Source organism: Oceanobacillus sp. CFH 90083 (genome assembly GCF_009389585.1).
In the GTDB taxonomy this organism is placed as follows: Bacteria; Bacillota; Bacilli; order Bacillales; family Amphibacillaceae; genus Oceanobacillus.
Genome location: NZ_VIYG01000003.1, coordinates 172,466 through 403,151 on the forward strand (window position 1 = coordinate 172,466; position 230,686 = coordinate 403,151).

Consider the following 230,686-nt stretch of genomic DNA (forward strand, 5'->3'; position numbering starts at 1 on the left):
TTATGCCAACCACCCGGCGATGAAATTCGAAGATCCGGAAGGGCTGCAAATGGTATTGCTTGCAGCTGATGGAGAAAAAGCAGATCACTGGGAAGCATGGGAAAAGTCAGATGTTCCTGCTGCACACCAGATTCTAGGAATGGGATCTGTGGAAATGACCGTAAGAAGACTTGATAAACTGGCGTCCACATTGGTGGATATGTTTGGTTATACAAAAATCAGCCAAAATGAGCGGGAGGCTATTTTTCAATCTGTTCCAGGGCAGGTTTTTGGGGAAATCGTTGTGAAACATTTAGAAGGTCCGTCAGAAAGACCGGGCCGCGGCAGCATCCATCATTTGGCGATTCGTGTAAAAAATGATGAAGAGCTCAGGTTTTGGGAAGAACAAGTAAAAGCACGCGGCTTCCAATCATCCGGCATCGTGGATCGCTTCTATTTTAAAAGCTTATATTTCCGCGAATCCAATGGTATCTTATTTGAGATCGCAACAGACGGTCCGGGATTTACCGTCGATGGAGATGTGGACCATTTAGGAGAAAAGCTTGATTTACCGCCATTTTTAGAAGAACAGCGGGCAGAAATTGAGTCCAAATTAACACCAATAGAGTAAAGAAAAAAGATATTTCTAGGAGGAAATGAACATGAATCAATTAAAAGGAATCCACCACGTAACAGCAATTACAAGCAGTGCAGAAAAGAACTATGCATTTTTCACTTATGTTTTAGGGATGCGTTTAGTGAAAAAAACAGTGAATCAGGATAGTATTCAAACATACCATTTATTCTTCGCAGATGATACAGGCAGTGCTGGTACAGATATGACTTTCTTTGACTTTCCCGGTATTCCAAAAGGGGTACACGGAACAAATGAAATTTCTAAAACTTCCTTCCGCGTACCAAGCGATGCAGCATTGGATTATTGGGTAAAACGATTTGACCGTTTAGAAGTTAAGCATAAAGGGATTAAAGAGCAATTTGGTAAGAAAACACTTTCCTTTGTTGACTTTGATGACCAGCAATATCAATTGATTTCAGATGAGCTGGACGAAGGGGTGGAAGCAGGTACCCCTTGGCAAAAAGGTCCAGTTCCATTGGAATATGCGATTACTGGTTTAGGTCCTGTGTTTGTCCGTATTGCAAACTTTGATCACTTTAAAGAAATACTGGAAAAAGTATTAATGTTTAAAGAAATTTCCACTGAAGGATCTTATCACTTATTTGAAGTTGGAGAAGGTGGGAATGGTGCTTCTGTGATTGTGGAACACAATGCCATTTTTCCTGAAGCACGTCAAGGCTATGGCACAGTACATCATGCCGCATTCCGTGTCGAGGATCGTTCCGTACTGGAAGAATGGATTGAACGAATGGAAGAATTCGGGTTAAGCACATCCGGCTATGTGAATCGTCATTTCTTCGAGTCTCTTTATGCAAGAGTGGCACCGCAAATTTTATTCGAATTTGCAACAGACGGTCCTGGATTCATGGGGGATGAGCCTTATGAAACACTTGGAGAAAAGTTATCTCTCCCGCCATTTTTGGAGCCAAAACGCGAGCAAATTGAAAAGGTTGTTCGACCAATTGATACCGTGAGAAGTACAAAGGAATTTGTGAAAGAATAAAAGTAGAGTATGAAAAAAAGTAATATAGCGCAGCTTACTCTGTAGGATGGAAAATCATTGTATTCCATGAAGAATCGAGGCTAGGCAGAAAAGTCTATCCCCGATTCTTTTTATTTTACAATTGTAAGAAGCTCTGTTAGATGATTAATTTCATACGTCGGCTGGATACCAATCGTATTTTCTTTGTGTGCGGGGTTAAACCAGCATGTATCGATACCGTAATTTAACCCACCCTGAATATCAGAGGTCAAGGAATCGCCAACCATTAATGCATTCGCTTCTTTCGTAAGCCCGAGCTTAGCAAAAGCATAATCAAAAATTCGGCTGTCAGGCTTTTGAGAACCTGTTTCCTCTGAAATAATAACCGCTTCAAAAACGTTCTGAAGAGGGGAGTTTCCCAGCTTAGACAACTGCACATGCTTAAAGCCGTTTGTAATAATTGCTGAACGCTGCCCGGGAAGAGAATCAAATAATGCTGCAGCACCGTCTACCAGATATATTTCTTTTCCTAAATTTTCAAGATAAGCATGGTTAAATTCTGTTCCATCAATTGGAAGGTTATGCTTGGCAAATAATCTTCTAAAGCGCTCCGCTCCCAATGTCGTTATCGATAATTTCCCCTGCTCCAGTTCTCTCCATAGCACATTGCTGATTTCCCGGTAGTCTGCCCGGTAATCTGCTAATCCCTCAGGCAATCCAAAGGCTTCAAATGTTTTATGTAAAGCTGCTTTCTCTGATTTACCAAAGTCAAATAATGTATCATCTATATCAAAAAATATCACATCGTATTTCATTGCATGCTTCCTTTCTTTTAACTTAATAGATCTTACTTGTTTATTATAGCAATAATGAACAGAGGTTTCGATGATCAAGTGGTGCTTGTGCAAATGAGTTTGATTTATTTCTTTTTTACACTTTAAAAGGAAACATCTGCTTTAGCAATACCGTATATAAGGTAATTCATATCAAAATGGAGAGGAGCTGGAGCATGAAAAAATCAAAATCTCGCAGCTTAGGAATCGTTCTAGGTGTTGCAATTGGTACGAGCATAGGAGTTGCTATTGATCAAATACCGATTGGTATTGCGGTTGGTGTGGCATTTGGTTTTGTTCTTGGTTCCACTTTAGATAAAAGACGGTCACAATAAGTTTAAAGCAAAGGAAGAGGAGTCTGTATATGGAGCAGATGAATGAATTGACAACGCTTGAGCAGTGGAGTGAAATCTGGAACCGCTCAATGGATACTCCAATAATTATCTTTAAGCACAGTACATCCTGTATGATTAGTGCAAGAGCATTCAAGCAGGTAAAACTTTTATATGGGACAGATAATAAAATAGATTACTATCTGGTGAAGGTTATTGAAAGCAGAGCAGTGTCTAATAAGATAGCGGAAGACACGGACATCACGCATAAATCTCCTCAAATTTTTCTTATCCATAAACAGCAAGTCAAATGGCATACATCCCATTGGAAAATAACGAAGTCCAATATTGAAAAAGAAGTCAGTAGATTATTAGAATAGAGAGGGCAGTCAAAAATTATCAGACGCCCGAAAGCCTTGTATAATTATAAAATAAAAAGAATGGCAGTAAAAATAAGGAGCGGTAAAATAATGAATCCGAAAATTGATATTGTAACCATCTCAGTGGAAGATTTAGAGCAGTCGACAGTATTCTATAAACAAGTATTTACATTTCTGGAAGACAGCATTTCAGAGGGAGAAGATCATGTCGCGCTCTTTTTGGAAGGAGAAATGTCTTTGGTTTTGTATGAACGTACAGCATTTGCTCAGATGACAGGACAGCCTGAAGGTAAAATAAATGCTTCCAGTGTTATTTTTAGCCATATGGCAAAGAACAGTGAAGCAGTTGATTCCATTCTTTCCAGTGCACGACATGCCGGCGGTACAATCGTGAAGGAAGGAAAAAAAGATGAATGGGGATATACCGGTATATTTAAAGATTTAGATGGATATACGTGGGAAGTGATGTCTTCACTTGAGTAGGGTCCTTGTAACATAAATAGCTTCCGGGAAATAATACTTTTTTCCGGGAGCTATTTATGTATGCTTATCTTTAGCGTCATGACTGATTTTATCACAGATAACCGTCCGTAAACCCCCGCCTCCAAATAGAAGAAAATAAATCTGTTCAGGCGGGAGATCAGGTGCGCTGATGTCCTGATCCACTCAACTATCGATGGTTTTAGCGGGGCAACTTCAACCAGCGGGAGAAGAACGAGAACTCCTACTGTTCGAAGTCTCGTTTTACTGAAAATAATAGCTTTCAGTCTGTCAGGATTATCCTATTTCATGACGGCCTTGGAATATTCTTTTTGGATCCTCATTAAAGGTTACTGCTTCTACTGGTCTCTTCATTTTTAACAAAACATATCCGAATAAGCCTGTTCAAAATCTTTTACTATAAAATCAATGGTACCTTTTACTAATTTACTTTTTAAGACAGCCTAATCCTGTAAAGAAAAAATTATTAGATACTGACTAAAATAATTGGTATAATGATTAAATCGACATTTAGGAGTACGGATATAAATAACTTTTATAAAACGTATAGTTTAGCACAGGTCTAATAATTAAAATTGTATAATTTAGAAAATGAACTGAATAAAGCATATCATGGAAACAGTCTTTACAAAGATATTGGAGGAATACAAATGATTTTTGGTGTACTAAAGGATACTAAAATAGGAGAATATCGTGTGGTATTAACTCCTGTCGAGGCAGCCACTATTAAGGAAGATGGACATACTGTTTTAGTCCAGAAAGATGCAGGATTGTCAGCTGGTTTTACCGATGAACAATACGAGCAGGAAGGTGCTGAAATAGTAGAGTCAGCAGAGGAAATGTACAAACGATGTGATTTTCTTGCCAAGGTGAAAGAAATTGAAGAAAGCGAGTACGGGTTATTAAGAGAAAACCAGATTGTCTATACCTGTATTCATCCGGCAGCGCATCCGGAACAGGTACAAGCTATTCTTGACAGTAAAAGTATTGCCTTTACAGCAGAGGATTCGCATCGCTTTGGTTCCGTTAACTGTGAAGCAGCAGGAAAGCAGGGAGCGCTGATGGGGTTGAATGCCATGCTGACGATTAATGACGGAAAAGGAAAATTTGTCAGCGGACTTGCTGGTGCTCCCGGTATGAAAGTGCTGATCCTGGGAGGCGGATTGGTAGGACGCTCTGCATTGCAGGTGCTGCAATCCTTAGGTGCCTGGTGCACAGTAATGGACGTAAATTACGGTGTTCTTAGAGATATTGGCAAGACGTATAACGAAAAAGTAAACACCCAGCTATCCACAAAGCAAAATATTAAAAAACTGCTGCCGGAAATCGATATGGTGATTAACTGTGTGAAATGGCCAAAGGAAAATAAAGACTTCTTAATTGATCGTGACATGCTTCATTTAATGGAGAAGGGTTCTGTACTTGTCGACATTAGTAATGATGCAGATGGTGCCATTGAGTCCTTCCGTGAAACAACACATGAGAATCCAACCTATATTGAAAATGGTGTTGTTCATTATTGCGTAAGTAATATCCCTGGAGCAATTGCAAATTCTACATCTGTTGCTTATGCAGCTTCCGTATTGCCGCATTTACGATCTATTCTAAATCATGGTGTCAAAGAAGCCTGTGCCCTTGATGGTTTTTTAAGAAGAAGCTTAACGGCTTATAAAGGCTTTTTAACGCATGAAGAAACCAGTGCCATTCAAAATCGGCCTTGGGTTCGTCCGGAAGATGTGCTGCAGCTGCAAGGGGAAGATATGGACTTTGCTCCGCCGGCTACGCGAACACGATCGACAAATTTAGTAGAGATGTAATGCAACCAGGAAAAGGGGAAACTAGATGACGATAAACACATTATTAGTGGATTTTGCCTGTGCAAGTATTCTTATTTTATTAGGAATGTTTTTACGTGCAAAATTAAAATTTATTCAAAGAAGTTTTATTCCGGCAAGTTTGTTGGCCGGGCTGCTCGGTCTGGCATTAGGGCCTGAATTTTTAGATATTTTACCTTTATCAGGGGAGATAGGTTCTTATGCAGGTGTAATTACGATATTTGTATTCGCATCCATAGGGCTTAATGGTTTTTCATTTTCACCAGGAAATATGAAGCGGGATATAAATCGTATGGGAGCTTATGCTACATATAAAATTCTTGGGATTGCGCTGCAATTATCTGTTCCGATAATAATTTCCATTGTAATTATTTCCAAATTTATCCCGGAAATTAATTATGGGTTTGGATTATTATTAGCAGCAGGGTTTTATGGAGGACATGGAACCGCAGCTGCCATTGGAACGACCTTTGAGAATATGGGCTGGCAAAATGCAACTGATTTAGGGATGACAGCAGCGACCGGTGGTATTTTAGTTGGTATTTTTGGCGGGCTTATTTTTATTAAATGGGCGACTAAGAAAGGCTATACCCATTATGTCAAAGACTTCTCTGAGATATCAGAGGATTTAAAAACAGGTTTAGTAAAGCCTGAAAATCGAACAACGATGGGTGACGAAACAGTATCGCCCATTGCGCTGGATCCGTTGGCGTTCCATTTAGCTTTATTAGCTGTTCCGGCAGGATTGGGTTATTTACTCAATAACTATATTGCTGAGACATGGAATATGGAATTTCCTACCTTCACCATCTCGTTTATACTTGCATTGCTGATGTACATTCTATTAGGCAGAGGGAAAAAAGGCATCTATAAGTATGTAGACAGTAAAGTTGTTGACCGTTTAGGAAGTGCTGCAACTGACTATCTTGTCTTTTTTGGGGTAGCATCGATTCAATTGCCAGTTGTCAGGGAATATTGGCTTCCATTAACGATACTCATGCTTTCAGGTCTGATTATTGTAGTAATAATGCTTGTTGTTATTGGGCCAGGTATGAACTACGAAAGCTGGTTTGAACGTTCTATCTTTGTATATGGTTATTCTACAGGCGTATTTGCGATTGGACTTACATTGTTAAGAGTCATTGATCCAAATAATAAATCAAAAACGCTGACAGATACAGCGGTTGTTGGACCATTGAACACACCTCTGGAATTGTTTGCATGGTCAGCGGGCCCGATTATGCTGTTGACTGGGCAGCACTGGGCATTTGTAGGTATCTATTTAGCGATTGCGATTGCCTGTTTTGTCATAGCAAGAATATTTAAATGGTGGTATTGGAAAATTCCACTGGGAGATCGGCCTCCTGTTCCTTTGGACAGGAAGGATGAGTGACGAATCTAGAAATAGAATAATAGAAAAGAAGAAGGCTGGATTCGGGAGAGTCCGGTCTTCTTCTTTTTTATTAGTAAACTTTTGATGTTGTCCCTGCATCTATCGTATTATTTATAATCTTCCCTAAGGGTAAAACGGAAAGAAGATAGGAAGTAATACCATAGAGACAATAACGGAAACGAAAACGAGCGGTGCACCTGCTTTCACATAGTCCATAAATCGATATCCACCTATACCATAAATCATGGTATTAGCTGGCATGCCGATTGGTGTTGCAAATGCTAAAGACCCTCCAATTACGGTTGCCATTAATACAGCTCTTGGATCTGCGCCAATTGAGCTTGCGATCGACAAACTGATTGGCACTAATAAAGCAGTAGTTGCTGTATTGGACATAAAGTTTGTCATAATAGCGGATATGGCCAGAATTAAGAATAACAATAAATATGGTGATGGTGTGCTGCCTAAAAGACCGATTAGTGAATGCGCGATGGTTGCACCAGCTCCAGAGCTGTCAATGGCGGTGGCTAATGCTAAAGAACCGACAAATAAAAGAATGGTACTCATATCAATCGATCTCATGGCAGCTCTTTCTGAAATAACTCTGGTTGCTACTAAAGTTAATGCTCCAACCCATGCAGATACATGCAATGGTACCCCGATAACATCCTCCAGAATCATCGCTAGCACAGTTAAGGTAAGAACAATCAGGGACATATACTGTTTCCATTTAGGTACATTCGAATAATCTACCTGCTGGTTAAAAACAGAATCACTATCTAATGCTCGATCCTTTCGGTTTGGTAATAAGCGATAACCGAAAAAGCAAAAATACAAGATACCAATGATTAATATAGGCAAGCCAACTTTTGCATACTCAAAAAATCCAAATGATAATCCGATATCCTGTAAAGCCGATTGGGCAATCATATTTCCGGGAGCACCAATCAGGCTTAAATTTCCGCCCATCGCCGCTGCAAAAACCAGTGGAAGGAGTAACCTGGACCTGGCAAATCCTGATTTTGCTGCTACACCAATGATAACTGGAATGAAGACAGCAGCTGTACCTGTATTGGATAAGAAACCGGAAAGTGTGCCAGTGATAATCATAATAACAGCAATTAGCATTCGTTCCGTTTTTGCAAATTTTGTAATAATACCACCGAACCTTTGTGCCATTCCTGTTTCAAAAAAAGCTGCGCCAACAATAAACATAGCTATAAAAAGCAATACATTATTATTAACAAAGCCGCTGAAAGCCTCACCCGGATCTAAAACACCGGTTAATATTAATCCAACTGCCACAATCATTGCTGTAATAGGCAGTGGAATCTTTTCCAAAGCAAACATAATAATGGCAAATATTAAAAAAAGCAAAGTAATCATTTCAGGACTCATATAATTCCTCCTAAGGCATATCCGTTTGATAAATGAAAATACGTGAGACTACTCCTTTGACCATGTCAGGAAGGAAGCAATTTGTTGTGAGATATAGCTGATATTTTTCTGTACTTGTGATAATGACATTGCCTGTTCTAAAGTTTGAATACCGGGAATAACAGATAAACATGATTTGATACCGCTTTCATAAAAATCTGGCAGTAAGGAAGTATCTATGCTCCCGGCTATAGCGATCACTGACTTATTTAGATGCTGCGCATGACGTGCAATGCTTACGGGTGCTTTCCCTGACAATGTCTGGGAATCCAATCTTCCTTCTCCAGTAATAACAACATCAACTTGTGGAATGGTTTCTTTAATTTGGAGTTTTTCCATAAACCAATCTGCCCCATCAAATATTTGCGCTCCAAGTGCTAAGCATGCAGCCCCTAAACCACCTGCAGCTCCTGCGCCTGGAGTATCCTGATATTTTTGTAGAATAGGGGATATTGTACATAATCGCTGTATCTGCTTTTCAATTTGCATTAAGTCATCTGGAGTCATTCCTTTTTGCGGACCAAAAATATAGGTAGCCCCGTCCGGACCCCAAAGCGGATTTTGCACATCTGTGATTACGGTTAATGAGACATCTTTATTTGATGTTATACATGTTGAAAAATCTATATGTGTAATAGCTTCTAAGGCAGCAGCTCCTGATAAGACGGATTGATGAGAGGGGGTTGTAATGGTTACCCCTAAGGCTTGCAGCATACCAATTCCCACATCATTTGTTGCACTGCCGCCAAGTGTAATAACAATATTCACTGCGCCATGTTCTATTGCGTGTATTATTGCTTCACCCACACCATATGTAGTCGTATACAAAGGATTTCTCTTGTTTGGAGGGATCATAGGTAATCCACAGATTTGAGCAATTTCAATGACTGCCGTACCATCATGCATCATGGCATAATAGCTTGTTATTTTTTCACCCAGCCCGCCTGTGACTGTACACTCTATCCTTTCTGCAATTTCTGCATCAATTAAAGCATCTATTGTGCCCTCACCACCATCTGCCAAGGGCTTTTGAATAACTTCTAAGCCTCTATTCTCTAATTCTTTTGCTATAATACGATTAATTTCCGAAGAGTCTATACTTCCTTTAAATGAATCGACAGCAGTTAAGACTTTCATGAATTTCCTCCCTCTATATAAGTAAAATGATCTTGTTTTCTCCTTTGGAAAAAAGGTACTCAGATAAGTCTATCTCAGTACCTTTTATGATTGGACACACTTCAAATATAAGGACTACATTATTACAGTGTCAGATTTTTAATAATAGCATTTGTAATTTCTTCTGTATTACTTGTTCCGCCAATATCACGAGTAATGATGCCTTGTGCAGTTGTGTTGCGAATTGCCTCTTGTAAATTATTTGCTTCTTCATGCAGCCCTAAATCCTCCAGCATGAGAGCAGCACTGGCAATGGTGCCAATTGGATTTGCTACACCTTTTCCGGCGATATCTGGAGCTGATCCATGTACAGATTCAAACATGCTCGGGTGACGCTTATCCACCTGCAGATTAGCACTGGATGCAATTCCTAAGCTGCCTGCCAGAGCACTTCCTAAATCGGATAAAATATCAGCGAATAAATTAGATGCAACCACAACCTCCAGGCTTTCCGGATTCAGTACAAATTGAGCAGCCATCGCATCTACCAGCCATTGATCCGTCTCTACGTCTGGATATTCTTTACTAACGCGTTCAAATACTTCGTCCCATAAAACCATTCCATATTGCTGTGCATTACTTTTCGTAACACTGGTTACTTTCTTTCTTTTTCGTGTCCGTGCAAGATCGAATGCAAAGCGGATAATGCGTTCACAGCCATGCTCTGTAAAAATGGAAGATTGAATAGCTACCTCTCTTTCATCAGGACGGGCGCTAAAGTTTCTTCCGCCGATTCCGGAGTATTCCCCCTCTGAATTTTCACGTACTAAGATCCAGTTGAGGCTTTCCGGATCAGGATGGGCGATACGGTGTTGAACACCTGGCAAAAATTCAACAGGTCTGATATTTGCCCATTGATCCAGCCCTTGGCAAATTGCGATACGCAGCCCCCATAAGCTGACATGATCCGGAACACGAGGGTCACCGACAGCCCCAAAATAAATGGCATCATAATTTTTTAAAGTTTCTACACCGTCTTTTGGGATCATGCTTCCATGCTCTATATAGTAATCACTTCCCCAATTGAAGTAATCGCTTTCAAATTTGAATTTACCGTTTGACTGTTCCTCCAGGCAGGTTAATACCTTCATACCGGCTGCAATTACCTCTTTCCCGATACCATCTCCTGGAATTACTGCAAGCTTAAATGTTTTTGTCATTACGCTTCCCCCTTGATTAAGTTATATATATCTTAATCAATGTATACATTAATGTCAATATAATATTTAAAATATTTATTTTTCGTGTTTTAAACTTATTTAATGTATTCATTAAATAAAATTAGCAGAAAGGAATGCATCCCTTTCTGCTAATTTTCTCTGCGCAGTACATTTAAAATTTCAATATGTGATCTATTTCGATGCTCCTGCATAACATACTTTGCGGCTTGTTCATTCTTTGCGATCATACAGGCGACAATCGCTTTATGCTCCTGAATCGATTGTGTCGGTAGAGGTCTTTGATGAATCGTATAAAGCCTGGCCCGGTGACATTGGTCATCGAAAGTTTCATAGGTATTAGATAGACGTTGATTGGAAGCTAAATCTAAAATACGACGGTGGAACAAGTCGTCCAGCTTGGACCAGCGTGCTAAGTCTTCACGATCCAATGCCTCCAGTTGTTCATCAATCATATGCTGGAGCTGCTGGATGTCTTTATCGGTTGCGTGCCGTGTTGCTGCTTCTGCTGCGATGCTGTCAAGTGCTACAATCACACTGTAGATTTCCTGCAGATCCTCTGGACGGATAGGCTCGACAACAAATCCTTTACGGGGGACAAGCCGGATTAATCCTTCCGTTTCCAGCCGGACAAAGGCTTCCCTTACAGGTGTTCTGCTCATTTCCAGAAATTCTGTTATTTCACGTTCTAAAAACATACTTCCTGGAGACAGAATCAGTTCCCTGATGGCAGTTTTAAGTATTAAATAAGCTTGCTGAGGTAATTTATAATCTTCAATATGATGGATGGTTGCTTTTATTTTATCTAATGGAAATTCCATATAAACCGCTCCTTCTTATACACAAAAGATAGCTGTATTATTTCATTTTGTTAATTTGTTATCCAACTTAACCCTATTATACTAAAGATATTAAAGTAACCAGAAGAGTTATTTCTTCCTGTAAGGAGAATAAACAGAAAAGTAGATAAGAATGAAATGCATGAACCAGGCAGTGATGCCTCGTGTGGTGCAATTTCTAAGGTTTCGCAGCGATTGAGCACATGATCTAAAAATGGTATATTTAGATAAATACTAGATACATAACTCGAATAAAACAAAAAGCTGAAAGTGGCTGATCAGGTCACTTTTAGTTTTTGGTTAAAAGAAAGTAAGGAAATAAATATGCAAACACCTGATGCAGCAGCATTAAAAACAAATGGGAGATTCTTTTCTCTTGCCTTTAAGAAAAACAATTATAAAACAGAAGAAATAACAGTGATGCAGAATACGGTCAATCAGCTATTAGAAATTTCTACTACATCGAAAAAGCCAGGGATGCTTCTGGGGCACATTCAATCAGGAAAAACACGCTCTTTCCTTGGTTCCATGGGATTAGGGTTTGATAATGGTTTTGAGGTTGTGATTATCCTGACAAAGAATTCAAATGCGCTTGTCAGACAGACCTATGAAAGATTAGAAAGTGAATTTTTAGAATGCATAGAGGAAGATAATTTAGCGGTTTATGACATTATGAAAATGCCGGTCAAGCTGCGTAAATTTGAATTAAAGAAAAAGCTTGTAATTGTTCTGAAAAAAGAAAAGAAAAATATGCAGCGTTTAGAAAGTCTATTATTTGAAAGGTATCCGGAGCTGGCCATGCGGAAAATCTTATTTATTGATGATGAAGCAGATTTCGCTTCTGTAGCTTATGACAATATCAGAGATAAGAATATAATAGATCTCAAAGTGATTGCCGGGCAAATTGATGACATTCGTGCCAAGTTAGATGATGCGGCTTATCTGCAGGTAACAGCAACACCATACTCCTTATACCTTCAGCCGGATGATATGACGGTTCATGAGCATAAAGCATTTCAGCCGAAGCGGCCGGCGTTTACAGAATTAGTGCCAGTGCATGATAAATATGTCGGCGGAGAAATGTATTTTGAAAAATCTAAAGAAGATCAGCATATGGCGAGTTATCTCTATCATGAAATTCAGGAAGAAGAGCTTGAAATTTTAAGAAAAAGTGATAAACGCAGGGTGAAAGTGACTCATTTACTTAGAGGTGAGCGTTATGAAGGGATCCGCACTGCTCTGATTCATTTTATTGTCGGCAGTAAAATTCGTAATATTCAACAGGAAAAAGAGAATCAGCGTCTTGAAAAATATGCTTTTATTATGCATACCATCACCACAAAGGCTGCCCATCAGTGGCAGGAAGAGGTAATGCTCCATATGGAGGAGCAGCTCCGCGACGCAATGGAGAAGGAAGACCCAGTCTTTGATCAGTTAATCCGGAAAGCATATCAGGATTTCAGGCGCTCACAAAGGGAGGGGATGTATTTTCCTGCCTTCGCTGAAGTGTTTTCCAAAGTCCGTGAAGCCATTGCTGAAGAAGAGCTGTTGATTGAAATAGTGAACTCAGAGCAGGACGTCGATAATCTATTAGACAAATCAGGAGAGCTGAAACTGCGGACACCGCTTAACTTCTTTATCGGCGGCCAAATTCTCGACCGCGGTATTACGATAAAAAATCTAATTGGTTTCTACTATGGACGGAACCCGCAAAAATTTCAGCAGGATACTGTATTACAGCACTCGCGAATGTATGGAGCCCGTCCGCTGGCAGATATTGCGGTTACCCGTTTTTATACAACGAAACGAATTTATGATGTGATGGAGCAGATGCATGAGTTTGATACAGAGCTGCGCAGGGCTTTTGAATCTGGGGCGAACAGCGGGGAAGTGACCTTTATTCAAAAGGATATCAATCATACGATTTTACCGTGCAATCCGAATAAAATTTTATTATCAAGCGTGCAAATGCTGAAGCCGGGAAAAAGGATGCTGCCAACAGGTTTTCAAACAATTGCGAAGAGCTATCTGGAGCGGGAAATGAAGAAAATAGATAAATATGTGGAAACAATGAAGCAGACAGCAAAAGCAGCACACCCCAAGGATGACCGCTGTTTTCTGGTTAAAAAGGAAAAAGTACAGCAGCTGGTAGAAATGATATATCAAACCTATGAGTTTAAAGAAGGCTACGAGTGGGATTTAGAAACTTATTGTGCTGTAATGAACTATTTATCAGAAGAAATAGACACAAATCGAAAAGGATATGTCTGGGTAATTTTACGCCAGAATCGTAATATGGCACGTATTCGGAAAAGCACTGGCCGATTTGAAGATGCACCGGATACAAAGCAGGATGAATTGAAAATAGCTCGTCAGCTGGCCAGGGTCATCCCGGCATTTATTTTGATAAGGCAGCATGGAGCAGAGGAACAGGGCTGGCGTGGCGGCGCTTTTTATTGGCCGGTGCTGGTTGCGCCTGAGGAGACGAAAACGACGGTGTTTGCCGGGAAAGGGATAAAGGAACGGTAATGCTGAGTGAATAATCAGTTTCATAAAAGGGATGCACAGTTGAACAAATAATGACAGCAAGCTGTTGACTGAAGAGAAAAAGAAGACAAAAAAACCAATCAAATTTTGTTTCGAATTTGATTGGTTTTTTTCAGTCAATTAAGCGTTTTTAGCAGCTTCCAGTGCTTTTTCGTAATTTGGATGATTTGTAATTTCATTTACATATTCTACGTAAGTAATGGTATTATTAGCATCTACTACAAAAATGGCTCTTGCTAAGAGGCGCAATTCTTCAACCAGCATACCGTAATTTTCCCCGAAACTGGCATCGCGATGATCGGATAACGTATCCAGTTTCTTAATATCATTTGCGGCACACCAACGGCTTTGTGCGAAAGGTAAATCCATACTGATTGTTAGAATTTGAACATTTGGGATGGTGTCTGCTTCTTTATTGAATCGAATTGTTTCCTCTTCACACACACCTGTATCAATAGATGGAACGGTAGTGATTAATTTAACTTTTCCCTTGTAATTATCTAATGTAACCTCATCTAAATGATTGGAAAGAACAGTGAAATCAGGAGCAGGATCGCCTACTCTAATTTCCTTTCCGATCAATGTGATTTCTTCCTGATTAAAAGTAACTGATGCCATGAAAATTCCTCCTGTAATTCATTATATTTTATTAAAAATGTTCATTAAATCGTTTGCAAGGAGGTTGAGGTTCTCCTTGTATCCCTTGATATGAAGAACATTAATAAATGTAAGCCCGGATAGTATCGATAGTCGTATAAAGTAAATTTAATTTTCTTTCACAAGCTTTTTTAACACACTTATGATAAGTACCGTTTCTTTATTAGACAGCGGTTCTGTCTAATAGAAGTAATAGGCGGACGGCTAACATCCGCATGACTTCCTTACTATCATCGAAGGCGGTAATTCAATATGCTTCATATAGTTCGGATTGTTAATTTTATTTAAAAGCATATCAAAAGCTGTTTTCCCAATGGTTTCAGGTGGTAAAAGGATATTGGTAATAGGCGGATCAATAATATGTGAAGATGAAAAATCCCCGAAACCGATTAATGCAATATCATCTGGAATTTTTAATTTTAATTCCTTAATTTTGCTTATTGCTCCAATTGTCATTAAATCATTCTGAACAAAAAAAGCGGAAATTTGATTATCTTTGGTGAGCAGGTCCTGGACGGCATCTGAGCCACCTTTCACTTTAGCATATCCCTGGACAAAAAATTCTTCCTGATATGGAATATTATATTGTCTCAATGCTTCTTGATAGCCTTTCAGCCTATCATCAGTGGTTGATACATTTGGATAGGAATAAATAAATCCTATCTTTTGATGACCATGCTGAAGAAGATGCATCGTAGCATCATAACCCAATTGGAAATTATCCCCTGTAACTCTTGGAATGTTTTTTATTGTAGATTCGTAGCGATTTAACATAACAATTGGAAAGTTATCTTTTGTATAATTTTGTAAATACTGAATATCACCTGAGGTTGGCGATAGAATAATGCCGTCTACTTGCTTAGAATGAAGCAGGTTAATTGTTTTTTCTTCGTATTCGCGATCTTCGTTGGTATTAACCAGTAACAGATTGTATCCCATCTCTTTAGCGCGTTCCTCGATAGCAAATATCATTTCCGTAACAAAAGAATCCGGAAAACTGGATACAACGAGACCGGCAGTTTTGGAAGATTGCTGTCTTAAATTTTTTGCAGCAGAATTAGGTACATAGTGATGCCGTTTAATAACCTCCAGTACCTTGTTACGTGTTACTTCTGATATATGCTTCGTATTATTAATAACATGAGAAACAGTTGCAGCAGATACATTAGCTTCCCTTGCAATATCCTTCATTGTGATTCCTTCTTTTTTCATTTTATCCCCTCTTAGTTAAAACAATTAACCTTATTTATTTTTATATAGTATCTTACATTAGATTCTTTTACTATTCAACTATTAGGCTATGATAGCAACCATTATTTTATTGACATGAAAAGCGTTTTCATTATAAAATTAGTAAAACGATTAACTAAATGTGATGCATTTTTATTTTGTTATAAGATCCTGCTTGAGCTTTTAGTTGAGTGTGTAATAAAAAATTAAAAAGGAAGTGTCTGACTTGAAAGCTGCAGTATTTGATGAAATTAAGAATATTCGTCTCATTGATAAGGAAATACCTTCATTTGAAGCTGATGAGGTGGTTATCAAAGTGCTTCAAACAGGAATATGCGGTTCAGAAATACATGCGTACAACGGTATGCACCCATTTAGAGAGCCGCCGAGTATTCTGGGGCATGAAGTGGTTGGTATGGTGTTTAAGCTAGGCTCAGATGTTGCGGGGCTTAAGGAAAAAGATATTGTAACGGTTGAGCCCCAATATGGTTGTTCAAAATGTGAATACTGTAAAAGAGGTGACTATCATCTCTGTAATAGGAAAACTATTTTAGGAACTCAAAAGTGGGAGGGGGCGTTTGCTGAATATATTACAGTACCTGCTTCAACCATATACAAGCTTCCGGAAGATGTCCCTTACAAGGTTAGCGTACTTGCGGAGCCGTTAGCAGTTGGGGTTCATGCTGTTCAAGTTGCAGAAATCGAAAAAGGGGATAAGGTAGCAATTCTCGGATCTGGCCCGATCGGTTTACTTACTGCGGTAGCGGCCCTTCATGCAGGAGCTGAACGAATCGTAATTACAGATACATTGAAGCATAATTTGGAGGCTGGTGAAGCAATAGGAGTAACAGATACCGTAGATATAAGCGAAAATTCTATAACGGATTATGTAAAGGAGCACATGGGAAATGTAGATAAGGTTTTCTTGACTGTGGGCTTTGAAACGGTTGTAGAAGACGCGTTCGAGATTGTTTCAAGGAAAGGAAAGATTGTATCCATTGCTATTTTTGAAGGTAAAACAGCCATAGATTTGAATAAAGTATTTATGTCTGAAATTCAAATTCTGGGGTCTTCTATGTACAAAAAAGAAGACTTTCAAGAAGCTGTCAACATTATTTCGCAGCAAAGCTATCCATTAAACGTTTTAACCAAACACACCTTTCAATTAGAAGAAATTAATAAAGCTATGGAGGTTGCTGCTACTAAAAAAGATGGTGCTATCAAAGTGTTAATTGATTTTTCTTAACAGTAAATTTTCATGGAGAAGAGTCCAAAAGAAAATGGATTCCAACTTTTAGTTTATCTTTCCAGTTATTTTAAGTTTATATGTAAGCATTATTATAATTTTTTAAGCAGTGAGAGGTGTAAACAATAAACAGAAAGAGTCTGGAAGCAAAAAGTCCAGACTCTTTCTGTTTATTGTTAATTGTAGCCTATTGTAATGATTTCATTATAAAAATTTAAAAATTAATGTTGACATGATTCCGCTTACAATATATAATTCGGTTTATTAGGTTAATCGATTTACCTGAAAACAATAGTAAGTGATTGCGTTTTCTTTATTAGTATTTGATAAATCGATTAATTAAAGATTGAATCTTTTTTTAATAAATCATAATTGGGGTGATGGAAGTGGGAAGTTTAACACTTGAAGAATTGAAAAAGAAGGCAATAGATTTAAGAGAATCGGCGGTTACCATGGTGTATAAGGCACAGTCTGGTCATCCTGGAGGCTCACTTTCAGCAGCAGATTTCGTAACCGCTTTATATTTTAATGAAATGAATATTGACCCTGAAAATCCAGATTGGGAGGATCGAGACCGGTTTGTTTTATCGAAAGGTCATGTTGCTCCGATTCAATATGCTGCTTTAGCACATAAAGGATTTGTTCCTCTTGAAACAATTAATACACTAAGAGAATATAAATCTCCTTTTCAAGGGCATCCGGATTCTAAGAAGTGCCCAGGAATAGATATTTCCACAGGGTCGCTTGGACAAGGGCTGTCATGCGCTGTTGGAATGGCTTTAGGCGGGAAGCTCGATGAAAAATCATACCGTGTCTTTGCTGTTTTAGGAGATGGTGAGTGTCAGGAAGGGCAGATATGGGAAGCGGCACAGTCGGCTGTGAAGTATGAATTGGATAACCTGGTTGTTTTTGTCGATGATAATGGTTTACAAATTGATGGCCCAACAGAAGAAATTATGCCAAACGGTGATTTAGAGAAGAAATTTGAAGTGTTTGGTTTTGAAACAAATCGAATCAACGGACATTCAATGGAAGAGGTTTTAGAAGCTTTAGATCAAGTGCGGGACGCCAAAAATGGGAAGCCTAAATGTATTATTTGTAATACAGTTAAAGGGAAAGGGGTTTCCTTTATGGAAAATGTTGTTGGCTGGCATGGTAAAGCACCTAATGAAGAACAATACGAACTGGCAATGGAAGAATTAGCAAGGGGGTTAAACGTATGACAGTTATGAATTTGAAATCAAACGAGAAGAAAGCAACCAGAGAAGCTTTTGGTGACGAAATTGCAGAGCTGGGGAAAAATAAAAATATTTTAGTCGTAGATGCGGATATCGGGGGTTCGTGTAAAACAACAAAGTTTATGAATGCGTTTCCTAAACAGCATGTCAATGTAGGGATTGCAGAACAAAATGCAGCTGGATTAGCAGCTGGCCTTGCTACTACAGGGAAAATTCCATTTGTTAGTACGTATGCTGTATTCGGTTCTTTACGCATGGCAGAACAGATTCGACAAGAAGTTTGTTATCCCAACCTGAATGTAAAAATTGCTTGCTCGCATGGCGGCTTAACTCCTGCTAATGACGGTGGAAGTCATCAAGCAATCGAGGATATGGGGGTATTACGTACATTTCCGAATATGAAGGTTATCATGGGGGCAGATTATCATTCTACCCGAAAACTGGTAAAACAAGCTGCTGAAATATATGGTCCTGTCTTCCTTCGCTTCACAAGGGATACGATTCCTATTATTTATGATGAGAATGAAGAATTTGAAATCGGAAAAGCAAAACAACTAAAAGATGGGAAGGACATTGCATTGATTGCAAATGGGGATACGGTCCACCTGGCTATACAGGCAGCAGAAATTTTAGAAAATAAAGGTATTTCTGTGAAGCTGCTTGATATGCATACCATTAAACCGATTGATAGGGAAGCCATTTTGGAATGTATTGAGATTGGTAAAATTGTAACGGTGGAAGATCATAATATTATTAATGGTTTAGGAAGTGCTGTTAGTGAAATAGTTGCTGAACAAGGTGAGGGGATAGTGAGGAGAGTTGGTGTACAGGATCAATTTGGAGAATCTGCTCCTTACGAAAAATTATTAGAAATAAATGGGATCACTGTAGAAAATATTGTGAATAAGGCTGAAGAAATCCTTTAATCTATCATCAAGAGAGAGGGTGCAGGATGAGTCAAAAATTTGGGGTTATTATTTGTAAATATTGTGAGAAAGAGGTAGGAACCTTCCATACAGAAAAAGTAAGTACGCGATATGGAATATGTGAGAAATGCAAAGTAATTAATGAACAGAAAAACTAATTTCATTCATTATGGCCAGTCCTCACTTTAGCTGTTGTTTCTAAGGTAATTAAAGTGGGGATTACTACCTGTTCCGTGTGGGATATAGAAAGATGGGGATCGAAACAATGAAAAAAGTAGCTGTTTTAACAAGTGGCGGAGATGCACCGGGAATGAATGCTGCTATATCGTCGATTGTAAAGCATGGATCTGCTTATGGTATGGAGATTTATGGAGTAAGTCATGGATATGAAGGCTTGATTAATCATGAAATATCCAGACTTAGACCGGAAGACACAGAAGATACCATTCACTGCGGCGGTACCTTTTTACGCAGTGCAAGAAGTGAATATTTTAAAACTGCAGAGGGGCAGAAACAAGCAATAGCCGTGCTGAAGGAGCATGGAATGGAAGGGGTCATTGTGATTGGCGGTAATGGGTCACTGGAAGGTGCGATGAAGCTGTCCAGCCAGGGGATACCTGCTATTGTAATTCCGGCAACCATTGATAATGATGTGAATGGTACAGAATATGCCATTGGTTTTGATACAGCTGTAAATACTGTCGTTGAATCCATTGATAAGGTGAAAGAAACTGCTGCTTCGATTGAACGTACGGTGATTGTTGAAGTGATGGGGCGTGATGCCGGAGATATAGCACTATGGGCTGGAATTGGCACGGATGCAGAATCTATTATTACTCCGGAAGCGGACTTTGATATTAACCAGGTCATCAGCCGGATTGAACAAAATCAAAAACGTGGAAGAATGCATAACATCATTGTTTTAGCTGAGGGAGCTTATAGTGGTGAAGAGCTTAAACAGAAGCTTCAGGAAACAATAGATTTAGAGATAAGAGTTCTTGTACTTGGTTATTTGCAAAGAGGAGGAGCGCCAAGTGCTTATGATCGCATACTTGCCCATGAGATGGGGAAAAAAGCTTTAGATTTATTCAGACGCAGGCATACGGGGGTTATGGTTGCAGTTAAAAATGGAAAAATAACAGAGCATGCATTTGTACAGGCTGCTGATGAGAAATTAGAAAAAAGCACTTTCGGCAGAGTGAGAAGTGTATCAGAGTAAGTAGGAGAATAAAATCTGTGCAGACAACGACAGGTTATTGGTTAAGCTGCTAGATGAACTTCCAATCAATGGATACCTTCAAATAGATTTACAAAATTTTATTATCGACATAACGGCGAGACAGGAGGGAAAGAATTGAATAAGCTTCGAAATACAGTTGTTTCTATGATTTGTGCTCTGGCTATTGCAGTAATTGTCGTGTTCTTTTCGACGGGCAATGTATTATCTGAAGATGTGACCGTAATCCGGTTTGGTCACGATGCTGCGGAGACAAATGAGAGACATACTGCTGTGCTTCATTTTCAGGAATTAGTAGAAGAAAAATCGAATGGACAGATGGAAGTAATTATCTTTCCGAGTGATCAATTGGGATCAGAGGCTGAAAAAGTGGAAAGTGTTACATTAAATGATTTACAAATGGTTACAGCTAGTGCATTTAGCCAATATGATCAAAGAATAGGAGTATTTGAACTTCCGTATCTATTTGATTCCTATGAGCAAGCATGGGAAGTTTTGGATGGAGATATAGGAAGAGAAGTAACAGAACCATTTTTGAAAGATAATCTCAGAATACTTACTTTTTTTGAAAACGGTTTCCGTCATATTACTGCAAATAAAGCAATTGAGAATTTGGACGACTTAAGAGGGCTTAAAATAAGAACCCCGGAGTTCCCTATTTCGTTAAGTACTTTTTCAGCTTTGGGTGCTAATCCAACCCCGATGGCTTTTGGAGAATTATATATGGGACTTCAGCAGAGAACAGTTGATGCACAGGAAAATCCGGTCGCTAACACGCTTGCAAGTAGATTTAATGAAGTTCAAGATTACCTGATTATGTCAGGACATCAATATATTCCAATGCCTGTTGCAATCAGTGAGGAGTTCTGGCAATCGTTAACTCCAGAGGAACAAAAAATTATTGAAGAAAGTGCTTTAGAAACAGCAGAGTTTCATAGAAATTTAATAGTAAATAAGGAAGAACAAATAATTGATGAATTAGAGCAATCTGGTATGACGGTAATTTATCCGGATACGGATGTATTTAAAGAAAATGTAGAACCAGTTTACGAAAAATTCCGAAAACAGTTTGGGCAGGAATTCGTAGATAAAGTAATTGAGGCGGCTGAGTAGCATGAAGACAAGGGGTGGAAAGTAATGAAAATAATAAGGTGGCTGGATAAGCACTTTGAAGAATACATTCTTGTGTGTTTAAGTGCCCTTACAGTTATTATTATATTTCTTCAGGTGATTATGAGGTATGTATTTGATAACTCGCTGACATGGTCGGAAGAACTGGCACGATATATGTTTATATGGCTGATATATATAGGTGTAAGCTATGCAGTGAAAGAGAAAAGGCATTTAGGTGTTGATGCCATAACGATGCTGTTTCAAGAAAAAGGAAAACTGATGATTGCGCTGCTTGCTAATGTGCTGTTCTTAATATTTGCATTAGTAATGACTTACTTTGGACTAGATATCGTTTTAAGAATCACTAGAGAATCTGCTGCATTGCAAATCCCTTTAAGCTGGATTTATGCTGCTCCAGTCGCAGGTATGACTTTAACATCTATCAGACTTATACAGAACATGATCATTGAAATCAAACAATTAAAAGGATTAAAACATAAAAATTCGAGGCAAGTAACAGATGAACAGGGGGAAACGGCATGACGGCATTTATTTTATTTGGCAGTTTCTTTCTATTCACGGCATTAACGGTACCGATTGGAATTGCACTAGGCATGGCTGGTCTCATTACAGCTATTTATTCTTCTGATATATCCATTACCTTTCTGTCTCAAGGGTTAGTTACATCGACAGACAGTTTTCCGTTAATGGCTATCCCTTTCTTCATTCTGGCTGGGGAGATAATGGGAAAGGGTGGTATTTCAACACGATTATTTGACTTGGCGAATGTATTTGTAGGTCGTTATACTGGCGGATTTGCCATGGCTGCAGTTATCACAGCGATGTTTTTTGCAGCTATTTCCGGTTCAGGTCCTGCAACGGTTGCGGCGGTTGGGGGTATTATGATTCCGGCGATGGTTGCGGAAGGGTACAATAAGAAGTTTGCAACAGCCCTTATTGCAGCTGCCGGATCATTAGGAATTATTTTACCTCCAAGTATACCAATGGTTTTGTATGGGATATCAGCAAGTGAGTCTATCGGTGATTTATTCATCGGCGGTATTCTGCCGGGGATTCTCATTGGGCTATTTTTAATCATTTGGGCATATGTATATTCGAAAAAAATGGGATATAAAGGGACAGATGAGAAGTTCAGCTTTAAGAAATTGTTCTCAGCAATTAATCAAGCGAAATGGTCTTTATTAGTACCAATTATTATCCTGGGCGGTATTTATGGAGGAATCTTTACACCGACAGAAGCTGCTGTCGTTACAGTGGTTTATGCCTTATTTGTCAGTGTTGTCCTGCATAAGGCGATTAAACTGAGTGACCTGCATGGGATATTAAGAAACGCTTCACTAAGTTCTGTAGCTATTTTAATTATTATTGGTACAGCAAATGCATTTGGGAATATCTTGTCATTTGAAAGAATACCTCAAGCATTTGCAGACGTATTTTTATCTATTTCTGATAATAACTTCATTATTTTATTGCTTATTATTGTGATGCTGTTAATTATTGGGTTGTTTATTGATACTTCTGCGGCTGTTATTATATTCACACCAATTTTATTCCCAATGGCTATTCAGATTGGAATGGACCCTATTCACTTTGGAATTGTGATGATTGTTACACTGGCAATCGGGTTTATCACTCCGCCATTAGGTGTAAATTTATTTGTCGGTTCAGGAATATCAGGGTTAAGTATACCGGTATTAGCCAGAGCTTCTATTCCTTTCTTTTTTGTTCTGTTAGCAGGACTTATTGTTATTGCGGCAATTCCACAACTGACATTGCTTTTCTTATAGCAATTTAAATATCTGGATAACAAAGAGAAAGACAGGATTTAACATATGTTAAAAATAAAATGAATAATAGATAGGAGATTAAAATATGTTTAAATTAAATAATAAGGTTGCAATCGTAACAGGTAGTGGATCAAAAACAGGTATTGGAAGAAATATCGCTTTAACACTGGCAAAGCAGGGGGCATCTATTGTAGTTGCCGACTTAAACGCAGAAGGCATTCAAGATACTGTAAAAGCTGTAGAGGCAGCAGGAAGCAAAGCTCTTGGAGTAGAATTAAATGTAACTAGTAAAGAGTCAGTAGATAAAATGATTGAGAAAGTTTTAGCTGAATTTGGCAGAATTGACATTCTCGTTAATAATGCTGGCATCTCTCAAAAAGTTACTGTTGAGGATATGACATTAGAAGATATGTCAAAAGTGTTTAGTGTAAATATGTTTGGATTATTTCTCTGTACACAGGCTGTTTTAAAAACAATGAAGGAACAGCAATTTGGAAGAATTGTAAGTCTTTCCTCCGTATCTGCTAAAAGAGGAGGGGGAGTATTTGGCGGAGCGCATTATTCTGCTTCAAAAGCAGCAGTGTTAGGCTTTTCTAAAAATCTTGCACGTGAAGTGGCCACTGATGGAATTACAGTGAATTGTGTTGCACCTGGTTTAGTCAACACAGAGATTTGGAAGTCGCTTCCTGAAGCGGATGCAAAAAAAGTAATAGATAGCATTCCTGTCGGGAGACCTGGTGAAACGGATGAGATTGCATCCACGATTGCATTTTTAGTATCGGATGAAGCGTCTTATATAACTGGAGAAGAAATTGATATTAACGGTGGTTCCCATATGGATTGATGGGTAAGGGGAAAGAACATGTAGTGATAACAGCATCCACAAATATAATGATGAGAAAAGCTATGATTCTATAAAAATAAAAGAATCATAGCTTTTTGTTTGTAATAAAGACTCACCTTGGTCTGCATTTCTAAGAGACATGGTGAGTTTTGTTGAATGTATTTTATATTGAACCAGTTTATTTATCAATAACCGTAGTAGCCTGTACTGTTCATACATAAATAGCACAGGCTTGATTCTAATGACAATCCGAATTATAGAGCACCTCGAAAATATGGCAAAGGGGACAAAAAAGAATGGCATCAACTGCATTATTGTTAATTCTGGGGTAGAAGAAATAGCTATTGCAGAAAATGGAAAATTAGATGTCATGATGGAAGTGAATATTAAAACAGATGAAATGCTTCATAAGCTAAACAGGTTGTATGCAGGCTGGGAAGTACTGAAGCAGCTGGTGAAACCGTTGAAGTATACAATAACACGGGATGAAAAAGGTGTGTTATTGCAAACGAATGCAATTACTTATGTGGTCAGGAAATGCGGCGATTACTGATAGATGCCGGCTCAAACAGAAGAAGATTTCTTAGAATGGCCAGTGTTATTTAAACCGTACATCCTCAGAAATCTCTTCCAGCTTATCCCACTCTAAAATCCGTACTTCATCATTCTCGCACTCCACAATCCCTTGATCCATCCACTGTTTTAAAATACGATTAACATGTCTTTTGGTTGTTCCAATTAAAGCAGCTGTTTCTTCAAGGCTATTGGTTGAAATATATGAAGCTTGAGAATCTGCATCAGAAGAGACAGTGCATAAAAAAGCAGCAAGGCGGACATTAGCAGGAGACAGAGCATTCACTCTGGATGAAATGGTGCATGTCCGAAGCTTGTATGCCAATTCTTTTAACAGTATTTGTGAGAATGCTGCATCATATTTTAACTCCATTTCATAAATCCTTCTGGGGATAAAGACAAAAGTACATGGCTCTGCCGCAATACAGTTCGATTGAATCAAGCACTCTTCCAGAATTTCAATGTCTCCCATAATAGCAGGCATCTGACAATAACGCAGTAACAGTTCTTTGCCGGTGATTTCCTGACTGGAAACAAAGTATTTTCCGCTTACTAAAAAATAAAATCCATCTATCTCTTCTCCGGCAGTTAATATGTATTCATTTGATTTGTATGTGCGAATGATGACTTCCTTTTCCAATGCATTTGGAATCGAATAATTATAGATAACAGCAAATTGTTTTAATGCCATGTGATTTTCTCCTTGGGACATCTGTCCTTTTGTATTTTTTAATACATAGTATACTTAAAAAACGAGGTGATTCAAATGAATTTTGTTTTTGATATAGATGGTACGATATGCTTTGACGGAAAAACAATAGACTCATCCATTATACAAGCACTGGAGGAAATAAAAGCGTCAGGGCATCAGGTGATTTTTGCATCCGCTAGACCAATCCGGGATTTATTGCCTGTTCTGCCGGAATCTTTTCAACAAGAGAAGCTGGTTGGAGGGAATGGGGCATATACTTCCAATAATGGAAAGGTTGATGTCATTCATTTTCAAGATAGTCTGCTGACAAAGCTTATTACACTGGTAGAGGATAACCAGATAACGTATTTGGCAGACAGTGACTGGGATTATGCTTTTACAGGAGAGAAGACGCATCCTATTTATAAAAATATTAATCAGACTTCAGCTGAAAATCGGGAATTGAGAAGTTTGCATAAGCTGTGTAAGCTGGTTCTGTTTCAACCTCCGCAACAAATAATAGATGAACTGTCCAGCCTGCCTGTAAATATAACCAGCTACAAAGGAGAAAATGCGATAGATATCAGCCCGGTTGGAATCAATAAAGTGAGAGGGCTGCATAGCTTACAGGTACAGGAATTTATTGCATTTGGGAATGACAGTAATGATCAGTGCTTGTTTGAGAATGCATTGTATAGCGTCTGTGTCGGTGAACATGAGGTTAAACAATATGCATCGGCATCAGTGAAAAAGAAAGAAGTTTCAGCGATGATAAAGAAAGTGTTGAGTGCCTATGGAAATAAAGAAATACACGAAGTATCTGTTTAGATCTCTATGATAAAAGGAGAGATAGCATGAATGAAGAGATTATCTCGCAATTTCCTACACTAAATAATCGAAATTATCTTGCCAGCTGTTCACAGGGATTATTGCCGGCGGGTACTTCCAGTGCAATGACAGCATATCACGAGGAATTGCTGACTAATGGAACCAATTGGGACGCAGCAATGGAAATGCTGGAAAAGGCCCGGGAATCCTTTGCTGGTCTTATTGGAGCAGATACGGACGAAATAGCTGTTGTATCCTCTGTATCACATGCTATTTCTGCAGTAGCAACAGCATTTCCAGATTCTTTAACAAGAGATGAAATAATCTTCACAGATCTTGATTTCCCCACTGTTGCAGACGTATGGTTCTCACAAGCCAGGTTTCAAGGAAAGCTGCATGTAATTCCAGCTGAGCAAGGGGAGATTTCGTTAGAATCCTTTGAAAAGTATATCAATGAAAAAACATTGCTTACATCCATTCCTCATGTTCACTATAAAAGTGGATTAAGGATGGATATCAGGGAAATAGCAGAAATGGCACACCGATACGGTTCACTATTATTTGTAGACGCCTATCAGTCAGCCGGTCATTGCCCTATCCATGTAAAAGAGATGGGAATCGACTTCTTGACAACCGGAACAAGAAAGTATTTGTTAGGAATTCCCGGAATTGCTTTTCTGTATATTAATAAAGAAACTACCGAAAAACTTCAACCTGGCATAACAGGATGGCTGGGGAAAGGAAAAATAGGTGCGAGAAAATTTGATACAGGTACGCCTTCATTTATCAGTGCTTATACTGCCAGGGCATCTCTGGATTTGATTCAATCTGTAGGTGTTCATCGTATTGCTGCTTATCTTAAGGAATTAGGGGTGTACACGGTGCAGTACGGATGCGAAAAAGGACTAAGGTTATATGGAACTGAACAGCTGGAAAACAGAACAAGTCTAACTGCATTTGCTCATCCGCAGGCTGCTGAGGTTGTTCGTAAGCTGCAAAATAAAGGAGTTGTATTGACTGCAAAAGACAACATAATCCGGATCGCACCACATTTTTATAATACCCGGCAGGATATTGAAAGAGCGATTGATGAAATCGTGCTTTTATCGGAATAAATAAGGAGAAGAATAAATGCAAAATGATAAGTATACTATTTTTCTAACCATTGCAAAGCAGCTTAATCAGAAAAACATTATCCCGCTATTAATGGGATCTGTAGGCTTGGAAGTTGTTACAGGGAAGAACTGGGATGCGAAAGATTTAGATATTCATGTTCCCGGTGATGAAAGAGGCTGGGAGATTCCACCGGAACAAGCTATCTATGATTGGGATGAAATTATGAATATCATGTTATCGCTGGAATACAGCTTAATTGATCTGCATGAGCATGAATTTGAAAAGGAGAGCTTGGCTGTGGGATTCGGCATTATGGATACATTACCAGACTTTGCCGGGATACCGCTGAAGGATTTAGAACTTCACCAGCAGGGAGATGTAAAGTATTATTTGTTAACATCGGAACAATATTTAAAAGTGTATAAGGCTTCTTCTAAAGACAGCTATCGTGCGGATAAAAATAATGAGAAAGATGTAGATAAGATTTTGTATTTACAGAGATTCATCTCACAAAATAGGAAAGAACATTAATATGGCAGGTACAGATGCAGCTAACCTATCGGCGTTCATAGGGGCATACTACGATATTTTACGCATGGAAGGATATTGTATTAGCTGTCTGTAGTGGAGAAGAAAGTAGTCAGGAAGAAAATGCATTGGACGAAACAGGAGATATTCAAGAATGAGTGCATCACTATAACTATGCAGATACCCTTCCTTACATATTTTCTGAAATATATATACAAATAAACCATATATTATCAGAGAGAGCGAATCTGGGGAATGAAGGAATTAAGCAGTGTATTTTATCCGCCTTCATAATTATTTCTCCTTGGACATACGCTAAAGCAAGGAGGATGATAGGATGGATAAAACAGATGAGCCAATGAAAAGAATGGCTAATTTGCGATTATCACAAGCGGGATTCGCTTCATATTATAAGCACTTATTAACCCGAAACCACCTTCTTTTTAAGGGAAACCGCAAAAATACACCTCATCAGCAGAGGATACACAGCGTAAATTCTTATCAGATACACTAACATTTGTATCATGTGCGTGTAAGCAGCATCGCAGGACTTGCCGTTTGGTATTCTTATATCAAACGGTTGTTTTAATGATACATAAATTACTTTCGATACTAGAATAAAGTATCTCCTTTTAGATAAGCAGATTAGCATGAGTGCAGCAAGGCATTATTTACTCAAAGGCTTTGCGGATGCCAAGGTTTTTAATAAATTCTAAAGGGGAATATATGATGACAAAGGAATATTCTCTTTTTATCAAAGGCTAAACAATGCTACAATAATAAAATATCATTGATTCTACAGAGTTATCCGATTATATATAACCTTGAACATAGAAGAGGCAGCAAGAGGTGCCTATTACACCGCAATCGTCGCCCTATGATAAATAAAAAAGAAAAATATACACGTTTTATATAGAGCAGCAGGAGGAAGTATTATGGTAAGAACAAAACAAGACGTGGAACGGTTAGAAGCTGAACTGAACCGTATTCACGCTAGTATCGATATCAGCTCGGAGGAGTTATTTAATGATAGAATCAAAGGAATTTGGAAGAGGCTGAAAACAAGCTCAGGAAATGAACAATTAAAAAATATGCCGCTGGATAGCCTTTTAACATTGGAAAAAGGGCTTCCTGTCCATATTCTGATGCATAACGGCTTGCAAACGGTGAAGGATATAGCTGAGCAAACGCCTCAAGAATGGATGCAGCTGGACGGGATCGGGGAGCAGACTGCGCAGCGGATTTATCAGGCTGTTGCAAAAATAAAAGCATCTGTTTATGAACAGGCTACCCCCCGGGTAAATCCGGATGATATTTCAGATGAAGATATGAATTTGCTGGAATCTATTTATAAAAAGTGGCATCTGCTGAAGCTTGTGGAGGAGATGCAGAACAAATTCAAGGAGTATTATCAAGAAACAATTTCCGATATTGAAATGGCAAAGAAGCAGAAGGGCTTTTTTTGGGCATTATTCCAGCCAAAAGAGGAAAAGGAGCAGATTCGGTCTGCTTTTGCCAATTTAAATAAAAGCAAGCATCAGAAGGAATTAGAGCAAATTAAGAAAAAATTAGATTACATGCTTGATTTTGAAGTGAGCAAAGAGGAGCTCAGGAAACATTTTGAAACAGAAAATGCCTTTTATTATACAGAAATTGAAAAAGCAACGGACTTTGACTCGAAGAATATCTCGGAAAGCTTACCGCAAGAAGTTGTAGAAGCAGTTAATCGTTATCCGCTTGATACAAAAGGCTTGGACATTACTTTAAGAAATTATCAAATTTTTGGTGCGAAATATGCACTGCAATATAAAAAAACACTGCTGGGCGATGAGATGGGGCTGGGTAAGACGATTCAAGCACTTGCTATTCTTAATCATCTCAAGCAAAAAAAACAAGGACATGCTGTGATTGTTTGTCCATTAAGTGTGGTTGCAAATTGGAAAAGAGAACTGGAACAGCGGTCTGATTTACAGACATTTGTCTTTCATGGCAGCAATCGTGCGGAACATTTTAAAGCTTGGCAAGAAGAAACAGGGGTATTAATTACAACGTTTGAATTGGCGGGGCATCTTCTGCCATTTGAAAAAGAACAGTCCCTTGATGCGCTGATTGTCGATGAGGCGCACTATGTGAAAAATCCGAATGCCAAGCGCTCACAAAACGTTTATTATTTAACGGATAAGGCAGAATATGTGCTGTTTATGAGTGGAACGCCTCTGGAAAATAGCATAGAAGAAATGAAGCAATTAATTTCTGTGTTACAACCGGAAATTGCGAACAGTTTAACGAAGGAAATGCACCTGCTTCATCCGCAGGCATTTCGCAAAGCGATTGCTCCAGTTTATTTAAGAAGAAATCGGCAGGATGTCTTAAATGAACTTCCCGATTTAGAAATAATTCCGGAGTGGGTTCGTTTTGGAGAGGAAGAGGAGAAATTCTATCAGCAGGCAGTGAAGGGTGAACAGGTTATGGCAATGCGCCGTGCAGGCTGGCAGGGTGGGACTCCAGATAAATCGCCGAAGCTTGAAAAACTTTTGGAAATATGCGCGAATGCTAAGAAGAATGGGCATAAGGTGCTGGTATTCTCTTACTTTAAAGATGTTATTGAAACAATCAGTAAAAATCTGAAAGGCAGGAGACATCGAACCATTACTGGAGATGTTTCAAATCATAAAAGGCAGGAAATTATTGATGCCTTTACAGCTGATGAGGCTGGTGCGGTGCTGGTCAGTCAGATTACTGCCGGTGGTGTTGGATTAAATATTCAGGCAGCCAATGTGGTTATTTTATGTGAGCCGCAATGGAAGCCATCCATGGAGGAGCAGGCAATCAGCCGTGCTTTCCGTATGGGGCAGTCCCGAAATGTGGTCGTTTATCGTTTATTGACAGAGGACAGTATAGATGTAGCGATGCTGGAAGTATTAGGGGAGAAGTCGGATCTCTTTAATCTGTTTATCAGAGAAACGGATACGGCTACTCGTATTTTAGATGAACAGGAGCAGGAGGAAGAAGAGGCTTCGATTCAGAAAAAAGTATTAGAGCTGGAGAAAGAACGATTTTTGCAGATTGTGGGTTAAGAGGGGAACTTGGTAAACTTTGTGGCAGTCTTATTAAAAATAGTATTAATCATATTTTTGATAAGACTGCCTGTTATTCTGTAAAGAGTATTAAATGGATTATTACGATTGAGAGTATAGCATACTGATTTTAATATATAGGAGAACAGTTATTGATAAATCTCTTTTAGAGAGTTAATAAATAGCTTAGAGATATTCGTCATATAAGTATCTTTCTTATATACTACTGCTAAAGACCACAGCATACTGGGATCATTTAATGTAAAAACCTCAATATTATCTGGAAGCTGTTTTCCCTTCAACCCGCCCTCGGGCATAAAAGTGAAACCCATTCCTGCAGAAACTAAATTTATTGCTGTAGTTAAATTCTCAGTTTCTAATATATGTTTAGGTTCAAAATGTTTTTTGCTGAAGTGCTGTGAAATTGCTGATGTTAAATTTTGTCCAGGTTTGGTAATAATAAAAAGCTCTGATTCTAATAAGGAAATATCTATATAAGGATATTGCTTAAAATTATCTGATTTTATTTTTCTAACCAGTGAGTGGTCTTTATTACCTACAAGTAAAATTTCCTCTTCCATAAGTGTGTCGTAAGTAAGCTTTGAAAAATCCATATCAGCTGGCAAGTTCATTACGGCAAAATCAATTTTTTCATTCAAAAGCTCCCTTACTAGAAAATTAGATTTCCCCTCCGTAATATTTATTTCAATATTTGGATGCATGGTCGTAAAGGAAGGCAGAATTTCCGGCAATAGAGAAGCGCCTCTCCATATTGCGAGTCCAAAACGAATTTTCCCTCGATCGTTTGCTTGTATTTCAGAAAACTCTTTCTGTAGTTTTTTTTCCAGTGACATGATTTGTAAGGTATATTGGTAGTAGCGTTCTCCTGTGTAAGTAAGTTTTAATGGAGATGCGTTGCGATCAAATAATTCGACTCCAAGATTCTCCTCCAGTCTTTTTAAATATTTACTAAGAGAAGGCTGTGAAATATATAGCTTTTTAGCTGCTTTTGATAGCCCTTCTTCCTCTACAATAGCTAAAAAATATTCGAAATTTTTAAAGAACATATTATAGTCTCCTTTTACTATATAACCAAAAGTCTATAATGACTATAGAACAATTCCCATTACTATTCAAATAGATATTGTTATAAGATGAATATTAACAATTATTCCATTGAAATAATTAATGTAAACGCATTCTTGAGGGTTATTTCTATTGGATGTTGTTTTTATGAATAATCTGCGCAGATATATTCAATAGAATCACAAATTGTATTACAGGAGGAAAATATGAATATTGAAGCTATTATTACACTGGTTATTCTTGCTACCATGGTATTCTTTTTTGTTACAGAAAGAATTCCGCTAGCAGTAACTTCTGTCACTGGAGCAATAGTTTTGGCTTCACTTGGGATTATAGATAAATCAGTGGTTTTTGAATCTATGGGAGGATCTACTATTGTGTTATTAGCAGCCATGATGATTATAGGGTCAGCCCTTTTTCATACAGGAATAGCTGAAACGTTAAGTGTTCGAATAACAAAAATAACTGGTACCTCTGAAAATGGTATTATGATTGCGGTAGTTTTAGTAGCATTATTGCTATCTTCCATTGCGAGTGGTCTTGGGGTTGTAGCAATGATGCTGCCAATTGTTATTGCCATGAGTATGAAAGCTAATATATCTGTTTCCAGACAATTAATTCCCCTTTCTTTTGCAGCAAGTATCGGTGGGAATTTAACTTTAGCTGGTGCAGCAAGCAATGTAAGTACTGCTGGATTAATTGAGGATATGGGGATTCCATTTGTATCGTTCTTTGAGATTGGTAAGGTTGGATTACCATTGTGTATTTTATTTTTAATCTATTTTCTTACCATTGGAAAGAAAGCGTTATCAAAAGGGGATACATCCAGTCATGAATATCTTAAGGAATATACGCATAAAAGCAGTGAAAATAATGTATTTAGTCCTGCTAAAGCAATCATTGCCGGAATTATTCTAATAGCAGTATTAATAGCGATGGCAATTAATCATGATAGCTTTCCTATGTATTTTGTTGCTGCTGTAGGAGCTATATTGTTAATTTTAACAAGGTGTATGTCGGAGAAAGAAGCAATAAAATCGATTGACTGGCCAACTTTATTTATTGTAGGGGGAATGAGTGCTGTTTCAAAAGCAATGACTGAAAGCGGTGCAGGTGCATTAATTGCTGATGGAGTAATAAAAGTATTGGGAGACAATCCAAATAAGCTTTTATTCCTGTTTCTTGTGTTGACTATGACAATGCTATTAACAAATATGATGATGAATACATCAACTGTTCTTTTGGTTACACCTTTATTAATACCCATTGCAGTTACTATTGATGTAAATCCTGTTGCAATAGGTATAGCTATATGTGTTGCTGCTTCAGCTCCATTCTTAACCCCTGTTGGATCAGGAACTAATACATTAATTATCAAACCGGGAAATTTAAGCTTTAGAGATTTTTTTGTTCCAGGTATTGGATTGTCGGTAGTTGTGCTTATTGGCTGCATGGCGTTAATTCCGTTATTTTGGCCATTGTAGTAGAGATAGAAGAGGGAGTTATTATAAATGAAAAAGGCTATTGTTGTTGATAAAGATTATGGAAGTGTAACAACAGATGATTTGAATTCATTGAAAGAAAGGTTTAAAGAAGAAAATATAGAGCTGGAACTAAAACATTTTGATTCAGAGGATGAAATAATTTCAGAGTGTCAAGAAGCAGAAGCAATTTTAGGTACAGGAAATCCGCCAATGAGTGAAAAGGTGATTTCTTATTTACCAAATCTTAAAATGATACAGAGATTTGGTATCGGCGTAAATTCAATAGATCTCTCGGCTGCAACAGAAGGTCATAAAATTGTGTCATATATGCCTGGCTTCTGTTTAGACGAATTGGCTGCACATGCCACCTCTATGATTTTGGGTTTAATTCGAAATACAGCTTATTATGATCGGCATATCAGGCAAGGGAAATGGCCGAAAGCAGAATATTATACACCAAAATCTATTTCAGAGATGACGATAGGTTTATATGGATTTGGCGGTTCTGCAAAAGAACTGTACAAAATTTTTAATAAGGGATTTCACTCAAGAGTCATAGCTTGTGATCCATATGTTTCAGAAGATATAAAGGAAACATTTAATATAGAATTCGTAAATTTCGATAAATTGTTAGAAGAATCGGATGTTGTTTCTCTACATGCTCCTCTTAATATGGAGACCAGACATATTTTTAATCAAGAAGCATTTAAAAAAATGAAAAATGATGCAATGATTATAAATATTGCAAGAGGTCCGTTAATTGATGAAGCTGCATTGATAGATGCATTGAAGACAGGGGAGATCCGTTTTGCAGGCTTAGACGTTTTTGAAAATGAGCCTTTAGATAAAAAATCTGAATTGCGAAATATGGAAAATGTCATTTTAACCAGTCACAGTGCTTTTTATGGTGAAGGTTCTAAACAGAAGCAATTAAACTGGGCATTTGAGCTTGTCAGTCAAGTTTTAAACGAAAATACAATAAAAAAAGAATTCGTAGCAAATAAAGAGATTTGTAATAAGGATACAAAGTTTATATTTAAATAGGAGTTGAAAAAATGAAGAATGTAGGATGTTTCATAGTAAACAACTTTGAAAGACCAGAACTTGAATTAGTAAATGCATTTAAAGGGATTCCAGCTGCAAATATTGATGATTGTATGAACCGCATGGGTGCAGTTAATTCAGCCATACGGCCAATGAATAAAAGTCCATTACTAGGTGTAGCTTTTACTGTAAAAGTACCAGAAGGAGATAATCTCATGTTCCATAAAGCAATGGATATGGCCCAACCTGGAGATGTAATTATAATTGATGCTTCAGGTTATACAGAGAGAGCGATTTTAGGAGAGTTAATGATTTCCTATTGTAAATCAAGGGGAATTACTGGTGTTGTGGTAGACGGAAGTATAAGAGATGCAGAAGCATTGGAAGCAATGGATTTCCCTATATATGCAAGAGGTATTTCTCCTAATGGACCTTATAAAAATGGTCCAGGTGAAATTAATGTTCCCGTAACTATTGGCGGGAAGACTGTTTGTCCAGGTGATATTGTAGTTGGTGATCAAGATGGTATAGTTATCATTAAACCTGACGATGCAAAAGAGCTAGCTATAAAAGCAAGGAAAGTAACAGAGAAAGAAGATTTGATTATGAATAAAATTTTGACAGAAGGAGTTTATGATCGCCCGTGGGTAAATGAAAAACTGGCTGAGATTGGTTGTGAATATAATTAAGGAAGTTTTAAGTACTGCAAACAAAAATAATGAGCTGCAAATAATATTGTTAATATAAGAGCCGACATCCCCTCTTCTAAGTAAATAAAATATAATCCTCTACTTAGAAGAGGGCTATTAATTAGGAATTATAAGAAAAGCAAAGCAATAACTGAATAATACTTACCCTGAAGGGATCGTTGATTAAAATGAATAAAACAATCTATATTATCAGACATTGTGAAGCAGAGGGACAAGCTCCCGAAGCACCATTGACAGCAAAGGGAAAAGAACAGGCGAAGGTGCTATCTGCATTTTTGTCCGGCAGAGAAGCTGACCATATCGTTTCCAGCCCCTTTTTACGTGCGGTGCAAACGATAGAACCTTTTGTAGCTGCAAATAATTTAAAAATAGAAACCGATAATCGTTTACAGGAGAGAGTGCTCAGCTCTGTTTCCATGCCTGATTGGATGGATAAGCTCGAAGCAGCCTATCAGGATTTCAATTTGAAATATGAAGGTGGAGAAAGCAGTAACGAAGCAGCAGGGAGAATCGTTGCAGCAGTGAATGACTTATGTGCAGATGATACCGGGAATAGCATCATTGTTGCACATGGGGGAATTATATCTTTATTACTCCATCATTATGATAAAAGCTTTGGCTTTGAAGCTTGGAAACAGTTAAGTAATCCAGATGTTTATGCATTACAGATTGCAGAACATACGCATCAGCTCAGGCGGTTATGGTTCGAGGATTAATATCCTGACGATAGCATAAGTTTTTCTCTTGATTTCATCTCCACATTATTCTAAAAAGCAGAACATGATTCTATGCTCTGCTTTTTAATTTTCCTATGCTATATTACATTTAATCATCCCACCAGCTCGTCTCCATATCAATCAGCCAATGATTTTTTAAGGTTAAGGCGCGTTCCATGGCCGCAATGGCTCCAGTGATTAAAAGAGTCATATTTAACCATGACGGAAGAATAATCGGCGATTCAAAAGAACCCCATCTTTCCTCAATAAAAGGAAGCTGTGAAATCAGAGAAACCAGCTGCGGCAGACCCAGTAATAACGAAACTAACAGAACAAAAATCGCCAATTTGCCAATAATGGAGCTGATCTTAGGAAATTTTGCATCAAAGCGCATACGCAGACCTTCAGCTGAACGGCGATCTGGAGCTAACACAACTTCCTGTTCGTCCTCTGTAATATAATGAATGCGCTTCAAGCCATATGTCGTTGTTGCTGCTTCAATCACGCCCCCGGGAACTGGAAAAACGGCAGGATTCGCAGCTCGGGCATGATGCTTGCCATCACGGTATACATCTATGGCTTCATTTTCATCAAAATAATTCACGTGAATTGCATAGGTATGCAACCCTCCATCATCTTCACGAAGCTTTATATAAAAAAGCGTACGATAAAAAACCTCATAAAAACGAAAGGGCTTCAACGCATGTCCATCCCCATCCTTCACTTTTTTCATTGCTCTTTGCCTGCGCTTGCTTTTAAAAAAACGCAACATCCTATCCTACCTCCGAATAGACCCTTTATAAATAATACGGAACAGACCGGAAAAAGTTTCTAATAATCTTATTATTATCTGTAAAGTTTTCTGGCTAAACAGAATGGATTACTTTTTTGTATGAAAAAGTGCTTGCTGGCTCATAACTAAGATAGGATGAGCGAGAGGGGGCGGACAATGGATTTCATCAATCAGATAGAAGACATAAAGCAGAAAAATAAAGATTTGCAAATGAAGTCCATCATGATAAATGGAATTTCTTATGATATTGTCGGTTTTGAAAGCTTAGTGGATTTTTCAGCAACGTGGGAAATAGTGGAGATGTTAATTCGTAATGAAGAAGAAAAATCATCAGAGACAGCAGGCTTTCATTCAAAAAATACATCATGGAAGAAAATAGAATTCAGCAAACAAATTCAAGCCTTGTATGAAGGGAAAGTAATCATTTGGAATCGTACTGAAGAAGTATCCTTAATCGTGGATCCAGTTTCACAGCCTCTTTACCGGAGTATCGAAGTCCCAGTTAATGAATCCATTATTTACGGAGCAAAGGATGCTTTTACGGAGAATAGTCACCAAAATATTGGATTATTGCGCAGTAAATATCAATCGAAGGATATTGAGGTCCTGACAACACAGCATGGAAAAAGAAACCGCCGCTTCTCTTTTCTAATTTTAAAAGGAACGACAGACGAGAAAATGGTCGAGATGGTGAAAAAGAAAATCGAGGATTATCCTAATGAAATTAAGCAGGTGAAGGATATTCATGTTGCATTTGGTTTCTCTAAATTTTCTCTGATCACCCGGATATCCTCTACAGAGCTTCCTGAAAATGCCATGGAGTACATAGAGCAGGGAAAAATTGTGTTCTTTATGGATGGTTATCCATTTGCATTGGTGCTGTTTAATACGGTTTTTGATGTATTTAAACAGCCGAGTGACAGCAATTATCTAAGTGTCTTTGTGTATTCTTTATATGTACTGCGGATTGTCGGAATTATGATTGCAATGCTGCTGCCGGGATTGTATGTGGCGCTTATTACGATAAATCCGGAAATGTTAAAAATTCAGCTGGCCCTGTCGATCACGGAAAGCCGTCAGTTTGTCCCATACTCGGCTTTTATAGAAATAATCATTATGCTGCTCTTAATTGAATTAATTACGGAAGCTGCGGTCCGGCTGCCTCTTTCTATTTCCAATACGATTGGCGTTGTAGGCGGTATTATTTTAGGGCAGGCGATTGTGGAGGCAAGCCTTGTAAGTGGTGTATTAATTATTATTATTGCTGCCACAACGATTGCTAATGGTATTATTATTAATTTCGAAAATGGGATTACGCTGCGCCTTATGAAGTACATTATTGTGATTTTCTCTGCCCTGTTTGGCATTCTTGGACATGTTATCGGACTGGTGGTTTTATGCTCATATATTGCCCGGATTACAAGCTTTGGAGTGCCGTATGTCCGATGGAAAAAGGAAGGGATTCAAAGTGAAAATCAATAATTTATTAATTATTCTTTTTTTCTTTATAACGAATGTAGGGGTGATGTTTCTTCTGTACCCGACGCTAATTCTAGATACGGTTGACAACGGTCATTGGCTGGTTGTTCTTTTGCATGGTTTTTCGCACATTATTATTCTTGGTGTTTTATTAGTTGGATTATCCAAATTAAAGGAGCCTAATATTTTACGGTACGTACCGAAAAATCGTTGGATTATTTCTGTTGCAATATTTGTTCCTTTGGCGCTATTTATCATTGGAACAGTAATTGTCTCTATCCGGACTTACGCAGAATTTACTACCGTATTATTTTTAAATCAAACACCTATTCTTTATGTGATGATTATATTCATTGCCACAGCAACTTATATTGGACTTGGTTCGATGGAGAGTATCTTTCGCACTACTTTTTTAATTGCAGCTGCATCCTCTTTTTTCATTTTAATTATTTTCATTCTTTCTTTCCTCAATGCCAGGTGGTATAACCTGTTTCCGATAAAGGTAGATCGCATCGACTTTTTGTTTGAAATGCCTTTTATTACTGGTTTCTTAATTTTAACGCCTACATTCTTATTTTTGGCTTTTTTACCAAAGGGAAAGAAAATGGATGTTAAAAGTATTTTCTGGTTTGCGTGGTTCATTATTCCGCTTATCTTTATTGCGGCCTATTCACCAATGCTGGTATTTGGATATGAAGCAGCACAGAATTTTACATTTCCATATATCGAAATGTTAGCGACAGTCGATATTCAGTGGTCTATTTTTGAAACATTAACCAGTCTGTTTGGGTTGAGCCTGCTTATTTATGCGACATTATTTTTAGGGATGCTACTGCATATTTTACGCATGCTATACCAAAGCGTATTCCAGACAGGCAGCCTGCATGCATCGATTGCACTGGTCGTTATGGTGATTGTCATTACGCTGACCGCTAATATGATATCTACGTGGGACGAAGTACAAAATCATATTGCATGGCTTATCCCGTTCCGCTTTTATTCGATTATTAGTCTGCTGATTTTCATCTTTTGGATAGGAAGAAGGGAAAAGCATGAAGCATAATTATTGGAAAAAGATCATTATTGCTCTTTTTATAGTTGTCTTTTTAAGCGGATGCTGGGATTCCAGAGATATTAATTACCGGTCGATGCCGATTTTAATGGGGGTTACAAAGGATGAAGAATTATTTCATGTATATATGATTATTCCAGTATCGGTCGTCTCGGAGCAAAGAAATCTGGCTAAAGTGGATGGGAAAGGAGCAACTATTGTTGATGCTATTGAGCAGCTGAAGAAAAAAATTGAAACAACGATTGATTTAGAACATATTGGCTATATTGTTTTTGATGAGGAATTAGGAAAACAAGGAATTGAAAAAATGGTGAAAACCTTTATGAGAATGCGTGATATGCCATCTACGCCATCTGTCGCCTTTGTGAAAGAGGATATGAATGATTACATTGAAATGATGATAAGCACTTTTGAAGAGGTTGGCGTGCCTATATTTGGGTTTCTGGAAAAACAAACAGGCTGGGAGATTTATAATCCTGAAGTCAGCCTCTGGGAAGTATACAGAGGAATTTATTCGTATACAACGGATATCGCCATCCCGATCATCAGCTCGAATCAGGATTTAGCGACGGGTTACTTTGGCGCAGCTGTTCTTAAAGAGGGAAAGATTATCGATACATTAAGCTCGATGGAAGTGATGCTGATGAACCTGCTGAATAATGAAAATGTGATTAAAACGTTTGTAAATATTAATGATACAACCAATGTAGAGCTGGTGGATCGAAGCGTGGAATATGATTACAGCTTTAAAGGAGAAGAAATCGATTTAACGATAAAAGTAGAATTTATCATGATTGTCTCGGAAGCAGATGATCATTTAACAGGCGAAGATATTCAAAAAAAGTTTGAAGAAAAAATGAAAAAAGATATGCTTCAGATGATAAAAAAACTGCAGGATAAACATGTAGATGTACTGGGAATCGGTAATAGGATGCGGAAAAATTACACCAATGCTGAACTAGAAAAATTTCTGGATGAAATATATCCGAATATAAATGTAGATGTAGAGGTAAACGCAGTCATAGAAAATAATGGTAAAATACGGAATTTAAATAATGATGATTTTGAAGACTGGGATCAGCAGAAGCAGGACTAGTATATGGAAAACCTGATTATTGCTTAATCTGCGGCTGCATATTTGAATTTTGAAAAGTGTCAGTTATCAACAAGTGATGACTGACATTTTTTAATAAAAGCATGTTTATGGATTCGATAGAGATGGAAATACGTTGTTTTATATAATTCTCATTGTTGTGGCGTATGCATTTATTTTGGATGATGGGCCTGCGTTTATAGTCGAATATTTTATTTGCTTTGGCGGCAATGGCGATGATACTTTTTATTTTATTTGATTGGAATCCTTTTCGGACTTTCTCATCAAACCGATTGTCTTCTTATTGCTATTCTTAGCAATGGATATTTATGGTTTGAGAGATAGGGCAAATAGGGAAAGGAAAATTTAAAACGTTTTGTTGCCTAATAGATATTTATTTTTTTCTAATGTTTGTTCACATCGATATATATAGCTGTTTAATCTTGGTTCTGTATGCTTGTTAATTTCTTTTAAGAGGATATTTAATAGTTGATACAAACTATCATATTCCGGTGTTTTATGAAAGGTTTTAATGAATAATTTTCTTAAGTTTTCATGAGCATGTTTATGCTGTCTTAAACTATATTTCAAATGGAGAACCCATAATTTTAATAGATGATGATATTTATCAGAAGGGACACTCCGCAATGTATGATGATGAGGATTAGCTATAACTTGTATATCAATATTCCAAAAAATTGGAGTATCCTTTGGGAAAAATGTGATAACATACGCTTCTGGTAAAAGGCTGGGGCTCCAATCGTAAAATAAAATATCGAAGGGATGGCTGATTAATTTTGGCAGTGCCTTGGCAAATTGCCCGTTGTCCGCTCCAGATACGTCGATGCCTATATCAATATCAGAATAGTCATCCCCTCTATCTGTCAGTAAACTTCCTCTAAAAAAAGCATCTTGAACATCAAGCTGTTTTTTTTAGAAAGTTATCCATTGATTAGCTAATTCGATTCTTTTATCTATCATGATAAACATCTCCTGCATGTGTTTATTAAAAATATAGATGACTGGAGACGGATAAGCAAATAAATAGATTAAACGATTATAAGGAGTGGTGTAAGGATGAGAACAAGAAGCGCTGTAGTGATTATCCAAGAGAATAAGGTTGCTCTGATTAAGAGAATCCGTGAAGAAGTTACCTATGATGTGTTTCCAGGGGAGGGGTAGAAGGTGGGGAGACTCCTGAGCAGGCTACGGTTCGGGAAGCATATGAAGAACTTGGTATTCATGTGAGGATTATAAAGCTTTTGGATACCACGTATTTTGGCGGTGAGCAATATTATTTCACAGCAGAGATAATAAGTGGTGCGTTCGCGACAGGAAGTGGAGAAGAGTATACAGATCCGGATAGGAACAGAGGGACTTACCAGCCAATATGGGTGGAGCTGGACGAGCTTTTTGATATGGATGTTCGACCGAGGGAAATTGCGGAAAAGATTGCAGATGAATGAGTTCATCTAACTTTGCTTGCAGGGATATTCTAATGAACTTTAAACAGTAATTCTTTGGAACATGTGATAAAATCGATATATATAATTCTTGGAGGGATAGCCATGTTTGGAAAGCTTTTTAAAAAGAAAGAGAATCAGGAGATTGAATTATTCGCTCCGGTTGATGGAGAGGTAATTCCTTTGGAAGAAGTACCTGACCCGGTATTTGCTGAAAAAATGATGGGCGACGGCATTGCGATTAAACCGTCTAATGGTAAAGTGGTATCACCTGTTGACGGGAATATTGTGCAAGCGTTCCCGACAAAGCATGCGGTAGGGATTAAAGCCAGCAATGGGGCAGAAATTTTAATTCATATTGGCTTAGAAACCGTTGCTTTGGATGGCGAAGGATTTACCATCCATGTCAAAGAAGGAGATAAAGTGAAAAAAGGCGATGCTCTTGTTGATGTCGACTTGGCAGTTGTAGGTGAAAAAGCGGTGAGTACGGTTACACCAATGCTTATTACAAATATGAGTGATATCGAAGCTTTACATAAACAGGATGTGAAGCAGGTCCGGGCAAGTGAAGATGTTGTGATTACGGTGAAATAAAAGGAGTTGACAAGCAAAAAGGCTTTGCTGAAAACGGAAGTAGATAAGGGAAAAGATTCATAAAAAAAAGTAGCAGTTTTCCACTTTGACGCGGGATGCTGCTGCTTTTCCTTTCTAAAATATTGTTAAATTAGATCATAGAGTAAATATATTACGACAATGGTTAATAATAAAAACACAATAAAATGCAGACCAAACGATTTCTTTTTCACTAAAACAACTAATCTTGTCAAAAAAGCGAGAGCCATAATGGATAGTAGTATTAGTGAAAAATATCCTTCCATAAAATTAGGAAATAAAAATAGGGATGCAAAACCAATTATTGCTAATAATATAGCAGCATAATCAAAAATACTTCTTTTTTTATTATCTTCCAAATTTAACAACACCTCTTTTGTGAAATTCCGAAAATTCAGTTGATATAAAAGAGATTACTTTATAACAGTATACATGAATCAACATAAAAAGGGGGAGAAATTAGCGGCTATGATACAACGGGAGTCAGACCAGATTTAATGGCAGATGCTCAGGATGCGCTCCGCTCGATGATAGATTATATTCCAAGAACATATTCACTGGAGAAGATAGGTGCGTATCTCCTTGCCAGTCATTGTGTAAACTTTAAAATACCCGAATTTATAGATGCTGGACAATATGGGGTGAGTGCGCTATTACCAGCTGAGTAAAAGGTTAAAAAACCATCAAGTCAAAATGATGGTTTTTTGTACTTATTATTTCGGATACTACGGGAATAAATCTGTCCGGCCGGTCATGTTAAGTTAAAAAAGCCTGCAGGAACATTTCAAATAATTACATAGGTGCACTGCGCAAACAGCATCAGATAACCGGATAATACTGCTCATAAACAGGATTAATAAAATATGGAGGCCTGGGTCCGATCTTCGGCAATTGGTACGTATGCTGATTTGCCGTATACAATACATTTACTTTTTCATTGGAATGGTTCACTAATAATAGTGTTACCTCAGGGTTGTAGTAATATTGCTGCATCATAAATTCCTCCCTCCCAGTTTCTTCTCCCTCTTACCTTATTCAACTTTCGCTGATATGGAACTTAAACATACATTTTTTCACTACCTCCGCCCAACTATCATAAAGTAATCTATCCATGAGATTTCAAGGAGGATGGTTATGACACAGGATAAATCAAATAAACCAGCAGACCAAGTCTATCCGATGTACCCAAACTATGGAAAAATAACGCAATATGAAGAGGTTGCAATGACTGTGCCGGAGCAGCGGCAATATCGTCAGCCAGGGCTGGAAAAATGGATGGTCCCCAGACCAATTATTGAAAATAAAAATCAAAAGGGCAGTAATAAGCTCGTTGGTAAGGTTGCATTGATTACAGGAGGAGACAGCGGGATGGGAGCAGCCACAGCTATTGCTTTTGCTAAAGAAGGTGCCGATGTAGCTGTTGCTTATCTGGATGAGCATGAGGATGCCAACCGGACGAAAAATCGCATTGAAGAGCTTGGGCAGCGCTGTTTATTGCTGCCAGGCGACTTAAGGAAAAAGCGGCAGTGCTGTTATATTGTAGAGAAAACGGTTGAAACGTTTGGCAAGCTGGATGTTCTCTGTAATCATGTCGGAATCCAATTTCAGCAATTAAGCTTGCTGGATATTACGGATGAACAATTTGATGATACCTTTAAAGTAAATGTATACTCCCATTTCTATACGACACGTGCAGCACTTCCCCATCTGAAGGCAGGCAGCTCGATTATCAATACGGCATCTGTAGTAGCATACGAAGGATACAAACAATTGATGGACTATACTGCCACAAAAGGAGCTATTGTCAGCTTTTCAAGAGCATTGGCAAATAATTTAGTGGATCAGGGAATCCGGGTAAATGCCATCGCTCCGGGACGTATATGGACACCGCTGATTCCATCCAGTTTCTCTGCAGATGAAGTGACATTGGCAGGAAACCCGATGCAGCGGCAAGGGCAGCCTTTTGAGGTAGCACCTACCTTTGTTTATCTGGCTTCAGATGATTCTCGTTTTGTTACGGGTCAGACACTGCATGTGAATGGTGGACAATGGACCACATCTTAGCAGGAAAGGCAGCGGATAAATATTTTTAAACATATTGCGGCATGGGATAAATGGCTATAAAGAAGAATAATCTCAAAAATGTTTTCATCTGGATATATCGTAGCTGGCGAAAATCGTAAATATTAACTCGAACATTTGTTGTGTTATCTGTTCCTATAAAAACATTAGCAGCCTGCTTCCTTTTTGCATATAGTATTAACGACTAATTTTAGGGAGGATTTTTCGTTGTCACAATACCTTCATTCAATCAAACAATGGTGTGAAGAAATTTTAAAAACGTATCAGGAGTCAAGGGAGCAGCTTAGAGGAAATATTGGTGCGGAAGCGCTGAAGGAGTGGGAGGATACATTAACACAATTTCAAAAGGAGCTTTCAAATAATCAAATTGCAGAGGAAGAGGACGCTTATAAACGCGCTAACGATTTATATACACAGTTAAACTCCTATCTGGAAGAGAGCGTGAACGAGGGGCGTACAGAAGGAAATCGTGCAAGAGTCGTTCCGATTGGCGGTCATACGCTTCCACCGCTTCCATACAGCTACGATGCTTTGGAACCTTATATCGAACGCAGGATTATGGAGCTGCATCATGATAAGCATCATCAAAGTTATGTAGACGGTTTAAATAAAGCGGAAATAGAAATGCAGCAGGCGCGTTGGGACAATAATTATGACCTGATTAAGCATTGGGAAAGGGAAGCAGCGTTTAATGGAGCGGGGCACTATTTGCACACGATATTTTGGAAGGTGATGAGCCCTGATGGTGGCGGTGAGCCTTCCGGGGATCTCATGAAAGAAATTGAGCAGTCCTTTGGCAGCTATGATCAGTTTAAAGCGCATTTTACGGAAGCAGCAAACCATGTGGAAGGTGGAGGCTGGGCTATTTTAGTATGGTCTCCGCGGGCAAGGCGTCTGGAAATTCTGCAGGCGGAGAAGCACCAAAACTTAAGTCAATGGGATGTTGTTCCGCTGCTTGTGTTGGACGTGTGGGAGCATGCCTACTATCTCCAATATGAAAATGAAAAGGCAGATTATATAGACAATTGGTGGAATATCGTTAATTGGACGGAAGTGGAGAATCGATATAATAAAGCAAGACAATTGAAATGGCAGCCTTTTTAAAATGTATGCAATAATATAATGGAGACATCATCATGTTGTTGTATATAAAATGGGGCTTCCGTATGCCAAAAATTCGTTCTATAAAGAATCTGAGCAATGCAACAAAAAAACGGAATGATGTCACCGGCTGGAAGAGCCAATATTTATTACAAAGAACGGTTATAGTGATATGGTTCTGATGAGTATGGAAACTTATGAAAAATCTCTGGTAAAATTGGAGTTATATGAAGAATGAGCTTAAGCAGAAAAGCAGATGCATGAAGAGGAACATTTTTCAGAAGCGGAACAAGTATTTGAAAAGTTGCAGAAAAAGTATGAAAGATAGTGATAAAGGCTAACACGTTATTCCCCTTGTGTTAGCCTTATTACAACTCTTTTCTATAGTCATTCTTCTGCTGTTCTATTCCTCCAAAGCCGCCTGAATATACCTATACAACGTACTATCCAGGCCATAATGCAAAGCTGGCTGGGGATTTTCCGCATAAAATTTTTCCGCACTTTCCATCAATTCCTTATTCCCGTCAGAAAAAGCAGCTATTAATTTCTGCCATTCCTTTGCTAAGTCCCGGACAGATTTATCCTGTGGAGGGACTCCTTTTTCATGCTTATCTTTTAATACCTCCAGCAGTTTTTTAAACTGCTTTTCTCCTTGTTTTAATACTTCATCACTTGTATTTAGATAGTGCTCTCTCATTGTCTCCAGCTGTTTGTTCGTAAAATAGTCAGAACGATCCAAACGAATTAATTCAAACAGAGAGGTAAGCTCCTGGAAAGAAATATTTTCCGTCCTAGCTGCTTCCTGTTTAGTACGTTCTAATTGATGCAGCAATGTTTGCTGAACAGCTATCTCCGAGTTAACCCGTCTGATTTGCTGATCCAGCGTATCCATTAAGTTATCTCTACCCGTATGGATAATCTCCTTTATTTCTTCCAAAGGCAGATGCATTCTTTTCAATACAAGAATTTGCAATAGCAGCTGCATATCCTCACTCGTATAGCGCCGATGTCCCGCCTCTGTATAAAGAGAAGGTGAAAATAAGCCGATTTGGTCATAATATCTCAGTGTACGGATGGAGAGTCCGGTAAGAGCGGCTAATTGTCCAGTTGTCCAATAATTTGGCATGTGCTCACCTCGATTGTAAAATGGTTTGTATTTCAGAAGGGCTGAAAACATAATCTCTTCCGCAAATGTGACACGTTGTATCAATAGAAGTGTTTGCCCCGACAGCTTTTTGCAGTTCTTCTGCAGGTAACGAATAAAGAAAACCATAAAACATTGCTTTCGAGCAATGGCAGGCAAATCGGATTGATTTCCGTTCCATGACTTTTGAATGATAAAAGCGCTCGTTTAATTCTTTTTCTATCTCTGCATCATTCATCCGAAGCAGCAGAGGAACAAGGTTTTCTGCTTCGAATTGTTTTTGGACAAGCTCTAATGCACCTTCTTTAGCCCCTGGCAGTGCTTGAGCATAAATGCCATAGCTTTTAATAAGACAGCCCTCACTGTTATATTCTATATTCGTTTGTATTATGGTATCTGTCTGCTCACTCTGTTTAAAATAATATGCAAAATCATCATCTATATTTTGATACGGCATATCTGTAATTCCTGTAAATTGATTCATGTCAAATCCTTTCATTAGCCGGATAGAAGCCTTTGTACCGATCAATTCCTGAAGAGATGCATTTGCATGCCGGTGCTGATATTCCTTTAAAAGTGCCTGATTGGCATAGCCGCGCACATTTCCTGCTGCATCTGTATCTGCATGAATTTTATATTTTTTGTTCGTCAATGTAATAACCGCGCTGATTCGTTGATTAGCCTTTAACGTTACAGAAAGAAGACTGATGACGGAAACAGCTTTAGCTAATGCTAAATAACAAGTCTCATCCTTTATTTTACTTACATTCATAATTTCCTGCAGCACTTTTGTGTTATCCGTAAAATACAAACGGACACTGTTATCTAATACGAGCGTTTTGATGATTTTATTCGTCATTTTATCTACTCCTTCTAATCACAGGATAAATCATGACGTGACGTAAGGTTCAAGTTTAAATTGGAAAAAGGAGTTTGAATAAAGTAAAGATCTGCCTTTTTACAATATAGATAGTTCGTTTTAAAATATACTTATAGGAATGGGCAGTGCAGGGTCAGCTTAATAAATTTTGCAGTGGAGATGATAAAAACAAATGAAGCCTATCAATTACTCTGTTTGGGAATCGGATACGCTTTATGCAGTGAAGGCATGGCTTCCGGAAAACACAGAGGCTGTTACTGTCGGCAGACTGGGGCAATTTCACTTTCCAAAAGGATATTATGTTTATGTAGGGAGTGCAAAACAGAATATTCGTGCGCGGGTGGACAGGCATATACAGATGGATAAAAAGAAGCGCTGGCATATAGACTATTTACGCCCTTACTTACAGATTCAGGCTGTGCAAACGTATCCAGGTGCGGAAGGAGAATGCGCTCTGTGTGAGAGGCTGATGCAGGAAAATGCAGGGACGATGCCGGTGAAAGGATTTGGATCATCGGATTGCAGGTGTTTTTCACATTTGTTTTATTCGAAAAAAGAGATTACATTAACTTAGAACATTAGAAAAAAGCTGATATAAGCAGTTATACACTTATATCAGCCTTCTTCTAGCGTTCTCTTCTGGCAAAATCAACGAACCTGAACTTATCAGGACGATGTCTGGATTCGGTATATTGAAATAATGTCGCATCATCTAAATAAACATAGTTTTTGATAACCACTATATTATAAAAACCTTCTAAATCCAGCAGCTCACGATCTTCGGCAGTTGGTTCCTCTACAATAATTTCTTTTTTGGCAAAGCTGATGATAAGGCCTAATTCATTTTCAAGGTAGTCGTAAATAGAAGCTTCAGCAATCTCCCTGGAAATATGCTGCACGGTTTTTGCTACTAAATAATCCTTGTCCAAAATCACGCGCTGTTCAGAGAAGGAGCGGGTCCGGATAATTTCCCAAACCTCCTGATTCTTCTTCAGCTTTAATTGCTGGCGGATAAAATCAGTAGCTGAGACTTTTGCACATTGATGTACTAATGTTATCGGCTTTTCTCCCATTTTATCAGCTAATTCTTTAAAACTGACCAGGCCGGATACCGGGAAATCAAATTTATTTCGCTCAATCACCGTGGATCCTTTGCCGCGGATTTTTTGGATATACCCATTTTGAGCAAGCAGATTTAATGCTTTCCGAATTGTCTCCCGTGATGTCTCGTACTGCTCAGCTAATTCATTTTCCGAGGGGAGAAATTCATTTGCTTGAAATGTTCCCTTTTCTATTTTTTGCACCATTTCCTGATAAATAATTAAATACTTATTTCGCATCGCCATTAACTCCATTTATTTCTTTAGATAATAAACAATAGATTCATACGGCCGCAGTGAAACCGTATCTGAAGCTAAAGATGGAGAATCTGCGTAATTAGACAATAGAATCCCGCTGTCCATAAATGCATGATGAATCGATTCAGGTAAATCCAGCTCTGCTTCTTTTGCGTAAAAATTGTTTACTACTAATAGTCTTGTATCTTCATTTTCTCTTATATACGCAAAAATTGCAAAGTCTTCCGGCATAATTAATTGATATGTTCCGTCTGTAATAACTTGATGCTCTTTTCTAAGCTGGATCAGCTTCTGATAATGATGAAAAATAGACGTTTTATCAGCGAGCGCAGCTTCTGCATTGATTTTCTGGTAATTATCAGGGAGACCAATCCAAGGGGTTCCTTCCGTAAATCCGGCATTGGCTGTGTTATTCCATTGCATCGGTGTCCGTGAATTATCCCGGGATTTTTCCTGGAGAATTTCAATAATTTCCTGATCAGACAGACCTTCAGCTTTTTTTATTTTGTACATATTGAGTGATTCTACATCCCGATATTGAGAAATATCATCAAAGCCGGGGTTTGTCATGCCTATTTCTTCTCCCTGGTAAATATAAGGCGTTCCCTGCATCATATGAATCGTTGTTGCCAGCATTTTTGCGGATTGCTTATGATAGGTTGTATCATCTCCGAAGCGGGATACAATCCGTGGCTGATCATGATTACACCAGAATAACGCATTCCAGCCGCCGCCTTCCTGCATGCCTGTTTGCCAATCAGATAACAGCTGCTTAAGATAGAGAAAATCGAATGGTGCTTTGGTCCATTTTTCACCATTAGGATAGTCCACCTTTAAATGATGAAAATTAAACGTCATATCCAGCTCTTCCCGCTCCGGATTCGAATACTTGATACAATCCTCCATAGAAGTGGAGGACATTTCCCCGACAGTGATGGTTTCACGTCCTTTAAATACTTTTTGATTCATTTCATGGAGAAATTCATGTATTCGTGGTCCATCTGTATAAAATTTCCGTCCATCTCCTGGTGGGATACTGCCGTCATCATTTGGAAAGCGCTGATCTTTGGAAATCAGATTGATGACATCCAAACGAAAACCATCTACGCCTTTATCCATCCAAAAGTGCATCATTTGATAAACATCGTTACGAACTTCTTCATTTTCCCAATTAAGGTCAGCCTGGGTAACATCAAAGAGATGCAAATAATAAGAGCCGGTTGTTTCGTCGTATTCCCAAGCGTTACCGCCAAATTTTGATTGCCAGTTTGTCGGTGGAGTGCCTGGCTCTCCATCTTTCCAGATATAATAGTTTCGATAAGGGTTATTTTTGGATTTCTTAGCTTCCTGGAACCATCTATGCTCGGTAGATGTGTGGTTTACCACAATGTCCATGATTACTTTTAAGCCAAGCTGGTGTGCTTTTTTCAGCATTGCTTCGAAGTCTTCCATCGTTCCATATTCCGGTTGAATGGCATAGTAATCCGCAATATCATAGCCATTATCCTTTTGTGGAGAAACGTAAATAGGGGTGAGCCAAATGACGTCGGCTCCCAGTTCTTTTATATAATCCAGTTTTTCTGTAATTCCATTAATATCTCCCATGCCATTTCCCGTCGTATCCTGAAAGCTTTTTGGATAAATTTGATAAACCACAGATTTTTGCCACCATTTTTCTTGCATAGTCAACCTCCTAAATGTTACTGCGTTTCCCTTATTTTTAATATGAATTAGATGAAAAAGGAGGGAATAACCCCCTCCTTATTTTTATTTACCTAAGCGTTTATACGCATCTACACCCATTTTTGTTTTGGATAGAACGATGGTTAAAATGAATGGGATGACGATAGCTGCCACCATAGCTACAGCAAACATCAGCATATGTGCCACTTGAATAGACAGGATTCCCGGTATTCCGCCAACGCCAATCGAGTTTGCCATAACACCGGAGCCGACAGAAATAACTGCTGCAACCGAGGATCCAGCCATCCCGGCAATGAATGGGAATAGATAACGCAGGTTGATCCCGAATAATGCGGGTTCGGTGACTCCTAAATAACAGGAAATCGCTGCTGGAACAGATACCTGCTGCTCCTTCTTATCCTTGCGATTCAGATAAATCATTGCGACAACGGCAGAGCCTTGTGCGATATTTGATAAAGCAATCATTGGCCAGAGATTTGTTCCGTGAAATTCACTCATTAATTGCAGGTCGATTGCATTTGTCATATGGTGCAAGCCTGTAATAACAAGCGGTGCGTAGGCAAATCCAAATAATGCAGCAAACAGCCAGCCAAAGGCAGAGGTTAATCCATCATAAACAACAGTTGAAATCCATGAACCAATTGTCCAGCCGATTGGACCTAGCACAACATGAGCAATGATAACTGCCGGCAGTAATGCAAAGAACGGTACAAAAATCATGGATACGACTTGTGGAATAATTTTACGAAGCCATATTTCTAAATAAGCTAATACAAAACCTGCTAAAATAGCCGGAATAACCTGCGCTTGGTAACCAATCATTTCAATTTGGAAAATACCGAAGTCCCAGACAGGTATTTCGGTTGCTTCTGCGACACCATAAGCATTTAAAAGCTGTGGCGATACGAGTGTAAGACCTAAAATAATTCCGAGTACTTGCGTTGTTCCCATCTTCCTGGAGATAGACCAGGTAATAGCAACAGGGAGAAAATGAAAGATCGCTTCAGCAATTAACCAGAGAAAATCATATAATCCTGTCCAAAATTGTGAGGATTCCACCAAGGTCATCGTTCCATTTTCCAGCATTTCAATTTCACCAATCACATTTCGGAAACCTAAAATCAGCCCCCCGACAACAAGTGCTGGAATAATTGGCGTAAAAATATCTGCCAAATGGGATACTAAGCGCTGTAAGAAATTCATATTTTGTTTTGCTGCTTCCTTGGCATCTTCCTTAGAAGTATCCCCAACACCAGCAATACGCGTAAATTCATTATAAAAGGAAGCGACTTCATTTCCGATAATAACCTGGAATTGTCCAGCCTGTGTGAAGGTTCCTTTTACAAGATCAATATCTTCTATGGCATTAACATCTGCTTTTTCCGGGTCATTTAAAACAAATCGCATTCTGGTAGCACAGTGTGTAACGACAGAGATGTTTTCACTTCCACCGACTTTTTCTAATAATTCTTTTGATGGAGCCGTATATTTACTCAATGTCTTTCCTCCTTTTTATATCTTGTATATACAAGTGTTAACGTTTTCAGTTTAACTTGTATATACAGGTTTGTCAATAAAAATTTGAAAGATATTTTGAAGGTGAGTGGTTATAATGGTGTGAATCTTGTATATTGGAAATGAGATGGTATGGAAGATGGGCAAAGAAAGAGAATGAAATTGGAACGGAGCTGAAATGATTATGCCATATAATGGTCCTGTGAGTATTCAAAGTTGATCCGACTGGGAGGCGGGATGAAATATGCGTATGGAAGAAGAATATCTAAAAATCGTACAGAAAAGGTTTCAAAGTGTCAAAGAGCTTGGCGATAAAACTATCAATCAATTAGCTGATAAACATATTCATTGGTGTTTGAATGAAGCATCTAACAGTATCGCTGTGATTATAAAGCATTTAAGCGGTAATATGATATCCAGATGGACAGATTTTTTAACATCAGATGGTGAGAAGCCGGCCAGAAATCGGGATCTGGAATTTGAGGATACGATAGGCTCTATCCAGGAATTAAGAGAAGTCTGGGAAGAAGGCTGGAGTGTGCTCTTTCAAGCATTACATGAATTGGAAGGAGAAGACCTTCTAAAGAATATTTTGATTCGGAGTGAAGGTCATCTGGTAATAGATGCGATTGAAAGGCAATTGGCGCATTACGCTTATCATATTGGACAGATTGTCTATATCGGTAAACAGATCAAAGGGGAGGATTGGGAAACACTTAGTATTCCTAAAGGAAAATCAGCAGCATATTTAGAGCAGATGGAGAGAAAATATAGATGAGAAAGCTTCATCATTAGACAGTTTCATATATAATGTAAGTCTAGCTGCGAAAAATATACCATCAGGAGGAAAGTCAATATGGAAGTATTTGCACCGTTTTTAGAAAAAATAGATGACCCAGAGCATCATGATAGAGCAGAAGAGGTACTGGAGTGGGTAGCTGAACAATTCCCGCACCTTGGAACAAAAATAGCATGGAATCAGCCAATGTTTACGGATCATGATACATTTATAATAGGATTTAGTGTGTCCAAGAAACATTTAGCTGTTGCACCAGAGCAGGCAGGGATTATCCGTTTTTCCGATGAAATTGTTAAAGCTGGATACGATCATACGAAGGAAATTATACGTATTCCATGGGATGCTCCAGTTGATTACAACCTGTTGAAACAACTTATAGCATATAATATAGCAGATAAAGTAGATTGTACTACTTTTTGGAGAAAATGAAAAAATCTCTTGGCAGGAGGATACCTGCTCAGAGATTTTTTCCGCTTGGCTATATATTTTGTTATCTGCGGGATGTAAATACCTGCAAAACCAATTGCTTGGTTTGGTGTTCCCAAAACACATCGTTCCTTTAGTTCTGCTCTTTATTCGCAATAAAAGTAATTAAAGAAGAATCGTCTCCTCTGCCATAACCAACTTCATAATCAATGTTGCTGAATCCAATATTTTTTAATAACAGCTCTAATTCCTGCAGTCTATACCAGTACAGGACAAAATGAGAGATTTCAGTTTTCTCTACAGCCCCTTTACGCAAAAGCTCATATTTATGAATATAGGAAACTTTTTGCTTCAGCCAATCTATTTCTTTACTTGTGTTTGTGAATAATATTCCGGAATCTTCTGTCAGGGGATAATTGCTTATAGCTATATCACCAGCATGAAAGTCCGTTGGCAGCAAGGTGTCAAAAATAAATTGTCCGCCTTCTTCCAGGTGATTATATAAAGTTTGAAGAAAAGTATTGATTTGATTTCTTGGAAGCAGGCAGAAACTGCCGGTTGGCATAATAATTGTATGATATTTCTTGTCTAAATCAAGCTGTGTCAGGTCTTGTCTGAATAAATTGGTATTTACCTGATGATTGCGCATATTGACTTTGCATTGTTCCAGCATGTCAGAGGAGATATCTACGCCGTCAATAGCAATTCCTTCTTTTAAAAATGGAATCAGCATTCTACCGGTGCCGACACCGGCTTCCAGTATGGAGCCATGACGATTTTTCAGCTTTTTATAATAATACGCAATGTCACCACCCAAGAGTATCCAACCGGCTTCGTAATTTCGTATAATTTTGTACTTAATTCTCCATATTCTTTGAACAAGTCTATCCCTCTATTCTATATAATATTCAAATCTGACAGTACACTATTTGTGAAGAGGTTGTGAATGATATATTTCCATTCTATACTAAAGTGAGAGAATAATCTAAAAATTAAAGGGGAGGTGGAATAATTTGCGGATATCAGTATGGAAGCTTCAACGTCCTTCATTAGGGATGATGCCGATGTCAGTGATTAGGAAAGAATACTTACTAATGGAAGATGGCGTTTGTCTCCTTACTCTTTAACTATAGGGAGGTGATTTATTTTGAAAACAGAAAGCAGGTGATACGTTACGGGGAAAAGTAAAGAATATACATATTATTCACAATGCAGGAAGCGGGAAAGCTTATCTGGTAAAGATATTATCTGATATGATCTCTATCTCGGCAGATGAACCGGATAACATATTTAGAAATACGAGCTTAAGAAGGAATTAAATCAGTTTTTAGGAAATATAAAGGAAAAAATGTTATACTAGCTATAGTTTTTCTTCTAAGGAGGAATCGAAATGAAAGCATTCTTTGACAATGCTTGCTCTAGACCGAGTATCTTTTTGGTCAAAGAGGTCTAGTAAAAGCGAATAAAAATAAATAATGAATGATCTCTTTAGGCCATTAAATTTGATTAAAAAGCCTATCATAATGGAGTGATTTCAAATGGAAAAACAACCAATTCAACCGTTCTTAACAGTAGCAAATTATCGTTTCATCGAGCAGCAGCTGGATAAAATTTTACAAGCATTAGCAACTACAAAGGATCAGAATGTGATTCATGCCGTACGTGGACTTGTAAGAAGTGATGTGATAGATTCCTTTTCATGGTCTGATGAAGAGGCGAAATTAGTTGATCCACTTATTGATATACAAGACAAGGCAGAGGGAGAAGCCTTTTTAGAACAGCTGGAAGCTTATATTATTCCTTTTCGTGCAGTAGAGGCAGGTAAATTGAAGAGCTTATTTAAAAAAGAAAAGAAATTAAAGCTCCCTAATCTGGAGAATATCGATTTCCGGCAGATTTCTTATTTAGCCTGGGATGATCCAGGGAAGCTGCGAAGATATATGGTTATTGAAGAAAATGGAAAAAATAAAGCACTAAAGGGGACTTTTACACATCCCGCCATCAAAGGCATTTGCACACTTTGTAACTGTCATTCAGATGTGGTTCGTTTTACTACCACTGTAAAAGGTGAAGCTTCAGGAACATTTGCCAATCACTATAATTATATCTGTGCAGACAGTCAACAGTGCAATCAGCATATAACAGATATGGAGAAAGTAAGAGCGTTCTTTGAGAGAGTCACTAAGTAAACACAATACAGTTTATCAAGAGGTTTGATAGAATTTAAATAGAGGGAATGCTTCACTTGATGCTAAATAGTTCTATTTGATTTGTTGAGTATATGTGACCGAGCTTAATTCCTTTTTGTATGAGATAAGGGTATCTTTATTGCAGTAATTGTGATAGAGATACCTGTTATGTCATTTTAAGTGTTAAATAATCCAGGGATTTTTAAAAGTTATTTTATTTATAAAAAATAGTGTATCATGATGATGAATAGAGCATACAATAAAAACGTCCGGCGGTGGCTCACCGAACGTCAGTGCAGTAGCCCTTCAAGGGGCAGCATCACAAAGAGTTTTTGATAACCACACCTTCATTGCTTGCTAGGCTTGAGAAGAGTGGTTATTTATTTTGATGAAAGTGCTGAGCAGCAGTATTTATGTAATATCCAAAGGAAGGAAAGTTTTACTGATCTTCTCTCTCATCATGCGCTCCCATGCTAAATCTCATATCAAATAATAATTCAATCAACGATCTATGATAAGGAATAAATAAACCTTCTGAAATCATATGGATGATATCTTCCTTTGACGCCCACTTTACTTGCCTCACTTCTTCGGTCGGCAATGAAAGGTTTGCGATATCTATATCCGCTTCAATCAGATAATAATCATCAAATCCATTTTCAAAGTTAATTGTTAGAGCAGGGCGCTTGTCCTGGAGTTGAAGTGTATAGTCTATTTCTTCTTTTATTTCTCTTTCCGCAGCTTGCCAGCTGGTCTCACCTGCTATGGCACTGCCTCCGGTACTGACATCCCACATACCCGGCCAGCCTTTCTTATCTGTCTGCCGCTGTTGAATCAGCATCTCTCCCAATGGATTAAATAGACATACGTGAATGACTAAGTGATAAGCACCCTGTTCAAATGTATCCCCGCGCTGCATTTGCCTGCCTGTCAGATTTCGTTCCTTATCGTAAATATCCCATATCTCCATATTTCCACTCCTTCCTACCTATTCTGTCTGTTTGACTAATGTATGAGCAGAAATAGAATCTGCTATTCTTTTAATAGACTTTAAAAAAAGCCTGCTGCACTTGTTTTTTTAGAATAACATAAAAAACACAATATAAATTATCGCAATCTCTAAAGGGGGAAGATATACGAAATGATAGAAAAAAACCTCTGTATTTTGGAATAAATACAGAGGGAGAAACAGGCTTAATCATTCTTCAATAGTGAATACATATGAATATCTACAAAATTTCCCTTCACCTTTTCGTACTGCCGCAGCGTTCCTTCAAAAGTAAATCTTAGTTTTTGCAGGACTTTCACCGAATTTATATTTGCAGGCTCTACTTTTGCTTCGATCCGGTTGATTCCTAAATTGATAAAAGCCTCATCAATTAATGCCTGAACGGACTCAGGAGCGTACCCATTTCCCCAATGGGCTTTCGCAATATCATAGCCAATCTCAACCCGGGCATTTTCTGCGTTGATAGCATTAAAGCCGCAGGAGCCGATAATCTCCTTTGAATGCAAATCAAACACACTGTACCGGATAGCCTGCTTTGTTTCCGCTAATTCATTAAGCAGGTCAATCATTTCCACTGCCTGTGATTCGCTTGTGAAAGCAGAGATATTCATGAATGCTGCAACAGCCGGATCTGACCAAATGTTAAATAATGCAGCGGCGTCAGATGTCTGTATTTTTCGTAAGACTAATCTTTTTGTAAATAATTCTTCTTTCAATACTCTTTCCTCCAATATTTTTAGAAATCTGTCTGGAAAGTATTGTTATCTGCGCATTATTCAGTCCCTTCATTATTCTCTGTGCAGGTTATTTTTTCTTTTTTGGTTTTTCATCTAAAATTGATTTTAATTCCTCAATATCCTCCTCGGATAAAGAATCTTCCTCCATAAACTGGACCAGCATCGATTTTACCGTACCGCCATAAATTCGTTTAATGAAAGATTCTGCTTCTGCACGCTGGCATTGATCCTGGGAATAAAGCGGATAAAATGTATAGATCCGCTGCTCTTTATTTACACCAGCAACGCCTTTTTGCACTAATCGGTCTAAAAGTGTGCGCACGGTTTTGGCTTTCCAATCTTTTTGTCCCTGCAGAGAGGTAATCACGTCATTTGCTGTTTGTGGTGATTTTTTCCACAACACGTTCATGACTTCCCATTCTGCTTCAGAAATGCTGGGTACTTTTTCTGTCATATATAATCACCCCGGTTTTTACTCCTCATAAATTTGTTTATCTTTTAGAATAGCTAAGGTTATTTCTGTTGCAATACTTCCAGAGGCATTATCCTCATCCTGTATATTGGTTGCAAAGAAATAGGTGTTTGTTTCTGTTTCAACAAACCCGATAAACCAGCCGTTGATATCCTTGCCATTCACATTACCTGTTCCCGTTTTTCCGTAGAGGGCAGTACCGTCCTGTCGGTTTATTTGTAATGCATTTTTAACAGCTTCAATATGGTCTTCCTGAAAGTCAAAGCTATTGTGATAGAAAGCCTGTAACAGTTCAACCTGTTCTACTGGTGAAATTTTTAAACTGGATTCGAGCCAGAATTGTTCAAGACCTCCAGAAGCATCCCGGTTTCCATAATGGATCTGATTTAGATAGGATTGAATGCTGTCCAGTCCCATTTCCTGATCGATCTGCTGGAAATACCAATTAACAGAACGATTTAAGGCTGTTCCCAGATTTTGATCTTCATTCCACTGGTCATAGGGCTGTTCGGTACCATCCCATTCAATGGTGTTTTGTACCGGTGTTATAACATTCTCCTCTAACCCGAATAAGGCACTATAAATTTTATAGGTAGAATCAGGAGAAACCCGTAATGTGCTCTGATCTTCATTGTAGATATGGTAAGCATCCCTCTGCATATCGTATAGAACAAAACTTCCATCATAATTTTGAAAATAGGCACTGAGATCCTCCTCGTATGTCTGATCAGGACGAAAAGACGTATAACGATTATTATCATTAGCCATCGCAGAAGCAAGCGGAATCTGCGTAGCTACAAACAAGCCGGCCAGCAGGAAGATACCAATGCTTTTAGCATGCAGTAATTTAGAGTCTGCTTGAAAGGAAGCAATTTCTATAATCCGTTTCTTGATTTGCTTTTTGGAGCCATTTAATTGATTCGCCAGCTTATTATACGGAGGGCTGGGCGATTTATCGATAAAATGAATGATGGTATTTCCGTATTTCTTATAGCTTTGGCCATCCAAAGCTGTTAATACAGCGTGATCACATGCAATCTCACGGTCCAGGCGCATTTCTTTGAATGCCATCCAAACCAGAGGATTGAACCAATAAATGATTTGGAAGAAAACCATTAAATAGTTGGTAGGGATATCCTTGTATTTGTAATGGTTTAATTCATGCAGAAGGATATGCTTGATATCATCCCTGGATAACCATTCTTCAAAATTGGCCGGCAGTACAACAAAGGTTTTACGCAGGCCGAATGTCAGAGGCGAACGTATTTTATCGGAAACACCCAATACTATATTTTTTGAGATATTTAGTTGAAGTTTAGACATTTGGAACAGATTAAGGATGTCTTTACTTTCCACGTGAGAAATGGACTTTTTAATGCTCCTTAAATTCAGCCATGCACGTATAGAAAGTCCCATGAACACGAGTGCCCCGGTGATCCATAATCCAGCGGTGATGCCATTTAACAGCTCTGTATTTGTCTGCGTAACTGTTACAGAAAAATCCTGCATCCAATTAGCATTTGTCCCCTCAGCTCCAGCTGCCTCATTATCGATGGAAGCAGAACTGCCCCCCATAGATGAGCTGCCTGTAAATGTATGGAATAGATTACCGGCTGGAAGAAAATGAGCAGGCACAAATGGGATGACTAAAGCAAAAAGCAATAAATACCATAGATTATATTGCCATTTGGCGGATAGCTGCTTTTGGAATACCTTTTTAATAAGAAAAATAAACCCGATGGTAATGGAAGAGATGATGAAGCCTGTAATAAGTGTTGTTACAAACATGCTTTTCGTCTCCATTCTTCAGTTGCGGCAATGGTATATAAACGATTTACCGAAATTAATTTAAAATTACACTTGTAATATATTAAATCTTACCACTGTAATGCACAATTATCAATCTGTCAGTTAAGAAATTGTAAAGGTTAAAAATAGGAATTGACAAACTTGGACTACGTGTGTAGTATTGTATTACGGTTGTAGTCAAAATAAATTTAGGAGGTTTTTAAATGATACATTTTCGAGATATTTATAATAAAAAAGGCTTCATCTTATTGTTGTCGATTATCATGATAGGATTAGCAGGCTGTTCTAATAAAGGAGAGAGCAGTGAAGAAAGTTCGGAAGCTCCAGAACAGGCTTCTCAAAGCGAAGAAGCTTTTAAAGCACTTGAAGAGGAATTTGATGCAAGGCTTGGTGTATATGCTATTGACACTGGGTCTGAGCAGACAGTTACCTATCGCTCAGATGAAAGATTTGCCTATGCTTCTACTTTTAAGGCTTTAGCAGCGGGAGCTATTTTACAAACAAAATCAATGGAGGAATTAGAGGAAGTCATTACGTATTCTGAAGAAGAGTTAGTAGCACATTCTCCTGTAACAGAGAAGCATGTCGATAGTGGAATGACATGGAAAGAAATTTGTGAGGCTGCTGTCCGCTACAGTGATAATACAGCAGCGAATCTTATGCTGGAAGAGCTCGGAGGACCAGATGGGATGGAAGAAATATTAAGAGAAAATGGGGATGAAACAATAGAAATGGATCGAATGGAAACAGAATTAAATGAAGCTGTTCCAGGAGATACCCGGGATACGAGCACCCCGCAGGCACTTGCTGAAAGTCTGCAAACTTATGTACTGAGTGACTTGCTGCCTGAAGATAAGCGGGAGGTGCTGATGGATTGGATAACAGGGAATAAAACTGGAGATACATTGATTCGCGCCGGCGTTCCGGAAGACTGGGAAGTAGGAGATAAGAGTGGAGCAGGCGGCTACGGTACGAGAAATGATATTGCTGTTGTCTGGCCGTCTGATAACGAAGCTCCAATTGTTATAGCTATCCTTTCCAGTCGGGATACAGCAGATGCAGATTATCATGATGTATTGATTGAAAGAGCCGCTGAACAAGTTATTGAACAACTGCAGAATAAAGAATAACAGGAAGGTGGAAGGATGAAAAGTTATCGAACGATTATCATGATTGTGCTGATGCTTTTGATAACAATGGGATGCTCTAAGAAAGAGGAACCTTCGGAAGTATTAAACGATTATCTTACCAACTGGGAAAATAGAGATTTTCACGCCATGTATGAGCAGCTTTCCGAAGAAGTGAAAAATAAAATAACAGAAGAAGCGTTTATTGAACGCTATGAAGCTATATATAATGGAATGGGAACTGAAAATTTACAGGTGACATCGAGTGTAGATTCAAAGGAGCAGTTAGAGCCGGATGGAGATCTTATTACTATTCCATATAGTGTAGAGATGGATACGATTGCCGGTTCGATTGAATACAGTCATCGTCTGACATTAGAACAGGATGATGAGGGAGCCTGGCTGATTAAATGGAATTCATCACAGATTTTTCCGCAGCTAAGCACAGGAGATAAAGTAAGAGTAAAAACATTAGAAGCTGAAAGAGGAGAGCTGAAGGATAAGAATGGAACCGGGCTTGCCGTTAATGAAGAAGCGAATGTTATTGGCGTCATACCAGGTATGCTGAAGGAAGACGCAAGCCATACCAAAGAAAAGCTGGCAGAACTATTGGGTATTTCTGTGGAAGAAATAGACAAAGCCCTGGATGCATCCTGGGTAACTCCGGAAGTATTCGTGCCGATAAAAACCTTGCCAATGGGAGAAGACAATATAGAAGCTTATGTAGAGCTTCCAGGCGTAAGCTCCCGGGTGGAAACAGTCCGAACCTATCCGCTGGGAGCTTCGGCCGCCCACTTAACAGGCTATGTTCGGGAAATATCTGCTGAACAGCTGGAGGAACTGGAAGGTTATGATGCCAGTGATGTAATTGGAAACGCAGGTCTGGAGAAGGTCTTTGAAAAGGAACTACGAGGAGAAAATGGGACCCATATTTATATAAGTACTGCAGATGGCGATGTAAAAGAAACGCTGGCAAAAAAAGAACCTGTCGATGGAGAAGATATACAATTAACCATCGATGCCGCCTTGCAGCAAAAAATATATGAGCAGTTCGAAGGAGATGCAGGAACCTCTGTTGCTTTAGATCCGCATACTGGAGATGTTTTATCCCTGGTCAGCTCACCTGCTTATAACCCTAATGCTTTTGTGCGAGGATTATCAGGAGAGCAATGGGAAAAATGGAGTGAAGATCCGGATGAGCCATTTTTAAATCGTTTTACCAGCCGCTATGCTCCAGGCTCCGTATTTAAAACGATAACAGCTTCGATAGGGTTGGAGACAGGTGTTACAAATCCGGAAAAGGTCAGACAGATTGATGGGCTGCATTGGACAAAGGATGATTCATGGGGAGACTATTATGTTACCCGTGTACATGATAAAGCAGACGTCAATCTGCGCGATGCCTTTGTTCATTCGGATAATATCTATTTTGCGCAGGAAGCACTGGAAATGGGGGCAGAATCCTTTTTAACAGAGGCAGTCGGCTTTGGGTTTGGTGAAGAGATTCCGTTTCCATTTACAATTCCAGCCTCTAATTTGACGAACAATGGAGAGATTGACAGTGAGGCACAGCTTGCTGATACAGCTTATGGACAAGGGCAGGTAATGATGAGTCCACTGCATCTTGCATTAACCTATACACCCTATCTCAACGAAGGAAATATGCTGTATCCATCTCTGATAGAAGAGAATGAACCTGAGGTGTGGAAGGAAAATCTTATTAGCAAGGAAACTGCGAATCTGGTAAAAGAGAATCTGATTCAGGTCGTCGAGAGCCCTGAGGGTACGGCGCATACTACTTATATACCTGATGCAGTCATCGGCGGAAAATCTGGAACAGCGGAAATTAAAGCAAGTAAAGAAGATGATAATGGAAATGAAAACGGCTGGTTTGTCGGTTTTGAGGAAGATGATTCTGAAATATTATTGGTGATGATGGTGGAAGATGTGAAGGACCGGGGTGGCAGCAGTTATGTGATTGCCAAGGCGAGAAATGTGTTTGAGTATGTGCAGTAGGGCAGCGAGTTGTTTTCTGTGAAATAGGTTGATGTACACAGTCTGAACGTGTACATCAACCTATTTAAAATTCATTCATCACTTGGGAATGTTACATCTTCTGTTATGTTCACATCCCATGACAGGATTGTTGTACTGTCTCTGACGTTGTTCTCCTTTATGGAGTTTAATAAGGTCATCAAGCCTTCATTTATGGGCAGTCTTTTTATTACATTATAAATTTTCTCTGGTGAAGAGAAAGGGTCATTAGGGCATTCAATCAGACCATCTGTTGTTAAAAAAATGCGGTTGATTCCTTTTCTAAGCTCTCTTATACCGCTGCTGTAACAGGGAACGGGCTGTTCAAATGTATTTACCTGTCCAATCCATTCATAAAACTGGCGCTGATTCATTTGATATTGACCAAGAAGAGCGAGCTCTGAATGAAATATACAGGCGAGGCAATCTCCGATGGAGAACCACCACACGTATTTATTTTTTCTTACAACAATCAAACAGGAAGATTCACCTTGCACTTTACGGCAATCGGAAAGAAACTGTTTTTCCTGAAAAATATTTAGTATAGTGTTCTCCAGTTGAGTATATGTTTGTTTATAAGGTAAAGCTAACAGGTCTTGTATTTCTTGCTTTCTTTTTGAAAGTTGTTTTAAAATTAAAGTGGCACTGTCTGCTGAGTTATGCGCATCTAAAATAACTGCAAACTCATAATCCCATTTTTTATTTGTCCAGACCAAACAACCATCTTCATTTTTATACTGTCCGGCTGCAGAGTTACCGCCAAAACGTCCTAAAAATATGTTGTCTGTAGTATGTATATTTATTTTGTCTACAAAATTTTCTTTGCTGCCGATCCAGATGAATTCATCAATGGTTTTATTCATAACAGTTGCCTCCTGGCAGTGTGTTATTGGTTAATTTATATAGATGTTTTATACTCTTAACCTATATAGTCCTATGCTGTTTGTCAACAATTCATAGATGTTTAATAAAAAAGTAAAAAGACTTGCGGGCAAACAAGTCTTTTAAGAAGTAATTATTTTGTGGCTGTTTCTATTCAGGTTAAGCAGGTGTTTTAGTATTTAAAGAGGATGTTCAAAAAGCCCAATAAAAGTGACACGGCGAATTTCTGCGTTGGCTTGCATTTCCGGTACTCACGTATCTAAAAGCATAGCGGAACTTCTGTTAAGTTCGTCCACGTCGTGTGGACAACACAGAAGTCACCACATCCTGTGGAAGCCTGTTCCTCAAAGCTGCGCCGCCTTGAACTTCTTGGTCCTTTTTATCGTACTTTTTGAACACACATTTAAATAATTTTACTCTATTCCCCACCCTCAAAAATATCCTTAACTTTGTCCTCATCCGAACTACCTTCATTATCATTTTCCTCTGTATCTTCTGATTCAGCTCCATCTTCATTGCCATTTTCTTCTTGATCGGGTTCCTGATTTTCCGGTTCTTCATTTTCATCACTCTGACACGCTCCGAGAATAAGCATCAATGAAACTCCTAAGGCTGCAAGGAAAGATTTTTTCAACCTCATGATGTATCACTCCCTCTAATGTATGCTCATACCCGATTTTAACAAAGAAAATCAGAAGAGTTCATTTTGTTAATAAATTGTAAAGTGATTCAGGCACAAGGTGTAATTTTCCATTTTGAAAAGCAGCCAAAGGCTTCCACATCGCTTTATGTGTTTTCCCGTCATCCTCTTGTATAACTAATACAGACTGATTATATAAGGACTTATCAATAAATTCCCCATCATAGACTTGAACAATTTCGTGACCTGTTTCTCCATCGAAAGTAAAAATGTTTTCAACTGTACCGAGAAATTGAAGGTTAGCAATATCTGCACTTAATTCTTCTTTTATTTCCCTCACCAGGGTATCTGAACTTTTTTCTCCAAATTCTATTCCTCCACCAATTGGTCTGTAAAAGAATTCTTCCTTCACAGGATCATAGCCTTCTGCAACAAGAATGGCATCATCCTTTCTAAATAGACAAATAGCGATTGGCCGTATGATGACTTTTCGCATTGAAAGTTGCCTCCTTTGTTTTTATAGATAGTTTTCAGGTTGATACAAGCGTTATTTCTTCGTGGATACAGACAATGAAACATGCTTACCTTATAGTAGGAATCATATATTGATACATTTGAGTAACTCAAGGCCGCTTATCCCAAGGCTCTAATGTCCCGATAACTTTTACTTCCCGGTCATAAGCAACAGCGTCAATAACCCCCTCGCTGATTTCTTGATTTGTCAGCCACCTGGAATATCCTTTTTCTAAAATAAATCCAAGCTGAATTTGCCTGTACTGACAGCCAGGATATTGTTTTATGGCCGCTTCCTTGATTTGGGATAAATCAGAACTGCTTCCCAGTACATGATAGAGTTTCCAAGAGACGCTTTCTTGTGCAATTTCATGAGCAATACTATCCAAGGCATTGTTTGAATTGGAATGAATCCATGCAACAACCAGATCAACTGGACCATTCTTCCGGATACAGGGTCTGATTTTATCTTTCAGCGCAATACTATCTTTGTAGTCAACCAATAGCGGCGTAATCGGGGCAGTGGAGTCAGCTTTGGCAGTTAACCTTTCCATTTTACCTTGATTGCGTGCAATAATGGAGACTTTGCCTGACCTGTCAGCAAGCCATAAGGAAGCTGCGGATAACATGCCAGTTCCGCCGATAACTAAGGTATGAGCAGGAAAGCTCTTCAATTTATTATTGATTATTTCCAGCCAAGGATGCTTTCCGTTAAATTGCTGACTTAACGCTTGATAAAGCCACTTTACTTCAGCCTCTTTTAAAACAGGAAGCATCCGCTCTAAATCATCATTGTCTTTCTCTCTGACAACAGAGCTTCCACCTTTATATAATAGTTGTATTTCCGGCTTTATATAGGGAATGCCATCATCTGTTACTGCCCCAATCTCGCTGACAGGCCGTTTAATCTGATTATTTCTTTTATAAACCCATTCATTATTCTCCGTATCTATAAGCATAATTTCAAATAGCCAGCTTGTTTCATGCTTCTTTCTTACCCAAAGACTGCCTGCTTGTATATTTAAATTCTCTGAATCTGTCAGCTTTGTCAAACAGCCTTTGTCGGCGAGGAATAATTCATAGCTTTCACCCAGGTGCTTTTTCAATACCGGTAAATCTGTTTTTCTGATAAGAATATCCATGTCGTCATGCTTTCTTGTCTGCTTCCCGTAATACAAATCCAGTGCCCAGCCGCCGGCAATCCACCATGAGATAGCGATATCCTTCATTAAGTGGTTTATTTCTTCGATAGATAAAGGGTTCCAAGGGTTATTCTGCAAAAAAATTCCTCCTTCTCTCGTATTTTTTCAAGCTTATTCCATTGTAAGGTTTTCATAGTTTATTGTAAAAGCGTTTGCATCATTTGGTGATATAGCATGAAAATTTTCTTGCTGTTTCATACTATTAGACATAATTCATACCATACTAATAATTTTTGATATCAGAATGAGGTGAAAAAAAAGGAAATCCTGATAGCTATAATGAATTTATTATGTATAAATATATGGAGAGAAGAGGCTTGTGGCAGTATCGATCCATTTCCTTTTTAAACCCTGCTCGTTATTTTGATTAGTGCATACGAAAACTGCAATCATCGAACATTGCAGTATCATAAAAGAATCATTTTCATCCCATTTAATCCAAAGCATTTAAAAATATTTCATTTTAACCGTATCGTTTTGATTGTTTTATGTGTCTATATAGTGTAAGTGAAAATTATTTGAACTGGAGGGAAACCGTATGAAGAAACAACTCGATCTGCAGGAAATGGAAAAAGCAGCATGGCCATTAAAGAAGGAATTTCTGCACATCATCGAAGAATATCGTTCAGATTTATGGAGATATTGCAGGTATCTTACCGGCTCCCCATGGGATGCTGAAGACCTGGTTCAAGAAACCTTAATGAAGGCCTTTGCATCATTGGGGCAAATTTGGCAGCCGTTAATTCCAAAGAATTACTTATTTCGCATTGCTACTAATACGTGGCTTAATCAACAACGGAAAAATAAATTTATTACGGACGAATTTATGGAGGAGATAGCTGAGGGAGAAACGTTGCCGGCAGCATTTGAAGTAACAGAAGCGATTGAAACACTTGTTCAGCATTTACCGTTAAGGCAAGTCGTTATCGTTTTACTGGTTGATGTTTTTCATTTTACGGCAAGAGAAACAGCTGAGATGATTATAACTTCTGAAGGAGCTGTAAAATCTGCATTGCACCGGGCTAGGGCTAAATTGAAAAAAATATCGACAGGAGAGGAAAATAAAATGGAATCCCGTTTATATTCCAAGGATTACTTAAAAGATAGTAATTCAAAAACCATTCATGCTTTTGTAGATGCATTTAATAGGAGAGACCCAGATGCAATGGCAGCTCTATTGGACGAACATGCTTATCATGATATTATTCATGTTGGTCAGGAATATGGCAGAGAAACGATTCGGAAGTATTCCATTACCGATGACTTTAAAGATCCGACAATTCATCAGCAGCATGCTGAATTTCGAATGCTGTGGGACCGTCCGGTTATGGCAGTCTTTATAAAACAGGATGCGGAGTTACAGTTGCATGACATTATATATTTGGAAACAGAGCAAGATAAAATTATATATTTTAGACATTATTACTTCTGTACAGATTTCTTGACCGCAGCTGCTAACGAGTTTAAGATGACCATTCAATCAGAGAGAGCATATAAGATGGATTAATATGCGAAAGAAATAAAAGATCTTCAGTTGGTGTGATGCTTGAATGACTGTTTGTGTACACCTTGGTAAGAAAATGGGAGCAGTTTATGTTTTTAAATTTTTTGTTTATGTGAATCATATATACTGTGCTTGCAACTGCTGCAATGGACAGGATAATGCTCTGAACGAAGAAAACCCGCTTCAACTGAGAATAATTATGTTATTATTCCAATAAGGGAGGCGTGGAAGATGTGGAAACAAGAAATCGTAAAAACAGCACGCGGAGATTTCGAAATTTTTCGTAAGGGAGAAGGAGACCCCTTATGCTCAACACATTTATATAGTGCATTCAATGAGCTTGGCGACTATTTTTCCAGTGAGTTTACCGATTATTTCTCAGTGGTGCTCGTCAATTTAAGAGAAGCAGGAAATTCCTGTAAAGCAAAGGAAGCGCACCAATTAAGCATGGCAGAATCGGTATATGATTTAGAAGCAATCCGGGAAGCTTTAGGTTACGGGAAATGGGCTTTTGCCGGGCATTCAACAGGAGGAATGCTGGGATTGAAATATGCGATTTTAGCGCAGGATTCCTTAACAAAAGTGATTGTTGGTGGAGCAGCTGCGTCCAAGCAGTACATGAAGCATCCCGGAAGTATTTACTGCAGGGAGTCGCCTTATAATAATCGTTTATTAGAGATTCTTGATATATTAAAAACCTCAACGGATAAAGCTGAGCGGCGTCAAGCAAATAAAGAATGGTTAGATATGTCCTTATACTATCCGGAGAAAAGAGAAGCATATTTCCAAAAGCCGAGTAGCGGGAAAACAATAGGAAGCCGGCTGGATTATTATTCATACACTGAATTACCGGAGTATGATATTACAGAAGCATTAACCGATGTAAAAATCCCTGTATTTGTATACTGTGGTGAGCATGATGCGCAGTGTCCATACGTGTTTTCAGAGGAAATAGCAAAGCAGTTAGCTAATTCCAGATTATACGCCTATTCTTATAGTAATCATTTTCCGTATATTGAGGAAAAGAAACAATTTAGTGAGATGGTCCGTGCTTTTGTAAAAGTAGAGGACGGAGAAGTATTAGCCGGAGACAAGACACATTCCCAAAAATAACTATTTCGCTTTAACGAGATGTTCTTGTTTATAGCTGTTTTATCAATAACATACTAATAGCATGCAAGAACATCTTCTCATTAATCTCTCATCCCCATTAATTCCTTCAGCTCTTCTTCATTCTGTATCAAATCTTTCAGCGTATACTCCTCCAGCACTTTAAAAAATTGAAATAATGCTTTGTTCAGAGCGTGCTTCAGGGAGCATCCCGGTGAAATTACGCAATGATTAGTGTCTTTATCAAAGCATTCGAGTAAATTAAAATCACTTTCCAGTGAGCGGATTAATAATCCAATATTTATATCAGAAGCAGGCTTGGCAAGGCGGAATCCACCATTTCTTCCCCTGACAGATATCAGTAATTCTCTTTTTGTTAAATCATGAATAACCTTTCTCAGGTGCTCTGGTGAGATGGAATATACAATGGAAGCTATGTTAGACAAATCAGTAATTATTTTGTTGAAAGGTTTTTTATGTACTTGTATTATAGAATGTATAAAAATAAATTTTGGTTGTAATGTTAATTATTGAAATAAAAATTTAATCCTGTTACCATGCATAGAAACAAGCGGGATACAATAATCTGGCATCAATAAATAGGGTTTGAGTTTATTCTTTTTTGAAAATGTATACATGGCAGAACAAGTTAGTACCGTAGCGTTTGACTTTGCTATTTTGGCAAATGAAACAATCCATCAGCATAAACAAACGTACCTAGCGCGACAGGTGCCAAGGAACCGGTTATCCTGGGCAGACAACTCCCCCTCCTTATGGAGATAATAAGAATTACCTATTATAATAAGAAGATCTATATAAAAAACTATTTTAGGGCAGGTTTCATAACATGAGAAATAATGATGGATTAATCAGAATCAAAGAAGCATTGAGTACCATAAAGCCAGCGGAAAGAAATGCTGCACATTATATATTGGAGCATCCAGAAGAAGCTGTGCGGCTGTCGATTAAAGAGCTCTCTGAAAGAAGCGGATCCAGTCAGGCTGCCATTATTCGTCTCTGCAAGAACATTGGTGTATCGGGATTTCAGGATTTAAAGCTGAGAGTTGCCGGGAACTTGCAAACAAGTGAGCTGAGTAACTATACCAATGCAGAAATCTCTTCAGGAGAAAAGGTCAGCTCTATCATGGATATTGTTTCTCGTAAAAACATACAATCCATTGAACAGACGCTGAAGATCATTGATTTATCGAGTATGGAGCAAGCCATTGAAGCATTGGATAAGGCAAATCGAATTGATTTTTATGGAGCAGCTGCATCACAGGTAATTGCACAGGATGCACAGCAGAAATTCCTGAGAATTAACAAGTATTGTACAGCATATGAGGATGCACATTTACAATTGACATCGTCTGTTACATTAACGGAAAAGGACGTTGCAGTTGGAATTTCTTATTCAGGAGAGACGAGGCACGTCAATAAGGCTATTGAAAATGCGAAAAAAAATAATGCGCTGGTTGTAGCTATTACAAAGTATGGGAAGAGTGCATTGGCGGAGCTGGCTGATATCTGTTTGCATGTATCTTCTGTTGAATCGGAGCTGGTTAGAAGTGCGGCGACAGCCTCCAGAATGGCTCAGCTCAATATTATTGATATCCTGTTTACTGGTGTTGCCTCCAGAAATTATGATACAACCTTGCATTATCTTAATAAGACACGGGAAGTGCTGCAAAATGAATTTCGAAATCCACATAAAGGGAGATAAGAAATGTATATTTTAGGAATGGATGGCGGGGGAACGAAAACAAAAGCGTTACTATTTCATAAAACAAAGGGGATCGTATGGGAAACAGAAGCAGCTGCTGCAAATCCTCATAGCACGAGTTATACACATTCCGTAAAAGTCGTCAGTCAGATAATAGACGAAGCATATGATGATATGCATTTACCTGCGGATACGGATTTATCCTTAGGGTTGGGGATAGCGGGCTTAGGCAGGAAGGCAGATCAGAAAATATGGCTGGAATGCTTTCGGAAAATTTCATCGCACGGGGATTCAGTTAATGAAATTATTGTTGAAAACGACGGAATAATTGCTCTTTATTCGGAAACATTCGGTGCTGATGGTATCGTATCCATCTGTGGAACTGGAGCTATCAGCCTCGGTATCCATCGATCGAAGACAGGTCGTGTTGGTGGATGGGGACATGTAATCGGCGGTGACCCGGGCAGTGGCTATGATTTAGGTTTGCAAGCCTTGATAGCTGTATTTAATGAATTAGATGGGCTGGGGCCAAAAACAGCGATGACAAACCTTATTTTGAGTGGAGAAGGGATTCATCGCATCGAAGAATTGATTCCTGTTGTTTATCAAAACTTTGAAAAGCTGCGTGTGGCTGCATTCGCAGCCTATGTTTTTCAGGCAGCTGATTTAAAAGATGCTATTGCAATAAATATTATTCAAGAAACAGCAGAAAAAATAGCGCATCGTGGCAATGTGTTATTTGAGCGGCTGTTTCAAACAACGGAAAAGCCTGTTTCTTTTGTATTGGCAGGGGGCGTTTTTCAGAATGACCTTATCGTGACACGAGTGATGAATGAATTGGCGGAAAATTCTAACTTGAATGTAATGCTATCGAAGAATCCTCCTGTAATCGGAAGTATTGTTCTCGTTTTAAAAAAACAGGGACACTTACCGGATGAAATCAAAAAAATGCTAGTAAATACAGGGAGAAGAGGTGAATAAATGAATGCTTATGAGCTGTATTTAGAGGGGCTGGTTACAAAAGATGAAATTCCTGCAGCTGTTTATCTCATCCAGCATCATCAACAACAGCAAACGTTAAGAAGTACAGGTTCGTTTTTAAATAATGAGGGAGAAAGAATTCCAGTTTCTACAGATACTTATTTTGACTTAGCTTCTTTAACCAAAATCATGTGTACCCTGCCAAGTATTTTATTTTTGCATGAACGAAAACAGCTGCATATAGGCGATGAAGTGACCAAATATATTCCCGGGTTCCCTCATAAGGGGATAAGCATTCGCCATTTCTTACAGCATACATCAGGTGTTTCAGCAGATTTATCCATGAAAAATCGATATCAGCAAAGAGACGTATGGAAGGAAATTTTAAACTGTAAAGCGGTTCATCCTCCTGACACCGAAGTATTATACAGCGATATCGGAATGATTGTTTTAGGAAAAGTAGTGGAAGCAATAACGAATCAAGGGCTGGATTCCTTCGCAAAAAGAGAGCTGTATCAGCCGTGGGGGATGGATGACACCGGTTTTCTCCCTGAACAAATAGAAAAGAATAAGATTGCAGCAACAGAGAAGGTTTGCGGAAAATACGTTCATGGTGAAGTGCATGATGAAAAAGCTTTTCATATGGGCGGAGTCAGCGGTTCTGCCGGCTTATTTTCTACAGCTGCAGATGTGGCAGCCTATGGCGATTATTGGCTGTATCCGGAAAAGCAATCCGTTTTGAGGTATGAAACAATGGCTTTAATAAAAGAAAATGTGATTCAAAATCGAGGCTTAGGATTTGAAGTATTATGCGATAAGGCAATTGGGACAAGCAGTGGCTCCACCTGGTCGATCGGCTCCTTTGGCCATACCGGATTCACAGGAACAAGCTTGTGGATTGATCCGAAAGAAGAAATAGTTGCCGTTCTGCTTACTAATATGGTTCATTATGGGCGGCAGCATCAGCTTCCTGAAATTAGAAGGAAGTTTCACACAATGGTTTATGAAGTGTTGACCAGTTAACAAACAATAAACTGCTCCAGGTACGAATGAAACGGTCATCATAAAAAAATCAGTTTTTTGATGATAAACAAAATGCTGATAATTGTTAACACGCCTATCATAAAAACGGAATACACCAAAAAGAACTATCAAAGTGATCAATCGGCTGCTAAAGATAATGTCAGCAGCTGATTGATTTCAGCACTTTAAAACCACTTTTTTAATTTGAAATAAATAATCAGTCCAATGCTGATAACCAGCATTACAATAAGCACCGCCATGTAACCATCATCCCATTGCAACTCCGGCATATGCCTAAAGTTCATGCCATAAATGCCGGTAATTAAAGACAGAGGCAAAAAAATAACCGATACTAACGTTAATACCTTCATAATATGATTTAAGCGGTATGAACTTAACGAGTCATAATTATCCCGGATATCACCGGTCATTTCCTGTGCAGATTTAATGATATTTATTTGTTTGATAATATGATCTTCAATATGATGAAGATAGAGTCTCTGTTTCTTTGTTTCTGTGAATGCCGTTTCTTCTTTTATGTGCTGAATCAGTTCCTGCATCGGCATAATGACACGTTTTATCTTAATCAGAACCGACCGGATTTGAAAGACGTCCTCCATTAGCTTGTTATCAGCTGTATCATTGACATGCCGGTCTTCAAAAGAAAATACATCATCCTCGATGTGATATACATATTCAAAATAGCTGTCCACAATAAAATCTAAAATGATCAAAGCGACATCTGCCGGTGTAACAGGCTGGGACGGATAACGCTTGTGAATAGCCTCTCTGATATTACCCAGTTTGTCTAAGTCATCCTGATGATAGGTTACGAGGATATTGTCTTTCATAAAGATGTTTATCGCCCTTGCACGATAGTCTTTTGCATTTACAAGATGACAAACTAAAAATAGATATCCTGGGTATTCTTTCAGCTTGGGCCGTGACACGGTTTTTATTGTATCCTCAATAGCCAGCGGATCGAAATGAAATCGGGAAGCGAGCAATTCGCTTTCCTCCGTACTGCTTTGTACAAAATCATACCATATAAAAAGGGCATCACCCGGAATTGCTGCATCACTTTCTACCTGCTTCCATTCTTTTGAAGCAGTTTGATAATGTATGGAGATTGGCATAATGAAACTCCTTATTTTAAGGATATAGAAAAGGCTGATATAGCCTGTAGAAACTTATATTATTAAGTATATAATAAAAGATAATTATATTGGAAGAGGATAAATGATTAATGTTAAAGTCGTATGCAAGGAAGTTTTCTAAGATTTTGCAATCGATGAAGGTAAGTAGGGAATGAGATTAGAATGGTTTGTTGATGGCAGATAGCGGCCAATTCTCAAACATCCAGGAAACTGCTATAATAATGACAGCGTTTTCGAATGGGTGGAACGGAAAGGGGCATGACGATGTTTGAGTTATTAATTACGTTGGTAGAGCGGGTTGGAATTATTGTAACTATCGCATTTGTTTTGACAAGGTTCCGCTTCTTCCGGAAAATGTTCTATCAGGATCAGCTGAATCGTCAGCAAAATCTTACTGCTATTATGTTTTTCGCCTTTTTTGGGATTGTCGGAACGTATACCGGACTGAATGTAAACACAGACAGTCTGCAATTTAACCGCTGGGCAACGGACTTAATGACGGAAGAAGCCATTGCTAATTCAAGAGTGATCGGTATTGTTATCGCTGGTCTGCTCGGTGGTCCTAAGGTAGGGATTGGAGCTGCAGTGATTGCGGGGGCGCATCGTTTTACACTAGGAGGATTTACAGCAATTGCTTGTGGTGTCGCGACCATGATTGCCGGGGTGATCGCCAGCTTATTTTACAAGAAAAATAAGCGGATTAAGCTGCGGACAGCTTTTTTTGTCGGAGCCATTGCGGAGGCTGTCCAAATGCTTGTCATCCTGGCTTTAGCCCGTCCGGTAGAGCAGGCGTGGGCTCTGGTCAATTTAATTGGTATACCGATGATTTTAGCCAATGGAATCGGAGCTGTACTGGTGCTGTTAATTATGAAGAGTGTGTTGAGGGAAGAAGAGAAGGCTGGTGCTGAGCAGGCTCAAAAAACATTGAAAATCGCTGACCAGACACTGGCTCATCTGCGGAATGGGCTTCATATAGGAGGAGCAGAGGCAGTTTGCCGGATTATTCATAAAGAGCTGAACACAAGCGCTGTCTCGATAACTAATAAGACGGCCATTCTTGCCCATATCGGACTTGGACATGATCATCATCATCGGGAAAATCCAATTCAGACAAAAATTACATCGGAGACAATAGAAAGTGGCAAAATCCAAATGGCGACATCAGAATCTATCCATTGTACGAATGAGGATTGTCCATTGGAGGCTGTTATGATTGCTCCTCTGAAAGAACGGGGAGAAATCATTGGTACGTTAAAGTTTTATTTTCAATCCGAAAATGATTTAACCAATGTCAATATGGAGCTGATTACCGGATTGAGCTCTATGATTAGTCATCAGCTGGAAATCGGTCAGGCGGAGAGGGTATATCATTTGGCAAAAGAAGCAGAAATTAAAGCACTTCAAGCACAGATTCATCCACATTTTTTATTTAATACGTTAAATACTATTGTATCGCTTGTTCGTCTTCATCCGGTAAAAGCGAGAAAAATGCTGATTTCCCTGTCGCATTTTATTAGGCAGAATTTATCCGCCACAACGCAAAAAATAACGACTTTAGAACAGGAATTGAAACAGGTTCAAGCCTATCTATCGTTATATGAGGAACGATTTAAAGATAGGCTGACGGTCAGATATGAGATTGATGAGGAAGTCTTATCAGAGATGATCCCTCCTTTGACGTTGCAGCCGATTGTGGAGAATGCGATGATGCATGGATTTAAAGACAAGGATAGTGACTGTGTTTTAGAGGTAATCATTAAAAAACAGCAAAATGGTGTTTATATCGGAGTAAAGGATAATGGAAAGGGAATCGAGAAGAAAATAGTCGATCAAATTCGCCGAACACCGATTGATTCGGGATCAGGAAGTGGATTAGCGCTGTACAATGTCAATCGCCGGTTAAATATTCTCTTCGGTGAAGAGGCTCTGCTTCAGGTTGAAACAAATAAAGGTAAAGGAACAAATATCTATTTTGTCTTATCGGATAAGGAGGAAGAAGAACAATGGATCAGTTGATGCACGTGCTTATTGTTGATGATGAGCCATACAATCGGGAAGAATTGAAGCATTTATTATGTTCTTTTTCAAAGGTGCAATCCATTAAAGAAGCGGAATCCGGAGAAGAAGCAATAATGAAAACGATACAGCATCATCCAGATGTTATTTTCTTGGATGTAGAAATGCCTAAGGTTAGCGGAATGGAAGTGGCAAAAGCTATTCAGGAATTAAAAAAGCCGCCACTTGTTGTCTTTGCAACAGCATATCCGCAATTTGCTGTGGAAGCCTTTCGATATGATGCGGTAGATTATTTATTAAAGCCGTATGATGAAGAGCAGCTTGAAGAAACGATGCAGCGGCTGGAAAAAAAGCTGGGTATCGCAGAACAGGAAAATCAGGGGAAAACACTTGGAAAGCTGGCTGTAGAGGTGGAGGGAGATATTCATTATTTAGAGCTTCAGGATATTTTATATATGTCACGAATAGAGAAGCGTACAAAATTGGTTACAAAGCAAGGTGAATTTGATACGAAAATGCCACTGAAGGAGCTGGAAAACCGTTTATTGACGTATGGATTTTTCCGGATTCATAAGAGTTTCCTGGTTAACCTGGAGCATATTCAGCGATTAACACCCTGGTTTAATGGAGCATATCACCTGCAGCTGGAGGGAAGTAAAGATACATTATCTGTCAGCAGAAATTATGTAAAAGCATTACGTACAAAATTAGAAATTTAACATCTTCCTTTAAAATGCATCTTAATTACTTAAAAGAGCATCATAACTCGTAAAAATAACCTTTTGTTCCGGATTCCCCCTCTTTCGGTCTTGTATATTTTATACTTTATGAAAACGCGTTCATAAAAGAGTTTGTAAAAGGGGGAGAAAATTTGTATACATTTCTGGCGGGGGTTATTTTATTAATTATTGGATATTTTACGTATGGGAAATTTATTGAGAAAATGTTTGGGGTAAAGGAAGATCGTCCTACCCCAGCTTATGTGAATGGAGATGGTGTAGACTATATTCCAATGAGCACACCAAAAAACTCATTGATTCAGCTTTTGAATATTGCAGGTACTGGGCCGGTATTTGGTCCGATTATGGGGGCATTATATGGTCCGGCAGCATTTATCTGGATCGTTGTAGGTTGTATTTTTGCAGGGGCAGTGCATGATTATTTAACAGGGATGATTTCCATTCGCAACCGGGGAGCGCATTTGCCGGAGCTTGCGAGTAAGTTTTTAGGGAAGGTTATGAAGCATGTTGTAAACGGATTTGCAGTATTACTCTTATTATTAGTTGGAACTGTATTTGTTTCTACTCCGGCAAGCCTGCTTCATTTATTGTCAGATGGACGCGTAGCTTTATGGATTTTTATTGCATTTATTTTTGCTTATTATATTTTAGCTACACTACTTCCTGTCGATAAAATTATCGGCAGACTGTACCCGTATTTTGGCGCTTTACTTTTAATCAGCGCGCTTGGTGTGGGAATCGGTTTAGTTGTGACAGGAGCTCCGATTCCAGAGCTTTCCTTCCAAAACTTTCATCCGGAGGGAGCAGCTATTTTACCTTTATTATTCTTTACTATTTCCTGCGGTGCTTTATCCGGCTTTCATGCCACGCAAACACCAATTATCTCACGTACGACAAGAAGAGAAAAAGAAGGGCGCAAAATTTTCTATGGCATGATGATTGCAGAAGGGATTATTGCGATGATCTGGGCCGCAGCTGCCATGAGTATGTTTAACGGCTATAATGGATTAAATGAAATTTTAGCAGCAGGCGGACCTGGAGCTATTGTCAGCGAGGCATCGACAACATTGCTGGGAGCAATCGGCGGAACCCTTGCTGTGCTAGGTGTTATTGTACTTCCTATTACATCAGGAGATACTGCTTTCCGAAGTGCACGTATGATTATTGCAGATTATTTAAAGATTGCTCAAAAAAAGTTCTCCAGCCGTTTGTGGATCGCACTTCCGCTATTTACGGTATCTGTTGTTTTAACGCAAATTGATTTTAACTTATTATGGCGTTATTTTAACTGGGCAAACCAGTCAACAGCGGTTATCGCTTTGTTTGTTGCTTCCATGTATTTGTATATTGCCCGAAAGAATTACTTTGTAGCACTGGTTCCGGGAACGTTTATGCTAATCATGGTAATTACGTATATCCTGTCACAGCCAATCGGATTTAATTTGCCGATGAATATTTCCTGGGGCGGCGGATTTATTGGTGCAGCTATTCTGGTAGTACTTTTCTTTAAGGCAGCTCAAAAAGCGAGGGCAAATAATATTCCGCTTGAAGTGGATGTTTCGGATTGGAAGCAAGCATCTTAACAACCAGATGGCGGATCAAAAAACCTGCTGTTGTCAGTATTGGAACAGCAGGTTTTTTGCGTGATTCAGTATGTCTATTCCTTTCTTAGAATAGGAATAATAAGTAATTAATATTTTTTGGGTTATCGCAGCTGTTCTTTTTTTATAAGATGATGTTTGATTAGTAATTAATACTATGAAAAATATCTCTTAAAATTAAAAAGAATACTTATATTTTTTATTAAAATTATGTTATATTTAGAGTAGGGAAAATTTCTTGAGAAGGAGAGAGGATTTTGGATTTAGGGCAAAAGCTTAAATTCTTACGAAATAACCAGAATGCTAATCAGCATGAGATTGTTGAGGGTATTTGTTCTGTATCCTACTACAGCAAGATTGAAAATGGAAATGTCGTTCCTAATGAAGAGATTCTACATTTGCTGGCGGAAAGATTTGGCGTAACAGTTGAAGAATTAACCCAAACGAATGAAGTTGTGAATGATCAGGTTATTCGAGAAGCGGAGAATATTTATAATCTAATTAAAGAAGATCAAACGGCAGCGAAAGAAGCCTATCAAGCATTTTTGAAGGAATTTGAAAATTCAACAGATCCAGGTATGAAGCTGATAATCAGTTTAATTGAATTACGATTTGCGTTAGGTTTTTCAACATTGGAAGAAGCAGAAGAAAAGTTCCAAGAGGCGGAATCTTTGCAAGATTTTAATAGCTTAAAAATTATGCCTTTATATAATAGAGTATGTGGTTTATACTATTATGCAACTGGTAATTATGATGCAGCATTAGAGTTATATCTGGGACTGGCAAACTCTTTGAATTACCCATATAAAGCAGATATTCATTATGAACTGTCCCTGGTCTATAGCCGGAAAGATAACATGTATAAGTCCATTCAACATTTAGAAAAAGCATTGAATGCGTATTTACAAGAAATGAACTTTAAACAATGTACAGTTTGTTATTTTTTGTTGGGGATTAATTACTTTAAGATGAAAAATTATGATGAGGCAATTGACTATTATTATCGTATAGAGAAAGTTATCAAAGATGATAAAGACCTACTTCGGAAAGTTTATAATAATATAGGACTTGCTTTTGAAAAAAAGCAAGAGCTTGAGAAAGCGATTCATTATTATCAACAAAGCCTCTTTATCGAAGGGAAACATAATGTGAAAACAATGTATGCATTAGCTGAATTATATTTGAGAATGGAAAATAAAGAAAAAACAGCATATTATATTGCAAAAGGAGAAATAGAGGCTAAAAAGTTTAATCTCAAGGAATACATAATTAAATTTCATGTACTTCTATTAAGGTTAAGAGAAGAGGACGTTCAAGAGTATTTAGAAAAAGTAGCTATTCCATTTTTTAAAGAAAAAAATGATACGGATGCCCTGATTAAATATCATGTAATATTATCCGATTATTATTCTAAAAATAAGCAATACAAACAAGCTTATTTTAAGATAAAAAATGCTCTGGATATGAAAGGAGGGGTTTGATGAAGAGGTTATTAATTGCTGTATTGGTAGTGTTCTCCTTTTTCAGCGTAGCGATGACTGTAAGTGCAGATGAGATTCAATATCCTGATTCAACGCATAGTCTTGATCCTAAAGACTCTTAAGAGGCATGCAGTCTTCTATACGAATGATGAAAAAAGCTATCTTGTGCCAGCTGGTTGGTATATGATAGCTTTTTTGCACGTTAGGAAAAGGATAACATGTGTACTGAAAAGACAGATAAGGATATAGATTTAGCATAGAATAGTCGGAAATAAAGATGTTTTTCCTTAAGCTTCATAACTACATTTAAAATATTTTAGATTGAAACTTTATATTTTGTATTGTATTATAAATATAAGCGCTTTCATTAGATCGATCTAAAATGATAGTATAATTAATCTGTAAGGTGTGTAGAATTTTTTCAATATAAATATATGTAAAATTAAACTAGCCTATAGAGGGGATTTTATTCTAAAATTAGATCGATCCAATTTTAATGATTATCGGTGAAAGATGTTTTTAAATTATTGGGGATTGTATCAGATCATCTAATTAATTGAGGGGGTATGGAAGTGGAACAACAATTTTCATTGGCTTACTTAACGGTGATAAATACTCCACCACCAGAAATGACTTATATGGCTGCAAGGGCAGGCTATGACTTTGTCAGTCTTCGGCCAATAAATATGGGATTGGCAGGAGAATCTAATTTTTCACTAGCAACAAACAAAACATTGCTGCGTGATACAAAAAAAGCTTTACAGGATACAGGACTGGGACTGCTGGATATTGAACTTGCACGTATTGCGGATGGTGTGAACCCAATGCAATATGAAGCGGAATTTGAAGCAGCTGCTGAGCTGGGTGCGCGCCATGTGCTAAGCAGTATTTGGTCAGATGATCGTTCTTATTACATCGAGCAGTTTGCCAAGCTGTGTGATTTGGCAGATCAATATGGATTAACTGTTGAGTTGGAATTTGTTCCTATTGCAAGCGTCACCAATTTGGCTGGGGTACTGGATATATTGCATACAGTTAACAAAGATAACGCTGGTCTAATGATTGATATTCATCATTTTCATCGTTCACATGATACCGTGGCAGATCTTCGTAAGGTTCCTGAGGAGCTGTTCCGCTTTGTACATCTCTGTGACGCACCGGGAGAAATACCTGCTGAGCACAAGGAGCTGGTCCGGATTATTCGTGAAGGCCGTTCTTATGTAGGGGAAGGCGGGATAGATGTTGCAAGTATTGTCAACAGTATTCCACAAGTACCATATTCGATTGAGCTGCCGAATAAACAGCAATCAGACTTATTGGGATATGAGGAGTTTGCACGCCGCTGTTTAGTAAAGGCGAAAGAATATTTTAAGAAATATCCACGCCAGCATAAACAATTAGAATACTAAAGGATAAATGTTCCAATTATTCAAAAAATAATAAGAGTTGGAGTGAAATATAATGACAACGACATATTTCAAGGATAAAAAGATACCGTATATATGCACCCCTTTAACAGGAAAAACAAAAGAAGAACTGCTGAGTCAGCTTGAAAGTATCATTCCACAATCACCGGATTTAATTGAATGGCGCGCTGATTTCTTTGCAAATCTAGGCGATGTGGAAGAAACTCTAGATATAGTAGGGGAGATAAAAAAGAAAACAGAAATCCCCCTTCTTTTTACGATCCGTTCCGTGCATGAAGGGGGAGAACGTATTTCACTGACGGAGGAGGAGAAAGTTCGTCTAATCAAAGAGGTTTGCAGAAGAACAGAAGCAGAATTTGTTGATTATGAGACGTCTAATGAAGAGAATTATGTAAAAGAGATACGCAAAGCTTCTAAAGAGAATCATAAACAGCTTATTTTATCGTATCATAATTTTAGCAAAACACCGGAAAATGAGGAAATAAAGGAGCGGGCAAAGAAAGCAGAAGAGCTTGGTGCAGATATTGTAAAGTTTGCTGTGATGCCGGAAGTACAGGCAGATGTATTACGTTTATTAGAGGTAACAAAAGATATGGATGAGCTGCTGGATGTACCTGTAGTGTCCATGTCAATGGGAGATGTTGGCGGATTAAGCAGAGTGATTGGCTGGGCTTATGGTTCAATCATTACATTTGGTGTCGGAGTAGAGCTCTCTGCGCCTGGACAAATACCTGTGAAGAAATTGCGGGAAACAATTAAATTAATGCAGGAATTAGTACCGAAATGGGGATAGACGTACATTCTTCATCCCATGCACTTGAAAAATGAAAAGATGTTTAGCTGGTTTTGCTAGACATCTTTTCGTCTTAAAAGGAATTCCGTTTAATCAACTCGGGTTCAATAATAATCCGCTGCCTTGCCTCGTTTGGGTGATTGATTCGTTTATGCAGCAGATTTGCTGCGGTCGTTCCGGTTTTTTTTGCAAAAGAGGAAACAGTCGTAAGCGGCGGATAAGAGATTTCAGCTTCCGGAATATTGTCGAAGCCGACAATGTCTACATCCTTACCGGGGGTGAAGCCCATTTTGCGAAGCCCGATAATTACGCCAAAGGCAATTAAATCACTGAAACAGAAAATGGCTTTTGGCGGATTATCTTGCTGCATCAGCCTTTGAATAGCTTCTACTCCACCTTCTCTGGTAGGGGCGCTATCCAGTATGAGAGAATCATCAACAGGTAATCCTGCTTCCTCATGTGCAGTACGGTATCCTTCCATTCGTTCTATCCAAGTTGTTGAGTTGGAAATCCCGCCGATAAAGGCGATTCGCTGATGCCCCTTTTCGATTAAATGGTTTACGGCCAGATAAGCTCCAGCCTGGTAGTTCAAACCGACAAAATCACAGGTCAGATCCGTTAATTCACGAATCCCTACAACAACTGGAATATCCAGTTTTTTTAGACGCTCTACGGTTTCGGTTGAACTCGTAGAAACAGGGCATAGTAAAATCCCGCCAACCCGATTTTCCAGCATTGTTGAAATAAGCCGATCCTGGTTTTTTAAGGAGTCGAATGTTGTTCCCAGTAAGACAGTATAACCGTATTTTTCTAATTCACGATGGACGCCAAGTAAAAACTGGGAAAAAAAAGTGTTGCCAACATCGGTAATGATTGTTCCGATAGTGGAAGAGCTCTGTGAGCGCAGATTTGCAGCTACACGATCATAAACATAGCCTAGTTCATCCATGCTTTTTAAAACTTTTTCTCTTGTCTTCGCTGCTACTTTTGGACTGTTGCGAACGATTAATGATGCTGTCGCCCGGGAAACACCAGCATGCTTTGCAACATCTTGTAAAGTTATACGACGTGATGGTTTTAGTGTCATAAGTGTTCCCTCCAATCTTGTCAAAGAACGCTCTTTTATTCTGTGATATAGAGCATGATTGTGAATTATCTAGCAATCTGAGCGCTGAAAACGAGAAGATCTTCCGTTCACTCTGTACTTTTAAGTCTATCATTTATTATAAGGTTTTTTGATCCGACAAACAATGAAACGTGATGAAAATCATTTTTCACATTTTAAAAAAGAAGCGATGAAATCACATGCAGTGCATAAGCAAAAAGAATAGCAGCTCCGATCAGAAATAAAGAAAAAGGAAGATTCCATAGACTGAGCTTGTACGAGTTTTGATTCATTTCACTGGATAAAATAGAAAGGGACACATTAAATGGACTGTACATAACGGTGCTTAAGCTGCAGGTTATTAAAACAAATGTTAAAGGAATCCCTGTAATATCCGGCAATATCGGTCGCAGAATTTCTCCCAGCAATACAATCGAAACAAGCGGATGAAAACCAATAAATGAAGTAATCAAAAAATAAATCCCAATAAAACTAAATACGATAAAGATCTGTTCAGAAAATGGTCTGTAAACCTCCTGTAGAAATGCAAGCACTGCTGTTTCTGCAACCATATTTACGAAAAAGCCTGCTGATAAAAACATAAAAAAGAAGTGCGCTTGGCCTTTTGCTTTCGTTTTCCAATGAGGAATTGTATAGAGCAGATAACGTTTCCATTTTCGAATACCCCAAGCCCAGATAAGTGATATAGGTATGATTAATAAAACCAATGAAAAAAGGTATCCTTGATTGATCGAATAATTGAGGATCGTCACTGTCAATACAAGTAAGAGTAATAATAGAAAAAGCTCCCTGATTTTCTTCAGAATAGGTGTTATCGAAATTGTTTTTCCGTTTTGCTGTATCGGCAGATGGGCATATCGTCTTTTACCCAGAGTGGCATCAAGTGCCAGCATCGTAATAGAAAATAGTATTAAAAAGGGAATAAGGAATAAATAATCTTCACCAGTAATTTCTAGTGATTGAATAATCATAATTTCCATCGGGCTCCACATAAGGCAAAGTGCATATGCCCGCAGCAAATTTTGTGTGAAAAATTTGTCCTTTTTTTCTTTAGGGAATGCTTTTAACGATGTACTGAGAGATTTTAATACTAATGGAATGGTTGCGATATTCAGAAATAACCCCAGCATATGAGTTACCAAGCTGCCTCTCTTATATAAATCGCCAGTATTTTGAACCTTGTATTCAAGGAGTGAGCTTAGATGCTTATCATATTTACCGACAATAATGAGAGAGTTTAAAAACGGCAGCATAATAAATAAGGACAGAATCCCAAGCATGGAATCAAATTGCAGGAAAAAGAACTCCCATGAGAGTCCGCTAGTGATAAAAATAATAAAGCCAGTTACATAAAATAAAATCCCTGAATATAAGTAAAGTCCCCGTACATAAAATAGTGAAATAATGATTGCCAGATTTGCAATCACTCCTATTGCTTGCAGTAACAATGTATTCTCCCATAATGTTGCAATAATATACAGAATAATTAATGTAGTATATATGTATAAACGAAGCATCGAAATCCTCCTTAAAAAGTAAACACTATATAAAGCATAATTAATATAATTTTTAGCAGATCAAAAACTTTCCAAAAATTTGTTTGAAATTTCATTTGGACTAGTGTATTATTATGATAACGGTTACAATTAGATCGATCTAATAAAAAGATATATATCTATTATTCTAAGTTATATACAGTGAAAATCAATAGAAAAATTAGATCGATACAATTTCAAATAGAGGTGATGAAATAATGATTTCTACTGCGAGTTCTTTTGTAGAGGGAGAATGGCTGGAGTCAGATCGAAGTAAGGTGGATATTATCAATCCATATTCAGGGGAAAAAATTGGTGTCCAATATCTTGCGACAAAGGATGATGTAGAGCGGGCATTGGCAGCGTCTTATCAGGGCAAGAAAGAAGTAAAAAAAATCTCATCCAATCACAGGGCAAAAATATTGCAGAAAGCAGCTTTTTTACTGGCAGATCGTAAAGAAGCCTTTGCGAAGCTTTTGTCTACTGAACTTGGGAAGCCATTAAAAAATACTTTAGATGAAGTTGATCGATCGATAGAAACACTGGAGCTTTCAGCTGAAGAAGCAAAACGGCTATATGGGGAGACACTTCCGGGAGATGTCTCCTCACGTGGAACGAATACGATGGCTTCAACGTATCGCGTCCCAATTGGTGTTGTGGCGGCGATTACACCATTCAATGCACCGTTAAATTTAGTTTGTCATAAAATTGGTCCGGCGTTTGCTGGAGGGAACGTGACTATTTTAAAGCCTGCTCCACAAACAACCTTAATCGCAACAGCTTTGCTACAGCTGTTATTGGAAGCCGGCTTTCCCAAGCAGGCAGTTCATATGATTTTAGGTGGCGTTGAAGCTGGGCAGCAAATTGTAAGTGATGATAGAGTCAATGTTATTTCATTTACTGGCGGCATTGTTGCAAGTAAAAATATTGCCAGTCTGGCCGGGATAAAAAAGCAGCTGTATGAGCTGGGCGGAAATGCAGCAACAATTGTACATGAGGATGCGGACTTAACACGCGCAGCTGCTCAGTGCGCGCGAACGGGATATAGCAATTCCGGGCAGAGCTGTATTTCAGTACAACGAATTTATGTACATGAAAAAGTAATAGAGGAATTTACGCAAAAGCTGGTAAGTGAAGTAGCAAAGCTGCAAGTTGGCGATCCGCTAGATCCAGCTACAGATGTTGGAACATTGGTAAATGACGAAGCAGCGGATCGAATTATGCTGTGGATTGATGAAGCGGTGAAATTAGGGGCAGAAATTTTACATGGTGCAGAGAAGAGAGGGGCATCGGTCGTACCGACTGTTCTAAAAAATCCTCCCAAAAAGGCGAAAGTTGTTTGTGAAGAGGTATTTGGACCAATTGTCAGTGTTATTCCATATGCACAGCTGGATGAAGCCGTTTCAGAAGCAGATAATTCTTCATTTGGGCTGCAAGTTGGGATTTTCACCAATAAAATTGATCTGGCGTATCAGGTTGCTAATGATATGGAGGTTGGTGGTGTGATTATTAATGGCACATCTAATTTCCGGCTTGATCATTGGCCGTATGGCGGTGTGAAGCATAGCGGAATTGGGAGAGAAGGTCCCCGTTATGCTGTACAGGAGCTGACGGAATCTAAAATGATCGTTTTGCGGCTGGATTGATTTTCTACGGCAAAATATAAATTTTCGTAACATGAAAAAACCTATAACTAAGGGGGGAGCTTATGGTCAATGGATTATATTTAGAAAAGCCTGGTCAGCTCACTTGGATAGATGTCCCTGTTCAAGAAAGGTTACATGACGATGATGTCAAAATCAGAGTCATCTATGGCGGAATCTGTGGTTCTGATATAGCTGTTTATCAGGGAAAATTAACACATGCCCATTATCCAGTTATTCCAGGACATGAGATATTGGGAGAAGTGGTGGAAGCAGGGGCTAAAGCAGGTCTAAAAGTCGGCCAGCGCGTGGTTGTGCAGCCTAATTCCTATTGTGGAACATGCGAACAATGTCAGGCAGGAAACGCCAATATATGCTCGGGTAAAAAATCATTAGGAATTAATAATCAAGGGGGCTTTTCGGAGGAATTTATTATTTCTTCTCAATATGTTATTGAGGTTCCTGATGCATTAGTAAATGAACGTGCTATTTTTATTGAGCCGCTTGCCGTCATTGTTCATGCGTTTAAAAAAGTATCCGTTACCAAAGATACAGCCATTGCAATTGTTGGCTGCGGCACAGAAGGAATGTTGGCTGTTGCACTTGCAAGCTACTATGGCGCAAAAATTACGGCGGTCGATATTAACGATGAAAAATTAAATAAAGCAAAGCAGCATTATCCAAATATAGAGATTTGCAGGCCGGAGGAAGTAAGTGACAATCAATTCGATGTGGTCATGGAGGTTGCTGGTGTAAAATCTGCCTTTGAACAATGTATTGAAATCGTGAAACCAGGCGGAGCAATCGTTGCAATAGGTCTGCCGCCAACAGCAGAAATACCGGTCGTAACGCTCGTCCGCAAAGAAATTACTGTCTATGGCTCAATTATTTACAATGTTCCTGATGACTTTACAAAAAGTATTGATTATTTATTAGATGCTTCCTTCCACGTGGAACCAATTATTTCAGAAATTATTTCAATTAACCATTTTTCGGAAGCATATGAAAAGGCAGTGTCTGGAGATTATCGGAAAATTATTTTGAGCTTTGATGAATCAATATCGTCTACCTGAAATTTTTTGCCGGTTAAAAGGCACAGGAATTTCAGGACATGAATACATGCATAAAAATAATAAGGAGGAAGTGAAATGTCTAAAGCACTCGTTTCAAATTTATTAATTGATTATTTAGAGGATCGTGGTGTAGAGCATATTTTTGGGCTTTGTGGTCATACGAATATTGCTTTTCTTTCGCAACTGGAGAACAGCTCTATTAAATTCGTCAATGTAAGACATGAACAAATTTCTGCGCATATGGCTGATGGCTATGCACGTGTTAAAAAAGAAGCATCTGTTCTTTTAAGTCACTTAGGTCCTGGGCTTACGAATGCAGCAACAGGTGTCGCAAATGCCGCACTCGATTCAATTCCGATGGTGGTTATTGCCGGAGATATTCCCAGTCACTTTTATGGAAAGCATCCGCATCAGGAAGTAAACTTGCACAGCGATGCCTCACAATATGAAATTTATCGTCCATTTGTAAAAAGAGCATGGCGGGTGGATCGTCCGGATTTAATGCCGGAAATCATTGAAAAAGCATTTCAACTGGCAGAGACAGGCAGACCTGGTCCGGTTTTAATTTCCGTTCCAATGGATATTTTCTCAAAAGAGATTGATTCCGCATTATTTGAACGTGTAAAACATCATACACGCTCCATTACAAAGCCATCAATTAGTGATGTAACAGCGAAAGAAATTATTGAGAAGCTGGTCCATTCGAAAAATCCAGTTATTTATGCAGGCGGTGGTGTCATCCTTGCTGATGCTGCTGAAGAGCTGCGAGCGTTTCATGAGCATTTTGATATTCCTGTTGCCCATTCTCTTATGGGAAAAGGGGTTGTATCCGATGACAGTGATTTAACACTTGGGATGACAGGGTTCTGGGGTACGAAATTTATTAACGAAAAAACTCGTACAGCAGATACGATTTTTGCCTTGGGAACACAATTTGCAGAAGCCGACAGCAGCTCATGGGAGCCGGCATATACCTTTGATATTCCGAAAACAAAGCTTATCCAAATCGATATTGATGCTAATGAGATTGGCCGTAATTATCCGGTGGAAATGGGTGTAGTAGCAGATTTAAAACAGGCATTGACGGTTTTAAATCGTGTAGCAAAAGAACTGTATCCAGAAGGAATTTCCAATGAAAGCATCAGAAAAGAAATAGCTGAAAATCGAAAAGCCTTCCAGGCAAGTAATGAAGAGCTTAGAAAGGATAACAGCTTCCCATTGATGCCACAACGAATTTTAGCAGATGTAGAGGAAGTTATTCCGGAAAATACGTACATTACCACCGATGTAGGCTGGAATAAAAATGGTGTTGGACAGCAATTCCCAATTTATAAAGCTGGCAGTATCCTTACACCTGGTGGTTTTGCAACGATGGGATTCGGTGCACCTGCTGCCTTGGGAGTTAAAATTGCTGACCCAGATAGTGTTGTTATTTCACTGGTAGGAGATGGGGGTTTCGGACAAAACCCTGCTTTATTAGCAACAGCTGCAGAGGAGAATATCCCGGTGATTTGGGTTATTATGAATAATTCATCCTTTGGAACAATCGCCGGTTTACAAAAAGCTCACTATGATACGACATTTGGCACTGTTTTTGAGAAATCTACGGACTTTGCTGCGGTTGCAAAAGCCTATGGTGTCGAAGGAATTAAAATTAACGCTGCGGATGAATTTAAGCCCGCTCTTGAAAAAGCCATTCAGCTGAATAAACCGGTTGTCCTTGATGTACCAATGATCAATAACCCGGTACCTACAGATGGACATTGGAACATTATGGATATTTATTCGCCAGGTAAAGAAGTTCATCATGTGAGTGTGAAATGATTCGTTGAAAAGCTAAAAATAATTTTTTAACCATATGGAGTCAAGGATTTAAATTGATTTCATATGGTTTTTTGTTTTATGAAAGCTTGAAAAACAGTATAAAATCAACTGATGCTCTAATGCTTAGATCAGGAAAAGGATGAAGGGTAAGGAATGGGTAAACGGGTAATTAACAGGCTAATAGAAAGATATTATAGGGGGATAGGGGGAAAACGTTAAAACAGTTGATCCCCTTCCTGTATCAAAGATCAACTGTTTTAAAAATTACCTTATTTTTTTATACTTACAATTTCCTTCTCATCAGCAGCCTGTTTGATGGCTAAGACAACTTTTAATGTTTCCAGTGCATCCTCTCCTGTAACGCGGGGAGCAGCCTTATTTTTGATGACGTCAATAAAATGATGAAGCTCTGCTGTCATAGGATCATTGTCATCCACATGTATTTTTTTAGTGTGCAATGGATAATCCCAGCCATGCTGCTTCTCATCATATGTATGTATCTGCATACTTGGAAATGCGATACTCCCTTTGGTTCCAAAAAAGAAATAACAGTCGCTTTGATTCTGTGGATATTTCGGGTTTTCTCCTGCTGTCAGTTCATATGACCAGGGGGAGGGAACGCCATCAGAAACAAAATAGGTCATGGTTGGTCCTTCCTTTGTTTCAAGAAGAATGGAAGCTGCATCCTCCACTTTATTATTTCTAATTTGATTTCGACTTGCAGCATATACCCGATCAATGGTCAGTCCAGTAATATACCTTATATTGTCTATATCATGCGCGGCGTTGATTAATAAGGGACCGCCGCCCTTCGTGATACGCCAGTCTTCGGTAAAATAGGCATGATCCTTTGCAAGGGCAAACATCATATGGACACCGACTAAATCGCCAAGAAGTCCAGAAGTAATAATCTCTTTTATTTTATTTACTTTATTAGAAAAGCGGCGATGGTGGCCGACCAGCAGCGGAATATCAGCTGTTTGAGCATATTGAATGATCGCCTGCCCTGCTTCGATGGTTGGAGCAATTGGTTTTTCGACAAGTGCTGCTATCCCTTTCAGGGCACATTGCTGAACAGCCTCTGCGTGAAGGTGATTAGGCAATGTGATAATGGCTCCATCCATGTCGCATTGTTCCAATAAGTCTTTATAATCCGTAAATAAAGGGACTTGCAGCTTCTTTGCCCGCATACTGGCTAACGTATCATTACCAGCTACGCCGACTAAAGAAACACCATCCATTTTTAATATATCATTTGCAAATTTATAGCCATGATTCAGTCCAATAACAGCAATTTTAATATCTATGTGTATCACCTCTAAAATGATTTTTCACGGATAAGCACCAGCTATCCTGTGGTACTATGTTACGATTAAATAAATATAATACAGCAGCAAGAAAAGGGAAGAAATACCTTACCCTTTTTTCAGCTTGCCTTTAATCGTTGTAAATATATTTGTTTGACCCAGCATCGTAAAGATAAAGACAATTGTCAGAATCAATGTGATCGGTGTATTGACAAATCCGAATAGAAAATCTCCAAAGCCGTCTGATCCCATATACGCTCTTCGGAAAGAGGTATCGATTAATGGACCCAGTATAATCCCGAGAACAAGAGGGGCAACAGGAAATTTGTTGATTTTCATGATGAAACCAATGATTCCGAAGCCAAGCATCCAGTATACATCCGTGATACTGTTATTAATGGAGTAGGAGCCAATCACAGTAATAACAGCAATGATTGGTAATAAAACTTGCTTAGGCACAGTGACAATTTTGATAAAGATCGAAACAACGAGTAAACCAAAGATTAATAGGAAAACATTTGCCAGCACCGAGGAACCAACCATTACCCAGAATAAGTCACCACTTTGCTCCATCAAAAGCGGTCCGGGCTGTAAGCCATGGATAAATAATGCCCCGATAAAAATAGCTGTTACAGCATCTCCGGGAATCCCTAATGTTAAAAGTGGGATGAGTGCTCCGCCAATCGCAGCACTATTTGCCGCTTCCGGAGCAATAACCCCTTCATACGCGCCCTCACCAAACTTGCGATTTGGTTTTTTAACGGTTTGTTTCGCATGGTCATATCCCAGTAGAGCAGCAATTTCTCCACCTGCTCCCGGGAGAGCCCCGACAAAAACACCAATAATAGAAACACGCAGTGATATTGGTAAAAATTTAAGTATAAAACGAAGAGGCGGAAAAACCGTCTTTTTCAAAAAAGAGGCAACCCCTTTTTGGTTAAGCGTTCTAAGTTGAAATAAAATCTCTGACATACCGAATAATCCAAGTAAAGCAACGATAAAATTAACACCGCTCATTAATTCTAAGGAACCAAAGGTAAATCGGGCTCCGCCGCCAATCGTGTCCATGCCGACAAGGCCTACAAGGATTCCGGCACCTGCGGCGAAAATTCCTTTTGCAGTTGCTCCTTTACTAAGACTGCCGACGAGTAGTAACCCAAGCAGCGCAAGCAGCAAATAATCCCGCTGACCAAAATTAATTGCTACAGATGCCACTAAAGGGGCAAGGGTTGCCAATACAATAACCCCGATAATCCCGCCGACAAAAGAATAGATGGTTGAAAGTGTCAGCGCCATTCTCGCTTCCCCTTTTTGTGCTAAGGGATAGCCATCAAATGATGTAGCAACGTTGGATGGACCTCCCGGCATATTAATTAAGATGGAGGCACGCGAACCGCCAAATACGCCGCCAAAATAAACTCCCAGCATAAGAGCTAATGCATCTAATAGCTCCCATGAGTAAGTAAGAGATAGAATTAATGCAATGCATAAGGTAACAGAGAGACCGGGAATAGCGCCAAGAATAATCCCGCCGAAAGTTCCGGCTGCAACGAGAAATAATAAATTAAGATCTAAAAATGGTATAAGAAATTGTTGAATAGCTTCCATGATCAACGCCCCTTATGGAAAAATGATGTGGAACAATCTTGTAAAGACTAAGTAAAAAACGATAACACTTCCTATAGAGACGAGGATATTTGTTTTCCAGGATACTCCTCTTAAATAAATCATACTTATGATTAAGAAAAGACAGGTCGCTACACTAAAAGGCAGTATAGATATGGATAAAACATAAAGTATCGTCAATACAAAATAGATGAATATAAACGCATATTGTTTCCACGTCATTTGAATGTCTTCTGCTCCATCAGCATGTTGTGCTTCATTTTCTAAGTTTTCTTCTGCCGTTGTTTCCATCATAGATGTTTTTGCTTTTTTCTTAACTTGGTCTTGAATGATAACAATGACTCCAGTTATGATCATCACAATAGTAATAAGAGCTGGCAGAAAACTTCCACCAGCAGGATCAAACAATGAGGCTCTTTCCATTACAAAGGTCTGACTCAAAAAGACGAGACCAACAATAATCATTGTTAACCCGGGAGCCATTGCTTTTAATGTTTGCACGTTCAACTCCTCCTTTTAAGTAGGGGTATACAATCTGCATCAAAGCAGAGCAACTTAAAATATTCCCATTATTCAGGCTGTGGAATACCAAACTCTTCTGGAGAGATGTCTGTTTCCCCAGCTTCATAGAGCATCCATGCTGATGTAGAGCGATTTTGCTCAATGTAATCAATGGCTTCTTGCCCGCTAATATTTAAATATTCCATTCCCAGGTTTTCTAATGTTGTTCTGAAATCACTGGTATCAATGGCAACTTCGAAAGATTCAGTTAGTTTTGCTAATACATCCTCAGGCGTATCTTTGTGAGCAAATACAGCTTGGAAAGGTCCCCAAGGTAGATATTTATCAATTTCAGGATAAATATCTGTAATTGCCGGTACATCAGGAAGTGCTTCGATTTCCTCGTCATTGATTACTGCCAGCATTCGGAAATCACCTGATTCGACATAATCCTGTGCGGCAGAAATTGTGACAGTAGTTGCATCAATTTCTCCACCTAATAAAGCTGTAGTGACAGGCCCTTCCCCATCATATGGAACAGTTCTAAATTCCGTACCAAATTCATTGTGCAGCATAGCCAGTACAACATTTGGGAGGCCACCCTCTCCAGTTGTACCAAAAATTAAATCATTCGGGTTTTCAGCTGCATGATTCACTAAATCTTCTAAAGTCTGGTAAGGTGAATCTTCTTTTACAATAATTCCTGCAAAAGAGTTAGCGATAACAGATACCGGGACAAAATCTTCTTGATAACTGCGTTCAGAAATATCTAAGACCTGATATAAATTTGGGTTTTCAGCTCCGAACAATAACGTGTATCCGTCTGCTGCCTGATCATATACATATTGAGTTGCAATCGCACCAGCGGCTCCTGCTCTATTTTGCATTACAAGTGAGCTGCCAATTTCCTTTTCTACAATAGGGGCTAAAGTTCTGCCAATAATATCAGTTGCTCCGCCTTCTCCCCACATAATAATACCGTCAATATCTTTTTCCGGATAATTATTTCCCGTATTATCCGCACTGCTATTAGAACCACACGCAGATAGTAGGGATATAATTAAGATAAATAATAGAGCTGTTGTCTTTGAAGATTTTATTTTCATGATGTTTCCTCCAATATTATTTCTCTACTGGGGGTATACCTAATTCTTCTGGAGAGATGTCTGTTTCTCCAGCTTCATAAAGCATCCACGCAGATGTTGATTGATTTGCCTGGACAAATTCGATAGCATCTTCACCATGAAGGTTTAAAGGATCTACACCTAAATCAGTCAGTCTCTCCGTGAACGCTTCATTGTTCTGTGCTGCATCAAATCCATCACTTAATTTTTGGACAATTTCCTCTGGTGTATCCTTGTGTGCGAAAATTCCCTGGAAAGGTCCCCAAGGCAGGTATGTCTCAAACTGTGGGTAAATCTCTGTTATTGGCTGCACGTCAGGGATAGAATCTAATGAGTCATTATTGAGAACTGCTAACATTTTAAAATCCCCAGAATCAATATATTCTTGTGCAGCTGAAACAGCAAGTACCGTGACATCAATTTCATTTCCTAGTAAAGCAACTGCTAATGGTCCATCTCCATCATAAGGAATTGGATTGAACTCAATATTAAGCTCATTTCTTAACATAGCACTTGCAACGTGCGGTAAACCGCCTTCTCCTGATGTTCCCATTAATAAATTACTGGGATTCTCCTCAGCATAAGCAACTAAGTCTTCTAATGTCTCAAAATCAGAATCAGCATTTACTACGATTCCGGCATAACTTTGCCCAATAATAGTTACTGGAACAAAGTCATTCATGTAATCTCTCTCAGAAATATCTAGTATTTGATAGAGGTTTGGATTTTCAGCGCCGAATAATAATGTGTATCCATCCGCTGCCTGGTCATAAACATATTGTGTAGCAATTGCTCCTGTAGCACCTGTTCTATTTTGCATAACAAGGGAGGCACCAATCTCATCTTCTGCAACACTTGCAAGCGTCCGGGAAATAATATCAGTTGCTCCGCCTTCCCCCCATTGTATAATACCATTAATATCTTTTTCAGGGAAATTGTCTTCACTCGCGCCACTACTATCATTGCTGCTGCAGGCTGCCAAAATAAAGAAGAAAATAGCAGTGCAATAAATGAGAAAACGCCTTTTTGTAAAATATTTATTCATTAAAATCAACCTACCTTTTCTTAACTGTTTTATGATGAAAAAATAAACGAAAACCTTTTTACGAGCTCCCTCCAATCTGATTTAATTGAAAGCGGTTACTTTTTGTGGTAATTATAATTCCACTAAGAGAAACTCGATTCTCTTAAATGGAATTTGATGATAAAAGTATTCTAACATAAATGATTTTGAATGTCATTACTAAAATGAGTTGAATTTTCTATCTTTTCTAAATTAGTAGAATGAATAAGGATAGAAGAGGAGAGCTATTTTATTACTATGAAGGCAATATTCTTTATAAAAATACGCTCATTTCAATATGAACGGTTAAGGTTTAAATATCTAAAGGTTTTTAAACTTGAATATATAATCTTGGTGAAAAGCATTGAAAAACATTTATATATGATATAAACTAAAAAATATAATTCTATTGTACAGAACTCAGTTCCGTTAAATAGAAACTGGGGAGGGAGTCTTTGAAGATGGAAAATAATCCACAGATAATCCGTTCCGTTCAGCGGGCGATAGATATTCTTAAAAGCTTTGGTGAGAAGAATGATGAGCTGACGCTGACAGAGATTTCAGAAAAAACGGATCTAGCCAAATCTACCGCGACAAGGTTGCTTGCCACACTGGAGGAAAACAACTTTGTTGAGAGAGAAGCAGCTTCCGGAAAGTATCGGCTGGGGAAGGAACTTTATTTTTTAGGCCATGCGGCAGGCAGATCAATAGAGATAAAGGAGGTTTCCAAAGCGACGATGCTGCGTTTGCGAGAACAATTGAAGGAAACGATCAACCTGTACGTGTTAGACGGAGAGAATCGTGTTTGTATTCAGCAGTTTGAAAGCTTACAATCGGTTAAACATATGGTGCAGGTTGGGCAAAAGCTGCCATTGACCGTTGGAGCCAGTGGAAAAATATTGCTCGCATATCAGCCTCAAGCATTTATCAATGAAATAATTGCAAAGCAAATAATGATTAAGAGTAAGCAGGATTTATTAGCTGAGCTACATCAAATTGTTGATGAAAGGTATGTGGAAAGCATAGAAGAAAGAGAGGCTGGCACTTCTGCTGCTGCTGCTCCTATTTTTGATATTAATGGGAATATGATTGCAGCATTGTCTGTATCAGGCCCGGCGCATCGATATAATCCGAGTAAAAAGTCAGACTTAAAAACAATTCTTGTTGCGGCAGCGTTAGAAATATCTACAAATATGGGATATTCCTTATAAAATAACGAAATGAAAGGGATTACATAAGGGGTGACTATGTTTGAAGTTGCATCGTATTTTAATAAAATATATTTTTTAACGGAGCTTACGACACCAACATAAAAATGAGGTACTTACCATATCAGAGGAGGCACGCTTCTCATAAAAAATCAATTATAAAATTGGGGAGAGGATAAAAGTGAATACTAAAAATTTCGGTCCTTTAACAGGAATTAAAATTTTAGACATATCTACCATGATTGCGGCTCCATTTGGCGCAACATTACTTGCTGATTTTGGAGCGGAAGTGATAAAAATTGAATTGCCTAATAAGGGTGATACATTACGTACGGTGGGACCCTGGAAGGATGGAGAAGCCTTACGCTGGCCTGGACTTGCACGCAATAAAAAATCTTTAACGTTAGATATTCGTAAAAGTGAAGGAAAAAAAATCTTTAAACAATTAATTGCTGAATCAGATATTTTAATAGAAAATTTTCGTCCAGGAACATTAGAAAAATGGGATCTTGGCTATGAGGAGTTAAAGAAGGAAAACCCGGATTTAGTGATGGTGCGTGTTTCTGGTTATGGGCAAACGGGTCCTTATCGTGAAAAAGCTGGTTTTGGTACACCTGCCACAGCATTTAGTGGACATACTGCTATTCAAGGTTATCCAGATCGTCCGCCTGTAAGTCCTTCTTATTCTTTACTTGATTATATTACTGGAATCTATGTTGCATTTGCCGCAGTTGCTGCTTTGTATCATCGTGATACAGGGGAAGAAAAAGAAGGACAGGTTGTAGAGATGGGTTTATATGAAGCTATTTTTAGAATGCTGGAATTTTTAATTGCGGAGTATGATCAAAATAAAGTAGTTCGTGATAGAAGTCCAGGCTTATCAGGCCATTCCAGTCCAGCCGGAACGTATGCGACAAAAGATGGGAAGTTTGTTGTGCTTGTGTGCAGCACTGATTCTACGTTTGATAGACTTGCCGGGGCGATGGGGCGTGAAGATATGCTGGAGGATGATCGCTATTATACCAATGCGGTGCGTTTAAAAAATGATGATGCTGTGCAGGAAATTGTTTCAAACTGGATTCGTCAGTATACCCAAAAAGAATTAACGGAGCTGCTTGATGCCCATGGTGTTCCAGTAAGCCCTATTTTGACCATTGAGGATATTTTTAATGATCCGCAGTTTAAGGAGAGAGAGAATATTGTGGAAGTAGAACATCCCCGGTTAGGAAAGGTGAAGGTTCCTGGTATTGTCCCGAAATTCTCAAAAACACCGGGTTCAATCCGCCATCGCGCTCCGGAATTAGGGGAGCATAATCATGAGATATTAGGAGAGCTGTTAGGGTTCTCAGAACAAGAAATAAATGTTTTAAAGGAGCAAGGGGTTATTTAGAGGGAGTTATGGAGAAAGGAAAGTGGATGAAAAATATAATCAAATATGGAGTGATTTAATTTGGATAAAAAGATTTTATTGCCCAAAAAAGTAACCATTTGTGAAGTTGCCCCACGCGATGGTTTGCAAGCGGTTTCTGACTGGATTCAGACGGAAGATAAAATAAAAATGGTGAAAAGCTTAGTACAGACGGGGATTCCTTCATTAGAGATTACCTCTTTTGTCCATCCGAAAGCAATTCCCCAATTAAAGGATGCTGAAGAAGTCGTTACATCCGTGGTTGATCAGCTGGAAGGTGTTGATGTACGTGCGCTGGTTCCAAATTTAAGGGGAGCAGAGCGGGCAGTAAATGCAGGAGTAAAAAAATTGAAAACAATGCTCTCTGCTACGGATTCTCATAGTTTATCAAATGCAAATGATACCGTAGCAAATGCACAAGAAAAGCTGACTCCTATTTTTGAATATGCTGATTCGCGAAATATCACGGTGATGGGATCGATATCTGTGGCATTTGGCTGCCCTTTTGAGGGAACTGTACCAGTCGAGCGGTTAATAGAAATCATTAAACGTTATGTCGACATGGGAGTTCGTGAAATTTCACTTGCAGACTCAACTGGGATGGCACAGCCAGTACAAGTATATGATACATTGGGAATATTAAAAGAGGAGTTCCCGCAGGTTGCCTATTCTATGCATTTTCATAATACTCGTGGAGCTGCCCTTGCGAATACTTTTGCTGCTCTGCAACAGGGCGTAACACTGTATGATAGTTCGATCGCCGGCATTGGCGGCTGCCCTTATTTACCTAATGCGACTGGAAATGTAGCAACGGAAGACCTCGTTCATATGCTTGAAGAAATGGGGATTCACACGAATGTCAATTTAGATGAAGTGATCAAGGTCGCCAAAGATACACTTGATTTATTAAAAGTGAAGGGTGATAGCTACATGCTGACAGCAGGACCAACCTCTCGATTACATGATAAGCCGACCAGACAGAAGAAGATAGATGAATGAGGGAAGATAGGGTTATGATGAGAGATTAAAATAGAGATATTTTAACAAAAGAGAAATCCGGACTGATTTTTTCATAGTGGTTCGGGTTTCTCTTTTGTGTGGGTTTGTTTTATTGGTATTTCAATTATCCATATAGGGTACGATGTACAAAAGGCTCTTCTCTTTCCCCGTTACAGCTATTTCAATCCACGCACCCATATAGGGTACGATCATTTAGGCACAATGGAGAGATTTCTTTTCTTAAAATTTCAATCCACGCACCCATATAGGGTACGATATATGCCGCGATGGCAAAAATTCACCGAAGATTTTATTTCAATCCACGCACCCATATAGGGTACGATCATTTAGGCACAATGGAGAGATTTCTTTTCTTAATATTTCAATCCACGCACCCATATAGGGTACGATATATGCCGCGATGGCAAAAATTCACCGAAGATTTTATTTCAATCCACGCACCCATATAGGGTACGATACGTTCTTTGAACGTTATACAACAGAAAGCATTGAGATTTCAATCCACGCACCCATATAGGGTACGATTACTGTCAAAGGTAGTCACTTTTTTATTTTATCCATTTCAATCCACGCACCCATATAGGGTACGATCACTGTCAAAGGTAGTCACTTGTTTATTTTATCCATTTCAATCCACGCCCCCATATAGGGTACGATAAGCCGCCGAAACCAAATATCAAGGCCAAGAAAGATTTCAATCCACGCACCCGTATAGGGTACGATTACTGACAAAGGTAGTCACTTTTTTATTCTATCCATTTCAATCCACGCCCCCATATAGGGTACGATAAGCCGCCGAAACCAAATATCAAGGCCAAGAAAGATTTCAATCCACGCACCCATATAGGGTACGATAAGCCGCCGAAACCAATTATCATGGCCGAGAAAGATTTCAATCCACGCACCCATATAGGGTACGATTACATAATGTGTAACAGACTGTCCTTCACTAACAATTTCAATCCACGCACCCATATAGGGTACGATACCATAAATTAGTTTTAAGGGAGGGAGGAGAGTAATTTCAATCCACGCACCCATATAGGGTACGATCAGGAAATGATGCTGGATATAGAAAAAGAAATGGATTTCAATCCACGCACCCATATAGGGTACGATATTTAAAAAATGTGTAAGGGTGGTGGATGAAAAATTTCAATCCACGCACCCATATAGGGTACGATCAGGAAATGATGCTGGATATAGAAAAAGAAATGGATTTCAATCCACGCACCCATATAGGGTACGATATTTAAAAAATGTGTAAGGGTGGTGGATGAAAAATTTCAATCCACGCACCCATATAGGGTACGATTTTGAAGATGCAGTCAGGTATTTAATTATAATTGATATTTCAATCCACGCACCCATATAGGGTACGATACTGGCAAGTAGAGTGCCTTGCACAGCTTCGCAAAATTTCAATCCACGCACCCATATAGGGTACGATAATCACCCCTTTCCAATATTTTACCATGAATTCTATTTCAATCCACGCACCCATATAGGGTACGATACTCACCCCTTTCCAATATTTTACCATGAGTTCTATTTCAATCCACGCACCCATCTCGGGAACGATGATGATTCATGTTGACTTTCAATATGATCGGATATATCAATCCACGCACCCATATAGGGTATGATGGAACATATTTATGGTAGCATGTGCAAAATGAAATTTCAATCCACGCACCCCTCTAGGGTACGATAATCACCCCTTTCCAATCTTTTGCCATGAATTCTATTTCAATCCACGCACCCATATAGGGTACGATGATGATTCATGTTGACTTTCAATATGATCGGATATTTCAATCCACGCACCCATATAGGGTACGATGGAACATTTTTATGGTAGCATGTGCAAAATGGAATTTCAATCCACGCACCCATATAGGGTACGATAGCGCATAGTACACGCCCATATACAACAAGGGTTTATAGCCTTAAAAGTGCTAACCCCCAATTTTTAAACTTAAAATCCATTGAATTTCAGCTTAGGATAGCCTAAACCCCTTATAAATCAACAGGTGCTAACCTCCCTAGTAATCCATGTTCGCCTAAGGTTAGCACCATTTAACAAAATTTAATTAGAAAACCAAAGGACCTTCTAAATCTAATGATTCTTTAACACCAAAGTGCTCGACTTTCGATTTGTGATTATCACCCAGCCGATAAAGTCGAATACTATCTTGCTCCTTATCAATTATAGCAAGGATTTCATTTTTTAAAATAGTATATTGTGTGCTGTTTACAATACATTCAAAAACAGAATTCTGGACACGTTGACCATAATTTTGGCAAAGCTTTGCTACTTTCCTAAGTCGCTTTTCACCACCAGAACTAGAAGTGCTCACATCATAAGTAACTACAATTAACATATTTCACCTACTTCCATAGGAATGGAGGATATTCGTCTAAATCTCCACGTAAGAACCTTGCCAAAAGTAATGCTTGAGCATATGGAACAAGTCCCCAAGAAATTGTTTCACCTAAAAAAGGATGCTTTAGAGATTCTTGTTTCTTTAATTGCCACTTCTGTAAGAAGCTCTTTCTGGCTTCTTCTGTTAAAATCACACTTCCATTTTCTTTTTCAACAAAATCATTGGCAGATACTTCTTTACGATTAATCATGGAAATAACAAAGCGATCAGCAACAACACCTCTTAATTCTTCCATGACATCTAATGCTAACGAAGCTCTGCCAGGTCTGTCACGATGCATGAAACCGACATAAGCATCTAAACCGACAGTTTCTAATGCAGCAGCGGTATCGCTGGCCAGCAATGTATATGCAAATGATAATAAAGCATTTATTTTATCTTTTGGAGGTCTGCGTGATCGTGTGTGAAAATAGAAATCTTCCTGTTGCTGTAAAATCATTAAATTAAATCCTTCATTGTAATAGGTGGCAGCTTGACCTTCCAGACCACGAAGTCGTTCGAGATCATTACAACGATGAACTTCTTTGATTTGCCTTGAAAGTTTAGTGGATATTTCATTCATTTTATCTTCATCAATACGAAGTGGATAGTTTCTTTTAGCTCTTTCTAACATCCATTTTTGGTTAAACAGCTTACCAATAATGAAATTTCTGGAGATTAAAGCTGAAGCATTCAAGTCATCAGAGATGTGATATTGCTTCTTTCTTAAGTGAACATTACCTCTGCTCATTCCAGTTACTCTGGCTAAGAATCGACCGTTCATTGTTAAAAAGGTCATACTGATATTATTATCGGCACAATACCCCATTAGCCCGGGACTTGCTCCTGTATAACCAAAACTTACAATGCTTTCTAAATTATGCAAAGGAACTCTGCCAAGCTTTTCTTTTTCTTTGTTTAAAACAATATTATCTCCATCTAAGGACAAATAGATATTCGGCTGTGTCACGAATAAAGTATTCAGTAATTTTCTCATCCATACAAATTCCTTTCTAGGTACTGTTGGACAGTCATTTTATTCATTAAGCTGGGCAGGCATATATTTTTCAAGGAACAGCTTCGACAATGAGGACCAGTTTTTACCTTTGGTGTATGCTTCTTTTGATAATAATGATGCATCTCATCCGTCAGTTCCTTAACATAACTCTTCAATTCTTCTGTAATATCCACTTCCACTCTTTGCCGGATCTCATGATAGAAGAAATAGCCTTTATCAATATCAATCAGATGCATTTCTTCTAAACAAATAGCTTGTGCAACCAGCTGAACAATATCTTCTTTTCCTTTCTTGGGTTTTCCACGCTTATATTCAACAGGAAAAGGTTTGTGTTTACCTGCATGTCCGACAATTTCCACACCGTCATCGTCTTTAATAAATTCTACAACATCACATACACCTGTCAGTTTTAATTCATGAGAGTGGATTGGCATCGCTCGAACTATAATTTTGTTTCCACGTTTTTCTTTTACAAAAGGAGTGTCCGCTTTTTTATGAATATAATTACCTTCAACAGTCTTCACATTTTCTTCCCACTGTTGTTCGATGTGAATTAAAGCCCATTGTCGCTTACAAAATTGAAAGTGCTGCAAACCGGATAGTAGTAGATAATCTTCCATATTACTGTCCTTCGATAATTTCTGCTTCCAGACCATCTAAATTAGCTAATGTAATTTTGTAGTCTTCATAGGATTGAGGATCATCCTTTGTTGCTCCAATGGATAAGGAACGGTGTACCTTAGCAGAAGAATATTGCCCTAATTTGGAGCTGTGTTGCCACCAATATACTTGATGTACTTCCATGCTTCCATCTGGTCGTGCGGAAGAGCTATCATTTTCAAAGAGTGTAACAAGTGCTTGTTTTATTTTTTCTGCATCTTCAAAAGTGAAACCAGTTTTTTCTGCTAATTGTGTATTGATGCTACCTTTAAAAACATATAAGCCATGATTGATACGGTGCTTCATTCCCATTGTGTCGGAGCTTCTCTTATCTCCAGTGACGGAGTTGACACTTTTGGTAATCTGTGTGCTGACGATATCAATCGGAGTAACAGAAGTGGCAGTATGAACAGATACAGGACCTCTGACACCTACGGATAAAGACGACCCTTTAAATGCAAACACTTGACCAAAGCTTCTGACATCAATCCATTTCTCGCAAGCGATTTGTGCAAATTCATCTTCAGAGGCATTTTTGGATTTTAACATTGTCTTCAATGTTTCATCTGCATCCGCCCGATCTTTTAAGCTTTTAAAACCGTCATTATTGCGATCACTGGATTGGACAAAAATAGTTTCTCCGGCATCTTGCAGCCGATTGCGAATCTTGCGTTTAATTGCAACATCAGAGATTTCACCACGTCCATCATAATTTTGACGAGGTCGATTCCCGTTTAATGGATCTCCATTCGGGTTAGCATTCGTTACAGATAATATTACTGCGAAATCAATTTTCTTGTTTAATACTGTCATCTTTTCCAGCTCCTTCTTTTTCTTTCTTTGTGTATAGTGATTTTCTTTGACTATATAATCCTAGTAAATATTCTTGAGTTAGTGGGATATCGCTAAAATCACCATCTTTAAATTTATCTGCTATATCATCAATTAATTTTGTGAAGAAAGCAGCTCTTTTTGGTGATCTTGTCCAAAGTCTTGCTTGATACGGCTGTAAGTTGCTTTGTAAGGTAAGCCATGTTCTTGCGGGTTGTTTAGAAAATGAGTTCATATAGCGAATTGCATTGGTAGCTCTGTTTTCTTCTTTATCATCCAGAACACTTCTTTCAAGTACATCTGCAACAGCTAGTAATCTGCCAAATAAGTAGTTTCTATCATCACATTCTTTATTCAAAGCCACATTCCATTCCTCCTTTTTTTCTAATAATGATTTACGTGCTAATGCACAGGTGATACTCAGTGTCTTTTCCCACTCCCATTTTTCCATAGAAACAGGATTAGAACTTCGCTGTACGGCACTTCTTAAAATATCACGCGGAATATTTTGTTTATCTATGATGCAGGGGAGTATACGTTCCATCAGGCCTTTAACTACTTTTTCATTCGCCCTTGAACCATAAACTGCAAAGGCAATGTCCCTTGTGGCAGGGGCGCCGTAAAACGAAACAAATTTTTCATTTAGTTTTCTATAGCGATGCTCCCAGGCACAATCAGTATGCCAATCTTTTATACGCTGTAAATAGAGTTCTGTATTTAAATGACGGTAGTAGAGAACAGCTAATCTGCCAGTTGTTGCGGAGTCTAAGGTGAGTACATTAATATTGCTATCTGATGTGAGATTATGTTTATATCCATCTATTGCCTTGTTTAATTCTTTTGCAAAAGGTTTGTCTGTATCAGGAGTGAACTTTTTGGCTTCAATAGTTTCGGAAAAAAGTATATCAATAGGATCTCCCATTGGATCTGGCGCATCTAATTCAGCTGAACCGGAAGTCGATTGGTTATCACCTGCGATTCCCCATACTAGAAATACACGGTTATCAATTGATTTTCCTTGCCGGTGAATAAGCCACTTTAGCGCATTATGGGCTTTTTGTGAGACTTCATAGCTGATTGCTGCTACTTCCTGACTGTTTTTAAATTTTCCCCGATACGTAAATCCACTTGTATCATTAGAAGAAATAAGTTTTGCTTTATCGGCAGCATGTCGAATTTTATTAGTATGCCGCTCTGTTGTGATTGCTTGTTCACCTGTAACAAAACAAGTATCCAGTTCCTTTGATTCTTTTATTTGGCTTTCATAAAAATCAGAAAATGATTTGTAAACTTCTTTATCTCTCCATACAGGAATACCATCAGGAGAATAAGTAGTAAAACGTACAAATACACTGAACTGATCCGTTGTACCGCTTGAAAATATATCCGGTTTTTCTCCCAGTTCTTTTTCATACTCTGCTTTCCACTTTTCGATTAGATTATCATTTTTATCTGTTATTAATTTACTGTTATTAACCAGATCCTCAATAAGAGTTCCTTTTTTTAGATATTCATAAATTAAGCGAACCCGCTCATTTCCATATGGAGAGTTGACCCATTCTTCTAAGTTGCTGATATAGGTTTGATATGGAGTGATTTTCGACTTTTTAACATTACCTCCGTATTTCTCAAAATCACCAGCAACGTATGCTAATTTATCATGAAGAGGGTAGGGAGCAACTTTTGATCCGGAACGACTTGCTGAATCATCTGTTGCTGGAATAAGTGTGTTGGCTTTATTTAATACTTGGGCATATAAAAAATCACCATCTTCGTCAATGACAACCTCTATATGGGCATTCTGTGTTGTGTGAGCAACGGGGAGAAGCGTATATTCACGATCTTCATATTTTTTTTCAATTATTCCAACTGCTTGTTCATTCACTTGATAGGTTTTATATAATTGTAATAACCAACTCAAGTTATTCACCTCCTAATTGCTGGAGTAATTCTTCTGCAGCTTGTATATTGTCCGCGTTAAATTCTTTTGGCTTCATTTCTTTAATTTGCCGTACAATGGTACATTCCTCTGGTCGAGGAAATTGTATAATACCATTTTTCATCACTGGTCTAAATAAGCGAACAGAAAGCTCGTTTTTTCCTGTTTCATCCGGATAGTTAAATCCGTGTACCATGGTCCCGAGATGGTACTCGGGGATGTCATCATAGCAACTTTCGCCACTTCCAAATTCACAAGGTTCCACATAACCTTGACATTCTCTTGTACCTAAGAAAATATCTCTTCTGCCTCCAACTTTTAAGGAACGTTTTAATATACTGTAGTGCTTTCCATCAATACGGTCATGTGCTAAATCTGGACGGTATTCGTTATATTCAAAATGAGCTCGTACTTGATAACGCACATCTTTCAGGTAGGTGTAATTGGCAAGTGTATTCCCACCACCATATTCAATAGGGCGGATTCCTTTTGATTCCATTTGGATAGTATTCATTATTCGAATTTCATCAATATAAAATAGAATTGTCGGCTTCCAATAAATAGATTCCGCTATACCTTTAAGAGCCTGATAAGTCGGAACATGATAAGAAAGTTTTTCACCGCCTAATTTGGTAAGTGGATCTGTAAATAAGGCATAATCCCCAAAAACTTCAAATTCGATTTGATTTCGCATTATTTTGTGATTGATATGTGAGTAAGCATATCAATGGCTCCTCCTTTCTGGATGGATAATTTTATATGAAAAGATAGAGGTTGAGAAATAATAAAGAGATTTCAAATTGAAGCTGAACAAGCAAAACACGAACTTAAGAGAATATTTTTCTTTTATTGAATTACTTGTCCAAAATTATGATTATGTTTTATTTATTAGAAATTCTTTTATCCCAACCTCATGCTTTTGCAGCTTATTTTTTCCTGAGATTTATCTCTATCTTTTCTACGCGAAGTTGCAGTGTCTTCCTTTTTGATTTCGGTTTCTTTAGTTTCTTTCTGCTTAGAAACATCTTTTATAAATACCTCCTTTCTATTATAGGTAGACTAAAAATAACGAAATAGTTAACCTTATTCAGAATTTTATCTCTATAAACAATATTACTTATTATTTTGGAAATGTCAACACTAATTTCATTACATCTTATGATATTAATGAAGGGTTTATTATTTCAATTAATAATATTAATGAACTTTCTAGTTTTATTTTATATGTATAGCTTGTATTATAAATATAAATAGTAGTATAATTCCCTCAGCATGAATTTTTATTTCGCAGCTTTTATAGATAAGTGCGTGGATTGAAATATTAATATCATTACTTGTAATACTGCTTGGCTGGCTTCTAAATAAAAGATGCCAGCCATCAATATTTAAAAGAACAAATCATCTAATTGACTATTTCCTTTTAAATCTATCCCGTATTCTTCATCGTAGAAACCATCTTTTAACTCGTAAATCATTCCATCAAAATGAGATACAAGTGCTTGCTCATTAGCTAAGTAATGAAATACTTGCGGATATACTTGAATCGAGTACTGCTGCGCTAATTTTAATGAAGAGGATAATTCATCAATAGGCTGATTACTATTTAATTTGGCAATAATTTCTTTTCCACTTCCATATGGAACAATAATGGAAGTAGTATTATTCTCAATAACATGAAAATATTGTGCTACAGTGTCTAAAGCTGCTCTTAGAACTAATGGGTATTTCGTAGAGGTGGCAGATTGATAAGATGCTATTTCTTCTTCTCTTTGTTCTAATAAAATAGTAGTAAGGTTATTTTCGAGTTCAGGAACATGAAATGGTAAGTCTCCTTTAATTTTGCTATAGAAATTTAAAAAATACTCTCTCATTGCTTTCTGAGATAATAAACTGTAGTTATACTTTTCTGGCTTCTTTTTGTAGAAAGGGAGCAGGGAACTGGAAGCTTCTTTTCCAACTTTAATCTCTTTTAAGCGAGATAACTTTTCCTGTGAATGCTGAATAATATATACAGGCTTGGTCTGGTATTTCCCATGCCGATTGCCTCTTCCTGCAGCTTGAGCAATAGAATCGAGACCAGCTACAGAACGAATAACGCACTCAAAGCTTACGTCCACCCCTGCTTCAATCAGCTGGGTAGTGACACAAACGAAAGGCTCGTCTTTATCTAACTTTGCCCGAATCGTTTCTAAACTTTCTTTTCGATGAGCAGCACACATAGAAGTGCTGAGATGGTAAACAGGGATGTTTACCTCTTTTAGTAGCTCATACAATTCTTTGACAACAGATTTTGTATTTAAGATAACTAAAGTAGATCCTAATTGTTCTATATCGGCAAGAATCCAGTCAGCTAAATCTTGGTTGGTGACAGGCTTATCGGTTTTATCTATAATATCTACTCTTTTAAAGGCATCAGCCACTTCGGCCAGATTTTGAATAATTTCCTCTTTGATATGTATAGGATGAGGAACATTCTCTAAAGTAGGCTGTGTAGCTGTGCAAAGCAGTACACTGGAACGAGCTTGATCTTTTAGAAAATTAACCGCTTCATTAAATAAAGAGATGCATTTGGCAGGTACTTTTTGAACTTCATCAAAAATAATCACAGAGTTTGCCAGATTATGCAGTCTTCGTGTATTTCGATTTCCTTTAGCATAAAAGACATTCAAGAATTGTACAAGGGTGGTAAAAATAACCGGACTGTCCCACTGGTCTCTAGCCAGTTGCAGCTTTTGTTTTTTGTCAATGTATCCATCATCTAAAATATCATCTTCCGCTTCTTTGTGGTCATCATCAATGACATTAGAGTGATGCTCTAAAATATGTTCATTATCATTTAAGATGTTTCTAATCTCATTTGCATTTTGCTCGATAATGGTTGTATAAGGTACAACATAAATAATCCGCTGTTTTTGATACTCTAAACTATGTCTTAAAGCGTAACGAAAACTTGCTAGTGTTTTTCCACCGCCAGTTGGAATGGACAAGGTGTAGATGTCAGAAGGATTAAAAGCAAACTTTTCGCACTGATCAGACATTTCTTCCCGTAATTGATTAATATGCGTTTTTTCTCCATTCTTTTTGAGGTCTTCTAAATGTTGCATTAATGAATGATAATACTTAGTAAAAAGAGGAGAATGTTCTTCCGTTTCATTATTAGTTAGCCCGCTTTCAAAATCTCTTGTGTTTGTCCGATCAGCATCGATTAGGCAACTAAATATATATTTAGTTATAAATACTAAGGTCGTATTATTTAATGGTAACTTTTGGATTTCATTGATAGCATTTTGAATATAGGTCTGTAAATCAGATGGAGGGATAACATCTTCGTAAAATCTTTCTTTTACAAGGTTATAATTAGGAATTTCTTTTTTTAGCACTCTGGAAAGAAAAGGTGATTCTCTCTCTGTTGAAAGGTAGTCTTTGAGGTTGCTATGGTGTGAGATAATTGCGTTACTGACTATTTCAGCAAGCAGTTTTTCATAAAGTGAGTTACTTTCTTGATGTAGGAGTTCAAATATTAATTTTCCGCCGGCTGTAGAATGATCTATTTCACCACGTTTATAAGTCATATTCTCTGGATCAAAGACAGCATCATATATGTATTGTTGAAAGTCCGGATTATATTTTCCTATGTCATGCAGAAGTCCGCATAATCCTGCTACATATTTTAAGCCTAGTTTTTCACCAAAGTGTTCAGCTAGTTCTTTAGATTCCAATAAATGTATTTTTAATGGTTGTACTTCTTCATCTGATTCTCGTATATGAGCGATGTAATCCAATAATTTCTTACCCCTTTCATTTGTTGTATAATGTAATTTTACCATAAATTTCAGCGGAATGCAGTATATTCTGATAAATTAATTTTATGCAATTTCTTTTAACTATTTTTCTTTGCAAGGCTCGATATTAGGACGCTTAAATCCGGGTTTTTTCTGATTGCATTATCGGCTCTTTTCTAATAGCATCTTTTAATTGATAGGCTATTTCAAATTGTAAATCACCAGAAGCATAATGGAAGTGTCAATAAAATTTTTATATTTAATAATAAAATCTGTTATTGAATATAAAAATAAACTTTGCACTCATATTAGGGTCTGTAATTCCGGAATCTTATAGTGACCATGGGACTACTGGATTTCGATTTACTGACTAATATAGGTGCGAACTTGATGATAAGTGCATTACTTCTCCGCCCAATAATTATTTTAATCCACGCACTAATATAAGTGCGAACATGAACAATATAAGTCAAAAGGTGCGGATAGTAAATTTCAATCCACGCACTTATATAAGTGCGAACTATAACCATAGTCCCAATATCTTTTATTATTCGATTTCAATCCACGCACTAATATAAGTGCGAACTATAACCATAGTTCCAATATCTTTTATTATTCGATTTCAATCCACGCACTAATATAAGTGCGAACGGTAGCAAATTGTAATTTTGCCGGATGGTTCTCTGATTTCAATCCACGCACTAATATAAGTGCGAACCTTGTATTAACACCATTTTGATTATCTAAAGCATTATTTCAATCCACGCACTAATATAAGTGCGAACGGATTTTAAACTCCCAGTGGCAATAGTTGAGGTGATTTCAATCCACGCACTAATATAAGTGCGAACAGCACACAGAATATTACTATATACTGCAAGGGTTTATAGCCTTAAAAGTGCGAACCCAAAATTTTTAATCTTAAAATCCATTGAATTTCAGCTTAGGATAGCCTGAAACACTGTTAGATCAACAGGTGCTAACCTCCCTAGTAATTTATGTTCGCCTAAGGTTAGCACCAATTCATTTAACAAATAGAAAATTCATCAAAACTTTTAGTTTTTGTATAAAAAGGGCGGAGGAGAGGTTATCGAGTAGTAATCATTCTTAGCAAAATTTCTACTTTCTGCTCTATGTCTTCTTGCCAAAATGTAAGGTCATCAGCAATAATTCCTGATAAGGTGGTAAGGAAAATTCCAACAAGCTCTTCAGGGTCTTCTTTAATAATCTCTCCAGCTTTTTGACCTTCTATGATTAATGGTAAAAAGAATTCAATATACATTGTCCCGAGACTGTCTACATATTCTTGTACTTCTTTTGGCGTTTCTTCTTTATTATCCAAACTTTGTATAATTCGAAATACGTTACTTGAAGTAGAGTCTGTTGAGGATAATGCATAGAGAACAAACTTTTTAATTTTTTCAGATGGAGACAGATTATCTGTTTTTAATTCTTCTAAGAAATTGATTGTTTTATTGACAACGGTTGCCCACTTTAAACTTTCATACAATACCTCTTCCTTTGAGGAAAAATAATGATAGATTAAACCGTGGCTAACTTTTGCTGCTTTTGCTATCATACTTATTTTGGTTAGCTTAATGCCGTTATCTGCAAAAACTTGAAGTGCTGCACTCATTATTTGTTCTTTTCTTTCCTGCCGAATTTGTTCTAATTGATTCTCGTTTAAGGGTGCCATCAGCATTAACCTCCATATTCTTTTATTAAAATAGTTATCTTTAATGTTGTCAAAATTAGGATGATAGTTCTTTTATGTAATTATACATTTAAATATTTTAAATAATACATCTTAAATAGAGTGCGAATTAGTCAAGTATCAATGACTTTGCTTTAATTCATGTACTTACATAAGTACGAACAAGTGCAAAGACGCATTATGTTTATGGGTTTAGAATTTCAATCCACGCACTAATATAAGTACGAACACGACTCCATCCACGTCTTATTTTGTCCTTAACCATTTCAATCCACGCACTAATATAAGTACGAACACTACTCCATCCACGTCTTATTTTGTCCTTAACCATTTCAATCCACGCACTAATATAAGTACGAACAAAGGATTGTCAGAAATTGCTCTGTTTGTTTTTGATTTCAATCCACGCACTAATATAAGTACGAACACTGCTCCATCCACGTCTTATTTTGTCCTTAACCATTTCAATCCACGCACTAATATAAGTACGAACAGCGTACGCTCTAAAGCCTTATACAATAAGACTTCAAAATCAAAAAAGTGCTAACCTATTTCTGGTTGGCGATATTTCACACATTTTCTGCAGAAAAACTCTCTAAACGCTTATAAATAAAACGGTGCTAACTTCCTTAGTAATTTATGTTCGCTTAGGGTTAGCACATAATTAAAAATGAAAACCTTTTCCAATATAAAACCATAAAGTTTCACACCTTAAAATAAACTAAGATAGAAACAACTTTTAATCGCGGAAAATAAGATAATTCTACTTTATCATAAATAAATATAAATGATAAATAAACTCCACCGTCATTTCTTTTTCCGTGAAAGCAGATTATAAATGGATTTCTCTATTTAAATCAAATAAATGATATAAAAGAAGGGTCGGATGTAGTTTAAATTTTGTTTAAAAATAGAACCAGTTTATTCTTTTTATTTACGGAATTGCTATGATTGTTTATAGAGAGGATTCCTTTTGATGTATTTTATTTAAAGCAGGGAATAAGAAAATAATAGAAGGTTTAGCAGTTATAAATAAAAAAGTCAATGGATTATGGGGGTGTAAAAATGGCGCAAATATTATACATCGAAGACGAAAAAGAAATTGGGCAATGGGTAACAGAGGACTTAACAGGAAGAGGGCATGAAGTAAATTGGTTAACATCAGGAGTCGAACTGGAAAAGCATATCAGCAACATCGATCTTGCCATTTTAGATATTATGCTGCCGGGACTTGATGGTTTCTCAATCGGAAAGCGAATAAAAAAAGCGAATCAAGACACACCAATTATTATGTTATCTGCGCGCTCGGCAGTGGAGGACAAGCTGGAGGGGTTAAGCTTTGCGGATGATTACGTTACAAAACCATTCCACCCTGATGAATTAGCAGCACGTGTGGATGCGTTGCTCCGCCGTTTTCAAAAGGAAGAGGATGCACTTGAAATCGGTCATCTGCAAATAGATATGAAATCGCTAATTATTATCAATAAACATACAGAGGAAGAAATTTTACTGACAGGGAAGCAGTTTCAACTATTTCAATACTTCCTCCGCCACCTGAATCAAATTTTAACGAAAGAGCAGCTTTATGAAGGTGTGTGGGGAGAGCAGTTTATGGATGGGGATAAAACGTTGATGGTGCATATCCGGTATTTGCGTGAGAAAATTGAAGAAAATCCAGCAAAACCGGTGATTATTGAAACGATTCGCGGAATCGGATATCGGGTGAAAAAATGAAACGATTTTTAAAATCTTTATTAGCAAAATATATATTGATTATTCTGATTGCTATTTTTTTAATACAAGCGGCCTATTTCATCATCATTTTTGTTTTCTTTAATTTAATGGAGGATACAGATTCACCGGAGGATGGACAAAATTCATTTACAGAAATAGAAGCAGAATGGCATCGGGAAGCTCATCAAGTAATAACGAAAGACGATATTAAACACTTATTTGAGGAGTGGCAAGAGGTTTATCCGGATGCATCTATGTTTCGAGTGAATGGAGACGGTGTTTTGGATGTACAAAGCAATCTTCAGGAAAATTTACCCGATAAATGGGATGTCACTTACACTGCACAATTTTTAAAAAGTCATTATGAGGGTGATCCATTTACGGTTGTTGCTTTTACAGGGGAACATGAGGAAGATGGCTTCATTGTTTTTCAGCTTCCTCGGGAAGTAATGCAGCCATACGGCCAACGGCTTTTTAATCAATATAGCTGGGCTATTATAATGCTGACGATGGGCATTGTATTATTGTTTATTCTTCTTTCCTTATGGTTTTTCAGAGGAATTCGTAAGCGACTTGTCCACTTGCAAGAAGCCATGGAAATTCGAGATATCGATGGAATGCCGATTCTTATTGAAGAGAAGAAGCAGGATGAAATCGGCGATTTAGAAAAGTCCTTTAATCGAATGGTACAGGAATTAAGAGAAAGCAGAGAGCGTGAACAAGAAGAGGAACAGCTGCGCAAAGAGCTGATTGCCAATTTATCGCATGATTTACGTACGCCTTTAACCAAAATAAATGCACAAGCCTACGCATTACAGAAAATGGATTTGCCAATAGAGGCAAAGCATTCTCTTAAACTGACGTCAGCATCCATTGAAGACGTGGATAAATTAATCGAAAATCTCATGTCTTATACGTTGTTGATGGCGAGTAAGTATAAGAAGGATTTAAAAGAAATAGATATGTCACGATTCCTCCGTCAATATCTGGCAGCCTGGTATCCAGTTTTTGAGAAGGAAGGATTTACGGTTGATGTTGACATAGTACCTTTTGAACAAAATACGTGGAAAGTAGATTCATTATGGCTCAGCCGGATTTTAGATAATCTCCTTCAAAATGTTCTGCGTCATGCGGCAGATGGAAAATATATTGCGGTGCGTACAGAATCATCAGAGCTGAATGATGCCATTGTGGTTATAGATAAAGGAAAGGGCATGCAGGTGGATACCGAGCAAAAAGGTGCAGGAATCGGACTTTCTATTGTTGATATGATGGTAAAGGGAATGCATCTGGATTGGGAGATTGATTCGACAGAACAGGGAACGACGATAAAAATTATCAGAGAAAAAAGAGCGGGCAATTAGTTCCTTTGTTTTGAGCAAAGCAATCTTCTACAGGGAGGAGTCTCAATGACAAGTATTTATACGTATTGGGGAAATGGAAAAGTAAAATTGACTTGGATACAGGATAGTGAATTGCCTGAAAGAGAGCTTATAGCAAATGCACATGGTCTATGCTTTAAAAAGGATAAGCTGCTCTTAGTCAGTTTAAATAACAGGGGATGGGATATACCTGGAGGTCATATGGAGAAAGAGGAAGTACCTGAGGAGTGTTTTAAACGTGAGGCATATGAAGAGGGCTATGTTACAGGTATATGTTCTCTTTTAGGTTCTATTCAAGTAGATCATAGCGAAAATCTGGAAGGACGCTATCCTAAGGTTGGTTATCAGGTGTTTTAACATATGAACGTTCAGCAAATATATACATTTAAAGCTGCTCATGAATCGAAAGAAAGTGGGTTGACCCGGAAAAAGTGAAAAAATATAAAACTGATTGGAATTTGCTTTACTAGCGCATTTTTGATTGTGCTGTAAACATTGACAAATAATTGATTATTGGCTAAAAAGATTTGTATGCTCTGACCCTTAAGTAAATGAAAGCAAAAAAGCAGTGACATTTCTTTTCTATCATGAAATGTCACTGCTTTTAACGAGGTACAGAATATTTACACAGCAGGTTTAGTTCGGTATTTCCACTTTAAAAGATTCAAATTCAACATCCTCTAAAGAACCTCCTCTAAATTCGAGCGCTTTTTCTACCCCGTTTTCATCAATTTCTACGCCCCCACCATCTGTTGGAAGGGCTGTATAAGGAGTAATGGTCAGCTCGGTAACATTAGAGCCGATTGGGTCAAATTGTTTTTTACTCGTAAATACCAACCTATTGTCAACGAGTTCTCCCGTTCCTCCTCCTGAATAACTGGTAATTTCGTTTCCGTCTTGGTCAAACATCCGGAATTCAATATCACCACCACGGCTTAGTTCAAAATCTGTTCCTGCTTCAGAGCTTTCATAGGATACGCTAACTCCAGTTTCACTTAACGTTAATTCCGTAACAGTAAGATCGATTCCGTCTACACTTTGCGAATGCTCAATTGGAATGGTGCGAATATCTGTAATCTTTTCTATAGGTGTGGAGAAGTACCAGGTCTCCTCTTCTCCGCCATGTAAAATTAGCCCCAATTCAAAGCTATCCGGCATTTCTTCTGTTACATTAATTTCTTGAATAGCAGTCCGGGTTGTTGCTGATTGAATATCTTCTCTGTAAGATCCTGAACCCATACTCGGTGATTCACCATTAATGGTAAAATCCATACCAGCACCAAAATAATGCTCTCCAAGTTGTTTTTCTGATTCAATGATATAACCAATGGTAATATTATTTTGATCATACAGGATTTCATCCAATGTTACAGATATGCCGTCAATTGTCTGTGTTTCTCCAATTTGACTTGTTAAACCTTGTTTTTGAGCCTTTTCTAATCCAATCAGATCAGAATTTCCAAATACTGAACCGATAATAGGAATCTGGGACAAGCTGCTTGCTAGAGCTGGAGAATAGTAAGATGAACCAACTAATATGACAAAAACCACTGCCACACTACCAAAAGCGTAGAATACTTTTCGTTTCACCTTGTTTATTCGATTAAGCTGGCGATGTATATTCCCTTTACTGCGTTGTTTTTCCGCTTGTTCCATCCCTGTTTGAATAGCTGAACGCACTTGCTCTTCTGGAAAGGGGTCTGAGTGCTCATATCGTTTTTTCATTTAACTTATAACTCCTTTCTATTTCAATTCTCAATTTTTTCTTTGCTCGACGTAAATACGTTTTAATCGTTCCAACAGGCTTTTCCATAATTTCAGCAATATCCTGAATTGGGAGATCATGATAGTAAAATAAAATGATAGAGGTCTGATAGGATGCTTTCAGCTTGGATAATGCTTCACTTAGGTGAAATGACTCTACCTCCTGATCCTGCTTGCTTTCTAACTGAATTAACAATTCATTTTCCTCATAAGGAATAATTTGTTTTCGAGCTTTTAAAAGTCGGTAGCATTCGCGTATCAGGATTCTAAATAACCAGGTTGAGAAATACTCCGGATGCTGTAGTTGATTAATGGATAGAAATGCTTTACATGATGTTTCTTGAATGGCGTCCAGCGCATCTTGCTTGTTGTCAACATAAGAGAGCGCCTTGTAATACATCATTTGCTCTTCCAGAAAAAGCAGTTCTTCAAAAGCTGCAGCATCTCCATTGATGGCTTTTGTTACGGTATGTATATCGTGCTTCACTATATAATTCCTCCTTTCATGTATTAGAGTCATTTCGTGATATAAAAAGTTTCACTTTCTTTCTTTTTCTTAAAATATTTTTCGATTTTTATTTATGCTGGCATAGCCTGCAGCTTTTTAACCAAATTTTAACCAAAGCCGATACTTCATTTTAACCTCGTCCCTCTATCCTTGAAAGTAGAGGTGATAATGATGGAATATATCGTAGAAACGAAGCATCTAACAAAATCATTTGGAAAAGAAAAAGCAGTATCAAATTTGGAAATGAAGATACCTAAGGGAGAAATCTATGGCTTCCTTGGTCCGAATGGAGCAGGTAAAACCACAACAATCCGCATGCTGTTAGGGTTAATGCGGCCGACTTCCGGCTCTGTTCAACTATTTGGAAAAGATATGAAAAACAGTCGGATAGAAATTTTAAAAAATGTCGGATCGCTGGTAGAAAACCCTTCCTATTATCCGCATTTAACTGCTAGGGAAAATTTAGAAGCAAGCAGAAAAATTCTTAACGTACCAAAGAAAAGAATCGATGAAGTGCTTAAACAGGTTCGCCTGCACGGGGTTGCTAATAAAAAGGTAAAAGGATTTTCGCTGGGAATGAAGCAGCGGCTCGGGATTGCTGCTGCTATGCTGCATCAGCCGGAGCTGCTGATTTTGGATGAGCCTACAAATGGTTTGGATCCCTCGGGCATTATTGAAATGCGTCAGCTGATTCAAAGTCTGCCGGAAGAATATGGCATGACGGTGCTGATATCCAGTCATTTATTATCTGAGATTGATCAGATGGCTACCAGAGTAGGGGTTGTATCTAAAGGAAAAATGATTTTTCAGGATTCGATTGAGACGATGCGTAAATTTGCGCAAGCTTCCATTCAGGTACGGGTGAATGATAATGAAGCAGCGTGGCGTTCTCTGCTTGCCAATGGACAAAAAGCAGACATAGGGGAAGAAAGTGTTACCTTGCAGGCAGAAGATGACGAGCAGGTAGCAGGTTCCATTCAGTATCTTGTCCAGCAGGGTTTTTCTATTTATCGGGTACAGGAGGAAAAACGGTCTTTAGAGAATATTTTCTTGGAGATGACAAGAGAGGAGCAGGCAGGATGATCCTTTCACTGGTGAAGGCGGATTTTTTAAAGATAAAACGTAAAGGAATGTGGCTGTTATGTCTGACCGGTCCTTTTGGTGTAGTGGCATTACAGATGGTGAATTACGGGGTGAGAAAAGATTATTTGTTTGAACAGATGGATGATCGCTGGCTTTATTATATTTTGAATATCAATTCATTTACGCCGCTTGCCATTGTTTTGGGGATTGTGATTTTGACATCCTTTATGGCAAGTATTGAGGATGAAACAAATGCCTGGAAGCAGTTAGTTGCTTTACCTGTTTCCAAACGGGCAGTCTATCTATCTAAATTTACGGTAGTCAGCTGTGTCTTATTTTTATCCTCTGTCCACTTATTCCTTTTTATGTCCGGGTACGGGCTGACGTTGGGATTAGGAACGGATATTCCATACTTGCGGTTAATGGAGTACAGTTTCTTTCCTTTCCTTGCTGCACTTCCCGTCCTGGCATTACAGCTTTGGGTAGCTACTGTCAGTAAGAATCAGGCCATCCCTGTCACATTAGGGGTAATAGGAGTTATTTTAGCATACTCTGCATCACTTCTGCCCGATTGGGTGATTTGGAAATGGCCTGCATTATCTAATGATTGGGACCATTCATATATAAATGCTCTGTTAGGCATTGGGTTTGGATTATTGCTGTATTTGCTGGGGATGATTGATTTTAAAAGAAGGGACGTTAAATAAATGTTTTCCGTGATAAATTCTGAGTGGTTTAAGCTGCGAAAATCAAAAGTACTATTTCTTCTATTAGTGGCACCACTGGTTGGATTATTTATTGGGTTAGCCAATTCATTCATCGAAATAGAAGGAATCAATGCGTGGTATGAAAAGTTGATAATGATGAATTTTACGTATGCTACCTTATTCCTGCCATTGATTTCAGGGGTCTTTGCCGGTGTGATTTGCCGGTACGAACATCAGGAGGGGGGCTGGAAGCAGCTGCTGGCACTGCCTGTAACAAGAGGCAAGGTCTTTCTTTCTAAATATCTGGTGCTGATTCTTCTGATGCTTGCCATGCAATTAATGTATCTGGTTTCTATTTATTTAGTGGGTATGATAGAAGGGATTACAGATCCTTTTCCAATGGATATTGTTTGGAAATCTATTTTAGGCGGCTGGGTGGCAACATTACCGTTAATTGCTTTACAGTTATGGGTCTCCATTGCATTTAAAAGCTTTGCAGCCCCGTTTGCAATAAATGTTATCTTTACATTGCCGACGATTTTAGTCATTAATTCAGAACGGTTTGGACCTTATTACCCTTGGGGACAGCCATTTTTAATGATGAATATTAGCGGAAGTACAGAAGATGTCTTTTTTGTCCCCTGGGATCAAATACTAATGGTTATTGGCGGCAGTTTTCTATTGTTTTTCATTGGAGGATATCTTTATTTCCAAAGGAAAGCGGTGTAATAGGAAGGAATACAAAAGGAATGGCGGTCGTCTGCTGTTCCTTTTTCCATTATAATAGAAGATAAAGTTTTACAAGAGAGGATATCTTAAAGTGCGAAACAGGTTTATTTATTGTGATACATTCGGTAATCCCGACGAAGTATTAAAGATAAAAGAACAAGAAATCGATCCCCCTGAAGCAGGAGAAGTGCTCGTACGCATGTTAGCGAGACCAATTAATCCATCTGATTTGATTCCGGTTAGAGGAAGTTATGCTCACAGAATTTCTCTGCCCTATATTCCAGGCTATGAAGGTGTTGGAATTGTAGAGGGTGTTGGAGCTAATGTCAGTGCAGAGCTTATTGGCAAGCGTGTTTTACCGTTACGAGGTGAGGGAACATGGCAGGATTTTGTCAGGGCGCCGGCTAAATTTTCTGTCCCTGTGCCGGAGACTATTGATCATACAAATGCAGCACAACTATATATTAATCCTGTGACAGCATGGGTGACTTTAACAGAAGTATTGCGGCTCCAGCCGGACAGTGTACTGTTAGTTAACGCCTGTGGTTCAGCGATAGGGCAATTGTATGCGCAGTTTGCAAGAATTTTAAATTTACGTTTGATTGCAGTTACGAGAAATAGTAAACATACACAGAAGCTTTTAAATTATGGAGCTTTTGAAGTGGTGGATACATCAAGCCAGCCCCTTTTTGAAGCTGTTATGGAAAAAACAAATGGAAAAGGAGCAGATGCAGCCATTGATTCATTGGGAGGGAGTGCTGGTTCTGACTTAGCTGGCTGTTTGCGCAGTCAGGGACATTTTTTGAGTATCGGCTTATTGTCTGGAGAACAAATGGATTGGGGAGCTTTTGCAGATAAAGTGAAAATGAATATTTTTCATTTGAGGCATTGGAATAGGAAGGCAGATCAGGAAAAATGGCAGGGAACCTTTCAGCAAATCATAAAGCTTGTGGAAAAGAATGAGCTGATACTTAGCTCTGAGAAAGCAGAATATGAATTAGCAGATATAAAACAGGCGCTTAATTCCGTTGCTGACAGCAGAACAGGAAAAGTGATTTTATCCAGCAGTTGATAATTTGTGACCGATAAAGCCCGTTTATTTTTTGTCGAGTAATTTATTTCAGCAGCTTCTATACTTGAATCAATGGAAGGAGGAGAAGGAAATGCAAAACAGTATGAACAAGGCATTACAGTATATTGAAGAGAACTTGGATGTAGAAATGGATGAGAAAGAAATAGAGAAGATTACCGGTACATCCATTTATCATTTTCGGCGAATGTTTTCTTTCTTGACCGGGATGACTCTGACAGCCTATATCCGTCATCGAAAGCTTTCCAATGCGATGTTTGACTTGTTGCGGGATGATGTTAATGTGACGGACACTGCTTTTAAATATGGGTATAATTCTGTAGATGGTTTCTCCCGCGCATTTCGGGAATGGACCGGGTTTAACCCTTCTGAGGTAAAAAAACAGCAAAAGCAGCGTCTTAAAGCCTTTCCGAAGCTCACCTTCCAATTAACCGTTCAAGGAGGAGCAGAGATGAATTATCGAATTGTAGAAAAAGAAGCATTTAAAATTATTGGTGTCAGTAAAAAGGTGCCGATGCAGTTTGAAGGAGTTAATCCGGAAATTGAAAAGCTGGCGAATAGTATGACAGATCAACAGAAAGAAAAGATGCATCAATATGTTAATCTGGAGCCAAGGCAAGTAATTAATGCTTCCTATAACTTTGGAGAAGGAAGAATACAGGAGGAAGGATATTTGGATCATATGATTGGTGTATTGACAGATGAAGAAGGACCTTTTGAAGGGCTGGATGTGCTGGAGGTACCTGCTTATACTTGGGCTATTTTTTCTTCACAAGGGGAGTTCCCTAAAGTGATGCAGGAAACATGGGCAAAAATAGCAGCGGAATGGCTTCCATCTTCAGATTATGAATTAATAGAAGCACCAGAAATTTCTTTTGTAGAAGATTATAGTAATCTTGATAATGTGTATAGCGAGATTTGGATAGCTGTGAAGAAAAAGAATTAGCAGGAGTGTAGTTAGAAAAAACGAGGTACTGATTTTGACAATGTCATTAACTTAAGCATATTGACAAAGCAGGCGGATGAAGTAATGGAGGCCTTGTAAGTACATGAATTTACTATTTTTAATATATTTTCCAATTTAGAAAAATAAGTATCCAAAAACAATAAAACATCGAAACTAAAAGAGACAAATAACGTTCTAATTTTGAATAATATTATTAAGAAATAGTAATTTGTATCAAGTCTNATAGCAGTCTTGATAATGTGTATAGTGAGATTTGGATAGCTGTGAAGAAAAAGAATTAGCAGGAGTGTAGATGGAAAAAACGAGGTACTGATTTTGAAGCCTCGTTTTTTGTGTTGATGTGTTTAGTGATTTTATGCCGTGTAACTGTATGGGATGCATTTCAATCCATGCACCCATAAAGGGTGCGAAAGCGCACATCATACGCCTTGACACAGCAAGGTTTAAAAACTAGAAAAGTGCTAACCTAATCAAAATGAAATTAAGTTTCCTATAATCTTTATACATTTTCTCCAAAACCCTTGTTTTAAAAGAAGTGCTAACCTCCATAGTAATCTATGTGCGCTTAAGGTTAGCATTAAATATTAATTTACACTTATCATACCTGTTACTGTTATTTTATCATAGTCTTTATGCAGTTATAATTTTTAGAAATTTGAGCAAATAATTCCTTGTTGACACTGTATCATCCTGAGGAAAGCATATCAAATGATTCTGAAAATCACAGAAGTATATAAGCACATTATCTGTGTGATAAGAGTGAGTCTGTGATAAACTTTAACTAGATAAACGGAACAGGGGAGTTGTTAGGCATGATTAAGCATATTGTACAATGGAATCATCGTGAAAATTTCAGTGAAGCAGAGAAGAAAACAAATGCGGAAAAAATTAAGAACGAATTAGAGGGGCTAAAAGGTAAGATAGATGGTATTATTTCGATTAATGTTATTATTAACCCTCTAGAGACAAGTGATCGTGATATTATTCTGGATAGCGAATTTGAGACGGAAGAGGCATTGCAGCAATATCAAATACACCCGGAGCATGTCCGTGTGTCCAGCATGGTGAAAGAATGTGTACAGGATCGTGTCTGTGTAGATTATCAACTATAAGCATAAATAGAAACAGCGTAGAAAAAGTTTCTGTGCTGTTTTTTAGGTGAGATATAGTTTGAAATCAATTAATCAGAGGAAGGGATGCAGTTCCATGAGTGATAAGTGGCTAGAATGGGCAAAGCAAATCCAGTCGATAGCGCAGGCAGGATTGACTTTCACAAATGATATGTATGACAAAGAACGGTATGAACAGCTGCGTACGCTAAGCATCGAAATCATGAACGAATATACTGCATTAGATTTCGAATCCATTCGTGATTTATTCGCTAATGAGACAGGTTATCAGACTCCAAAAGTTGATGTGCGGGGTGTAGTTTTTAAAGATGATCGTATTTTGATGGTCCGCGAAAAGCATGATGATGCCTGGGCATTACCGGGTGGTTTTTGTGATATTGGGGAATCTCCAAGAGAAAATGTTACCAAAGAGATTCAAGAAGAGGCGGGTTTTCATGTTCAGCCCAAGAAGTTGCTGGCTGTTTTTGATACCAATAAACACCCGCATCCGCCGCAGCCTTATCAATATTATAAATTGTTTATTCAATGTGAAATTATTAGCGGAGAAGCCAGCTTAGGGATGGAGACAAAGGGGATTGATTTTTTTGCTGAAGATAATCTCCCTCCTCTTTCATTAAACAGGAATACAGAAACGCAAATTCAGCATTTATTTGAATTTTTGAGAAACCCGGAAAACCCGACTCTGTTTGATTAAACCATAAGAATGAAAAATTACTTCTTTATTCGAGGAGTAATTTTTTCTTTATCGGATTTCTTGTAAAACAAGATAATGTCCTTTAGAATAGGGATGTTTTTATATATGAACAAAAGGAGTAACATCAACATAAAAAACTACATGCGATGAAGATGATTATAAAAATATAATCATGTTGCTATATAGAACGGAAAGGAGAATCGAGATGGATCGGACAAAATTAAGCTCGGAAAGTGATCGATTTATAGAAAAGCTGCGTCTGTATTTATTCTCTCAAGGAATAGCACAATCTGATATTGAGGAAGTTGCTGATAATCTGGCGCAAAAGCTCTATGAGATGGAGCAAAATAACGAGCCCATTGAACAAATTACGGAAAAGTCACCGCAGGAATATTTAGACGGTCTGAAGCAAGAGTTAGATAAAAACGTAGCCACATCCAGATCAGCATCCTGGCTGGTACCCTATATTCTTATCGGTGCGATTATTTTTATGGTATTTGGTGACGTGTTACGCGGTGTGCTATATGGAGAAAGCGTTGCTTACAGTCTGTTCCGGATTTTAAGCACAGTTGCTATTAGTATATTATTTATCCTGAGTTCTGTATTTGCAGTAAGATATACCTTAAACAATCGGTTTACTGTATTAAAAGAATATATGATTCTCACTATTCCGGCTGTTATCAGTATGCTGCTGTTTATAGCTGCTTACTTTGTCGATGGCAATGTGGAAACATCTATTATCATGATTGATTCATTCGGAAATATGATTTTATTAGGGATAGTGACAGTTATAGCGATATGGATGTCTGTATGGGCAAAAGTATGGATATTGCCTGTTATTTTGATTGCCTGGAATTTTCCGCCGCTGATTTTGGAAAATACACCGCTTGGAGTAGATATGCAAGCATTTCTGAGTATCATCTTGACTATTGTAATTGTTGGAGCTTATATCTATTTGGAGTTTCAGAAAGAACAAGAACTATAAACAAACAAGGATAATTTTGTTAAAATGTAATAGAGTGAAAAATAGGAACATAAGTTAGAGAATTAGAAAAGACAAGAGGTGCTTGATATGAAAGGGTATTTAGCAAACGGCTTATTTTCAATGGGGGATCGTTATGTCAATGAGCAGCTGGCAAAAGTAATTCGTGAGGCTGTACCGGAAATAGATTTATATGTACCGCAGGAAAATGCCGCAATTAATGATAAGGCTGCCTATGCAAACAGCGAGATTATTGCAGAGGCGGATTTATCCAAATTGAAAGAGAGTGATATTTTAATAGCAGTGCTGGATGGAGTGGAGATAGATTCCGGTGTAGCCGCTGAAATTGGCGCTTTTTCAATGCTTAACCGTCCAATTGTCGGCGTATTTACGGATACCCGCCAGCAAGGGAGAGATAATCGGAAAAAGATAGATGCACTTGTAGAAGATGCTTTAGAAAATCAATTTGTTTATCGTAATTTATTTTTGGTGGGATTAGTGAAACGGAATGGTGTGATTGTCTCCTCTTTGGAGGAAGCAGTGGAAGCTGTGTTAGAAATGAAGAAGATGCATATATAATAGCTATCAAAGAAAATCAACATTATCATGTAAGATTTGTGTGGAATGTGTTTGATTTTCTTTTTTACTCTTTAAGACAGGAAAGTAAATAATTCTGATAATATTGATTAATAGAGTACATCATATATAAAGCTGAACAGGTAAAATGAAAGGAGAAAACATATGTCAAAAGCAGAGAAAATCACATTAAAGTTTTTATCAGAGGAATACCTAGATGACTTGAATCAGTTCGAGCTTCCTGAGGAACAGTACCAATTTACGGCATTGCCTAAGGAAATCTCAGAGTTAGCTGAAGGTCAATATGGTGTGATGATTATGAATTATAATGAGCCGGTTGGTTTTTTCTTGCTGCACCGGACAGAGCGTGTAAATGAATACACAAATAATCCCCATGCACTGCTTTTAACTGCGTTATCTATTAATCAAATGCATCAGCGGAAGGGCTATGCCAGAAAAGGAATGACATTGCTTGCTGATTTTGTGAAGGATGTGTTTCCTGCATGTGATGAAATTGTATTAGCTGTTAATCATAGAAATATAGCAGCGCAAAAGCTTTATACGAACGTAGGTTTTAAAGATACATATAGGAGAAAGGAAGGGCCTAAGGGAGAGCAGTATATTATGCATTTGCAGTCTATTTAAACGAATGAAAGTTCTGTTGTTAATATTTAATAAAAAATTCATTTTATTTTTCATGTTAAAAGGAATAGCTCATAGAAAAGGAGGAATGAAATTTGTTTACAATAAAAAAAGCTGCAGAAAAATTAAACATTCCAACCTCTACCATTCGTTATTATGATGATGAAGGCCTTTTACCGTTTATAGAAAGAGATGAAAATGGATACCGTATTTTTCAAGAAGAAGATTTATTTTGGCTGGAGATGATTGGCTGTATGCGTTCAACTGGAATGTCTATTAAAATGCTGCAGCATATTGCTCAACTGCATATGCAAGGAGAAGAAACTTTACAGGAAAGAAAAGATATATTTAAGGCGCATCAAAGAAGATTAATAGAGCAGAAACAAGATATAGATAATGCTTTAGACAGGCTGGAAGAAAAAATGAAAAGGCTGTCTACCTTAAGGTGATATGCTCCCCTTAAGGTAGACAGATTAAAAAATAAAAATCTGTTTATGAACAGCCTTATTTTTCTTTAAGCATGTAGAAGGGATTCTACAACTGTTGATCTGTTGCTATTAACAATAGATTTAAAACCAAATGATGATTCTAGATCAGTAATAAGTGCTGCTTCGGAAGTGTAGTTAATGATTGAATAATCAATGACGACACCGATGCCAGAAATATCATTATGATAAAGTTCTTGTTCATGAGATAATTCGATCAATTCTTTTGTTAAAGTTTGAACGTAATCTGTACTTGAAATAGTTACATCACGAGTTGCAATTATTTTGCTGTCATGAGAAAGAATAGAAATTGTGGTAATGCTGCCTTTGTACTCTGCAAGAAAAATATACATTTTGTCTTACTCCTTTCTTTAACTTGTAATATTTCTTCAGGGAGGTGGAATAACCATCAATACAGTATCTGTAATGCCGCCATTTGGTAAAGGGAGTAATTTTACTGTTTCAGCTATATAAATCTCCTGCTGATGGAAGTTTCGTTTTATATAGCTGATCAAAAGTATCATAACTATCGTTGTTATAATTCTATAATCTTCCCATTATGGTTCATATGCTGTTCTGCTTCTTTTTTAAAGAAATAAGTTGATGTTACATGATTGTCTATCAATGTGAAATAACCTTTCTGTTTGGAAGTTTTTGCAATAGAATCGTTTATCTCTTTTCCGATTGTATTAATAGCAATATCTACTTTTCCGTAAACTTTTATTGCAAATTCAAATAACTCCTTTGCGGTTCCAGCATTCGTTAAATCACCTTGAAACAGTACTGCTTGGCCACCTTTTGAAACAATCTCCTTTCGAGTTAATTCTGCTTCTTGTTTGAAAGCTTCATTGTGATAGTGAATAATGACTTCTGCTCCTGCCCTTGCATAGTCTTTACTAAGCAGAGCTCCTAGGCTGTTTCCACCTTCAGCTATGACGACTACCTTACCTTCCAGTGTATCAAATTTATTCATTCTTCCATATCCCCCTTTGGATTATGTTTAGTATAAACATTCAAGTGAACTTGAAAGCAAGAGGGAAATAAGCATTTTAATTCCACTTTTAATGATGAGATCTGCTGTCTCTATCCCTGTAAACCTCACACTGACAGAAGCTGTATTTTATTCAATGTGAAAAAGGTCATATGCAATAGATAGTAACCGCCACCCAGAAGAGAAAAATCAGTTCTTTTTCCCTGTTGATTTCCAGCCTCTCTATGCTATTTTTAAAAGGGAAAGGGTGGGGAGAAGAAAATGAACAAACTAATTGGTTTGGTAACAGTATTTCTAATGACTTTATTTGTTTTGGCTGCATGCGGTGGAAATGATGAAGATAATGGAAATGAAACTGCCGCTGATAATGGACAGACAGAGACAAATGAGCAGGCGGAAAACGATACAAATAATGAAGAAGAAAACACAGAAGAAGGACAGGAAGAGCTTGCCCCAGGAGATATAGAATCAGAAATATTCTCTGCACTTGTTGCAGGTTCTGAGACATATTCAGTTCAGGAGAACGGCGTTGATATTCTGGACGAGGGTTCTGCACATAGCCGCTTAACAGTAAATCAGGAGATGGATGATGATGACATAGATTTTGATTATATGAAGCAAACAGCGGAAGAAGATGCTGCATTGATTGGAGAATTATTAGGAGAAATTAAAGTTATTGAAACTGCTGAAATAACATGGCTATTTGCCTATCATGGTCCTTTTTATACCTTTCAACTAGAGAGGGATGGTGATAAATTAATAGTCACAGGGGAAGAGTTTGACGCAGATCAATTAAATGAGAATATTGAAACATATGTCCCGGCATCAGAAGTGGAGTAGTGAAGGGTTGAGCAGGGAGTATATGATTTAACTTTGGTTAAATTACGAAAGCTTTTCAAAATCTGTTCCTTTTTTCAAGCGGTAAATTACAGCAAAGGAGCAGGTCTATTGTTGTTCTCCGTTTTATAAATTTGTTAGGAGTGATATATACAGCATGTTTAAGATTGGTAAAAAGCAATACACAGATGTTATTCCTTTACTTAAGGGAACAGAACACACAGCCCCTACAAATGCATGGGGAATTGTGGAAGGCTATATTGAAGGAGAGGTTTTTTCTAATAAAACAGTTCAACCAGATGCAGTGCTGATCGGTACAAAAGATGGTGTATATTTTGTTTGTGGTGAGCCGGATAAAGCCTTTTTAGAGGCCTTTGAAAAATATTATTTAGAAAAAGAGAATGAGCGTTTTACGCTGTTTTCTCCTAATAAAATATGGGATAACATGATTGAAAGTATGCAGACAGAAAATACAAAGAAAATGAAGCGAAAAGCATTTCGTTTAAATGAAGAAAAATTTCAACAAAGAGCCCGGCTGCTCCGCCATTCTGATGTATTTGAAATAAAACCTGTCAGCAGCGAATCTATTATGAATAGCAGAAAATTTGATAAGGATTATTACCAATTATATTGGGGAAGCATAGAGCGGTTTTTAAAATATGGAGCCGGTTATTATGCCGTTAATAAAGATCGGGAAATCCTCAGTGAATGTACAGCTATTTTTAGAAGCAAAGAAAGAATGAATATAGATATTTATACCTTGGAAAAAGCGAGAGGGTCAGGTTTGGCTTATGGAGTAAGCAAAGCTTTTATAGCAAAGTGCCTGCAAAACAGCATTGCCCCTGTGTGGGATTGTGACTGTGAGAATATACCTTCCGCTCATTTGGCTGGCAGACTGGGATTTGATCAATTTGAAGAGTATCATCTTTATTATAAGCAATAGTGAAGCGTATTACGGGGATATTTTAAAGATTTTTCTAAATTTTATAATAAATAGGTTGTATTAGGAACGCATATTCTGTGATTATGGTAATAAAAAGTAGGAGGATGAGAAAATGAGTACAGTATTTACTGCGTATGAAAGTACAATGGAAACTGTTTCTGAACTGAAAGAAGCAGATGAGCAATCATTGATTACGCCTATCAAAGAAAATGCCTGGTCGATAAGAGAAATCATTGGTCATATGTATTATTGGGATGATTATAATCTGCATAATATGGTATCCCAGATGAATCATGGCGCCAATCTGCCGCCATTTCCGGATCATGATACGCAGAATGAAAAAGCGATTCAATCTCTGGAAGGAGAATCTGTTTACCAGATAATAGATTCCTTTATCGAGCGGAGAGAGGAATTTTTAGATGCAGTAAAACAAGTAGATAAGCAGGACAGATTTACTATTGGTAATGGGAAGAGAGCTTTTTCTGCTGAAAGCTTTGTAAAAATATTTGTGAAGCATGACGCACATCACTTAAAGCAGATAGAGGATTTTTTAGCTGCTTCCTGATAGGAAGAGGCGAGGAGCTTTCCGAAGATGGAGAGTTCTTTTTTATAACATAAAAGAATATGTAAGAAGTACTGGTTACAGAACAATCCGTGAAAATAATAAGGCAATAGAGTATAATATCTTTATACTAGATGATTATTCAAGGATGAAAGGACAGACAGTCAATGGCTACAATTCGTGATATTTCTGAAAAAGCTGGAGTTGCAAAAAGTACGGTATCCAGATATTTAAATAATGGGTATGTCAGTGAAGCCACAAGGAAAAAGATTGAGAAGACAATTGAAGAATTAGAATATGTTCCGAATTCCTACGCACAAAATCTTCGTTTAGAGAGTAATCCGACAATTGGCGTGATTATCCCCAGATTTGATTCTTATTCGGTAACGACGACGCTGCAGGGGATCGATAAGGAATTAAAGCAGCAGCAGTATAATATCCTAATCGAGAATACAGACAGGAGCCCTGAGAGGGAAATTGAATATCTGAAGCGTCTGGCAAAAATGAAGGTTTCAGGAATTATATTTTTGGCGACAAAATTAACGGAGGAGCATATTCATACGATTGAATCCATTGGCGTGCCTGTCATTGTTATTGGTCAAGAGGACAGACGTCTGAATTGTATTGTTTATAAGGACTATGAAGCAGCCTTTGAACTGGCGGAGTATTTAACTGCTTACGATTTTAATAAAATTGCCTATCTTGGAGTAGGTGAGGAAGATGAAGCAGTTGGTATTTTAAGAAAAAAAGGATTTATCGACCGATTTGCGAAAGAGCAGCAAAAGACTCTATCTGTTTATTATACAGACTTCTCCATAGAGAAATCTGTACAAAAAACAAGGGAGCTGTTAAACGAAATAAAACCGGATTTATTGATTTGTGCTACGGACAATATTGCAATTGGCGCAATGAAATCCATTTATGAAAAAAAACTTCGTATTCCCGAAGATATTTCTCTGACGGGTTTTGGAGATTATAAGATATCCAGTTATTTAACCCCTGCATTGACAACGGTTCATTATGATTATAATAAGGCTGGGCATATTGCTGCAAAAAGTATTGTCAGAATGAAAGGACAGAAATTTCATCCGACAATAACATACGTGGATTATCAGATATTCCCCAAAAATAGTATTGACAAAGCAAAAAGAAAGCGATAAACTCTCTTCATATCAAATATTAAAATTAATCAATGTGGAACCGATTCCTTATGATGTATATGGAATCGGTTCCACAAATGGAAATAAGGAGGACTCCTCTCATGGAAACAAAATGGTGGCAGGATGAGATAGTTTATCAAATTTATCCGAAGAGCTTTTATGATTCTAATGGCGATGGTATCGGAGATTTGAAAGGGATTACAAAAAAACTGGATTACTTGAAAGAGTTAGGAATTACAATGCTATGGATTTGTCCGATTTTTTCATCACCAATGGTAGATAACGGCTATGATATCTCTGATTTTGAGGGAATCAATCCGGAATTTGGAACAATGGATGATTTCAATCAGCTCTTAAAAGAAGCAAAAAAACGTGATATTAAAATTATATTGGATCTTGTAATTAACCATACTTCGGATGAACATACATGGTTCCAGGAGGCATTGAAAGATCCGGACAGTAAGTACAGAGATTACTATATTTTTAAATCGGGTACAGATGGCAACCCGCCGAATAACTGGCGCTCTATTTTTGGCGGTTCCGTTTGGGAGAAGCTCCCTGAAGAAGATCTTTACTACCTGCATGTTTTTGATAAAAAACAGCCGGATCTTAATTGGGAAAACAAAGAAATGCGTCAGGAATTATACGCCATGATTAATCGCTGGCTGGATAAAGGCGTGGCCGGATTTCGAATTGATTCTATCACATTTATTAAAAAAGACAGTGACTATGCAAGTCTTCCGGCAGATGGAGTAGACGGCCTTGTATCCTGCAAGCATAAAACGAGAAACCGTCCCGGAATCGAAAGCTTTCTAAACGAATTGAAAGCGAATACGTTTGAAAAGTATGATGCGGTGACAGTAGGTGAAGCTCCAGGAGTGCAGTATAAAGATTTTGATCAGTTTATCGGGAAAGATGGTTACTTCTCCATGATTTTTGACTTTCATTATGCTGATATTGATGTGGAATCAGGATCGGATTGGTTTAAGCGTACCAATTGGACTGTTCCAGAATTTAAGGAATTGTTATTCCGATCTCAAACAGCCCTTCAGGAGGCTGGATGGGGAGCAAACTTTCTGGAAAATCATGATCAGCCGCGTGTGCTGTCCAAGATGGTAAGAGAAGAGGAATGGCAAACACCTGAAACTGCAAAAACATTTGGAATGCTGTATTTCTTTTTGCGGGGAACACCGTTTATCTATCAGGGTCAGGAGCTTGGAATGAAAAATTTTAATCGTTCAACGATAGATGCATTTAATGATATTTCCAGTATAGATAACTATCATCGATCCATGCAGGAGGGCTTTTCAGAGGAAGAAGCACTTCAATTTGTTAACCTGCGGAGCCGTGATAATACAAGGACACCATTTCCTTGGAACAATGAGCAGTATGGCGGATTTACTACTGGAACACCGTGGCTGGACATGACAGAGGAGTACCCGGAAATTAATGCGGAAAATAATCCCGTTTATGCATTTTATCAGCAGATGATTCAGTTGAGGCAGGATAGTACATGGAGCAACGTATTGTCTTTTGGAAATATAAGAGAAATAAAAGATGTTCCGGAAGAAGTCATTGCATATGAGCGTGCAGATGAAGAAAAAAATATAGTTGTTTTAGTTAATTTAAGCACAGAAAAGAAAAAAGTGGTATTAAACGAATTTGGCGGGAACGTCATTTTACACAGTCAATCTGAGCCTACGATAACAGGAGAAGAGATTGTCCTGGAACCCTATCAGGGAATTACAATCGGCTAACAGGAGGAAGCAAAATGTCTGAGGATCAATATAAACAAACTGGGGAACAAATTGTAAGAATTATAGGTGAAGACAATATTGAATCAGTAACGCATTGTGCAACGAGATTACGTTTTAATGTCAAAGATAGAGATTCTATTGATCAAGAAGCTATTGAAGATATTGAATTAGTAAAAGGTGTTTTCTATCATTCCGGACAATTTCAAGTAATACTTGGTACAGGGATTGTAAATAAAGTTTATAAAGCGATCGCTGGTGAAACAGACAATGAGGAAAGACAGCAAAATAGTCAAAGTGAACAAAGTCAAACATCAAAGAAGGGCAGAGTACAGCGGGGGATAAGAACCTTAGCGGATGTATTTATTGCAATTATTCCGGGGATTGTAGCAACAGGGCTGTTTCTTGGATTAAAAGGCGTCATATTAAATGAGACTGTTCTAGGTTTCTTTGGAACGAGTCCAGACGCTATCCCGGAGTCTGTGCTAACACTGATTTCTGTGTTGACGGATACTGTATTTGCTTTTCTGCCGGCATTAATCTGCTGGTCGGCCAATAAGAAATTTGGCGGAACCCCGATTATTGGGTTCGTTATTGGATTGATGCTTGTATCGCCTGCTTTGCCAAACGCTTATGAGGTAGCAGATGCAGCATCAAGTGTAGAGCCGTTGATTGCCTTTGGATTTATTCCAATTGTCGGTTATCAAGGAAGCGTTTTAACTGCACTTGTTGTAGGACTTGTCGCAGCGAAAATAGAAATAAGATTACGAGCAAAAATGCCTGATTCTCTTGATTTAATGTTTACACCATTTTTCGTTATTATTATCAGTGTGTTAGGAGGATTGCTCGTACTTGGTCCGGTACTTCACATTGTTGAAAATGGACTTGTATATGTTGTTACAGCATTAATTGATGTGCCATTAGGAATCGGAGGGTTTATAGTTGGGTTGATCTATCCGCTGGCTGTTATGACGGGAATGCATCATCTCTTCTTTATGATTGAGACAACCTTGCTGGCTTCAACCGGATTTAATCCCCTCATTACAATATGTGCGATGTATGGATTTGCAAACGCTGCTGTATGTTTTGCGATCAGCCGCCGCAGCAAAAAGAAGAATATTAAAGTAATGGGAACCAGTGCCGGGGTTACGCAGCTGTTAGGTGTTAGTGAGCCTGCACTCTTCGGTATTACTATTCGATATGGTACACGTCCGTTAACTGTGATGCTTCTATCCTCGGCATTGGGAGGGATGGTGTTATCTATCTTGGGAATACAGGCTAATTCATACGGGTTGGCAGTTATTTTATCACCATTAATGTACATTTACAGCGGGTATCAATTTATTACCTATATAATTGTAGGGATTGCGACCTTCGTTGTAGCTTTTATTTTGACTTCTATCTTTGCCGTTCCGAAAGAACTGCTTAGTGTACCGGACGAAAAACAGGAAACGAAGAGTGCTTAAAGGCGTGTTCAAGAGGATTAGCGAATATAGCCGACACATTTTTTGTATCGAACCTTTTGAATACGCATCTAAATTAACAAATAGTTTATCGGTAAGTGGAGAGGGTATCTCCCTGCCCATGAAAATATAATAAATAAAGATTGACTCATGGAATTTGGAAGGGAGCATTGAAAAACAGTATGTCTTGGACAAGGGAAACACGGTACCGGCACTACCGGGAAATGACAGAAGCAGAAGAACAGGAATTACTAGAGAAAGTGAGCAAAAGCATATGGAGACAGAAATTTCATATACAGCCTCCATATGGACTATTAAATGACCCTAACGGTTTTACTTTCTATCAAGGAAAGTATCACTTATTTTATCAATGGTTCCCTTTTGGACCTGTTCATGGAATGAAGCATTGGTATCATGTTGAATCAGAAGATTTAATTCACTGGGAAGAGAAGGGAGTGGGCATCGCTCCCGAATATGATCACGAAAGTCATGGTATATTCTCCGGTTCAGGTATTGTTAAAGCTGATTTATTGTATTTATTCTACACAGCGAATAAACGTGACCAGGATTGGAATCGTGTATCTTCTCAAAGCTTTGCTGTCATGGATAAACAGGGAAGGTTTACCAAGCAGGAGGAACCGGTAATTCCAAAACAGCCGGAAGGGTATACTGCGAATTTTCGAGATCCGAAGGTTTGGAAGAATGGCAATACATTTTATATGATTATCGGGGCGGAAAGAGAGAATCATACAGGCTGCGCGCTGCTCTATAAATCGGCTGATTTGTTGAATTGGAGCTTTCAAGGAGAATTAAAAACGGATTTTGAACAGTTCGGTTATATGTGGGAATGTCCAGATATCTTTCAGATCGAAGGAAATGATGTGCTGATACTTTCTCCTCAAGGGCTTGAACCAGAAGGAGACTCCTATCATAATGTGCATAATTCCGGGTGCTTTATTGGTCATTTTGATAAAGAAAAATATTATTTTCAAAGTAATGCTTTTCAGGAATTGGATGCAGGATTTGATTTTTATGCGCCGCAGACAACGCAGGCCCCGGATGGACGTCAGATTTTAGTTGGCTGGATGGGACTTCCTGATACATCTTATCCAGCTGATAAAGATATGTGGTCAAATTGTTTAACGATTCCAAGAGAGCTGCAAATAAAAAATAATAAAATCTATCAAGTCCCGGTGAAAGAAATGATTAAAAAAAGAGGTGCTCTGACAACGTGGCAGGGAAACCTGGATGGCGAAGAAAGAGCGTTGGATAACTTTTTAGGTGCTGTTTACGAGCTGAACGGCGATATGACAGTAGAAGATGGTATTGCAGGGTTAAAGCTGCGTACGGGAAAAGAAGAGGAAACATTATTTTATCTGGATACAAAGCGTCAGAAAATAGTACTTGATCGTACAAACTCAGGAGTTCCGACAGCTGTAGATTACGGTACTGTCCGTCAGACTTCCTGTACAGATAATAAAATCTCTTTACGTATTTTCATGGATACTTCCTCCGTTGAGATTTTCGTGAATGAAGGTGAGTTTGTCTTTACCTCAAGAATTTTTCCACAGGAAGAAAGCAAAGGGATCAAACTGTTTGCTGAGGATACAGCAGCCTCTTTTGCTTTGAACAAGTGGGATTATACATCTTAATCATAAGTGAAAAGGTTACAGGAGAATAAATGGAAGGAGCTCCGGTGAAGCATGCCAAGCAGGTATTGCTCACCGGAGCCCTTTTTTATAGGCCGTGACAGCTTTTGTTAATCAAAGCGTAGATTGCAGTATTTCATTTTTTACTTCCAAAATATAATTCTTCAGAACATATTCTTTTCCGCCATGCTTTAATTGATTAGGCAGGTTTGTTTCTTTGAAATGGGTGTTTAGTATTGTGGCAAATTCAGATTTTACAAGGTAATATTTCCGTCTATAAAACATTTCTTCAGCTCCTTTAAGTTCATGTTCATGAAGCTGAAATTTTGATTCAAGCATACCATTTTAAAAAATTCCCTTTCAACTGTATACTAAGCAAAACAATCAAAAAATAAGGAGTACATCATTACATCATGAAAAATTCAAAATCATCTCGTACATTACGCATATTGAATTTCATAGAGGAAAAAGGGAATAAGCTCCCTCATCCAGTAACGATATTTATTATTTTTACACTGGCTGTTATCGTAATTTCTCATTTGTTATATCTGAGTGGTGTCAGTGTGCAATTTGAAGGCGTAAATGATGAAACAGGTCAGATCGAACCACTGACTGTGTCAGCTGTCAGTTTGCTGACTTCAGACGGAATTGCCCATATGTTTTCCAGTGTTGTTGGGAATTTCACCTCATTCGTTGCTTTAGGACCAGTATTGGTGGCAATGCTTGGTGTAGGGGTAGCCGAAAAAACAGGTTATATCAGCGCCATTATGACAAATACAGTGACTAAAGCACCGCGGAAATTAGTTACACCAATTGTGGTTTTAATGGGAGTCCTCTCTAATGCGGCAGCTTCTGTCGGCTATGTTGTCTTAGTGCCGCTTGGGGCCATTATTTTTCTGGGGTTTAAACGGCATCCACTCGCAGGACTATCTGCTGCATTTGCCGGAGTCGCAGGCGGTTACTCTGCCAACCTGATTCTCGGGACAAATGATCCATTACTTAGCGGTATTTCTACAGAAGCAGCAAATATTTTAAATCCAGACTATATTGTCAACGCAACCGACAACTGGTTTTTTATGTTTGCATCTACTTTTCTGATTGTTATTCTTGGAACATTTATAACGGATAAAATTATTGAACCGAAGTTAGGAACATATCAATCCAAGGAAACAGATAAGGAATCGAACGAGTTGTCAAAACGAGAGAAAAAAGGATTGTATTGGGCGAATGGTTCTGCTCTGCTGACGATTGCTGTTATTGCACTGCTGGTTATTCCTGTGAATGGTCCATTACGTGGGGAAGACGGTGGCTTTATCCAATCTCCATTTATGAGCAGTATTATCTTTATCATGATGCTGATTTTCCTTGTTCCCGGTATTGTTTATGGAATGGTGACAAAAACGGTGAAGAATGATAAGGATATTGCGGGATTGATGACCGCTTCACTGGAAACAATGGCAGGATTTATTGTGCTGATTTTCTTTGCGGCCCAGTTTGTTGCTTTATTTAATTATACAAATTTAGGTACGATTATTGCAGTAAAAGGTGCTGATTTCTTACAGTCTATCCATTTAACCGGGGCACCGCTGCTTGTTACATTAATAATAATCACAGCATTCATCAATTTATTTATTGCTGCTGATTCAGCAAAATGGGCAATTATGGCACCTGTTTTTATCCCGATGTTTATGCAGATGGGTATTTCTCCCGAGGTAACACAGGTTGCTTATCGAATCGGGGATTCTGCAACTAATATTATTTCACCACTGATGCCATTCTTTCCGTTAGTTGTGGCATTTGCCCAGCGTTATGGCAAAGAAAATGGAGTAGGCACAGTGGTTTCCTTGATGCTGCCGTATTCTGTGATGATATTGATAACATGGACTATCTTCTTTGTTATCTGGTATGTATTTGGTATTCCAGTTGGACCTGGAACAAGCTTAAATTACTAAGGGGAAGGAAGGATAAATATGAAGGTTGTAACTACTTGGAATGGCGGACGCGCGTTCTCAGCTGTTGGGGCTTCAGGTTTTGAAATAAATATGGATGCAACAGAAGAAGCAGGCGGTACTGGAAAAGGAGCTACACCGGCAGAGACGTTATTGAGCGCATTAGCTGGCTGTATTGGTATAGATGTAACGATGATTTTACGACCGCATTTAGATAAAATAACAAAAATAGAACTGATTACAGAAGGTACAAGAAAAGAAGAATTACCTAAAGGGTTTACCGGTATGGAGATTACTTTTATTGTAGATGGTGAGATTGACAGTAAAAAAGTATGGAGAGCGATTCATCTTGGTGAGGAAAAATATTGTACTGTTTCTGATTCGATAAAAGCCGATGTGCAATTTAAATTAATTTTAAATGGAAAAGAGCAAGAAGCATAACATGATTGATAAAAGAGCTGTAAGTACACAAGTAAAATAAATTGAGGAGACGGGTATAATAATAGAAAGTCAGGACGGAGTTATTAGAACGATGGCAGGAGAATGGCTCCTTTCCTATTGGGGTTGTGACAGCAATGATACAGAGTCTCACGATTACACAGCAGCACATGTTAGCAAAGAGAATTCAAATGATTCATATCGAAATAAATAACAGCTTGTATTCTTTTATTGGGAATACAAGCTGTTTTTGGGCTCGGATCAGGATGATGTCCAGCTTCCGCCATTAATATGAATGGCTTGTCCTGTCATATAGGAAGCTTCCTGTGATGCCAGCATAACATAGGCCTGAGCATGTTCAGACGGCTGACCTGGCCGTCCCATTAAGGTATCCTGACCAAATTGCTCCACCTTATTTTCGTCAAATGAGGAAGGAATAAGCGGTGTCCAGACAGGTCCAGGAGCAACGGTGTTCGCCCGGATTCCTTTCTTGGCAAGGCTCTGTGCAATACTTCTTGTAAAGGAAGTAATCGCTCCTTTTGTTGCGGAATAATCCATTAATGTGGCGTGTCCACGATAAGCGTTAATAGAAGAAGTACTGATGATCGAATCGCCTTCCCTCATATAAGGGACTGCTGCTTTGGTCAGATAAAATTGGGAAAAGAAATTCACGCGGAATACTTCTTCAAATTGTTCAGAAGGAATATTCTCTACGTTTGCCTGTTCAAATTGAATGGCTGCATTATTAACCAGAATATTGATACCGCCAAATGTTTCTACGGTTTTTTTAACCAGATAAATACAATGGGCTTCTGCTTTTATATCTCCGGGAAGCAGAAGACATTGGACTCCTTCAGCTTCTACCAGCTTCTTTGTTTCCTCGGCATCGCCATGTTCATCTAAATAGGAAATCGCTACGTTTGCTCCTTCCTTTGCATATAAAATAGCAACGGCCCGGCCAATACCGCTGTCACCGCCAGTAATCAGCGCGTTTTTTCCTTTTAATTTATCTGTGCCTGTATAAGCAGTTGGCTGATGCGGGAGCGGGTTCATTTTTGATTCGATTCCCGGCTGCTTATCTTGTTTTTGTCTAGGTGTGCTTCCCTTTTGCATTTCAGTTGGTTTCATCATTAGTTCCTCCTTTACCAGTTTTAATTTCTAGTAATAACATTTTTCCACATGTACATGTTTTATAAACATAATGAGAAAGTTCTTTTTTCTCTCAACAAAAGAATCCCTATATATAGTCAAAGATTTGGGGTGATTGATGCTTATTCTATAAATATAGAACTAATAATTCTATATTTGTGAAATGTGTGTTACGATAGTATAAATTATATGGAAAAAGGAGCTGAAGATGTGGATGTTTTGCAATTAACAAGCAGAGGGCGGGAGAGTTATGATGTGCAGCTGACCTATTCTATTTTATGGGAATGTGCTCTGGGGATTGCGGCAATAACAAACACCAGGTTACTGGATACATTAGATAGGCCCCGGGAATATTGGGCGCAAATAAAAAATTCCATTTCCGGGGAATTATCGGAGGAATTGGCGTTCGTTGAAGAGAAGAATACATGGAAGGGGCTGCTCCAAATACTCCATCAGCAGGAATTTTCAAGCCTGGATGCGTTTCAGCAATATATTCAAGCATTGCCAGATGCAGAATTGAAGTTTATTTGCCTTCCTTTTGCCGGGAAGAAGGAGCAGGTGTATCGGGAGCAGGCTGCGCAGGGAGAGGAAAAAGCAATCAAAGAGCTGATGCGGATTACCGATAATAATCCATTCTTTCCAGCGTACATTGAATTCATCAGTACATGTGAAGCGAAATCTTTAAAAAAACATTTGATTAAGGTGATGGACAGCTGGTATCAGGAAGTAGTGAAAGCAAATCAACAGGAGATCGAAGCTGTATTGGAAAAAGATTATCAGTCAAAGAAGGCGATGTATCAAAAAGTTTCTTCTGAGGAGCTAGTACAGTGGGCTACCGGTGGGGTTACATATCCCCCTGAACCTAGTGTTCATACAGTTTTACTGATCCCGCAATATATTTACCGCCCGTGGAATATTGAAGCAGATATCGAAGGAACCAAAGTGTTTTACTATCCAGTTTCTAATGAGAGTGTGTCGCCAAGTGACCGGTATATGCCGGATTATTTTCTTGTGCAGAAATATAAGGCTTTAGGTGATGAAGTACGTCTGAAAATGGTTAAATTGCTATCTGAACATCCAAGGACATTACAGGATATGACGGAAAGGTTGGATATAGGGAAGTCGACCATTCATCATCATTTGAAGATATTAAGAGCGGCAAAAATCGTCGAAATAATTGATTCAAAGTATTGCTTGAAAAAGAATGTATTTGCTCTGTTAGCAAAAGAATTTAATTGGTATCTGGAAAAGTGATGGAGGTGAAGCTGATGAAGACAACTATCTTTAGGAATAAATCTTTTTTATCTATATGGATTGGCAACGGTATTTCGGAGCTGGGCGGTGCGTTTGGAACCTTTTGTAATTCCATTTTAGTCTATCAATTAACAGGCTCTGCCTTAGCGTTAGGGAGTATGTGGCTGTTATATTTTATTCCGTCTTTAGTGCTTCAATTATTTATCGGTCCATTTATCGATCGCTGGAGCCGTAAATGGATACTGATTTTCTCCCAGCTGGCAAGAGGCTTTGTCTTCCTGGTACCACTGTTTGCCCTGCTGACAGAAACGCTTCTGCCCTGGCATATCTATTTAGTGCAGATCATCGTCGGATTAATTACGCCGCTATATGTTCCGGCAAATCAGGCAATCACTCCTTCCATCGTGGCAAAGGAGCAATTGGAAGCAGCGAATGCCTATTTGGAGGGAACAGCACGGTTCATGACTTTTACAGCTCCTTTTTTAGGCGGAATTGTCATTGAATATATAGGTGTGATGCCTACAATGCTTCTAGTATGTACACTGCTTTTATTAAGTGGTTTTACATTGCTGTTTATTCAGGAGACGCGAATCCCGCAAAAAGCGAGAGCATCGTGGATAAAGGAATTTACAGAAGGGATAACTTACTTTTTTACAAAGCGCGTCATCGTCTGGCTGGGTATATTTCTGGGCTTTGTGCAATTTGGTGTTGGTGTGACAATGGTTACGACGCTTCCTTATATTACAGAAGAATTATCGGGAAGCTATGCAGAATACGGCTATTTTATGGCAGGTTTTCCTGTCGGGTTTATCTTAGGATCTGTTCTGGCTGGTAAAATAAAATACAGAAGTCGAAGAAGATTAATGCTCGGGGCATTATTTATTGGCGGGCTTACCTTTATTTTCTTATTCATCAATACAAGTGTCTCATTGGGGATTTTAACGGAAATAATCGGCGGGATTGCGATGGCTGTTTTCGGGATACATAATACAACGATCTGCCAAAAAATCATACCTCACCATTTAATGGGAAAAATATTCTCTGTCAGGCTGTTGATTATCCGGTGTATGATGCCATTAGGTGTATTGGCTGGCGGTTTTTTAAGTGAAATATGGGGAGTCCGGCCATTATATTTATTGATAGGAATGGTGATAAGTACCGCTTCTTTATTGGGGATACTGCTTCCTTATTTTAAATTTATAGATGCAGATATCGAAAATAAAACAAATCTTCATTCAGCAGGTTAAAAGTGATTATCCTGCTGAATGAAGGCTTTTTAGCCTGCAGCTATTCTGCAAGGTATTTCTGATTCTTTGGCATGCTTGTTAAGCCTGTTCCCGTATTGATTTATCCGCTAACTGGATAATTGTCATATCATCCATCGGCGGATTATGCAGTCCAGCCCGTACATCACGGTAATAGCGCTCAAAATTGTTTTTCAGCTTGAGGCTCTGCGCACCGACAACACGCATAGCAAGGTCTACAGCCTGAACCGCTTTATTAGTGACGGACAGCTTCACCGCTCCTAATTCGGGTCCCATCATGTTTCTGATTTCTTCATCATGGTGATCCCACTTATCCGCAACTGCATGCAGGAAGTATTCCGATTCCAGTAAAAGAAGTTCTAAATCGCCCAGCTTTTGTTTCACATTCGGCAGCTCGGAGATAGTCCCTTTGATACTGTTTGGTGAATAGCTTGTGGCAAAAGCAACAGCATCCTTCTGAGCAGCCTGTGCAATTCCGAGATAGCATGCAGGAATATGCAAGAGCCAGCCTGCTGGTTTTCTTTTCTGATTCGATGTGATTTCAACGAGATCGTCTTTATTTAAATGGACCTCTTCTAAAACGAGATCATGGCTTCCGGAACCGCGCATTGCGATAGAATCCCATGTTTCTTCTACATGGACACCTTCCAGGTCATGCTTCACAAGGAAATTGCCGACATCATCTGTTCCATCAATAGATGCACTGACGACAAAGTAAGTCAAGATAGGTGACAGTGTCGTAAAGGTTTTTCGTCCCGTAATTACCCAGCCATTGTCTGTTTTAACGGCTGTTGTTTCCGGCTTGCCGCCACGGGTCGGGCTTCCGGTTGCCGGTTCTGTTGCGGCATTGTTTAATAATGCGCCGTTTTCAATAACATCCTTGACAACTTTCGTATAAACATGCTCATCCCAGGGCCTGCTTTCACCCAAATGCTTCATAATCCCCATATGCCAGCCGATGGACAATGCAGTTGAACCGTCTGCCTGGGCGATAAGCTGCTGATAGGTAAGCAATTCATCGAGCGGGATGCCTGCTCCTCCATGTTCTGTTGGTACGGTGAGAGCCGGGTATCCAATTTCTTGCAGGTCTTTAAAGTTTTCGTAGGGAAAAGCATCATCCGGAAGCTGACGGACGCGTTCTCCGAAGGGCGCAATTGTTTTGGATAAAAGCTGGATACGTTCTTCTTTTGTTTGTAATTTTACTAGATTAGTCATACTATCATTCCTCCTTATTAAAGATAAAGTATATTAATCAGATTTGTTTATTAAACCGTTAAGAAAGTTTATACTTTCTTACTGCATAAGTGCAACGGTTTTTATGGGGCGAGTAACCGCAGTCCCAACGGTTTTTATGGGGTGAGTAATCGCATTGGTCTTCGGTGGGGCGAGTAATCGCAGTCCCAACCCCAGCTAAGGTTTGGTAACAACCAAGTTTTCTAATATTATTTCATTGTTGGCGGAATAGTTCAATTAACATGCAACTCATTTTCTTATATAATCTAATGAACGATACTTCAAAAAATAGGTTAGACTAGAATAGAGAGAAAGAACGAGGAGTGTATGCAATGAAACAGGACCTTCATTTAACCCCTTTACCAGACGCTTTTTACCAATATCCGACCTTACAATTAGCAGAAGAACTGCTTGGGTGTATTTTAGTAAAGCAAACGGAGGAAGGAACGAGCTCTGGATTTATTGTAGAAACAGAAGCCTATTTAGGAAATGCTGATCGGGCGGCACATGGGTTTGGAAACCGGAGGACAAAACGGACAGAAATTCTCTATGCGGAGGCTGGTATGACATATACCCATCTTATTCATAATCATTGTCTGATTAATGTTGTCAGTGCAGAGAGAGAAGTTCCCGAAAGTGTACTCATCCGGGCAGTCGAGCCTTATACAGGCGTGGAGCAGATGTTAGCCCGCCGTCCGGTGAAAAAATTTCAAAACTTAACAAGCGGCCCGGGCAAGCTGACGCAGGCATTGGGTATTAATATGAGTGATTACGGGCGATCTCTGAAGGAACCGCCATTATTTATTGCAGAAGGAAACAAGCCGGAGAAAATAAATAGCGGTCCACGGATCGGTATAGATAATTCCGGCGAGGCAAAAGATTATCCTTACCGATTTTGGGTTGCAGGTAATAAGTTTGTTTCTAAGTAATGGCTGAAGTCCCGTTATCATTTGTTGGATAACGGGATTTTTTTTACACTTTAAGAAAGCAGGAATAAAGGATAAGCGCAATGATTTTCGGTGGGGCGCGTAATCGCAGCTCCGGTCCCGACTAAGGCAATCCTGTGCCTTTCAGACTTGGCTTGCCAAGTTTTCTTTATGTAAGAAAAAAGCTAGATTTGAATGGTTTGAGGAAAATATGCACTTACACTATAATAATAGCAGGAATTGAATAATACATAATAGCTTTGAAATGAAGGCTAATCAGTAATACACAGAGAAGGTTTGATCATAAAAATATGCAGAGGAGCATGAATGATGAAGCAGGTAGAGGTTGCGGTGACAGGCATGGGAGCTGTTTCCCCGTTTGGTATGGGAGTATCCACATTTTGGGATAATTTAATTGCGAATCGATCGGCGGTAAAGGAAGTAACAGACGAAAATATAAGGAAGTGGACAAAAGTAGGTGCGCGTGTCCCTGATTTTAAAGTATCCGATTTTATCTCTAAAAAAATTATCAGAAACACGGATTATTTTACACAGCTGGCATTGATTGCGGCAGATGAAGCAATCAAGGATGCAGGGCTGTTCAAAAGTGATGGTGAATCTTTTGTAGATGATGTAGATCGGAACCGGTTTGGAACAGCAATTGGAACCGCTTTTGGCGGCATTCAGTCCTTGGAGCAGGCTTCTGAAAAATTAGCGACAGGGCAGGCAAAAAGAGTAGGGCCGCGTATGATCTCTAAATCGATTCCGAATGCTGCTGCAAGCACAATTTCGATTCAATACGGATTCCGCGGGCCGTCGAATACATATGTCACAGCCTGTGCGGCTTCGGCAAATGCTATTGGTGAATCAGCTTACTGGTTTTTCCGTGATGATGTTGATTATATTCTTGCTGGAGGCGTGGACAGCCTGTGGTCCAATGTTTTTTTGTCTGGATTAGGAGATGCAGGAGCATTGGCAGTGAAAGGGCCGGATGATTTTTCAACATGGTCCCGGCCGTTTGATGCTGCAAGGACAGGGATGGTCATGGGAGAAGGGGCAGGTTTATTTGTTCTGGAACCATTGGAGCGTGCCAAAGCAAGAGGGGCACATATTTATGCAACTTTAAAAGGGTATGGAGCCTCCAATGACGCTTATCATGATACATCACCAGACCCGGAAGGAACAAGTGCCGCATTGGCAATCGAGCGGGCGCTCCGTTCAGCACAGCTGAATCCGGCGGATATTGATTATATTAATGCACATGCGACATCTACACCAGCTGGTGATATTGCGGAAACAAAGGCGCTAAAAAGGATATTTGGAGAAAGATTAGATCATATTCCTGTCAGCTCTATCAAAGGCAGTGTCGGGCATTTATTAGGAGCTGCCGGAGCAATTGAAAGTATTGCAGCGATTAAAGCAATTGAGACAGGAATTTTACCGGCAACATTACATTCAGAAAATCGGGACGAAGAGGCTCCATTGGATATTGTTCCGAATGCCAGCCGGAAGCAGCAGATTAAGACGGCGATGAGCAACTCTTTTGGTTTCGGTGGACAAAATGGAATCGTGATTTGGCAGGCTCCTTAAGGTTCATGAGAAATAAAATGAAACAGATAATGAAATGGAGAGATAACCATGCTGGAGGAACGACAAGGTCATGTGAGTGTAGAGGAGAGACAAGCTGCACTAAAAAAGATGTATCCGAGTTGGGAAAAGCGGACGATTGCAACGCATTTTTTTAAGCAGTGTCAGCAGTATAGTGAATTTCCGTTAATTATGATGCCGGATAAGGCTGTGACCTATGAAGAGATGTGGGGGACAGCACATAATTACGCAAAGGCAATGCTGTATGCAGGCGTTGAGCCGGGAGATCATGTGGCTGTTTTAATGGAAAATGAACCAGAATTTGTCGCTTTATTTATTGCTTCCTCTATGGTGGGAGCAGTTGTCGTCCCATTGAATACACAGCTTCAAAAGGAAGAATTAACCTATATGCTTCGTCAATCTGATACAAATTGGCTGATTACCCATCAATTTGCAGGGAGGCAACATCATGCAGAAGCGTTGAAGGATATTGTTGCTGAGCTTCAGGAAGATACAGAGAGTCCTTTTAAACAAGCTGTGTGCATAGCGAATAGAGAAGCAGAGGTTCCAGAGATTTATACACAATGGGAAGAATTTTTGCAAGGCGCTAAAAAAGTAGATAAGGATATGTTAAACAATCGTTGGGAAGAAACAAATGACCCGGATGCTTGTGTCGCTATTATTTATACTTCCGGATCTACCGGTTTGCCAAAAGGGGTTATGCTGACAGATGATATGCTGCTTCGTTCTGGATTTGCAACATGTTTAACCAGAGGATATGAAATAGGAAGACGGATATATGCGCCGTTGCCAATGTATCATGTTTATTTTCTTCAAGAGGGTTTACTTGCAGCTTCCTTTATAGGAGGAGGTATGGTCACTTGTCATGCTTTTCAGCCGCTGCAATCACTGCAATTGATGGAAAAGTATCAGGTTCATGATTTTCTGGCTGTACCATCGATGCTGGTCGCTTTATTGAATCGTCCGGAAGTCAAAAATACAAACCTGGAGCATCTTTATGCATTATTATGCTGCGCAGCTCCTTCGCCAGTTCCGCTATGGAAAAGGGCAGTAGACGAATTACAAGTAACAGAGATCGGTACAGGCTGTGGTGCAACAGAAGCAGGCTCTACAACGATGCTCACTGAAATCGGTGATTCGCTGGAAGTTATTTCAACAACAGTCGGGAAGGTAAAAACGGCAGGCATTGCAGGCCATCTGGAGTTTGGAGATAAAAGCGTCACGTACAAAGTTATTGATCCCGATACAGGAGAAACATTACCAGCTGGTTCTGTCGGCGAGTTGGCAGTACGGGGAAACGTTGTAACGGCAGGATATTATAAAAAGCCGGAGGAAACAGCTTTTGCGAAGGATGCAGACGGTTATATCCGCAGCGGTGATTTAGGAACCATAGACGAAAACGGATATATTCGCCTATTAGGCAGAAGCAAGGACCTTTACAAAGTATCTGGAGAAACAGTCGCTCCAAAAGAGGTAGAGGACATTATTTCCATACACCCGGCAGTAAATCAGGTTTACATTGTCGGTGTACCCGATCAATTAACAACAGAAACAGGTGCTGCATTTATTGAATTAAAACAAGGCGAAACCTGTACCAGACAAGAAATTAGAAAGCTGTGCCGTGAGCATGTGGCGCGGTTTAAAGTACCGCGTTATATCTGGTTTGTGGAAGCAAAGGATTGGCCGCTGACAGGAACAGGGAAGATACAAAAATTTAAACTGCAGGATATAGCGCAGGAAAAATTGAAAAAATAAAACATCTCTGGTGCAAAGCTATGCTTGATAGACTTTGCAGCAGGGATGTTTTTGTTTCCAAAAGAGGTTAAATTCCTGTCCCTAAAATATAAAATTGGGATTGATTATAATTGTAAGTAACCATGGAATAATCGAAAGGTGTCCCGTTTGTCAGATAGAAGATACTTTCCATTATGAGTTTAGGTTCACTATTTTTTAGCTTCAAATAATTTGCTTCCTGTTCAGTAAGTTTACCAATTTGCATATACATATCGGAAAATCCGACTTTGAGCCCCAACCCATCTTCAATATATTGAAAAATAGACTCTGTCACAATTTCCTTATTCAAGTAAGGGATAATAGCTTTATTATAATAAGATTCTTCTAAACAAAGTGTCTCTTCCTCGATATATCGGATCCGTTTTACGTAATAAACATCCTGATTCATATCGATCTGCAAGTTTTGTGCAACTGCTTCCGTCGGCTTGCAGATATCCAGCTCAAGTACTTCAGATGTGATGTTAAATTCTTCTAAATCCTTTTGGAACCCTTGATTAGATAACAGGTTAATATAATTTTTTCGTTTTTTTCTTCTTACAAAAATGCCGCTTCCCCGTACTTGAAAGATTAATCCCTTTTTTTCCAGCAAATCTAACGCTTTAATAATTGTACTTTTACTGGTATCAAATTTTCTGATTAAGGATTCCAGTACAGGAAGCTTTTCTCCTTGCTGCATTTGCTGATTTTCAATATATAACTCAATTTCATTGGCGATTTGCTGATATTTCAACATATGTACACCTCGTTTAGACTGAATATTCTTTTTAATTTCATGGCTTATCGTTAACAAATATTATGATGATTACTTAAAAGCGATATTTGACAGGCATATAAACTAGTATACCATATTATGAACGGTATATTAATAAAATAGGTACATAAAATAATTATTAACTACTTGAAATATTGTAACCGTACAATTATAATGTGAATATCAAATTGAAGTTAAGGGGAATAGATATGGATGAAAAAGTGAGGGATTATGAGAAATTAGCTGGTGATATACTTGAAGAAATTGGCGGAAAAGAAAACGTTGTTAGTGCAACACGTTGCGCCACCAGACTTCGGATTGTATTGAGGAATTCAAAACCGAAAGCGAAAGAAACAGTCAGCTCGATGCCTGGTGTTATCACGGTAGTAGAGAACAATGGTCAGTTTCAAGTAGTGATTGGACAGCATGTCGGGGAAGTATATGAAGCATTTACGAATTTGGCTGGAGAAAGCATTACAGTAGCTGATGATGATAACCAAAATAAAGGAACCGTATTAAACCAGGTTATTGCCACGATGTCGGCAGTATTTGCTCCTTTTGTATATATATTAGCAGCGGCAGGTATTCTCCAGGGGACATTAATCCTTATTAATCTGATTTTTCCTACATTTAAAAATACGGGAACATATGAAGTACTGAGTATGATGTCGTGGGCTCCGTTTACGTTTTTGCCAATTTTTATTGCAATGACAGCTGCGAAGCATTTCAAAGTGAATACGTATATTGCGGTTGCTGCAACGGCAGCATTAGTAACACCGGAATGGGCTGATATAGCCGGCCGGGTGGCTGATGGAGAGACAGTGACATTTTTGGGTATTGCTTTATCAGAAACAACCTATACGTCTTCTGTCCTGCCGCCGCTATTTTTAGTTTGGATTTTATCTTATGTAGAAAAATTCTTGAACAAGAAAATCCCTGAAGTAATCCGGCCTCTATTTGTTCCGTTTTTTAGCATTTTAATCATGGTTCCGATTGTTTTGCTTGTTATTGGGCCGTTGACAACAGGCGGAGCCAATGCTATCGCGAATGGTTATAATTATTTGGTTGATGTGTTCCCGGCATTAGCGGGTGCCATTATCGGCGGTTTTTGGCAGGTTATTGTTATCTTTGGTGTTCACTGGGGCGTTACACCAATGGTACTTGCTAATTTCGAGCAGTACGGAATGGATTCCTTTCAAGCGTATCAAACGATTGCCGTTATAGCACAAGTTGGGGCAGTTATTGGTGTTCTGCTTAAAACGAAAAACAGGGAAACCAAAAAAGTAAGTACGTCTGCTGGGATTACCGGTATATTCGGGATTACGGAACCTGCTATTTACGGAGTTACCTTACGATTTAAGAAACCATTTATCTATGGATGTATTTCGGGTGCGGTCGGTGCCGTTGTTGCGAGCTTCTTTAGACCAAGCTATTTTGCATATGCGGGTCTGCCAAGTCCAATTACAATGGTAAATGCAATTGACAGTGAATATCCGATGTCCATTTGGGGGCTGTTAATTGGAGTTGCTATCGCTGTTGTTTTACCAATTGTGTTAGTTCAGGTTTTGGGTTACGGCGAAGATACAGCAAAACAAGCAGATGAAACACTTGCTTCTGAACAAGGAGAAGCAAAAAGCAAGGATATAGCTGGAAATGCTGCTCAAAATGAGGAGGAGATTGCTTCCCCGTTAAGCGGGAAGTTAATTGCGTTATCTGAAGTGCCAGATGAAGTATTCAGCTCTGGTGCTATGGGAGAAGGTGCTGCTATTGAACCGTCCGGCAATGAAGTTTTCTCTCCTGCAGACGGTAAAATTGTTTTCGTTGCTCCATCCAGGCATGCAGTTGGAGTGCGTACAAACAGCGGTGTAGAATTACTGATTCACGTCGGTTTAGAAACGGTTGAATTGAATGGAGAACCTTTTACAATTCATGTAGAAGATGGTCAAAATGTTCATAAAGGTGATAAATTAATGACATTCAATCAGGATATGATTCACGAAAAAGGGCTGCCGACGATAACTCCTGTCATTATTACAAATATAGGAGAATATGAAGAAGCCATTGTGGAAGATACAATTGAAATAAACACAGGTGACAGAATATTTAATGTCGTTAAATGAAATTGAAGGAGGAAGTATAATGAGTAATTTACCAAAAGATTTTTTATGGGGTGGTGCATTCGCAGCGCATCAATTTGAAGGAGGCTGGAATGCCGGTGGAAAAGGACCAAGTGTGGTTGATGTGCTGACTGCCGGTGCCAATGGAGTACCTAGAAGAATTACAGATAAAGTGGAGCTGGACGAGTTTTATCCAAATCATGAAGCTGTTGATTTCTACCATCATTATAAAGAGGATATCGCTTTATTTGCAGAAATGGGCTTAAAATGTCTGCGTACATCGATCGGCTGGAGTCGGATTTTTCCAAAAGGGGACGAGGCTGAACCAAATGAAGAAGGACTGCAATTTTATGATGATGTGTTTGATGAACTTCTAAAATATGGTATTGAGCCGGTAATCACATTATCTCACTTTGAGATGCCATTACACTTGGCACGCGAATACGGCGGTTTCCGCAGCAGAAAAGTAGTTGATTATTTTGTGAAGTTTGCCGAGGTTGTCTTTGACCGTTATCAAGACAAAGTGAAATATTGGATGACCTTCAATGAAATCAATAATAAAATGGACGTTCGTAATCCACTGTTCCTCTGGACAAATTCAGGTGTCTTGTTAAAAGAAGGGGAAAATGCAAAGGAAGTTATGTATCAGACTGCACATCATGAACTGATAGCAAGTGCGTTAGCTGTAGCAAAAGGCAGAGAAATCAATCCGGCATTTGAAATTGGAGCGATGGTTTCTCATGTGCCGATCTATCCGTATACTTCCAATCCGAAAGACGTCATGCTTGCCGAAGAATATATGCGCGATCGTTACTTCTTCCCGGATGTGCAGGTGCGCGGATATTACCCAAGCTACGCACTCAAAGAATTTGAACGGAAAGGCTACAATATTGTCATGGAAGAAGAGGACGATAAGATTCTATTAAATGGAAAAGTGGACTACCTTGGTTTCAGCTATTACATGTCTACCACAGTAAGCAGTGAAGTGGAGCCGGACGAATCCTCTGAAAAAACAGATGGAGGTCTGCCGCACGGAGTAGATAATCCATATATTCAATCCAGTGACTGGGGCTGGGCGATCGACCCGACTGGCTTGCGCTATACCTTGAACCGATTTTATGATCGCTATCAGCTGCCAATGTTTATTGTGGAGAATGGATTTGGAGCAGTCGATACAATAGAAGAAGATGGATCTATTCATGATGAAGCAAGAATCAGCTACCTCCTTTCACATATTGAAGCATTAGAAACAGCTGTAAACTATGATGGTGTAGATCTGATGGGTTATACACCTTGGGGAATTATGGACCTTGTATCGTTCACGACTGGAGAGATGAAAAAACGCTACGGTATGATTTATGTGGACCGGGATAATGAAGGAAATGGAACCATGAAACGTTCGAAAAAAGATTCCTTTGACTGGTATAAAAAAGTCATTCAAACCAATGGAGAAGAATTGAATTACGAAAAATAAAATGAAATCGTAATTTAGTAAAGAGAAAAAGGACTTTCTTAACCTTATTAGTTGAGAAAGTCTTTTTTTATTGTTATATAAGTTATCCTTCCCAACCTTCCAATCGGTTGTCTAACTTCCCATTTTATGAAAAAAATATAATAAAAGCGTTTACAAGATAAAAAATACATGTTAGTATACCTGTATACAAGTATTCGGATGAAAAATATACATGTTTTGAAAGCCCTTTATTTCAATGATATTGCTAAGAGTACGTACATGTAATCAATATAACAGGACATCTTCAAGGAATGACTGTATTCTAAAAATAAAAAGACAGTGAGGGATAACATTGAATCAAAATAGATTTATGCTCGGAGTAGATATTGGCACAACAAGTACAAAGGCTGTGCTTTACCGGGAAACAGGCGAAATTATGGCACAGAGCAATCAAGGGTATGATTTGCACACACCTGACGTCCGGACAGCTGAGCAAAATCCGGAGGAAATATATCAGGCAGTATGTCATGTAATCAAACAAACAATGAAAGAATCAGCGATTGATCAAGAAAAGCTCTCCTTTATATCGTTCAGCAGCGCGATGCACAGTTTAATTGCAATGAACGAAGATAATGAAGCAATTACACCGTGTATTACATGGGCAGATAACCGCAGCTCAAACTGGACAAATAAAATCAAGAACGAATGGAACGGTCATGATGTTTACCTGCGCACAGGCACACCAATTCATCCAATGTCCCCGCTGAGTAAAATTACCTGGCTGGAGCAGGAGCACCCGGAAATAGCGGAACAGACGAAAAAATATATTGGTATAAAAGAATATGTTTTCTATCAATTCTTTGGTGAATATGTCATGGATTATTCTCTGGGATCAGCTACTGGAATGATGAATCTGGAGGAGCTTTCCTGGGACGAAGGGGCTCTTGAATTGACAGGAATTTCAGAGGACAAGCTGCCAAGGCTGGTACCAACTACCGAAAGCTTTACAACATGCCAGTCTGACATTGCGAAGGATTTAGGAATTGCACCAGATACGAAATTTATTATTGGAGCAAGTGACGGTGTGTTATCAAATATAGGTGTAAACGCAATTAAAGAAGGGGACGTGGCGATTACTATCGGTACAAGCGGAGCAATCCGGACAGTTATTCCCAAACCCCGAACAGACCAGAAAGGACGGATTTTCTGCTATGCATTAACAGAAGATCATTGGGTAATCGGCGGACCGGTAAATAATGGCGGGATGGTACTGCGCTGGATTCGTGATGAGTTTGCTGCAAGTGAAGTAGAGACAGCAAAGCGTTTAAATATGGATGCTTATGAAGTATTAACAGCCATCGCGAAACAAGTAGAACCGGGATCCAATGGATTATTATTTCATCCATTTTTGGCAGGAGAACGTGCACCGCTTTGGAACGCCAATGTCCGCGGCTCATTTATCGGTTTAACGCTGAATCATAAAAAAGAGCATATGGTTCGTGCTGCTTTAGAAGGCGTTATCTTTAACCTGTACACCGTTTTTCTGGCATTGGTAGAAGTGATGGATGTCCCAGTAAATTCTATCAAGGCAACAGGCGGATTTTCAAAATCGGAGCTATGGCGGCAAATGATGGCAGATATTTTTGATCAAAATGTCATTGTGCCGAAAAGCTATGAATCTTCTTGTTTAGGAGCTTGCTTACTTGGATTATATGCAGAAGAAAAAATTGAATCCTTTGATGTTGTCGAAGAATTAATCGGATTTACACACCAGCATGAGCCTGAGCCGGATCATGTTGAAGCTTACCGGGAGTTAATGCCAATCTTTATTAATATTTCACGTTCACTTGAACAGGAATATGAGCAGATTTCGGCTTATCAGGAAAAGAATTCACTGAAAAATAAAAAGAAGTAAGACAGGAGCTGAAGAAAAATGGAAAATATCTATCCGCTTATCGTTGTTGCATTAGCAGTAGCCGCACTTTTACTACTTATTATGAAATGGAATTTAAATACGTTTATTGCATTGATTGTGGTTGCCTTCTTAACAGCATTAGCTCTAGGAATGTCTCTGGGGGAAATTGTTGATACCGTTAAATCAGGATTAGGCGGGACGCTGGGTGATATTGCACTTATCTTTGTTTTCGGTGCCATGCTGGGTAAATTAGTTGCGGATGCCGGCGGAGCACAGCGTATCGCTTTAACGCTGATTCATGCATTTGGTAAAAAGCGTATCCAATGGGCAGTAGTTATTGCTTCCTTTATCATTGGTGTCGCATTGTTCTTTGAAGTAGGACTGGTATTATTAATTCCGATTGTTTACCAGATTGCGAAAGAAATTAAATTACCATTATTATACCTTGGTTTGCCAATGACGGCTGCATTATCTGTGACACATGGATTCCTGCCGCCTCACCCGGGACCGACAGTAATTGCAGAGCAATATGGAGCAAATGTTGGTATCGTACTGCTTATCGGTATTATTATTGCCATTCCGACAGTGATTCTTGCCGGACCGTTGTTTACAAAGTTGGCTCAAAAATTAGTTCCGGATGCTTTTTCAAGGATTGGAAATATTGGATCGCTTGGTAATACGAAAACTTTTAAAGAAGAAGAAACTCCTGGATTCGGTATCAGTGCCTTGACTGCGCTTTCTCCAGTAATTTTGATGGCGATTACAACAATTGTACAGCTGCTTCAGGAAATTGGTAATATGGCGGATAATCTGTTTTTTGAAATTGTGCGTACAATTGGAGACCCAACCATAGCTCTTTTACTATCCTTGCTATTTGCAATTTACACCATGGGTATTGCTCGCAGAATTCCGATGAAAACATTAATGAGCTCAGCAGAAGAATCTGTTCGTGGCATTAGTATCATTCTTTTAGTTACTGCTGGAGGCGGTGCCTTAAAACAAGTATTAATCGACGGCGGTGTCGGTGATGCTGTAGCAAATATTTTTTCTGGTACGAATATGTCGCCGATTTTCTTAGCCTGGCTGATTGCCGCGATTCTTAGAATTGCGTTAGGCTCAGCAACAGTTGCAGCATTAACAACGGCTGGGATGGTTATCCCGTTGATGGAAGGTGCCGATGTGAATTTAGCATTAATGGTATTAGCTACAGGGGCAGGAAGCTTGATTGCTTCTCACGTAAACGATACAGGCTTCTGGATTTTCAAGGAATACTTTAATTTATCTATGAAAGAAACCTTTGCTACATGGACATTATTGGAAACAATTATTTCTGTATCAGGACTTGTATTTACGCTGTTATTAAGCTTTATCATTTAAAAGCTTGGCAACAGACCCTGAAAGGATAGAATTACTCTGTTTGAACTTATGTATAGGAAAATAGGAGACTGTGACATTCGGAAGCAGTTACATGAAAACGCTTTGTTCCAATCTCTTTTTTTCAGGGAGGAATGAAAAATGAATTCAATAGGTGTTTTTGGGCTTGGTGTGATGGGGGCCAACCTCGCATTGAACATGGCAAAAAAGGGTGAGAAGGTTGCTGTGTATAACTATACACCGGATTTAACAGATGCATTTCAAGCAAAGCATCAAAATGAGAATCTGGAAGCGTATTATGATTTACAATATTTTATCCATTCATTGGAAAAACCAAGAAAAATCTTTTTGATGGTAACAGCTGGAACGGTTGTTGATTCTGTTATGGCCAGTCTTATGCCGTTACTTGATCAAGGTGATATTATAATGGATGGTGGAAACTCAAATTTTGTAGATTCTAACCGAAGATCCGGTTACTTAAAGGAAAAAGGGCTGCACTTTATTAGTGTTGGTGTTTCTGGCGGTGAAGAGGGTGCATTGAATGGTCCTTCACTAATGCCAAGTGGAGATAAAGAAGCGTATCAGCAGGTTGCTCCGATTCTGGAAAAAATTGCTGCACAGGTAGATGGGAAGCCATGCTGTTCCTATCTTGGCAAGGAGGGATCCGGTCACTATGTCAAAATGGTGCATAACGGAATTGAATATGCAGATATGCAGCTGATTACAGAATCCTATCAATTTCTGCGGGAAAGATTAGGGCTGAATGTCAATGAAATAGCCGCTGTTTTTGCAGAATGGAACAAAGGTGAGCTGAACAGCTATTTGATGGAAATCACAGCTGATATCTTAACGCATGTCGATGAAGAAACGAATCAGCCAATGGTAGATGTTATTTTAGATCAATCAGGACAAAAAGGAACCGGTAAATGGACAAGTCAAAATGCCCTGGATATCGGTGTTTCCCTATCCATTATTACAGAATCTGTCTTTATGCGATTTTTATCTACTGTAAAGGAAGAACGCATGATTGCGGAACAAAAACTGACTGGTCCAAATCAGCTAGTAGAGGAAGTCGACAAAAAAGCATGGATTGAGCTGGTCCGGCAGGCGTTATTTATGGGTAAAGTTTCTACTTATGCGCAAGGATTCTATCAATATAAACAAGCATCTGAGCAATATCATTGGGATTTACAGCTGGACGAAATTGCTTTGATTTTCCGTGGAGGCTGCATTATTCGTGCTGCTATTTTAAATGAAATCAGTAAAGCCTTTAAAGAAAATAAAGAACTGCCGAACCTTTTCCTTTCTCCATATTTCAAAGCTATCCTGAATAATTATCAAGCTTCTATGCGAAAGGTAGTGATGAAAGGAATGGAAACGGGATTAGCATTACCCTGTCTCAGTGCTTCATTAGTATATTATGATGGTTATCGATCTGCGAAAAGCGGCGCAAATATGATTCAGGCACAGCGGGATTATTTTGGAGCGCATACGTATCAGCGCGTGGACAAAGAAGGTCATTTTCATACGGAGTGGTAAAATAAAACTAGATTCGGCGGGTTTGTTTTTAATAATTAACGGGGCTGTCGCAAAATGTATGGTGTGCATTTGATGACAGCCCCAATATTGCATACAACCTGAACAATGTCTAAAATTAAAGGATGCGATTTTTTGAATAACAATTTAGATATCTTAGTTGCAACTGGAATAGACTTGGACAAGACGAGACAAAAGTTCAAAGCTTAGGTAAGGCTTAGTCCGGTGGATACCATAATGCATTAGGGTTTGATGTTGAGAAAAACAATAAGAATCATTAAAAAAGTATAGGCAGCGTTGTTAATATATTTTTCTCTTAATATAGACTAAATACATTTCAGAATCCTGTGATGCTTCATGGTTTTAAAGATGTGAACACCTCAGCTATTCAATTTATATATTTCATGTGCCATGGATTCTAAAATATAAAGAACAGGTACCTGTGTTGTGATATTTGCATTTTCAAACCACTCTTCCGTGACATAGTAAGGGATGTTGATATCCGATATTTTGGCAATCGTGGAGTGTTTGTTATTCGTGATACTGATAATTTTACTTCCTTCCTGCTTCATTTGATTCAGGTGAGTAACGGTAAAATCTGTTTCTCCCGAGACGGATAAAGCAATGGTAATGCTATTGTAACGTAAGCTGGAATGAACCGGGAAGAGAGGATCTTTAATATATAATGAAAATTTACCTAAGCTTGAAAAATATCTTGCTCCGTATTCGGCAAGAATTCCGGAGGTTCCTATACCGATGAAAATGACGCTATCTGCATTGTTTACCAGCTTTGCAGCCTCCCTGATATCTTCTTCTATATCCCCTTTTAATGTCCGATCAAAAAATTCTGTTACAGAATGCCGGGCATCCTTTAAAATAGTTTTTTTATTTCCTTCTAAATGCATTTTCAGCTTTACTTTAAATTCAGAAAAACCTTCACAATTTATTTTCCTGCAAAAACGTAAAATCGTAGCTGTGGATACATGGGTTTCATCAGCAAGCTCCCGAATCCGCATATAAGCTACTTTTTCACTATGTTGACTGATATAGTTATACAAAGAAGTTTCTAACTCATTGAACGAAGCAATCATCTCATGGGTAAACATTATGCAAGATTCTCCTTTTAAACATCCTCTTAATAATAAAAATTCGTACTTATTATTAACTTTAACACATGTTGTTACATATATGAAACAAATGCCTTTTTACGTTATTAAAATGAAGTGCCCCCTCTCTATAACTTGCTTCATATCCTTGCCTGCTGCCTGAAAAATGATAATCTGATAATAGGGGATCAACACCAATTTCAATATAGTTTGTCAACCATAGAAGATCGATGATGAATGTTCTCCTTTTCAACAAGTGTGTTTTAGGAATATGTTAGGATATAAGATGATATATTGTTCTTGCTTAGGAAGTGATTTCATGAATACACGTATACAAAAGATACTTAAAGAATTGAGATTAGCTCAGGGGTTCCTGACCAGTTCCGACATTGCTTCTTTGCTGCAGGTTAGTTCCAAAACGATACGTAATGATGTGAAGGTGTTAAATGAGCTACTAGAATCATATGGCGCACAGGTAGTATCTTCAAGGGGAAAAGGGTATCGGCTTATGGTTAAAAATGAACGATTATTTTATCAATTTGTCCAGACGCAAATGAATGAACAACGGGAGAACATTCCTTCTAATCACCAGGATCGTGTCAAATACTTAATGGAAAAGCTGTTAATGCGTTCGGATTATAGTAAAATGGATGCTTTGGCAGACGACCTGTATATAAGTCGCTCTACTTTACAGCATGATTTAAAGCATATTCGCGACATATTAAAGGGATATAACTTAGTTTTGGATCAAAAACCTTACTATGGTATCAAGGTTATTGGCGATGAGAGTCAAATTAGGTATTGTATCTCTGAGTATTTATTTAATCAACAACCAGTCTTAAACGATAATATGGACGACTGGTTAGATATTTTATCTAAAAAAGAATTGGAAGTCATTAAAGACAGTGTCTTATTTAATCTAAGAAAATATCATATTATTATTTCAGATATCAGCTTACAAAATCTAATAACGCATATTGCGATTGCATGTAAGCGGATTTGTGAAAGCCATCCCGTACAGATGATTTATCACCATCTCAAAGAAATAGAGACCACAAAAGTTTTCTTAGTTGCAAAAGAAATCACAAAAACGATTCAAGAAAAACTGCAAATTTCCTTTTCTAAACATGAGATTGCATATTTGGCTATTCATTTACAAGGTACAAAGATTACAAATTCTTCTATTCAAAATGCAGAAATTATTTCAGTTATAGATAATGATATTCAGGAAACAGTTCAAGAAATGTTAAAACGCATTGATGATGAGTACGGATTCCATTTATCTGATGATGAAGAAGTACTGTTAACGATGAGCTTGCATTTAAAACCAGCAATAAGCCGGTATAAATACAGGATGAACATCAGGAATCCGATGCTGGACGATATTAAATCAAAATACCGGTTGTCCTTTGATGCTGCATTAATTGGGGCGCAAGTAGTACAAGAAAAGATGGGTTTCCTGATTGATGAGAATGAGATTGGTTACTTGGCTCTCCATATTGAATTAGCGCAAGAGAGGCAAAAGAAGAATAAAAAGGATGTTCCAAGATGTCTCGTAGTTTGTGCATCTGGACTGGGCAGTGCACAGCTTTTAGTGTATAAGCTGCAAAATGAATTTGGGGACCAGTTACATATTATCGGTACAACAGAGTATTATAATTTGCGACAACAGTCTTTTGCGAACATCGATGTTATCATCAGCACGATTCCAATTGAAGAAAAGTTACCTGTTCCAGTTATACATGTAAGCACCATTCTTGGTGAGACGGATGTAAGTAAAATTAATACTTTATTAGTGCAAGGAGAGGTTTTATCTGAAAAGTATTTACGAAAAAGATATACATATTTTCAAAAGAATTTTGATACGTGGAAAGAGGTCTTATCGTTTATCTGTAAAGAGCTTGAATCCGATGGCCAGGTGAATGAGTGCTATTTAGAGTCGGTGCTGCAACGGGAGAGCTTTTCTCCAACCAGTTTTGGTAATATGGTCGCCATTCCTCACCCCATTGAACCGCAAACAGAAGATACATTTTGGTCAATTGTTACACTTCAAAAGTCTATTCAATGGGGAGACAAGCCTGTGCAGTTAATCGTGTTATTAAATATTAGCAAAAATATTAAACGTGATCTGAAACCAATGTATACTTTATTAATGAAACTATTAGACGATAAAAATATGGTGAAAGAAATCTTACAATGTAAGACGTATGAACAATTAATAGAGATAATTAAATAAAATAAGAATGCTGCATTACCCGGGGAATGAATGCTTTCCCGGGATTTTTCCTGTTCCCTTTTCTAACTTGGTGTTAGGAATTTCCCTTGTCAACGGAAAATGAGTCTCTGCAAATGAATGCGTTTACAATTTATAATGAAAATAAGATATAAACGGAAGAGATAGACATGTTCTTCCTGATAAAGGAGATGATGATACAGGAGATTTTTCTCATCGGTATTTAAAAGGGTATCTCTATCTAAAAAATTATATCCAAAGAGTAGTTTGAACAATTACATTTAATGGAGGAATGTGAAATGAAAAAAGCGTTGATTATTTGTGCAGGTGGTATGTCGTCTTCTTTGTTGGCAAAAAAAGCGACGGAGTATTTAATGGGGAAGGATTATGATATTAAGGTGGATGCTGTTTCTGCGTCTGAAGGTGCTAAGCGAATAGAGAATAGCGATTTTGATTTATTCCTAGTGAGCCCGCAAACAAAAATGTATTATCAAAATCTGAAAAAGGCTGGGGATCGTGTCGGTAAACCAGTAGTAAATATACCGCCGCAGGCATATATTCCTATTCCAATGGGGGTGGAAAAATTAAGTAATCTAATTTTACAGGAACTTCCCGAATAATAATCTGTTGCAGATGCAGGTTTAAGTTTAAAAGGGCAATGAGATGTGGTCGTTTTGCCACCGCTATGACGATTACTTCCACTGAATTATCGGAACAAGCCCTTATTAAAAAATGATAGCTGCTGGATATGAGATGTGAAGGGGGATATTTAATGGATCAGGAACAAATACAGCGCATTGCCTTTGAAATTATTTTGCACAGCGGATCATCAAGAACGATGATCCATGAAGCCTTTGCCATGATGCGAAATAATGAATTGACATATGCTGTAGACAAGCTACAGGAAGCAAATGAAGAAGTATTGCTGGCACATCAATCGCAAACGGCATTAATGCAGCAATATTCATCTGGAGAAACTGTCCATATGGATATTATTATGGTTCATGCACAGGATCACTTAATGACGACGATGACGTTGAGAGAAGTTGCGTTAGAAATGCTGCATCTATATGAAAAACTCGAAAAATAATGAGGGATTTGTATATGAAAAACGATGAAAAGACACAAATTGAACAAAACAGGAAAAAATTTAGTATTAAATCCATGTATTTTAATCGATATTTATTGGTAAGGTATGTTTCTGCATTATTCTTTTTTACTAATTTATACTGGATGATTTCCTTATTGATTAGCGATTCATCATTATATGTTATCCCGTTGATATTAATGGCTGGGTTGTTATTCAGTATTGCAGAGCAAGTGAAAATATATAGTAACCATACCAATAACGCTAAATACACCAAATACAGTTATTTAATGCTGCTTATTACAAATTTAATTTTAATTATACCAACATGCTTTTCTTCATCATTTACGCAATTGTTTCCTTTTCTTTTAAATCAAGAGAAGTCTAAAATATTGGTTTTGATTATTTTGGTTGCCGGGATATTACTGAGTGCATTGATTCTCTATCGCTTAAATCAGATTAAACATAATGAAGATAAGCATTATGAACGAATCAAGAATTATGAAAAGGCTGTTAATTAATATAGTTAGAAATGAGGGATTCCAATGGCATCGGAAAGTGGAGAAAATAAAGTATTTGCTTTTTTAGAAAAATATCTGATGGGGCCTATGGGGAAAGTTGCATCTCTTCGTGTTGTGCGCGCAATCATGGCTGCCGGGATGGCGTCTATTCCATTTGTAATCGTAGGGTCCATGTTTTTAGTGCTAAACGTATTGCCGCAGACACTTACCTTCTTGCAAGGCTTTTTTGATAATACATTTTTTAGAATCAGTGATCTATATATGTTAGCGAATAAAGCAACGATGGGAATACTCGCAATCTATTTCGGTCTTGTGATTGGTTATGAATATACAAAAATTTATGCCGAGGAGGAAGAGTTAAATCTCAGTCCTTTAAACGGTGCTTTGCTATCGATGTTTGCCTTTTTTATCACTATCCCCGAAATCATATTAGAAAATGGTCTGATGTCACTCGTACATCAGATTGACGAAAATAATATGACGGTTCACGGATGGCAAATGGTAGAAGATGGTGTAAGCCGTTTAGGAGCGACAGGGATATTTACAGCAATTCTTATGTCTGTCTTAGCGGTGCAGATATACCGACACTGTGTGAAGAAAAAATGGGTCATAAAAATGCCTGAAGCAGTACCAGAAGGCGTATCCAGATCATTCACCGCGTTAATTCCGGCATTTTTAGTTGCTTTTGCTGTTTTATTAGTTAATGGAATTTTAATAGCATTAGGTACGGATATATTTAAATTAGTAGCCATTCCCTTTGGATTCGTAGTAAATATTACAAATAGCTGGTTAGGTATTCTGGTTATTTACTTTGTCGTCCATGCACTTTGGATTGTAGGCATCCATGGGGCAACGATTGTTTTTGGGTTTTTGACACCAATTTTTCTTTCAAATATACAATCGAATATAGATGGCGCTAATATTCCGCTGGCAGGAGAATTTAACAATGCTTTCGTAACGATTGGCGGCTCTGGAGCGACTTTAGGTTTATGTATATTTATTGCATTTATGGCTAAATCAAAACAATTAAGTGTTTTAGGTAAAGCAGCTCTTGCACCCGGTATCTTTAATATTAACGAACCATTAATATTTGGATTACCGATTGTTTATAATCCTTTCTTAGCAATCCCATTCTTTTTAGCGCCAATGGTATCAGCATCAATCGGTTATTGGGCGATAAAACTGGGATTTGTTGAATCAATTATTGCAATGATGCCTTGGCCTACACCAGTAGGAATCAGTGGTTTTATTAGTACAGGCGGAAGCTATATGGCAGCAATTGTTTCAGTGCTTTGTGCTTTTGTAGCATTTCTGATTTGGCTTCCATTCATTAAAATGTATGATAAGAAGTTAGTTGATCAGGAAAAAGGGGAAGACGCGTTAATTTAGATCATTAACATGGTTTTTAAATCACAATTTAGCAGAAACAATATAGCCGATTCATGCAATGAAGAAACGGAAGACATCTAATGTAGAGGAATAGGGTCAGTCAGATAATATGCTTCAGCTTAAGGACTTTGACCAGGAATTTAGTCGTTGGCATAGGATACAAATAACCCGTCTCCCTTAGCAGGCGGGTTATTTGTATCAAAACAGAAAAGAAGGGAGGATTAAAAATTGCTGCTGATTACTTATGAAAATAAAAAGCAAAGGAGTGCATGGAATGAAGAAAACATTGAAATTTTCAAGCATTTTAATGGGAATGATAGTGACTCTATTTGTCTTAGCCAGTTGTTCATCGGGGACATCTGAAGTCGATGATAACCAGCTGACAGGAGTATATTCCATTCATGTAGGGGGTTATGACTGGGGACCAGGTGTTGATAAAGTTACCGTAGAATTTAACAAAATTCTTGATGAAATTCCGAAAGAGGAGATTCTTATTGAGGAAACAAAAGAAGTAATTGATCCTGGTGATAGCACGTCTATAATCGAAGAATCCTTTGAGCGGGAAGTTGTAGATGCTTACTATGTGGATGAAAAAGGAGAAAGTTCGGAGGAGCCGACACCATTCGTTGTGTTTGAATTATATGTGAGTCCGGAAGAAGGGAATCCTTTTGTATATAATGTGGAAAAATCGCGTAATGCGTGGAGCGACCCATATTATTTATCCTTCTCATTAATAGAAGGAGAGACTCTTGTATCTGATGGAAAAGAAGTGGAAGAGATGAACATTGAGCAAGATCCGGAAGAAAGAACAACGGATGCAGACCAGTTTGAGTATGATTCATTTGAAGCTGGCAATGGAACAACTTTTAATTATGCACACTATTCTCCTGAAACAGATACAGATACTTTATTTGTTTGGCTGCATGGCGGCGGGGAAGGTGATGGTGTGGAAAATACAGATCCATCTGTAGCTTTATTAGCTAATAAAGCTGCCATTTTAGCAAATAGTCCTTTCCAGCAGACAATAGGAAATGCACATGTTTTGGTTCCTCAAAGTCCTACAATGTGGCTGGATATGGATGGGGAAGGTACCCGAACAACTGATGGAACGTCTTATTATGACGAATCCTTGAAAGAAATGATTGACTTTTATAAAGAAGAGGTTGGTGCTTCTAAAGTTGTGTTAGCGGGGCCATCAAATGGAGGTTACATGGTTCTGAGGTTGGCCGTTCTGTATCCAGATGCTTTTGATGCGCTCATACCAATATGTGAGGGCTACGAGGATCGTTTTCTGACAGATTCCCAATTAGAGGCTATTAAAGATATTCCAATGTTTTTTATCTATAGTGAAGACGATGATACTCTTCTTCCCGAAGAGCATACTGTCCCGACAGTGGAACGTCTACGTAAGTTGGATGGATCTGAAATAGCGGTTTCTTCTACAGAAACAGTAATAGATACATCCGGGGAACATAAGGACGAGAATGGTGATCCTCATCAATATGATGGGCACTGGTCCTGGGTTTATTTCTATAACAATGAATCGTTTGCTGATGATAATACGCCAGTCTTTGAATGGATTGAAAAGCAACTGGCGGAATAAGAGATACTCTATTTCTTTTTAAAGCAGGAAGCTCAAATTATCATTGGGTTCGAAACGTGTTGTTACATTTTCGGGACAAATGACTTCTCCTGTTATTAAAAACGAAATGTTCCCTTGCTATTTATAACTTACTAGATATTGATACAATGAATTTATAAAGAAAAGTTAAAACATGTTTTTTTAAATACTTGGAGGTGCGTGGAGCATGACGAAAGGTATAAAAATCGCAACAATTGGCGGAGGATCAAGCTATACACCAGAGTTAGTAGAAGGATTTATTAAACGATATGATGAATTTCCGTTGAGCGAACTGTGGTTAGTCGATATTGAGGAAGGAAAGGAAAAGCTGGAAATCGTCGGGAACTTTGCGAAACGAATGATCGAGAAAGCTGGTCTTCCGATTGATGTACATTTAACATTGGACCGGAGAGAGGCACTGAAGGATGCTGATTTTGTTACAACGCAATTTCGTGTCGGCGGTTTGTCTGCACGGGCAAAGGATGAACGTATTCCAGTGAAATATGGCGTACTTGGTCAAGAAACGAATGGACCTGGCGGGCTGTTTAAAGGCTTGCGGACGATCCCGGTCATTTTGGAAATTACAAAAGAAATGGAAGAGCTTTGTCCGGATGCATGGTTAATCAACTTTACGAACCCGGCTGGTATGGTGACGGAGGCTGTATTACGTTACTCTAATATTGATAGAGTTGTAGGCTTGTGTAATGTTCCAATCGGGATGGAAATGGGGATTGCAAAATTATTAGATGTAGATCATTCCCGTATTCATATTGATTTTGCAGGGCTGAATCATATGGTCTACGGTCTGGATGTATACTTGGATGGTGTCAGTGTCAAAGGTGAAGTCCTTCAAAAATTAGCCGATCCAGAAAACAGCAGCTTCGTTAAAAATATTGATGGGATAGGCTGGGAGCCGGAGTTTACGCAAGCATTAGATGCTTTAACATGTCCATATCATATGTATTACTACAAGTCGAAAGAAATGCTGGATAAGACGATCGAAAGCTCCAAGGCAGAAGGTACCCGTGCGGAGGTCGTTCAGGCGTTGGAAAAAGATTTATTCGAGCTTTATAAAGATGAAAATCTTAATATCAAACCACCTCAATTAGAAGAGCGGGGCGGAGCATATTATTCGGATGCGGCCGTTCGATTGATTACATCTATCTATAATGACAAGCGGGATATTCAGCCGGTAAACACAATGAATCGTGGTGCTATTGCAAGTATTCCCGATGAATCCGCCGTTGAAATTAGCTGTGTGATAACCAAAGGTGGCCCTGTTCCACTGGCTGTAGGAGATTTACCTGTTGCTGCCCGTGGACTTGTACAGCAAATTAAATCATTTGAACGTATTTCAGCAGAAGCGGCTGTAACTGGCGATTATAATAAAGCAGTACTTGCTTTAACAATTAATCCATTAACACCAAGTGACACGATTGCGAAACAAGTAATTGATGAAATGATGGAGGCACATAAGGAACATCTCCCGCAATTTTTTCAAGAAAAAGTAACTGTGAATAAATAGTAGCATGTTGTAATGCAGGAGCTGGGATTATTTTGTAAGAAAGGTCAAAATACCCGGCACTGCATTATAATTGTTTAACCATGGCGGTGTACATATGATAAAGCTGGTGTTAACGATACATAAGTCTGCCTCGTTTACCACTTTCTCCTGCTAAATAAAGTATTCAAACATAGAGAACCCCCCCGAAATGATTCGGGGGGCTCCATCATTATTACAGCTCTTCACCGTTCGTTGCAATAACATTTTTATACCAATCAAAGCTTTTCTTTTTCATACGGTTTAATGTACCTTCTCCTGCATTATCCCGATCTACATAAATATAGCCATAGCGTTTTTTCATTTCTCCGGTGGATGCACTCACAATATCAATTGGGCCCCAGCATGTATAGCCGATGATATCCACGCCATCCTCGATTGCTTCACCCATTTCTGCAATATGTTTTTGCAGATAATCGATTCGGTAGTCATCATTGATGGTTCCATCAGCGTTCACTTCATCAATGGCTCCGAGACCGTTCTCTACCACAAATAATGGTTTTTGATAGCGGTCGTACAGCTGGTTAGCTGTAATGCGGAAGCCTTTTGGATCAATGGTCCAGCCCCATTCGGATTTAGCAACATAAGGGTTGGAAACAGATCCGAAGACATTGCCGCTGGTAGCGTTCTTAAGAACTTCCGGGTCTGTACTGGTTGTCCGGCTGGAATAATAACTAAATCCGATATAATCAACGGTATGATCTTTTAGGATTTGTTCATCTTCTGGTTCCATCTCTATTGTCAGATTGTTATCCTTAAAGAAACGTTTGGCATAGCCCGGATATTCTCCCCGTGACTGCACATCAATGAAGAAGAAAGATTCACGGTCTTTTTCCATAGCTTTGAAAACATCATCCGGATTACTTGTATAGGGATAGAACATTCCTGCAGCCAACATACAGCCGATTTGTGCATTTGGAATAATTTCATGACATGCTTTTACAGCTTTGGCGCTGGCAACAAGCTGGTGATGGGCAGCCTGATAGAGTACCTGGTCACGATTTACTCCTTCTTTAAGTACAATACCAGCTCCCATGAATGGAAGATGCAGCAGCATATTGATTTCATTGAATGTCATCCAGTACTTTACTTTGTCTTTGTATCTCTCGAAAATAGTAATAGAGTATTTTTCAAATAAATCAACGAGCTTTCTGCTTTCCCAGCTGTTATACCGTTCGATCAGTGATACAGGCACGTCAAAATGGGCGATGGTTACAACAGGTTCAATATTGTGTTTAAGTAACTCATCAAACAAGTCATCATAAAATTGCAGACCTGCTTCATTAGGAGCTGCGTCATCGCCATTTGGGAAAATTCTTGCCCATGAGATAGAGAGTCTGAATGATTTGAAACCCATTTCTGCAAATAATGCGATATCCTTTTTATAATTGTGATAAAAATCAATCGCTTGATGACTAGGATAGAAGTCTTCCGGATTCGGAGTTAAACGATTAATATTACCTTCCATGATTGCTCTTCTCTTAGAGCCGGTAGGAAGTAAATCAACGTTTGTCAGTCCTTTTCCATCCTCGAGATAAGCTCCTTCTACCTGGTTGGCGGCAACAGCACCGCCCCATAAAAAACCTTCTGGAAATTTGTTATTAGCCATGAAAATTCCTCCTTGAATGTTTTAATAAATATATTTTTTAAATAGTTTCTTTAAACTTTCGTTATAATTAATACATCTTCCTTCGCTATTGTATCACCAGACACCATTTCAAGCTCATCATATGAATTGGTATTCGTAATGATAATAGGGGTGGTGACGGAATATCCTGCTTTTTCGATTTGGTCTATATCAAATTCGACCAGAAGATCTCCTGCCTTCACTGTATCCCCCTGTTTGATGTGTGCTTCAAAGAATTTTCCATCTAACTCAACGGTATCCATTCCGATATGAATCAGAATTTCTGCACCATGGTCTGTTGTCAAACCTATGGCGTGATTCGTTTTAAAGAGTGTTGTAACGACACCATTTGCAGGTGCATACATCCGGCCTTCATGTGGATGAATCGCGACACCTTTACCCATTGCCTCGGAGGCAAATACGTCATCCTGAATGAACGGTAATGGTATAACATCTCCGTTTGCAGGGCTTAAAATATTTTCATTTTGAACCGTTTTTTCTTTATTCATCTGGCTTACGTTATCTTCAACCAATGCTTTGTCCTGAATTTCTTCCTGCATTTTTTCATCCCCGATGACCGCTTCCGTATTTTCTTTTTGATTAATACGACCAAAGAAGTATGTTAATACGAAGGCAATAACGAAAGCAACAACGATGGAAACCATCATACCCCAGAATCCACCGTCAATACCGTTCTCCGGATGGATGAATGTTGGGATTTTAAATACGCCCAGAGGCCCTGCACTATAAAGTGCTGCACCTGTCATTGCAATGATTGCCCCACCTGCAGCAGAGCCGATACAGCTCATCACGAATGGTGTTTTAAGCGGCAGTGTAATACCGTAAATAGCAGGCTCTGTAACACCAAAGAATCCGGATACAAAGGCGGGAAAGCTCAATCGTTTTAATTTTTTATTCTTCGTTTTTATCCAGACCGCAAGCACGGCACCAATTTGGGCGAAGGATGCGGCAAATGTCATGGCGATAAGCATGTCAAACCCTTGAACTGCTAAGTTATTATAGTAAATCGGGATAATTCCCCAATGGATACCGAAAATAACTAATACCTGCCAGAATCCGCCAACAACGATACCAGCAATGATTGGGACAGCTTCATATCCTGTTTGGATGGCATATCCAATGGATTGTGCCAGCCATGTTGCAATTGGACCAATCACAATAAATGTTAATGGTACAATGATAAGTAATGTTAAAAATGGTACGATAAATGACTTAACCACCTGTGGAATAATCGATGCAAACCAGCGTTCCACCTTAGCAGCAAAGTAAGTCGATAAAATAATTGGTATTACTGATGCTGTATAACTCATTAAGATAATTGGAATCCCTAAAAATGACACTTGTACGGGTGATTCTAATACCGTACCGCTGAATAATGTCATAAATGGTTCGCTTTCTCTGATTCCTGCGAGGTTCGGGTGAACAAGTGCAGCAGCAATCGCCATACCAAGGAAGGGGGTGCCGCCAAATTTTTTCATGGCTGTATAGCCTAAGAAAATAGGTAAGAATGTAAAGAATCCATCACCAATGACATTCAGGATTTGAGAAGTACCACTGGTATCTTCTAACCAGCCCAGTGCGATGAACATAGAGTTAAACCCTTTTATAATACCTGTTGCCATCAGTAAAGGGAGAACCGGGATAAAGATATTGGAGATAATATCGATGAAACTGGAGAACAATCCCTTTTTCTCTTTATCTTTTCCTTCATTGTCATCTTCTTGCTTCTCCGTTTCAAATCCGCCTACAGCAACGACAGCTTTGTAAACATCCGGAACATGGTTGCCGATGACAACCTGGAATTGTCCTGAACTTTCCCGGACTGTTACGACATCTTCATGATTTTCTAATGCTTTTTTATCTGCGTTTTTGGAATCCTTCAACCTGAAGCGGAGTCTTGTCACGCAGTGTGTTACACTATTTACGTTTTTTGTACCGCCAACCAGATCAATAATCTCTTTAGCTAATTGCTCGTACTTCATCCTTTTCCCTTCTTTCTAGTTTGTTGTGAAAATTTGCAAATAAAAAACCTGAACTGATTAAATAGACACAAAGAGATTGCGTCATTCCATTCAGTTCAGGTTATGCCCAAAATAGGTAACATTCCTAAATTTGTATTTACAATTTTTTAATTATTTAACAACTTTAATTTATCATTACTTTTTTATGAAGTCAATAAGATTTTTAAGCGAATGATNTAGGTAACATTCCTAAATTTGTATTTACAATTTTTTAATTATTTAACAACTTTAATTTATCATTACTTTTTTATGAAGTCAATAAGATTTTTAAGCGAATGATTTGCTTTCTAGAGTTTTTCACCATTTGTCGCAATCACATCTTTATACCAATAAAACGAACCTTTACGATATCTTTTCTTTGTTCCATTGCCTAAATCGTCTTGATCTACATAAATAAAACCATACCGCTTTTTCATTTCTGAAGTGCCTGATGAGATAATATCAATCGGTCCTCACATTGTGTAGCCGAAAAGATCTACACCATCGTTAATCGCTTCCCCATATGGATAAATTACCTTTTCAAGCACAAATAAATGAGACACCCTAGCCCGCTGCCTTATCTTTGTATAAATATAACTCGTTTATAGCTGGGTAATCCGTCTGTGTTGTGGAATTGATGTCCACAAAACCTTTGTTGTCGTTTGAATCGCCGACTTTTATATTACTTATTCTGATTTCCTGATCGTATAAGAATCAAATGCTTCCATTGTATCTGTGCGGTAAGATGACATTGTCAAAGTGTCTTCCGTAAAGCTGATATGTGAGAAAGTCGGTACATAGAATTGCTCTCTGAAAGCTAAGTAGTCGTATTCTTCTACTAAATCATAATACTTACTGCCACTGGCAGAGCTGCTTGTTATATACAATGTTCCTTCCGGGTTCACAGCAACTGTCTGACTCTCATCTTCAAAGTCAACATTTTCAACCGGTTTAAAATTATACATTTGATGTGTTCTCGCGTAAGAATGATCATGCCCCATCAGTACAATATCAATTCCTGACTCATCAATAGCCGGAACTAAAACATCACGCCGGACGGGTACATCCTCGCTCAAGGATTGTTTGCCGGCTGCGTAAATGGATTGGTGAAACATCAGCACTTTCCAATCAAATTTTTGATCGGCTGTCTCTTTCATTGTTTCTTCCAGGAATTGTACGTGCTCTTCGTTGTTCATATTATTGGCGTTTATTACCAGATATAAAACGTTGCCATAAGTGAAGTAGTAATCACTGCCTGCTTCGTCTTTCCCGTAGGATGATAAATTCGGCTCATTAAAGTGATTTCTATAGTTTGCAGCCACATCATGGTTTCCCGGTGTTGTTGCAGTTGGATAAGAAGCCAGAATCTCTGGTTTAAAGTATGCATCGTACTCACTTTCGTTATCGGGTGTATCGACAAAGTCCCCTGCGTTTAAAATCATACTGGCATCCGGCACAGTTTCAAACGCATGCTCTAACGTTTCTTCCCATCCAAAAACGTCTGTTGGAATAGTCCCGGTACCAATCTGGGCATCTGCCAAGAAAATCGCGTCATAACCATCGGTGATATCCTGTGTACGCAGTGGATAAATCTGCGAGTAGCCAGCTCCGTTACCAACGCGATAGAGATAATCTGTATCACGTTCAACGTCGATTGTCGCTTTATTAGCGTAATAATCCGTTTCAGTAAACTTCGTATAAGCTAGTTCTATGGAGTCCGCTTCATAAACAATGGCGTCTTCTTCAGAAAATGCTTCAAGGTCTGTTCCTTCCATAACTTCTACATATCCTGCTTCAGAAGATAAAGAATTCCAAGTGAAATGAATGCTATTTTCATCTGCTCCTGTATTGACAGAAACATTCTTCACTGCTTCACTATTTGCTGCCAACCGGGTCTCATCCGGATTGAGAATGACTTCTACTAATTCAAAGCCAGTTTCGTTATCGTCTGGATCATACGCATGCAATTCAACAGCGATAGTAATATCCACAAAAGAGTTGCCAGCAGCATCTGTCATTGCTTCGCTTAATTCATACCTTGTCGCACCATCTTCATTAATAGTTTCTTCGTATTCGCCTGGTATAAATCCATTTGTAACACTTGAAACATCCTCAACTATAAAGGTTTCTTCCATAAATTCCCCATCAGCAACTTTTTCTTGTGCCCCATATTCCATGTTTTCAGAATAGTTTCCAGTTGGGATATTATGAAAATCTCCTACGGGGCTCCCGTTGATATACATTGTCATAGCATCATTGTAACGAGAAGTAATTTCAAGCGCATAAATACTTTCAGCCTGCTCCTGCGTTAGTGTAAACGTATGGCGCAGGAAGTAAGTACTTTTTGCTTTCCCGTCTGCTGTTGTCGCTAACACTTGTCCATCTGTTTCAGAATTGGTACTAAATACATTCCCTTCATACGTTGGCCAGTCAGCTTCCGTAAACTCCATTGGAATGGTACCCCAGTCTAACCAGCCTTCAGGATAGGCCCAGCCGTTACGCTTGTTCCACCCCTCATACCATGTTCCGGCATTTGGATCCTCGTCACCATCATAATAACGCCATTCCATATCCTCATTCACCAAGTTAACCGCTTCCAAATTTGTCATATCAGTATCGAATAATGACTCCAGCGAAGCAGTTACCTCACTTGTTGCCCCGGTCTCCTCTGCTGTGTCAGCCTCTGCATCATCAGAAGATTGATTTGTGCAAGCTCCTAATACGGCTGTTAGTGCCAGTAAAGCAATAAAAAAGCTAATTACCTTTTTTTTCTTCATAGCTACCATCCTTCTTTATATTTTTTATAATGCGTATCTAGCTTACGTGAGAAAACACAGACCAATCTGCATTGGCTTCATAACGTTATTTCTAATGCCAAAGCTTTTGTAGTAGGTGATTTTCATTGAATTGATGAAAACACACCTCTATTTAGAAGCGTTTTGCTAACGATACAACAGATCCAGGACCCAGGTTAAAATGGTTCAGTTGTTTAATGCTTGTGCGCAGTTTCCAAGGTGATTACTTATTCTGAGCTGGCGGGATTATCATTTTTGCAAATAAAAAACCTGAACTGATTAAATAGACACAAAGAGATTGCGTCATTCCATTCAGTTCAGGTTATGCCCAAAAAGGTAACATTCCTAAATTTATATATACAATTTTGTTGTTTATGAACAACTATAATTTATCACTACTTTTGTATGAAGTCAATAAAAAAAATAAGCGCTTTCATAAAATGGCCGCTTTTAAAATTACTGCTTGCATTCAGTTAATTCACTCGATGAAATGTAAACAGCATTATATGACTGCGCGTGAAGGACTCAGGAGGGGTTATCTCCATCCCTCAAAATAGCTGGAAGGGAAGTATTTCCCATAAAATGAGTCTATCAAAGAGGTTCGGGAACTCAAGAAACATTATCCCTTCTCCACTACTCAGCTGATTCTTTCCATTCTAATTCCGGCAGCCACTGTCCCATATGATCTTGTATTTCAGATAAAACTTCATCAGGCTTTCCTGCTTGTTCCTCAGATGCTTGTTCTAATGGAACTACCTGTATATTAGAAATCGCATCTCCATTTTCTTCAAACTCGACAAAGGTCGGCAGAAAGCGGGGATTTTGAACAAGCACTTCATCTCCTGCTTTTACAAGGTCAAATTCGAATATACCGCCAATCCGATTGTACAATTGATATTGACCGGAGAGAAAGTTTCCTAAAGAATAGGCAACCAATGTTTGCTTCCCTTCTTTTCCTTCCAGCCATTCTATTGGCTGAAGAACATGCGGGTGATGACCAATGACGACATCAACTCCCAAGTCAGCAGCAAACTGTGCCAAATTCTTCTGTTCCTGATTGGGCATTCGTTCTTCTTCCTGGCCAAAATGCAGACTCACTATTGTTATATCTGCCAGGTCGTTAGCTTTTTCAACTTCTTCTTGGATCTGCTTACGGTCCAGCAAATTAACGAGATAAGGTTTTCCATCTGGTACGGGCATGCCGTTTGTTCCATATGTATAGCTTAGAAAAGCAATAGATATATCCTGATCTGTTTCCAGCACTCTTATTTCAGCTTGATCTTCGGCATTCTTAAAGCTTCCCGTGTAGGGCATTCCGATTTCTTCATAATAAGCGATGGCATTTTGGATCGCTTCTTCACCTCTATCTAATGTATGGTTATTTGCCATGGTTATAATATCGACACCAGCAGCTTGTAAATCATCTCCAATTTCAAATGGGCTGTTGAAATTAGGATACCCTGATAAACCAATGGATTCACCGCCCATAATCGTTTCCTGATTGGCAACCGTGATTGCCGGCTCCTTTAAATAATCTGTAACCTCGGCAAGCATCGGTTTGAAATCATATTTTTCCCCATTCCAGGCTTCGTCATAAACACGATCATGAATTAAAATATCTCCGATTGCGGCAACGGTAACCTGAGGGCTAATCCAATCCGTTTCCTTTTCGCTCAGCGCGATATCTTTTTGGGAATGCGGGCTGCTTGTATGAGAATCAGTAGACGATGAGCATGCTGTTAAAAAAAAGAGAATAATAAAAAAATATGTCAGTTTATACATAGAAATCTCCGCCTTTTGCCATTGCTTGGTTATATCCTATCATATAATGAATTCTATACAAATGATGATTTCATCCACAGAAAAGCTTATAATGAAAGAATCTCCTTCTTTTCGGATAGGAGAGAGGGTAATGACAACAGGTGGAAAGAGGTGGACTTATTTGATATATTTTATTGCTTCCATACCGCTATTATTTTTAATTCTATTTCTAGTCAGTTATTTGCGGGACCCGCGCAAATTGATTAATGGATTTCTGTTTAATAGTTTCTTAATCACATTCTTTTTATTTTGCGCATTCTTTTATATTTACATCGACGGACCGTATCAGTATGTCGTGTTAGTTTTCCCGGTGCTGCTGTTAATGGTACTGATTCCATTTGGTGTGCTCGCATTAATTGCCGGTCTATTTTACAATGCAAAAGTGTTGATGGAAAAGGAAGGAAAACGATTTAGAAATTCCTTAACATTAATTATGGCGATAGGCATACTTACATTAATTATTATTAATGTGGTTAATCCTACACAATTTTTCCCGGAGTATTTACAGCCGCTGTTTGGAGGAGCCGGATTGGTTGTTACCTATGTATTTTTACATATGTTTAACTTTTTAACAGCTTATGGACTGAATCAATGGAATCGGCCGAAGCGGGATCAGGATTTTATTATTGTCTTAGGAAGCGGCTTAATCAAGGATCGTGTACCGCCGTTACTGGCAAGCAGAATTGATAAAGCGATCGAATTTTATCATCGGCAGAAAATGGTGACGACGCCTCCTAAAATTATCTTCTCTGGCGGACAGGGACCTGATGAGGAGCTTCCTGAAGCAGAGGCAATGCAAAACTATGCAGTAGAAAAAGGAATACCGATCGGGGATACGATTCAAGAGAACCAATCTGTTAACACATATGAAAATATGAAGTTTTCCAAAAAAATCATGGACAAAATGAATGGAGAAGGAAAGTATCAGAGTATTTTTGCGACGAATAATTTTCATTTGTTCCGGGCAGGGATTTATGCCAGAAAAGCAGGCCTGGATAGTCAGGGGATTGGTTCAAAAACAGCATTTTATTATTGGCCGAATGCAATGGTCAGGGAATATATTGCTGTTGTCGTCATGGGGAAGCGCCGTCACTTCATCATAGTGAGCTGCATCATGGGATTCTCCTTGCTTCTGAGCATTATCGGTTATCTGATCACCTAAAAAAAAATGAAAAAAACAGAAATCCAAACATTTTCAAATGCTGCTAGAAGCGCTCTGGTAAATGTTTGGATTTCTTTTATTTATTCCAGTGTAACGGACTGGATAACTCTCGCAGAACTCGCTAAATGGAGTTTCGCTTTATTTCGACTCAACCCAATCAGGAATTTCTATCCTGCTGAGAATTTCTATTTCTTTTTCACGATCATCTGTGTATGAGCTGATCTTTCTTAACGCTTCATCTACTCGTCCCGGATGTGTCATTACTTCAATCGATTGTACATTTTGTTTTTGTATGACATCGAATAAATTATCGGTGACACCTTCCTTGTAGAAGTCTGTCCACAACGTATCTGTCCAGCATATTTCCGGATGGTCTGCTAAGGAATCGGTATATCGGACGGGAACATGATATTCTTTAGCAAGCTTGATAACTAAATTTTTTAAAGGAGACCAGCCGTGAACATGGTGATGGCTATCAATATGGTCTAAAGGTAAGCCTGTTGCTAAGTAAGCTTCCAGCTGTGCACGCCATTCTGACTCCACCTCCGAAATATTCGGAGCTTCCATATTACGAAAATTACTGGTGAATTTAAAGGTTCCATCTGATTTTACCAGATGGGGAGCAGAGGAAAGAAGAGGTTTTCCCCAGGTTAATACTAGATGGATGCCAACTTTTAATTTTGGATTTTCCAGTGCTTTTTCTACAGCATAACTGGTGGCTAAGCCATTCATCATTAAAGTAGTTGATGTCACGCAGCCGTTTTGATGTGCTTCGATAATTCCATCGGTGACACCTTTGGTCAGCCCGAAATCATCTGCATTGATTTCTACTCTCATAAAAACACTCCTACCAGATTTTTATTTATTTGAACGGATTCTATTTGGAATAAGTTCGTTCGATAGAAAAGTTTGTCTTATCTCCACGGAAGAAGGATCTGGAAAATTCCACCTTACTTCCATCCTCACACTCAGCTAAAGTTTCAATGTAAAAACAGGGGAGCCCTTGTTCGCATTCTAAAAATTTGCATATTTGTTCGTCAGCAATAGCTATTTCAATATTTTCTGATGTTTTTGAAACCCATACATCAAAATGTTCATTTAATGATTGATATAAAGAACTTCCGGCATGTTCTTTTTTTATTCCTGGAGCAGCAGACCATGGAACATAAGCCACTTCGTATTGGGTAGGCTCTCCATTAGCTCTGCGGACACGTTCAATACGCTGAATAGGATCCTGGAGATTCACATCTAAATGGTTCGCTAATAATTCATCAGCGGCTATGACAGAAATATCCAATACTTCAATTTCTGGATGCTTTCCCTGGTCAGCCACCTGATCACTATACCGTCTGATGGTTTGCGATAGGGCTTGTTTTACTTTTGTATCGGCCACAAAAGTACCACGCCCTTGCTGGCGTACCAAATAACCTTCTAATGTAAGTTGGTTCAAGGCAGTACGAACGGTGGTGCGGCTTACATTAAAGCTTTTGCAGAGTTCTAACTCGGGTGGGATTTTTTCGCCGGGCTTGTATTGATTTGTTTTAATACGATGTAACAATTCTTCTTTAATATATGTGTGTAGTGATTGATTTCTCTCCATAAACTCTGTGCTCCTTTAGCGCCACTTTTAAAAAATCATACCCTTTTAAGTATAAAAGTACAAGTGATTAAATGTCGAATATGAATCAATCTTCGAAAAGTGCTTCGGTCCTGATTATATCTGGGTAATCAGTAAAAAAGCATATCTTTGCTTCTATATAATACTAGTTTACTAAAACGAGGTATAAAAAACAATTGTAATGACAAATTTAATTTATTATTTATAGACAAATAATTATTTGTATGATACATTTAAAAAGAATTAAGGTGAAGCAAATATTAAAGCGATTACAAAATAGAAATGAAGGAGCAAGCGGTTATGTCTTTAAAAGTAGTAATTATCGGCGGAGGCTCCAGCTATACGCCAGAAATTTTAGAAGGTCTTATTCAGAGACAGGCTACATTTCCAGTTTCAGAAATTGTTCTGGTTGATGTGGAACAAGGGAAAGAAAAGGTAGATACAATTTGTCAGCTGGGAAACAGAATGATTGAAGAAGCAGAAGTGAACATCAAATTAACCTGGACATTGGATAGGAGATCGGCTTTAAAAGGAGCAGATTTTGTCTCTACACAGATTCGGGTTGGCGGGTTAGCTGCAAGGGCTCAAGATGAACGCATTCCGTTAAAGCATGGTTTGATTGGGCAGGAAACAAATGGTGCTGGTGGAATAATGAAAGCGTTTCGAACAATTCCAGTATTAATGGAAGTGGCTGAGGAAGTGCAGGAGCTATGCCCTGATGCATGGATGATTAATTTTACAAATCCGGCAGGAATGGTGACAGAGGCGCTGCTTAATCATTCTGCACATAAAAAAGTCATTGGTGTATGTAATATTCCATTTAATATGCGTCATTCGACAGCGGAATTATTACAAGTGCCACCGGAGGAAGTATCGATTCGATTTATCGGGTTAAATCATTTTGTATTTGGAGATCGGGTCTATGTTGGCGGTGAGGATCGGACAGAGGATGTATTCCAAAAGCTGATTCAAAAAGAGTTTGATTACAGCCCGGCGAATATTATGCCGCTGGATTGGTCAGAAACATTTATTAAATCCGCCAGGCTGTTGCCGAATCCGTATCATCAATACTATTTCCAAACGGAAACGGTACTGGAAAAGGATTTAAAAGCTTATGAAGAAAATGGTACACGTGCAGAAATCGTTCAAGAATTAGAAGGGTCCCTTTTTGAATTGTACAAGCAGGAAAGTCTCCGCGAAAAGCCTAAAGAATTAGAACAGCGTGGCGGTGCTTTTTACAGTCAGGTTGCATGTAGTCTGATGGATTCGATTTATAATAATAAAGAAGATATTCAAACCGTAAATACCTGGAACCATGGCACCATTCCTGATTTGCCTTATGATGCAGTTATTGAAGCAAATTGCGTCATTACAAGGAATGGTCCCAAACCAATTACCATAGGTGAAATTCCTGCACCGATGCGGGGAATGATTCAGAATATGAAGGCAATGGAAGAGCTTGTGATTAAAGCGAGTATTTCCGGTGATTACCAGGATGCGTACAATGCCTTTTTAGTAAATCCGTTGATTCAGGATGAGAAAAAAGCAAAAATTGTTTTAGATGAACTGTTAGAAGCGCATAAGGATTATCTACCACAATTTAACGGATAAGGGGAAAACAAAATGAATAATAAATTTATGCAAAAATTTATTGAAATTGCTGGTCGTATTGGTTCACAACGTCACTTAGTTGCCATTCGTGATGGTTTTGTGGCGACAATGCCATTAATTATTATTGGATCATTAGCTGTATTAATCAATAACTTTCCTGCATTTGGAAGTTTTGATATTGTAGCGATTTTAAATAGTATTTTTGGAGAAGGAAATTGGCAAAATGTTGGGGGAAGTATTTGGAATGGTACATTTGCTGTTATTGGACTACTCATTTCTTTTACAATAGCTTATAATTTAGCTAAGTCCTATGAAGTAGATGGCTTATCTGCTGGTTTAATATCAATTGCTTCTTATATTATGCTCATACCAGTTACTGAAGATTTTGGTTTGAATATGAACTGGCTGGGAACTCAGGGTCTATTTGTCGCTATAATTATAGCACTTATTGTCACAGAAATATTCCGTTTTCTTATTCAGGCTAATATCACAATCAAAATGCCAGAAGGAGTACCTGAGGGTGTTACCCGTTCCTTTGCAGCGTTAATTCCGGCAATGATTATTCTTGCAGTTGTTGGACTGCTGCAAGCAATTTTAAGTGCTGCTGTAGAATTTAGTATTTTTGAAGTGATTTTTAACGTGATTCAAGAGCCGCTTCAAGGGCTTGGGAATACGCTTCCAGCAGCATTGGTTGTTGCATTTTTAAATCATTTGTTGTGGTTTTTTGGTTTACATGGCACAAATATTATTGGTTCCGTTATTGAGCCGGTCTATTTGCCGCTAATTGAACAAAATGCAAGTCTGTTTCAACAGGGGATGTCTGCATTTGATGTGCCGAATGTCGTAACTAAGCCATTTTTAGATTCCTTTGTTTTTATGGGAGGATCAGGGACAACATTAGCCTTGTTAATAGCAATATTTATAGTGGTTCGCAGAGAAAAGAATCATCCATATCGTGAGGTTGCAAAATTATCTGCACCAGCAGGGGTCTTCAATATTAATGAACCGGTTATCTTTGGTTTACCAATTGTTCTAAACCCCGTATTTTTAATTCCATTTATTATAGTTCCTGTCACACTGACTATTATTTCGTATTTTGCTCTATCTTGGGGATTTGTACCAAAAACAGTAGCTATTGTTCCTTGGAACATTCCGCCAATTCTAAGCGGTTATCTGGTAACAGGGGGCAGTGTGAAAGGAATTATTCTACAACTTGTTAACTTAACAGTCGCTATCTTACTATACATTCCATTTGTAATGGCAGGAGTCCGTGCGATGAAAGAAAAAATGGGGGGTCAATAAATCATGACAATGACAAAAGAAGAAGTACAAATGCTTTCTTTTCAAATTATCTTACACGCCGGTAATGCGAGATCAGATGCGATGGAAGCTTTGCAGCTGGCGAAGAAAGGGCAATTTGAAGAAGCGGCAGCAAAAATAGAAGCTGCTGATGAAGCATTTGCAGAGGCACATCATATGCAAACGAATTTATTGCATGATGAGGCAAATGGAAAGCAGACAGAGCTTTCTGTCATCCTTATTCATGCACAGGATCATCTTATGAATGCGTTAACGGTCAAGGATTTAGCTGTTGAAATGATAGATATGCATCAAAAAATAAAACGTCTGGAGGAAAAATAATATGAAAATACGTTTAGTTTGTTCAGCCGGGATGTCGACGTCTATGCTTGTGAAAAAGATGAAGGAAGCAGCAGAGAAGCAGGGTGTAGAGGCAGATATTGAAGCAGTAGCAGAATCTCAATTGAAAAATCACCTTGAAGGTCTGCAGGTCGTTCTAATCGGTCCACAGGTCCGCTATTTGGAAGGCAAAATTAAAGAAAGCGTGGAGCCGCAAGGTGTGAAGGTGGCTGTTATTGATCAGATGGCTTATGGAATGATGCAGGGAGATAAGGTTCTGAAGCAGGCAATTGATTTAAATGGAGAAAACTAAAATACACATAGAAAACTCGTATCGGCTCTTCTTTTAGCAGATACGAGTTTTGTTATAATATGGGCTGAGAACTAGTCTATAAAGCAAAGCTTTCCTAGTACCTGGGGTATTTTGGAGGGAGTGGAGCATTCTACTAATTCACGGTTTTCTGTGTTATAGTATTTATGGATAAATAGGATATATTTTTCAAGCAGAGAATTGCGCCAATGACATTTCGCTTATGATTAAGAAAGCTTTTATTAAAAGGAGTCTGTCTGAATCACAATCTATGAATAGTGATTCAGACAGGCTTTCTCTATGTTTAGTTGCTTTAGAATTTTTGTGTATGCCAGTTGTCGATCATATATAGATTGATAAATTGTTTTAAAATATAATGGAATAATAGCGATGTAATAGCGAAGGAGAGGCAAATCATGAAACCAAAAGCAATATTATTAGATTTAGATGGAACTTTACTAACAAGTGAAAAAGTAATCTCGTCACGAACGAAGCAAGTATTAATGGAAGCACAAAAGCAGGGAATAAGAATCGTTTTAGCATCCGGAAGACCAACAAAAGGAATGGAGCACATTGCAGGTGAATTAGAGATGAGCTCTTATCAGGGATTGATCGTATCTTATAATGGAGCGAGAGTAGTTGAGTGTGAGACAGGGAACGAAGTATTCAGCCAGCCTTTACCTATCCAATACACAAAAGCTGTGTTGGAGCATTTGCAGGGGTTTAATGTAAAAACAATGATTGACCGGGACGACTATCTTTATGTAGAAGATGTTTATGATAATGTGATTCGGTTTGAGGGAGCAAAACTAAATATCATTGAATATGAAGCCAGAGGAGTCGGGTTTAAGCTGTGTGAGGTAGATGATTTGGCAGATTTTGTAGATTTTCCAGTACATAAAATCTTAGTAGCAGGTGATCCAGATTATCTGCAAACTCATTACCAGCAATTACAGGAGCCGTTTCAAGGACAGGTGACAGGAGCTTTTTCTGCACCATTTTATTTTGAATTTACAGACAAAAATATTAATAAAGGAAATGCTGTTGAGCAGACGCTTTCCTCACTGGGAATTGCTGCGGAAGATACGATTGCGTTTGGTGATGGACAGAATGATTACACGATGTTGACATATGCCGGGAAGGGTGTTGCTATGGAAAATGCTGAAGAGGCTCTGAAAAGCATAGCAGATGAAGTAACATTATCCAATGAGGAGGATGGCATTGCGGTGGTGCTGGAAAAGCTAATTGACAAATCATGCATGAAGAAATCATAAAGCAGGCGGACCTTCAAAATCGTGGCAAAAAACAAGCGAATTTTCATGTTTTACGGGAATCAGCCATGCCGGCTGTTTTAACGGAAAACGGTTTTATCGATCATGCAGCAGATGCAGCAAAGTTAAAATCAGATGCATTTTTGGAGCAAATTGCTTTAGGTCATGCAAGAGGAATTGCGAGAATTTTTCAATTATCCACTAAAAGCAGTTCAGGAGCTTCTGGCAATCCCAGCCATCCAGAAAAACCATCAGCAACTAAAAACCGGATGCATTCCATTGTAGATTATTTGAAATCTATTGGCGAGGATTCCAGCTTTGCAAATCGTGCCAGACTAGCAAACTCTTACGGTATTCCCAATTATACGGGCACAGCTGTGCAGAATACACGGCTATTACATGCAATCAGATCTGGCAGAGCTTCAAGTAAATCTTCTTCCAGTTCATCACCAAAACGTGTTCATTTGCCGGCATCTGCGTCCACATGGCGTACGTATCCGTTAGATGTGATACCAGTAAAGAAAAATAGCGATTGGAAGCTTACTCCAGCAGCTTTTGGCGGCTTAACCTATACTATTTTAGCGGAGCCGTACCCAAATGTCGTCACGATTCAAACGGGCAGAGGGAGACGTAATATTTACATTGGACCAGATACCAGTGCACGAAGATTGTCGTAAAAAACATTCATTCAGCAGAAGCTTCCTCTCTGCTGAATGAATGTTTTTTATTTATTCCTCCTGATCAATGAAATATTTTGAAATAGGCTCTACATTGTCATTTAGCTCGTAAACAAGCGGAACCCCTGTTGGAATGGAAACATTTACGATGTCCTCCGCGCTGATCTTTTCAAGGTATTTCATTAGACCCCGCAAGCTGTTTCCATGTGCTGCGACGATAACATGTTGACCGGCTTTTATGGCTGGCTTTATTTCTTCCTCCCAATAAGGTATAACACGTTCAATGGTTGTTTCCAGGCTTTCTCCGAGAGGGATTTCCTCCTCACGTAATGTTTTATACTTTGCTTCATGTCCTGGATAGCGCTCATCTTCTTTTTCCAAAAGCGGAGGAGCCGTATCAAAGCTCCGACGCCAGATATGCACCTGCTCGTCTCCATACTTTTCAGCAACTTCCTGTTTGTTTAATCCCTGCAGGGCGCCGTAATGTCTTTCATTCAGCCTCCAGGATTTATGAACCGGAACCCATAAACTGTCGGTTTCTTCCAATACATAATGGAGTGTTTTAATGGCTCTTTTTAAATAAGAGGTATAAGCGATATCAAAGTGGAAGCCATGCTGCTTCAATGCTTGTCCTGCATGCTTTGCATCCGCAGCACCATGCTCTGTTAAATCTACATCGGTCCAGCCGGTAAAAAAATTGGCCAAATTCCATTCACTTTGTCCATGTCTAATCAGTACAAGCTTCATATATAGTCCCTCACTTATTGATTGATATAATATTAATACCCTTACTGAATAGGATTTACACATCCACGGAAGGTATGTATTTGCAAGCATAAGAAAATACGGTAAGCTAGTATGTACATGGGAATGGAGGTTGCAGAGAATGACAAAAAGAAATCCAGTTGCGTCATTACTGAATCAATTTGAAACCCTGATTCTGGACGGAGCATTGGCAACGGAATTAGAAAAGCTGGGTTGTAATCTGGATGATCCATTATGGTCGGCTCGTGTTTTGCTGGATGAACCTGAAAAAATCAGGAAGGTTCATTATGCTTATTTTAAGGCTGGTGCCGACATTGCTATTACTGCAAGCTATCAAGCCAGTATAGAGGGATTTAAAAAGCGTGGTATCAGTGAAAAGGAAGCGAGAGTATTAATCAAAAAAACAGTGGAACTGGCTCAGGAAGCCCGGGAGGATTACTGGCAGGAAAAAATGGAATCGGCTCGACCTTATCCGCTAGTTGCCGGATCTGTCGGGCCGTATGGAGCTTATCTTGCTGACGGTTCAGAGTATATTGGCAATTATGGAGTAAGTGATCAGCTTTTATATGCTTTTCACAGACCACGCATGGAGGCGTTAGTTGAAGCCGGCGCAGATTTATTAGCAGTTGAAACGATTCCATCTCTCCAGGAAGCACGAGTTGTCTGCAATTTGCTAAAAGAATTTCCTGGTATACCAGCATGGATGACATTTACGCTGAAGGATGCTGTACACATTAGTGAAGGAACAGAATTAAAAGCATGTGCGGAGCTTTTAAATTCATACAGTCAGATTGCTGCTGTAGGTGTCAATTGTGTCACAACAGCATTTGTCAGTGATGCTGTGCAAGAATTAAAGGCCTATACACAAAAGCCGATTATCATTTATCCGAACTCCGGTGAACACTATGATCCAGAGACAAAAACCTGGTCCGGCGATAATAGTGTTCATGTGGATACAGCTGCGGCGGATTGGGCTGAAAAAGGAGCGGGAATTATTGGGGGCTGCTGCCGGACAGGCCCGGAGGATATTCGAGGAATCAGCAGGGTACTTAGGGAAAGGTAATCGAAGCAGTAGAAAAAGGTCGGCTTCGTACATATAAATATTTCAGTCAGGTATTTAAGAAGTAGATTGGCATCCCGCTAAAACAGTTTTGACATCAGGAGCTTTAAAGAAAGCTATTCAAAAAGAGACACAGCATTAAAGGAGAAGATACATTTTCCTTTGATGTTATGTCTCTTTTGTTATGCTATTTACCCATGGGTATGATTACAATTCACCAGCAGCTATATCGCCTTTAAACATCGTTGCTGCCCGTTTGGAGCGTCGTGCAACAGCTTCTGCGGAACAAGAAGCATTAACAAATACAATATTGGCCTCATCGCCAACTTTCGGCCATGCCTGTTTTCCGGCTTTCGTTAATGTTGTTTTCCCACCGGTAATGTAGCTTAGGGACTGTGTCAGTGAAGATTGATCTACCCAACGGTATATTTCTGCTAATCGGCCCAATCGTTCTAAAATATCTCCATTGCCAAAAGGAGACCAGACATCAAAGATATTATCACAGCCGACTGCTACCTCGACGCCTTTATTCTTTAACAGTTCCAGCGGAGGGAATTTCCGGTTATTAGGAACACTGCTAATAATACCGACACCAGCTTCAGACAGAAGTTCTGCTAACTCCTCTGCCTGCTTCAGAGAAACATCGCCAAGGCCAAAGGCATGACTGACAGCTACTTTCCCTTGTAAGCCAGCTTCTATGGTCAGTTCTGCTAACCGCTTCATGGTAAAGGTTCCCAAGTGGTCTGCGTCATGTAAATGCAAATCAATACTGGCTCCGGCTCCCACAGCCAGCTCAACCATCGTTTGCAGGGAGGCTTCGATATCTCCATCAACATTTGCAGGGTCAACACCCCCTACATAGCCGGCTCCTTGTTTAAGTGCTTCTTTCACAAGGTGTTTTGAATCAGAGCGAAGTAATCCATGCTGCGGAAAAGCGACTATTTCTGAAGCCAGTCTGTTTTCATAGCTGTGCAGCGCTTTTTTTACCTCATCCAAATTTTTCAATCCTACTTCTGGATACAGGTCAACATGTGTCCGGACTTTTGTAGCACTGGCGTGAGAATAGATGTCCAACAATTTTTCTGCTCGTTCTTGAGTTGTTGTTGCTAATGTAGGCAGCACTTTTTTTTCCACTTCAAAGCGTTCAAAAATGCTCTTTGTCGGAATAACAGGCCGCCATGCATCACCCAGTAAAGTTTTATCTAAATGACAATGTCTTTCGGTGAAGGAAGGGAGGGCCAATAATCCTTTTGCGTCTTTATACGGAACGTTATTGGGAATTTCCTGATCAGCAGAAACAATCTGCCCGATTTTCCCATTCTTTATAAGAAGATGGACTGTTTCCGTTTCTGTTCCGGTAATATATCCATCCTCCTCTTTATAATTTTTTCCAGCTGTACATTTTTAATCCACTGTCTTGTATCCATTCTGCTTAGTTCCTTCCTAATTTATTAATAAAAATATTCCTTCTCTACGGACGATTACATCATGATAAACTGCCTGTGATTTGCTTTCCCTGATAAAACACTGCTTTTCTTTGTGCTCTTCTGGCTACAGCTTCTGCAGAGCAGCTTGCGTCTACTAAAACAAAATTGGCAGCATCTCCTTGTTTTGGCCATACCTGCTTACCAGCTTTATCAAGAGGGGTAATTCCGCCTGTAATATATTGCAGTGTTTGGCCAAGAGCACGTTCATCACTTAAGCCGAAACGTTCTGCAAGCAGGCCCGCTTTTTCTAAACTGTCTCCTTTTCCAAATGGTGACCAATGATCGGTAATACTGTCATCACCTAAGAATACCTCAACACCTTTTTTATCCAGAAAAGGAATCGGTATCGTTTTTGATAAAGAAACAGAGGAGGCGATAGAGATGCTTTGCCGGGCCAGCATTTCGGCTATTTCGTCAAGCTTATTTCCATGAATATCTGCCAGTGCAAATGCGTGGCTGAGTGTTACTCTTCCCTGCAGGCCGGCTTCCTCTGTCAGCTCTGCCAATCTTTTCATGGTAAAAATGCCAAGCTGGCCAGGCTCATGCAGATGGATATCGACATTCGCATTTCCTTCTACAGCCAGCTCCATGATGGTTTGTAAGGATTTTTCCGCATCGCCGTCAATGCTGGCAGGATCAACACCGCCGACATAGCTGGCGCCATTGCGCAAGGCATCCCGGATAAAGCTGACTGCATTGCTTCTAAGAAGTCCTTGCTGCGGAAAAGCAACCATTTCTACAAAGGCTTTATCTTGGTAATCCTCTGAAGCACGCAAAAGTGCTTCTAAATTCGTTAATCCTTCTATTGGTCCCACATTACAGTGAGAACGAATATGTGTGGTTCCCGCTGACAGAAGCAAATCAATTAAACGTTTCGCTCTGTCTGTTGCTTGCGGCTGTAATTCCGGGATCAGCCTCTCCTCTTCCTGCAGTCTTGTCCAAATGCCGTTTACAGGAATAGAGGGAGCTTTCCACTTTCCGCCATAATATGTTTTATCAAGATGGATATGCATATCTCTGAATGATGGGAGCATCAAGTATTGTTTAGCATTGTATGTTGGTAGATCAGATGTAATCAGTTCTTGAGCCGGCAAGATTTTTGTTATTTTTCCATTTTCAACTCGAATATGAAATGTATTTGTATGTGTTCTGGAAATGATTCCATGCTGCTGCTGATAACCGGTTTCCAGCGTCGTATTTGTCAGCCAGTAAGTATTGATATTCAATGAAAGCTTCTCCTTCTTTTTGAATTAAAAAATATCTTTTTTTATGGTATCATAAGCATTTACAAAGAAGAAGAGAATCGATTCCTTTCCTGTTGGCGTTTTCATATAAATCGGGTCTTGACAAGTAGAAAAATAAGTTATATAGTTACCTAGGTTAATAGTTACTCTGGTTAATATTTAGGGGGAGCCAAATGGAAGGGTTATTTCGGCAGTATATCAGTATTCATCGACTCTTAATGAAGCAATTAAATGAGCTTCTGGAAAAATATCAGCTTTCTTATTCTCTATGGCAGGTTATCGTCTATCTGGAGGATAAAGGGACGTCCACACTTGTTGACATTTCCAATTATTATCAAGTAGAAAAACCAAGTATTACGAGACGGGTTCATCGCCTGCAGGATTACGGTTTAATTAAAGAAGTTCCCAGTACCAATCGCAGAGAAAAAATTATCGGGCTGACCTCTGAAGGAAAGCGTGTATATCAGGTGTGCAGAAAAGAGATAACCACATTAGAGCATGGCGTTTCCAAAGGATTAACAGAAGAAGAGCAGCAGGCTGCTTTTCAATTTTTAATGAAGATTCAAGATAATATTCAAAGTAAAGAAGGGTTTTATGGTGAGTAGTCATTCGAAGCTATGGACAAAAGATTTTATTATTGTGTCTGCAGTTAATTTTTTATTAACACTTGTTTTCTATCTGCTTGTTGTTGTGATGGGCGTATATACAGCAGAGGAATTTAATGCATCTGCAAGCCAGTCCGGCTTAGTAGTCGGGATATTTATTGTCGGGGCGTTAGTTGGACGCCTGTTTATCGGCCGGTATATTAATAAAGTTGGTTTGAAAACAACATTGTTTATTGGCGTTATTATATTTATTTTAGCTACCTCTTTATATTTCTTTAACTTGGGAATCGGTTTTTTACTATTTAACCGGTTTATTCATGGTATCGGTCTTGGTTTTGCAAGTACAGCAACTGGTACAATTGTAGCTCAAATCATTCCGGCTGAGCGGAAGGGTGAGGGCATCGGCTATTATAGTATGAGTGCTACCCTATCTACTGCGTTGGGGCCATTTGTAGGGCTGTATATGAGTCAGCATACCAGTATGGAGGGGATATTCGGTCTCTGCCTGACAATAGCTGTGATTAGCTTTTTTATCGTCTTTTTTGTGAGAATGCCGATTGTTAAGGACACAGAGGGAGAAAGAGAAGTCAAAGGATTCCATATCTCTCAATTTGTAGAACCTAAAGCTGTGCCGATTGCAGTCATTACACTTATATTGGCATTATGCTATTCCAGTGTGCTGTCCTTCCTCAATTTTCATGCAATACAGCTTGATCTTGTAAATACAGCAAGTGTATTCTTCCTTGTTTATTCGATAGCTGTATTGCTGTCACGTCCGTTTACCGGTCGTTTAATGGATCTAAAAGGTTCGAATATTGTTATGTACCCCGCATTTGTCCTATTTACAATCGGTATGATTGTTTTAGGCTTTGCACATAGCGGGTTCACTTTATTGTTAGCCGGTGTTTTTATCGGTCTTGGCTTTGGGAATATGCAATCCTGTACACAGGCTATTGCAGTGAAGCTGACACCAGCGCACCGTATGGGTCTGGCTACATCGACCTTCTTTATCTTCCTGGACGGAGGATTAGGCTTCGGTCCGTATTTGCTTGGTTTTATTGCTCCAGTCATAGGATACAGCACACTTTATATCGTTTTAGGTGTCGCAGTTCTGGCAACAGCAGGATTATATACGATTTTACACGGTAGGAGAGCTTCCACCGCTCAAGCGCAAGCAGCGGCATGAAAATAAAAAAATGAGCCTTCATTCTGAAAAGAGATTCTATTTCTCCACGGAATGAAGGTTTTTTGTTAAAAAAATGTAGTCAGCATAAAAGTCAATGATTGGATATCTGAGAATGAAAGTGATTTTCGCAACAGGCAGTAAAGATTTTTTGAGACAGCCGCCTAAAATCATAATTATATCTAATTTGTCAACCGGAGATTTTGGCGAAAAATCTTTTAACGGCATTGTAAAAGTTTGTAGAAAATATGCAATAAAAAGTCGAGGAGTATCGAATGAAATAATAAAAGTAAGATGATTCTAAATAGTTATGATAAAAATATGAACTTTACCCTTTTTTCTTAAATTCATTGTATAATTATGTAAGGTTTTATAGTATAATGAACTCAAGTAACCTTCTTACTGCTATATAAGAATGAATACTTTTTAGTTGTATGGGAACTTTGTTTTTAAAAATAGATTTTAGAAAATTCAGTTATTTATCCGGGGAATGAAACATTCATACTACAGCTGGCTAAAACATAGCAGGTCAGATTTCAAGAAAATATTAATTATCTAAACATAAACATCGCAGACGTGTTATCCATTAATAACATAGGAACCATTCCATATATATACAATATATAATGATGGGTTACAGCGATGTTTTTTTATACCAATTTTTATTTGTTAATAAAGAGGCGGCGTTCATTCTAATTGGCAGTGGGATAGTATATGGTTTTTAAAGTTGAAGGGGGAATGTTTATGTCATATCAAAACATCTACGAACAATGGAAGAATGAGGAAGCTCTGGATAGAGAACTAAGAACAGAACTGGAAAGTCTCTTAAACAATGAAACAGAATTGGAAGATGCTTTCTCACACCCTTTAGAATTTGGAACTGCCGGTATGCGTGGAATATTAGGGCCGGGAATCAATCGAATGAACATTTATACAGTGAGACAAGCTACAGAAGGTCTCGCCCGGTTTATGGAAAGTCAGTCAGAGGAGAATAAATCAAGAGGTGTGGCTATTGCCTATGATTCCAGACATAAGTCTCCTGAGTTTGCATTAGAAGCAGCAAAAACACTTGCGAGCCATGGAATCCCATCCTATGTATTTGAATCACTGCGTCCGACACCGGAGCTATCTTTTGCAGTCAGACATTTAAATACATTTACCGGAATTATGATTACTGCATCACATAATCCTGCAAATTATAATGGTTACAAAATATATGGAGAGAGCGGGGGACAAATGCCGCCGAAAGATGCGGATGCTTTAACAGCGTATGTCCGTTCTGTAGAGAATCCGCTGCAAATAGATGTAGTAACTGAAGAAGAAGCAAAAGAAAAAGGACTTTTGACCATTATTGGCAAAGAAGTAGATGATGCTTATTTGCGAGAAATAGATACTGTAACAATTAATAGAGAGCTCATCTCCCGAGAGGGCAAAGATTTAAAGCTGGTTTTTACACCGCTGCATGGTGCCGGGAAGATGCTTGGAGAAAAAGCATTGGAGCAGGCTGGCTTTAAAGGTTTTTCCCTTGTTCCTGAGCAGAGTGTTGCTGATCCTGATTTCACTACGGTTAAATCTCCTAATCCGGAAGAGCATTCCGCGTTTGAATATGCTATTTCTTTAGGGGAAAAAGAGGGGGCGGATTTGCTGGTGGCAACAGACCCGGATGCGGATCGTCTGGGTGTTGCAGTGAAGCTTCCGGATGGGACATATAAAGTATTAAGCGGGAATCAAATCGGAGCCTTAATGCTGGATTATATTTTAAAAGCGCGCAAGGATGCGGATACACTGCCGGATAATGCAGTCGCTTTAAAGTCGATTGTTTCCAGTGAACTCTCTACAGCAATTGCTGAAAAATATCAAACCAAAATGGTGAATGTACTTACAGGCTTTAAATTTATCGCTGAAAAAATTCAAGCGTATCAGGAAGATGGCTCACAGACCTTTATGTTTGGTTTTGAAGAGAGCTACGGTTATCTTGTGAAACCATTCGTCAGAGATAAAGACGCGATTCAGGCACTTGTGCTGATTGCGGAAGTAGCAACCTTCTATAAGCAAAAAGGTGAAAATCTATATGACGCATTACAGGATATTTTTGCTGAATATGGCTATTATCAGGAAAAAACAATTTCCATTACAATGAGCGGTTTAGAAGGATCAGCAAAAATAGCTTCTTTAATGAAACAGCTTCGTGATGAATCACCGGCATCTTTTGGAGGAGTAAAGGTTGTCAGTACAGAGGACTATAAATTACAGGAAAAAGTGCATGCAGATGGATCGGTGACAGCACTGGACACACCTCCGTCAGACGTATTGAAATACTTTCTGGAAGATGAGAGCTGGATAGCTGCACGTCCTTCCGGGACAGAGCCTAAAATCAAGTTTTATATCGGTGTCAAAGCGGAAAGGGAAGAAGCAGCAGTGGAAAAAATCGAATCTTTTTCAACAGCTATTTCTGAAATAACGAATGTAACCAGCTGAAAATAGCTTCAATAGGTGGTGAGTGAAGAAATGCAAACAAATGAGTATTTAGAATTAGAAATAGAAGATGCCATAAAAAGGTTTCACACAGGGGAAAACTTTTATAGTCAGCATATTTTCGGATATCACCAGGAAGTACGGGACGGGGAGACAGGCTTTGTCTTCCGCGTCTGGGCTCCTAATGCACAGCAAATATGGCTGGTCGGTACCTTTAATGATTGGGATGAATCTCTGCCAATGCAAAAAAATGAAGCATATGGCTATTGGGAAGTATTTACCAGCAAGCCTTCAGAAAATGATTTGTATAAATATAAGGTACGCCAGGCGGATGGCAGAGAAGTTTATAAAATAGACCCTTTTGCATTTGCATTTGAGAAACGGCCGGATAATGCAGCTGTGATTCATCATGTCCCGGAGAAAAAATGGAAGGATGGCTTATGGTACGGAAGAAAGAGGCGTTCTAATTTCTTTAAGCGTCCTATAAATATCTATGAGGTACATGCCAGCTCCTGGAAGCATCACGAAGATGGAACACCGTATTCCTTTGCGGATTTACAAGAAGAATTAATTCCTTATGTAAAGGAAATGGGATATACCCATATTGAATTTATGCCGTTAATGGAGCATCCTCTGGGAGCATCATGGGGATATCAGCTGATAGGTTATTTCGCTTTAAGCTCTTATTACGGTAAGCCGGAGGAATTTCAGGATTTTGTGGAGGAATGTCATAAAAATAATATAGGTGTGTTTGTGGATTGGGTTCCTGGACACTGCTGCATTAATGATGATGCTCTTCCAAGATATGATGGCACACCTCAATTTGAATATGAAGATCCAGACCGGGCAGCGAATGTCCGCTGGGGCTCTGTCAATTTTGATTTAGGTAAGCCGGAGGTACAATCATTTCTTATCTCCAGTGCACTGTTTTGGCTGGAAATGTATCATATTGATGGCATTCGTGTCGATGCAGTTTCCAGTATGCTTTATTTAGACTATGATGATGGACCTTGGAAGCCAAATCATGAAGGTGGAAATCGGAACTTTGAAGGATATTATTTCCTGCAAAAACTAAATGCGGTTGTTAAGCTGGCACATCCGGAAGTCATTATGATTGCCGAGGAGAGCTCGTCTGATACGCAGATTACAGGGGTAGTAGAGACAGGGGCACTTGGCTTTGATTATAAATGGAACATGGGCTGGATGAACGATGTGCTTAAATTTTATGAGATGGATCCGGCTTTTCGGAAGGATCATTTTAACTTAATTACCTTTTCGTTTATGTATATGATGCAGGAAAACTTTATTCTGCCGCTCTCTCATGATGAGGTTGTGCATGGGAAGAAGAGTCTGATGCATAAGATGTGGGGAGACCGGTATAAGCAATTTGCACAATTGCGTAATTTGTATACGTATATGATGACACATCCTGGAAAAAAGCTGTTATTTATGGGTGGTGAGTGGGGGCAGTTCTTAGAGTGGAAGTATGATGAAGGCTTGGAATGGCGCGATCTAGACGATGCATGGAATAAAAGCATGCAGCATTTCACCTCCCGCTTGAATGCTTTTTATAAAGAGCAGCCGGCATTATGGGAGCTTGAAGAGAGCTATGACACGATTTCGATTATAGATGCAGATAATCGTAATGACTCTGTCCTCAGTTTTATTCGGAAAAGTAAGAAGAAAAAAGATTTTCTGATTATTGTTTTAAATATGACACCTGTAGAACGCAGGGATTTTCATATTGGTGTTCCTTATCAGGGAAGCTATAAAGAAATATGGAATACAGAAATGCAAGAATTTGGAGGGACATGGAAAGATCATAACCCTGACCAATTGACAGAGGATGCTCCTTTTAAGGAATATCCTTATCGCATTAAAACAGTAGTACCGGCACTGGGGGCGTTGATTTTACAACCCGAGAAGATCAAAATACCAAGAAAGCGTCTATCTGCCAAGTAATTTTTCTAACTGGAAAATATCATTTTTACTGGATGTTTTGTATATCCTTTAAAAAGATATTCCATAAATTCCAAGCTTCACTTTTTACTATGTATTTAGAGTGTGTAATCGAAAGGGGGACAGGTGAAAGGCTGCTTTCACCGCGTATATGAAAAATGAGATGCTAGCAATGATTCTTGCAGGGGGTAAGGGATCGCGATTAGGGAAACTGACCAAAAATATTGCCAAACCAGCCGTTCCTTTTGGAGGAAGATATCGTATTATTGATTTCACTTTGAGTAACTGTGCCAATTCCGGGATAAAAAATGTGGGTGTGGTGACACAGTATCAGCCATTGGCATTAAATAACCATGTTGATAATGGGACAAGCTGGGGACTGGATGGAATTAACTCCGGTGTGACAATTCTTCAGCCTTACGCCGGTTCAGAGGGTGGTAAATGGTTTGAAGGGACAGCGCATGCGATTTACCAGAATATCGCTTATATCGATGAAATGAATCCTGAATATTTACTTGTATTATCCGGAGACCATATTTATAAGATGGATTACGAGGAGATGCTGGAGACGCACAAAGCTAATGATGCTTCTTTAACAGTTGCTGTACTGGAAGTTCCTGAAAAAGAAGCCTCCCGCTTTGGTATCATGAATACGGATGAGAATGACCGGATTATTGAATTTGAAGAAAAACCTGAGAATCCAAAGAGTAATCTGGCGTCAATGGGAATCTATATCTTTAATTGGAGCAGACTGCGTGAGGTACTGTTAAGCAGCTATTCCAAAGATGACCATATGCTGGATTTTGGTAAACATGTTATTCCTTCTTATTTAGAAGGCGGCGAGAATGTGTTTGTATACCGCTTTGATGGTTACTGGAAGGATGTTGGAACGATTGATTCACTTTGGGAAGCAAATATGGAATTTATTAATCCGGAGATGAGCCTGAACATCCGTGATAAATCATGGCGTGTATATTCCAGAAATACGATTTCACCGCCAAACTTTTTAACGGACGCCGCTTCCGTGACAGATTCATTAATTGTTGATGGGTGCTATGTTGCAGGTCATATTGAAAATAGTATTCTTTCCAATGATGTACAGGTAAAAGAAGGCTCGAAAATTACGGATAGTTTTATTATGCCGGGAGCAAGCATCGGTAAGAACGTAACCATCCACCGGGCAATAGTGGGGGAAGATGCCGTTGTTGGTGACAATACGGTCATTGATGGAACCGAAGAGGTTGGAGTAGTAGGCTATTCTGAAGTGATTGGAGTGACGATGGATGAGGACTAATAAACTTTGTGCCGTTTTAGGGAATATTCAACGCTATAACGCTTTACTTCCATTAACAAGTGGAAGGCCGTTAGCAACATTGCCATTTGCTTGTAAATACAGATTGATTGATTTCCCGCTTTCCAGTATTGTGAATGCCAATATAAATACCGTGTATATGATTTTTAATGAAGGCGAGACACAATCCGTATTCGACCATATTGGTGGAGGAAAAGAATGGAATCTGGATGGTGTGCATAACCGTTTCTTTATCCACCTTTACCAAGACTTTTTGAAGTTAAAAGCGCATAATCAAAACTATTATCGTCCATTAATTGATTATCTTGAAAAATCAAAATCAGAGTATACGGTTTATATGAGCAGTAAAATGATTTGTAATATTGACTTGCGTGCCGTTTTAAAAATTCACCAGCAGCAAAATAACGAAATGACTGTTGTTTATAAAAAGGTTGATTCTGAAAAAATATGCCAAACGGATGCCGTATTATCCTTGACAGATAATGGTCAAATTACGGAAGTACGCCCATATATGGAGCATGTGCAGACAGCAGATCAGGAAAATCTCTGTATGGATATTTATATCGTTCAGACAGATTGGCTGATTCAGGAATTAAAAGCAGGTCAGCAGGAAGGAACCCCAGCGGATATCCAAGATTTTCTGCGTAAGAAAATTCACACGGTAAAAAGCTCTACCTATGAATATACGGGTTATTTAAGTAATATTTTTGATATTAATTCATTCTATAATGCATCACTAGATATGCTGAACCAGCAAAAATTCAGTTCGCTGCTCTATTCGAATCAAAAGGTATATACCAAATTAAAGAATGAAGTTCCAACCTATTATTCTGATTCATCGGAAGTAAATAACAGCCAATTTGCAACAGGCTGCATTATTGAAGGCAAAGTAGAAGGCTCCTCTATTTCTCGCGGAACAGTGTTAGATAAAGGAACAGAAGTAATTGATTCGATCATTATGCCAAATGCAAAAATATGTGCAGGAGCTAAGGTGCAAAATGCTATTCTGGATAAAGAAGTTGTTGTAGATCCAGGCGTACAAATAATTGGAACAAGAGAAAATCCAATTGTTATTGAAAAATATCAGCATGTGACCGGTGATATCCTCGCAAATGAAGTAGTAGTCAGTGATGTAGAGAGATAGGAGGAGAAATATGAAATTATTATTTGCTAGTGCGGAGTGTGCGCCATTTTTTAAGACGGGCGGACTAGGAGATGTCATTGGTGCGCTTCCAAAGGAATTAGCAAAAAAAGGTGTAGAAGTGGCAGTTGTACTGCCGCTTCACAAAAAAATGCCGGCTGCATATAGGGAGCGCTTAGAGCATGTGACTTCTTTTTATGTAGATGTTGGCTGGAGAAGTCAATATTGTGGAATTGAACGTTTAGAAATGGATCATGTCACCTATTACTTTATTGATAATCTCTATTATTTTGACCGGGATGGTCTATATGGCTTTTATGATGATGGAGAGCGTTTTGCTTTCTTTCAGATGGCTTTCATTGAAATGATGGAGACAGTTGATTACATTCCTGACATTATCCATGTCCATGATTTTCATACAGCAATGGTGCCATTTCTCTTGAAAGAAAAATATCATTGGATTGAAGCTTATCAAAACATCCGAACCTTGCTGACCATTCATAATATTGAGTTTCAAGGACAATATCACCCGGAAGTGTTATCTGATTTATTTGGCGTCGGTGATAGAAGGTATCATGATGGAACCATTCGATACGAAAATGATATTAATTTTTTAAAATCGGGTATTGTCTATGCCGATAAGGTTAATACGGTCAGCCGCTCGTATGCAAGGGAAATTCAAACTCCTGAATTTGGCAATGGCTTAGAAGTGCTTCTTAGACAGGAGCAAAGAAAACTGTCAGGTATTGTGAATGGAATAGATTATGAGATTAATAATCCGGAAACAGATCCGGCGCTCAAAGCTAACTACTCTGCAGCTGACTTAGCAGGCAAGAAGGATTGTAAGAAAGAATTGCAGGAATTAATGGGATTACCTGTACGCGAGGATGTTCCGGTGATTGCGGTGGTCAGCCGCCTGACGCATCAGAAAGGCTTTCATCTTGTTCTGGAAGAGCTGGAGAATCTATTGCAATATGATGTCCAGTTTGTTCTGTTAGGAACTGGAGACCCATCATTAGAGTATCCATTCCAGTTGATTTCTGAGTGGTATCCAAATAAGTGTGCAGCAAAGATTACATTCGATGTGACGCTGGCTCAAAAGATTTATGCCGGTGCTGATATATTCCTGATGCCTTCGAAATTTGAACCGTGTGGATTATCGCAGCTGATTTCGATGCGTTACGGTACATTGCCGGTAGTTCATGAAATAGGCGGGCTGAAGGATACGGTACAGCCCTATAATCCAATTGAAAAAACAGGTACAGGGTTTGGTTTCTCCTTATTCACGCCATACTATATGATGGAAGCATTAAAAAAAGCAATCCATGTGTATCAGGATGAGCAGCATGTATGGGACAACCTTATCCAAACAGCAATGGCTCAGGATTTCAGCTGGGAAACATCCAGTGAGCAGTACCATTTGTTATATAAAGAAATTTTGTAGTAAGCAGAGTGTGTTTAAAAGGCTCAGTGTGTAAGGTATAATTGGAGTTTTTTGAACACACTCTTTATAGGTCAAAAAACATAAACGTATCAGTTTAGGTGAGATAAGTGTCTTCTTAAAACAGTGCATGCATGATGCCCTTTTGATTTTTGGAGAAGAAGTACTTAGAATATGTGTTCAAAAAGATCCAGCCGTTCAAGTAATCGCAGTTTCAAATCAGAAGTAATCAGATCAAGGTGACGTTTTTACAAACGGGCTTACGCATGTTGTGGTGATTTCTGTGTTGTCCACACGATGTTGACGAACTTAACAGAAGTTCCTCCAGGCTTTTAAATACGTGAGTAACGTTTTTGATAGGGCGAGTAATTGCAACGGGTTTTTAATGGGGCAAATAATCGCAGTCCCAGCCCTATTAGAGCGCATTAACTAAAGCGTTCCTACTTATCATTTGAGTGCTTTTTGAATATCCGCTTGCCTAAACTTAGATAATGCAGAGAAGGAGCATAATCCATGGCTTTAGATAAAGAAATGTTTAAAAAAGAGTTAAGACAGAGGTTGAGAGAGAACTATGCACGGGAACTGGAAGACGCAAGTGAACAAGAGATTTTCTATACACTTGGCGCGTTAGTGAAGGCACGTTACTCGGATGCCTGGAGAGATACATGGAAGTATTATGTGGATAAAAATAAAAAACAGGTTTTTTATTTTTCCATCGAATTTTTACCGGGCAGAATGTTGAAAAGTAACCTGTTGAATCTTGGTATGCTGGATACAGCCAGAGAGGCTTTAGCAGATTTAGACATTGAACTGGACCGTCTGGCGGAAGTAGAAAAGGATATGGCATTAGGAAATGGAGGGCTCGGGAGATTAGCATCCTGTTTTATGGATTCGATCGCTTCCTGTGGACTTCCTGGTAACGGAAACGGTATCCGCTACGATTATGGGCTTTTTAAGCAGCGCTTCGTGGACGGGTATCAAGTAGAGCTTCCTGATGAATGGTTACAGGGTGGTAATATTTGGGAAATACGCAGAGAAAGTAAAGCAGTCGATGTTCGTGTTGGCGGGCATGTCTATTTGGCTGAAAACAGTGAGGGTAAGCTAAAGCCCGTGTACGAGAATGAACGGGTGCTTAGAGCGGTTCCTTACGATACAGGTATGGTGGGCTATGAAAATAATGTTGTCAACACATTACGTCTATGGTCTGTAGAAATTCCTGATTCGGAAGAGGATAAATACCAAAGCATCCAGGGAAGAAGAGAGCTGGAGGATTTAACGGCTGTTCTTTATCCGGATGACTCCAATGAACAAGGACGTTTAATCCGTTTAACACAAGAATATTTCTTTGTATCAGCAGGAATTCAAAGTATTATCCGTCACTACAAAAATCGGATTCAGCAGCCAATTTCCAAGCTCAGTGAATATATTTCTATTCATATAAACGACACGCACCCTGCCCTGTGTGTGCCTGAGATGATGCGTATTTTAATTGATGAAGAAGAACTATCCTGGGAGCAGGCCTGGGATGTTACCGTAAAAGTTATGAGTTATACAAATCATACGATTATGGCTGAGGCATTGGAGAAATGGTCGATTGACTTGATGCAGCGTACATTGCCGCGTATGTATCAAATTATGGAAGAGATTGATGCACGTTATGTACAGACTATGCGGGAATTACATCCGTATGATTTAGTAGAACGCACGCGGATTATTCGCAATGGACAGGTTCATATGGCACATTTATCTATTATCGGCAGTCATAGCACAAACGGTGTGGCAAAGCTGCATTCCGATTTATTGAAATTTGTTGTCCTGCATGATTTCTATATTATTTATCCGGATCGTTTTAATAATAAGACAAATGGGATTGCACAGCGCAGATGGTCGCAAATTGTGAATGAACCAATGTCAAAGGTATTGGATGAAGCGATTGGAAAGACATGGAGGCAGGACCCGGGTGATTTGAAATTACTGATGAATTATCAATCGGATCAGGCTGTTCTGGAAAAGTTGGCAGAAGCGAAGAAGAAAAACAAACAAGCTTTAGCTGATTATATTTTGGAAGCAACAGGTATTGAAGTTTCTGCGTCTGCTATCTTTGATGTACAAATAAAACGACTGCATGCTTATAAGCGTCAGCTATTAAATCTATTGCATATTATCAAGCTGTATCAAGATTTAAAAGAAAATCCTGATATGGAAATGCAAAAGCGTGTATTTATCTTTGGAGCAAAGGCAGCACCAAGCTATCATTATGCTAAGGTAATTATTAAATGTATAAATGAAGTGGCTAACCTGGTTAATAATGACCCAGATATTAAGGACCGGATTAAAATTGTATTCTTACCAAATTACAATGTCAGCTTAGCGGAGAAAATTATCCCTGCGGCAGATGTCAGTGAGCAAATTTCGCTTGCATCCAAGGAAGCTTCCGGTACAAGTAATATGAAGCTGATGCTAAATGGCGCGATTACCCTGGCTACGTTAGATGGAGCCAATGTAGAAATCAGAGATGCTGTCGGCGATGATAATATTTATATCTTCGGACTCACAGAGAAAGAGGTATATGAATATTATGAGAACCAGGAGTATTCTGCGCATAAGCTCTATGATGAAAATGCAGTTATCCGCCGTGTGTTGAATGCGTTTATTGATGGCACCATTCCAAATATTGTTTATGAAGGCCGGGAGATTTTTGATTCTCTCATTAAGTATAATGACGAATATTTCTTACTGCGTGATTTTGATTCCTACGTAAAAGCGCAGAAGGAAATTGACAAAGCATATGGAGATCAGGCTTTCTGGCAAAAAATGAGCTTAATCAATATTGCTAATGCCGGCAGATTCTCTTCTGATGAAACGGTCCGTCGTTATGCGGAGGATATTTGGAAAATCGAGCCGAAAGATTCATTTGTTACTGAGAAAGGATAGTATTATGCCGTATGTTTATTATAATTCATGGAAAAGCGATTATAAAAAACCATTTGGAGCTGTACAGCCTGAAGAAAAGGTTACATTTCAAATCGATTTCCATGAGCGTCAAGTCATAGAAGTACAATTTATTATTCGAAAAGAAAATGGGGTGCATGAGGAAAAGGTTTATTCAATGCGTGATATAGGAGAGAAGCGTTTCTCCTGTATCTATACGCCTCATGAAGGAAAGGGTCTCTATTTTTACTATTTTGTTTTGAAGTGGCAAGATGATCATGGCAAGGAGCATACTGCATATTGGGGCGGATCACCTGTAAAAGGAGAGGGACAGCTCTATCAGGAGCAGCATGAAATCATTCCTTATCAGCTAACCTGCTTTGCAAAGGAAGAAAAGACACCGGATTGGTATCGGGAGGCCGTCTTTTATCAGATCTTCCCTGATCGTTTTTATAATGGCAATGCAGATGGGAAGGTAAATGCGCCGAAGCGGAACAGTTTTATTTATGGTGATACACGTGATACACCTCTGTATGTGCGCGGATCTAAAGGAGAAATTCTGCGCTGGGATTTTTATGGCGGGAATTTAGAAGGAATCAGAAAGAAGATACCTTATTTGAAGGATTTAGGTATTAATGCGATTTATTTGAATCCGATTTTTCAAGCGGCAAGTAATCATCGTTATGATACAGCGGATTATATGAAGATTGATCCCGTGCTTGGTGATGAAGTATTATTCCAGGAAATCATGGAAGATCTTCATGCAGAAGGAATCCATGTTATTTTAGATGGTGTATTCAGCCATGTCGGAAGAAACAGCATCTATTTTAATTACGATGGAACCTATGGAGAAGATCAGGGAGCATATCAGAATCCAGACAGTCCGTATTACCCCTGGTTCACGTTCAGTGAATATCCTGATAAATATGCCTCCTGGTGGGGAATTGATGACCTGCCGGAAGTGGATAAGTCAAACGAGGCATTTCAAGATTATATCTATCAGGGAGACGGCAGCGTCATTGATAGATGGAGTGATGTGGATGGCTGGCGTTTGGATGTTGCAGATGAGCTGCCGGATGAATTTATTTCAGGCATCCGCCAGAAGCTCGACCAATATCCGGAGAAGGTGCTTATTGGTGAGGTCTGGGAGGATGCTTCTAATAAAATTGCCTATGAAAAGCGCCGGCAGTATATTTTAGGGGATCATTTGCATGGTGTGATGAACTATCCATTCCGGAATACTGTCTTAGATTTACTGCAATTGGAAAAGTCTCCAAAGGAGCTTGCGCGCAGACTGACACAGCTTCAGGAAAATTATCCAAAGGATATCCTTTTCAATAATTTGAATAATATCGGTACACATGATACGAAACGAATTTATACGCTGGTTGGAGAAGATAAGGAAAGGCTGAAGCTGGCATTAAGCTTTTTGCTGATTGCTCCGGGAGTTCCGTGTATTTATTATGGCGATGAAGCTGGTGTGACAGGAGAGCAGGATCCTGATAACCGTAAATTCTTCCCGTGGGAGAATATCGATCAGGATATTTTCAAGCATTGCCAGCAATGGATTGCGGAAAGAAAGCAGAATAGCACATTAAAATATGGAGATTTTGTGCTTTTTTATACGGATGATGTATTAGGAATGCTTCGTTTTACAGATAAAGAATATACCATCTATATGATCAATCCGCATGATGTAGAAAAAACGTGTCATTTTACAGAGCTGCATTTTTTACGTGAGATACCGTTAACGGAGAAGGTATTGAAGGATATTTTTAATAACTTGCTGATAGATGGGAAAAGTGATTTTTTTGTAACAGGGAAGATATAGATAAGCTATTAAAAAAGCAGGCTGCATAGATATGTGTCTATGCAGCCTGCTTTGCTATTTACCCTTCTATTTTTTCAAATCCCTGTTCTTCCATGGATTCCATAGCATCTTCCAGGTTTAAATTTCCTTCTTCATTCTCCAGAAGCTCATGAAGCCCCGGCAGCTCTGAAAGGTCGACGGTTGTAAAATCAATGTTGATTGTTTCAATAAAATGATCATCCTGAAAATCGATGTTATATTCCAGACCATCAATCCCCTGTAAAGGTTCAGCAGTAGGAGTAATCAGAGCTTCTGCCTCTTCTTTGGATTCAATCCCTGTGATACTGTCATAAGAGGTGATACTCCTGCTTGACTGCTCAATGATTTCCTCATCCTCGGCAACAAAGGTTACCTCAATGGAATTTTCGCCGTCTTCTAATTGATATGTTACCGTTTCTTGATTGGATCCGCATGCAGCTAAAGTAATAATTGAAATCAGTAAGAGGGTAAAAACAGTTACAATTAAGCTTTTTTTGTTTGCCATTTTCGTTACTCCTATTCTTTTATCATTATGGTAATCGTATCGGATTGCAGCAGAGAAGTCAAAAGGGGATTCTATGAATCACGTAGAAAGAAAATGAACATAAAAAACCGTATCTTCATATAGACAGAATACGGTTTTCATTATTAAGCTTAGTCTTCTACTACTTTAAGGCCTGCCTCTTCCAGGTCGCTGACAGCGTCTTCCAAGCTTAAATCCTCATCTTCAAACGTATCTTCAGAGAAATTAAAGCCGAGTGAGCTAAGTTCTTCTGGGCTGGCTACGGTGAAATCGATATTTATTGATATAATTATTTCTTCTTCCTCATAACTAATTTCAACTTCAGCACCCTCTGATGCATTTACGTCTTCAAATTGTGCCTGAAGCATATCATCCATTAATTCTGCCTCTTCTTTGGATTCTAATCCTATCGCAGAATATGAACCTGCTAGTTCAGCTGACATTTGTTCAACTTGATCATCTTTAGCTTCAAAGGTGATTTTTGTGTTCATTCCCATTTGTTCCCCTTCAAGGGTGACTGTTTCGCTGGAACCACATGCTGCCAATCCTAACATAGCAATCAATAAAAATAGTAATCCTGTCATTCTTAAATTTGTCTTTTTCATTTGCGTCTTTGCTCCTATCCATTTTTTTAATACAGTAGTTAGCGTACCGAATTAGATAGCTAAAGTCAAAGTAAAATTGAGAAAAAATAAATAATTGGACTATTATACCATGCTAAAAGAAGTTCTGTTTTTCTTTTTTTGGATATTTGATATGTGATTTGGGTTGTTTTAAAGCTTTAAATAAGTAAATCACGTTTTCAGGCTATTCCATGTATCCTCAGTTGGAGAAGGGAAATCTCATGCATTTTATGAAGTTATTGTAAGTTATTTAAATAGAAGATGAAGTATTGGTATGAGTTCGGTAAATTTGCTTTTTTCTCGAAACAGATGTGCTTTAATGTACTTGAATGAAGGGGGAGAAGAATGAGTTATATCGAGCTGAAAGATATCACAAAGTCGTATCATGCAGGGAATAACATACTGGAGGAAATCGACTTAACCATCGAGAAAGGGGAATTCTTTGTATTAGTGGGTCCATCCGGATCTGGAAAAAGTACACTACTGCGGATGATTGCCGGGCTGGAAGAGGTTACAGGCGGCATTTTAAAAATGGATGAAAAGATAGTTAATCACCTGCAGCCGAAAGATAGAAACTTGTCGATGGTATTTCAAAATTATGCACTGTACCCGCATTTATCGGTGGAACAAAATATTTTATTTGGTTTAAAGGCGAAAAAGATTTCCAAAACGGAGCAGCAGAAAAGGTTGAAAGAAACAGCTGAGATGATGGGATTATCTGATCTGTTAGGCAGGAAACCACGTCAGCTTTCTGGAGGGCAGCGCCAGCGTGTTGCTTTGGCAAGGTCTGTTGTCAGTGAAGCACCGCTTTGTTTAATGGATGAACCTTTATCCAATTTAGATGCCAAGCTGCGTGCACAGATGCGTGTGGAAATTAGAAGGTTACAAAAGCAGCTGGGATTAACACTGATTTATGTGACGCATGATCAAGTGGAAGCGATGACCATGGGAGATCGGATTATGGTTTTAAATGATGGGAAGATTCAGCAGGTAGGTAAACCGATTACTTTATATAACGAACCGGCAAATCTGTTTGTAGCGTCTTTTATTGGTTCTCCTAAAATGAATATTGGGAGAGCGGAGATAAAGGAAGCACCGGGTTTGCTTGTAAACAATACATTGGCATTTTCAGCAGATGCCAGATTACAGGAAGCGTTGGAAGTACATAAAGACATTGTAGTCGGAATAAGACCGGAGCATATCCAGCCGGCAACGCATTATGAAGCAACCCATTCTTTGGAAGTGGTGAACGTCGAGCAGTTAGGAAATGAAACCTCTCTTGCTTTGGATGTTGGCGGGGAGCTATGGACAGCTAAATGGCCTGGGCAATGGGAGATTGAGACAGGTCATCTGCTGGAGGTGTATATATCACAGGAGCACTTGAGCTTCTTTGATGCGCAAACGGAAAAGCTAATTCGTCCAGCTTCCTTCAGCGGGCATGGGGAGGTTCAGGCTATATGACGAATGTGACTGCTGCCATTGCACAGGAAGAGCAGATTCTGTTTGAGCAGACGAAGCGAAAACAGCGTTACAGGCAATTTATCAAAGGTGTACTCTTTTTGCTGCCATCTATTGTACTCTTTTCAGTTTTTCTGTTTTATCCGTTACTCCGGACAATTTATCTGAGCTTCTTTCTGACAGATGCGAGCGGGGCGACGACGGTATTTGTTGGCTGGGATAATTTTGTGACACTATTTCAATCAACCATTTTTCAGCAGAGTGTCAAGTCTACCTTTCTATTTGTTCTCTATACGGTGCCATTGACGATTATTGTCAGTTTGTTTTTAGCTGTTATCGCGAACGAGAAGCTGAAAGGAATCGGCTTCTTCCGGACAATATTTTCCTCTACCATGGGAATTTCCGTAGCAGCGGCATCGGTGTTTTGGCTGTACTTATTTCATCCGACGATCGGTTTTTTAAATATCATCATGGAAGTCTTTGGGTTAGAAAAGATTGGCTGGTTGACAGATCCTTCCTGGGCATTAATTGCTGTGTCTGCAACAACAATATGGATGAATATTGGTTTTACTTTTTTGATATTATTGGGCGGGCTGCAATCAATTGATAAATACCTCTATGAAAGTGCAGATGTGGATGGGGCAGGGTACTTTTATAAATTAAGAAGAATTACGATCCCGATGCTGTCTCCTACTTTGTTTTTCGTTGTGACAGTAACGATTATTAATGCCTTTCAAACATTTGGTCAGGTCGATATTTTAACACAGGGCGGTCCGCAGAATGCAACCAATTTAATTGTTTATTCTATTTATCGGGAGGCTTTTACCAATTATCAATTTGGTTCGGCAAGTGCGCAGGCGATTATTTTGTTCATTATTATCCTGTTTATGACGATAATCCAATTTAAGCTGGGAGAAAGGAAGGTTCATTACCAATGAGGATTCCTATAGGGCGAAAAGTAATAACCTATCTTTTATTAATACTGGCAGCATTTCTTATTTTCACGCCAACACTGATGGCTGTGGTAATGAGCTTTATGACAAATCAGGATATTATGACGGGAAGCTTGCCCTCTGCATTTTCACTCGATAATTATCGCCGGGCATTTGAGCAGTTTCCACTGTTGCATTATTTAATAAATAGCTTTTTGATTTCGATTATTATCATGATTGGTCAGCTGGTTTTAGCCAGTTTAGCAGCTTATGCCTTTGTCTTTTTAGAATTTAAAGGTCGTGATTTCTTATTCTATCTTTTTATTGCGACCATGATGGTACCATTTGAAGCTTCGATTATTCCAAACTTCCATACGATTCGCGACCTTGGCTGGATTGATCAGTATACTGGACTGACGGTTCCATTTTTCGCGATGGCTTTTGGAACATTCCTGTTAAGGCAGAATTTCAAGCAGATTCCTAAAGAGCTGCGTGAAGCAAGCCAGATTGCCGGTATGGGGGATGTGAAGTTTTATTTGACAGTAGTATTGCCAGTGGCAAAAACAAGCTTAATCACCTTAGGAGTTTATGGATTTTTAACTTCATGGAATATGTACCTGTGGCCGCTGCTGGCAACGACCAATGACAATGTCAGGACCGTACAAATCGGTTTGCGGCAATTACAATCACAAGAACAAATGAATGATTGGGGCGTGATTATGGCAGGTGCTGTCATTGTTATTATTCCAACGCTGATTCTTTTATTTTTAGGTCAAAAAAAGCTCCAGCGCGGTTTAACAGAAGGAGCATTAAAATAGATGAATTTATAAAAGGAGTCGATTATTTTGAAGAGAATGCTGTTACTATTTGTAATGTTTAGTTTGGCTATTTTAATAGCTGCCTGCGGTTCCAGTGATGCTGAGGGATCTGGGGCAACAGAAACAGAAGATGGAAAGCAAATCGTTACCTTTTGGCATGCAATGGGAGGTGCCGCACAAGAAGCTTTAGATGAAATTGTAGCATCTTATAATGCATCTCAGGATGAGGTAGAGGTCCGTGCTGAATTTCAGGGGACATATGATGAAGCATTAACGAAGTTTCATAGTGTAGCAGGAACTGATAGTGCGCCGACGATGATTCAGGTATTTGAGATAGGTACGATGTCTATGGTGAACAGCGGTCATATTGAGCCGATTCAGAAATTTATTGATGAGGATGGCTATGATATGGGGCATTTGGAAGAGAATATCGTCAACTATTATAAGATAGACGATCAATTCTATTCGATGCCATTTAATTCATCAACCCCAGTGATGTTCTATAATAAAGATGCTTTTGAAGCAGCTGGTCTGGATCCGGAGAATCCACCGCAAACATATGAAGAGGTAGAAGCAGCAAGTCAAGCGATTGTTGAGTCAAATCCTGATATAAAAGGTTTTGCGCTGCAGGCATATGGATGGTTATTTGAACAATTACTGGCAAGCCAAGGAGCGTTACTATTGAATGAAGACAATGGACGTTCAGGAACAGCAACAGAAATCGGCTTCACAGAAGAACAAGGAAAATCGATTTTTGAATGGGTAGAGCGTATGAATGAAGCTGGAACTTTCGCAAATTATGGTACAAATGGCGATAATATGCTGGCTGGCTTTTTAGCGGAAGATGTTGCTATGTTTCTGCAATCCTCTGCCAATTCCCGTGATTTAATTGATAACGCGCCATTTGAAGTAGGGGTAGCATTCTTACCGCATCCTGAAAATACGGATTGGGAAGGGGTTGTTATCGGCGGAGCAAGCCTGTGGATGAGTGCAGGCAAGGACGAAGCAGAGCAAAAAGCAGCCTGGGATTTTATGAAATATCTGCAATCGCCGGAAATTCAAGCACAGTGGCATACAGATACAGGTTATTTTGCCATTAACCCGGCAGCTTATGAAGAAGATCTGGCTATAGAAATGCACGAGGAAAAACCGCAATTAAAGGTGACAGTGGAACAGCTGCAGGCGACTACGCCATCTTATGCGACACAGGGAGCTGTGATGGATATGATTCCGGAAGAGAGAAAGATCATTGAAACAGCATTAGAAGCAGTTTTTAATGGCGGAGATGTAGATGAAGCCTATCGTACAGCAGTAGAACAATTAAATACTGCTATTGAAACAGCGAATAAAGCTCGTGGTGAGTAATAAAGTGTAGAAAACAAGCGGAAGCAGCAGAAATGAATTTAGCGGGGTGGCATTTGCGGCATCAGCTGCAGAAACTCCCGCTGAATCAATCAATATTTCATTATATCAACTCAATTTCCAGGAGGGATTATTTTGACAAAAGTATATGGACACCGCGGTATGATGGGAGTATATCCAGAAAATACGTTGCTAAGTTTTGAAAAGGCACTGGAAGCTGGTGTGGAGGGTTTAGAAATAGATGTACACATGACAAAGGACAGCGAATTTATTGTCATGCATGATGCTACATTAAACCGGACGACAAAAGGAATTGGACCAATCTCTGAATATACATTCTCGGAAATTCGGGAATTACCATGGAACCATTCCTATTTTTCATCATTCGCAGCCTATGACAACAGCTGGGAGGAAGAGAAAATTCCCTCCTTGGCGGAAGTGCTTAAATTAGTCAGTTCCTATCCGGATGTTGCGTTGAATATTGAATTAAAAACGTACGAATATATCTATGAAAATATAGAAGAAAGATTGATAGACTATGTTGCTAAGTTTCCTGAGGTAAAGCACCGGGTAATATACTCCAGCTTTCACTTGCCTACATTGATTCGTTTACGTCATTATGACCGGGATGCGCGGCTGGCATGGATTGTTAACCAACCAATTTCCCACCCGGAGGATTATATTGATATTTTGGGGCTAGAGGCGTTACACGTAGGGGTAGAAACATTTCTTGAACATATTTATCATTGGCATAAATGGAAGAGACTGCTGCGTGTGTGGACTGTAAATGATAAAGATACGTTGAAGCAATTACTGGATATAAAAGTGAAAGCAATTATTACAGATTATCCGGATCGTGCTATCTTTTATCGGTGTGAGCGCTATGCCATGGCGTAGAATATTACTCAGCTCGGTGATTGCCATTTTTATGATATCTGGGTTTTTTGAAGCAAAGCCGCAGACACCGCAGGCGACATCAGCATATGGAGCAGAGGCATTGTATGCAAGGGCAGCCGGCAAATCGGAATCCGCTTCTGCTGATTTAGAAATTATTGCCCATCGTGGTGCAAATAATATCTTCAATGAGCATACATTGACTGCTTACGAAATTGCTGCTGATGCGGAAGTGGATTCGATTGAGATTGATTTACGAATGACGAAGGATCATCAATTAATCGCACTTCATGACACGACATTAGATCGTACAACGACAGGAACAGGCGCCCCGGAAGAATTGACGCTGAACGAAATCAAGCAATTAGATACGGTAGCTGTATTTGGAGGGAAAGTCTATAAGGAACCTGTGCCGACATTAAATGAAATATTTGCGGCATTTGCGCAAGAAGAGCATTATTATATCGAGACACGTCTGGTGGGTGGCGATACGAAAATGGAAGAGCCTTTTATTCATTTACTGGAGGAGTATGATTTATTAGATCCGGAATATGTGAGTTTTCAATCATTCTCTAAAGAAAGCTTGCAAAAAATGCAGGAATTAGCACCGGAAATTCGAACGACGCTTTTATATGGCACAGATAAATTTGAGTTAGAGGATGCATTAAATGCTGACGTGGATGTGATCGGGATAGAATCAAGAAATATTACGCAGGATATTGTTGATAAGATCCAGCAGCAGGGAAAAGAGGTTCATGTATTTTTCACAGACGAACGGACGCAGCTCGTTGAACAGCAGCGTGTGATAATGTATGGAGTGGATGGGGTTTTTACAGATGATATTGAATTTACAAAGCAGGTTATTGGGCAGTGAAAGATGTGATTGTTTATATAGAACCTCACAGAGTCGTCTCCTTCTGACTTTGTGAGGTTTTTTAATGACTATTTTTATTGGAAAAGAGAATCTATCTTTTAGCACAGGAATTCAAATCTTAATTTATTATCAGCTATACTTTTTATAATCTTTAGAGCATCAGCAAGTTCATATCCAAAGGTTGTAAAACAGTCTGTATAACCCCATAAGCTTGACTTCATGTGGCTGTCAAAGAGAATGCCGTATTAATTGCTATATCCAATAGCCTCTAAGGATATTCACACAGTATAATAATCTAATACAGCCCGATCTGTGACAATTCTCAAAGTATATCCCAATCAATGATTCCCTATGCTTTTCTAAATGATGATATTATATGAAAAATAATGAAATATTTTTTCGTTGTTTTATCTATTTTAAAAAATAAATACCCAATAGTCCGTTTTTAGATTAAAGCTTTATGCAAGGATCCAAAACTAGTATGGTCCATTGCATAAAGCTTTTAATTTTACAAATAACCGGTAGTCTCCTGCTTTATCGCTCCAGTATTAACTTTTAAACATCCAATACTTCTTCTGCAATCCGATCTGATGTACTTACAAACGTGCTATACAATTGAATTAACCGAAATGCATCGATTCCCCCTGTAGATATCTATGTTTTATCACTTTCTTTGAAAAAACATGAAATTAAAAGAAAAATAATGATTGAAAATGGAAAGTTATGATGTTATTATAAAACTGAAAAGAAATGAGGAGGATTTAAAAATGAAAACAGCAACAAGGATCAATTCCTTTTTACCCAAATTTGAAAATGATTTAGAGAAAGTTTTTGAAGAATTTAAACGTATTGGACTAAGCCATGTAGATTTAAATTACCCGGAACATGTAATGGGTTTTTCTTCTGAGGAAATGAAAGCTCTTTTAGAAAGATACAATCTTAAAGCAAATGGAGTGGCGCTGAGATTTAGAAATGAGTTTATCAATGGTGAACTAGGAAACGCCGACGTTAACATTTCTCAAGAAGCTTTAAATTTATGTAAAAAAGCTGCAGATTATTGCAGGGAAATTCAAGGTGAAGTAGTCACTATATGGTTGGGGTTTGATGGTTTTGATTATTCATTTCAAATAAATTATGAAAAAGTTTGGCAACAAATTAAAAACTGCCTGATTGAAATTGCTGACTATGCACCAGACATTAAAATTAGTATTGAATATAAGCCTTTCCAACCTCGAGCTTACGCTTTTATAGACAGTTTGGGAATTGCGATGACAATGGTCAATGAAGTGAATCGAAGTAATATAGGTATTACGTTAGACTACTGCCATATGCTAATGAAACATGAGAACCCTGCTTATGGAGCAAGCATTTTGGGAAGTAAAAATAAATTATTTGGGGTCCATTTGAATGATGGCTATGGGCTTAATGACGATGGATTAATGATTGGAACTAGCAGTTTAGTGAAAACATTTGAATTTTTATACTATACAAAATTACACGATTATAATCATGCTATTTATTTTGATACTTTTCCAGTTATTGAAGATCCAGTTGAAGAATGTGAAAGTAATTTAAAAATGATTAAGAGAATTGATGAAAAAATCGAAAAAATTGGTATGGAAAAAATCGGATCGATTATTGAACAAAATAGTGGTGTCAAAGTAAGTGAATTGGTACTGGAAATCTTAGCTTAAGGTTTCCAGTGCCAATAATAAAATAGGAGGATTAAAAAATGGATTACAAAAAAATGGCACAAGAAATTCTAAATGAAATTGGCGGAACAGAAAATATTTCCAACATGACTCATTGCGCAACAAGACTTAGGCTTACATTAAAAGACACCTCCTTAGCAGATAATAAGTCTGTAGAAGCTATTGATGGGGTAATTAATGTAGTTAATAAAGCAGGTCAGTATCAGCTTTTAATCGGCACAGAAGTACCAAAGCTTTATGATGAATTTGAAGCTTTAGTAAAAGGGGATTCTATGAATCTGACAGAGGAGAAGAATGAAAAGTCAGGCAGCATCATAAGCAATGTGTTTTCAGCCATTTCAGCAATTTTTGCCCCCTTACTGCCAGCTTTAGCTGGATCAGGTATTCTGAGAGGGTTACTGATTTTAGCAGTACAAGCAGGAATTATTAGTGAAGACAGTGGGACGTATACTATTTTATTTGTAGCTTCCATGAGTGTATTTTATTTTCTCCCTGTTTTGTTAGCGTTTACTTCAGCGAGAAGATTCGGGGCCAGTCCCTATATTTCAGTACTAATTGGAGCTTCGCTGATTCATCCGGATTTCATTTCATTAATGGGAAGTGCAGGAAATGGTGCGACAACGGAATTTTTTAGTATCCCTGTTGTTTTGATGAATTATAATTCTACAGTCGTACCAATTATTTTATCTATTTGGGCCTTTTCCTATCTGTATAAATTTTTAGATAAACGTATTCCAGAAAGCTTGAAATTAGTTGTTGTTCCTCTTATTTCTTTAGTAATTATGATTCCGCTGACAATGATAGTTATTGGACCTATTGGGGTATATAGCGGGGAAGCGGTCGCGAATGTTGTTAACTGGTTAATTGAAAGAAGCAGTGTTTTAACAGGAATTCTTGTTGGCGGTGGCTGGAGCGTATTAGTAAGTCTAGGCATTCACTGGGCTGTAAATCCAATTATGATTAATAATGTTTCCACTTATGGATTTGATTATATTGTACCTTTTACCTTTGCTTGTAATTTTGCGGTTATTGGAACAACTATCGGTGTCTACCTTAAAGCAAAGGATAAAAAACTAAGAAGTTTTTCATTAACAGGTTTAGTTACCATTGCACTTTCAGCTATTATCGAAGCAACATTATTTGGTTTACTGGTTAAAAATAAAAAGTTATTTTTAGCTCAGATTATAGGGGGAGCTGTTGGGGGTGCTTATCTCGGCTTAATGAAAGTTGTAGCAAATGCTTTTGTTTTTGGTAGTGTAACAACGTTCCCTGCTTTTGTACAAGATAATGGAGCTAACTTTTTACACGCTATGATTGGATTACTCATTTCGTTAGCCGTAGCAGCAATCTTGTCGTTTATCTTTACAAGAAAAGATGAGAAGCTGGTATAAGAAACACAATAATTTAAATCGATATAATTGATAAAAACATTTATTAAACCTTTATCAGAGGAGTGAAGCCGACGTTATGCTTATTTGTCCTTCTATGATGTGTGCAAATTTTGATAGCTTACAAAAGGAAGTAAGAGAATTAGATATTGCTGGTGCAGATATTTTCCATATTGATATAATGGATGGTCATTTTGTCCCTAATTTTGGGATGGGGCTGCAGGATATTGAGGCCATAAAAAAAGCAACCAAAAAGCAGGTCGATGTTCATCTAATGATATCGAATCCAGGAGACTATATAGAGCTATTTGCCGGCTTCGGCGTTGATATTATATATATTCATCCCGAATCAGATAATCATCCGACTCGTACTCTTGACAAAATAAAAGAAAAAGGCAAAAAGGCAGGGATTGCAATAAATCCTGGTACCTCAATTCACCAGATTGAGGAGCTTCTTCTATTAGTTGATTATGTGCTGGTGATGACTGTAAATCCAGGGTTTTCTGGTCAAAAATATCTTAACTATGTAGATGAGAAAATAATAAAATTAGTCAATTTAAAAAATGAAAATTCATTTGAAATTATTGTAGATGGAGCTGTATCACCAGCTGTAATGAAAAAATTAAGTGGGATTGGCGTTGATGGTTTTGTATTAGGAACTTCTGCATTATTCGGAAAGAAGCAAAAGTATACAGAGTTAATGAAAAATTTTAAATCATAGAAAAAGGAGCTGGCAACTAATGAAAATAGCAATTGGATCAGATCATGTTGGATATGAATTAAAGCCTGCAATGATAGAATATTTACAAGATCTTGGGTGCTCTGTTAAAGATTTTGGTACGAGGTCAAATGCACGTGTTGATTATCCTGATTATAGCAAAAAAGTATCTGAAGCAGTTCTTTCTGGAGAATTTGAGCGGGGAATTCTGATATGTGGAACAGGCGTAGGTATTTCCATTGCAGCTAATAAGATAAAAGGAATTCGGGCAGTTGTTTGCAGCGAACCTTATTCTGCCAAGCTATCAAAAGAGCACAATAATACGAATATTCTTGCTTTAGGTTCCAGAGTTGTAGGGAAAGAGTTAGCAAAAATGATTGTAAATGAATGGCTGGGAGCTGAATTTGAAGGCGGCCGTCATTCCAAAAGAATTGAGAAAATTGCAAAGTTAGAAGAGTAAAATATACTATTTTAAAGGCAGCAAGATCAATGATGAAATCAAACTTCATTGATCTTGCTATTTTTATTGTAAAGATAAATGTATTTTTATCATGGATCACTAAAAAATGATAAAATATAATTATCATTTTTACATGTAAGGAGGAAAAGATTTGATTCCTTATGAGAGACAGGAAAAAATTCTTGAAAAGCTTAGCAAAGAGGAAATTTTAAAAATGGAAGAATTACATCATTTGATTCCCAATGTATCCATCTCCACCCTAAGAAGAGATTTGAAGGAATTAGAGAAAAAAGGGAAAGTTGTTATGCTAACTGGTGGAGCAGTGAAAGTATCCTCACCAACTGCAGAGTTATCTATAACAGCAAAACAATCATTACATGCCGAGGAGAAAGAGACTATTGCTGCATTAGCTGCAAAGCTAATCAATAATGGAGATGTAATCTATCTGGATTCTGGCTCCACCTGTACGGCACTATTAAACAAAATTATTGATAAGAAAATTAGTATAATTACTACTAATGCTAGTGTACTGGGTATTTCTCAAGAAATTCAGGCAGAAATAATCGTTTTGGGCGGTAAATACAATCCAAATATTTCATCGTTAAATGGCCCTTTGGCGGATAATAACATTCAAAATTTTTATTTCGATAAATCATTTTTAGGAGCTAATGGAATAGATTTATTTAAAGGAGCAAGTACACCAAATCTTGTTGAGGCAAATAAAAAAAGACATGTTATTAATAACTCTAAAAAAACCTTCTTACTTTGTGATGACTCAAAATTTCATGTTAATTCTACTGTGAAAGCTTTTGATTTAAATGAGGTAACACTGATATCAAATAAATACGACAAGGAAATAGCCAATGTAACAGAATTAATATATCCTGATTAATTTACTGTATTACTAGCTTTGTCAGGCTATATATAATGAATGCATTTCATAATTGTTTTTTTATTTGCTTGGCAGTGAATATGATTACATTATTTTTGAAGATAATAGAAAAGGGTGTTCAAAAAGTCGCCAAATGACAAGCTGTGAGGTAAGGTCCTTCTGCTAAAACCGTCCACATCATAGAGGCAGCACTGCACGCGCAAAGCCCATTCCTAAAAAAATAAACGCTTTAATGCACGAGTCAATTGGTACCCTTTTTGAACACACTAGAAAAAATATAATCTTTTTGAGCACGGGAATCCGATTCGTTTTTCTGTTTTGTTTCATAATATGCAAACGGACAATAACCAATTGAACAATATTTAAATAAATCAAAATAGAGTAACTGTGCGTTTGCTGATTTGATGCCTATGGAAGAACTTCAAAGCCCCGCTATGCAGCAAATAAAGTATTGGAAGAAAACCTCTAATCTTTATAGTGTACAGGAATCCAAATTTCCGTTTTCGTATCATGAACACTATTTATAATTTCTGGAGCATCAGCAAGCTCATATCCCGAGGTCGGGAACCATTCTGTATAAACCCGGCTCCATGTATCTGTAAAAGCATCAGGGGTATCCCCTTCTGCATCAAATACTGCCCATTGCTGTTTGGGAACATTTAACACAGCAAGATTGGCTGGGGCGGCTTGCTCTGTGACAACAGCAATATAATATTCCAGCGCCTCTTCATTTGGCTCTTCTCCATGACAAGTATTCACTGTCATATTCAGTATCCCGTTTAAATCGGTATCTTCTGAGCTCAGCATTTCCAGCCTGGCATAATCTTCATCGGTGAGCGTATTCCATAATGACGGATTAAAATCTCCATTTTCCGGATGCATCACTTCCTTGTACCCGACAACTTGAAAAGCCGCTTTTTCTACAAAACGATATTTCATTTCAACATCTCCCTTAACAGAAATATGGAAGGTAATTCGTGGATATGCTTTGAGCGAAACTCCTGTCTGCTTTACTATACTTGGCAGAACCTGGTGCAATTCCTGAAAGGCTCTGGAGAACGAATCAGGAGATTGGTAACCATATTTTAATGCTACATCTATCACCTTCCTGCCGCTGTCCCGTAATTCCAATGCTGCTAATGTTAATCGGCGCCTGCGTACATATTCAGATAACGGGATGCCGGCAAGAAAGGAAAACATTCGTTTGAAATGATGTTCCGAAAAACAGGCAATTCGGGCTGCCTGCTGATAATTCATTTCCTTATCTAAATGTGCTTCGATATAGTCGATAGCAGCATTCATGGAATCAAGCGTATCCATGTGATCACCTCCTCTTCTATGAAAGAATAACAATGAATATCGGTTGCTTCCCGACAATCTAAGTTCCGTTTTGTCGGAAAGGTTTATTATTCAGAAAATGCGTCAGAGTATTGAACGACGCCATTTACATGCTTTAACGCATCTGGTTCTAATTCCAAGATCATAAATGCTTCATCTGGAACATCGAACGGGGCTTTGATTCCCCAAAGATTAGCTGGTTTGAAACCAAAGCGGGGATAATAATCGGCATGGCCAAGAACAATTACAGAACGAAATCCAGCTGCCTTTGCTTTTTCCAACCCTTCTTTCATCAACCTGGAACCAATGCCTTGTTTTTGATAATCTGGATGTACAGAGACTGGTGCAAGAGCAAGAGCTTCTGTTACTTGTTCATTGTTTTCAATTGTTATTTCTGAAAAAAGAATTTGACCAATAATGTCACCTTGTGGATTGACCGCCACAATAGATAGCTCAGGAATGAAAGCATTAGATGTGCGGATACGCTTTACAAGAAAGTGTTCCTGCTGGTCGCTCATTTCTTCGTTTCGAAAAGCTTTTTCAATGAGTGCTTCTGTTTTTGGATAATCTTTTGATTGTTCTTGTCTAAGCTCTATATTCACGGGAATCCCTCTTTCTTAAAGAATAAATTTGGGGAACGGCTTCTCGTTTATTTTACTAAATAATAAAGAAATGATAAAACGAAACTTTAATCAGTGAGAGTTTTACGGACGGTTATCTCTGATAAATGATGAAGGAGAGGTATTGTGACATGGAAAAAGAAGATGTATTTGCGAAGCCTGTTCAGTTCTTTTAGATAATCTTTTGGTTGAGATAAGGCAAATTACAGCTTGTTGCATAATTATCAAGCGAAGGAAGCAGATAAACAGACGATAGAAAAGCAGGAATTAACAGTCTTCAAAAATGATATGGAGAAAAAAATAACAGAGCTTTTGAAATAATAGAAGCTGTTTCATATAAATAAAGGAAAGCGCTGTCACTTGTGGGATTCCCTAATTCGTTTTATTCTAAAATATATAATAGCAATAATCAGTTTCAGGAGGAGGAATATATAGATGATTGAGCAATATCCAGTGTTAAAAGACGCAGAGCCATTTTACTTTGAAGGAAATCGTACAGGGGTACTTGTATCTCATGGTTTTACGGGCACAACGCAAAGTATGTATCCAATTGGAAAAGCTTTTGCAGATGCAGGCTATACTGTTTATGGTCCGAGGTTAAAAGGTCATGGAACGGCTCCGGAAGATATGGAAAAATGCACATATCAGGACTGGATAGAATCTATTGAAGAAGCGTATTCCTGGCTTGAAGAAAGATGCGATACGATTTTCATGTGCGGATTATCCATGGGAGGGACATTGACGCTTTATTCAGCAGCGAAGTATCCGCTGGCAGGAATCATTTTAATCAACGCAGCTGTAGATGTTCCTGCGATGAATGCAGACCAAGAAGTACGCTTTATTGATGCGATTGGGTCAGATATAAAAAAAACAGGTGTAGCGGAGTTAGCTTATGATAGGACACCGGTAAAATCAATTGGGGAAATAAAGCAATTAATGAAAGAAACAAAAGCAAATTTAGGAAAAGTAACCTGTCCGGCACTTATTTTTGTTTCTGAGGAAGACCATGTTGTTCCGCCGGATAATTCCCAAATAATATTGGACAGAATAGCTTCAGAGCAAAAAGAAATCATCACAATGAAGGAAAGCTATCATGTAGCAACATTGGATAATGACCAGGGAATAATTATCGAAAAATCTCTGAATGCATTAAAATCATGGTGGGAGACAGATAAAAGCAGATAACTTATTGGCTTTTGATCATAGCTGCTGAATAAGCATGAGGTCCATATGGATTGTCTGTTTCATGAACCATTTTAAGGGATGACGCCAGATAGAGTCATCCCTGGTTGTCACCTTAAAAACAAATGCTCCTGCATTCGTATTTTAAGATGACTGTGTTTGATTCTGCCCTCCACTATTACCCTGATTCATTGCCTGACCACCGCCAGAAAGCATATCCTGGAATGGCTTTGCAATATCCTGCATGGTGGAGCTATTCATGGAATTGGAAAGCTTTTGTGACATGTTTTGGAATGATCCATTTTGCATACCCATGCTTATACCATAGGCTGCCGCACCCGCTAATCCTGCAGCAATTAGTGACGTAGTCATTCCTTTTTTATTATTCATCATTAATTATCATCCCTATCCATTTAGAATATGAATCAACAACGATACTTAGTATGGAACTAAAATTGAAAAATATACGGCGGTTTTGTGATTGTTATGGATATTTTTCTGTGGGGTTGTTTTCATCAAATGGTGGAAGAGAGAAGCGGGTTCGACTTATAAGGGAGACTGCTTTTTCTGGCAAATAGAGGAGCAGTGAAAATAAACGAATATATGCTGGATTTTATCACATGACTATGCTAATATAATAACAGAACATACATTCTTGTTAAGTCATCAAATTCGCACTATGAAAGGACTTGATACGATTGGAGATTCAAAATCCACATGACAAATTCTTCAAAGCAACATTTGCTAATGTGGAGGTAGTGAAGGATTTTATTACGCACTTTCTCCCCTCTTCCATTCGCAAAATCATTGATGTAACATCGATTCAACCCCAGAAAGACAGCTTCATCGATCATGATCTTCAAGAATATTTCTCCGATTTACTATTCCAGACGAAAATTCATAACAAACTAGCCTATATATACCTCCTTTTCGAGCATAAAAGCTATCATGATTACTATACTTCTCTGCAGTTACTGCGATATATGGTTGAAATTTGGGAAACCAGACGGGATAATGACAAAGAAGATATGTTACCCATTATCATGCCAGTTGTCCTGTACCATGGTAAAGAGACCTGGCATGCAGGTACTTCATTCTGTAATCTCCTCGAAGGGTACAAGGATTTCCCGCCAGAAATACAGAAATATGTGCCTGATTATGAATTCTTTCTATACGATGTATCCGATTATGAGGATAAAGAAGTACAATTGAATGTGTTCCTGCGAATCGTTCTAATGGTATTTCGGGACATCCGTAAAAACGATATCCAAGTGGTTCTGGACACTGTTTACCAATCCATCGAGTATCTGCAGCAGGTACAGGACCAGAAAACAGCAACACAGTTCCTTGAAACACTGTTTTATTATGTATTCCGTGTCAATCGCCGTCTTACAAAAAAACATTATTATGATATAATTAACCATGCAGGAAATACTTATAAAGAAGGGAGCGAACTGGCGATGACTTTAGCAGAAATTTTTCGGAATGAAGGCATGGAGGAAGGTCTAAAAAAAGGCAAAGCTGAGGGGAAAGCAGCATTAGCTAATACTGCAATTCGATTAATCACAAAGTTTGTAGCTCCACTTTCAGAAGATATAAAGAAAAAGATACACAAACAGGAAATAAGTACGTTAGAAACAATGATGGAGCATATAGATGAATTGGAGACAATTGAAGACGTCAAACAATACTTGAAATAGAAAAAACACGGGGGGCCTAATTTCCTGTGTTTAAGGAAATTCGAGTATTTTTTAATGAGATAATAGCTGGTAAAAAGAAAAAATGACTTGATTAACTTCGATGTGGAGCCGAAATGAATCAAGCCATTTAGCTGTATACTTAAAATGTTAGCATTTTAAAGTGAGTATCATGTATATATTACAGTACTTTTCAGGCAATTATACAAAAGGTTTCACCAATTTCCCTTCACTGCCAACCATTTTTATCTTAGAAACCACCATTTCAATCGCCGCATCTTTAGCTTTTTGTAAATATTGTCTTGGATCTAATTGGTCAGGATACTCCTTGAAATGATCGGCAATTGCCTGTGAATAAGCATTTTTTAACTCTGTAGAAACATTTACTTTCGCCATTCCAAGCGAGACACATTTACGAACGTCCTTATCAGGTACAGCGGACCCGCCATGTAATACAAGCGGAACATCGACAAGCCCGGCAATTTTTTGAATGCGATCGAAATCAATGTCTGGGTCACCTTTATAGATTCCATGCGCTGTACCGATAGCCGGAGCGAGTGTAGGTACCCCTGTTTGTTCTACGAAAGCAACGCATTCCTCAGGTATTGCTTTCTGAGCATCTTTCTCGTCTACAACGATATCATCTTCTACACCGCCTACTTTTCCAAGCTCTGCTTCTATGTTAACCCCCAATGAGTTTGCTAAATCAACAACTTCTTTCGTTCTTGCTATGTTTTCTTCAAATGGATGCATAGAAGCATCAATCATAACAGAAGTATAGCCTGCGCGGACACATTGTTTGATCAGCTCATAATCTGTGCAATGATCAAGATGTAGGCCGATTGGCACTTCATAATAATCAGATGCTGCATTTGCAACTTCCACAATATTTTTTGCGCCTAATGATTTCACCGTTCCCATCGTTGTTTGCAAAATAACAGGTGAATGTAACCGGGCTGCTCCTTCCACCACCCAAAAGATACTGTCAAAAGAATGGACGTTAAATGCGACAATACCATAACCGTCTTTTTTGGCTTGATTTAGCATTGGTGTCGTAGAGTATAAAGTCATTGAAATCTCTCCTTATTATTTTTATAGTTCTTCCAATGTAATCTGTTCTTTTATTTCATTTACATCGTTCATATCAATATGCGGGTACCAATATAAGCAGTTCGAAGCAGCAAAACTGCTTGCCTCAATTAAAGCGGTTTTGATTTCTTTATTCGATTGAAGCGCTTCTAACAATTTTCCAAGAAAAATATCTCCGGAAGCTGTTGCATTTTTTGCTGTTATTTTTGGCAAGGTAATGCGATAGCATTTTCCGTGAATTTTTGCAATGGAACCATCACCACCTAAGGTAATAATGATATTTTTCAGCGTTGTATCATTCTTTAAAAGGGTAATGATTCCTTCTGTTGTATCTGCTGTTTTATCTTTTAACTCTAAATATTCGGATTCATTTACTTTTAATAACCATGGATTCGCTTCGATACTTTTGGATAAAGTTTCGCCGCTGCTGTCTATCACGCATTTTGCTCCTTTTGCCTGTAAAGAAATAATTAAATCACGGTAGAAATTTGGTTCCCGGGAGCAGGGAGCAATGGCTGAATATGTTGCTGTAAATGCCAAAAATATTCTGCCTTTACCGGATGAGATTACAGATCAGGAAGCAGCATTGATTGAGCCATTAACCGTTGCTATCCATGGGATTGAAAAAGTTGATATCCACGCTGGAGCAAGGGTGGTTGTTTTTGGAGTAGGAACAATTGGGATGATGTCACTGCTTGCATTGCGGGCAAAAGGAGCAGGAGAAATCACAGTTATTGATATCGACAATACGAAGCTGGAAATGGCGAAAGAATTAGGTGCGGCAGTAACTGTGAATTCATTGTCTGTTGATTTGGATGATTACTTTAAACAAAATCAAAGACCGGAAATCGTGGTAGAAACAGCTGGTGTTCCACAGACACAGATTCAGTCACTGAGTGTAGTGGAGAAGCTTGGTCAAGTAGTATATGTTGGCACAGCAAAGAAAGAGATTACTTTTCCAGCAGATGTGTTTGAAAGAATTCTAAGAGCAGAATTAAAAGTATACGGTTCCTGGATGTCCTATTCCGCTCCATTTCCGGGGTTTGAATGGACTGCGGCTTTGCAATATATGAAGGATGGGAAAATTGATGTAAAGCCATTAATTCATGAAGTAAATCCATTAGAAGTCAAAGAAGAACCTTTTCAAAAAATGATTGATCCGGATAATCATTCGATTAAATTTTTATATGATGTAAGACAGTAGTGATAAGAGAAACCTTGAAGGGAGCAGTTTAGTTACGACCTTCCGGGTTTTTTGTTGTACTTTGACCGGAATGTATTGTTGTATAAGAAAGCTAAGTTCAATTTCAAAATTCATCAATTGCGATAGTAAAATGTTCTTGATATATTATAAAAAAGGAGTTGAATCAAAATGGCAGTTAAAATGCGAAATGCTCCAACAGCTAAAGGCGAAGACACAAAAAGATTTATTGAGAAAACCATCAGGAATAAAGCAAAAAAATTAGCAGAAGCTGATAAAAATAAAAAATGTAAATAAAGAGAATACAACCATGAACCTTCCTATTGCACAGTAAATCCACATAGGTTCTTTTAATTGAATTATTTAATCCAATGTAAAAAAACGGACTGTGCTTCATCAGCCCGTTTTTATTTTAGTAAATCCATCACTTATTCAATGCATCAATAAATCTTTCAAACGCAGCTTTTTCTTTAAATACCCCGGCATCTTCCAGCACTCGCTTGAATTTCAAGCCGAGTTCTTGCTGCAATACACCCTCTGCCTGCTCTTCACTGGAAATATTTCCATATTTATTTTTTATATGATTCGTCCATTCCTGATGATAGTCAGCGATATTACTCGGCTTTCCGCATAAATCCTTTCTGATCTCATGCAATTCATCCTTTAATCTTGCTGGCAGAACAGCAAGACCCATTACTTCGATCAGCCCGATATTTTCTTTTTTGATATGATGAACATCTGCATGAGGATGGAAAATCCCTAGCGGATATTCACTGGATGTGCGGTTGTTGCGTAATACCAGGTCCAGTTCATAGCTGCCTTCACGCATTCTGGCAATCGGTGTAATGGTATTATGCGGTGTAGCGCCAGAAAATGCTTGTACCTCTGCTTGTTCATCAGAATAGCCTTTCCATGTTTGCAAAATATGATCAGCAGCATCAAGTAGGGATTGTTTATCCTCACTCTGCAATCGAATCACTGATAAAGGCCATTTTAAAACGGCAGCTGAGACATTATCGAAGTCTCGAATAGAAAGTGAAAAAGCATTCTCTGCCTTGGTCATCGCAAATTCATAATTTCCAGCCTGATAATGATCATGACTTAAAATAGAGCCGCCGACAATTGGTAAATCCGCATTGGAACCAATAAAATAATGTGGAAACTTTTCAGTAAATGTAACCAGACGTTCAAAGGCTTGCTTATCAATTTTCATATCACGATGTACCTCTGCAAGTAAAATACTATGCTCGTTGTAATAAACATAGGGTGAATACTGAAAATACCAGGTTTCATTTACTAAAGGAACTTTGATTACACGGTGATTTGCTCTTGCCGGGTAACCAGTTCGTCCTGCATATCCCTCATTTTCAACACATAAGAGACATTTAGGGTAGGAAATCGTCTGCTTGAGCGCTCTTTCCCTTTTGATTTGCTCCGGATCTTTTTCAGGCTTAGACAGATTAATGGTAATATCGAGGTTACCGTAGTTTGTTTCTGCTTGAAAATGAATATTTTTACTGATGCGATTCATTTGGATATAATTATTATTTTGGCTTAAGGCATAGAAATAATCGGTCGCTGCTTTTGGTGATTCGGCATATTTTTCATTAAAAATAGCATTCACAACAGAGGGGCGGGCAACAAAGCAATTCATTACATTAGCTGCTAGTATTTCTTTCGCATCAAAAACATTCTCAATAATGTGATTTTCTACCGCATAATCCACTATTTTATCCACTAGATTAGGGATGGAATCTATTGTCGGCTCCAATGTCTGTTCTGGAAAGTCCTCTATTCTTAATAAAGCCATAACTTGATTTCGCGCATAAATTTGATCGGATGCTTCGATTAAATTTTTCTCCATTGCTTTGTCGATTAACCCCTGGATGTCATGATAAATCATTTTAAAACACCTCCTGAATAACCGTTTGGATTGTTGGAGTGCCAATTCCATGCGTCCGCTATAATTTTCTCAATCGAGGTGCGGGAAGGCTGCCAGCGCAATATTTCTTTTGCTTTTTCAGAACTGGCAATAAGAATACTCGGATCTCCGGCACGCCGGCTGCTGATTTGAGAAGGAATTGCTTTTCCGGTCACTTTACGGGCTGCTTCGATCATTTCCTTCACAGAAAACCCTTGATTACTTCCTAGATTGAAAATATCGCTTTGTCCATTTTCTTTTAAATAGTCTAATGCCAGAAGGTGAGCCTGGATGAGATCCTCCACATGAATATAATCTCGTATGCAGGTACCATCCGGTGTATCATAGTCGTCTCCAAATATAGTGATTACTTCGCGTTGGTCGAGAGCTGTCTCTAAAATAATTGGTATCAGGTGCGTCTCTGGAGAGTGATCTTCGCCAATTTCAGCTGATTCTCTTGCTCCGGCGACATTAAAATAGCGTAAGGAAACATAACGGATACCATGTGCGTATTCCGTCCACTTCATTAACTTTTCCATCGTCAGTTTAGTTTCTCCATAGGCATTAGTCGGATTTACCTCTAATTTTTCCGTGATCGGAATGGTTTCCGGTTCTCCATACGTCGCTGCCGTAGAAGAAAATACGATTTTATTTACTTCAAATTCTACCATGACCTTGAGTAACACCTGTGTGCCATAAACGTTGTTATCAAAGTATTTAAGCGGATTTTCCATCGATTCTCCAACAAGTGAATTTGCCGCAAAATGAACCACTGCATCAATCGATTCATTTGCAAAAACGTTTCGTAAAAAGTCAATATGCTGGATATCCCCCTGGTAGAAAGAAGCATCAGGGTGAATTGCTTCTCTATGACCTGTTTCCAAATTATCAACAACGACGACATGCTCTCCGCAGTCAATTAATTGATATACTGCATGGGAGCCTATATAACCCGCTCCACCTAACACTAAAATGCTCATTTGATAGCTCCCTCCGTTATTTCTTTTGCACCATCAGCAATTGAAGCAGTATAAAATGTTGGTTCATAGCCAATGTTATCTTGGTATTTCTTCTTTAGATTTTTCTTAAAAGCAGTTACTGCATCCTGATGGACAATCGCTATTGCACATCCCCCAAACCCGGCGCCAGTCATGCGTGCACCAAGGACACCCTCCTGTTGCCAGGCTGTTTCTGCAATGGTATCTAATTCAATCCCGGTGACTTCATAATCAGACTGAAGGGAAAGGTGAGATGCATTCATTAATTGACCAAAAGCCTTTAAATCATTATTACGCAGTTCTTCCAGTGCTTCTAATGTCCGTGCATTTTCGTATACAACATGTTTTGCGCGTTTTTGGTTTGTTGGATCTGTAATAAGATGCTTCCATTTTTCAAATTGTTCTATCGATAATTCACCAAGACTATGAATGGAGAGCTCCTTTTGAAAGTCTGCGAGCGCCTGTTGGCATTGCTGGAAACGTTCATTATATTTCGATGTTGTTAATGAACGCTGTTTATTCGTATTAATAATGACAATCTCGTAATCTTGCAATTCAAGCGGTGCATAGTCATATACAAGTGTTTGGCAGTTCAATAGAATAGCATGGTTTTCTTTCCCCATCCCCACAGCAAACTGGTCCATTATCCCGCTGTTTAGACCCATGTACTTATTTTCTACTTTTTGACCAATTTGAATCAATTGAAGACGGTCTATTTTTAAATCAAAGATACCCTCCAATAAAACACCAGTTACTAATTCTAAGGAAGCGGATGAAGAAAGACCTGCACCGTTCGGGATATTACCATAAAATAAAATATCTGCTCCGAATCCAATAGGGTAGCCCTCCTGCTCGATATATTGAATCATTCCCTTTGGGTAGTTTGCCCAGCCATGCACCGTTTGATAAGACAGGTTATTCAGATCACATTCTACTATTCCGCTCTCAGGAGCGTTTAAAGAGTAGAAACGGAATGTTCGATCACTTCTTTTTCGCCCGAGTGCGTATGTTCCAAATGAGATAGAAGCGGGGAAGACATAACCGCCGTTATAATCCGTGTGTTCACCGATAAGGTTAATCCGTCCGGGAGCGAAAAAGTACTGAGGTGAAGCTGTCGTATGAAAGATGCTTTGAAATTCCTGTGTTAAATTTGTCATAAGTACCTCCTGATTTCAATTAAATGATTAAATGCATTCATGAAATGTCACTTTCTGTTTATCCAGCAATTTCCTTCCCTAAAAAATATTTTATAAAGAGGGGAAAGCAGGTGATGTATTCAAATTATAATGAAATGTAAACAAATGTTTGTCCTGAAGAAAGCTTCTTACGATACAAATTTACCGTAAGAAGCTCTGCTTATTCTTTTACAGATCCCGCAGCAAGCCCTTGTACAAAGTGTTTTTGCAGAAGGAGGAATAGGATTGCCATTGGTAATGTGGCAATAATTGCAGCAGCTGCAACTAAGTTTAAATTATTTGCATTTTCTCCAAAGAACCTTGATAAAGCAACTGTCATGGTTTGTACGGATTCATCTTGAAGGAAGAAAATCGCAAATTGATAGTCATTCCAAATATATACACAAGCAATAATTAAAATCGAAGCAGTAATCGGCTTTAATAACGGAAACACAATTTGAAAGAAAATCCGAAGTGTTCCTGCTCCATCAATTCTCGCCGCTTCCTCTAATGACTTTGGAATGGTAGATCGGATAAATCCGGCATATAAAAAGATGGTTAAGGGCAGATAAGAAGCAACATTATTAAATATCGCAACCTGATACGTATTCATTAAGCCCATGTTTACCACTAATTGATATAATGGCACCAGCGCAGCCAGAGGTGGTACGACCATAATAGCGATAAAGAACATATACATAAACCGATTCAGCTTTGTTTGCCTGCGTGCCAATGGATAAGCAGCTAAAGAACCGATAATAATAAGTAATGCTGCCGCAAAAAACGTGATTATGCCTGTATTTAACAGAGCATTACCTAAATTTGCCGCTTCCCAGGCTTCGCTAAAGTTGGCCCAGCTAATCTCTAATGGGAAAACCCATTTAGAACTAAAATCACTCTTTGTTTTCAATGCAGTTGTAATCAAAACATAAAAAGGAAGAAAATGAAGCACTGTAATCAATAAAGCGAATGTGGACAATGCTATCTTTTTTCTGCTTGATGTATAATCCATTATGCTTCAACCTCCTTACGACGGAAATAGATTAATGCGGATAAACTCAGGATGAGAATAATGATCATCATTAATACACCCTGGGTAGCGGCATAGCCTGCATCTTCTCTTGCAAAATATAAATCGTACATAAAAGTAGACATAGATTGAGAGGAATTACCAGGTCCACCGCCAGTTAATGAAATGATGACGTCAAATAGTTTTAAACCACCGATAATATTAATCACCATATTAATGGTGATAGACGGCATCAATAATGGAAATGTAATATTTTTAAACTTCTGGAATGAAGAAGCTCCATCAATTTCTGCTGCTTCATAAAAATCTCTTGATACACTTTGCAGCCCAGCCAGGTAAATAATCATTGCAATACCTACGAATTGGAAAGTGTTAACGAAAACAATAATCCATATGTTTATGTCAATATTTCCTAACACATTGATTCTTTCCAAGCCCAATGCGATCAGAACATCGTTTAAAGCCCCACCTTGATAGGAGAAGAAGAAATACCATATATAACCCATAATTAAAGGGCTGATAATAACTGGTAAATAAACAATGGTTCGTGTCAGAGCTTTAAAATGAATGCTTTGATTTAATAATAGAGCGTAGGCAAGTCCAAGAATATTTTGGAAAATGGTACTGCCAATGCCATATATTAATGTATTACGGACAACCGTCCATGTATCCGGATCTGTGAACATTCTTATATATTGTCTGAATCCGATATAATCAAAGGTTTGTGAAAACCCGTTCCAGTTTGTAAATGAAATACGAATCCCGTTTAAAAATGGATATACAATAAAAAAGACAACAAACAGGAGGGCTGGTAAATACATCCACCAAAGGGATGAATTTTGTTTCGTTTTTCCTATTTTCTTCGTGCTTACCGCCATTTATATTCAACTCCTATAGAAACGAAATTTTAATTTACTCAAATCCTGCCTGTTCTAATAAACGTAAATATTCATTTTTCATTTTTTGAGAAACGCCTTCAGGAGAAAGGGCGCCGGATAATAATTCTTGTCCACTCATTCCCATCGGTTTCCACATGCCATTCGGTAAATAAATGCGGTCAAAATAGGGCTCTACCATAATGTCATCGTATTGATCATAGTAATCCTGATAGTAGATATCAGCAGTTGCATTAGTAAGTCCTGCTGCTAAAGAAGTTCCCTCAGCAACAGCTTTTACATTCTCGGGTCTCGCCAAAAATTCAATAAACTTTTTTGCTTCCTCGGGGTGCGCTGTATCCTTCCATATTGCAACGGTATGTCGTTCGCCGCCAATCCAGCTTGGGTCATCTCCTTCATGAATAGCCGGTACAGGCATGATACCGAGTTCAATATCAGGATTTAATTCTTGAATAACGTGAATAGGAACTGTTTGCATGACAAAAGCAATCTTTCCTTGTGCGAGTAATTGATTTTTTTCATATGGTCTGGCTGTCAATACATCTACATTTAATAATTCTTTTTCATGCATTTCTAATAATTTTTCTGAAAGATAATCATAAGGCTCCCAATCAAAACTGCCGTCTAATAATTCTTCGCTGTAATCATGGTCAGAAGCTGTGATGAGCAGTGGACTGGCAAATTGATCATAGTACTGGCCAAAAGCACCTTCATTGGACCCCTCAAACCAGAGTGGTGCAATTTCTCCTTCACTTTTTTTCTTTACCATTTTTAAAGCTTCCATAAATTCGTCGAACGTTTCCGGTACTTCAATATTGTAATTATCAAGAATTTCTTTATTATAGGTTAATCCATCCATTGCTTGGTTTAATGGATATGCATAAACTTTGCCGTCTTCATCGATAAAGCTTTGTTCCAACGTCGGATCGAGATGTTCTACCCAGTCCATATCTCGTAAATCCATCGTATATTCGCCATATCTGTTTTGGGCCCAGCCGTGTGTATCAAATAAATCCGGCAAGTCATTCGCTGCCATTCGAATACGAAGCTGACTTTCATAGTCCTGTCCGGGCATGCTTAAATTAATATTGATGTCAGGATATTCTGCTTCAAAATCGTTGACAACACTTTGCATCGCTTCCTGCTCCGCTTCATTTGTCATAGTAGAGAAGAGCGTTAACGTTACTTGATTTCCTGGTTGTTCATTCTCCTCAGTGTCAGTTTTATTTTCAGCATCATCATTAGAACAGCCTGCCAGAATAAGGCTTGTCAGCATCAATAACAATAATGTTTTAAGACATAATCGCATAAGGATACTCCTTTTATCAGTAATTTGAAATCAGTACAGTTGCAAGGAGTACAAAATTTTCACTATAATAAATGAAATAGCGTACGGCTTGCTAACGGTATGCTATCGATAGACCTAGAGCTGTTCCGCCAAAAACGATTCTAGGTCTATTGTTTATTTGTAGATTAAGAAAAATACGTTTAAATAGAAAAACAGTTCTGCTGGATATATAGAAAGCTAGTTCTGAATACGCTGTTCTTTTGCTTTAGCACCACAGCTTTCCCGTTGAACAAAAGTAGTAGGGACAGTTACTTTCAAAGGAATGTCTCTTCCCTGTAATCGGTCAAGCAATAGTTTTACACTTGTTTTTCCCATCAGATCGGTTGGGACATGGATGGTTGATAGTGGGCAGCTGGCAAATTGAGCCATCTCCACATTGTCAAAGCTGACAATCGCGATATCTTCAGGGACTTTTATTCCTGCTTCCTGCAAAGCTCTCAATGCCCCTACTGCCATTGGATCACTCGCAATAAAACAGGCCTCCGGTAAACTTCCTTTATTGATTGCTTCTTCCATCAGACGGTAGCCATCAGACATCGTAAAATCTCCTACAAGCACATGTGAAGCATTATATTTACCTAATTCCTTCATCTTCTTTGTGAAAAATAAATAGCGTTCATCATCAATCACCCACTTTTCATTCGCTTTGATATGTTTACCCTGCTCCCCACCGATATAGCCGATATTGTTATAACCTAGAGATAATAGGTGATCCAATGCCAGCCAAGTTGATTTTTCGAAATCGATGACAATGGCATCAAAATAATTTTCATCAGGGGAATAGTCAACAAACACCAGCTGGTTAATTTTCTGATGAATTGTTTCTACAAGGATTTCATCTATTTTTCCAACAATAATAAGACCGTCCAAATGAACATTTAATTGATCCAAATCAAAATCACTGATGCGATAGACTGCATTAACTTCGATGTGGAGGCTCTTACATTGGCTTTCAATTCCGTGTCGAATTGATAGAAAGTAAGGATCGCTAAGCTCCTCTTCGAAAGACTGGCACATGAGTATGCCGAATTTATATGTTGGATTTGTTTTCTTCGGCTGTCTTTTTCTGCCTCGACCCGTTTGATAATTTAATTGATTGGCTACATTGATTATCCGCTGCCGAGTCTCGCTCGTTACAGATAATGATGTGTCATTGTTTAAAACTCTTGATACGGTAGCAATGGATACATTTGATTTGCTTGCGATTTCTTTAATCGTTGCCATAGCTGCTCCACCTTCTTTTACTAAAATATATTTTTATATAAAAGACTATCAGGTGAGTAAAACGCTTTCAATAATAGAGGGTATAAATAAAACGGAGAGCGTTACTTGCCTTCGAAAATATTAGAATGAAAAAGCAAATACGTCACGTCAGTTTACTCCAGAAAGCTTTTATGAAATCCTCTGCTTACTATTTGGTAAGCAGAGGAAACCGAATTTACTGATAGGCTGGCAGCCAATCCCCATGAGCTGCTATTAAATCATCACATAATGAAATAATGTCATCCATCGATAGTTCTGCTGATGTGTGCGGATCTAACATCGCTGCCTGATAGATTTTTTCTTTCTTACCTGTTAACGCAGCTTCCACCGTTAACAATTGTGTATTAATATTTGTTCGATTTAAGGCAGCCAGCTGTTCCGGTAAATCGCCTATATAAGTTGGGGATATCCCACTGGCGTCTACTAAACAAGGCACTTCAACGACTGCATTTTCCGGAAGGTTACTGATTAAACGTCCTGTATTTAATACATTTCCGCCAATTTTAAATGGCTTGTCTGTCTCCATTGCTTCAATAATATAGGAGCCATATTCATGAGAACGCTCATGTTTTAGATTTTGATCGTTAACTAAGTCGCCACGCATTTTTTTCCAATCGTCTATTTGCTTGATACAACGGCGTGGATATTCATCTAATGGAATATTAAATTGTTCAATTAACTCAGGGTATTGACTCTTAATAAAATATGGATGGTATTCGGCATTATGTTCAGAAGATTCTGTAATATAATAGCCGAATTTATCCATTAATTCAAACCGAACCATATCATCATGCTTTTCTTTCTGTTTCTCTTTAGCACGTTTTTTAATTTCAGGGTAGAGATCCTCTCCATGACGTGTGATTTCTAAAAGCCAGGCCATATGGTTGATGCCGGCAATTTTCCATTGTACATCATCTGTCGGCATTTCTAAAGATTCCAGCAGTTCACTGGCGCAAACCTGTACACTGTGACAAAGCCCGACGGTTTTAATTCCTTCTTTCAGCATAATATTCGTTAAAACAGCCATTGGATTCGTATAATTGAGGAACCAGGCGTCTGGACATACCTCCTTGATATCACGTGCGAACTCTTGCATGACCGGTATGGTTCTTAAGTTGCGGAAAATCCCTCCAATCCCCAATGTATCAGCAATGGTTTGACGCAATCCATATTTTTTCGGTATTTCAAAATCGGTGATCGTACCAGGATCATAGCCGCCTACTTGAATCGCATTAATAACATATTTTGCTCCGCGTAATGCTTCTTTGCGGTCGTGATATGCCTTAATTGAGACGGTAGAATGTAAATTTTTCTTCAGGTTATTTAACATCATCTCAGAATCCTGAAGCCGTTCCTGGTCTATATCAAATAAAGCAAATTCAAAATCCTGCAAAGCATCGACCGTCATGCAGTCACCTAATACATTCTTTGCGAAAACG

The 230,686-nt window shown here is 38.6% G+C and carries 203 protein-coding genes, 6 pseudogenes and 2 CRISPR repeat arrays (2 of these 211 cut by a window edge); of the genes and pseudogenes, 132 read left to right on the top strand and 77 right to left on the bottom strand.

All coding sequences use genetic code 11. The features are described from left to right. Together FLK20_RS05780 and FLK20_RS05785 are read left to right on the top strand one after the other, a co-directional pair. A protein-coding gene (locus tag FLK20_RS05780; protein ID WP_152655597.1) for a ring-cleaving dioxygenase crosses the window boundary here: on the top strand, positions 1-610 show its 3' portion. It extends 329 nt beyond the left edge of the window; the window shows 610 of its 939 coding nt (coding positions 330-939); its start codon lies off the left edge, out of view; the stop codon is at positions 608-610. A gap of 31 nt (positions 611-641) precedes the next feature. Next, positions 642-1,619, top strand: a complete 978-nt coding sequence (locus tag FLK20_RS05785; RefSeq protein ID WP_152655598.1) for a ring-cleaving dioxygenase — start codon at positions 642-644, stop codon at positions 1,617-1,619. 110 nt (positions 1,620-1,729) lie between these two features. Here the strand turns inward: FLK20_RS05785 and FLK20_RS05790 are convergent, their stop codons facing one another. Beyond that, positions 1,730-2,413: a YjjG family noncanonical pyrimidine nucleotidase gene (locus tag FLK20_RS05790; RefSeq protein WP_152655599.1), complete on the bottom strand. Its 684-nt coding sequence runs from the start codon at positions 2,411-2,413 to the stop codon at positions 1,730-1,732. A gap of 194 nt (positions 2,414-2,607) precedes the next feature. Between FLK20_RS05790 and FLK20_RS21555 the strand changes: the two genes are divergently transcribed. From FLK20_RS21555 to FLK20_RS05810, 5 genes are all read left to right on the top strand, one after another. Further along, positions 2,608-2,766 (top strand): glycine zipper domain-containing protein, encoded by a 159-nt coding sequence (locus FLK20_RS21555; RefSeq protein ID WP_194165539.1) that lies wholly within the window; start codon positions 2,608-2,610, stop codon positions 2,764-2,766. A gap of 29 nt (positions 2,767-2,795) precedes the next feature. Then, the gene (ytxJ, locus tag FLK20_RS05795) at positions 2,796-3,143 is read left to right on the top strand and encodes a bacillithiol system redox-active protein YtxJ (RefSeq protein WP_227994868.1); all 348 of its coding nucleotides are present in this window, start codon (positions 2,796-2,798) and stop codon (positions 3,141-3,143) included. A gap of 90 nt (positions 3,144-3,233) precedes the next feature. Continuing rightward, positions 3,234-3,626: a VOC family protein gene (locus FLK20_RS05800; RefSeq protein ID WP_194165540.1), complete on the top strand. Its 393-nt coding sequence runs from the start codon at positions 3,234-3,236 to the stop codon at positions 3,624-3,626. 668 nt (positions 3,627-4,294) lie between these two features. Then, on the top strand, positions 4,295-5,461 hold the full coding sequence (locus tag FLK20_RS05805) for an alanine dehydrogenase (protein ID WP_152655602.1): 1,167 nt from the start codon (positions 4,295-4,297) through the stop codon (positions 5,459-5,461). A 25-nt stretch (positions 5,462-5,486) separates the two neighbouring features. Then, a complete protein-coding gene (locus FLK20_RS05810; protein WP_152655603.1) occupies positions 5,487-6,872 on the top strand; it encodes a sodium/glutamate symporter in 1,386 nt (461 codons plus the stop codon). 123 nt (positions 6,873-6,995) lie between these two features. Here FLK20_RS05810 and FLK20_RS05815 read toward each other — a convergent pair whose 3' ends face one another. From FLK20_RS05815 to FLK20_RS05830, 4 genes are all read right to left on the bottom strand, one after another. Beyond that, positions 6,996-8,270, bottom strand: a complete 1,275-nt coding sequence (locus FLK20_RS05815; protein WP_152655604.1) for an SLC13 family permease — start codon at positions 8,268-8,270, stop codon at positions 6,996-6,998. Positions 8,271-8,318: 48 nt separating this feature from the next. Beyond that, the gene (locus FLK20_RS05820) at positions 8,319-9,446 is read right to left on the bottom strand and encodes a glycerate kinase (protein ID WP_152655605.1); all 1,128 of its coding nucleotides are present in this window, start codon (positions 9,444-9,446) and stop codon (positions 8,319-8,321) included. Between the two features lie 122 nt (positions 9,447-9,568). After that, positions 9,569-10,645 (bottom strand): tartrate dehydrogenase, encoded by a 1,077-nt coding sequence (locus tag FLK20_RS05825; protein WP_152655606.1) that lies wholly within the window; start codon positions 10,643-10,645, stop codon positions 9,569-9,571. A 149-nt stretch (positions 10,646-10,794) separates the two neighbouring features. Next, complete coding sequence (locus FLK20_RS05830) at positions 10,795-11,484, bottom strand: GntR family transcriptional regulator (RefSeq protein ID WP_152655607.1); 690 nt, start codon at positions 11,482-11,484, stop codon at positions 10,795-10,797. Between the two features lie 342 nt (positions 11,485-11,826). Here FLK20_RS05830 and FLK20_RS05835 point away from each other — a divergent pair, with 342 nt between their 5' ends. Then, positions 11,827-14,031: a Z1 domain-containing protein gene (locus FLK20_RS05835; protein ID WP_152655608.1), complete on the top strand. Its 2,205-nt coding sequence runs from the start codon at positions 11,827-11,829 to the stop codon at positions 14,029-14,031. Between the two features lie 138 nt (positions 14,032-14,169). On the opposite strand, the gene tpx is transcribed toward FLK20_RS05835, so the two are convergent. After that, positions 14,170-14,667, bottom strand: coding sequence for a thiol peroxidase (gene tpx, locus FLK20_RS05840; RefSeq protein WP_152655609.1), 498 nt, complete (start codon positions 14,665-14,667; stop codon positions 14,170-14,172). Between the two features lie 243 nt (positions 14,668-14,910). Continuing rightward, a complete protein-coding gene (locus FLK20_RS05845; RefSeq protein WP_152655610.1) occupies positions 14,911-15,918 on the bottom strand; it encodes a LacI family DNA-binding transcriptional regulator in 1,008 nt (335 codons plus the stop codon). Positions 15,919-16,162: 244 nt separating this feature from the next. Here FLK20_RS05845 and FLK20_RS05850 point away from each other — a divergent pair, with 244 nt between their 5' ends. The 10 genes from FLK20_RS05850 (at position 16,163) to FLK20_RS05895 (ending at position 24,901) form a co-directional block, all read left to right on the top strand. Continuing rightward, the gene (locus tag FLK20_RS05850; protein WP_152655611.1) at positions 16,163-17,182 is read left to right on the top strand and encodes a zinc-dependent alcohol dehydrogenase; all 1,020 of its coding nucleotides are present in this window, start codon (positions 16,163-16,165) and stop codon (positions 17,180-17,182) included. Between the two features lie 380 nt (positions 17,183-17,562). Continuing rightward, positions 17,563-18,405, top strand: coding sequence for a transketolase (locus FLK20_RS05855; protein ID WP_152655612.1), 843 nt, complete (start codon positions 17,563-17,565; stop codon positions 18,403-18,405). Next, on the top strand, positions 18,402-19,346 hold the full coding sequence (locus tag FLK20_RS05860; protein ID WP_152655613.1) for a transketolase family protein: 945 nt from the start codon (positions 18,402-18,404) through the stop codon (positions 19,344-19,346). The genes FLK20_RS05855 and FLK20_RS05860 overlap by 4 nt, the downstream gene beginning before the upstream one ends. Positions 19,347-19,372: 26 nt before the next feature. Continuing rightward, entirely contained in the window at positions 19,373-19,504 is a 132-nt protein-coding gene (locus tag FLK20_RS05865) for a GapA-binding peptide SR1P (protein ID WP_152655614.1), read from the top strand. A gap of 107 nt (positions 19,505-19,611) precedes the next feature. Then, positions 19,612-20,565, top strand: coding sequence for a 6-phosphofructokinase (pfkA, locus tag FLK20_RS05870; RefSeq protein ID WP_152655817.1), 954 nt, complete (start codon positions 19,612-19,614; stop codon positions 20,563-20,565). Between the two features lie 135 nt (positions 20,566-20,700). Next, positions 20,701-21,696: a TRAP transporter substrate-binding protein gene (locus tag FLK20_RS05875; RefSeq protein ID WP_152655615.1), complete on the top strand. Its 996-nt coding sequence runs from the start codon at positions 20,701-20,703 to the stop codon at positions 21,694-21,696. 24 nt (positions 21,697-21,720) lie between these two features. Next, complete coding sequence (locus FLK20_RS05880; protein ID WP_152655616.1) at positions 21,721-22,239, top strand: TRAP transporter small permease; 519 nt, start codon at positions 21,721-21,723, stop codon at positions 22,237-22,239. Then, positions 22,236-23,504 carry a TRAP transporter large permease gene (locus tag FLK20_RS05885; RefSeq protein ID WP_152655617.1) on the top strand — a complete coding sequence of 423 codons (1,269 nt, stop codon included), beginning with the start codon at positions 22,236-22,238 and terminating at the stop codon, positions 23,502-23,504. The genes FLK20_RS05880 and FLK20_RS05885 overlap by 4 nt, the downstream gene beginning before the upstream one ends. A gap of 85 nt (positions 23,505-23,589) precedes the next feature. Further along, positions 23,590-24,348, top strand: coding sequence for an SDR family NAD(P)-dependent oxidoreductase (locus FLK20_RS05890; RefSeq protein ID WP_152655618.1), 759 nt, complete (start codon positions 23,590-23,592; stop codon positions 24,346-24,348). 241 nt (positions 24,349-24,589) lie between these two features. Beyond that, entirely contained in the window at positions 24,590-24,901 is a 312-nt protein-coding gene (locus FLK20_RS05895; RefSeq protein ID WP_152655619.1) for a hypothetical protein, read from the top strand. Between the two features lie 45 nt (positions 24,902-24,946). Here the strand turns inward: FLK20_RS05895 and FLK20_RS05900 are convergent, their stop codons facing one another. Next, a complete protein-coding gene (locus FLK20_RS05900; RefSeq protein WP_152655620.1) occupies positions 24,947-25,612 on the bottom strand; it encodes a Crp/Fnr family transcriptional regulator in 666 nt (221 codons plus the stop codon). A gap of 75 nt (positions 25,613-25,687) precedes the next feature. On the opposite strand from FLK20_RS05900, the gene FLK20_RS05905 reads away from it, so the two are divergent. The 5 genes from FLK20_RS05905 to FLK20_RS05920 all read left to right on the top strand — a co-directional run bounded on the left by FLK20_RS05905 (position 25,688) and on the right by FLK20_RS05920 (position 31,161). Continuing rightward, positions 25,688-26,440 (top strand): HAD-IIB family hydrolase, encoded by a 753-nt coding sequence (locus FLK20_RS05905; protein WP_152655621.1) that lies wholly within the window; start codon positions 25,688-25,690, stop codon positions 26,438-26,440. Between the two features lie 26 nt (positions 26,441-26,466). Beyond that, entirely contained in the window at positions 26,467-27,555 is a 1,089-nt protein-coding gene (locus FLK20_RS05910) for an aminotransferase class V-fold PLP-dependent enzyme (protein WP_227994870.1), read from the top strand. A 16-nt stretch (positions 27,556-27,571) separates the two neighbouring features. Next, positions 27,572-28,087, top strand: coding sequence for a phosphoribosylanthranilate isomerase (locus FLK20_RS05915; RefSeq protein WP_152655622.1), 516 nt, complete (start codon positions 27,572-27,574; stop codon positions 28,085-28,087). Positions 28,088-28,421: 334 nt separating this feature from the next. Then, a complete protein-coding gene (locus FLK20_RS21560) occupies positions 28,422-28,598 on the top strand; it encodes a hypothetical protein (RefSeq protein WP_194165542.1) in 177 nt (58 codons plus the stop codon). Positions 28,599-29,019: 421 nt separating this feature from the next. Then, positions 29,020-31,161, top strand: a complete 2,142-nt coding sequence (locus tag FLK20_RS05920) for an SNF2-related protein (protein WP_152655623.1) — start codon at positions 29,020-29,022, stop codon at positions 31,159-31,161. A gap of 149 nt (positions 31,162-31,310) precedes the next feature. On the opposite strand, the gene FLK20_RS05925 is transcribed toward FLK20_RS05920, so the two are convergent. Then, positions 31,311-32,228 carry a LysR family transcriptional regulator gene (locus tag FLK20_RS05925; RefSeq protein WP_152655624.1) on the bottom strand — a complete coding sequence of 306 codons (918 nt, stop codon included), beginning with the start codon at positions 32,226-32,228 and terminating at the stop codon, positions 31,311-31,313. Between the two features lie 225 nt (positions 32,229-32,453). On the opposite strand from FLK20_RS05925, the gene FLK20_RS05930 reads away from it, so the two are divergent. From FLK20_RS05930 to FLK20_RS05945, 4 genes are all read left to right on the top strand, one after another. Further along, entirely contained in the window at positions 32,454-33,731 is a 1,278-nt protein-coding gene (locus FLK20_RS05930) for an SLC13 family permease (RefSeq protein ID WP_152655625.1), read from the top strand. 27 nt (positions 33,732-33,758) lie between these two features. Beyond that, positions 33,759-34,775, top strand: coding sequence for a C-terminal binding protein (locus tag FLK20_RS05935; RefSeq protein ID WP_152655626.1), 1,017 nt, complete (start codon positions 33,759-33,761; stop codon positions 34,773-34,775). A gap of 11 nt (positions 34,776-34,786) precedes the next feature. Continuing rightward, a complete protein-coding gene (locus FLK20_RS05940; RefSeq protein WP_152655627.1) occupies positions 34,787-35,464 on the top strand; it encodes an RraA family protein in 678 nt (225 codons plus the stop codon). A 188-nt stretch (positions 35,465-35,652) separates the two neighbouring features. After that, a complete protein-coding gene (locus tag FLK20_RS05945; RefSeq protein WP_152655628.1) occupies positions 35,653-36,201 on the top strand; it encodes a histidine phosphatase family protein in 549 nt (182 codons plus the stop codon). A 109-nt stretch (positions 36,202-36,310) separates the two neighbouring features. Here FLK20_RS05945 and FLK20_RS05950 read toward each other — a convergent pair whose 3' ends face one another. Beyond that, positions 36,311-36,973 (bottom strand): hypothetical protein, encoded by a 663-nt coding sequence (locus FLK20_RS05950; RefSeq protein WP_152655629.1) that lies wholly within the window; start codon positions 36,971-36,973, stop codon positions 36,311-36,313. 177 nt (positions 36,974-37,150) lie between these two features. Here FLK20_RS05950 and FLK20_RS05955 point away from each other — a divergent pair, with 177 nt between their 5' ends. The 5 genes and pseudogenes from FLK20_RS05955 to FLK20_RS05975 all read left to right on the top strand — a co-directional run bounded on the left by FLK20_RS05955 (position 37,151) and on the right by FLK20_RS05975 (position 42,695). After that, positions 37,151-38,476 carry a spore germination protein gene (locus FLK20_RS05955; RefSeq protein ID WP_227994871.1) on the top strand — a complete coding sequence of 442 codons (1,326 nt, stop codon included), beginning with the start codon at positions 37,151-37,153 and terminating at the stop codon, positions 38,474-38,476. Continuing rightward, entirely contained in the window at positions 38,463-39,536 is a 1,074-nt protein-coding gene (locus FLK20_RS05960) for a GerAB/ArcD/ProY family transporter (protein WP_152655631.1), read from the top strand. Before FLK20_RS05955 ends, FLK20_RS05960 begins: the two co-directional genes overlap by 14 nt. Further along, complete coding sequence (locus tag FLK20_RS05965; protein ID WP_152655632.1) at positions 39,526-40,641, top strand: Ger(x)C family spore germination protein; 1,116 nt, start codon at positions 39,526-39,528, stop codon at positions 40,639-40,641. The genes FLK20_RS05960 and FLK20_RS05965 overlap by 11 nt, the downstream gene beginning before the upstream one ends. Before the next feature lie 1,226 nt (positions 40,642-41,867). Next, a pseudogene (locus FLK20_RS22220) lies at positions 41,868-42,104 on the top strand (NUDIX hydrolase); the annotation flags it as partial. Positions 42,105-42,206: 102 nt separating this feature from the next. Further along, the gene (locus FLK20_RS05975) at positions 42,207-42,695 is read left to right on the top strand and encodes a PTS sugar transporter subunit IIA (RefSeq protein ID WP_152655633.1); all 489 of its coding nucleotides are present in this window, start codon (positions 42,207-42,209) and stop codon (positions 42,693-42,695) included. A gap of 125 nt (positions 42,696-42,820) precedes the next feature. Here FLK20_RS05975 and FLK20_RS05980 read toward each other — a convergent pair whose 3' ends face one another. Beyond that, positions 42,821-43,072: a hypothetical protein gene (locus FLK20_RS05980; RefSeq protein ID WP_152655634.1), complete on the bottom strand. Its 252-nt coding sequence runs from the start codon at positions 43,070-43,072 to the stop codon at positions 42,821-42,823. A gap of 138 nt (positions 43,073-43,210) precedes the next feature. On the opposite strand from FLK20_RS05980, the gene FLK20_RS05985 reads away from it, so the two are divergent. Then, positions 43,211-43,381, top strand: a complete 171-nt coding sequence (locus FLK20_RS05985) for a hypothetical protein (RefSeq protein ID WP_194165543.1) — start codon at positions 43,211-43,213, stop codon at positions 43,379-43,381. A gap of 151 nt (positions 43,382-43,532) precedes the next feature. Here the strand turns inward: FLK20_RS05985 and FLK20_RS21565 are convergent, their stop codons facing one another. Beyond that, positions 43,533-43,709, bottom strand: coding sequence for a hypothetical protein (locus FLK20_RS21565; protein ID WP_194165560.1), 177 nt, complete (start codon positions 43,707-43,709; stop codon positions 43,533-43,535). 138 nt (positions 43,710-43,847) lie between these two features. On the opposite strand from FLK20_RS21565, the gene FLK20_RS05990 reads away from it, so the two are divergent. Together FLK20_RS05990 and FLK20_RS05995 are read left to right on the top strand one after the other, a co-directional pair. Then, complete coding sequence (locus FLK20_RS05990) at positions 43,848-44,777, top strand: SDR family oxidoreductase (RefSeq protein WP_152655635.1); 930 nt, start codon at positions 43,848-43,850, stop codon at positions 44,775-44,777. 225 nt (positions 44,778-45,002) lie between these two features. Further along, positions 45,003-45,899, top strand: coding sequence for a superoxide dismutase (locus FLK20_RS05995; RefSeq protein WP_152655636.1), 897 nt, complete (start codon positions 45,003-45,005; stop codon positions 45,897-45,899). A 400-nt stretch (positions 45,900-46,299) separates the two neighbouring features. Here the strand turns inward: FLK20_RS05995 and FLK20_RS06005 are convergent, their stop codons facing one another. After that, positions 46,300-47,022: a MerR family transcriptional regulator gene (locus tag FLK20_RS06005; RefSeq protein WP_194165544.1), complete on the bottom strand. Its 723-nt coding sequence runs from the start codon at positions 47,020-47,022 to the stop codon at positions 46,300-46,302. Positions 47,023-47,026: 4 nt separating this feature from the next. Then, entirely contained in the window at positions 47,027-47,899 is an 873-nt protein-coding gene (locus FLK20_RS06010) for an Hsp33 family molecular chaperone HslO (RefSeq protein WP_152655638.1), read from the bottom strand. 193 nt (positions 47,900-48,092) lie between these two features. Between FLK20_RS06010 and FLK20_RS06015 the strand changes: the two genes are divergently transcribed. Continuing rightward, on the top strand, positions 48,093-48,494 hold the full coding sequence (locus tag FLK20_RS06015; protein ID WP_152655639.1) for a GIY-YIG nuclease family protein: 402 nt from the start codon (positions 48,093-48,095) through the stop codon (positions 48,492-48,494). 52 nt (positions 48,495-48,546) lie between these two features. On the opposite strand, the gene treR is transcribed toward FLK20_RS06015, so the two are convergent. The 3 genes from treR to treP all read right to left on the bottom strand — a co-directional run bounded on the left by treR (position 48,547) and on the right by treP (position 52,479). Then, positions 48,547-49,260: a trehalose operon repressor gene (gene treR / locus FLK20_RS06020; RefSeq protein ID WP_152655640.1), complete on the bottom strand. Its 714-nt coding sequence runs from the start codon at positions 49,258-49,260 to the stop codon at positions 48,547-48,549. A gap of 15 nt (positions 49,261-49,275) precedes the next feature. Then, positions 49,276-50,961, bottom strand: a complete 1,686-nt coding sequence (gene treC, locus FLK20_RS06025) for an alpha,alpha-phosphotrehalase (RefSeq protein ID WP_152655641.1) — start codon at positions 50,959-50,961, stop codon at positions 49,276-49,278. Between the two features lie 84 nt (positions 50,962-51,045). After that, entirely contained in the window at positions 51,046-52,479 is a 1,434-nt protein-coding gene (treP, locus tag FLK20_RS06030) for a PTS system trehalose-specific EIIBC component (RefSeq protein WP_152655642.1), read from the bottom strand. Between the two features lie 262 nt (positions 52,480-52,741). On the opposite strand from treP, the gene FLK20_RS06035 reads away from it, so the two are divergent. Further along, positions 52,742-53,275 (top strand): DUF1572 family protein, encoded by a 534-nt coding sequence (locus tag FLK20_RS06035; RefSeq protein WP_152655643.1) that lies wholly within the window; start codon positions 52,742-52,744, stop codon positions 53,273-53,275. A gap of 78 nt (positions 53,276-53,353) precedes the next feature. Next, positions 53,354-53,725, top strand: a complete 372-nt coding sequence (locus FLK20_RS06040; RefSeq protein WP_152655644.1) for an iron chaperone — start codon at positions 53,354-53,356, stop codon at positions 53,723-53,725. A 130-nt stretch (positions 53,726-53,855) separates the two neighbouring features. Here FLK20_RS06040 and FLK20_RS06045 read toward each other — a convergent pair whose 3' ends face one another. Continuing rightward, positions 53,856-54,539, bottom strand: a complete 684-nt coding sequence (locus FLK20_RS06045) for a class I SAM-dependent DNA methyltransferase (RefSeq protein ID WP_194165545.1) — start codon at positions 54,537-54,539, stop codon at positions 53,856-53,858. A 721-nt stretch (positions 54,540-55,260) separates the two neighbouring features. On the opposite strand from FLK20_RS06045, the gene FLK20_RS06050 reads away from it, so the two are divergent. Beyond that, positions 55,261-55,911 carry a FusB/FusC family EF-G-binding protein gene (locus FLK20_RS06050; protein ID WP_152655646.1) on the top strand — a complete coding sequence of 217 codons (651 nt, stop codon included), beginning with the start codon at positions 55,261-55,263 and terminating at the stop codon, positions 55,909-55,911. A 439-nt stretch (positions 55,912-56,350) separates the two neighbouring features. Here FLK20_RS06050 and FLK20_RS06055 read toward each other — a convergent pair whose 3' ends face one another. The 4 genes from FLK20_RS06055 to FLK20_RS06070 form a co-directional block, all read right to left on the bottom strand. Further along, positions 56,351-56,881: an NUDIX hydrolase gene (locus FLK20_RS06055; protein WP_152655647.1), complete on the bottom strand. Its 531-nt coding sequence runs from the start codon at positions 56,879-56,881 to the stop codon at positions 56,351-56,353. Positions 56,882-57,105: 224 nt separating this feature from the next. Further along, positions 57,106-57,636: a GNAT family N-acetyltransferase gene (locus FLK20_RS06060; RefSeq protein WP_152655648.1), complete on the bottom strand. Its 531-nt coding sequence runs from the start codon at positions 57,634-57,636 to the stop codon at positions 57,106-57,108. An 88-nt stretch (positions 57,637-57,724) separates the two neighbouring features. Continuing rightward, a complete protein-coding gene (gene blaI, locus FLK20_RS06065; protein WP_152655649.1) occupies positions 57,725-58,111 on the bottom strand; it encodes a penicillinase repressor BlaI in 387 nt (128 codons plus the stop codon). An 18-nt stretch (positions 58,112-58,129) separates the two neighbouring features. Then, positions 58,130-59,917 (bottom strand): BlaR1 family beta-lactam sensor/signal transducer, encoded by a 1,788-nt coding sequence (locus tag FLK20_RS06070; protein ID WP_152655650.1) that lies wholly within the window; start codon positions 59,915-59,917, stop codon positions 58,130-58,132. Between the two features lie 224 nt (positions 59,918-60,141). Between FLK20_RS06070 and bla the strand changes: the two genes are divergently transcribed. Further along, positions 60,142-61,068, top strand: a complete 927-nt coding sequence (gene bla, locus FLK20_RS06075; RefSeq protein WP_152655651.1) for a class A beta-lactamase — start codon at positions 60,142-60,144, stop codon at positions 61,066-61,068. A gap of 15 nt (positions 61,069-61,083) precedes the next feature. Then, positions 61,084-63,081 (top strand): penicillin-binding transpeptidase domain-containing protein, encoded by a 1,998-nt coding sequence (locus FLK20_RS06080; RefSeq protein ID WP_152655652.1) that lies wholly within the window; start codon positions 61,084-61,086, stop codon positions 63,079-63,081. 71 nt (positions 63,082-63,152) lie between these two features. Here FLK20_RS06080 and FLK20_RS06085 read toward each other — a convergent pair whose 3' ends face one another. The 4 genes from FLK20_RS06085 to FLK20_RS06100 form a co-directional block, all read right to left on the bottom strand. Next, entirely contained in the window at positions 63,153-63,962 is an 810-nt protein-coding gene (locus FLK20_RS06085) for a PP2C family serine/threonine-protein phosphatase (protein WP_152655653.1), read from the bottom strand. 437 nt (positions 63,963-64,399) lie between these two features. After that, complete coding sequence (locus FLK20_RS06090; protein WP_152655654.1) at positions 64,400-64,621, bottom strand: hypothetical protein; 222 nt, start codon at positions 64,619-64,621, stop codon at positions 64,400-64,402. A 61-nt stretch (positions 64,622-64,682) separates the two neighbouring features. Then, entirely contained in the window at positions 64,683-65,117 is a 435-nt protein-coding gene (locus tag FLK20_RS06095) for an NUDIX hydrolase (protein WP_152655655.1), read from the bottom strand. 127 nt (positions 65,118-65,244) lie between these two features. Further along, a complete protein-coding gene (locus FLK20_RS06100; RefSeq protein WP_152655656.1) occupies positions 65,245-66,414 on the bottom strand; it encodes a short-chain dehydrogenase in 1,170 nt (389 codons plus the stop codon). A gap of 460 nt (positions 66,415-66,874) precedes the next feature. Between FLK20_RS06100 and FLK20_RS06105 the strand changes: the two genes are divergently transcribed. Both FLK20_RS06105 and FLK20_RS06110 read left to right on the top strand, forming a co-directional pair. Beyond that, complete coding sequence (locus tag FLK20_RS06105; RefSeq protein WP_152655657.1) at positions 66,875-67,843, top strand: sigma-70 family RNA polymerase sigma factor; 969 nt, start codon at positions 66,875-66,877, stop codon at positions 67,841-67,843. A 228-nt stretch (positions 67,844-68,071) separates the two neighbouring features. After that, positions 68,072-68,953 (top strand): alpha/beta fold hydrolase, encoded by an 882-nt coding sequence (locus FLK20_RS06110; protein ID WP_152655658.1) that lies wholly within the window; start codon positions 68,072-68,074, stop codon positions 68,951-68,953. A gap of 80 nt (positions 68,954-69,033) precedes the next feature. Here the strand turns inward: FLK20_RS06110 and FLK20_RS06115 are convergent. Beyond that, positions 69,034-69,399, bottom strand: a pseudogene (locus FLK20_RS06115) (RrF2 family transcriptional regulator); the annotation flags it as partial. 398 nt (positions 69,400-69,797) lie between these two features. On the opposite strand from FLK20_RS06115, the gene FLK20_RS06120 reads away from it, so the two are divergent. From FLK20_RS06120 to FLK20_RS06130, 3 genes are read left to right on the top strand one after another with little or no spacing between them, the layout of a single operon-like run. Beyond that, positions 69,798-70,673 carry a MurR/RpiR family transcriptional regulator gene (locus tag FLK20_RS06120; RefSeq protein WP_152655660.1) on the top strand — a complete coding sequence of 292 codons (876 nt, stop codon included), beginning with the start codon at positions 69,798-69,800 and terminating at the stop codon, positions 70,671-70,673. Positions 70,674-70,676: 3 nt separating this feature from the next. Continuing rightward, on the top strand, positions 70,677-71,654 hold the full coding sequence (locus tag FLK20_RS06125) for an N-acetylglucosamine kinase (protein ID WP_152655661.1): 978 nt from the start codon (positions 70,677-70,679) through the stop codon (positions 71,652-71,654). Next, positions 71,655-72,677, top strand: coding sequence for a serine hydrolase domain-containing protein (locus tag FLK20_RS06130; protein WP_152655662.1), 1,023 nt, complete (start codon positions 71,655-71,657; stop codon positions 72,675-72,677). A gap of 185 nt (positions 72,678-72,862) precedes the next feature. Here FLK20_RS06130 and corA read toward each other — a convergent pair whose 3' ends face one another. After that, complete coding sequence (gene corA / locus FLK20_RS06135) at positions 72,863-73,813, bottom strand: magnesium/cobalt transporter CorA (protein WP_152655663.1); 951 nt, start codon at positions 73,811-73,813, stop codon at positions 72,863-72,865. Between the two features lie 285 nt (positions 73,814-74,098). On the opposite strand from corA, the gene FLK20_RS06140 reads away from it, so the two are divergent. The 7 genes from FLK20_RS06140 (at position 74,099) to aroD (ending at position 81,892) form a co-directional block, all read left to right on the top strand. Continuing rightward, entirely contained in the window at positions 74,099-75,850 is a 1,752-nt protein-coding gene (locus FLK20_RS06140) for a sensor histidine kinase (protein WP_152655664.1), read from the top strand. Beyond that, positions 75,838-76,569, top strand: coding sequence for a LytR/AlgR family response regulator transcription factor (locus tag FLK20_RS06145; RefSeq protein ID WP_152655665.1), 732 nt, complete (start codon positions 75,838-75,840; stop codon positions 76,567-76,569). Before FLK20_RS06140 ends, FLK20_RS06145 begins: the two co-directional genes overlap by 13 nt. A 152-nt stretch (positions 76,570-76,721) precedes the next feature. Further along, a complete protein-coding gene (locus tag FLK20_RS06150; RefSeq protein ID WP_152655666.1) occupies positions 76,722-78,173 on the top strand; it encodes a carbon starvation CstA family protein in 1,452 nt (483 codons plus the stop codon). A gap of 275 nt (positions 78,174-78,448) precedes the next feature. Continuing rightward, positions 78,449-79,672, top strand: coding sequence for a helix-turn-helix domain-containing protein (locus tag FLK20_RS06155; protein WP_152655667.1), 1,224 nt, complete (start codon positions 78,449-78,451; stop codon positions 79,670-79,672). After that, the gene (locus FLK20_RS22100) at positions 79,672-79,794 is read left to right on the top strand and encodes a hypothetical protein (RefSeq protein WP_255473811.1); all 123 of its coding nucleotides are present in this window, start codon (positions 79,672-79,674) and stop codon (positions 79,792-79,794) included. Before FLK20_RS06155 ends, FLK20_RS22100 begins: the two co-directional genes overlap by 1 nt. Positions 79,795-80,244: 450 nt before the next feature. After that, positions 80,245-81,081 (top strand): sugar phosphate isomerase/epimerase family protein, encoded by an 837-nt coding sequence (locus tag FLK20_RS06160; RefSeq protein WP_152655668.1) that lies wholly within the window; start codon positions 80,245-80,247, stop codon positions 81,079-81,081. A 52-nt stretch (positions 81,082-81,133) separates the two neighbouring features. After that, positions 81,134-81,892, top strand: coding sequence for a type I 3-dehydroquinate dehydratase (gene aroD, locus FLK20_RS06165; RefSeq protein ID WP_152655669.1), 759 nt, complete (start codon positions 81,134-81,136; stop codon positions 81,890-81,892). Positions 81,893-81,965: 73 nt separating this feature from the next. On the opposite strand, the gene FLK20_RS06170 is transcribed toward aroD, so the two are convergent. Beyond that, complete coding sequence (locus FLK20_RS06170) at positions 81,966-82,979, bottom strand: LacI family DNA-binding transcriptional regulator (protein WP_152655670.1); 1,014 nt, start codon at positions 82,977-82,979, stop codon at positions 81,966-81,968. 194 nt (positions 82,980-83,173) lie between these two features. Then, entirely contained in the window at positions 83,174-84,535 is a 1,362-nt protein-coding gene (locus FLK20_RS06175; protein ID WP_152655671.1) for a hypothetical protein, read from the bottom strand. Positions 84,536-84,771: 236 nt separating this feature from the next. On the opposite strand from FLK20_RS06175, the gene FLK20_RS06180 reads away from it, so the two are divergent. The 3 genes from FLK20_RS06180 (at position 84,772) to FLK20_RS06190 (ending at position 89,093) form a co-directional block, all read left to right on the top strand. After that, on the top strand, positions 84,772-86,199 hold the full coding sequence (locus tag FLK20_RS06180; RefSeq protein ID WP_152655672.1) for an aldehyde dehydrogenase family protein: 1,428 nt from the start codon (positions 84,772-84,774) through the stop codon (positions 86,197-86,199). Positions 86,200-86,261: 62 nt separating this feature from the next. Continuing rightward, a complete protein-coding gene (locus tag FLK20_RS06185; protein WP_152655673.1) occupies positions 86,262-87,269 on the top strand; it encodes a zinc-dependent alcohol dehydrogenase in 1,008 nt (335 codons plus the stop codon). Positions 87,270-87,344: 75 nt separating this feature from the next. Then, complete coding sequence (locus tag FLK20_RS06190; RefSeq protein ID WP_152655674.1) at positions 87,345-89,093, top strand: thiamine pyrophosphate-binding protein; 1,749 nt, start codon at positions 87,345-87,347, stop codon at positions 89,091-89,093. A gap of 269 nt (positions 89,094-89,362) precedes the next feature. Here FLK20_RS06190 and FLK20_RS06195 read toward each other — a convergent pair whose 3' ends face one another. From FLK20_RS06195 to FLK20_RS06215, 5 genes are all read right to left on the bottom strand, one after another. Continuing rightward, positions 89,363-90,409, bottom strand: coding sequence for a Gfo/Idh/MocA family protein (locus FLK20_RS06195; protein WP_152655675.1), 1,047 nt, complete (start codon positions 90,407-90,409; stop codon positions 89,363-89,365). Positions 90,410-90,508: 99 nt separating this feature from the next. After that, positions 90,509-92,008, bottom strand: a complete 1,500-nt coding sequence (locus FLK20_RS06200; protein WP_152655676.1) for a tripartite tricarboxylate transporter permease — start codon at positions 92,006-92,008, stop codon at positions 90,509-90,511. A gap of 12 nt (positions 92,009-92,020) precedes the next feature. Continuing rightward, positions 92,021-92,527, bottom strand: a complete 507-nt coding sequence (locus FLK20_RS06205; RefSeq protein WP_152655677.1) for a tripartite tricarboxylate transporter TctB family protein — start codon at positions 92,525-92,527, stop codon at positions 92,021-92,023. Between the two features lie 68 nt (positions 92,528-92,595). Further along, positions 92,596-93,633: a tripartite tricarboxylate transporter substrate binding protein gene (locus tag FLK20_RS06210; RefSeq protein ID WP_152655678.1), complete on the bottom strand. Its 1,038-nt coding sequence runs from the start codon at positions 93,631-93,633 to the stop codon at positions 92,596-92,598. 16 nt (positions 93,634-93,649) lie between these two features. Further along, positions 93,650-94,696, bottom strand: a complete 1,047-nt coding sequence (locus FLK20_RS06215) for a Bug family tripartite tricarboxylate transporter substrate binding protein (protein WP_152655679.1) — start codon at positions 94,694-94,696, stop codon at positions 93,650-93,652. 479 nt (positions 94,697-95,175) lie between these two features. Between FLK20_RS06215 and FLK20_RS06220 the strand changes: the two genes are divergently transcribed. The 3 genes from FLK20_RS06220 (at position 95,176) to FLK20_RS06230 (ending at position 98,329) form a co-directional block, all read left to right on the top strand. After that, positions 95,176-95,925 (top strand): IclR family transcriptional regulator, encoded by a 750-nt coding sequence (locus tag FLK20_RS06220; protein ID WP_152655680.1) that lies wholly within the window; start codon positions 95,176-95,178, stop codon positions 95,923-95,925. A gap of 178 nt (positions 95,926-96,103) precedes the next feature. Next, the gene (locus tag FLK20_RS06225; protein ID WP_152655681.1) at positions 96,104-97,312 is read left to right on the top strand and encodes a CaiB/BaiF CoA transferase family protein; all 1,209 of its coding nucleotides are present in this window, start codon (positions 96,104-96,106) and stop codon (positions 97,310-97,312) included. 60 nt (positions 97,313-97,372) lie between these two features. Continuing rightward, complete coding sequence (locus FLK20_RS06230; protein ID WP_227994872.1) at positions 97,373-98,329, top strand: hydroxymethylglutaryl-CoA lyase; 957 nt, start codon at positions 97,373-97,375, stop codon at positions 98,327-98,329. A gap of 178 nt (positions 98,330-98,507) precedes the next feature. Further along, positions 98,508-100,258: direct repeats of the CRISPR family, unit length 32 nt; unit sequence ATTTCAATCCACGCACCCATATAGGGTACGAT. Between the two features lie 185 nt (positions 100,259-100,443). Here the strand turns inward: FLK20_RS06230 and cas2 are convergent. From cas2 to FLK20_RS06270, 8 genes are all read right to left on the bottom strand, one after another. Next, complete coding sequence (cas2, locus tag FLK20_RS06235; RefSeq protein WP_152655682.1) at positions 100,444-100,734, bottom strand: CRISPR-associated endonuclease Cas2; 291 nt, start codon at positions 100,732-100,734, stop codon at positions 100,444-100,446. A 7-nt stretch (positions 100,735-100,741) separates the two neighbouring features. Beyond that, positions 100,742-101,773, bottom strand: a complete 1,032-nt coding sequence (cas1c, locus tag FLK20_RS06240) for a type I-C CRISPR-associated endonuclease Cas1c (RefSeq protein ID WP_152655683.1) — start codon at positions 101,771-101,773, stop codon at positions 100,742-100,744. Continuing rightward, complete coding sequence (gene cas4, locus FLK20_RS06245; RefSeq protein ID WP_227994873.1) at positions 101,770-102,414, bottom strand: CRISPR-associated protein Cas4; 645 nt, start codon at positions 102,412-102,414, stop codon at positions 101,770-101,772. The genes cas1c and cas4 overlap by 4 nt, the downstream gene beginning before the upstream one ends. A 1-nt stretch (position 102,415) precedes the next feature. After that, complete coding sequence (cas7c, locus tag FLK20_RS06250) at positions 102,416-103,267, bottom strand: type I-C CRISPR-associated protein Cas7/Csd2 (protein WP_152655685.1); 852 nt, start codon at positions 103,265-103,267, stop codon at positions 102,416-102,418. Beyond that, positions 103,242-105,206: a type I-C CRISPR-associated protein Cas8c/Csd1 gene (gene cas8c / locus FLK20_RS06255; RefSeq protein WP_152655686.1), complete on the bottom strand. Its 1,965-nt coding sequence runs from the start codon at positions 105,204-105,206 to the stop codon at positions 103,242-103,244. Before cas8c ends, cas7c begins: the two co-directional genes overlap by 26 nt. Position 105,207: 1 nt before the next feature. After that, entirely contained in the window at positions 105,208-105,918 is a 711-nt protein-coding gene (gene cas5c / locus FLK20_RS06260; RefSeq protein WP_152655687.1) for a type I-C CRISPR-associated protein Cas5c, read from the bottom strand. 691 nt (positions 105,919-106,609) lie between these two features. Continuing rightward, complete coding sequence (cas3, locus tag FLK20_RS06265) at positions 106,610-109,006, bottom strand: CRISPR-associated helicase Cas3' (protein ID WP_194165546.1); 2,397 nt, start codon at positions 109,004-109,006, stop codon at positions 106,610-106,612. A gap of 423 nt (positions 109,007-109,429) precedes the next feature. Beyond that, positions 109,430-109,859: direct repeats of the CRISPR family, unit length 33 nt. A gap of 234 nt (positions 109,860-110,093) precedes the next feature. Then, positions 110,094-110,702, bottom strand: coding sequence for a TetR/AcrR family transcriptional regulator (locus FLK20_RS06270; protein ID WP_194165547.1), 609 nt, complete (start codon positions 110,700-110,702; stop codon positions 110,094-110,096). A 1,083-nt stretch (positions 110,703-111,785) separates the two neighbouring features. Here FLK20_RS06270 and FLK20_RS06275 point away from each other — a divergent pair. From FLK20_RS06275 to FLK20_RS06285, 3 genes are read left to right on the top strand one after another with little or no spacing between them, the layout of a single operon-like run. Continuing rightward, the gene (locus FLK20_RS06275) at positions 111,786-112,454 is read left to right on the top strand and encodes a response regulator transcription factor (protein WP_152655690.1); all 669 of its coding nucleotides are present in this window, start codon (positions 111,786-111,788) and stop codon (positions 112,452-112,454) included. Continuing rightward, positions 112,451-113,818, top strand: coding sequence for a HAMP domain-containing sensor histidine kinase (locus FLK20_RS06280; protein ID WP_152655691.1), 1,368 nt, complete (start codon positions 112,451-112,453; stop codon positions 113,816-113,818). The genes FLK20_RS06275 and FLK20_RS06280 overlap by 4 nt, the downstream gene beginning before the upstream one ends. 45 nt (positions 113,819-113,863) lie before the next feature. Then, entirely contained in the window at positions 113,864-114,193 is a 330-nt protein-coding gene (locus FLK20_RS06285) for an NUDIX hydrolase (protein WP_370453168.1), read from the top strand. Positions 114,194-114,472: 279 nt separating this feature from the next. Here the strand turns inward: FLK20_RS06285 and FLK20_RS06290 are convergent, their stop codons facing one another. Further along, on the bottom strand, positions 114,473-115,561 hold the full coding sequence (locus FLK20_RS06290; RefSeq protein WP_152655692.1) for a DUF4179 domain-containing protein: 1,089 nt from the start codon (positions 115,559-115,561) through the stop codon (positions 114,473-114,475). Continuing rightward, positions 115,545-116,087: a sigma-70 family RNA polymerase sigma factor gene (locus FLK20_RS06295; protein WP_194165548.1), complete on the bottom strand. Its 543-nt coding sequence runs from the start codon at positions 116,085-116,087 to the stop codon at positions 115,545-115,547. Before FLK20_RS06295 ends, FLK20_RS06290 begins: the two co-directional genes overlap by 17 nt. A 192-nt stretch (positions 116,088-116,279) precedes the next feature. Between FLK20_RS06295 and FLK20_RS06300 the strand changes: the two genes are divergently transcribed. The 11 genes from FLK20_RS06300 to FLK20_RS06350 all read left to right on the top strand — a co-directional run bounded on the left by FLK20_RS06300 (position 116,280) and on the right by FLK20_RS06350 (position 125,157). Beyond that, on the top strand, positions 116,280-117,191 hold the full coding sequence (locus FLK20_RS06300; RefSeq protein ID WP_152655694.1) for an ABC transporter ATP-binding protein: 912 nt from the start codon (positions 116,280-116,282) through the stop codon (positions 117,189-117,191). After that, positions 117,188-117,898 (top strand): ABC transporter permease, encoded by a 711-nt coding sequence (locus tag FLK20_RS06305; protein ID WP_152655695.1) that lies wholly within the window; start codon positions 117,188-117,190, stop codon positions 117,896-117,898. The genes FLK20_RS06300 and FLK20_RS06305 overlap by 4 nt, the downstream gene beginning before the upstream one ends. Further along, positions 117,899-118,627 (top strand): ABC transporter permease, encoded by a 729-nt coding sequence (locus tag FLK20_RS06310; protein WP_152655696.1) that lies wholly within the window; start codon positions 117,899-117,901, stop codon positions 118,625-118,627. It abuts the gene before it with no gap. A 91-nt stretch (positions 118,628-118,718) separates the two neighbouring features. Beyond that, positions 118,719-119,699, top strand: a complete 981-nt coding sequence (locus FLK20_RS06315) for a zinc-dependent alcohol dehydrogenase family protein (protein ID WP_152655697.1) — start codon at positions 118,719-118,721, stop codon at positions 119,697-119,699. A gap of 91 nt (positions 119,700-119,790) precedes the next feature. Further along, positions 119,791-120,663 (top strand): AraC family transcriptional regulator, encoded by an 873-nt coding sequence (locus FLK20_RS06320; RefSeq protein ID WP_152655698.1) that lies wholly within the window; start codon positions 119,791-119,793, stop codon positions 120,661-120,663. An 833-nt stretch (positions 120,664-121,496) separates the two neighbouring features. After that, positions 121,497-121,796, top strand: a complete 300-nt coding sequence (locus FLK20_RS06325; protein WP_152655699.1) for a Dabb family protein — start codon at positions 121,497-121,499, stop codon at positions 121,794-121,796. 94 nt (positions 121,797-121,890) lie between these two features. Further along, positions 121,891-122,508, top strand: coding sequence for an NUDIX hydrolase (locus FLK20_RS06330; protein ID WP_152655700.1), 618 nt, complete (start codon positions 121,891-121,893; stop codon positions 122,506-122,508). 205 nt (positions 122,509-122,713) lie between these two features. Continuing rightward, positions 122,714-123,493 carry an HAAS domain-containing protein gene (locus tag FLK20_RS06335; RefSeq protein WP_152655701.1) on the top strand — a complete coding sequence of 260 codons (780 nt, stop codon included), beginning with the start codon at positions 122,714-122,716 and terminating at the stop codon, positions 123,491-123,493. 87 nt (positions 123,494-123,580) lie between these two features. Continuing rightward, positions 123,581-124,069, top strand: coding sequence for a nucleoside 2-deoxyribosyltransferase (locus tag FLK20_RS06340; protein ID WP_152655702.1), 489 nt, complete (start codon positions 123,581-123,583; stop codon positions 124,067-124,069). A gap of 162 nt (positions 124,070-124,231) precedes the next feature. After that, entirely contained in the window at positions 124,232-124,711 is a 480-nt protein-coding gene (locus tag FLK20_RS06345) for a GNAT family N-acetyltransferase (RefSeq protein ID WP_152655703.1), read from the top strand. Between the two features lie 92 nt (positions 124,712-124,803). Beyond that, entirely contained in the window at positions 124,804-125,157 is a 354-nt protein-coding gene (locus FLK20_RS06350) for a MerR family transcriptional regulator (protein ID WP_152655704.1), read from the top strand. A 65-nt stretch (positions 125,158-125,222) separates the two neighbouring features. Here FLK20_RS06350 and FLK20_RS06355 read toward each other — a convergent pair whose 3' ends face one another. Together FLK20_RS06355 and FLK20_RS06360 are read right to left on the bottom strand one after the other, a co-directional pair. Further along, positions 125,223-125,546 carry a hypothetical protein gene (locus tag FLK20_RS06355; RefSeq protein WP_152655705.1) on the bottom strand — a complete coding sequence of 108 codons (324 nt, stop codon included), beginning with the start codon at positions 125,544-125,546 and terminating at the stop codon, positions 125,223-125,225. Between the two features lie 182 nt (positions 125,547-125,728). Next, a complete protein-coding gene (locus tag FLK20_RS06360) occupies positions 125,729-126,166 on the bottom strand; it encodes an SDR family oxidoreductase (protein ID WP_152655706.1) in 438 nt (145 codons plus the stop codon). Positions 126,167-126,445: 279 nt separating this feature from the next. Here FLK20_RS06360 and FLK20_RS06365 point away from each other — a divergent pair, with 279 nt between their 5' ends. From FLK20_RS06365 to FLK20_RS06395, 7 genes are all read left to right on the top strand, one after another. After that, complete coding sequence (locus FLK20_RS06365) at positions 126,446-127,024, top strand: hypothetical protein (protein ID WP_152655707.1); 579 nt, start codon at positions 126,446-126,448, stop codon at positions 127,022-127,024. 154 nt (positions 127,025-127,178) lie between these two features. Then, positions 127,179-127,964: a GNAT family N-acetyltransferase gene (locus FLK20_RS06370; protein ID WP_152655708.1), complete on the top strand. Its 786-nt coding sequence runs from the start codon at positions 127,179-127,181 to the stop codon at positions 127,962-127,964. A 112-nt stretch (positions 127,965-128,076) separates the two neighbouring features. Beyond that, complete coding sequence (locus FLK20_RS06375) at positions 128,077-128,529, top strand: DinB family protein (protein ID WP_152655709.1); 453 nt, start codon at positions 128,077-128,079, stop codon at positions 128,527-128,529. 164 nt (positions 128,530-128,693) lie between these two features. Next, positions 128,694-129,686 (top strand): LacI family DNA-binding transcriptional regulator, encoded by a 993-nt coding sequence (locus tag FLK20_RS06380; RefSeq protein ID WP_152655710.1) that lies wholly within the window; start codon positions 128,694-128,696, stop codon positions 129,684-129,686. 101 nt (positions 129,687-129,787) lie between these two features. Then, positions 129,788-131,443 (top strand): glycoside hydrolase family 13 protein, encoded by a 1,656-nt coding sequence (locus tag FLK20_RS06385; protein WP_152655711.1) that lies wholly within the window; start codon positions 129,788-129,790, stop codon positions 131,441-131,443. Positions 131,444-131,457: 14 nt separating this feature from the next. Continuing rightward, on the top strand, positions 131,458-132,906 hold the full coding sequence (locus tag FLK20_RS06390) for a PTS transporter subunit EIIC (protein ID WP_152655712.1): 1,449 nt from the start codon (positions 131,458-131,460) through the stop codon (positions 132,904-132,906). A 179-nt stretch (positions 132,907-133,085) separates the two neighbouring features. Beyond that, positions 133,086-134,555 carry a glycoside hydrolase family 32 protein gene (locus tag FLK20_RS06395; RefSeq protein WP_152655820.1) on the top strand — a complete coding sequence of 490 codons (1,470 nt, stop codon included), beginning with the start codon at positions 133,086-133,088 and terminating at the stop codon, positions 134,553-134,555. Between the two features lie 111 nt (positions 134,556-134,666). On the opposite strand, the gene FLK20_RS21570 is transcribed toward FLK20_RS06395, so the two are convergent. Then, on the bottom strand, positions 134,667-134,837 hold the full coding sequence (locus FLK20_RS21570; RefSeq protein ID WP_194165549.1) for a hypothetical protein: 171 nt from the start codon (positions 134,835-134,837) through the stop codon (positions 134,667-134,669). A 128-nt stretch (positions 134,838-134,965) separates the two neighbouring features. Here FLK20_RS21570 and FLK20_RS06400 point away from each other — a divergent pair, with 128 nt between their 5' ends. Together FLK20_RS06400 and FLK20_RS06405 are read left to right on the top strand one after the other, a co-directional pair. Further along, positions 134,966-136,504: an AbgT family transporter gene (locus tag FLK20_RS06400; RefSeq protein WP_152655713.1), complete on the top strand. Its 1,539-nt coding sequence runs from the start codon at positions 134,966-134,968 to the stop codon at positions 136,502-136,504. Positions 136,505-136,522: 18 nt separating this feature from the next. Next, on the top strand, positions 136,523-136,942 hold the full coding sequence (locus FLK20_RS06405) for an OsmC family protein (RefSeq protein ID WP_152655714.1): 420 nt from the start codon (positions 136,523-136,525) through the stop codon (positions 136,940-136,942). Positions 136,943-137,200: 258 nt separating this feature from the next. Here the strand turns inward: FLK20_RS06405 and FLK20_RS06410 are convergent, their stop codons facing one another. After that, positions 137,201-138,067: an SDR family oxidoreductase gene (locus FLK20_RS06410; protein WP_152655715.1), complete on the bottom strand. Its 867-nt coding sequence runs from the start codon at positions 138,065-138,067 to the stop codon at positions 137,201-137,203. Between the two features lie 231 nt (positions 138,068-138,298). On the opposite strand from FLK20_RS06410, the gene FLK20_RS06415 reads away from it, so the two are divergent. Next, positions 138,299-139,342 carry an ArsR/SmtB family transcription factor gene (locus FLK20_RS06415; RefSeq protein WP_152655716.1) on the top strand — a complete coding sequence of 348 codons (1,044 nt, stop codon included), beginning with the start codon at positions 138,299-138,301 and terminating at the stop codon, positions 139,340-139,342. A 14-nt stretch (positions 139,343-139,356) separates the two neighbouring features. Next, on the top strand, positions 139,357-140,589 hold the full coding sequence (locus FLK20_RS06420; protein ID WP_152655717.1) for an MFS transporter: 1,233 nt from the start codon (positions 139,357-139,359) through the stop codon (positions 140,587-140,589). Between the two features lie 78 nt (positions 140,590-140,667). On the opposite strand, the gene FLK20_RS06425 is transcribed toward FLK20_RS06420, so the two are convergent. Continuing rightward, positions 140,668-141,822 carry an acyl-CoA dehydrogenase family protein gene (locus FLK20_RS06425; protein ID WP_152655718.1) on the bottom strand — a complete coding sequence of 385 codons (1,155 nt, stop codon included), beginning with the start codon at positions 141,820-141,822 and terminating at the stop codon, positions 140,668-140,670. 350 nt (positions 141,823-142,172) lie between these two features. On the opposite strand from FLK20_RS06425, the gene FLK20_RS06430 reads away from it, so the two are divergent. From FLK20_RS06430 to FLK20_RS06440, 3 genes are all read left to right on the top strand, one after another. Then, the gene (locus tag FLK20_RS06430) at positions 142,173-142,769 is read left to right on the top strand and encodes a DNA-3-methyladenine glycosylase (RefSeq protein ID WP_152655719.1); all 597 of its coding nucleotides are present in this window, start codon (positions 142,173-142,175) and stop codon (positions 142,767-142,769) included. A 327-nt stretch (positions 142,770-143,096) separates the two neighbouring features. Next, a complete protein-coding gene (locus tag FLK20_RS06435) occupies positions 143,097-144,356 on the top strand; it encodes a beta-ketoacyl-[acyl-carrier-protein] synthase family protein (RefSeq protein WP_152655720.1) in 1,260 nt (419 codons plus the stop codon). A 48-nt stretch (positions 144,357-144,404) separates the two neighbouring features. Beyond that, positions 144,405-146,129, top strand: coding sequence for a class I adenylate-forming enzyme family protein (locus FLK20_RS06440; protein WP_152655721.1), 1,725 nt, complete (start codon positions 144,405-144,407; stop codon positions 146,127-146,129). A 67-nt stretch (positions 146,130-146,196) separates the two neighbouring features. Here the strand turns inward: FLK20_RS06440 and FLK20_RS06445 are convergent, their stop codons facing one another. Then, entirely contained in the window at positions 146,197-146,901 is a 705-nt protein-coding gene (locus FLK20_RS06445) for a GntR family transcriptional regulator (RefSeq protein ID WP_152655722.1), read from the bottom strand. A 227-nt stretch (positions 146,902-147,128) separates the two neighbouring features. Here FLK20_RS06445 and FLK20_RS06450 point away from each other — a divergent pair, with 227 nt between their 5' ends. From FLK20_RS06450 to gndA, 5 genes are all read left to right on the top strand, one after another. Continuing rightward, entirely contained in the window at positions 147,129-149,039 is a 1,911-nt protein-coding gene (locus tag FLK20_RS06450; protein ID WP_152655723.1) for a beta-glucoside-specific PTS transporter subunit IIABC, read from the top strand. Positions 149,040-149,058: 19 nt separating this feature from the next. Then, positions 149,059-150,510, top strand: coding sequence for a 6-phospho-beta-glucosidase BglA (bglA, locus tag FLK20_RS06455; protein ID WP_152655724.1), 1,452 nt, complete (start codon positions 149,059-149,061; stop codon positions 150,508-150,510). A gap of 349 nt (positions 150,511-150,859) precedes the next feature. After that, positions 150,860-152,404, top strand: a complete 1,545-nt coding sequence (gntK, locus tag FLK20_RS06460; protein ID WP_152655821.1) for a gluconokinase — start codon at positions 150,860-150,862, stop codon at positions 152,402-152,404. 18 nt (positions 152,405-152,422) lie between these two features. Next, entirely contained in the window at positions 152,423-153,781 is a 1,359-nt protein-coding gene (locus FLK20_RS06465; RefSeq protein ID WP_152655725.1) for a gluconate:H+ symporter, read from the top strand. A 138-nt stretch (positions 153,782-153,919) separates the two neighbouring features. Continuing rightward, a complete protein-coding gene (gene gndA, locus FLK20_RS06470; protein WP_152655726.1) occupies positions 153,920-155,317 on the top strand; it encodes an NADP-dependent phosphogluconate dehydrogenase in 1,398 nt (465 codons plus the stop codon). A 377-nt stretch (positions 155,318-155,694) separates the two neighbouring features. Here the strand turns inward: gndA and FLK20_RS06475 are convergent, their stop codons facing one another. Continuing rightward, positions 155,695-156,420, bottom strand: coding sequence for a MurR/RpiR family transcriptional regulator (locus FLK20_RS06475; protein WP_152655727.1), 726 nt, complete (start codon positions 156,418-156,420; stop codon positions 155,695-155,697). Between the two features lie 319 nt (positions 156,421-156,739). On the opposite strand from FLK20_RS06475, the gene FLK20_RS06480 reads away from it, so the two are divergent. The 7 genes from FLK20_RS06480 to FLK20_RS06510 all read left to right on the top strand — a co-directional run bounded on the left by FLK20_RS06480 (position 156,740) and on the right by FLK20_RS06510 (position 164,796). Then, entirely contained in the window at positions 156,740-158,656 is a 1,917-nt protein-coding gene (locus FLK20_RS06480; protein ID WP_194165550.1) for a BglG family transcription antiterminator, read from the top strand. Between the two features lie 296 nt (positions 158,657-158,952). After that, on the top strand, positions 158,953-159,273 hold the full coding sequence (locus FLK20_RS06485; protein WP_152655729.1) for a PTS cellobiose transporter subunit IIB: 321 nt from the start codon (positions 158,953-158,955) through the stop codon (positions 159,271-159,273). Between the two features lie 152 nt (positions 159,274-159,425). Beyond that, complete coding sequence (locus tag FLK20_RS06490; protein ID WP_152655730.1) at positions 159,426-159,743, top strand: PTS cellobiose transporter subunit IIA; 318 nt, start codon at positions 159,426-159,428, stop codon at positions 159,741-159,743. A gap of 14 nt (positions 159,744-159,757) precedes the next feature. Beyond that, a complete protein-coding gene (locus FLK20_RS06495; protein WP_152655731.1) occupies positions 159,758-160,261 on the top strand; it encodes a hypothetical protein in 504 nt (167 codons plus the stop codon). A 24-nt stretch (positions 160,262-160,285) separates the two neighbouring features. Further along, positions 160,286-161,650: a PTS cellobiose transporter subunit IIC gene (gene celB / locus FLK20_RS06500; protein WP_152655732.1), complete on the top strand. Its 1,365-nt coding sequence runs from the start codon at positions 160,286-160,288 to the stop codon at positions 161,648-161,650. 274 nt (positions 161,651-161,924) lie between these two features. Further along, positions 161,925-163,253, top strand: coding sequence for a hypothetical protein (locus FLK20_RS06505; RefSeq protein WP_152655733.1), 1,329 nt, complete (start codon positions 161,925-161,927; stop codon positions 163,251-163,253). Between the two features lie 205 nt (positions 163,254-163,458). Then, positions 163,459-164,796, top strand: coding sequence for a 6-phospho-beta-glucosidase (locus tag FLK20_RS06510; protein WP_152655734.1), 1,338 nt, complete (start codon positions 163,459-163,461; stop codon positions 164,794-164,796). 211 nt (positions 164,797-165,007) lie between these two features. Here the strand turns inward: FLK20_RS06510 and FLK20_RS06515 are convergent, their stop codons facing one another. From FLK20_RS06515 to FLK20_RS06530, 4 genes and pseudogenes are all read right to left on the bottom strand, one after another. Next, positions 165,008-166,441: a 6-phospho-beta-glucosidase gene (locus FLK20_RS06515; protein WP_152655735.1), complete on the bottom strand. Its 1,434-nt coding sequence runs from the start codon at positions 166,439-166,441 to the stop codon at positions 165,008-165,010. A 50-nt stretch (positions 166,442-166,491) separates the two neighbouring features. Next, positions 166,492-168,462, bottom strand: a complete 1,971-nt coding sequence (locus tag FLK20_RS06520; protein WP_152655736.1) for a beta-glucoside-specific PTS transporter subunit IIABC — start codon at positions 168,460-168,462, stop codon at positions 166,492-166,494. Positions 168,463-168,788: 326 nt separating this feature from the next. Beyond that, positions 168,789-168,998 (bottom strand): annotated as a pseudogene (locus FLK20_RS06525) (family 1 glycosylhydrolase); the annotation flags it as partial. A 168-nt stretch (positions 168,999-169,166) separates the two neighbouring features. Continuing rightward, the gene (locus tag FLK20_RS06530) at positions 169,167-171,257 is read right to left on the bottom strand and encodes a purple acid phosphatase family protein (RefSeq protein WP_194165551.1); all 2,091 of its coding nucleotides are present in this window, start codon (positions 171,255-171,257) and stop codon (positions 169,167-169,169) included. 66 nt (positions 171,258-171,323) lie between these two features. Here FLK20_RS06530 and FLK20_RS21855 point away from each other — a divergent pair. Next, a pseudogene (locus FLK20_RS21855) lies at positions 171,324-171,423 on the top strand (IS1595-like element ISFiba1 family transposase); the annotation flags it as partial. 485 nt (positions 171,424-171,908) lie between these two features. On the opposite strand, the gene FLK20_RS06535 reads toward FLK20_RS21855, so the two are convergent. Then, positions 171,909-173,057: a CapA family protein gene (locus tag FLK20_RS06535; RefSeq protein WP_152655738.1), complete on the bottom strand. Its 1,149-nt coding sequence runs from the start codon at positions 173,055-173,057 to the stop codon at positions 171,909-171,911. 130 nt (positions 173,058-173,187) lie between these two features. Between FLK20_RS06535 and FLK20_RS06540 the strand changes: the two genes are divergently transcribed. Beyond that, entirely contained in the window at positions 173,188-174,258 is a 1,071-nt protein-coding gene (locus tag FLK20_RS06540) for a YdcF family protein (RefSeq protein ID WP_152655739.1), read from the top strand. Positions 174,259-174,396: 138 nt separating this feature from the next. Here FLK20_RS06540 and chbG read toward each other — a convergent pair whose 3' ends face one another. Then, positions 174,397-175,095: a chitin disaccharide deacetylase gene (chbG, locus tag FLK20_RS06545; protein ID WP_152655740.1), complete on the bottom strand. Its 699-nt coding sequence runs from the start codon at positions 175,093-175,095 to the stop codon at positions 174,397-174,399. A 40-nt stretch (positions 175,096-175,135) separates the two neighbouring features. After that, on the bottom strand, positions 175,136-175,858 hold the full coding sequence (locus FLK20_RS06550) for a GntR family transcriptional regulator (RefSeq protein ID WP_152655741.1): 723 nt from the start codon (positions 175,856-175,858) through the stop codon (positions 175,136-175,138). Between the two features lie 318 nt (positions 175,859-176,176). On the opposite strand from FLK20_RS06550, the gene FLK20_RS06555 reads away from it, so the two are divergent. The 6 genes and pseudogenes from FLK20_RS06555 to FLK20_RS21860 all read left to right on the top strand — a co-directional run. Beyond that, positions 176,177-177,487, top strand: coding sequence for a 6-phospho-beta-glucosidase (locus FLK20_RS06555; RefSeq protein ID WP_152655742.1), 1,311 nt, complete (start codon positions 176,177-176,179; stop codon positions 177,485-177,487). 12 nt (positions 177,488-177,499) lie between these two features. Next, on the top strand, positions 177,500-178,789 hold the full coding sequence (locus tag FLK20_RS06560) for a PTS sugar transporter subunit IIC (RefSeq protein WP_152655743.1): 1,290 nt from the start codon (positions 177,500-177,502) through the stop codon (positions 178,787-178,789). Positions 178,790-178,792: 3 nt separating this feature from the next. Further along, entirely contained in the window at positions 178,793-179,128 is a 336-nt protein-coding gene (locus FLK20_RS06565; RefSeq protein ID WP_194165552.1) for a PTS lactose/cellobiose transporter subunit IIA, read from the top strand. Position 179,129: 1 nt separating this feature from the next. Beyond that, the gene (locus FLK20_RS06570) at positions 179,130-179,438 is read left to right on the top strand and encodes a PTS sugar transporter subunit IIB (protein ID WP_152655744.1); all 309 of its coding nucleotides are present in this window, start codon (positions 179,130-179,132) and stop codon (positions 179,436-179,438) included. Positions 179,439-179,851: 413 nt separating this feature from the next. Further along, complete coding sequence (locus tag FLK20_RS06575) at positions 179,852-180,709, top strand: Cof-type HAD-IIB family hydrolase (protein WP_152655745.1); 858 nt, start codon at positions 179,852-179,854, stop codon at positions 180,707-180,709. Then, a pseudogene (locus FLK20_RS21860) lies at positions 180,688-180,921 on the top strand (N-acetylmuramoyl-L-alanine amidase family protein); the annotation flags it as partial. The gene FLK20_RS06575 and the pseudogene FLK20_RS21860, both read left to right, overlap by 22 nt. A gap of 513 nt (positions 180,922-181,434) precedes the next feature. Here the strand turns inward: FLK20_RS21860 and gpmA are convergent. After that, on the bottom strand, positions 181,435-182,130 hold the full coding sequence (gene gpmA / locus FLK20_RS06585) for a 2,3-diphosphoglycerate-dependent phosphoglycerate mutase (RefSeq protein ID WP_152655747.1): 696 nt from the start codon (positions 182,128-182,130) through the stop codon (positions 181,435-181,437). A gap of 139 nt (positions 182,131-182,269) precedes the next feature. On the opposite strand from gpmA, the gene mmuM reads away from it, so the two are divergent. Beyond that, entirely contained in the window at positions 182,270-183,211 is a 942-nt protein-coding gene (mmuM, locus tag FLK20_RS06590) for a homocysteine S-methyltransferase (protein WP_152655748.1), read from the top strand. Positions 183,212-183,415: 204 nt separating this feature from the next. Here mmuM and FLK20_RS06595 read toward each other — a convergent pair. Then, positions 183,416-184,635 (bottom strand): annotated as a pseudogene (locus FLK20_RS06595) (amidohydrolase). Between the two features lie 59 nt (positions 184,636-184,694). Continuing rightward, the gene (locus FLK20_RS06600) at positions 184,695-185,915 is read right to left on the bottom strand and encodes an amidohydrolase (RefSeq protein ID WP_152655823.1); all 1,221 of its coding nucleotides are present in this window, start codon (positions 185,913-185,915) and stop codon (positions 184,695-184,697) included. A 197-nt stretch (positions 185,916-186,112) separates the two neighbouring features. Here FLK20_RS06600 and FLK20_RS06605 point away from each other — a divergent pair, with 197 nt between their 5' ends. From FLK20_RS06605 to FLK20_RS06645, 9 genes are all read left to right on the top strand, one after another. Continuing rightward, positions 186,113-186,544, top strand: a complete 432-nt coding sequence (locus tag FLK20_RS06605) for a MarR family winged helix-turn-helix transcriptional regulator (protein ID WP_152655749.1) — start codon at positions 186,113-186,115, stop codon at positions 186,542-186,544. Next, a complete protein-coding gene (locus tag FLK20_RS06610; RefSeq protein ID WP_152655750.1) occupies positions 186,534-187,730 on the top strand; it encodes an MFS transporter in 1,197 nt (398 codons plus the stop codon). Before FLK20_RS06605 ends, FLK20_RS06610 begins: the two co-directional genes overlap by 11 nt. A gap of 741 nt (positions 187,731-188,471) precedes the next feature. After that, positions 188,472-190,205, top strand: a complete 1,734-nt coding sequence (locus tag FLK20_RS06615) for a phospho-sugar mutase (RefSeq protein WP_152655751.1) — start codon at positions 188,472-188,474, stop codon at positions 190,203-190,205. Between the two features lie 30 nt (positions 190,206-190,235). Beyond that, entirely contained in the window at positions 190,236-192,164 is a 1,929-nt protein-coding gene (gene glgB, locus FLK20_RS06620) for a 1,4-alpha-glucan branching protein GlgB (protein ID WP_152655752.1), read from the top strand. Positions 192,165-192,312: 148 nt separating this feature from the next. Then, on the top strand, positions 192,313-193,455 hold the full coding sequence (locus FLK20_RS06625) for a glucose-1-phosphate adenylyltransferase (protein WP_152655753.1): 1,143 nt from the start codon (positions 192,313-192,315) through the stop codon (positions 193,453-193,455). After that, positions 193,445-194,617 carry a glucose-1-phosphate adenylyltransferase subunit GlgD gene (gene glgD, locus FLK20_RS06630; protein WP_152655754.1) on the top strand — a complete coding sequence of 391 codons (1,173 nt, stop codon included), beginning with the start codon at positions 193,445-193,447 and terminating at the stop codon, positions 194,615-194,617. The genes FLK20_RS06625 and glgD overlap by 11 nt, the downstream gene beginning before the upstream one ends. 10 nt (positions 194,618-194,627) lie before the next feature. Further along, positions 194,628-196,058 (top strand): glycogen synthase GlgA, encoded by a 1,431-nt coding sequence (gene glgA, locus FLK20_RS06635; RefSeq protein WP_152655755.1) that lies wholly within the window; start codon positions 194,628-194,630, stop codon positions 196,056-196,058. Between the two features lie 510 nt (positions 196,059-196,568). Next, a complete protein-coding gene (locus FLK20_RS06640) occupies positions 196,569-198,989 on the top strand; it encodes a glycogen/starch/alpha-glucan phosphorylase (protein WP_152655756.1) in 2,421 nt (806 codons plus the stop codon). Between the two features lie 4 nt (positions 198,990-198,993). Further along, positions 198,994-200,817, top strand: coding sequence for a glycoside hydrolase family 13 protein (locus tag FLK20_RS06645; protein WP_152655757.1), 1,824 nt, complete (start codon positions 198,994-198,996; stop codon positions 200,815-200,817). 58 nt (positions 200,818-200,875) lie between these two features. On the opposite strand, the gene FLK20_RS06650 is transcribed toward FLK20_RS06645, so the two are convergent. Further along, a complete protein-coding gene (locus FLK20_RS06650) occupies positions 200,876-201,340 on the bottom strand; it encodes a DUF1307 domain-containing protein (RefSeq protein ID WP_152655758.1) in 465 nt (154 codons plus the stop codon). A gap of 149 nt (positions 201,341-201,489) precedes the next feature. Next, positions 201,490-201,963 carry a DUF1307 domain-containing protein gene (locus FLK20_RS06655; RefSeq protein ID WP_152655759.1) on the bottom strand — a complete coding sequence of 158 codons (474 nt, stop codon included), beginning with the start codon at positions 201,961-201,963 and terminating at the stop codon, positions 201,490-201,492. A 363-nt stretch (positions 201,964-202,326) separates the two neighbouring features. On the opposite strand from FLK20_RS06655, the gene FLK20_RS06660 reads away from it, so the two are divergent. The 11 genes from FLK20_RS06660 (at position 202,327) to FLK20_RS06710 (ending at position 213,489) form a co-directional block, all read left to right on the top strand. Beyond that, on the top strand, positions 202,327-203,442 hold the full coding sequence (locus FLK20_RS06660; RefSeq protein WP_152655760.1) for an ABC transporter ATP-binding protein: 1,116 nt from the start codon (positions 202,327-202,329) through the stop codon (positions 203,440-203,442). Beyond that, positions 203,439-204,377, top strand: a complete 939-nt coding sequence (locus FLK20_RS06665) for a carbohydrate ABC transporter permease (protein ID WP_152655761.1) — start codon at positions 203,439-203,441, stop codon at positions 204,375-204,377. Before FLK20_RS06660 ends, FLK20_RS06665 begins: the two co-directional genes overlap by 4 nt. Then, positions 204,374-205,189 (top strand): carbohydrate ABC transporter permease, encoded by an 816-nt coding sequence (locus FLK20_RS06670; RefSeq protein ID WP_152655762.1) that lies wholly within the window; start codon positions 204,374-204,376, stop codon positions 205,187-205,189. The genes FLK20_RS06665 and FLK20_RS06670 overlap by 4 nt, the downstream gene beginning before the upstream one ends. Before the next feature lie 36 nt (positions 205,190-205,225). Continuing rightward, positions 205,226-206,554: an ABC transporter substrate-binding protein gene (locus tag FLK20_RS06675; protein WP_152655824.1), complete on the top strand. Its 1,329-nt coding sequence runs from the start codon at positions 205,226-205,228 to the stop codon at positions 206,552-206,554. A gap of 132 nt (positions 206,555-206,686) precedes the next feature. Continuing rightward, the gene (locus tag FLK20_RS06680; protein WP_227994874.1) at positions 206,687-207,448 is read left to right on the top strand and encodes a glycerophosphodiester phosphodiesterase family protein; all 762 of its coding nucleotides are present in this window, start codon (positions 206,687-206,689) and stop codon (positions 207,446-207,448) included. Then, positions 207,435-208,319 carry a glycerophosphodiester phosphodiesterase gene (locus FLK20_RS06685; RefSeq protein WP_152655764.1) on the top strand — a complete coding sequence of 295 codons (885 nt, stop codon included), beginning with the start codon at positions 207,435-207,437 and terminating at the stop codon, positions 208,317-208,319. The genes FLK20_RS06680 and FLK20_RS06685 overlap by 14 nt, the downstream gene beginning before the upstream one ends. A 767-nt stretch (positions 208,320-209,086) precedes the next feature. Then, entirely contained in the window at positions 209,087-210,013 is a 927-nt protein-coding gene (locus FLK20_RS06690) for a sugar phosphate isomerase/epimerase family protein (RefSeq protein ID WP_152655765.1), read from the top strand. Positions 210,014-210,051: 38 nt separating this feature from the next. After that, positions 210,052-211,422, top strand: coding sequence for a PTS transporter subunit EIIC (locus FLK20_RS06695; RefSeq protein WP_152655766.1), 1,371 nt, complete (start codon positions 210,052-210,054; stop codon positions 211,420-211,422). A 76-nt stretch (positions 211,423-211,498) separates the two neighbouring features. Next, positions 211,499-212,140, top strand: a complete 642-nt coding sequence (gene rpe / locus FLK20_RS06700) for a ribulose-phosphate 3-epimerase (RefSeq protein ID WP_152655767.1) — start codon at positions 211,499-211,501, stop codon at positions 212,138-212,140. 19 nt (positions 212,141-212,159) lie between these two features. Beyond that, a complete protein-coding gene (gene rpiB / locus FLK20_RS06705) occupies positions 212,160-212,597 on the top strand; it encodes a ribose 5-phosphate isomerase B (protein ID WP_152655768.1) in 438 nt (145 codons plus the stop codon). Between the two features lie 151 nt (positions 212,598-212,748). After that, positions 212,749-213,489 (top strand): DeoR/GlpR family DNA-binding transcription regulator, encoded by a 741-nt coding sequence (locus tag FLK20_RS06710; protein WP_152655769.1) that lies wholly within the window; start codon positions 212,749-212,751, stop codon positions 213,487-213,489. Between the two features lie 465 nt (positions 213,490-213,954). Here the strand turns inward: FLK20_RS06710 and FLK20_RS06715 are convergent, their stop codons facing one another. Then, positions 213,955-214,809 (bottom strand): AraC family transcriptional regulator, encoded by an 855-nt coding sequence (locus FLK20_RS06715; protein WP_152655770.1) that lies wholly within the window; start codon positions 214,807-214,809, stop codon positions 213,955-213,957. A gap of 86 nt (positions 214,810-214,895) precedes the next feature. Beyond that, entirely contained in the window at positions 214,896-215,429 is a 534-nt protein-coding gene (locus FLK20_RS06720) for a GNAT family N-acetyltransferase (protein WP_152655771.1), read from the bottom strand. Between the two features lie 453 nt (positions 215,430-215,882). Between FLK20_RS06720 and FLK20_RS06725 the strand changes: the two genes are divergently transcribed. Continuing rightward, positions 215,883-216,632 carry an alpha/beta hydrolase gene (locus tag FLK20_RS06725; RefSeq protein WP_152655772.1) on the top strand — a complete coding sequence of 250 codons (750 nt, stop codon included), beginning with the start codon at positions 215,883-215,885 and terminating at the stop codon, positions 216,630-216,632. A 141-nt stretch (positions 216,633-216,773) separates the two neighbouring features. On the opposite strand, the gene FLK20_RS06730 is transcribed toward FLK20_RS06725, so the two are convergent. Next, on the bottom strand, positions 216,774-217,022 hold the full coding sequence (locus FLK20_RS06730) for a hypothetical protein (protein WP_152655773.1): 249 nt from the start codon (positions 217,020-217,022) through the stop codon (positions 216,774-216,776). Positions 217,023-217,327: 305 nt separating this feature from the next. On the opposite strand from FLK20_RS06730, the gene FLK20_RS06735 reads away from it, so the two are divergent. After that, a complete protein-coding gene (locus FLK20_RS06735; protein ID WP_227994875.1) occupies positions 217,328-218,329 on the top strand; it encodes an Rpn family recombination-promoting nuclease/putative transposase in 1,002 nt (333 codons plus the stop codon). A 198-nt stretch (positions 218,330-218,527) separates the two neighbouring features. Here FLK20_RS06735 and FLK20_RS06740 read toward each other — a convergent pair whose 3' ends face one another. After that, on the bottom strand, positions 218,528-219,397 hold the full coding sequence (locus FLK20_RS06740) for a class II fructose-bisphosphate aldolase (protein WP_152655774.1): 870 nt from the start codon (positions 219,395-219,397) through the stop codon (positions 218,528-218,530). 21 nt (positions 219,398-219,418) lie between these two features. After that, entirely contained in the window at positions 219,419-219,955 is a 537-nt protein-coding gene (locus FLK20_RS06745) for a PfkB family carbohydrate kinase (RefSeq protein ID WP_194165553.1), read from the bottom strand. On the opposite strand from FLK20_RS06745, the gene FLK20_RS06750 reads away from it, so the two are divergent. Then, entirely contained in the window at positions 219,927-220,619 is a 693-nt protein-coding gene (locus FLK20_RS06750) for a zinc-binding dehydrogenase (RefSeq protein ID WP_152655776.1), read from the top strand. The genes FLK20_RS06745 and FLK20_RS06750 overlap by 29 nt on opposite strands. 168 nt (positions 220,620-220,787) lie before the next feature. Then, positions 220,788-220,913, top strand: a complete 126-nt coding sequence (locus tag FLK20_RS22105; RefSeq protein WP_255473814.1) for a hypothetical protein — start codon at positions 220,788-220,790, stop codon at positions 220,911-220,913. A gap of 127 nt (positions 220,914-221,040) precedes the next feature. Here the strand turns inward: FLK20_RS22105 and galT are convergent, their stop codons facing one another. From galT to melA, 8 genes are all read right to left on the bottom strand, one after another. Continuing rightward, entirely contained in the window at positions 221,041-222,519 is a 1,479-nt protein-coding gene (gene galT, locus FLK20_RS06755; protein ID WP_152655777.1) for a UDP-glucose--hexose-1-phosphate uridylyltransferase, read from the bottom strand. Continuing rightward, complete coding sequence (galE, locus tag FLK20_RS06760) at positions 222,516-223,517, bottom strand: UDP-glucose 4-epimerase GalE (RefSeq protein WP_152655778.1); 1,002 nt, start codon at positions 223,515-223,517, stop codon at positions 222,516-222,518. The genes galT and galE overlap by 4 nt, the downstream gene beginning before the upstream one ends. Then, positions 223,514-224,692: a galactokinase gene (locus FLK20_RS06765; RefSeq protein WP_152655779.1), complete on the bottom strand. Its 1,179-nt coding sequence runs from the start codon at positions 224,690-224,692 to the stop codon at positions 223,514-223,516. Before FLK20_RS06765 ends, galE begins: the two co-directional genes overlap by 4 nt. Positions 224,693-224,891: 199 nt before the next feature. Then, positions 224,892-225,722, bottom strand: a complete 831-nt coding sequence (locus FLK20_RS06770; RefSeq protein WP_152655780.1) for a carbohydrate ABC transporter permease — start codon at positions 225,720-225,722, stop codon at positions 224,892-224,894. Then, the gene (locus FLK20_RS06775) at positions 225,722-226,618 is read right to left on the bottom strand and encodes a carbohydrate ABC transporter permease (RefSeq protein ID WP_152655781.1); all 897 of its coding nucleotides are present in this window, start codon (positions 226,616-226,618) and stop codon (positions 225,722-225,724) included. Before FLK20_RS06775 ends, FLK20_RS06770 begins: the two co-directional genes overlap by 1 nt. Positions 226,619-226,652: 34 nt before the next feature. Beyond that, positions 226,653-227,945, bottom strand: a complete 1,293-nt coding sequence (locus FLK20_RS06780; protein ID WP_152655782.1) for an ABC transporter substrate-binding protein — start codon at positions 227,943-227,945, stop codon at positions 226,653-226,655. A gap of 216 nt (positions 227,946-228,161) precedes the next feature. Then, positions 228,162-229,208, bottom strand: a complete 1,047-nt coding sequence (locus FLK20_RS06785; protein ID WP_152655783.1) for a LacI family DNA-binding transcriptional regulator — start codon at positions 229,206-229,208, stop codon at positions 228,162-228,164. Between the two features lie 214 nt (positions 229,209-229,422). Further along, positions 229,423-230,686: the 3' portion of an alpha-glucosidase/alpha-galactosidase gene (gene melA, locus FLK20_RS06790; RefSeq protein ID WP_152655784.1), read on the bottom strand. It continues 35 nt past the right edge of the window; only the last 1,264 of its 1,299 coding nucleotides appear in the window; the start codon falls outside the window, past its right edge — the gene reads right to left on this strand; its stop codon occupies positions 229,423-229,425.

Bases quoted from the DNA above. Each gene is read 5' to 3' on its own strand.
- FLK20_RS05785 (WP_152655598.1), top strand. From the start codon at position 642: ATGAATCAATTAAAAGGAATCCACCACGTAACAGCAATTACAAGCAGT.
- FLK20_RS05790 (WP_152655599.1), bottom strand. From the start codon at position 2,413: ATGAAATACGATGTGATATTTTTTGATATAGATGATACATTATTTGAC.
- FLK20_RS21555 (WP_194165539.1), top strand. From the start codon at position 2,608: ATGAAAAAATCAAAATCTCGCAGCTTAGGAATCGTTCTAGGTGTTGCA.
- ytxJ (WP_227994868.1), top strand. From the start codon at position 2,796: ATGGAGCAGATGAATGAATTGACAACGCTTGAGCAGTGGAGTGAAATC.
- FLK20_RS05800 (WP_194165540.1), top strand. From the start codon at position 3,234: ATGAATCCGAAAATTGATATTGTAACCATCTCAGTGGAAGATTTAGAG.
- FLK20_RS05805 (WP_152655602.1), top strand. From the start codon at position 4,295: ATGATTTTTGGTGTACTAAAGGATACTAAAATAGGAGAATATCGTGTG.
- FLK20_RS05810 (WP_152655603.1), top strand. From the start codon at position 5,487: ATGACGATAAACACATTATTAGTGGATTTTGCCTGTGCAAGTATTCTT.
- FLK20_RS05815 (WP_152655604.1), bottom strand. From the start codon at position 8,270: ATGAGTCCTGAAATGATTACTTTGCTTTTTTTAATATTTGCCATTATT.
- FLK20_RS05820 (WP_152655605.1), bottom strand. From the start codon at position 9,446: ATGAAAGTCTTAACTGCTGTCGATTCATTTAAAGGAAGTATAGACTCT.
- FLK20_RS05825 (WP_152655606.1), bottom strand. From the start codon at position 10,645: ATGACAAAAACATTTAAGCTTGCAGTAATTCCAGGAGATGGTATCGGG.
- FLK20_RS05830 (WP_152655607.1), bottom strand. From the start codon at position 11,484: ATGGAATTTCCATTAGATAAAATAAAAGCAACCATCCATCATATTGAA.
- FLK20_RS05835 (WP_152655608.1), top strand. From the start codon at position 11,827: ATGCAAACACCTGATGCAGCAGCATTAAAAACAAATGGGAGATTCTTT.
- tpx (WP_152655609.1), bottom strand. From the start codon at position 14,667: ATGGCATCAGTTACTTTTAATCAGGAAGAAATCACATTGATCGGAAAG.
- FLK20_RS05845 (WP_152655610.1), bottom strand. From the start codon at position 15,918: ATGAAAAAAGAAGGAATCACAATGAAGGATATTGCAAGGGAAGCTAAT.
- FLK20_RS05855 (WP_152655612.1), top strand. From the start codon at position 17,563: ATGGAAGTGGGAAGTTTAACACTTGAAGAATTGAAAAAGAAGGCAATA.
- FLK20_RS05860 (WP_152655613.1), top strand. From the start codon at position 18,402: ATGACAGTTATGAATTTGAAATCAAACGAGAAGAAAGCAACCAGAGAA.
- FLK20_RS05865 (WP_152655614.1), top strand. From the start codon at position 19,373: ATGAGTCAAAAATTTGGGGTTATTATTTGTAAATATTGTGAGAAAGAG.
- pfkA (WP_152655817.1), top strand. From the start codon at position 19,612: ATGAAAAAAGTAGCTGTTTTAACAAGTGGCGGAGATGCACCGGGAATG.
- FLK20_RS05880 (WP_152655616.1), top strand. From the start codon at position 21,721: ATGAAAATAATAAGGTGGCTGGATAAGCACTTTGAAGAATACATTCTT.
- FLK20_RS05885 (WP_152655617.1), top strand. From the start codon at position 22,236: ATGACGGCATTTATTTTATTTGGCAGTTTCTTTCTATTCACGGCATTA.
- FLK20_RS05890 (WP_152655618.1), top strand. From the start codon at position 23,590: ATGTTTAAATTAAATAATAAGGTTGCAATCGTAACAGGTAGTGGATCA.
- FLK20_RS05895 (WP_152655619.1), top strand. From the start codon at position 24,590: ATGACAATCCGAATTATAGAGCACCTCGAAAATATGGCAAAGGGGACA.
- FLK20_RS05900 (WP_152655620.1), bottom strand. From the start codon at position 25,612: ATGGCATTAAAACAATTTGCTGTTATCTATAATTATTCGATTCCAAAT.
- FLK20_RS05905 (WP_152655621.1), top strand. From the start codon at position 25,688: ATGAATTTTGTTTTTGATATAGATGGTACGATATGCTTTGACGGAAAA.
- FLK20_RS05910 (WP_227994870.1), top strand. From the start codon at position 26,467: ATGAATGAAGAGATTATCTCGCAATTTCCTACACTAAATAATCGAAAT.
- FLK20_RS05915 (WP_152655622.1), top strand. From the start codon at position 27,572: ATGCAAAATGATAAGTATACTATTTTTCTAACCATTGCAAAGCAGCTT.
- FLK20_RS21560 (WP_194165542.1), top strand. From the start codon at position 28,422: ATGGATAAAACAGATGAGCCAATGAAAAGAATGGCTAATTTGCGATTA.
- FLK20_RS05920 (WP_152655623.1), top strand. From the start codon at position 29,020: ATGGTAAGAACAAAACAAGACGTGGAACGGTTAGAAGCTGAACTGAAC.
- FLK20_RS05925 (WP_152655624.1), bottom strand. From the start codon at position 32,228: ATGTTCTTTAAAAATTTCGAATATTTTTTAGCTATTGTAGAGGAAGAA.
- FLK20_RS05930 (WP_152655625.1), top strand. From the start codon at position 32,454: ATGAATATTGAAGCTATTATTACACTGGTTATTCTTGCTACCATGGTA.
- FLK20_RS05935 (WP_152655626.1), top strand. From the start codon at position 33,759: ATGAAAAAGGCTATTGTTGTTGATAAAGATTATGGAAGTGTAACAACA.
- FLK20_RS05940 (WP_152655627.1), top strand. From the start codon at position 34,787: ATGAAGAATGTAGGATGTTTCATAGTAAACAACTTTGAAAGACCAGAA.
- FLK20_RS05945 (WP_152655628.1), top strand. From the start codon at position 35,653: ATGAATAAAACAATCTATATTATCAGACATTGTGAAGCAGAGGGACAA.
- FLK20_RS05950 (WP_152655629.1), bottom strand. From the start codon at position 36,973: ATGTTGCGTTTTTTTAAAAGCAAGCGCAGGCAAAGAGCAATGAAAAAA.
- FLK20_RS05955 (WP_227994871.1), top strand. From the start codon at position 37,151: ATGGATTTCATCAATCAGATAGAAGACATAAAGCAGAAAAATAAAGAT.
- FLK20_RS05965 (WP_152655632.1), top strand. From the start codon at position 39,526: ATGAAGCATAATTATTGGAAAAAGATCATTATTGCTCTTTTTATAGTT.
- FLK20_RS05975 (WP_152655633.1), top strand. From the start codon at position 42,207: ATGTTTGGAAAGCTTTTTAAAAAGAAAGAGAATCAGGAGATTGAATTA.
- FLK20_RS05985 (WP_194165543.1), top strand. From the start codon at position 43,211: ATGGCAGATGCTCAGGATGCGCTCCGCTCGATGATAGATTATATTCCA.
- FLK20_RS21565 (WP_194165560.1), bottom strand. From the start codon at position 43,709: ATGATGCAGCAATATTACTACAACCCTGAGGTAACACTATTATTAGTG.
- FLK20_RS05990 (WP_152655635.1), top strand. From the start codon at position 43,848: ATGACACAGGATAAATCAAATAAACCAGCAGACCAAGTCTATCCGATG.
- FLK20_RS06005 (WP_194165544.1), bottom strand. From the start codon at position 47,022: ATGCCAAATTATTGGACAACTGGACAATTAGCCGCTCTTACCGGACTC.
- FLK20_RS06010 (WP_152655638.1), bottom strand. From the start codon at position 47,899: ATGACGAATAAAATCATCAAAACGCTCGTATTAGATAACAGTGTCCGT.
- FLK20_RS06015 (WP_152655639.1), top strand. From the start codon at position 48,093: ATGAAGCCTATCAATTACTCTGTTTGGGAATCGGATACGCTTTATGCA.
- treR (WP_152655640.1), bottom strand. From the start codon at position 49,260: ATGCGAAATAAGTATTTAATTATTTATCAGGAAATGGTGCAAAAAATA.
- treC (WP_152655641.1), bottom strand. From the start codon at position 50,961: ATGCAAGAAAAATGGTGGCAAAAATCTGTGGTTTATCAAATTTATCCA.
- FLK20_RS06035 (WP_152655643.1), top strand. From the start codon at position 52,742: ATGCGTATGGAAGAAGAATATCTAAAAATCGTACAGAAAAGGTTTCAA.
- FLK20_RS06040 (WP_152655644.1), top strand. From the start codon at position 53,354: ATGGAAGTATTTGCACCGTTTTTAGAAAAAATAGATGACCCAGAGCAT.
- FLK20_RS06050 (WP_152655646.1), top strand. From the start codon at position 55,261: ATGGAAAAACAACCAATTCAACCGTTCTTAACAGTAGCAAATTATCGT.
- FLK20_RS06055 (WP_152655647.1), bottom strand. From the start codon at position 56,881: ATGGAGATATGGGATATTTACGATAAGGAACGAAATCTGACAGGCAGG.
- blaI (WP_152655649.1), bottom strand. From the start codon at position 58,111: ATGACAGAAAAAGTACCCAGCATTTCTGAAGCAGAATGGGAAGTCATG.
- FLK20_RS06070 (WP_152655650.1), bottom strand. From the start codon at position 59,917: ATGTTTGTAACAACACTTATTACAGGCTTCATCATCTCTTCCATTACC.
- bla (WP_152655651.1), top strand. From the start codon at position 60,142: ATGATACATTTTCGAGATATTTATAATAAAAAAGGCTTCATCTTATTG.
- FLK20_RS06080 (WP_152655652.1), top strand. From the start codon at position 61,084: ATGAAAAGTTATCGAACGATTATCATGATTGTGCTGATGCTTTTGATA.
- FLK20_RS06085 (WP_152655653.1), bottom strand. From the start codon at position 63,962: ATGAATAAAACCATTGATGAATTCATCTGGATCGGCAGCAAAGAAAAT.
- FLK20_RS06090 (WP_152655654.1), bottom strand. From the start codon at position 64,621: ATGAGGTTGAAAAAATCTTTCCTTGCAGCCTTAGGAGTTTCATTGATG.
- FLK20_RS06095 (WP_152655655.1), bottom strand. From the start codon at position 65,117: ATGCGAAAAGTCATCATACGGCCAATCGCTATTTGTCTATTTAGAAAG.
- FLK20_RS06105 (WP_152655657.1), top strand. From the start codon at position 66,875: ATGAAGAAACAACTCGATCTGCAGGAAATGGAAAAAGCAGCATGGCCA.
- FLK20_RS06110 (WP_152655658.1), top strand. From the start codon at position 68,072: ATGTGGAAACAAGAAATCGTAAAAACAGCACGCGGAGATTTCGAAATT.
- FLK20_RS06120 (WP_152655660.1), top strand. From the start codon at position 69,798: ATGAGAAATAATGATGGATTAATCAGAATCAAAGAAGCATTGAGTACC.
- FLK20_RS06125 (WP_152655661.1), top strand. From the start codon at position 70,677: ATGTATATTTTAGGAATGGATGGCGGGGGAACGAAAACAAAAGCGTTA.
- FLK20_RS06130 (WP_152655662.1), top strand. From the start codon at position 71,655: ATGAATGCTTATGAGCTGTATTTAGAGGGGCTGGTTACAAAAGATGAA.
- corA (WP_152655663.1), bottom strand. From the start codon at position 73,813: ATGCCAATCTCCATACATTATCAAACTGCTTCAAAAGAATGGAAGCAG.
- FLK20_RS06140 (WP_152655664.1), top strand. From the start codon at position 74,099: ATGTTTGAGTTATTAATTACGTTGGTAGAGCGGGTTGGAATTATTGTA.
- FLK20_RS06145 (WP_152655665.1), top strand. From the start codon at position 75,838: ATGGATCAGTTGATGCACGTGCTTATTGTTGATGATGAGCCATACAAT.
- FLK20_RS22100 (WP_255473811.1), top strand. From the start codon at position 79,672: ATGAAGAGGTTATTAATTGCTGTATTGGTAGTGTTCTCCTTTTTCAGC.
- aroD (WP_152655669.1), top strand. From the start codon at position 81,134: ATGACAACGACATATTTCAAGGATAAAAAGATACCGTATATATGCACC.
- FLK20_RS06170 (WP_152655670.1), bottom strand. From the start codon at position 82,979: ATGACACTAAAACCATCACGTCGTATAACTTTACAAGATGTTGCAAAG.
- FLK20_RS06175 (WP_152655671.1), bottom strand. From the start codon at position 84,535: ATGCTTCGTTTATACATATATACTACATTAATTATTCTGTATATTATT.
- FLK20_RS06180 (WP_152655672.1), top strand. From the start codon at position 84,772: ATGATTTCTACTGCGAGTTCTTTTGTAGAGGGAGAATGGCTGGAGTCA.
- FLK20_RS06185 (WP_152655673.1), top strand. From the start codon at position 86,262: ATGGTCAATGGATTATATTTAGAAAAGCCTGGTCAGCTCACTTGGATA.
- FLK20_RS06190 (WP_152655674.1), top strand. From the start codon at position 87,345: ATGTCTAAAGCACTCGTTTCAAATTTATTAATTGATTATTTAGAGGAT.
- FLK20_RS06200 (WP_152655676.1), bottom strand. From the start codon at position 92,008: ATGGAAGCTATTCAACAATTTCTTATACCATTTTTAGATCTTAATTTA.
- FLK20_RS06210 (WP_152655678.1), bottom strand. From the start codon at position 93,633: ATGAAAATAAAATCTTCAAAGACAACAGCTCTATTATTTATCTTAATT.
- FLK20_RS06215 (WP_152655679.1), bottom strand. From the start codon at position 94,696: ATGAATAAATATTTTACAAAAAGGCGTTTTCTCATTTATTGCACTGCT.
- FLK20_RS06220 (WP_152655680.1), top strand. From the start codon at position 95,176: ATGGAAAATAATCCACAGATAATCCGTTCCGTTCAGCGGGCGATAGAT.
- cas2 (WP_152655682.1), bottom strand. From the start codon at position 100,734: ATGTTAATTGTAGTTACTTATGATGTGAGCACTTCTAGTTCTGGTGGT.
- cas1c (WP_152655683.1), bottom strand. From the start codon at position 101,773: ATGAGAAAATTACTGAATACTTTATTCGTGACACAGCCGAATATCTAT.
- cas4 (WP_227994873.1), bottom strand. From the start codon at position 102,414: ATGGAAGATTATCTACTACTATCCGGTTTGCAGCACTTTCAATTTTGT.
- cas7c (WP_152655685.1), bottom strand. From the start codon at position 103,267: ATGACAGTATTAAACAAGAAAATTGATTTCGCAGTAATATTATCTGTA.
- cas5c (WP_152655687.1), bottom strand. From the start codon at position 105,918: ATGCGAAATCAAATCGAATTTGAAGTTTTTGGGGATTATGCCTTATTT.
- FLK20_RS06270 (WP_194165547.1), bottom strand. From the start codon at position 110,702: ATGGCACCCTTAAACGAGAATCAATTAGAACAAATTCGGCAGGAAAGA.
- FLK20_RS06275 (WP_152655690.1), top strand. From the start codon at position 111,786: ATGGCGCAAATATTATACATCGAAGACGAAAAAGAAATTGGGCAATGG.
- FLK20_RS06280 (WP_152655691.1), top strand. From the start codon at position 112,451: ATGAAACGATTTTTAAAATCTTTATTAGCAAAATATATATTGATTATT.
- FLK20_RS06285 (WP_370453168.1), top strand. From the start codon at position 113,864: ATGACAAGTATTTATACGTATTGGGGAAATGGAAAAGTAAAATTGACT.
- FLK20_RS06290 (WP_152655692.1), bottom strand. From the start codon at position 115,561: ATGAAAAAACGATATGAGCACTCAGACCCCTTTCCAGAAGAGCAAGTG.
- FLK20_RS06300 (WP_152655694.1), top strand. From the start codon at position 116,280: ATGGAATATATCGTAGAAACGAAGCATCTAACAAAATCATTTGGAAAA.
- FLK20_RS06305 (WP_152655695.1), top strand. From the start codon at position 117,188: ATGATCCTTTCACTGGTGAAGGCGGATTTTTTAAAGATAAAACGTAAA.
- FLK20_RS06310 (WP_152655696.1), top strand. From the start codon at position 117,899: ATGTTTTCCGTGATAAATTCTGAGTGGTTTAAGCTGCGAAAATCAAAA.
- FLK20_RS06320 (WP_152655698.1), top strand. From the start codon at position 119,791: ATGCAAAACAGTATGAACAAGGCATTACAGTATATTGAAGAGAACTTG.
- FLK20_RS06325 (WP_152655699.1), top strand. From the start codon at position 121,497: ATGATTAAGCATATTGTACAATGGAATCATCGTGAAAATTTCAGTGAA.
- FLK20_RS06330 (WP_152655700.1), top strand. From the start codon at position 121,891: ATGAGTGATAAGTGGCTAGAATGGGCAAAGCAAATCCAGTCGATAGCG.
- FLK20_RS06335 (WP_152655701.1), top strand. From the start codon at position 122,714: ATGGATCGGACAAAATTAAGCTCGGAAAGTGATCGATTTATAGAAAAG.
- FLK20_RS06340 (WP_152655702.1), top strand. From the start codon at position 123,581: ATGAAAGGGTATTTAGCAAACGGCTTATTTTCAATGGGGGATCGTTAT.
- FLK20_RS06345 (WP_152655703.1), top strand. From the start codon at position 124,232: ATGTCAAAAGCAGAGAAAATCACATTAAAGTTTTTATCAGAGGAATAC.
- FLK20_RS06355 (WP_152655705.1), bottom strand. From the start codon at position 125,546: ATGTATATTTTTCTTGCAGAGTACAAAGGCAGCATTACCACAATTTCT.
- FLK20_RS06360 (WP_152655706.1), bottom strand. From the start codon at position 126,166: ATGAATAAATTTGATACACTGGAAGGTAAGGTAGTCGTCATAGCTGAA.
- FLK20_RS06365 (WP_152655707.1), top strand. From the start codon at position 126,446: ATGAACAAACTAATTGGTTTGGTAACAGTATTTCTAATGACTTTATTT.
- FLK20_RS06370 (WP_152655708.1), top strand. From the start codon at position 127,179: ATGTTTAAGATTGGTAAAAAGCAATACACAGATGTTATTCCTTTACTT.
- FLK20_RS06375 (WP_152655709.1), top strand. From the start codon at position 128,077: ATGAGTACAGTATTTACTGCGTATGAAAGTACAATGGAAACTGTTTCT.
- FLK20_RS06380 (WP_152655710.1), top strand. From the start codon at position 128,694: ATGGCTACAATTCGTGATATTTCTGAAAAAGCTGGAGTTGCAAAAAGT.
- FLK20_RS06385 (WP_152655711.1), top strand. From the start codon at position 129,788: ATGGAAACAAAATGGTGGCAGGATGAGATAGTTTATCAAATTTATCCG.
- FLK20_RS06390 (WP_152655712.1), top strand. From the start codon at position 131,458: ATGTCTGAGGATCAATATAAACAAACTGGGGAACAAATTGTAAGAATT.
- FLK20_RS06395 (WP_152655820.1), top strand. From the start codon at position 133,086: ATGTCTTGGACAAGGGAAACACGGTACCGGCACTACCGGGAAATGACA.
- FLK20_RS21570 (WP_194165549.1), bottom strand. From the start codon at position 134,837: ATGTTTTATAGACGGAAATATTACCTTGTAAAATCTGAATTTGCCACA.
- FLK20_RS06400 (WP_152655713.1), top strand. From the start codon at position 134,966: ATGAAAAATTCAAAATCATCTCGTACATTACGCATATTGAATTTCATA.
- FLK20_RS06405 (WP_152655714.1), top strand. From the start codon at position 136,523: ATGAAGGTTGTAACTACTTGGAATGGCGGACGCGCGTTCTCAGCTGTT.
- FLK20_RS06410 (WP_152655715.1), bottom strand. From the start codon at position 138,067: ATGAAACCAACTGAAATGCAAAAGGGAAGCACACCTAGACAAAAACAA.
- FLK20_RS06420 (WP_152655717.1), top strand. From the start codon at position 139,357: ATGAAGACAACTATCTTTAGGAATAAATCTTTTTTATCTATATGGATT.
- FLK20_RS06425 (WP_152655718.1), bottom strand. From the start codon at position 141,822: ATGACTAATCTAGTAAAATTACAAACAAAAGAAGAACGTATCCAGCTT.
- FLK20_RS06430 (WP_152655719.1), top strand. From the start codon at position 142,173: ATGAAACAGGACCTTCATTTAACCCCTTTACCAGACGCTTTTTACCAA.
- FLK20_RS06435 (WP_152655720.1), top strand. From the start codon at position 143,097: ATGAAGCAGGTAGAGGTTGCGGTGACAGGCATGGGAGCTGTTTCCCCG.
- FLK20_RS06440 (WP_152655721.1), top strand. From the start codon at position 144,405: ATGCTGGAGGAACGACAAGGTCATGTGAGTGTAGAGGAGAGACAAGCT.
- FLK20_RS06445 (WP_152655722.1), bottom strand. From the start codon at position 146,901: ATGTTGAAATATCAGCAAATCGCCAATGAAATTGAGTTATATATTGAA.
- FLK20_RS06450 (WP_152655723.1), top strand. From the start codon at position 147,129: ATGGATGAAAAAGTGAGGGATTATGAGAAATTAGCTGGTGATATACTT.
- bglA (WP_152655724.1), top strand. From the start codon at position 149,059: ATGAGTAATTTACCAAAAGATTTTTTATGGGGTGGTGCATTCGCAGCG.
- gntK (WP_152655821.1), top strand. From the start codon at position 150,860: ATGCTCGGAGTAGATATTGGCACAACAAGTACAAAGGCTGTGCTTTAC.
- FLK20_RS06465 (WP_152655725.1), top strand. From the start codon at position 152,423: ATGGAAAATATCTATCCGCTTATCGTTGTTGCATTAGCAGTAGCCGCA.
- gndA (WP_152655726.1), top strand. From the start codon at position 153,920: ATGAATTCAATAGGTGTTTTTGGGCTTGGTGTGATGGGGGCCAACCTC.
- FLK20_RS06475 (WP_152655727.1), bottom strand. From the start codon at position 156,420: ATGTTTACCCATGAGATGATTGCTTCGTTCAATGAGTTAGAAACTTCT.
- FLK20_RS06480 (WP_194165550.1), top strand. From the start codon at position 156,740: ATGAATACACGTATACAAAAGATACTTAAAGAATTGAGATTAGCTCAG.
- FLK20_RS06485 (WP_152655729.1), top strand. From the start codon at position 158,953: ATGAAAAAAGCGTTGATTATTTGTGCAGGTGGTATGTCGTCTTCTTTG.
- FLK20_RS06490 (WP_152655730.1), top strand. From the start codon at position 159,426: ATGGATCAGGAACAAATACAGCGCATTGCCTTTGAAATTATTTTGCAC.
- FLK20_RS06495 (WP_152655731.1), top strand. From the start codon at position 159,758: ATGAAAAACGATGAAAAGACACAAATTGAACAAAACAGGAAAAAATTT.
- celB (WP_152655732.1), top strand. From the start codon at position 160,286: ATGGCATCGGAAAGTGGAGAAAATAAAGTATTTGCTTTTTTAGAAAAA.
- FLK20_RS06505 (WP_152655733.1), top strand. From the start codon at position 161,925: ATGAAGAAAACATTGAAATTTTCAAGCATTTTAATGGGAATGATAGTG.
- FLK20_RS06510 (WP_152655734.1), top strand. From the start codon at position 163,459: ATGACGAAAGGTATAAAAATCGCAACAATTGGCGGAGGATCAAGCTAT.
- FLK20_RS06515 (WP_152655735.1), bottom strand. From the start codon at position 166,441: ATGGCTAATAACAAATTTCCAGAAGGTTTTTTATGGGGCGGTGCTGTT.
- FLK20_RS06520 (WP_152655736.1), bottom strand. From the start codon at position 168,462: ATGAAGTACGAGCAATTAGCTAAAGAGATTATTGATCTGGTTGGCGGT.
- FLK20_RS06530 (WP_194165551.1), bottom strand. From the start codon at position 171,257: ATGAAGAAAAAAAAGGTAATTAGCTTTTTTATTGCTTTACTGGCACTA.
- FLK20_RS06535 (WP_152655738.1), bottom strand. From the start codon at position 173,057: ATGTATAAACTGACATATTTTTTTATTATTCTCTTTTTTTTAACAGCA.
- FLK20_RS06540 (WP_152655739.1), top strand. From the start codon at position 173,188: ATGACAACAGGTGGAAAGAGGTGGACTTATTTGATATATTTTATTGCT.
- chbG (WP_152655740.1), bottom strand. From the start codon at position 175,095: ATGAGAGTAGAAATCAATGCAGATGATTTCGGGCTGACCAAAGGTGTC.
- FLK20_RS06550 (WP_152655741.1), bottom strand. From the start codon at position 175,858: ATGGAGAGAAATCAATCACTACACACATATATTAAAGAAGAATTGTTA.
- FLK20_RS06555 (WP_152655742.1), top strand. From the start codon at position 176,177: ATGTCTTTAAAAGTAGTAATTATCGGCGGAGGCTCCAGCTATACGCCA.
- FLK20_RS06560 (WP_152655743.1), top strand. From the start codon at position 177,500: ATGAATAATAAATTTATGCAAAAATTTATTGAAATTGCTGGTCGTATT.
- FLK20_RS06565 (WP_194165552.1), top strand. From the start codon at position 178,793: ATGACAATGACAAAAGAAGAAGTACAAATGCTTTCTTTTCAAATTATC.
- FLK20_RS06570 (WP_152655744.1), top strand. From the start codon at position 179,130: ATGAAAATACGTTTAGTTTGTTCAGCCGGGATGTCGACGTCTATGCTT.
- FLK20_RS06575 (WP_152655745.1), top strand. From the start codon at position 179,852: ATGAAACCAAAAGCAATATTATTAGATTTAGATGGAACTTTACTAACA.
- gpmA (WP_152655747.1), bottom strand. From the start codon at position 182,130: ATGAAGCTTGTACTGATTAGACATGGACAAAGTGAATGGAATTTGGCC.
- mmuM (WP_152655748.1), top strand. From the start codon at position 182,270: ATGACAAAAAGAAATCCAGTTGCGTCATTACTGAATCAATTTGAAACC.
- FLK20_RS06605 (WP_152655749.1), top strand. From the start codon at position 186,113: ATGGAAGGGTTATTTCGGCAGTATATCAGTATTCATCGACTCTTAATG.
- FLK20_RS06610 (WP_152655750.1), top strand. From the start codon at position 186,534: ATGGTGAGTAGTCATTCGAAGCTATGGACAAAAGATTTTATTATTGTG.
- FLK20_RS06615 (WP_152655751.1), top strand. From the start codon at position 188,472: ATGTCATATCAAAACATCTACGAACAATGGAAGAATGAGGAAGCTCTG.
- glgB (WP_152655752.1), top strand. From the start codon at position 190,236: ATGCAAACAAATGAGTATTTAGAATTAGAAATAGAAGATGCCATAAAA.
- FLK20_RS06625 (WP_152655753.1), top strand. From the start codon at position 192,313: ATGAAAAATGAGATGCTAGCAATGATTCTTGCAGGGGGTAAGGGATCG.
- glgD (WP_152655754.1), top strand. From the start codon at position 193,445: ATGAGGACTAATAAACTTTGTGCCGTTTTAGGGAATATTCAACGCTAT.
- glgA (WP_152655755.1), top strand. From the start codon at position 194,628: ATGAAATTATTATTTGCTAGTGCGGAGTGTGCGCCATTTTTTAAGACG.
- FLK20_RS06640 (WP_152655756.1), top strand. From the start codon at position 196,569: ATGGCTTTAGATAAAGAAATGTTTAAAAAAGAGTTAAGACAGAGGTTG.
- FLK20_RS06645 (WP_152655757.1), top strand. From the start codon at position 198,994: ATGCCGTATGTTTATTATAATTCATGGAAAAGCGATTATAAAAAACCA.
- FLK20_RS06650 (WP_152655758.1), bottom strand. From the start codon at position 201,340: ATGGCAAACAAAAAAAGCTTAATTGTAACTGTTTTTACCCTCTTACTG.
- FLK20_RS06655 (WP_152655759.1), bottom strand. From the start codon at position 201,963: ATGAAAAAGACAAATTTAAGAATGACAGGATTACTATTTTTATTGATT.
- FLK20_RS06660 (WP_152655760.1), top strand. From the start codon at position 202,327: ATGAGTTATATCGAGCTGAAAGATATCACAAAGTCGTATCATGCAGGG.
- FLK20_RS06665 (WP_152655761.1), top strand. From the start codon at position 203,439: ATGACGAATGTGACTGCTGCCATTGCACAGGAAGAGCAGATTCTGTTT.
- FLK20_RS06670 (WP_152655762.1), top strand. From the start codon at position 204,374: ATGAGGATTCCTATAGGGCGAAAAGTAATAACCTATCTTTTATTAATA.
- FLK20_RS06675 (WP_152655824.1), top strand. From the start codon at position 205,226: ATGCTGTTACTATTTGTAATGTTTAGTTTGGCTATTTTAATAGCTGCC.
- FLK20_RS06685 (WP_152655764.1), top strand. From the start codon at position 207,435: ATGCCATGGCGTAGAATATTACTCAGCTCGGTGATTGCCATTTTTATG.
- FLK20_RS06690 (WP_152655765.1), top strand. From the start codon at position 209,087: ATGAAAACAGCAACAAGGATCAATTCCTTTTTACCCAAATTTGAAAAT.
- FLK20_RS06695 (WP_152655766.1), top strand. From the start codon at position 210,052: ATGGATTACAAAAAAATGGCACAAGAAATTCTAAATGAAATTGGCGGA.
- rpe (WP_152655767.1), top strand. From the start codon at position 211,499: ATGCTTATTTGTCCTTCTATGATGTGTGCAAATTTTGATAGCTTACAA.
- rpiB (WP_152655768.1), top strand. From the start codon at position 212,160: ATGAAAATAGCAATTGGATCAGATCATGTTGGATATGAATTAAAGCCT.
- FLK20_RS06715 (WP_152655770.1), bottom strand. From the start codon at position 214,809: ATGGATACGCTTGATTCCATGAATGCTGCTATCGACTATATCGAAGCA.
- FLK20_RS06725 (WP_152655772.1), top strand. From the start codon at position 215,883: ATGATTGAGCAATATCCAGTGTTAAAAGACGCAGAGCCATTTTACTTT.
- FLK20_RS06730 (WP_152655773.1), bottom strand. From the start codon at position 217,022: ATGATGAATAATAAAAAAGGAATGACTACGTCACTAATTGCTGCAGGA.
- FLK20_RS06740 (WP_152655774.1), bottom strand. From the start codon at position 219,397: ATGACTTTATACTCTACGACACCAATGCTAAATCAAGCCAAAAAAGAC.
- FLK20_RS06750 (WP_152655776.1), top strand. From the start codon at position 219,927: ATGGCTGAATATGTTGCTGTAAATGCCAAAAATATTCTGCCTTTACCG.
- FLK20_RS22105 (WP_255473814.1), top strand. From the start codon at position 220,788: ATGGCAGTTAAAATGCGAAATGCTCCAACAGCTAAAGGCGAAGACACA.
- galT (WP_152655777.1), bottom strand. From the start codon at position 222,519: ATGATTTATCATGACATCCAGGGGTTAATCGACAAAGCAATGGAGAAA.
- galE (WP_152655778.1), bottom strand. From the start codon at position 223,517: ATGAGCATTTTAGTGTTAGGTGGAGCGGGTTATATAGGCTCCCATGCA.
- FLK20_RS06765 (WP_152655779.1), bottom strand. From the start codon at position 224,692: ATGACAAATTTAACACAGGAATTTCAAAGCATCTTTCATACGACAGCT.
- FLK20_RS06770 (WP_152655780.1), bottom strand. From the start codon at position 225,722: ATGGATTATACATCAAGCAGAAAAAAGATAGCATTGTCCACATTCGCT.
- FLK20_RS06775 (WP_152655781.1), bottom strand. From the start codon at position 226,618: ATGGCGGTAAGCACGAAGAAAATAGGAAAAACGAAACAAAATTCATCC.
- FLK20_RS06780 (WP_152655782.1), bottom strand. From the start codon at position 227,945: ATGCGATTATGTCTTAAAACATTATTGTTATTGATGCTGACAAGCCTT.
- FLK20_RS06785 (WP_152655783.1), bottom strand. From the start codon at position 229,208: ATGGCAACGATTAAAGAAATCGCAAGCAAATCAAATGTATCCATTGCT.